The organism is Christiangramia flava JLT2011, assembly GCF_001951155.1.
GTDB classification, from domain to species: domain Bacteria; phylum Bacteroidota; class Bacteroidia; order Flavobacteriales; family Flavobacteriaceae; genus Christiangramia; species Christiangramia flava.
This window is the reverse complement of record NZ_CP016359.1, coordinates 230,686-461,371: the sequence shown is the minus strand read 5'-3', so window position 1 is coordinate 461,371 and position 230,686 is coordinate 230,686. Positions and strand designations below refer to the sequence as shown.

155 protein-coding genes (2 of these 155 running past the window's edge) are annotated in these 230,686 nt (G+C 43.8%); 90 read left to right on the top strand and 65 right to left on the bottom strand.

Features of this window, described 5'->3' with window-relative positions; all coding sequences use genetic code 11:
• The 9 genes from GRFL_RS01710 to GRFL_RS01670 all read right to left on the bottom strand — a co-directional run.
• Positions 1–5,647 carry the 5' end (the start) of a T9SS type B sorting domain-containing protein gene (locus GRFL_RS01710; RefSeq protein ID WP_083642910.1) on the bottom strand. The gene continues 7,229 nt to the left of window position 1, outside the view, so the window shows 5,647 of its 12,876 coding nt (coding positions 1–5,647); its start codon is at positions 5,645–5,647; the stop codon falls past the left edge of the window.
• A 325-nt stretch (positions 5,648–5,972) separates the two neighbouring features.
• On the bottom strand, positions 5,973–7,382 hold the full coding sequence (locus GRFL_RS01705; protein ID WP_083642908.1) for a TolC family protein: 1,410 nt from the start codon (positions 7,380–7,382) through the stop codon (positions 5,973–5,975).
• Between the two features lie 15 nt (positions 7,383–7,397).
• A complete protein-coding gene (locus GRFL_RS01700) occupies positions 7,398–8,063 on the bottom strand; it encodes an ABC transporter ATP-binding protein (protein WP_083642907.1) in 666 nt (221 codons plus the stop codon).
• A 42-nt stretch (positions 8,064–8,105) separates the two neighbouring features.
• Positions 8,106–10,517: an ABC transporter permease gene (locus GRFL_RS01695; protein ID WP_083642905.1), complete on the bottom strand. Its 2,412-nt coding sequence runs from the start codon at positions 10,515–10,517 to the stop codon at positions 8,106–8,108.
• Between the two features lie 24 nt (positions 10,518–10,541).
• Positions 10,542–12,935 carry an ABC transporter permease gene (locus tag GRFL_RS01690; protein ID WP_083642903.1) on the bottom strand — a complete coding sequence of 798 codons (2,394 nt, stop codon included), beginning with the start codon at positions 12,933–12,935 and terminating at the stop codon, positions 10,542–10,544.
• Positions 12,936–12,953: 18 nt separating this feature from the next.
• Positions 12,954–15,341, bottom strand: a complete 2,388-nt coding sequence (locus tag GRFL_RS01685; RefSeq protein WP_083642901.1) for an ABC transporter permease — start codon at positions 15,339–15,341, stop codon at positions 12,954–12,956.
• A gap of 18 nt (positions 15,342–15,359) precedes the next feature.
• A complete protein-coding gene (locus tag GRFL_RS01680) occupies positions 15,360–17,777 on the bottom strand; it encodes an ABC transporter permease (protein WP_083642899.1) in 2,418 nt (805 codons plus the stop codon).
• A 24-nt stretch (positions 17,778–17,801) separates the two neighbouring features.
• Positions 17,802–18,479, bottom strand: coding sequence for an ABC transporter ATP-binding protein (locus GRFL_RS01675; protein ID WP_083642898.1), 678 nt, complete (start codon positions 18,477–18,479; stop codon positions 17,802–17,804).
• 34 nt (positions 18,480–18,513) lie between these two features.
• Positions 18,514–19,767, bottom strand: coding sequence for an efflux RND transporter periplasmic adaptor subunit (locus GRFL_RS01670; RefSeq protein WP_083642896.1), 1,254 nt, complete (start codon positions 19,765–19,767; stop codon positions 18,514–18,516).
• A gap of 202 nt (positions 19,768–19,969) precedes the next feature.
• Between GRFL_RS01670 and GRFL_RS01665 the strand changes: the two genes are divergently transcribed.
• The 4 genes from GRFL_RS01665 to GRFL_RS01650 all read left to right on the top strand — a co-directional run bounded on the left by GRFL_RS01665 (position 19,970) and on the right by GRFL_RS01650 (position 25,601).
• Positions 19,970–21,313, top strand: coding sequence for a sigma-54-dependent transcriptional regulator (locus GRFL_RS01665; protein WP_083642894.1), 1,344 nt, complete (start codon positions 19,970–19,972; stop codon positions 21,311–21,313).
• Positions 21,303–22,643 (top strand): sensor histidine kinase, encoded by a 1,341-nt coding sequence (locus GRFL_RS01660; protein ID WP_083642893.1) that lies wholly within the window; start codon positions 21,303–21,305, stop codon positions 22,641–22,643. Before GRFL_RS01665 ends, GRFL_RS01660 begins: the two co-directional genes overlap by 11 nt.
• Before the next feature lie 416 nt (positions 22,644–23,059).
• On the top strand, positions 23,060–24,964 hold the full coding sequence (locus GRFL_RS01655; RefSeq protein ID WP_083642891.1) for a tetratricopeptide repeat-containing sensor histidine kinase: 1,905 nt from the start codon (positions 23,060–23,062) through the stop codon (positions 24,962–24,964).
• Positions 24,933–25,601 (top strand): helix-turn-helix domain-containing protein, encoded by a 669-nt coding sequence (locus GRFL_RS01650; protein ID WP_083642890.1) that lies wholly within the window; start codon positions 24,933–24,935, stop codon positions 25,599–25,601. The genes GRFL_RS01655 and GRFL_RS01650 overlap by 32 nt, the downstream gene beginning before the upstream one ends.
• A gap of 25 nt (positions 25,602–25,626) precedes the next feature.
• Here the strand turns inward: GRFL_RS01650 and GRFL_RS01645 are convergent, their stop codons facing one another.
• Positions 25,627–26,346, bottom strand: coding sequence for an NUDIX hydrolase (locus GRFL_RS01645; RefSeq protein ID WP_083642888.1), 720 nt, complete (start codon positions 26,344–26,346; stop codon positions 25,627–25,629).
• 194 nt (positions 26,347–26,540) lie between these two features.
• On the opposite strand from GRFL_RS01645, the gene GRFL_RS01640 reads away from it, so the two are divergent.
• From GRFL_RS01640 to GRFL_RS01625, 4 genes are all read left to right on the top strand, one after another.
• Positions 26,541–28,160 (top strand): sodium:solute symporter, encoded by a 1,620-nt coding sequence (locus GRFL_RS01640; RefSeq protein WP_083642887.1) that lies wholly within the window; start codon positions 26,541–26,543, stop codon positions 28,158–28,160.
• 6 nt (positions 28,161–28,166) lie between these two features.
• Positions 28,167–29,657 carry a xylulokinase gene (locus tag GRFL_RS01635; protein ID WP_083642885.1) on the top strand — a complete coding sequence of 497 codons (1,491 nt, stop codon included), beginning with the start codon at positions 28,167–28,169 and terminating at the stop codon, positions 29,655–29,657.
• An 8-nt stretch (positions 29,658–29,665) separates the two neighbouring features.
• Positions 29,666–30,982 (top strand): xylose isomerase, encoded by a 1,317-nt coding sequence (gene xylA, locus GRFL_RS01630; RefSeq protein WP_083642883.1) that lies wholly within the window; start codon positions 29,666–29,668, stop codon positions 30,980–30,982.
• Between the two features lie 91 nt (positions 30,983–31,073).
• A complete protein-coding gene (locus tag GRFL_RS01625; RefSeq protein ID WP_083642882.1) occupies positions 31,074–32,393 on the top strand; it encodes an alpha/beta hydrolase family protein in 1,320 nt (439 codons plus the stop codon).
• A gap of 16 nt (positions 32,394–32,409) precedes the next feature.
• Here the strand turns inward: GRFL_RS01625 and GRFL_RS01620 are convergent, their stop codons facing one another.
• The 5 genes from GRFL_RS01620 to GRFL_RS01600 are packed head-to-tail and all read right to left on the bottom strand — an operon-like array spanning position 32,410 to position 40,486.
• Positions 32,410–35,229, bottom strand: a complete 2,820-nt coding sequence (locus tag GRFL_RS01620; protein ID WP_236995859.1) for a glycosyl hydrolase 115 family protein — start codon at positions 35,227–35,229, stop codon at positions 32,410–32,412.
• Between the two features lie 4 nt (positions 35,230–35,233).
• Positions 35,234–36,382, bottom strand: coding sequence for an endo-1,4-beta-xylanase (locus tag GRFL_RS01615; protein ID WP_083642880.1), 1,149 nt, complete (start codon positions 36,380–36,382; stop codon positions 35,234–35,236).
• A gap of 12 nt (positions 36,383–36,394) precedes the next feature.
• A complete protein-coding gene (uxuA, locus tag GRFL_RS01610; protein ID WP_083642879.1) occupies positions 36,395–37,564 on the bottom strand; it encodes a mannonate dehydratase in 1,170 nt (389 codons plus the stop codon).
• A gap of 1 nt (position 37,565) precedes the next feature.
• Positions 37,566–38,309, bottom strand: a complete 744-nt coding sequence (locus GRFL_RS01605) for an SDR family NAD(P)-dependent oxidoreductase (protein WP_083645916.1) — start codon at positions 38,307–38,309, stop codon at positions 37,566–37,568.
• Positions 38,310–38,314: 5 nt separating this feature from the next.
• Positions 38,315–40,486 (bottom strand): alpha-glucuronidase family glycosyl hydrolase, encoded by a 2,172-nt coding sequence (locus tag GRFL_RS01600; protein WP_083645917.1) that lies wholly within the window; start codon positions 40,484–40,486, stop codon positions 38,315–38,317.
• Between the two features lie 183 nt (positions 40,487–40,669).
• Between GRFL_RS01600 and GRFL_RS01595 the strand changes: the two genes are divergently transcribed.
• Together GRFL_RS01595 and uxaC are read left to right on the top strand one after the other, a co-directional pair.
• Positions 40,670–42,877 carry a glycoside hydrolase family 3 N-terminal domain-containing protein gene (locus GRFL_RS01595; protein WP_083642877.1) on the top strand — a complete coding sequence of 736 codons (2,208 nt, stop codon included), beginning with the start codon at positions 40,670–40,672 and terminating at the stop codon, positions 42,875–42,877.
• Positions 42,878–42,886: 9 nt separating this feature from the next.
• Positions 42,887–44,290, top strand: a complete 1,404-nt coding sequence (gene uxaC, locus GRFL_RS01590) for a glucuronate isomerase (protein ID WP_083642875.1) — start codon at positions 42,887–42,889, stop codon at positions 44,288–44,290.
• Between the two features lie 139 nt (positions 44,291–44,429).
• Here uxaC and GRFL_RS01585 read toward each other — a convergent pair whose 3' ends face one another.
• Complete coding sequence (locus tag GRFL_RS01585; protein ID WP_083642874.1) at positions 44,430–45,509, bottom strand: LacI family DNA-binding transcriptional regulator; 1,080 nt, start codon at positions 45,507–45,509, stop codon at positions 44,430–44,432.
• Between the two features lie 478 nt (positions 45,510–45,987).
• On the opposite strand from GRFL_RS01585, the gene GRFL_RS01580 reads away from it, so the two are divergent.
• Complete coding sequence (locus GRFL_RS01580) at positions 45,988–47,631, top strand: SGNH/GDSL hydrolase family protein (RefSeq protein WP_083642872.1); 1,644 nt, start codon at positions 45,988–45,990, stop codon at positions 47,629–47,631.
• Between the two features lie 2 nt (positions 47,632–47,633).
• On the opposite strand, the gene GRFL_RS01575 is transcribed toward GRFL_RS01580, so the two are convergent.
• The 5 genes from GRFL_RS01575 to GRFL_RS01560 all read right to left on the bottom strand — a co-directional run bounded on the left by GRFL_RS01575 (position 47,634) and on the right by GRFL_RS01560 (position 55,144).
• Positions 47,634–47,993 (bottom strand): hypothetical protein, encoded by a 360-nt coding sequence (locus tag GRFL_RS01575; protein ID WP_083642871.1) that lies wholly within the window; start codon positions 47,991–47,993, stop codon positions 47,634–47,636.
• On the bottom strand, positions 47,993–48,142 hold the full coding sequence (locus tag GRFL_RS18190; RefSeq protein WP_236995858.1) for a DUF5989 family protein: 150 nt from the start codon (positions 48,140–48,142) through the stop codon (positions 47,993–47,995). Before GRFL_RS18190 ends, GRFL_RS01575 begins: the two co-directional genes overlap by 1 nt.
• Entirely contained in the window at positions 48,142–49,944 is a 1,803-nt protein-coding gene (locus GRFL_RS01570) for a carbamoyltransferase family protein (RefSeq protein WP_083642869.1), read from the bottom strand. Before GRFL_RS01570 ends, GRFL_RS18190 begins: the two co-directional genes overlap by 1 nt.
• Before the next feature lie 139 nt (positions 49,945–50,083).
• Positions 50,084–52,009 (bottom strand): RagB/SusD family nutrient uptake outer membrane protein, encoded by a 1,926-nt coding sequence (locus GRFL_RS01565; RefSeq protein ID WP_083642867.1) that lies wholly within the window; start codon positions 52,007–52,009, stop codon positions 50,084–50,086.
• A 9-nt stretch (positions 52,010–52,018) separates the two neighbouring features.
• Positions 52,019–55,144, bottom strand: coding sequence for a SusC/RagA family TonB-linked outer membrane protein (locus GRFL_RS01560; protein ID WP_083642865.1), 3,126 nt, complete (start codon positions 55,142–55,144; stop codon positions 52,019–52,021).
• A 285-nt stretch (positions 55,145–55,429) separates the two neighbouring features.
• On the opposite strand from GRFL_RS01560, the gene GRFL_RS01555 reads away from it, so the two are divergent.
• The 5 genes from GRFL_RS01555 (at position 55,430) to GRFL_RS01535 (ending at position 63,252) form a co-directional block, all read left to right on the top strand.
• A complete protein-coding gene (locus GRFL_RS01555; RefSeq protein ID WP_083645915.1) occupies positions 55,430–56,551 on the top strand; it encodes a glycoside hydrolase family 43 protein in 1,122 nt (373 codons plus the stop codon).
• Complete coding sequence (locus GRFL_RS01550) at positions 56,548–58,494, top strand: sialate O-acetylesterase (RefSeq protein WP_083642863.1); 1,947 nt, start codon at positions 56,548–56,550, stop codon at positions 58,492–58,494. The genes GRFL_RS01555 and GRFL_RS01550 overlap by 4 nt, the downstream gene beginning before the upstream one ends.
• Before the next feature lie 327 nt (positions 58,495–58,821).
• Entirely contained in the window at positions 58,822–59,934 is a 1,113-nt protein-coding gene (locus GRFL_RS01545; RefSeq protein ID WP_158091625.1) for an aldose epimerase family protein, read from the top strand.
• Between the two features lie 11 nt (positions 59,935–59,945).
• Positions 59,946–61,691, top strand: a complete 1,746-nt coding sequence (locus tag GRFL_RS01540) for a glycoside hydrolase family 43 protein (RefSeq protein ID WP_083642862.1) — start codon at positions 59,946–59,948, stop codon at positions 61,689–61,691.
• 10 nt (positions 61,692–61,701) lie between these two features.
• A complete protein-coding gene (locus tag GRFL_RS01535; protein ID WP_083642859.1) occupies positions 61,702–63,252 on the top strand; it encodes a glycoside hydrolase family 43 protein in 1,551 nt (516 codons plus the stop codon).
• A gap of 57 nt (positions 63,253–63,309) precedes the next feature.
• Here the strand turns inward: GRFL_RS01535 and GRFL_RS01530 are convergent, their stop codons facing one another.
• From GRFL_RS01530 to GRFL_RS01515, 4 genes are all read right to left on the bottom strand, one after another.
• Positions 63,310–64,764: a TolC family protein gene (locus GRFL_RS01530; protein WP_083642857.1), complete on the bottom strand. Its 1,455-nt coding sequence runs from the start codon at positions 64,762–64,764 to the stop codon at positions 63,310–63,312.
• Positions 64,757–67,999 (bottom strand): efflux RND transporter permease subunit, encoded by a 3,243-nt coding sequence (locus GRFL_RS01525; RefSeq protein ID WP_083642855.1) that lies wholly within the window; start codon positions 67,997–67,999, stop codon positions 64,757–64,759. The genes GRFL_RS01530 and GRFL_RS01525 overlap by 8 nt, the downstream gene beginning before the upstream one ends.
• A 23-nt stretch (positions 68,000–68,022) precedes the next feature.
• Positions 68,023–69,105 carry an efflux RND transporter periplasmic adaptor subunit gene (locus GRFL_RS01520; RefSeq protein WP_083642854.1) on the bottom strand — a complete coding sequence of 361 codons (1,083 nt, stop codon included), beginning with the start codon at positions 69,103–69,105 and terminating at the stop codon, positions 68,023–68,025.
• Between the two features lie 102 nt (positions 69,106–69,207).
• The gene (locus GRFL_RS01515) at positions 69,208–69,615 is read right to left on the bottom strand and encodes a hypothetical protein (protein ID WP_083642852.1); all 408 of its coding nucleotides are present in this window, start codon (positions 69,613–69,615) and stop codon (positions 69,208–69,210) included.
• Between the two features lie 157 nt (positions 69,616–69,772).
• Here GRFL_RS01515 and GRFL_RS01510 point away from each other — a divergent pair, with 157 nt between their 5' ends.
• Positions 69,773–71,539, top strand: coding sequence for a vWA domain-containing protein (locus GRFL_RS01510; protein WP_083642850.1), 1,767 nt, complete (start codon positions 69,773–69,775; stop codon positions 71,537–71,539).
• Between the two features lie 64 nt (positions 71,540–71,603).
• On the opposite strand, the gene GRFL_RS01505 is transcribed toward GRFL_RS01510, so the two are convergent.
• The 4 genes from GRFL_RS01505 to GRFL_RS01490 form a co-directional block, all read right to left on the bottom strand.
• Positions 71,604–72,389: a 3-keto-disaccharide hydrolase gene (locus GRFL_RS01505; RefSeq protein WP_083642847.1), complete on the bottom strand. Its 786-nt coding sequence runs from the start codon at positions 72,387–72,389 to the stop codon at positions 71,604–71,606.
• 26 nt (positions 72,390–72,415) lie between these two features.
• Entirely contained in the window at positions 72,416–72,793 is a 378-nt protein-coding gene (locus GRFL_RS01500) for a hypothetical protein (RefSeq protein ID WP_083642845.1), read from the bottom strand.
• A gap of 43 nt (positions 72,794–72,836) precedes the next feature.
• The gene (locus GRFL_RS01495) at positions 72,837–73,610 is read right to left on the bottom strand and encodes a DUF481 domain-containing protein (RefSeq protein WP_083642843.1); all 774 of its coding nucleotides are present in this window, start codon (positions 73,608–73,610) and stop codon (positions 72,837–72,839) included.
• A 66-nt stretch (positions 73,611–73,676) separates the two neighbouring features.
• Positions 73,677–75,080 carry an MATE family efflux transporter gene (locus GRFL_RS01490; RefSeq protein ID WP_236995857.1) on the bottom strand — a complete coding sequence of 468 codons (1,404 nt, stop codon included), beginning with the start codon at positions 75,078–75,080 and terminating at the stop codon, positions 73,677–73,679.
• Between the two features lie 151 nt (positions 75,081–75,231).
• Between GRFL_RS01490 and GRFL_RS01485 the strand changes: the two genes are divergently transcribed.
• Positions 75,232–76,911 carry a beta-N-acetylhexosaminidase gene (locus GRFL_RS01485; protein ID WP_083642841.1) on the top strand — a complete coding sequence of 560 codons (1,680 nt, stop codon included), beginning with the start codon at positions 75,232–75,234 and terminating at the stop codon, positions 76,909–76,911.
• Here the strand turns inward: GRFL_RS01485 and GRFL_RS01480 are convergent.
• A complete protein-coding gene (locus tag GRFL_RS01480; protein WP_083642839.1) occupies positions 76,908–80,849 on the bottom strand; it encodes a hybrid sensor histidine kinase/response regulator transcription factor in 3,942 nt (1,313 codons plus the stop codon). The genes GRFL_RS01485 and GRFL_RS01480 overlap by 4 nt on opposite strands.
• 362 nt (positions 80,850–81,211) lie before the next feature.
• Here GRFL_RS01480 and GRFL_RS01475 point away from each other — a divergent pair, with 362 nt between their 5' ends.
• The 38 genes from GRFL_RS01475 to GRFL_RS01285 all read left to right on the top strand — a co-directional run bounded on the left by GRFL_RS01475 (position 81,212) and on the right by GRFL_RS01285 (position 144,999).
• Positions 81,212–84,352: a SusC/RagA family TonB-linked outer membrane protein gene (locus GRFL_RS01475; RefSeq protein WP_083642837.1), complete on the top strand. Its 3,141-nt coding sequence runs from the start codon at positions 81,212–81,214 to the stop codon at positions 84,350–84,352.
• Between the two features lie 12 nt (positions 84,353–84,364).
• Positions 84,365–86,254 (top strand): RagB/SusD family nutrient uptake outer membrane protein, encoded by a 1,890-nt coding sequence (locus GRFL_RS01470; protein ID WP_083645912.1) that lies wholly within the window; start codon positions 84,365–84,367, stop codon positions 86,252–86,254.
• A 19-nt stretch (positions 86,255–86,273) separates the two neighbouring features.
• A complete protein-coding gene (locus GRFL_RS01465; RefSeq protein ID WP_083642835.1) occupies positions 86,274–86,966 on the top strand; it encodes a DUF3823 domain-containing protein in 693 nt (230 codons plus the stop codon).
• Positions 86,967–87,112: 146 nt separating this feature from the next.
• Positions 87,113–88,288: a glycoside hydrolase 5 family protein gene (locus tag GRFL_RS01460; RefSeq protein WP_086047694.1), complete on the top strand. Its 1,176-nt coding sequence runs from the start codon at positions 87,113–87,115 to the stop codon at positions 88,286–88,288.
• 42 nt (positions 88,289–88,330) lie between these two features.
• The gene (locus tag GRFL_RS01455) at positions 88,331–90,151 is read left to right on the top strand and encodes a glycoside hydrolase family 2 protein (RefSeq protein ID WP_173850096.1); all 1,821 of its coding nucleotides are present in this window, start codon (positions 88,331–88,333) and stop codon (positions 90,149–90,151) included.
• 8 nt (positions 90,152–90,159) lie between these two features.
• Positions 90,160–91,260, top strand: a complete 1,101-nt coding sequence (locus GRFL_RS01450; RefSeq protein WP_083642831.1) for a glycoside hydrolase family 43 protein — start codon at positions 90,160–90,162, stop codon at positions 91,258–91,260.
• Positions 91,250–92,431 carry an aldose epimerase family protein gene (locus GRFL_RS01445; protein WP_083642829.1) on the top strand — a complete coding sequence of 394 codons (1,182 nt, stop codon included), beginning with the start codon at positions 91,250–91,252 and terminating at the stop codon, positions 92,429–92,431. The genes GRFL_RS01450 and GRFL_RS01445 overlap by 11 nt, the downstream gene beginning before the upstream one ends.
• Before the next feature lie 8 nt (positions 92,432–92,439).
• The gene (locus tag GRFL_RS01440; RefSeq protein WP_083642827.1) at positions 92,440–94,881 is read left to right on the top strand and encodes a glutaminase family protein; all 2,442 of its coding nucleotides are present in this window, start codon (positions 92,440–92,442) and stop codon (positions 94,879–94,881) included.
• A 15-nt stretch (positions 94,882–94,896) separates the two neighbouring features.
• Positions 94,897–97,068, top strand: a complete 2,172-nt coding sequence (locus tag GRFL_RS01435) for a beta-L-arabinofuranosidase domain-containing protein (RefSeq protein WP_169833965.1) — start codon at positions 94,897–94,899, stop codon at positions 97,066–97,068.
• Positions 97,065–98,753 (top strand): arylsulfatase, encoded by a 1,689-nt coding sequence (locus tag GRFL_RS01430; RefSeq protein WP_206601058.1) that lies wholly within the window; start codon positions 97,065–97,067, stop codon positions 98,751–98,753. Before GRFL_RS01435 ends, GRFL_RS01430 begins: the two co-directional genes overlap by 4 nt.
• A 12-nt stretch (positions 98,754–98,765) precedes the next feature.
• Positions 98,766–100,820 carry a glycoside hydrolase domain-containing protein gene (locus GRFL_RS01425; RefSeq protein ID WP_083642822.1) on the top strand — a complete coding sequence of 685 codons (2,055 nt, stop codon included), beginning with the start codon at positions 98,766–98,768 and terminating at the stop codon, positions 100,818–100,820.
• 69 nt (positions 100,821–100,889) lie between these two features.
• Positions 100,890–101,936, top strand: coding sequence for a LacI family DNA-binding transcriptional regulator (locus tag GRFL_RS01420; RefSeq protein WP_083642820.1), 1,047 nt, complete (start codon positions 100,890–100,892; stop codon positions 101,934–101,936).
• A complete protein-coding gene (locus tag GRFL_RS01415) occupies positions 101,936–102,751 on the top strand; it encodes an alpha/beta hydrolase (RefSeq protein WP_083642819.1) in 816 nt (271 codons plus the stop codon). Before GRFL_RS01420 ends, GRFL_RS01415 begins: the two co-directional genes overlap by 1 nt.
• Before the next feature lie 296 nt (positions 102,752–103,047).
• The gene (locus GRFL_RS01410) at positions 103,048–106,122 is read left to right on the top strand and encodes a SusC/RagA family TonB-linked outer membrane protein (RefSeq protein ID WP_083642817.1); all 3,075 of its coding nucleotides are present in this window, start codon (positions 103,048–103,050) and stop codon (positions 106,120–106,122) included.
• Positions 106,123–106,135: 13 nt separating this feature from the next.
• Positions 106,136–107,755, top strand: coding sequence for a RagB/SusD family nutrient uptake outer membrane protein (locus GRFL_RS01405; RefSeq protein ID WP_083642815.1), 1,620 nt, complete (start codon positions 106,136–106,138; stop codon positions 107,753–107,755).
• Between the two features lie 7 nt (positions 107,756–107,762).
• On the top strand, positions 107,763–108,569 hold the full coding sequence (locus tag GRFL_RS01400) for a discoidin domain-containing protein (protein WP_083642814.1): 807 nt from the start codon (positions 107,763–107,765) through the stop codon (positions 108,567–108,569).
• Positions 108,570–109,058: 489 nt separating this feature from the next.
• Positions 109,059–112,124, top strand: a complete 3,066-nt coding sequence (locus GRFL_RS01395) for a SusC/RagA family TonB-linked outer membrane protein (protein ID WP_236995856.1) — start codon at positions 109,059–109,061, stop codon at positions 112,122–112,124.
• 53 nt (positions 112,125–112,177) lie between these two features.
• Positions 112,178–113,974, top strand: a complete 1,797-nt coding sequence (locus tag GRFL_RS01390; RefSeq protein ID WP_083642810.1) for a RagB/SusD family nutrient uptake outer membrane protein — start codon at positions 112,178–112,180, stop codon at positions 113,972–113,974.
• Between the two features lie 92 nt (positions 113,975–114,066).
• Positions 114,067–116,334 carry a discoidin domain-containing protein gene (locus GRFL_RS01385; protein WP_158091624.1) on the top strand — a complete coding sequence of 756 codons (2,268 nt, stop codon included), beginning with the start codon at positions 114,067–114,069 and terminating at the stop codon, positions 116,332–116,334.
• A 441-nt stretch (positions 116,335–116,775) separates the two neighbouring features.
• Positions 116,776–118,971, top strand: a complete 2,196-nt coding sequence (locus GRFL_RS01375) for a type 1 glutamine amidotransferase family protein (RefSeq protein ID WP_083642804.1) — start codon at positions 116,776–116,778, stop codon at positions 118,969–118,971.
• A 17-nt stretch (positions 118,972–118,988) separates the two neighbouring features.
• Positions 118,989–119,486 (top strand): DUF3859 domain-containing protein, encoded by a 498-nt coding sequence (locus tag GRFL_RS01370; RefSeq protein WP_083642802.1) that lies wholly within the window; start codon positions 118,989–118,991, stop codon positions 119,484–119,486.
• Between the two features lie 27 nt (positions 119,487–119,513).
• A complete protein-coding gene (locus GRFL_RS01365; protein WP_341475762.1) occupies positions 119,514–121,823 on the top strand; it encodes a GH92 family glycosyl hydrolase in 2,310 nt (769 codons plus the stop codon).
• A 9-nt stretch (positions 121,824–121,832) separates the two neighbouring features.
• A complete protein-coding gene (locus tag GRFL_RS01360) occupies positions 121,833–122,510 on the top strand; it encodes a basic secretory protein-like protein (RefSeq protein ID WP_083645910.1) in 678 nt (225 codons plus the stop codon).
• A gap of 34 nt (positions 122,511–122,544) precedes the next feature.
• Entirely contained in the window at positions 122,545–124,497 is a 1,953-nt protein-coding gene (locus GRFL_RS01355) for a glycoside hydrolase family 97 protein (protein WP_236995854.1), read from the top strand.
• A gap of 8 nt (positions 124,498–124,505) precedes the next feature.
• A complete protein-coding gene (locus GRFL_RS01350) occupies positions 124,506–125,939 on the top strand; it encodes a glycoside hydrolase family 125 protein (RefSeq protein WP_083642798.1) in 1,434 nt (477 codons plus the stop codon).
• A 55-nt stretch (positions 125,940–125,994) separates the two neighbouring features.
• Entirely contained in the window at positions 125,995–126,915 is a 921-nt protein-coding gene (locus GRFL_RS01345; protein WP_083642796.1) for an ROK family protein, read from the top strand.
• A 14-nt stretch (positions 126,916–126,929) separates the two neighbouring features.
• Positions 126,930–129,227 carry a GH92 family glycosyl hydrolase gene (locus GRFL_RS01340; RefSeq protein WP_083642794.1) on the top strand — a complete coding sequence of 766 codons (2,298 nt, stop codon included), beginning with the start codon at positions 126,930–126,932 and terminating at the stop codon, positions 129,225–129,227.
• Positions 129,228–129,231: 4 nt separating this feature from the next.
• Positions 129,232–130,548, top strand: a complete 1,317-nt coding sequence (locus tag GRFL_RS01335; protein ID WP_083642792.1) for a sugar MFS transporter — start codon at positions 129,232–129,234, stop codon at positions 130,546–130,548.
• Positions 130,549–130,560: 12 nt separating this feature from the next.
• On the top strand, positions 130,561–131,523 hold the full coding sequence (locus GRFL_RS01330; RefSeq protein WP_083642790.1) for a glycoside hydrolase family 43 protein: 963 nt from the start codon (positions 130,561–130,563) through the stop codon (positions 131,521–131,523).
• A 15-nt stretch (positions 131,524–131,538) separates the two neighbouring features.
• Entirely contained in the window at positions 131,539–133,860 is a 2,322-nt protein-coding gene (locus GRFL_RS01325; protein WP_083642788.1) for a GH92 family glycosyl hydrolase, read from the top strand.
• Positions 133,861–133,896: 36 nt separating this feature from the next.
• Positions 133,897–135,273, top strand: a complete 1,377-nt coding sequence (locus GRFL_RS01320; protein WP_083642786.1) for a 3-keto-disaccharide hydrolase — start codon at positions 133,897–133,899, stop codon at positions 135,271–135,273.
• A gap of 11 nt (positions 135,274–135,284) precedes the next feature.
• Complete coding sequence (locus GRFL_RS01315; protein ID WP_083642784.1) at positions 135,285–136,625, top strand: Gfo/Idh/MocA family protein; 1,341 nt, start codon at positions 135,285–135,287, stop codon at positions 136,623–136,625.
• Positions 136,626–136,664: 39 nt separating this feature from the next.
• Entirely contained in the window at positions 136,665–137,861 is a 1,197-nt protein-coding gene (locus tag GRFL_RS01310; RefSeq protein ID WP_083642782.1) for a Gfo/Idh/MocA family protein, read from the top strand.
• A gap of 120 nt (positions 137,862–137,981) precedes the next feature.
• Complete coding sequence (locus GRFL_RS01305) at positions 137,982–139,724, top strand: GMC family oxidoreductase (RefSeq protein WP_083642780.1); 1,743 nt, start codon at positions 137,982–137,984, stop codon at positions 139,722–139,724.
• A gap of 11 nt (positions 139,725–139,735) precedes the next feature.
• Positions 139,736–140,437, top strand: a complete 702-nt coding sequence (locus GRFL_RS01300; protein ID WP_083642778.1) for a gluconate 2-dehydrogenase subunit 3 family protein — start codon at positions 139,736–139,738, stop codon at positions 140,435–140,437.
• 52 nt (positions 140,438–140,489) lie between these two features.
• Positions 140,490–141,671 carry a glycoside hydrolase family 76 protein gene (locus GRFL_RS01295; RefSeq protein ID WP_158091623.1) on the top strand — a complete coding sequence of 394 codons (1,182 nt, stop codon included), beginning with the start codon at positions 140,490–140,492 and terminating at the stop codon, positions 141,669–141,671.
• A gap of 30 nt (positions 141,672–141,701) precedes the next feature.
• The gene (locus GRFL_RS01290) at positions 141,702–143,879 is read left to right on the top strand and encodes a GH92 family glycosyl hydrolase (RefSeq protein WP_236995853.1); all 2,178 of its coding nucleotides are present in this window, start codon (positions 141,702–141,704) and stop codon (positions 143,877–143,879) included.
• A 34-nt stretch (positions 143,880–143,913) separates the two neighbouring features.
• Entirely contained in the window at positions 143,914–144,999 is a 1,086-nt protein-coding gene (locus GRFL_RS01285) for a Gfo/Idh/MocA family protein (RefSeq protein ID WP_083642773.1), read from the top strand.
• On the opposite strand, the gene GRFL_RS01280 is transcribed toward GRFL_RS01285, so the two are convergent.
• Both GRFL_RS01280 and GRFL_RS01275 read right to left on the bottom strand, forming a co-directional pair.
• Positions 145,000–147,174, bottom strand: a complete 2,175-nt coding sequence (locus GRFL_RS01280; protein ID WP_158091622.1) for a DUF3857 domain-containing protein — start codon at positions 147,172–147,174, stop codon at positions 145,000–145,002.
• Positions 147,175–147,178: 4 nt separating this feature from the next.
• A complete protein-coding gene (locus GRFL_RS01275) occupies positions 147,179–149,101 on the bottom strand; it encodes a transglutaminase-like domain-containing protein (protein ID WP_139839235.1) in 1,923 nt (640 codons plus the stop codon).
• A 338-nt stretch (positions 149,102–149,439) separates the two neighbouring features.
• On the opposite strand from GRFL_RS01275, the gene serA reads away from it, so the two are divergent.
• Positions 149,440–151,332, top strand: coding sequence for a phosphoglycerate dehydrogenase (gene serA, locus GRFL_RS01270; RefSeq protein WP_083642768.1), 1,893 nt, complete (start codon positions 149,440–149,442; stop codon positions 151,330–151,332).
• A gap of 30 nt (positions 151,333–151,362) precedes the next feature.
• Positions 151,363–152,940: an NADP-dependent glyceraldehyde-3-phosphate dehydrogenase gene (locus GRFL_RS01265; RefSeq protein WP_083642767.1), complete on the top strand. Its 1,578-nt coding sequence runs from the start codon at positions 151,363–151,365 to the stop codon at positions 152,938–152,940.
• 10 nt (positions 152,941–152,950) lie between these two features.
• Here the strand turns inward: GRFL_RS01265 and GRFL_RS01260 are convergent, their stop codons facing one another.
• Positions 152,951–154,033, bottom strand: a complete 1,083-nt coding sequence (locus GRFL_RS01260; protein WP_083642765.1) for a Gfo/Idh/MocA family protein — start codon at positions 154,031–154,033, stop codon at positions 152,951–152,953.
• A 161-nt stretch (positions 154,034–154,194) separates the two neighbouring features.
• Here GRFL_RS01260 and GRFL_RS01255 point away from each other — a divergent pair, with 161 nt between their 5' ends.
• Positions 154,195–156,048 carry a DNA/RNA non-specific endonuclease gene (locus tag GRFL_RS01255; protein WP_083642763.1) on the top strand — a complete coding sequence of 618 codons (1,854 nt, stop codon included), beginning with the start codon at positions 154,195–154,197 and terminating at the stop codon, positions 156,046–156,048.
• Between the two features lie 68 nt (positions 156,049–156,116).
• Here GRFL_RS01255 and GRFL_RS01250 read toward each other — a convergent pair whose 3' ends face one another.
• The gene (locus GRFL_RS01250; RefSeq protein WP_139839234.1) at positions 156,117–156,935 is read right to left on the bottom strand and encodes a DUF7282 domain-containing protein; all 819 of its coding nucleotides are present in this window, start codon (positions 156,933–156,935) and stop codon (positions 156,117–156,119) included.
• 486 nt (positions 156,936–157,421) lie between these two features.
• Here GRFL_RS01250 and GRFL_RS17960 point away from each other — a divergent pair, with 486 nt between their 5' ends.
• Positions 157,422–157,577, top strand: a complete 156-nt coding sequence (locus GRFL_RS17960) for a hypothetical protein (protein WP_157492987.1) — start codon at positions 157,422–157,424, stop codon at positions 157,575–157,577.
• Here GRFL_RS17960 and GRFL_RS01245 read toward each other — a convergent pair.
• Both GRFL_RS01245 and GRFL_RS01240 read right to left on the bottom strand, forming a co-directional pair.
• Positions 157,574–158,944 (bottom strand): TIGR00366 family protein, encoded by a 1,371-nt coding sequence (locus tag GRFL_RS01245; RefSeq protein WP_083642759.1) that lies wholly within the window; start codon positions 158,942–158,944, stop codon positions 157,574–157,576. The genes GRFL_RS17960 and GRFL_RS01245 overlap by 4 nt on opposite strands.
• A gap of 8 nt (positions 158,945–158,952) precedes the next feature.
• The gene (locus GRFL_RS01240) at positions 158,953–160,686 is read right to left on the bottom strand and encodes an APC family permease (protein ID WP_083642757.1); all 1,734 of its coding nucleotides are present in this window, start codon (positions 160,684–160,686) and stop codon (positions 158,953–158,955) included.
• 420 nt (positions 160,687–161,106) lie between these two features.
• On the opposite strand from GRFL_RS01240, the gene GRFL_RS01235 reads away from it, so the two are divergent.
• The 3 genes from GRFL_RS01235 to GRFL_RS01225 all read left to right on the top strand — a co-directional run bounded on the left by GRFL_RS01235 (position 161,107) and on the right by GRFL_RS01225 (position 163,666).
• Positions 161,107–161,658, top strand: a complete 552-nt coding sequence (locus GRFL_RS01235) for a hypothetical protein (RefSeq protein ID WP_083642755.1) — start codon at positions 161,107–161,109, stop codon at positions 161,656–161,658.
• Positions 161,659–161,792: 134 nt separating this feature from the next.
• Positions 161,793–162,557, top strand: a complete 765-nt coding sequence (locus tag GRFL_RS01230) for a LytR/AlgR family response regulator transcription factor (protein ID WP_083642753.1) — start codon at positions 161,793–161,795, stop codon at positions 162,555–162,557.
• A complete protein-coding gene (locus tag GRFL_RS01225) occupies positions 162,557–163,666 on the top strand; it encodes a sensor histidine kinase (RefSeq protein ID WP_083642751.1) in 1,110 nt (369 codons plus the stop codon). The genes GRFL_RS01230 and GRFL_RS01225 overlap by 1 nt, the downstream gene beginning before the upstream one ends.
• Before the next feature lie 15 nt (positions 163,667–163,681).
• Here GRFL_RS01225 and GRFL_RS01220 read toward each other — a convergent pair whose 3' ends face one another.
• Positions 163,682–165,664, bottom strand: coding sequence for a serine hydrolase (locus GRFL_RS01220; protein ID WP_083642749.1), 1,983 nt, complete (start codon positions 165,662–165,664; stop codon positions 163,682–163,684).
• Between the two features lie 130 nt (positions 165,665–165,794).
• On the opposite strand from GRFL_RS01220, the gene trhA reads away from it, so the two are divergent.
• The 4 genes from trhA (at position 165,795) to GRFL_RS01200 (ending at position 169,676) form a co-directional block, all read left to right on the top strand.
• Positions 165,795–166,433, top strand: coding sequence for a PAQR family membrane homeostasis protein TrhA (gene trhA / locus GRFL_RS01215; RefSeq protein WP_083642747.1), 639 nt, complete (start codon positions 165,795–165,797; stop codon positions 166,431–166,433).
• A gap of 63 nt (positions 166,434–166,496) precedes the next feature.
• Complete coding sequence (locus GRFL_RS01210; protein WP_083642746.1) at positions 166,497–167,747, top strand: cation:proton antiporter; 1,251 nt, start codon at positions 166,497–166,499, stop codon at positions 167,745–167,747.
• A 217-nt stretch (positions 167,748–167,964) separates the two neighbouring features.
• Positions 167,965–168,888 carry a L,D-transpeptidase gene (locus GRFL_RS01205; protein WP_083642744.1) on the top strand — a complete coding sequence of 308 codons (924 nt, stop codon included), beginning with the start codon at positions 167,965–167,967 and terminating at the stop codon, positions 168,886–168,888.
• Between the two features lie 29 nt (positions 168,889–168,917).
• The gene (locus GRFL_RS01200; RefSeq protein WP_083642743.1) at positions 168,918–169,676 is read left to right on the top strand and encodes a hypothetical protein; all 759 of its coding nucleotides are present in this window, start codon (positions 168,918–168,920) and stop codon (positions 169,674–169,676) included.
• A 1-nt stretch (position 169,677) separates the two neighbouring features.
• Here the strand turns inward: GRFL_RS01200 and GRFL_RS01195 are convergent, their stop codons facing one another.
• The 3 genes from GRFL_RS01195 to GRFL_RS01185 form a co-directional block, all read right to left on the bottom strand.
• Positions 169,678–170,466: an HAD family hydrolase gene (locus tag GRFL_RS01195; protein ID WP_083642741.1), complete on the bottom strand. Its 789-nt coding sequence runs from the start codon at positions 170,464–170,466 to the stop codon at positions 169,678–169,680.
• 201 nt (positions 170,467–170,667) lie between these two features.
• Positions 170,668–171,024, bottom strand: coding sequence for a phage holin family protein (locus tag GRFL_RS01190; RefSeq protein ID WP_083642740.1), 357 nt, complete (start codon positions 171,022–171,024; stop codon positions 170,668–170,670).
• Positions 171,025–171,076: 52 nt separating this feature from the next.
• Positions 171,077–171,718, bottom strand: a complete 642-nt coding sequence (locus tag GRFL_RS01185) for a SanA/YdcF family protein (RefSeq protein ID WP_083645908.1) — start codon at positions 171,716–171,718, stop codon at positions 171,077–171,079.
• A 116-nt stretch (positions 171,719–171,834) separates the two neighbouring features.
• Between GRFL_RS01185 and GRFL_RS01180 the strand changes: the two genes are divergently transcribed.
• Complete coding sequence (locus tag GRFL_RS01180; protein ID WP_083642738.1) at positions 171,835–172,464, top strand: NAD(P)H-dependent oxidoreductase; 630 nt, start codon at positions 171,835–171,837, stop codon at positions 172,462–172,464.
• Here the strand turns inward: GRFL_RS01180 and ribB are convergent.
• The 11 genes from ribB to GRFL_RS01125 all read right to left on the bottom strand — a co-directional run bounded on the left by ribB (position 172,461) and on the right by GRFL_RS01125 (position 183,513).
• Positions 172,461–173,612 carry a 3,4-dihydroxy-2-butanone-4-phosphate synthase gene (ribB, locus tag GRFL_RS01175; protein ID WP_083642737.1) on the bottom strand — a complete coding sequence of 384 codons (1,152 nt, stop codon included), beginning with the start codon at positions 173,610–173,612 and terminating at the stop codon, positions 172,461–172,463. The two genes, GRFL_RS01180 and ribB, sit on opposite strands and share 4 nt — an antisense overlap.
• Before the next feature lie 27 nt (positions 173,613–173,639).
• Positions 173,640–175,088, bottom strand: coding sequence for an LptF/LptG family permease (locus GRFL_RS01170; RefSeq protein WP_083642735.1), 1,449 nt, complete (start codon positions 175,086–175,088; stop codon positions 173,640–173,642).
• A gap of 1 nt (position 175,089) precedes the next feature.
• On the bottom strand, positions 175,090–175,731 hold the full coding sequence (gene lolA1, locus GRFL_RS01165) for an outer membrane lipoprotein periplasmic chaperone LolA1 (RefSeq protein ID WP_083642734.1): 642 nt from the start codon (positions 175,729–175,731) through the stop codon (positions 175,090–175,092).
• Positions 175,732–175,737: 6 nt separating this feature from the next.
• Positions 175,738–178,113 carry a DNA translocase FtsK gene (locus GRFL_RS01160; protein ID WP_083642732.1) on the bottom strand — a complete coding sequence of 792 codons (2,376 nt, stop codon included), beginning with the start codon at positions 178,111–178,113 and terminating at the stop codon, positions 175,738–175,740.
• A 163-nt stretch (positions 178,114–178,276) separates the two neighbouring features.
• Complete coding sequence (locus GRFL_RS01155; RefSeq protein ID WP_083642731.1) at positions 178,277–178,639, bottom strand: diacylglycerol kinase family protein; 363 nt, start codon at positions 178,637–178,639, stop codon at positions 178,277–178,279.
• Positions 178,639–179,139: a thiol peroxidase gene (gene tpx, locus GRFL_RS01150; protein WP_083642729.1), complete on the bottom strand. Its 501-nt coding sequence runs from the start codon at positions 179,137–179,139 to the stop codon at positions 178,639–178,641. The genes GRFL_RS01155 and tpx overlap by 1 nt, the downstream gene beginning before the upstream one ends.
• A gap of 124 nt (positions 179,140–179,263) precedes the next feature.
• A complete protein-coding gene (locus GRFL_RS01145) occupies positions 179,264–179,512 on the bottom strand; it encodes a DUF6952 family protein (protein ID WP_083642728.1) in 249 nt (82 codons plus the stop codon).
• Positions 179,493–179,807: a thioredoxin family protein gene (locus GRFL_RS01140; RefSeq protein WP_083642726.1), complete on the bottom strand. Its 315-nt coding sequence runs from the start codon at positions 179,805–179,807 to the stop codon at positions 179,493–179,495. The genes GRFL_RS01145 and GRFL_RS01140 overlap by 20 nt, the downstream gene beginning before the upstream one ends.
• Positions 179,808–179,832: 25 nt before the next feature.
• Complete coding sequence (locus tag GRFL_RS01135) at positions 179,833–180,471, bottom strand: peroxiredoxin (RefSeq protein ID WP_083642725.1); 639 nt, start codon at positions 180,469–180,471, stop codon at positions 179,833–179,835.
• A 201-nt stretch (positions 180,472–180,672) separates the two neighbouring features.
• Positions 180,673–182,148: a Na+/H+ antiporter NhaC gene (gene nhaC / locus GRFL_RS01130; protein WP_083642723.1), complete on the bottom strand. Its 1,476-nt coding sequence runs from the start codon at positions 182,146–182,148 to the stop codon at positions 180,673–180,675.
• Positions 182,149–182,298: 150 nt separating this feature from the next.
• A complete protein-coding gene (locus tag GRFL_RS01125; protein ID WP_083645907.1) occupies positions 182,299–183,513 on the bottom strand; it encodes an aminotransferase class I/II-fold pyridoxal phosphate-dependent enzyme in 1,215 nt (404 codons plus the stop codon).
• Positions 183,514–183,672: 159 nt separating this feature from the next.
• On the opposite strand from GRFL_RS01125, the gene GRFL_RS01120 reads away from it, so the two are divergent.
• The 3 genes from GRFL_RS01120 (at position 183,673) to GRFL_RS01110 (ending at position 186,771) form a co-directional block, all read left to right on the top strand.
• A complete protein-coding gene (locus tag GRFL_RS01120) occupies positions 183,673–184,131 on the top strand; it encodes an Lrp/AsnC family transcriptional regulator (protein WP_083642721.1) in 459 nt (152 codons plus the stop codon).
• Positions 184,132–184,232: 101 nt separating this feature from the next.
• Positions 184,233–185,636 (top strand): dihydrolipoyl dehydrogenase, encoded by a 1,404-nt coding sequence (gene lpdA, locus GRFL_RS01115; protein ID WP_083642719.1) that lies wholly within the window; start codon positions 184,233–184,235, stop codon positions 185,634–185,636.
• 58 nt (positions 185,637–185,694) lie between these two features.
• Positions 185,695–186,771, top strand: coding sequence for a hypothetical protein (locus tag GRFL_RS01110; protein WP_139839233.1), 1,077 nt, complete (start codon positions 185,695–185,697; stop codon positions 186,769–186,771).
• Here the strand turns inward: GRFL_RS01110 and GRFL_RS01105 are convergent, their stop codons facing one another.
• On the bottom strand, positions 186,772–187,479 hold the full coding sequence (locus GRFL_RS01105) for a LytR/AlgR family response regulator transcription factor (protein ID WP_083642716.1): 708 nt from the start codon (positions 187,477–187,479) through the stop codon (positions 186,772–186,774).
• The gene (locus GRFL_RS01100; protein ID WP_083642714.1) at positions 187,472–188,551 is read right to left on the bottom strand and encodes a sensor histidine kinase; all 1,080 of its coding nucleotides are present in this window, start codon (positions 188,549–188,551) and stop codon (positions 187,472–187,474) included. The genes GRFL_RS01105 and GRFL_RS01100 overlap by 8 nt, the downstream gene beginning before the upstream one ends.
• Positions 188,552–188,741: 190 nt before the next feature.
• On the opposite strand from GRFL_RS01100, the gene GRFL_RS01095 reads away from it, so the two are divergent.
• Positions 188,742–189,170 carry a MotA/TolQ/ExbB proton channel family protein gene (locus GRFL_RS01095; RefSeq protein WP_083642712.1) on the top strand — a complete coding sequence of 143 codons (429 nt, stop codon included), beginning with the start codon at positions 188,742–188,744 and terminating at the stop codon, positions 189,168–189,170.
• A gap of 177 nt (positions 189,171–189,347) precedes the next feature.
• Here GRFL_RS01095 and GRFL_RS01090 read toward each other — a convergent pair whose 3' ends face one another.
• From GRFL_RS01090 to GRFL_RS01075, 4 genes are all read right to left on the bottom strand, one after another.
• Entirely contained in the window at positions 189,348–190,055 is a 708-nt protein-coding gene (locus GRFL_RS01090) for a dioxygenase family protein (RefSeq protein WP_083642710.1), read from the bottom strand.
• A gap of 85 nt (positions 190,056–190,140) precedes the next feature.
• Complete coding sequence (locus GRFL_RS01085; protein WP_083642708.1) at positions 190,141–190,830, bottom strand: LytR/AlgR family response regulator transcription factor; 690 nt, start codon at positions 190,828–190,830, stop codon at positions 190,141–190,143.
• Positions 190,823–191,851, bottom strand: coding sequence for a sensor histidine kinase (locus GRFL_RS01080; protein WP_139839248.1), 1,029 nt, complete (start codon positions 191,849–191,851; stop codon positions 190,823–190,825). Before GRFL_RS01080 ends, GRFL_RS01085 begins: the two co-directional genes overlap by 8 nt.
• 79 nt (positions 191,852–191,930) lie before the next feature.
• The gene (locus GRFL_RS01075; protein WP_086047716.1) at positions 191,931–192,809 is read right to left on the bottom strand and encodes an aldose 1-epimerase family protein; all 879 of its coding nucleotides are present in this window, start codon (positions 192,807–192,809) and stop codon (positions 191,931–191,933) included.
• 96 nt (positions 192,810–192,905) lie between these two features.
• On the opposite strand from GRFL_RS01075, the gene GRFL_RS01070 reads away from it, so the two are divergent.
• The 8 genes from GRFL_RS01070 (at position 192,906) to GRFL_RS17955 (ending at position 202,711) form a co-directional block, all read left to right on the top strand.
• On the top strand, positions 192,906–193,439 hold the full coding sequence (locus GRFL_RS01070) for an NADPH-dependent FMN reductase (RefSeq protein ID WP_083642705.1): 534 nt from the start codon (positions 192,906–192,908) through the stop codon (positions 193,437–193,439).
• Positions 193,440–194,738 (top strand): aminodeoxychorismate synthase component I, encoded by a 1,299-nt coding sequence (gene pabB / locus GRFL_RS01065; RefSeq protein ID WP_083642703.1) that lies wholly within the window; start codon positions 193,440–193,442, stop codon positions 194,736–194,738.
• 31 nt (positions 194,739–194,769) lie between these two features.
• Entirely contained in the window at positions 194,770–196,080 is a 1,311-nt protein-coding gene (gene tilS, locus GRFL_RS01060; protein WP_083642701.1) for a tRNA lysidine(34) synthetase TilS, read from the top strand.
• Between the two features lie 67 nt (positions 196,081–196,147).
• Positions 196,148–197,998 carry a CocE/NonD family hydrolase gene (locus tag GRFL_RS01055; RefSeq protein WP_083642699.1) on the top strand — a complete coding sequence of 617 codons (1,851 nt, stop codon included), beginning with the start codon at positions 196,148–196,150 and terminating at the stop codon, positions 197,996–197,998.
• A 1-nt stretch (position 197,999) separates the two neighbouring features.
• A complete protein-coding gene (locus GRFL_RS01050; protein ID WP_083642698.1) occupies positions 198,000–199,817 on the top strand; it encodes a DUF885 domain-containing protein in 1,818 nt (605 codons plus the stop codon).
• A 4-nt stretch (positions 199,818–199,821) separates the two neighbouring features.
• Positions 199,822–200,811 carry an aldose epimerase family protein gene (locus GRFL_RS01045; RefSeq protein WP_083642696.1) on the top strand — a complete coding sequence of 330 codons (990 nt, stop codon included), beginning with the start codon at positions 199,822–199,824 and terminating at the stop codon, positions 200,809–200,811.
• A gap of 72 nt (positions 200,812–200,883) precedes the next feature.
• The gene (locus tag GRFL_RS01040; RefSeq protein ID WP_083642695.1) at positions 200,884–202,473 is read left to right on the top strand and encodes a solute:sodium symporter family transporter; all 1,590 of its coding nucleotides are present in this window, start codon (positions 200,884–200,886) and stop codon (positions 202,471–202,473) included.
• Positions 202,474–202,558: 85 nt separating this feature from the next.
• Entirely contained in the window at positions 202,559–202,711 is a 153-nt protein-coding gene (locus tag GRFL_RS17955; protein WP_157492986.1) for a hypothetical protein, read from the top strand.
• A gap of 6 nt (positions 202,712–202,717) precedes the next feature.
• Here GRFL_RS17955 and GRFL_RS01035 read toward each other — a convergent pair whose 3' ends face one another.
• The 3 genes from GRFL_RS01035 to galK are packed head-to-tail and all read right to left on the bottom strand — an operon-like array spanning position 202,718 to position 205,931.
• Entirely contained in the window at positions 202,718–203,728 is a 1,011-nt protein-coding gene (locus tag GRFL_RS01035) for a LacI family DNA-binding transcriptional regulator (protein ID WP_083642693.1), read from the bottom strand.
• A 2-nt stretch (positions 203,729–203,730) separates the two neighbouring features.
• On the bottom strand, positions 203,731–204,771 hold the full coding sequence (locus GRFL_RS01030) for a UDP-glucose--hexose-1-phosphate uridylyltransferase (RefSeq protein WP_083642692.1): 1,041 nt from the start codon (positions 204,769–204,771) through the stop codon (positions 203,731–203,733).
• Between the two features lie 2 nt (positions 204,772–204,773).
• Positions 204,774–205,931 (bottom strand): galactokinase, encoded by a 1,158-nt coding sequence (gene galK, locus GRFL_RS01025; RefSeq protein WP_083642690.1) that lies wholly within the window; start codon positions 205,929–205,931, stop codon positions 204,774–204,776.
• Positions 205,932–206,037: 106 nt separating this feature from the next.
• On the opposite strand from galK, the gene GRFL_RS01020 reads away from it, so the two are divergent.
• The 3 genes from GRFL_RS01020 to GRFL_RS01010 all read left to right on the top strand — a co-directional run bounded on the left by GRFL_RS01020 (position 206,038) and on the right by GRFL_RS01010 (position 210,303).
• Complete coding sequence (locus tag GRFL_RS01020) at positions 206,038–206,742, top strand: NUDIX hydrolase (protein ID WP_083642688.1); 705 nt, start codon at positions 206,038–206,040, stop codon at positions 206,740–206,742.
• Between the two features lie 75 nt (positions 206,743–206,817).
• Positions 206,818–207,711 carry a hydroxypyruvate isomerase family protein gene (locus GRFL_RS01015; RefSeq protein WP_083642687.1) on the top strand — a complete coding sequence of 298 codons (894 nt, stop codon included), beginning with the start codon at positions 206,818–206,820 and terminating at the stop codon, positions 207,709–207,711.
• Between the two features lie 12 nt (positions 207,712–207,723).
• Positions 207,724–210,303: a glycoside hydrolase family 5 protein gene (locus GRFL_RS01010; protein ID WP_083642685.1), complete on the top strand. Its 2,580-nt coding sequence runs from the start codon at positions 207,724–207,726 to the stop codon at positions 210,301–210,303.
• Between the two features lie 72 nt (positions 210,304–210,375).
• On the opposite strand, the gene GRFL_RS01005 is transcribed toward GRFL_RS01010, so the two are convergent.
• The 5 genes from GRFL_RS01005 to GRFL_RS00985 form a co-directional block, all read right to left on the bottom strand.
• A complete protein-coding gene (locus GRFL_RS01005) occupies positions 210,376–212,934 on the bottom strand; it encodes an adenosylcobalamin-dependent ribonucleoside-diphosphate reductase (RefSeq protein WP_083642683.1) in 2,559 nt (852 codons plus the stop codon).
• Between the two features lie 335 nt (positions 212,935–213,269).
• The gene (locus GRFL_RS01000; protein ID WP_083642681.1) at positions 213,270–214,721 is read right to left on the bottom strand and encodes an alpha-amylase; all 1,452 of its coding nucleotides are present in this window, start codon (positions 214,719–214,721) and stop codon (positions 213,270–213,272) included.
• Between the two features lie 49 nt (positions 214,722–214,770).
• The gene (locus GRFL_RS00995; RefSeq protein ID WP_083642680.1) at positions 214,771–215,898 is read right to left on the bottom strand and encodes a SusE domain-containing protein; all 1,128 of its coding nucleotides are present in this window, start codon (positions 215,896–215,898) and stop codon (positions 214,771–214,773) included.
• A 16-nt stretch (positions 215,899–215,914) separates the two neighbouring features.
• A complete protein-coding gene (locus tag GRFL_RS00990; RefSeq protein WP_083645905.1) occupies positions 215,915–217,525 on the bottom strand; it encodes a RagB/SusD family nutrient uptake outer membrane protein in 1,611 nt (536 codons plus the stop codon).
• A gap of 26 nt (positions 217,526–217,551) precedes the next feature.
• Positions 217,552–220,479 carry a SusC/RagA family TonB-linked outer membrane protein gene (locus tag GRFL_RS00985; protein WP_083642678.1) on the bottom strand — a complete coding sequence of 976 codons (2,928 nt, stop codon included), beginning with the start codon at positions 220,477–220,479 and terminating at the stop codon, positions 217,552–217,554.
• Positions 220,480–220,704: 225 nt separating this feature from the next.
• Here GRFL_RS00985 and GRFL_RS00980 point away from each other — a divergent pair, with 225 nt between their 5' ends.
• The 7 genes from GRFL_RS00980 to pfkA all read left to right on the top strand — a co-directional run.
• Positions 220,705–221,727, top strand: a complete 1,023-nt coding sequence (locus tag GRFL_RS00980; RefSeq protein WP_083642677.1) for a LacI family DNA-binding transcriptional regulator — start codon at positions 220,705–220,707, stop codon at positions 221,725–221,727.
• Positions 221,728–221,857: 130 nt separating this feature from the next.
• Positions 221,858–223,378 (top strand): MFS transporter, encoded by a 1,521-nt coding sequence (locus GRFL_RS00975; RefSeq protein ID WP_083642675.1) that lies wholly within the window; start codon positions 221,858–221,860, stop codon positions 223,376–223,378.
• The gene (gene pgmB / locus GRFL_RS00970; RefSeq protein ID WP_083642673.1) at positions 223,365–224,027 is read left to right on the top strand and encodes a beta-phosphoglucomutase; all 663 of its coding nucleotides are present in this window, start codon (positions 223,365–223,367) and stop codon (positions 224,025–224,027) included. The genes GRFL_RS00975 and pgmB overlap by 14 nt, the downstream gene beginning before the upstream one ends.
• A 2-nt stretch (positions 224,028–224,029) precedes the next feature.
• Positions 224,030–226,336: a glycoside hydrolase family 65 protein gene (locus GRFL_RS00965; RefSeq protein WP_083642671.1), complete on the top strand. Its 2,307-nt coding sequence runs from the start codon at positions 224,030–224,032 to the stop codon at positions 226,334–226,336.
• A 57-nt stretch (positions 226,337–226,393) separates the two neighbouring features.
• On the top strand, positions 226,394–228,259 hold the full coding sequence (locus GRFL_RS00960) for a glycoside hydrolase family 13 protein (RefSeq protein WP_083642669.1): 1,866 nt from the start codon (positions 226,394–226,396) through the stop codon (positions 228,257–228,259).
• 21 nt (positions 228,260–228,280) lie between these two features.
• Complete coding sequence (locus GRFL_RS00955) at positions 228,281–229,729, top strand: alpha-amylase family glycosyl hydrolase (RefSeq protein ID WP_083642668.1); 1,449 nt, start codon at positions 228,281–228,283, stop codon at positions 229,727–229,729.
• A 125-nt stretch (positions 229,730–229,854) separates the two neighbouring features.
• Positions 229,855–230,686, top strand: the 5' portion of a protein-coding gene (pfkA, locus tag GRFL_RS00950) for a 6-phosphofructokinase (protein ID WP_083642666.1). The gene runs 155 nt beyond the window's last position; only the first 832 of its 987 coding nucleotides appear in the window; it begins with the start codon at positions 229,855–229,857; the stop codon falls past the right edge of the window.

Genomic DNA, 230,686 nt, shown 5'->3' with positions numbered 1-230,686 from the left:
CATTGGTTAGACCATCACCGTCAGGATCACAATTATCTGCAGTTTGCAGCGGATCACAGATATCCAGCGGATCGGTTCCGTCAGCCACTTCCTGTCCGTCATTGATACCGTCACCATCAGAATCCGGATTATTTGGATCAGTTCCGGCGGAAACTTCTTCAGCAGTAGTCAGTCCGTCAGCATCGCAATCGCTGGTGCTTAGCGGCGTTCCACCGATCGAGTCACAATCGTTGTTTGGATCGGTTCCGTCAGCCACTTCCTGTCCGTCATTAATTCCATCACCATCAGAATCCGGGTTATTTGAATCTGTTCCGGCGGAGGCTTCTTCAGCAGTAGTCAGTCCGTCAGCATCGCAGTCGCTGGTGCTAAGCGGCGTTCCACCGATCGAATCACAATCGTTATTTGGATCGGTTCCGTCAGCCACTTCCTGTCCGTCATTAATTCCATCACCATCAGAATCGGCGTTATTTGGATCAGTTCCAGCGGAAGCTTCTTCAGCATTGGTCAAATCATCTCCATCCGGATCACAATTATCGGCAGTTTGCAGCGGATCGCAAATATCCAGCGGATTGGTTCCGTCAGTTACTTCTTGTCCGTCTTGAATTCCATCTCCATCAGAATCAGGATTATTTGGGTCGGTTCCGGCGGAAACTTCTTCAGCAGTAGTCAGTCCGTCAGCATCGCAATCGCTGGTGCTTAGGGGCGTTCCACCGATCGAATCACAGTCGTTATTAGGATCGGTTCCATTGGTCACTTCCTGTCCATCGTTAATTCCGTCTCCATCAGAATCGGCATTATTCGGATCGGTTCCAGCGACAGCTTCTTCAGCGTTTGTCAAATCGTCCCCGTCAGGATCACAGTTATCAGCAGTTTGCAGCGGATCGCAAATATCCAGTGGATCGGTTCCGTCAGCCACTTCCTGTCCGTCATTGATACCGTCACCATCAGAATCGGGGTTATTTGTGTCGGTTCCGGCGGAAACTTCTTCGGCGTTTGTCAAACCATCAGCATCCGGATCACAATTATCAGCAGTTTGCAGCGGATCACAGATATCCAGCGGATTCGTTCCATCAGCCACTTCCTGGCCGTCGTTGACACCGTCACCATCAGAATCGGCATTATTCGGATCGGTTCCGGCGGTAGTTTCTTCGGCGTTTGCCAAACCATCAGCATCCGGATCACAGTTATCAGCAGATTGCAGCGGATCACAAATATCCAGCGGATTCGTTCCATCAGCCACTTCCTGTCCGTCATTGATTCCATCACCATCAGAATCAGGATTATTCGGATCAGTTCCGGCGGCGGCTTCTTCAGCAGTAGTCAGTCCGTCAGCATCGCAGTCGCTGGTGCTAAGAGGGGTTCCACCGATCGAGTCACAGTCATCGTTTGGATCGGTGCCATCGGTCACTTCCTGACCGTCGGTGATTCCGTCGCCATCAGAATCGGCATTATTCGGATCGGTTCCAGCGGAAACTTCTTCAGCGTTTGTCAAACCATCAGCATCAGGATCACAATTATTTGCAGTTTGCAGCGGATCGCAGATATCCAGCGGATCGGTTCCGTCCGTCATTTCCTGACCATCATTAATGCCATCTCCATCAGAATCAGCATTATTCGGATCGGTTCCTGCAGCAGCTTCTTCGGCGTTTGTTAAGCCATCTCCGTCAGGATCACAATTATCAGCAGTTTGCAGCGGATCGCAGATATCCAGCGGATCGGTTCCATCAATTACTTCCTGTCCGTCCTGGATGCCATCACCATCAGAATCCGCATTATTTGGGTCGGTTCCAGCGGAAACTTCTTCAGCATTGGTTAAACCATCAGCATCCGGATCACAGTTATCGGCAGTTTGCAGTGGATCGCAAATATCCAGCGGATTTGTTCCATCAGCCACTTCCTGACCGTCATTGATTCCGTCACCATCAGAATCCGGATTATTTGGGTCGGTTCCAGTTGCAGCTTCTTCAGCATTGGTCAAACCATCCCCGTCAGGATCACAATTATCAGCAGTTTGCAATGGATCGCAAATGTCCAGGGGATTGGTTCCGTCAGTTACTTCCTGACCGTCATTGATTCCATCACCATCAGAATCAGGGTTATTCGGATCTGTTCCTGCGGCAGCTTCTTCAGCATTGGTTAAACCATCAGCATCCGGATCACAATTATCAGCAGTTTGCAATGGATCGCAAATATCCAGCGGATTCGTTCCATCAGTTACTTCCTGTCCATCGTTAATTCCGTCTCCATCAGAATCCGGATTATTCGGATCAGTTCCAGCGGCAGTTTCTTCAGCATTGGTCAAACCATCCCCGTCAGGATCACAGTTATCAGCAGTTTGCAAAGGATCACAAATATCCAGGGGATTCGTTCCATCAGCCACTTCCTGTCCGTCGTTGATTCCGTCGCCATCAGAATCCGGGTTATTAGGATCGGTTCCGGCGGCGGCTTCTTCAGCAGTAGTCAGTCCGTCAGCATCGCAATCGCTGGTGCTAAGTGGCGTTCCTCCGATCGAATCACAATCGTTATTTGGATTGGTTCCATCGGTCACTTCCTGTCCGTCCTGGATGCCATCCCCATCAGAATCGGGGTTATTCGGATCTGTTCCGGCGGTAGTTTCTTCAGCGTTTGTCAAACCATCCCCGTCCGGATCACAGTTATCGGCAGTTTGCAACGGATCGCAGATATCTAGCGGATCGGTTCCATCGGTCACTTCCTGTCCGTCATTGATACCGTCACCATCAGAATCCGGATTGTTTGAATCAGTTCCTGCGGCAGTTTCTTCGGCGTTTGTCAAACCATCCCCGTCAGGATCGCAATTATCAGCAGTTTGCAGCGGATCGCAAATGTCCAGGGGATTCGTTCCATCAGTTACTTCCTGTCCGTCATTGATTCCATCACCATCAGAATCAGGATTATTCGGATCGGTTCCTGCAGTGGCTTCTTCAGCATTGGTCAAACCATCAGCATCCGGATCACAATTATCAGCAGTTTGCAGCGGATCGCAAATATCCAGTGGATCGGTTCCGTCAGCCACTTCCTGTCCGTCATTGATACCGTCACCATCAGAATCTGGGTTATTCGGATCGGTTCCAGCGACAGCTTCTTCAGCGTTTGTCAAACCATCCCCGTCAGGATCACAGTTATCAGCAGTTTGCAATGGATCGCAAATGTCTAACGGATTAGTTCCATCAGCCACTTCCTGACCGTCATTGATTCCATCACCATCAGAATCCGGGTTATTCGGATCAGTTCCGGCGGAAGCTTCTTCGGCAGTCGTTAGTCCGTCAGCATCACAATCGCTGGTGCTAAGCGGCGTTCCACCGATCGAGTCACAGTCATTGTTTGGATCGGTTCCGTCAACAGCTTCCTGAGAATCAGTAATTCCATCGCCATCGCTGTCAGGATCTGAAACCGTAATATTTACAGTGGCGGTCGCACAAACATCTGGCTCTGGAGAGGTGTTACAAACCTGATAGATCACTGTTACAGTTGATCCAGCCTCCAGGCTAAGCGGCGTATAAGCCATTTCTCCGGTCAGTGCATCCAAAACCACGGTTCCGTTACCGGTTCCGCCTATTCTGGTAATGCTAGTGCTACCCAAATTGTTCATATCGTTATTAGGAAGGAAATCGTCATTCTGAAGAATGTTCACCGTAGCGGTGCTTCCAACGATCACATTTGTAGACTCATCCCTTGCTACGGCCTGCAATGGAGTAATGGTGTCGCTGGTATCGGGATTTCCGTCGTTGTCATCATCAGGATCACAGCCATCAGGCGTGCCATCAGCATCATTATCCAGGCTGTCATCAAAACCTTCACAGATATCTGCTGAATTGATCACTCCGTCAGCATCGGTATCACATGCTGAGCCGAATACGGCAGCATTCTTGGAGCTGATATCCTCCTGCCCTCCAGCAGTAGCCAGTGGAATTCCGTTGGCATCCACACCGCCGGTAATTCTTCCGTCGGCATCCAGCTGAGCGCCTGTAATAGCATCGCCTCCTTCCAAAGAATCGAAGCAGGTATCGCCATCAGCATCATTATTTAAATAATCTGAAGTTCCAGCGGTCGTTTCCACAGGAATCAGCGGTGCGCCGGTACAGTTGGTGGCAGTTTTAGTGGTGGCTGTATAATTCAGACCGTAAAACCGAAGTCCGTTAGTATAAGCTCGTACGCGCAGGTATCTTGTTGGTACCGATAAGGTATAATTCTGAATTTCCGGCCCGGTGGAATTGGCGTTGGCACCGCCTATATAACTGGTTTCGATATTCCCCTGGCTATCAGTCACGCTGTGGAATTCGATATACTGACTTCCTGTTTCGCTACCTACATAGAATTCAAAAGTGGTTCCCGTTGGAAGTTCACTTCCGAGGTCATATACGGCATAGGTAGTGCCAAATCCCGAAAGTGCATAGGAAAATGAAGGATTTCCAAGAGCATTGTTTGGGTTTGAAAAACCGGAGTTGAAGGTAGTGGAAACTGCATTTCCGTTCGTGGTGTTATAGGTGTAGACCACACAATCTGAATCGTACATATCTACAAGTCCGTCATTATCCTGGTCTGAAAGGTTATCGGCTATACCATTATTATCAGCATCGATTCCACCGGCTTCGACGATATCCAGAATACCGTCATTATCACTGTCCAGATCTTTACTATTCGGGATACCATCACCGTCAAAATCACAAAAAACAGGAGAAAATTCCCTGATCAATCTCAAATCATCCAGTGCCAGGTCGTTACCGCAACCCCCTGGTCCTGCGTTGATCATCACCACGTTTACGCTGGTAGACGCTCCGGAATTGAACGGAACGTTATAAACTTTCCAGGTATCATTATCAGTAGCAATAGGAATTTGCCCCGTTTGCATGGACGCAATTAACGTATTGGTAAGCCCATCCCTGATCTCAATGATGATATCTGGCAAAACGAAGCCCCCGCAGCAGGATTCGCAACCTGTTTGGTTCACGATGTAATTGGCATTGGTGATCCAGGATTCGAAGCGGTAATTGGTATTTGCTTCAGTAGCCACGGAAAATGCGTAAAACTCCCCCGGAGCTTCATCAGCGTTCACCACCAGCATGTAGCCAGATTCCACGCCTTCGGTATGATCCAGTATATCCAGCCAGTCACCATTGGCTTCGCGGGTATTGGTCGCAATGGTATATTCCCCATCCTGAAGCCCATCTGGCCAAACGGAATAGGGAGGATCTGAATTATAGATATAAGTGGTTTGCCCGGGCGACAAAGGTGCACCGGGATAGCTTCCGAAGTCGAAATGCTCTTCATATACAAAACATTCCTGATCTTCCTCGGCATCAGGAATCCCGTCATTATCGTCATCAATATCATACAGGTCGTCTATACCATCACCATCGGTATCTACGAAAAGCGAACTGTTGCTGACCAATTTTGAAGTGCTGGCTGTCTGAGCGACGGCCTTTTTCGGTTGGACGGATGTCGCTTTCCTGGTGTCGCTAAAATCAAATTTTCCGAAGACGTCTGCGACGAATTCAATGATGAGCGAATGAAACGAATAAGTCTGTACCTCGGCCGTGCGGCCGTCATCTTTGAACGGCGAGCCCGAGATCAGTGCAAAAGAAAATAAAAGCGGTAATGTTGCACGTAGTAGTAAATTATTTTTCATGACTGAGATTTAGAGCAATTCTAAGGGGGGAACCTTCAGAAATGTTGTTTACTCTCCAAAAATCTCATATAAGGAGCAGGATAATTTTATTTTTCGTTTAGACAGGCTGTGGTGTCGATAAAATGCTTTTTTGTTTAGATGAAGTATATTTGATCGATAGTTTTCAGGATAAATGCTTAAAATTTTCAGGAATTCGCCTACAATTCTGAAAAAACCCATGCCGGAATTGCCAGTTTTGTATTCACAGTAGAAAAGTTTTCAAGGCTGAAAGATCTGACTGTAAGGTCTAATTCTGAATATTGAAAAGGTAAAACTGAAGGCTTTCTCAGTAGGATCCGCGGTAGTAATCCAGGACTTGGCGCCTGATCAAAAATTCATACTTCGCATTGGCCATATTCACCCGGGCGCGGTCGAGGTTGTTTTTACTAATGATATAAGCTACCAGGTTGGAAACCCCATTCTGAAACCGGATCTCGTTCACACGGAAGGATTCTGCGTAGGCTTTCACCTGCTCCTGAAGCAGAAAATAATCCTGGTAAGCGAGGTCCATATCATTATAAGCGGCTTCAATGGCTCGGCGATATTCATTTTTGGTATTTTCCAGTTCCAGTCTAGCATCTTCCAGCTGTAATTTTTTCAGGGAGACCTGACGTTTGGCTCTAAAACCGTTGAAAATCGGGATCGAAAAGCTCAGTCCTGCCACCGAGCTCAGGTTATTGTTCAATTGGTCCACATACGGAATATCCTGTTGGGAAAACTGACTTTGGTTGGTCTGCACGGCGTAAGTAGTGCCGTTGATATTCAGGAACTGCCCGGTTTCCACTACCTGGGTTCCGGTCTCGTTCAGCAGGCTCGCAAGGCTGGAATAATTGGTGTTGAGCTGCGCGAAAAAGGAAAGTTCCGGAACGTACAGCGAACGGGCCACGGCTACATCTTCACGAGCGGCCTCCAGTCTCAACTTACGTGCTTCGAACACTTCCAGGTTTTCCAGTGATTGCTGGTAAAGTTCTTCTGCGGAAAGTTCGTAACTGTTCATTTCCGGTTGAAGTGGGAGTTCCCGGATTTCGAAGTCGGTTTCGATGTTCAGCAATAACCGGAGATCGAGATGGGCCTGTTGTAACTGATTTTCTGCGGTAAGTACGGCTGATTCATCGTTCTTGAACTGTCCCTGGATATCGCTCAGATCGGCCGGATTCCCGGAGCCTTCATCGGCGAGGCTGCTGATCCGGTCCTGTTGCCCGCGCGTACTTTCCAGCCTGAGTTTTGCCAGTTTCAACAGGTCCTGGGCATTTAAAACCTGGAAATAGGCGAGCGTTACGTCGAGAACCAGTTGCTGCCTGGCCGCCTGCTTTTCGGCTTCGGCGGCCTGCATATTGTAGCGGTCCCGCTGAATGCTGTTCCGAAGTTCAAATCCATTGAATAGCTGGGCGTTCAGCCGAATCCCGGCATTGCTGTAACTGAATTGCTGATCGATCACATCATTGGTATACGGGTCAATGCTACGGCCTTTGTTTACCGCATAACTGTAGCTGGCATTCAGGTCTGGCAGCACCCGTGACTTGGTGCTTCTGAAAGTAAGTTTTTCGGTTTCAGATTGTATACCGGAACGCTTCAGGTCGATATTGTTAGTTTCTGCCAGGCGAATACAGTCTTCCAAAGATAGCACCTGATTTTCCTGAATCTGCGCCTGTATACTGAAATTGATGAAAATGAAAAGAATGATGAATGTTCTCAAAATGATGAATTTTTTCTAGATTTTCTGAACGCTGCCGTCCAGGAGATGAATGGTGCGCGAACCGTATGCCGCGTTGCTCTCTGAATGAGTGGCCTGGATAAAAGTGGTTCCTTCCTGGTTCAGCTCCCGGAACAGCTGCATGATCTCGTCGCTTTGTTTCGAGTTAAGGTTGCCGGTAGGTTCATCAGCCAAGATGAGTTTGGGCTTAAAAATGAGCGCCCGGGCGATGCCTACCAGTTGTTGCTGCCCGCCACTAAGCTGGTGTGGGAAAAGATCTTTTTTTCCAACAATATTAAAACGGTCCAGCATATCGGCAACCAGGGCTTTCCGCTCGGCACTTTTTACCTTTTTGTACAACAGCGGCGTTTCAATATTCTCGTAGACCGTAAGATCGTCAAGCAAATGATAGGCCTGGAAAATAAAACCGATATTCTGATGAAAGATCTCGGTTCGTTTTTTCTGTTTTAGCTGATGAATAGGCTCATTTTCAAAAAAATATTCCCCTTCCTGAAAGTCGTCCAACATGGCGATGACATTGAGTAAAGTTGATTTTCCTGAACCTGACGGCCCCATGATCGAAAGAAATTCGCCTTCTTCCACTTGTAATTTAAGATCGTTCAGGAGAAAGATGCGCCTTCCGCCGGAAGTGACCCATTTGTAAATATGATCTAGTTGTAACATGTGATAATTTTTTTTGGATATGATTACTTCTGAATGCTGAAATTATTCGGTTTTTAGACTTTTTATCGGGTTAATGCTCGCCGCGCGGAAACTTTTGATCCCAATGGTAAGAAAGGCGATTCCCAAAGTGATGACCGCAGCAAGCAGGAATAAATACCATTTGATCTCGACGCGAAAGGCGAAATCCTGAAGCCATTTATTCATGAGATAATAACTGAGGGGGAATGCTATTAAAAAGGAAATCCCTACCAGTTTAATAAAATCTTTGGAAAGCAGCGCCACGATCTGTGCTGCGGAAGAACCAAGCACTTTACGGATCCCGATCTCCTTGAAACGTTGTTCTGCTGTAAAAGTTACTAATCCGAATAAGCCCAGGCAGGCAACGATTATTGTAAGAATGGCAAAAAGCGTCAGGATCGTTCCCATTTTTCGCTCCTTTAAATAGGTATGATTATAGGAATCATCCAGAATGCTGTAATTCAAAGCTTCCTTCGGATTATAGCTGTTCCAATCGGAATTCAAATTCTCAATGATCCCAGACATATCTGCCGTTTTTGAACGAATGATCATTCCGCCATATGGATTCATTTTCAGAATTAGCGGATCGATTTCCTGGTGTAAGGACTTCCAGTTAAAATCTTTAATGATCCCGATAACATGGATGTCTCTTGGACCATCATCGGTATCTCGCTGGAAAGTCTTTCCAATAGCATCCTTACCAAAGCCGAGCGCTTCCGCGGCTTTTTCATTAATGATCACATTATCTTTTTCGGTTCCGTAGGACTTGGAAAAATTACGTCCAGCCAGTAATTCCATCCCCATTGTTGGGATATAATTCTCATCCACATTGTAGAAGAACATTCGGCGTAAGAACTGACCGTTCAGAAAAATTCCGCCTACTTCATTATCGCTTTCGCCGGCCGGTACAAAGGCAGAATGCGTTACATTTTCAACTCGAGGATCGTTTTTGATCTCCTGAATAAAACCATCTTCATTGTTACCTAACAAATAAGTATTGCGAACTACCAGCAACTGGTCTTTTTCGTAGCCGATGTCTTTATTCTGAATATAGCTCATCTGCTCTTTCACCACGAGCGTGGAAAGAATAAGTCCAGCGGAAATCACAAACTGGAAAACCACGAGTCCGCCACGAATCCCGGAATTCTTTCCGCTGCCGGAAAATTTGGATTTCAAGGCGTTTAAAGGATTGAAGGAAGACAGGTAGAATGCCGGATAACCACCCGCCAGAACAGTGATCAATAAGATCAATCCGAATAAGGACAGGATATAGATCGGTTTTAAAAGAGAAATGAATTCGATGCTTTTTCCAGCCAGCTGATTGAATCCCGGAAGAAAAATCGCAAAGATCATGATGGCAAGAATAGTTGCCAAAACGGTGGAAATAAAAGCTTCGGCCAAAAACTGGTAAATAAGCTGTTTTTTATTCGAACCGAGAACTTTTCGAATTCCCACTTCTTTAGATCGTTTGGATGCCGATGCCGTAGCCAGGTTCATAAAATTGATACAGGCAATCACCAGCATAAAAATGGCTACAATACTGAAGATGTAAACGTATTTGATATCTCCGCCCTGTTCCAGAGTGGTCGCATCAGAAAAATCGGAATGCAGGTGAATATCGGTGAGCGGCTGGAGAAATAATCCCAACTCATTATCCTTCTGAAATTCTTCATAAGACATCCCAATGGCATCAATCATTTGCGGTCCCATATATTTCTTGGTGATCGCGGGTAATTTTGCTTCAACTTCAGCTATATCTGCATCCTTTTTTAAAACCAAATAGGTGAAAAAGTCAGATTGCATCCAGGTAGTTTTTTTCGCATTGGCGTAACCAAGTGTAGACGCAAGAATATCAAAGTGAAAATGTGAATTTTCAGGAATGTCTTTCATCACCGCTGAAATGGTGTAATCTTCATCGCGATTGGTCACCGTGATCGTTTTTCCCACCGGATCTGCGTTACCAAAAATATTACTGGCCAATTTTTCAGAAATTACCACGGTATTGGGTTTATCCAGCGGAGTCTTTTGATTACCGTTGATGATTGGCAGTGTGAAAACCTTGAAAAAATTCGGATCAACATAACCCATACTGCTCTGTCCGTAATAAGTCCCGTTGTATTCAAGTCGGTTATTATAAGATTTTGCCAGCCTGGTCGCATCGGTAACTTCCGGAAGATCATTTTTAAGGGTTTGCGCTACCGGAGCCATCACCACGGCTTCCTTCATTTGCTCCCCATTTATCTGGGCTTTAAAAACAACCCGAACAATACGATCAGCCTTTTCATTGAATCGATCGTAGCTCAACTCACTGGAAACGTACAGCATGATCATGATCACAGACGCGATCCCCAGCGCCAGCCCGATAATATTGACCGAAAATGTGCCTTTGTTCTTAATGATATTTCTCCAACCGGTTTTTAAATAATTGCTGATCATAATGATTGATTTTAATGATGATTTTTATTCGGTTTTCAGGCTTTTTACAGGATTCTGTATGGCCGCCCTGATCGCCTGAAAACTGATGGTGAAAAGTGCGATCAGGACTACCAGCCCGATCGCGATGACAAACATTTCCCAGTTCACATTCACGCGGTACGGGTAATTTTCCAGCCATTTGTTCGATACATACCAGGCAATGGGGATGGCGATGACCAGCGAGATCATGACGAGCTTGATAAAATCTGTGGAAAGAATAGTGACGATATTCTTGACAGAAGCACCCAGGACCTTTCGTATTCCGATCTCTTTAGTACGTTTTTCTGCGGAAAGTACCGATAGGCCGAACAACCCGATACAGGAAATAAAAATGGTCAATACCGCCCCAAAAAGCAGGATCTGCTTCCATTTTTCCTCGGCTTCGTAGCTTCTGCGATTTTCTTCATCCTTGAAATTATAGGAAAATGGACTCAGCGGAAAAATTTGCTGAAAAGTTTGCCGAATATGCTCTAAGCTCACTCCGGCCGAATTCGGTTTGATCTTGATATAAAACGAATCAAAATCATTGCCCGGTTTCATTGTAAAAAGCTGTGGCCCAATTTCCTGGTTCAGCGAAAGAAAATGGTAATTTTTAACCACCCCAACCACCCGGTAGATCTCGTCATCGTTGTAAAAGAAGTTCACCGTTTGCCCAATTGGGTTATCCCACTTCGCTTCTTTTACAAAGGCTTCGTTCACAAGAATAGCCGTGGTAGCATCTGAAGGATGTTCTTCGGAGAAATTGCGGCCCTGTACGATGGGAATTTCCATTTCCGGGATATACGATTCGTCAATAGTCACATAATTGAAGCTCATATCATTGCCATTTTCGAGTCGGGCGCCGGTCCAGCTATGGCCCACATTGGTAGGAGCGACATCGATGATTTCTGGATTTTTGAGGACTTCTGTTTTGAAAAGCCTGGCTTTTTCTTCGGAAATCGAAAAATTATCGACCATGATGATATTGCTGTCGTTGTAACCCAGATCGGTATTGATCAGGAAATCAAATTGCCGATAAATTGTGATGGTGGCGATGATCAAAAAGGAAGCCAGCGCAAACTGAAGCACCACCAGAGACTTTTGAAGGTAATTCTTTCCCGAGATCTGGAACCTGCTATACAGAACTTCCACAGGTTTGTAACCTGAAAGAATCAGTGCCGGGTAGAAGCCGGCCAACAACCCGGTCACCAGGAATAAAAGGATATAACCAATGATCAGTTTAGTATCGGCCAGGTAGGATAGTGCCAGGGCCTTATTAGAAAGCTCATTGAAAACCGGCAGTACGAGCTGGGCGATGAGGAAAGCCAGTGAGAATGCGATAAAGCAAAGTAAAAATGACTCGCCTAAAAACTGGAAAATCAATTGCTTTCTGTTGCTGCCCACCACTTTCCGGATACCGATCTCCCTGGCTCTTTTAACCGATCTCGCCACTGTAAGATTCACAAAATTGATGCAGGCGATGAGCAGTACAAAAAGGGCAATTCCGGAGAGAATATAAGAATACATAGGATTGCTGGCGTTTACCAGCCCATTTTGTGCCGGCATCTCGGTATTCATATGGATATCCGCAAAAGGCTGGAGAATATATGTACCCATTTCGGAGCTGCCACCATATTTTTTCAGCAAAGACTGAAAGGTTTCGCGAGCATCTTTCTGGTAAAAAACCTTCATTTGGGCTTCCACATGAGACTTGTCTGCATTGGGATTCAGCACCACAAAAGTATTCAGAAAGGAACTGTACCAGTTTTCATTGTTTTGAGCGTCTTCCTTGCTTTCGCGAAAAGGCAGTAAGACTTCATACCGAATAGTGGAATTCTGAGGAGCATTTTTGGTCACGGCGGTTACCTTATATGGTACCAAAGCACTGTCCTGCCGGATCATCACCAGTTGTCCCAAAGCCTCTTTTTTGCCAAATTGTTTTTGGGCAAAATCTTCGGTTACCACGATCGAATGAGGTTCGCTTAGAGCGGTTTTGGCATTTCCTTCGATCACCGGGAAACTGAAAACGGATAAAAAAGTAGAATCCACTCTAAGTGCCGATTGGGAATAGATCTCGTTACCGTTCTTCATATCTTCGGTAGCGCCCTGAACACGTACAAAAGATGTGATTCCCGAAACATTTTCCGCAAAGCGCGGCCCCTGTAAAAAGCCGGTGTTTACGTTAGTCGCCAGTTGACCATCATGCTTGGCCTGAGCAACCACCCGATAAATATTATCACCATTTTCATGGAAACGGTCAAAACTAACTTCATCTTTTACATAGAGCAGGATGAGCATCGCGCATGCCAGGCCAAGGCTGAGCCCAAGAATGTTTATGAGAGCGTAGACTTTGTTACGAAGCAGGTTCCTCCAGGCTATTTTGATATAATTTCGAATCATGATCTTTTGGTTGATGAGTTATTCGGTTCTAAGATTATCTGCCGGGTTTTTAAAAGCTGCTCGTACAATGCGCACTCCAATCGTCATCATGGCGACTATCATAACTGCCAGCGCACTTTGGACAAAAACCGAAAGTCCAATTTCTACTCGATATGGGAAGCCGGATAGCCATTTGTCCAGTAAATACCAGGCGAGCGGAATCGCTAATACTGCGGAAAGCAAAATGAGTTTCAGTGAATCTTTTGAAAAAATATGTACGATCTGTGCCACCGATGCTCCCAAAACCTTTCGAATACTGATCTCTTTTGTTCTGTTCTGAACCATAAAGGTGATAAGACCAAATAATCCCAGACAGGAAAGGAAAACGATGAGCAAACTGAAGATCTGCAGCACTGTTCTCAGCTTATTTTCAGCTTTAAATTCATGGGCGAGATCTTCGGAAATCCAGGAACTTTGAAAAAGGTTTCCGGGAAAAAACTCCATATATTTTTTCTGAATTTGGGCCACAGCCTGGTGCGGATGTTCCGTATTCAATCGAATCAGCATATTCCCGTATTCCGGGTTTTCAATCGCCCTTACAATCGTAGGTGCCATCGGGTTTCGCAAAGACTGATTGTGGAAATTCTTAATAATTCCCACCGGAATTCCGTTCAGCTGTTTATAAGGTTTATTCAGCTCATCAATATTCAATCGTTCCGCAGTATATGCCGTAATTAAAACAGGTTTTGCCTTTTCTTTCTCTAATTCTTCTTCGGAAGTATCTGGGGCTAATCTTTTTTTTGCGGAAAATTCATTTTCAAAACTCCGTCCTTCAATAAGCTGAAGCTGAAGCGTAGAAAAGAAATTTTGATCGGCATCGATATACCAGGTGGTTACTTTTGCACCTGGAGACTGAGGATCATCCACATCGCGGCTAAAAGTTCCTCCCGCACTGGAAGGAATCCATTGCCCGATGCTGGCGTCCTGAACCCCTGCAATTTGCTTGATCTCTTTCTCAAAGGCCGCACCTTTATTGCCCCATTTGGTAAAACTAATTCTGAAAAGGTCATTCTTATTGAATCCCAGATCTTTTGTATTCAGGAATTCCAGCTGATTATTGACTACCAGTGAACCAACCAGCACGCCAATAGTGATCGCAAACTGGGTAACTACCAGGCCTTTTCTAAAATATTCGGAATTCCTGCTGGTTTGAAAATTATTGGAAATCACATTAGCCGCGTTCGGTTTAGAGATAAGCCAGGCAGGGTACATTCCGGTAAGCAGACTAATTAGGGCGATGACACCAAAACTGGCTGCTAAAAGCTGGATACTTCCCACCACTGTTAGCGATAATGGATTTCCCAGGAATGCTTCGAGATAGGGTAAAAAGAGGTAATAAATACCGAGACCAAAGGCGTAACTGATTCCGAAGAAAAGAAAGGATTCTGTTAAAAATTGCGTGATCAAAGATTTCCTGCTGGCTCCAAGAACTTTTCTTAATCCGGTATTCCTGATCTTTTTTATAGTTCTGGCCGTGCTTAAATTGACGAAATTGATACAGGCAATAAGCAGTAGTAAGATCGCAACGCCGGATAAAATTTTGATATTGCGTTTATTTCCTTTGATCTTCTGAAAAAAACCATCTGAATTCAGGTAAATATCCTCCATCGGCTGAAGCTGAATTTTCATGTTTTTATCGGCATTTGGCAAATGCTGCAGCCAGTTGTTTGCAGCAACTGTAAAGTCAGATTTTGAGATTCCAGGTTTCAGAACGATATACTGTATGGCATAAGGCGTAAAATCACTGGAAAAATCTGTATACCGTGGTTCGGAAATTACCAGCATATCTGCTCGCAGATGGGTGTTTACTGGCAGGTTTTCTATTACTCCTGAAATATAATATTCGGTTGCTGCTCCGGTATTTGATATGTCTTTAATAATCTGCCCTACAGGATGGGAATCGGGAAAATATTGCTCCAGTACTTTTTCAGAAATCACCAGGTTTGGGTAACCTTCAACGAATTCCTTTGGAGTTCCCTGCAAAATTTCAAAGTCAAGAACATCCCATATTGTTGGGTTCACTTCCAGAACATCAAAACTTACCGGATCATTCTCGATATTGAAATCGTAATTACTCCTTCGAATCCTGCTATAGGTTTCAACCTGATCAAAATTAGCAGCGAGCTGAGGTGCTATAGGTGCATTGGTAGATTCATCAAGTTCACCCAGAGCCGTATTTTCGCTTAGTAACCTGTATGTACGCTCACTCTTAGACCAGGTTTTATCGTAACTAAGTTCATTGATTACTACGGTTGCAATTAGTAAAAATGAAGCCAGACCAATACTTAATCCGGCGATATTTATTACCGAATAGGTTTTATTCCCAGTAATATTTCTCCAAGCTATTTTAAAATAATTCCTGATCATGATGAGTAGTTGATGGTTTTATTCGGTTCGTAGACTTTTAACAGGATTCTGAAGTGCCGCTCGTAGTGTTCTGAAACTGATCGTGAAAATGGCAATTCCAAAGGCGATGAGCCCCGAAATAAGAAAGATCCAGACATTCAGTTCAATTCGGTATGGATAATTTTCGAGCCATTTTCCGCTAAAATACCAGGCAAAGGGCGTGGCGATCAGAAAAGCAATTCCCACCAGTTTCAGGAAACTGGAAGTGAGCAGTACGGTGATGTTTCCCACGCTGGCACCTACCACTTTGCGTATACCGATCTCTTTTCGTTTTTGGGAAACCACCAGCAGTGAAATGGCGAAGAGGCCTACGCAACTTAAAATGATCGCTATGATCGAACCGCTGGTGATCATGGTCATCATGGAACGCTCACGGGACAGGGTTCGGTCTATATTTTCATCCAGGTATGATCCTAAAAATTCAGCATTTGGCTCGATCTTATTCCAGGCCAGCTTGACCTGGTCATACGCTGCATTAAGGTTTCCGGGTGCTACTTTGATATAGGCGTAACGCATATTCCATTGTGGATTCAGGAATATCGTGAGCGGTTCGATCTCGCGATCCAGGTCCTGAAAATTATAATCTTTCACAATCCCGATGACCGAAAAACGGATGGAATCCTCCAGGTAAATGGTCTCCTCCAGGATATTTTCCCCACCAAGTTCCCTGGCCATGGCTTCGTTGATGACGAGCGAAAGACTATCGGTGGCGTGAGAACGGTCAAAACTGCGGCCTTGCAAAATTTCCAGTCCTACGGTTTCGGCGTAATCATGATCTACCGTCATGACATTGGTTCGAACGGTTTTATTATGGTGATCGAAAGTCATCACGCTGGTGGAAGTCGTATGATCACGGCCTCTTCCCAAATTGGTATTGGCTGCGGAAATACTCCTAATTGCCGGTTTGCCAGTCAGTTCATTTCGTAATAATTGTAGGTTTCTGAAGTCATCCTGTTTGCCGTTTAACGGAAAGGTAATGACCTGTTCTTTATTAAAACCGAGATCCTTATTCCGCATAAACTCCAGCTGATTCCAAAGCACCAAAGTCCCGCTGATGAGAAGGATAGCGATGCAAAACTGTACAATAATAAGACTGTTTCGCAATCGCTGCCCGCCGTCCAGGTTCAGTTTTCCTTTTAAAGCTTTCAGTGTGCCCAGTTTGCTGAGCAACAATGCCGGGTAACCGCCAGCGATGAAAGTGATGAACGAAATAGCGGCCACAAAACCGAAAATATTCCGGAAGCTTATTACGTTTTTAAATGAAGCGCGTGTATTGAATAACGTCTGGAAAGGTTCAAGCAGCAGGTTTGCCAGCAGTAAACCCAGCAACAGCGCTCCCAGGAAAACCAGCAGGCTTTCTCCCCAGAATTGCAGGAATAGCTGGTTTTTTCCCGCTCCCAGTGTTTTTCGCATCCCAATTTCCCGAAGTCGTTGTGAGCTTTTGGCAATATTCATATTGATGAAATTGACGCTGGCAATGAAAAGGATCAGGAAAGCAATTCCCAGCACGAGGTAGGGATAGATACGATTGACCACGGCCACACCGTCTTTTTCAGAAGCGAAACGATAATCAGTAATAGGTAGTAGTCTCTGTTGCAAATACTGCCCGTTGGCATCTGGCTGCACCCCATCTCTTCTGGCGTCGGCAAGATAGCCCTCATAATGCCTGGCCGTGAAATCACGGGTGGCTTTTTCAAACTTTTCGGGGATGGTGCCTTCTGAAAGTTGCAGGTAAACCTCATGATTGGAATTATCCCAGCGATCGATATTTCTGCCGTAAGCTCGTTGCGACTGACTTTTAAAATTCAGCGCCACTTCAAAATTCAGGCTGCTTTCGTCAGGAATATCCTGGATAATAGAGGTGACCTGGAAAGCTTTTTCCTGTTCATCTATAAAAATACTCACGGTCTTCCCGATGGGGTTTTCTTTTCCGAAGAGCTTTTCCGCAGCTTTTTCCGTCATCGCGATCTCTGCATTTTCTGAAACGGGCTTCATGCTCCCCTCAATTACCGGAAAACTGAAGATGGAAAAGAATTCCGGGTCCACGAAAACGGCTGACATTCTAAGCTGTTTTTCACCATGCGTGAGGAGTGCGGTTCCGCCGTTAAAACGGGTGATCTTTTCCACGCCGGGGACTTCTTCTTTCAGCGCCGGAGCGAAGGGAATCGGTTTGGAAATACTCAGCTGTGCACCATTCCGGTTGTGCTCGGTTTGATAGACCTGGTAGATCGAATCGCTGTTTTCGTGAAACCGATCGTAGGACAGTTCGAAAAGCGCGTACATCGAAAGGAGGATTGCCGTACCAAATGCAACAGAAAGCCCGAAAACATTCAGAAACGTGAAAGTTTTCTCTTTCCGAAGATTCCGCCAGGCGATAATGAGATAGTTTTTGAACATGATTTTTTGATTGATGAATGATCCCTAGACTAAAACATTTTCAGTGACTTTTTGCCCGTCCAGCATCCTGATGATTCGGTGGCTGAACTTCGCGTCATGTTCGCTGTGCGTTACCATGATGATGGTGGTTCCGGCTTCATTAAGCTCGGTTAATAGATCCATTACCTCGTTCCCGTTACTGCTGTCCAGATTTCCGGTAGGCTCATCGGCAAGAATGATCTTTGGGTTATTGACGACCGCCCTTGCTACGGCTACGCGCTGTTGCTGCCCTCCCGATAATTGCTGCGGAAAATGCTTCCGGCGATGCATGATCTGCATTTTTTCGAGTACCTGATGCACGCGTTCTTTTCGCTCAGCCGGTTTCACGCCGGTATAGATGAGCGGAAGTTCGACGTTTTCAAACACGCTGAGTTCGTCAATAAGGTTAAAGCTCTGGAATACAAAGCCGATATTGTGCTTTCTCAACCTGGCTCTCTGGCGTTCGTTGTACCCGGAGACTTCCGTACCATTGAAAAGGTAACTTCCGCCATCCGGATCGTCCAGAAGCCCCAGTATATTTAAAAGCGTGGATTTACCGCAACCCGATGGGCCCATGATCGCGGCAAATTCGCCTTCTTTCACTTCAAAAGAAAGCTTGTTGAGCGCGATGGTCTGTACTTCTTCGGTCTTGTAATATTTTTCCAGATTGGTGATTTTGATCATGATGATTCCGTATTTGTCCGTTTTTTAATTGCTGTTAGTTGTTGATAACCAGTTCTTCGACTTCTCCAAAATTAGAATAACTGGAGGTAATTACCTGGTCACCAGGCTGGAGTCCATCTAAAACTTCGTAATATTCGATGTTCTGGCTTCCCAGGCTAATAGGTGTTTTATAGGCCGTCTTTCCATCTTCGGAAAGCTTAAAGATCCAGTTTCCGCCGGTTTGTTGAAAAAATCCTCCCTTGGAAATGAGCCTGGCTTCTTTTTCCTGGCTCAGCGCCAGTTTTACCTGAAGGCTTTGACCGCGACGAATATTTTCAGGAACTCCTTCCGTGAAGTGCATATCTACTTTGAAACGACCATTGCTAACCTGCGTATACACCTTTTTGATCTCCAACTGGTAATTATTTCCGTTGAAAGTGAATGAACCGCGCTGCCCGCTGAAGATCCTGGAAATATAATGTTCATCTATCTCAGCCTGCACTTTGTAGGAACTAATCACATCGATCTGCCCCAGGCGTTCTCCCTTGTTTTTGGACTGGCCAATTTCAGCATCCAGGGCGGTTAATTGCCCGTCTACCGGTGCCTTCACTACCAGGTCTTCTACTTTTTTGCGCATTAGCTCCAGTGCTTTGCGGGTTCTTTCATACGATTCCTTTGCCTGCCTGGTTTCTGTTCTGGAAGAAACAGAATCCTGTACGAGCACACGCTGGGTGAGCGCCAGCCGTTCTTTTTGGTATTCGTAATTATTCCTGGATTCTTCAAAATCCTGCCGGCCAACGGCGCCCTTTTCATATAATTTGGAGTTGAGGTCATATTCTCTTTTGGCTTCCTTCAGGCTGTTTTCCACGTCGGTAAGCTGGTTCAGCTTATTAATGGTATTTTCTCGGGAAGCATTCTGTGTTCTTTGTATTTGGGTGAGCAGCGTATAAACCTGCGTTTCCTGGTTAACCAGGCTCAGCTCCAGGTCGGTATTAGAAAGCCTGATAATGGGCTCACCTTTTTTCATCATGGCGCCATCCTCCACAAAACGCTCTTCCACCCGGCCACCTTCCATAGCATCCAGGTAAATGGTCGTAAGGGGAAGCACCACGCCGTTCACGGGTATATTCTCCTGAAAATTGCCTTCTTTTACGGTGCTGATCGTAATGCGTTCTCTTTCTACATTCAGTTTGGAATTACCGCTTGAACTGAAAATAACAAAAAGAATGAGCAGGGCCAGTAATAAACCACCGGCCATCATGGCTATTTTTTTAGGTGTAAAACGTTTCTTTTCTAAAGGGATGTCCATAAATATTCAATTTCAGGTATTCGATAATCAATTTGATGCCACAATTTTAGAACATTGTAAATCAGTAAAATACGTATTTTCAGGTAATTAAAAGTGTTCGGTTTTGAGACACTTCCTGTTCGATTTTAAAACAATTTTAAGCCTTTGTTTTTTTCCAGATGGCAAAATTCAGGAAGCCCTCAATAAATCGTAATATTGTGACATGCAGTTAAAAGACGCCAAAATTCTGGTCATCGATGATGATCCTGATGTGCTGATAGCCTTGAGACTCCTGCTGAAATCTCATGTGGCTGAAATCGCTGTTGAAAAAAAACCTTCCAACTTAAGCGCGATCATTTCAGCTAAAAAATTCGATGTCGTGATCCTCGATATGAATTTCAACGGACTCGTAAATACGGGGAACGAAGGGATTTTCTGGTTGAACAAGATCAAGGAACTAAGCCCGGAGACCGATGTCATCCTGATCACCGCCTACGGAGATATCGAACTGGCCATCCGGTCACTGAAAGAAGGCGCTTCAGATTTTATCATCAAACCCTGGCAGAACGAAAAAGTGATCGAGTCGGTTACGGAAATGGTTCGAAAAAAGAAGAAACCTGGCGCTCAGATCAAACAAAAGGCCGGTGATACCCGAATTGTAGGGGAAAGTGAGGAAATCAAAAACGTCTTTGCAAAAATAGAAAAGGTAGCCCCAACCGATGCTAATATCCTGATTCTGGGCGAAAATGGAACCGGGAAAGACCTCGTTGCCAGGGCCATTCACGATAATTCCCGACGAAAAAACAAACCATTCGTCAAAGTGGATGTGGGAGCACTTACTTCCACGCTTTTTGAAAGTGAACTCTTCGGTTATAAAAAGGGCGCTTTTACGGATGCCCGGGAAGATCGAAAAGGACGGTTTGAGGCGGCCAATGGCGGCACACTTTTCCTGGATGAGATCGGGAATATCAGTTTGCGGCAACAGGCCAGGCTGCTTACGGTTCTTCAGAACAGGACGATTACACCGCTGGGGTCTAACGAACTGGTGCCGATTGATATTCGGCTGGTCTGCGCTACCAATTTGAAGATTTCGGAACTTTCTGATGAATCTAAATTCCGAAAGGATCTTATTTACAGGATCAATACCGTGGATATCCTGATGCCGCCACTGCGGGCGAGGGGTACCGATATTACACTGCTCACACGGTATTTCCTGGATCTCTATGCTGAAAAATACGGAAAAGGACCTTTTAAAACCGAAAAGAGTTTTCTGGAAAAACTGAAAAAGCACCCATTTCCGGGGAATGTGCGCGAACTGCAATACGTGGTGGAACGGGCAGTGATCATGGCCGAAAAAAGCGTATTAAAAGACCAGGATTTGTCATTTTCAGCGATAGAATCAGTTCCTGATCAGCAGGAAATGGATGATCTTAGACTGGAAACGGTGGAAAAAAATACCATTTTAAAGGTCATCGATAAAAACAAGGGAAATATCTCAAAATCGGCAAAAGAGCTTGGTATCACTCGTGCGGCACTTTACAGAAGGCTTGATAAATATGACCTTTAAAAGTTATCATATCTCTATTTTTCTGCGGGTCGTGGTGCTGGCGCTTTTTTCGCTGGGAATATCCTGGCTCGTATTGCAACAAAACTGGGTGGCTGCCGGAACCTGTCTTCTTTTTATGATCTTTCTCGTTTATAACTTTTCCAGGTTTTTCAGCAAACGTTTCAGCGTGATCGATGATTTTTTCGAAGCGGTTAAATTTCGGGATTTTTCGAGGAATTACCTGGCAGAAAATAAACCTGACGACATCAGGCGGTTATACGAAGGTTTCAATACCGTGAACCAGACGGTTCGCGAAATGAATTCAGAAAAAGAGGTGCAATACCTGTATTTACAGAAAATACTGGAGATGATCGATGTGGGGATTCTGGCTTATGATCTGGAGACTGGCGGGATTCTCTGGATGAACGAGGCTTTTGAAAAACTGCTGGACGTTCCGCATTTTAAGAATATCAAATTTGTAAGATCCCGGACACCTGAAATTTATCAGGTACTGTTTGAAACTTACCACCGGCAACCAGCGACGATCGATCTTAAGATCAGGAATGAGAATTTAAAAGTGATCGCCTCGCATAGTATTTTCAAGGTGGATTCGAGTTCGTGTAAACTCATCGTGATCCATAATATTGATGATACGGTGAACAAAACCGAGTCCGAAGCCTGGAAAAAGCTGCTAAGCGTGATGACGCATGAGATCATGAATTCCATCGCGCCCATTTCATCGCTTGCCAATACACTGAAAAGCTCTGTTCGCCGGCATATCGAAGATTCGCAGGCAGCCCTGGACCTGGAAGACCTGGACGCCGGGCTCGGCAGCATCGAAAAACGAAGTGACGGATTGATGAAATTCGCGAAAACCTATCGCAGCCTGAATAAAGTGACCAGCCTGAGCAAGGAAACTGTTCTTTTGAAGACATTGTTTCAGGATCTGGAGCAATTGATGCGCTCTTCGGAAAATATCGGTTCGAATACCTTACAATTCGAAGTCTTGGATGAAAAGATGGAAATTGAGGCTGATACTTATTTGCTGGAACAGGTCCTGATCAATCTCATCTTAAATGCGATCGAAGCCTGTCAAAATGAAGCAGAGCCGCAAGTCCTTGTCAAAGCCCTTCAAAAACCGAATGGCAAAAAAATGATCCTGGTCATCGATAACGGTCCTGGCATTCCGCCAGAGATTAAAGACCGCATTTTTGTTCCGTTTTTCACCACCAAGAAGCAGGGGAGTGGTATTGGCCTCAGTCTATCCCGCCAGATCATGACCCTGCATGGCGGAAAAATCCAGATCGATTCTCTCCAGGAAAAAGGCACCCAGGTTTCCCTTATTTTCTAAAAATTCTCAGCATAATTTCAATGAAAGGATGAAATTTCAGGGATAATTACGGAAAAACAGTAATAATAGTATGGATTCTGTATTTTTTAAAAAGTTGAAAAAAATTATTTTGCGGCTCAAACTTTAGTTTTTTAAATCAATCCGGAGCCAGTTTTATGTAGGGATAAGACTGAAGATCCGGATTGTTTATTTCCAGAAAGTGTTTTTTTGTGTTTGTAAAGGCTTCAGAAGCCGGTAATTCTTCCGAAGAAAATTTCAGTTTATTTCTGAAATTTTGGAGTTTCTGCTTTCAGAAATTAGGAAGTCCAGCTTTTTTTATTTATTTGTAGCCGTTACAAAAAACAAGTCCCATCCGCAGTATTAGTAGTATCCTGATCATTTTTTTCGTCGGAATCTTTTCGGCAAAATCGGCTAATTTGTACCAGGCCAAACCAATTGATTCCCTGATTGATCGTTACCGGGAAACTTCCAACGACAGTCTTAAACTGAAGCTGGCATTCAAGATTTCTTATAAATATTACCTGGAAAACGACTCGCTGCCTTTCAGAAAATGGAACGAGCGAAGCTTTGAACTGGCCCGAAAAGAGCAGAATGTGTATAAAACTGCGGAAGCGCATTGGGACCTGGGCAATTTTTTTTACCGGCAAACCGTCAATGACAGTTCCTATGCTCATTTTTACCGTGCGTACCAGCTGTTCATGGAAGTAGACAGTACGTATTACGCGGCCAGGATGCTTCTGAATATGGGTGTGGTGCAGGAATCGGTTAAAGACTATATCGGTAGTGAGACCACTACGGTGCGAGCGCTCCAGATCCTGGAGCCACTCAGGAAGCACAAGCAGCTTTACCTCGCCTATACCAACATGGGCATCGTGGAAAACGGCCTGGAAAATTACGAGAACGCGATCAGTTTCCATCAGAAAGCACTAAAGCAACTGGAGGAGCTGCAGGATAGCATTTTGATGGCCACGAGCTATAACAATATTGGCGTGGTCTACCAGGAACAAGGAAAATATGAAGAATCGGTTGCGTATTTTCAGAAAGTTCTGAAGGTCAAAAACCTGGAACAAGACAACCCGCGGTTGTATGCTATGGCCTTGGATAACCTGGCCCTGAATTATTTTCTAAGCGGAACTACTTCGGAAGATTACCGGGGGATGAGCGAAAAAGCGTTGAAAATTCGGGAAGAAATTCAGCATATTTCAGGAATTGCCACCAACAAGATCCATCTTGCGAAATACGCGATCGCTGGTGACAGTGCATCAAAAGCCATTCGGTTACTGAAAGAAGCGCGCGATCAGGCGGTGCAATACCATGATTTTATGTATGTTCTGGAGTCTCTAAAGGAACTTGGTGCAGTAGATACTTTGCATTCCAAACAACACCTGGAGCGTTATATCCAGCTGAATGACAGCCTGGTGAAAGAAGAACGGCTGATCCGGAACAAATTTGCCCGTGTACGTTATGAAACCGATGAATACATTCAGAAAGCCGAATTCTTAAGCGAGCAGCGAGGCTGGTTTATTGCGGGGGCGATTGTGCTGGCCGTGATCTTTCTACTTATTTATTATTTACGGGAACAACGCTCACGGAATAAGGAGCTGGTCTTTGAGAAGGAGCAGCAGGAAGCGAACGCGAGGATCTATGAATTGCTTTATTCGCAACAGGAAAAACTGGAACAGGCGAAAAATATGGAAAAAAACCGAATCGCTAGTGAATTGCACGACGGGGTTCTGGGCAAACTTTTTGGACTGCGAATGAGCCTTGGGATCATCAGGGAAGATTCTAAAACACTTTTGCCGCCAGAGGGGCTGGAGCGTTTTGGGAGTTACCTGGATGAATTGCAGGGATTGGAAAAGGAGATTAGATCTATCTCCCATGAAATGGTGAACGAGATCAATAGTTCCCAATCCAGCTTTTCAGAAATTCTTCAGAACCTCGTTGCGGAAAAACAGGCGCTTACCAGTACAAAAATGCTCCTGATCGATGAAAATACAGACTGGGAGAACTGGCCGAACGAGGTGAAAGTTCATATTTATAGGATTATCCAGGAAGCGATACAGAATTGCATCAGGCACGCCGAAGCTCATAAGATGAACATCCAGCTGAGTGAAAATAAAAACGGATTGAAAATAACTATTCAGGATGATGGCCGGGGCTTTCTCCAGCAAAAGGAGAAAAAGGGAATCGGTCTTCGGAACATTCACCAGCGCGTCACCAAATTACATGGCCACTGGAACATCGCTTCTAACAACGGAACCACTTTAGTAATTGAAATTCCTTCAGAAAATGGAAAATATATTTCACACATTCATTCTTGACGATCACCCGCTCATCACCAATTCGTACGAGTGGGCGCTTCGGAAGGTATTGGAAAAACGCGAACAGCAGTTGAAGATCAAAATCTGCCAGAGCATTCGTGAAGCTTCGGTCTTTTTGCAGGATCGGCAATTTCTTGCCAGTCTGGACCTGGTTTTCCTGGATATCCAGCTGCCACAGGAAGAGGGAAATAAATTCCTTTCCGGGGAAGATATCGGTGTTTTCCTGAAAAAGAATGGAATGAAGGCAAAAATGATCGTTTCCACCACTTTTACTGATAATTATCGGCTCAACAGTCTGTTGAAAAATATGGATCCTGACGGGTTACTCGTAAAGAATGATCTCACTCCTGAGGAGCTGATGCGGGCGATCGAAGCAGTGCTTTCGGAACCGCCTTACTATAGCAAGACCGTGCGGGAACTGATGCGGAAACAATTATTGAATGATTACACCGTGGATTCGATAGATCGGCGAATGCTGCATGAGCTTTCTCAGGGCGCTAAAATGAAGGATCTGCCGGCGGTTCTGCCTTTATCGCTGGCCGGTATTGAAAAACGAAAGCGCAACCTGAAGCAGGTTTTCGGAGTGGAAGAAGATCGGGAGCTCATCCTGAAAGCACGGGAAAAAGGCTTTATCTAATAGCTGAAAGAAGAAGGGTTCTTGATCAGAATTCAAAATTAAAACCCCGGGTGGTCAGCTGCTCGTAGATCTCATTATCAAATTTATAGAGCTTAGCCGCGCGATGCGACACATCCTGCTGTTTCTCTTTTAAACCCACGAGTAATTTCATTTTCAGGAATTTTCTGCGGAAGTTGGACTTGTCCATCTGAATGTCCAGGATCTCTTCGTAGAGTTGCATGAGCTGTAAAAGCGTGAATTTTTCGGGAAGCAGGTTAAACCCAATCGGCGCCTGGCGAACCCTGCGACGCAACTGTTTCAAACTGAATTCCAGGATCTGGTTATGGTCGTAAATAAGGTCCGGGATCTTTTTCAGCCTGAACCATTTGGCTTCCGAAGCGGTATAACCAGCCTTGATATTGTATTTTTCTTTGTTGATGAGCGCGTAATAGCCAATGGTGATCACCCTGCCAATAGGAAAACGATCTGGGTCACCAAAGGCTTTGAGCTGTTCCAGAAAGATCTGGTCAAGCCCAGTAAGCTCCAGCAATAAGCGGTTTGCTGCGGCGTCAATGCCTTCGTCTTTTTTGATCCAGCCTCCGGGAAGCCCCCACTGGCCTTTCCTGATACCCAGGGCGTGTTTGACAAGAAGCACTTCCAGATGCCCGTTCTCAAAACCGAAAATCACACTGTCGATAGTGACCGATTTCAGTACACTGCTATCCTCTAATTCTCCGGTTTCCTGGTTGATCAGCTTTTTCTTCATGCGCCAAATATAATTAAGATTAGGTTTTTGGAAATAAATTATTGAATTGTTAATAATTCAATTTCAATTTTATTCAAACCTTTTTTTGAGCGTTTAATTATTGTGAATTTACAAATTTTAATTATACTTGTAGTCAAATAAACCATAACTACATTTTAACATTTCACTTAGTTTCTATTTAGAAAGTCAAGCCTATGCAAACATTAGATACTTTAGATTGGGTTTTTATCGGCGTTTATTTCCTCATACTTGCGGGGATCGCCGTCTGGATCATTCGGAATAAAAAAGAGAATACAGAAGATTATTTCCTGGCCGGTAGAAATGTTGGCTGGTTTGTGGTGGGAGCATCAATCTTCGCTTCCAATATCGGGTCTGAGCACGTGGTAGGTTTGGCCGGGGCCGGGGCCGGGAACAAGCTTCCGATGCTTATATATGAACTTCATGCCTGGGTAGTTTTACTGCTGGGTTGGGTCTTTCTCCCGTTTTACGCCCGTAGTGGAGTGTTTACCATGCCGGAATTCCTGGAGAAGCGTTTTGATGCGCGATCAAGATGGGTACTTTCCATTTTTTCGATAGTTGCTTATGTACTTACTAAAATTTCGGTAACCATTTATGCCGGAGGAGTCGTGGTTTCTGCTTTGCTGGGAATCGATTTCTGGACCGGTGCTTTATCAACCGTTGTACTAACCGGACTTTACACCATCATAGGCGGGATGAAGGCGGTTGTTTACACGGAAACCCTTCAGGCGATCGTACTGGTTCTTGGAGCAGCGACGCTCACCATCGTGGGACTTGATGCCGTTGGTGGCTGGCAAAGTATGCAGGAGACCGTTGGGCCAGAATACCTGGATATGTGGCGTTCTGCCAGTGACCCGGAATTTCCGTGGCCTAGTTTATTGATATCCAGTAGTATCGTAGGGATCTGGTATTGGTGTACCGATCAATACATCGTACAGAGAACCCTTACCGCCAGGAACATCAAAGAGGGAAGAAGAGGGACTATTTTTGGCGCACTGCTGAAATTGCTCCCGGTATTTTTATTCCTGATTCCCGGTATTATCGCGCTCACTTTAAAAATGCGCGGCGAATTGGAATGGGATTCCCCAGATGAAGCTTTCCCGGTATTGATGAGCAACCTGTTGCCATCGGGAATTAGAGGCCTGGTAGCGGCAGGATTGCTGGCTGCATTGATGAGTTCCCTGGCATCGGTTTTCAATAGCTGTTCCACGCTTTTCACAGTAGATATCTATAAAAAATTGCGCCCTAACACACCTGAAAAGAAACTGGTTCGAACCGGGCAGATCGCTACCTTGGTAGTGGTGGTAATCGGTATCATCTGGATCCCGATCATGGCGAATATTTCCGGGGTGCTTTACGAGTATCTTCAAAGTGTACAGTCATATATCGCACCTCCGATCACCGCGGTGTTCCTGTTGGGGATTTTCTATCGCAGGATCAATGCCACCGCGTCTTTTGTGACCCTTATTACTGGTTTGATCGTAGGATCCCTGCGTATCGTTCTGGAGATCATCAAAGGATCGTTGGATCAGGATGGCCTTTTGTTCTATCTGGGTGATATGAATTTCCTGGAATTCGGGGCGTGGTTCTTCCTGTTTTGTGTGATCCTGTTGTTAGTGGTAAGTCTGCTCACTCCGGAACCAAGTAAGGAAAAGACTTTGAACCTTACGTTCTCAACGATCACGGAAGAGGAAAAACGAAACAATAAAAGCAGTTATAACTGGAAAGATATCGTGATCACAATTGTGGTGATTATCATCGTCGCGGGAATCATGATTTTCTTTAACGGTAATTAAAATTATATGAAGTTTTTAGGAATAGATTTAGGAAGTTCTTCCATAAAATTATCGGTTTTTGATGCGGAAAAGGGAACAGAAGTAGTTGCCGTGACCGTTCCTGAAAATGAAATGGAGATCCAGGCCCCAAAATTTGGCTGGGCCGAGCAGGATCCCGAACTCTGGTGGTCTTATGTCAAACAGGGACTTTCAGGAATTGCCCAAAAAGGCATTAATCTGAAGGAGATCCAGGCCATTGGTATTGCATATCAAATGCATGGACTGGTGGTGACTGATGAACATTTGAATCCCATCCGCCCGTCGATCATCTGGTGTGACAGTCGTGCGGTGGAGGCCGGGCGCGAAGCCTTTGATAAGTATGGGCCGGAAAAATGTCTTCAGGAATTACTGGGTAGCCCTGGTAATTTTACCGCTTCCAAGCTTAAGTGGGTGCGCGAACAGGAACCCGATGTCTATCAAAAGATCCGGCATATCATGCTGCCAGGCGATTTTATTGCCGCCAGGCTTACCCGCGTTCCGCAAACTTCACAATCAGGACTTTCAGAAGCCGCGCTGTGGAATTTTCCCGAAGGAAGGCTGGCGACGGAATTACTGAAAAGTATGGGGCTGGACGCAGAACTGGTGCCAGAGATTGTTCCGAATTTTGGAAAACAGGCCACCATTCATCCTGAAGTGGCTGCCGAACTCGGACTGAACAACGAGGTGAGTGTAACTTATCGCGCAGGTGATCAGCCAAACAATGCTTTTTCACTGAATGTTTTGGAACCTGGCGAAATTGCAACTACAGCGGGAACTTCAGCGGTAGTGTACTCGGTCAGCGATGAAAATGTGTATGATAAAGAATCGAGGATCAATACCTTTCTCCATGTCAATAATTCAGAAAAAGCCCGAAGAAATGGCGTGATGTTGTGTATCAACGGGTCGGGAATTTCGTATCAGTGGCTCCGGAAACTGCTTTCCGCGGCTACCAGCGAACCGGTTTCCTATGAATTTCTAAACCAGCAGGCGGCGAGTGTAGGTCCGGGAAGCGAACAGCTGCTTTTTTACCCTTTTGGGAATGGAGTAGAGCGCATTTTTCAGAATAAAAAGGCAAATTCGGGAATTGAAAACCTCAATTTTAACCTGCACAAACCGGCGCATATCGTCCGTGCGGCTAGCGAAGGGATTGTTTTTGCCATGAATTACGGGTTTGAGGTCATGAAGGATTTGGGAGTTCAGGGAAACACGATCAAAGCCGGGAAAGCCAATTTATTTCTCAGTCCCACCTTCCGTGAAATCTTTGTGAATACTACTCAAACCAACCTGAAATTATACAATACTTCCGGAGCGGAAGGTGCTGCACGCGGTGCTGCATGTGGCTTCGGATATTATAAAAATATGAATGAAGCCTTCAGTAACCTGAAGGTTGTGGAAAGCCTGGAGCCAGAATCGCAGCTTATCGAGCAATATGCCGAATTATACGAGATCTGGAAACAGGGAATTAAAATTGAAAAATAGTAAACGTTATGAGTAAAGAAACCTATTTCAAGAACATTGACAAGATCCAGTTTGAAGGTCGGGAAAGCGACAATCCGCTGGCATTTAAATGGTATGACGAAAACCGAAAAGTAGGAGGGAAGACCCTGAAGGAACACCTGAAGTTCGCGACTGCTTACTGGCATACTTTCAATAATACCGGGGCCGATCCTTTTGGGCCGGGAACTGAAACTTTTGCCTGGGATCAGGATAAAGACCCGGTGACCAGGGCCAAACATAAAATGGATGCTGCGTTTGAGTTCATGACCAAACTGGGTACGCCTTATTACTGTTTTCATGATGTAGACGTCGTAGATGAGGCACCAACTTTGGCTGAGTTCGAAAAAAGGATCCAGGCAATGGTAGAATACGCCAGGGAAAAACAGCAGGAAAGTGGTATAAAATTGCTTTGGGGAACTTCTAATCTTTTCAGCAATAAGCGTTATATGAACGGGGCTTCGACAAACCCAGATTTCAATGTGCTGGCTCATGCAGGTGCACAGGCCAAGATCGCGCTGGATGCCACTATCGCGCTCAATGGAGAGAACTACGTATTTTGGGGCGGTCGAGAAGGATACATGAGTTTGCTGAATACCGATATGAAGCGCGAGCAGGAGCACATGGCAAAATTCCTTCATACCTGTAAGGATTATGCCCGCAAAAATGGTTTTAAAGGGACCTTCTTCGTAGAGCCCAAACCTATGGAGCCCATGAAGCACCAGTATGATTACGACGCTGCGACTTCACTGGCCTTCATCAACAAATATGGGCTTGAAAATGATTTTAAACTGAATATTGAAGTGAATCACGCAACCCTTGCCGGCCATACCTTCCAGCATGAATTGCAGGTAGCGGTAGATGCTGGGATGCTGGGAAGTATTGATGCCAACCGCGGTGATTACCAGAATGGTTGGGATACTGATCAGTTTCCGGTGAACCTGTACGAGATCACGCAGGCCATGCTCGTATTGCTGGATGGCAATGTTAGCCTGGACGGAGGGATCAACTTCGATGCAAAAGTTCGTAGAAACAGTACCGACCTGGAAGATAAATTCATCGCGCATATAGCGGGAATGGACATTTTCGCCAGAGGCCTGATCGTAGCTGACGAAATTTTGAAAAATTCGACCTATTCCAAACTGAGAAAAGATCGTTACGCGTCTTATGATAGCGGCGACGGAAAGAAATTCGAGAATGGCGAGCTAAGCCTGGAAGATCTGGACAAGATCGCCAGAGCCAACGGGGAGCCACAACAAACTAGCGGAAAACAGGAATTATTTGAGCAATTGATCGCCAATTCTTTCTAATCCGGAAAAATTCTCGTTTCTAAGAAAAGCCGCTCTGACTCGTCAGGGTGGCTTTTCTTTTTCCTTTTCCTAACATTCTAAACTTCGAATAATGAAACATATTCTTACTGCCATTTTTGCAATCCTTGCTGCTTTTACGGCCAGTTCACAAAATTATAACCGCGATAGCATTCAGAAACTAACGAATCAAGATTACCAATACCTGTTGGAAATGTTGGAGATCGAAGCGGTAAGGCCGGGACCTTCGGGTGATCCTTCCGCAGAAAATGCCGCTAATACGAATGAGGCTAAGGTCGATTCCACTTACGAATTACCTAAGCTGATGCAGTTCGAAAATGGTGAAAAAGTAAATGACCTGGGAGACTGGAAACAACGAAGAGCGGAATTATTCCGACTTTTTGATGATCACATCTACGGAAGAACTCCGGAAAACCTTCCGGCAGTTAGCTGGCAGGTGACTTCTGAAAAAGATTCGGTCATTGCGGGAATTCCGGTGAAAATTAAAGAATTGCTAGGAACGGTAGATAATTCGGCTTATCCTGAAATTTCCGTGAACATTCCCTGCACTCTCACTATTCCGGCGCAGGAAAAGCCAGTTCCGGTAGTGGTCAAATTTGACTGGATCTGGGCTCGCAATATGGGTCTGGATACCGAAAACCCCTGGAACGTTCAGCTGCTGGAAAACAAAATTGGCTATGCCAGCCTGGTTCCCACCGCTTATCAGGCCGATAATGGTGCCGGTTTAACAACGGGGATCATAGGCCTGGTGAATAAAGGCGAGCGGCGAAGTACATACGATTGGGGGGCATTGAAGGCCTGGGCCTGGGGTGCTTCTCGCGTTCTCGACTATTTTGAAAAAGAACCGACCGTGGATGCTGAAAAAGTAGCTATAGAAGGGGTTTCTCGCTATGGCAAGGCGGCGCTGGTCACAATGGCCTACGATGAACGGTTTTCGGTTGGGTTTATCGGTTCGTCTGGTGCTGGTGGGGCGAAGATCCTTCGCAGAAATTTTGGCGAACAACTGGAAAACCTGGCCTCTTCTGGCGAATATCAGTGGTTTACACCCAATTTTGTGACTTACATCAGCAAGAAAAACGTACAGGATTTGCCGGTAGATGCGCACGAACTGATCGCCCTGGTAGCACCGCGGCCTTTGTTTTTTGGAGCAGGGAATCCGAACGTGGAAGGTGGCTGGGTAGATGCCACTGGGATGTATGAGGGGGTCTTATTGGCCAATCCTGCCTATGAACTATTCGGTAAAAATGGTGTGGAGGTTAAAGAATATCCTGTCGCTTCGGAAACTTTTTATGCCAGGGGTGATCTAAGTTTTCGCCAGCATGAAGGTGGCCATACCTCCATTCCCAACTGGCCGTATTTTATAGAATTTGTAAAAAAATACTGGAAACCTTGATTTCCAGTATTTTCTCTTACTTTTTAATACTTGGCGGTGGCCCAAGATAACTGTCGTCCTGCGCCGATTTCTCCTGCAGAACTATTTGTTGCAGCACGACGCCTGGATCCAGTGCATACACTTTCAGGCTATGCGAACCCTCTTCAAGTTCCAGAGAGCTCAGGACCTTGGTTACATTATTGCTTACCGAACTTCCCCAGTTATCTTTTGTATCCTTTAAAATGTTCAGTTTTTGAGGTGTTTTTCCGTCTACAGAATAGGCCAGTTCGAGTCCGCCTTTCGCAAGGAAATCCAGGCTTGGCGAAACGTAAAATTGAAGCGTACCCTCAAAATCATTTTTCAGGCTGAATTCATACGTTAAACTGGAAGCTTCGCTAAGCTCCTGGGAAAACCGGTTCTCAGGGCGAAGTGCGATGTCTTCTCTGCCCAGGTCAGGGATTTGTTCCCAGCCCTGGTTTTCCTTATATCCATTTGCAGGAATACTCACCACCCCGTTATATTCCAGGTAGCCTTTCGCGTTTTCAGAATAAGGATCAAAAATCACCTCAATAGTGGCCATTTTCCCGTTTCCGATGATTTCCACCTTGGCTTCGGTTTTTTTGGAAGGCAGTTTGTTTGCCGCTAGGGCAAATCGTAAGATCTGTTCTTCTTTAAATTCGTCTTTCTTCTGATCGACTGTTAGCCAGCCCGGAATTTTTTTGACTTTAAAATCGACGGCTGATTTTCCGCGGTTAAAAAGCGTTAACTGATTTTCAGGATGGGAACGATCAAAAGGCAATAATTTCAGTGTCGTTTGCTGGGGGAAATAAGTGCTGTCGCCTGGAATGGCAATTCCCAGCTCTCCTTTTTCCGAAGCCTGATAACTGGCAATTTCCGGCATCTTGTTTTCCTTTGGCTCCTGCCAGTAGGTATAACCAATGTGCGTTTGCGACATCATATGGTTCCATTTACCATTTTCAAGAGCGTGATATTCTTTGGCAAGTTCCTGGTCCCGTCGGAAATATTCCTTCACTTTTTCGCCCCATTCATTCGCCGAATTTCTACCCTGGTTGGCATATAACTGGTTTTTAGCGGAAGCGATATACAGCCTGTTCAAATTCGCCGAAGCCTCTATTGGGAAAAGGACCAGTTCAAAATAAGCCGATTGGGCTGCTTCCGGGAGTTTTTTACCCAGCATTTGCGCCTTTTTCTCCAGTTCTTCAAAACTTTTCCAGATTCGCTCAGCTTCCTGGTAGTGTTCCAGGCTATAAGTTTCCGGAGACAGCAATTCGGGTTTTCTGCGGCTGTTCAGCGTAGTATAGCTTTGCAAAAGTTCTCCAATTTCTTCGGAATATTGCTCGCCAAACTGTTCTGCTGCCCATTTTTTGGGATATTGCTGAAGATCTTTTAGGTTAAATTTGGAAGGTTTCCAGGCATAATCCAGGAAAAAACTGATCGGGTATTCCATGGGTTTGATGTCTCCCACGTTCACGATCCAGAGTTTATTGGCCTCGTAAGCGTAGGCCAGCGACATTTGTTCGTATACTCGGGAGATCTGGCTGGTGTTGATCCACTTATAATTGCGGGGGCCACCCACGTAATCAAAATGGTAGTAAATCCCGTAACCTCCGGCTCTTTCTTTTTCGTCAGGATCTGGAAGTTTCCGGATATTTCCCCAGTTATCATCGGCCAGCAATAGCGTGACATCATCGGGGACGCGCATGCCCTTGTCATAATAATCCTGGACTTCCTTGTAAAGCGCCCAAACCTGTGGAGTTTCGCTGACTGGTTTTCCCGTCACATCGCTGATGATGGTTCGTTGGTCTGCCACGATCTGTTCCAGTAAGTCTATCGCCGTTCCTTCGGTCATTGGCTCGTCCCCATCGCCACGCATCCCAACAGTCACCAGGCTTTCGTTGTTCTGCATACGCTCGATGCCTTTTTTCCAGAATGCCTGCAGGCTGTCTTTATTTTTAGTGTAATCCCAGGGGCCATTTCCGTAGCGCTCCCATTCGGCGTGAGCACGCATGAGCGGTTCATGGTGGGAAGTACTGATCACTACCCCGTAATCGTCCGCCAAAACGGGATTGCGTGGATCGTCATCGTAAAAAGCACGGCCCCACATCGCTGGCCATAGAAAATTGGCTTTCAGCCGAAGGATGAGTTCAAAGACATGCTCATAAAACTGGCTGTTAAAATCTCCGAAATTTTCACCAACCCAGCCCGATAGCGCCGGAGCTTCATCGTTGATGAAAATACCGCGGTACTGGATTTCCGGAGTACCATCAGAATAAATCCCGGGTTTCACATATAAGCTTTCCTTTTTCTTAACTGGCACATCTGCCCACCAATACCAGGGAGAAACGCCCATTTTTTCTGAAAGGTCGTACATCCCATAAATCGTTCCTCGCTTATCACTACCGGCTATGACCAGGGCCTGCTTGATGCCGGGCATAGGATCGTTGATGATTTGAGTCTGGAAGGTTTCCCATTTTCCGGTAATATTATTGATATCCAGCTTGCCATTTTCCGCCAGCTGGTCAATCAACTTGCTTTTTCCAATCGTGCCAATGATAATGGGCATTTCCGGGCTTGCGGAACCACTGCTGTCAATTCTTGCCAGTTTTCCGCTCACTCTTTCAAAATCTTCGGAAAGGTCTTTCGCGACCAGTTTGACACCTTTAAAATCGGCAGTATCGATTAGTAAAACTGCTTGTTGTGACTGGTTAAAGAGTGTAAAGGCATTTTCCTGCTGTTGCCCGGTCACATAGTTTTCCTGGGCTATGGCAAAATTCAGGCTGCATAATATGCCCAAAAACATGCATAATTGCCGGTTCTTATTCATCAATATTGGCATTGCTTTACTGTTTTTCAGTTTCATTCGTATCTTCAAAATGCGCAACGGCATCGTAAGCCGACTTGCGCTTGTAGTCTTCGTCAAATAAAAGCGGATAGTTCTTCCGGCCTTCCACAGGATAATGGTCGAGCCAACTGTAGCGATCTGAAACGTTCCAGAAGGTCACCCCGGTTAGTTGATCTTTGTAATCCCTGAAAACCCTGAAAAACATATCATATTTTTCTTTTTGCCGCGCTTCGAGTTCAGGAGTAAATTCATCTGATTCTCCCTGTCGCAATTCTCTTCGCTCTTTTTCCCACTGGTACAGTGACACGTCCAGTTCCGTGATCTGGATGTCAAGCCCAAGAGAGGCGTATAAATCCATCGCTTCGCGAAGTTCGGTTTCCGTGGGGCTGAAAATGGACCAGTGACCCTGAATTCCAACACCATCGATCGGCACATCATTATCGATGAGCATCTTCAGCAGTTTATAGATTCGGTCTCTTTTTTCAGGAATAATCGCATTGTAATCGTTGTAATACAGCTTGGCATCTGGATCGGCTTCGTGCGCGTATTCAAAGGCTTTCATGATGAATTCCTCCCCGGCGATGTCCAGCCATTCCGATTTTCTCAGGAATTCGTCCGGCTTATCAGAAATCGCTTCGTTCACCACGTCCCAGGCATAGATCGTTCCCTTGTAACGTCCCACAACCGAATCGATGTGCGCTTTCATGCGTTGGTACAATTCCTCTTTTCCTACGGTTTTCCCATCCTCTGTTGTAAAGATCCACGGTCCAGCCTGCTGGTGCCAAACAAGATTGTGGCCGCGTAATTTTAGGTTATTTTCTTTGGCAAAGTTGGCGATCGCATCGGCCGGACCCCAGTTAAAACGGTCCATTTCCGGGTGGATCACGCCCATTTTCATCACATTTTCAGCGGTGAGACTATTGAATTCTGCGCGGATCAATTCAGCTGATTCTCCTTCCAGCGACCGCGGACTCACCGCCACGCCAATAGGAAAATAATCGGCATAATAATCTTTAAGCCCTTTTTCCGAAGCCAGGCTGCTCGTCTCCACACTGGCAGTTTCCTCGTTTTTTTCTGAATTTGATTTGCAGCTTCCCAAGAGGAGCGAGGCGATAACGAATAGACTAACCGATTTCAATAGTTTCATTTTTGCTGATTTTTAGTTGATGGTTTCCTGAAGTCCCAATTCCAGGCCGCGTAATTCGGCAAGACCTTTCAGCCTCCCGATAAGCGAATAACCCGGATAATAATTTTTATGTGCTTCTGCGGAATGCAGATAACCGTGATCTGGCCGCATGGGAAGACTGATTTTTTTGTCGTTCATATGCTGCAGAATGCTTTTCACGATTTGATTCATAGGAACATCACCGTCCAGATGCGGTGATTCGTGAAAAACACCTGATGCTTCCCGGCTTACGTTCCGAAGGTGTAAGAAGTGTACTCGATCTTTGTGATCGTTAAAGATTTTAAGCAAGTCATTGGCAGGCCTGGCACCAAGGGAACCGGTGCAAAAGCAGAGTCCGTTAGCCGGGATGTCCACTTCTTTCAAGATCCGTTCAATGTCTTCCCCGGAACTTACCACGCGCGGCAGGCCCAGTACCGAAAACGGCGGGTCATCTGGATGCACGGCGAGTTTGAGGCCAACTTCTTCTGCAACAGGCGCCACTTCACTCAGGAAATGGATCATGTTTTCCCGTAATTGTTCATCGCTGATGTTGGCATATGCGGCCAGCTGCTCTTTGATGATCTGGGGTGTGAAATTTTCATCACTGCCCGGCAATCCCAGCAAAATATTGCGGAAAAGCCTGTCTTTATCTTCCTGACTCATAGAATTTCCAAGCTCTACAGCAGCCGATATTGTTTCCGGTGCATAATCATTTTCGGCATGCTCACGCTTCAATAAAAAGAGGTCAAAAAAAGCAAATTTTAAAGGGTCGTACCGTAAAACGCTGGAACCGTCTTCCAGTTCATGATGATGATCGGTGCGCAACCAGTCTAAAATAGGCATGAAATTATAGGTCACGACCTCGAGCCCACAGTCGGCAACATTCCGTAAACTGATTTTATAATTTTCGATATACTCCTCATAATTCCCGTTTCGACGCTTGATATCCTCATGAACCGGCAGGCTTTCGATCACTTTCCAGTCCATGCCGGCCTTCCGGATCATGTCCACCCGTTCCATAATATCCTTTTTCTCCCAGATATCTCCTACGGGAATCTGGTGCAAGGCGGTAACGATGCCGGTAATGCCGGCCTGTTTTAATTCTTTGAGAGAGATGATATCGTGCGGGCCATACCATCTCATGGTTTGGGTCATTGTGATCATTCTAAAATCCTATTGAGTTACCACCGTCAACGGGAAGCACCGTCCCGGTAGTGAATTTTGATTCTTTGGAAGCATAATAATAAACAGCATCGGCAATATCTGAAGGTTCGCCGAGTCGGCCCATTGGCGTTCTGGAAAGTACTTTTTGCTTTCTTTCCGGTTCGCTGTCCAATGCCTTACTGCTCATATTGGTTTTAATGAATCCTGGCGCGACGCAATTCACGCGAATACCGAACTGAGCCAGGTCTACGGCCATGGAACGGGTCATTCCCTCAATAGCTGTTTTACTCGCGGTATAGGCGATCACCTTCGGAATACCATATTGCGCGGCCATGGAACTAATATTGACGATACTGCCAGACTGATGCTCTTTCATGAATTTCGAAACTTCCCGGCTCATCACAAATACGCTGGTAATATTGGTGTGGATGATATTCTGAAATTCCTCATCTGTCACCTCCATAAATTCTTTTTTCATGTTGATGCCGGCATTGTTGACCAGGATATCGATTCTTCCGGTTTCTTCATATATCTTCTGAACGGCCGCCGGAATTTCCTTCAGCTTCGTTAGATCCTGGATGAATGGCCTGGCATTAGGGCCAAATTCCTCGCAGGCCTGTTGTGTTTTTTCTTTATTTCTGCCATTCACATAGGTAATAATGCCGTTGTCGCAAAGTTTTTTTGCGGTGGCATACCCCAGACCGGCGTTGGCACCGGTGACAATTGCTACTTGTTTATTTTCCATATTTCTTAATTCCATGAAGGCCTGATGCCGGGAGCAAAAGGGAACTTCAGTGATTTATAATAGTCTAGGTTATGTTCGGGTTGAGGGACGTTTTCGGGCAGTTCCATTTTGGAGAACTGCTTAAAATAGGAAAGACAGGCATCTCTCCACCACCTGGCTTCCTTCAGCTGTATTTGCAACAACATGCTTACTTTTTGAAAACGCTGTTCATCTACAAATTTTTTCATTCCTTGCCAGGTTTGGATCATTTTCTGAACCTCTTCGACACCTTCCTGATACGTGCTGGACATATTGAACCAGAGTGTTTTACCATTTTTCATCTGGTAATCCCACGGAAGGTGATGAAACCATAGCAGAAATTCTTCCGGAGTGGTTTCAGGATTTTCATATTCCTGCTGAATGGGATTGGCGTACTGGGAAAGCGCATCGCTGCCGGAAGTGGTCCTGTCAAATCCCACCCCAAGACTATCGGCTTTATGGTAATAAACAGGATTCCATTCCGGGCGGGAGAGGTTGGAAACCCATGGTCCCGGGCCGTAATGATGCCCTGTCGCCATAATGTGGTGCAATCCCAGTGGCGTCATGTATTTCACTACGCTTTCCCTGGACTGCAGCATCATGTCGCTCACAGTTCGTACGAATTCCTCATCAGTAGAAAAGGTCATTTTCAGCCAGTCTTCGGCGATCGTCCTGGAATCTAGGTAAGGGTTCCAGGCCAGCCTTCCGAAGCCATACCAGTTGGCCTGCCCAAAGGGATGACCGGTCCAGTTACTTTCGTTTCCGATATTTGCCACTCCGGCCATTCCGGTTAATTTTTTATGCGATAAACTGCCATCGATGACTTTGGCAACCGTCGAGTTCTTGCCGGCAGTGTAGGTATCGGTTTCCAGCGTCTCCTGGAACATTTTCGGAAGATAGACCAGGTGCGAGGAAAAACCAAGGTATTCCTGTGTGATCTGGAATTCCATCATAAGCGGTGTATCGGGCATCGCTCCGAAAATAGGGTGGAAAGGTTCCCTGGGTTGAAAATCGATGGGTCCGTTTTTGACCTGTATCAGGACATTCTCGGCAAATTGGCCGTCAAATGGAACAAATTCAGAATATGCCTGTTTGGCACGATCTTCCGGATCATCTTCCGAGTATACAAAAGCGCGCCACATCACGATCCCGTTATGCGGGGCCAGTGCTTCTGCCATCATGTTCGCGCCGTCTACATGGGTTCGGCCGTAGTTATTCGGGCCTGGTTGACCTTCAGAATTTGCTTTAACCAGAAATCCGCCAAAATCAGGAATGCTTTGGTAAATTTCATCAGCCTTGTTTTTCCACCATTTTCGCACTTCAGGATCCAGCGGATCGGCCGTTTCCAGGTCGCCGGTTTCGACGGGGGAAGAAAAGCGTGCCGTAAGGTAAACCTGGATGCCGTAAGGCCGAAATACATCCGCCAGGGCTTGTACTTTTTCGATATACTGCGGGCTTAAAACCAGGGAATTGGCGTTCACATTTGTAAGCACCGTTCCGTTGATGCCCACCGATGCATTGGCCCGGGCATAATCGATGTATTCCGGTTTAATAAGTTCCGGCAGCAAGTGCCAGTCCCAAATGGAAAAACCGGCATAGCCTCGTTCCACGGTGCGGTCCAGGTTGTCCCAGTGATTGAGTACTCTTTTCTGAATCTTCGGAGAATCGGTAATGGCTATTTTCTCAATAGGCTGGTGTAGCTGTAATTCTTTCAGAAATCGGAAAGTTCCGTAGAGCAGGCCGATTTCTTTTTTTGCAGAGATCAGCATGATAGCCTTTCCCTTAAATTGTAGTTTTTTAATGAGGAATCCTTCTTCGTTGATGTGAGCGAAATCTGTTTTCAGTTGCTGCTGAAGTGGTTTCGGAAGTTCTTTTTCAGTGGCCAGCCAAAGAGCCTTGTTTTGTAAAGTTGTGTTCACCGCCAGTTCCTGACCGAAAAATGATCTCCAGGCAATTTGCAATTCTTCCTGCGCTTTGCCAGTAGTTTCTGATTGTGAGGAAAAAGTGACCGACTGGATCTCGTCTAGGTACGTGTTCTTCAGGTTATCACCCGTAATTTCAGCATATTGCAGCCATAGATCATGCCCTTTCTGAGCGTAGATGGAAAGGCTGGAGCTTAGGAATAACAGGCAAATTATCAGGGTTTTATAGAATTTCATTTTCGGTAATTTAACAGAATGCGAAACATCTGAGAAGCGAAAATTAGATAAAATAACCATACAAAACAAAAATTTTACGCAATCGGTTGCGTTTCATGTAAATTTAAGCGTTATTTGTTAATAGATTTATGATTTTTACAGCCTTTTTTTTATAAAGTGATAATAATTGAAAAATTTAGCCGAATGAAGATCAATACTTTAAAATTTAGCCTTCTCTGCCTCAGTCTTTTTTTTGTTTCAGTTCTAATGGCCCAGGATACCACTGAAACTAAGCCTTACGCTTTTCGAAATACCAGTTTGAGCATGGAGGAAAGAGTAGCTGATTTAATCAATCGATTGACTTTGGAAGAAAAAGCTTCACAAATGAAGCATAACAGCCCGGCCATTGAACGACTCGGTATCCCGGAGTATAACTGGTGGAACGAAGCGCTTCACGGGGTGGGGCGTTCCGGGGTTGCGACGGTTTTTCCGCAGGCTATCGGGATGGGTGCTACCTTTGATGAGGAATTGATCCAGCAAGTGGCAGATGTCATCTCAGATGAAGCTCGCGCTACTCACAATACGGCCGTAAAAAATGGCTATCGCCGGCAATACAGCGGGCTGACCTTCTGGACTCCGAATATCAATATTTTCAGGGATCCCAGATGGGGGAGAGGGCAGGAAACTTATGGGGAAGACCCTTTCCTAACCGGAATTCTCGGAACCGCATTTGTTAAAGGTTTGCAGGGCGACAATGAAAAATACTTGAAAACTGCGGCGGCGGCGAAACATTTTGCTGTTCACAGTGGTCCGGAAAAACTACGTCATGAATTCAACGCAGAGGCTTCACAAAAAGATCTGTGGGAAACCTATCTTCCGGCTTTCAAAGCCCTGGTAGATGCTGATGTGGAAACCATCATGTGTGCCTATAACAGCACCAACGGGGAGCCTTGCTGCGCCAATAAATACCTTCTTCAAACCGTACTTCGTGACCAGTGGAATTTCCAGGGACATATCGTAAGTGACTGCTGGGCCCTGGCCGATTTTTATAACGGTCATAACGTAGTCGAAAATGCGGAAGAAGCTGCAGCGCTTGCCGTGAAAAGCGGGGTGAATCTGAATTGTGGAGATACCTACCCTTCGCTTCCCAAAGCTGTTGAAGACGGTTTGGTGACCGAGGAAGAGATCGATGAGCAACTGGCTATTTTACTCAAAACGAAATTCAAGCTGGGACTTTTTGATCCCGCAGAAGATAATCCGTATTCCAGTCTTTCAGAAAAAGATCTGAATACTAAGGAACATCGGGAACTGGCAAGGGAAGTTGCCCAAAAATCTATTGTAATGCTGAAGAACGATGGCGTGCTTCCGCTGAAGAATGATCTGTCTAAATATTTCATTACCGGTCCCAATGCGACCAGTATCGAAATTTTGCTTGGAAATTATCACGGGGTGAATCCTGATATGGTAACCGTGCTGGAAGGCGTTGCCGCAGCGATCGCTCCGCAAAGTCAGCTGCAGTATCGCCAGGGTACTCTGCTGGATCGCCCAAATGCCAATCCGCAGGATTGGGCGTCGCCAAATGCCGGGAACAGTGATGCCACTATCGTGGTGTTGGGAATTTCAGGAGTACTGGAAGGAGAAGAAGGCGAATCGATCGCATCAGAAACTTTTGGGGATCGCCTGGATTATAACATTCCGGAGAACCAGCTTACCTATCTTCAGAAAATTCATGATGCCGCCGGTGATAAACCGGTTGTCGCCGTGGTAACCGGTGGAAGCCCTATGAACCTGGAAAAGGTCCATGAACTGGCAGATGCTGTTCTAATGGTTTGGTACCCGGGCGAAGAAGGAGGGAATGCCGTGGCAGATGTGATCTTCGGAAAGGTTTCTCCTTCCGGAAGGCTTCCTATTACCTTTCCAAAATCCCTGGACGATCTTCCGCCTTATGAGGATTACAGCATGAAAGGAAGGACTTATAAGTATATGGAAGCTGCGCCGATGTATCCTTTTGGGTACGGATTGAGTTATACCGATTTTGACTACTCCGATATCCAACTTTCAGAAAATAAAGTAAAAAAAGGAAAAAAATTAACAGCCAGCGTGGAAGTGACCAATACCGGGGATACTGCCGGCGAGGAGGTAGTGCAACTGTATATACAGGATGTCGAAACTTCCGTAAGTGCGCCAAAATACCAGCTTTTTGGTGTTAAAAGAGTGACTTTGGAAGCCGGAGCACAGCAAAGCGTGGAATTTTCGATCACTCCGGAAATGATGGGACTGGTAAATGAAAAGGGCGAAAGAGTTTTAGAAAAAGGCACTTTCAGGGTGTATGTTGGTGGTTCGACTCCCCATGAACGAAATGTGGAGCTCGGAAAGAAACCCGTTAAATCAGCCGAATTTCAACTACGCTAAGCAAGAAATATGAAAAGCTTCATCAAGGAGGATTTTTTACTGGAAAGCGATTTTGCGACTGCGCTTTATGAAAAGCATGCGAAAAACCTTCCAATTATAGATTTTCACTGTCATTTGCCTGTTGAAGATATTGCGGAAGACCGGCAGTTCCAGACCATCACAGAAATCTGGATCAACGGGGATCACTATAAATGGCGTGCCATGCGTGCCTTGGGTATTGCTGAAGAGTATATTACCGGGAACAGGAGCGATGCGGAAAAATTTCAGAAGTGGGCCGAAACCATTCCGTACACTATGCGAAATCCCCTGTACCACTGGACGCACCTCGAACTGGAACGATATTTTGGAATTACTGATTTGCTGAATGGCAGGAATGCCGGAAAGATTTTTCAGCAATGCAACGATTTGCTGGCAACCCCGGCTTTTTCAGCTCGAAACCTTCTGAAGAAGATGAAAGTTGAGGTGGTGTGTACTTCAGACGATCCAGTTGATGATCTGCGCTTCCACGAACAACTGAAAAATGAACATTTTGAAGTAAAGATTTTACCCACTTTTCGGCCGGATGTCTTGCTGAATATCGATCAGCCGGGTTTATTGGATTATCTTCAGAAACTGGCAAAGATCTCGGGTGTTGAAATTAAGAGTTTTGCCAGTTTGTTGCGGGCCATACAGCAGCGAGTAGACTTTTTTCATGAAATGGGTTGCAGGCTTTCCGATCACGGCCTGGACTACGCGCCTTCCGAAGAATTCACTGAAGCACAGCTGGATGAGATTCTTCAGAAAAGTCTGGAGAATACCGCTGTTTCAGAAGATGAAGCGAAATGTTACCGCTCCGCACTGATGTACCACCTTGGTGAGATGTATGCCGAAAAAAACTGGGTAATGCAGCTGCATCTTGGGCCCATTCGCAATAACAGTACTCGTTTGAAAGAAAAACTGGGCGCCAACGCCGGTGTGGACAGTATTGGAGATTTCCAGCAGGCTAAAAGTCTTTCGGGCTACCTGGACAAACTGGACCGCGAAAATAGGCTTCCGAAGACGATTTTGTACAATGTGAATCCTGCTGATAATGAGGTAATGGCCACTATGACCGGGAATTTCATGGGAGACACGCCTAAAGGTAAGATTCAGCATGGTGCCGCCTGGTGGTTTTTGGATCAAAAGAACGGTATCGAAAGACAGCTCGACGCCATCTCAAATATGGGGCTGTTAAGCTGTTTTGTGGGGATGTTGACCGATAGCAGGAGTTTGTTATCCTACCCAAGACATGAATATTTCAGGCGTGTGCTTTGTAATTTATTCGGAAGAGATGTTGCAAACAGCGAATTGCCGGAAGATATGGAATGGATCGGGAAGATCGTGGAAGATGTTTGCTATTATAATGCGAAAGAATATTTTAATTTCCCTGATTAGGCAGAGCCAGCTGGCAAATAAGCCTTAAAAGTGCCATTAACAGCCACTTTTATTTAAAAAGACATACTACATGAAAATTATCGTATAAGCCTGAATTGGCGAGTATTTCAGTGCCGGAAACTTCGAGGTATTATACCAATCAGGCCTGTGCTTTCCTAATCTTTTTGGGCTGGGTGTCGAGTTCGCAAATACTGGTCTTCCTGCTGGAGTTCCTGATAATGATCTCCGTATCCAGCATCGTAATTTCAGAAATATCGGTATCGAGGTTTTTTGAAGAATGATCGAGAATCCTTTGAGTGGAAATTTCGCCCATTTTCATGGCCGGGTGCGAAACGGTAGAGAGCGGAGGATCTACAATCGAAGCGATTGGATCATCATTAAAGCCAATGACGGCAAGTTCTTCAGGCACTTTTACATTCTTTTCCTTTGCTGTGAGGATCGCGCTAACCGCAGCGGTATCGTTCGATGAGAAAATACCATCTGGTGGATTGTCCATATTTAACAGCTCCCTGGTAGCGTCTTTTCCTTCTTCAAAACTCATGGTTTCCAGATCCACAATGATAGATTCATCAATTGGAAGGTCGTGATCGCGCAGGGCGTCCAGGTAACCTTTCTTCCGAAGATTATATACGTTCAAGTGCTGAGCCCCGGCAAAATGGGCAATTCGGCGGCAACCTTCATCGATCAGGTGTTTCGTTGCCCGGTAACCAGCAGCATAATTATCGATAATGACCCGGTAAGAATTGAACTTATCCGGAACCCGATCTACAAAAACGATGGGGATATTTTGATCTGCAAATTGCTGAAAATGCGCGGTATCTTTGGTTTCCATTCCCAGCGAGACGATGAGCCCGCAGATCCTGCTATCATATAATGCTTTTGCATTATTCACTTCGTTTTCATACCGGTCATTAGACTGGCTAATCAGTACATTATGACCCGCTTTCCTGGCAGCATCTTCCACACCGCTAATCAATGACGACACAAAGGGCCTGTTGATCCTGGCGATCATGATCCCGATGGTCTTGCTTTTATTTTTACGCAAACTGGCAGCAATAGAATTAGGACGATAGCCCATTTTCTTTGCAGCCGATTGAATTTCTTTGGTCGCTTTCTGCCCTATACTTTTATGATTGTTTAAAGCTCTGGAAATAGTTGAAGGAGAATAATTGAGCTTTTTGGCAATATCGTATATGGTGACTTCTTTCTTTTTTTTCATTGATCAGCATAAGTATTTCAGGTTCTGAATGTTACAGATCCTAAAAATATCTAATTAGAGTGTCTGTAATTTAACATATTTTGATGAGATATTTGCCTAAAATGTGACCTAAAACGCCTATCTGGTAAGCTTTCACAGTTTCAGGATGCTGAAAATTTTAAGGAAAATGATTTTTTTCAGAATTTTTGAAAATTTTCAGTTGTGAAATGGAAAAATTTCGGGATCGCTTCGGAAAACTTCTGTTGATTTCGCCTCTTTTTGCTACTTCGGAAAAACGGAAAACAAAAGCATTAAAATTCAGAAATAAATCAGTCTGAAATTGGTTCGATTATTCAGGTTTTAGGGAAATTTCTTGGCTAAAAAAGCTATCTTGAAAGCCTCTGAAATTTTAGAATTTCAGCATGGAACTTTTTTAATTTTGCGATCAAATTTTGAAATATTTCGCCTGCTACTTTTTACTTAAAACCTGTTACTGCTTTTGAAAAGGAATACGATATTTAAACTAATCGCTATCGCCTTCCCTTTTTTTCTCATCCTGGTGGTGGAGGTGATCCTCAGGTTGGTGGGATACGGCGAAGGTTACGAACTTTTTCATAAAATTATTTCTGAAAACAAAACCGAATATTACGTAATGAATTCGGGAGTTTCCCAGAAGTATTTTAAAAATACCGGTTTTCATTCTGATAACCAGTCAGATTTATTTTTAAAAAAGAAGACCGATAGTACTTTCAGGGTTTTCGTGCAGGGTGCCTCTACCGTGGTTGGCTTTCCATTTTATAAGAACGGGTCTTTTCCCAGGCTCCTGAAACACCGACTTTCCCTGACCTTTCCCAATAGGAACATCGAAGTGGTGAATACCGGCATCACGGCGGTTAACTCGTATACCCTGTGGGACCTGAGCGAGGAGATCATCAAACAGGATCCGGACCTGGTGATCATTTATGCGGGGCATAATGAATATTACGGAGCTTTGGGTGCGGGCTCCTCGGTTTTTATTGGGGAGCATCCATTCCTGGTAAGAACATATTTACGTTTGAAAAACCTGCGATTTTTTCAGTTACTGGAAAACGGATACGCCAAGATCTTCCGGGCAAAAAAAGATGATGGTTTACAGGTAGGAGATTCCACCCTGATGGAAGTCATGGCCCGGGAACAGCAGATCCCTTATGAATCTGAGGTATTTGAGGCGGGAATCCAACAGTTTCAAAGCAATTTGGAAAAGATCCTCGCAAACTACCAGTCTCATGATATTCCGGTTATTTTGTCAACTTTGGTTTCCAACGAGAGAGATATTCCGCCTTTTATCAGCGAGGATCTGGATGAGGAAAAGTTCCGCATGGCGCTGGATTCCAAAGATGAAAATATCGGGAAGATCGCGCAGAAAAACGCCATGGCCGCTTACCTGTTAGGCCAATATTATTTGGAGCGCCAGCCAGATTCCGCAAAAAAATATTTGGAAATCGCGAAGGAACTGGACCTGCTTCGGTTTCGCGCTCCTGAAAAGATCAATGAAATAATTCAGCAGCTATCCGAAAGAGAAGATGTTGCCCTCGTGGATATGAAACGTGTTTTTGAAGCAAGATCTGAAAGTGGAATTATTGGCGATGAGCTTCTAACCGAGCACGTGCATCCTAACGTAGAAGGAAACTTCGTGATGGCCGATGCTTTTTACAATAAGATCAAAGAATTACATCTATTAGGGAACTGGCAGCATTTTGTTTCCTACCAGGAAGCATATCGGGATATACCAATCAGTAAAATTGATTCGATTCGTGGCAAAATGATCGTACAGGACCTGAAGCGCTCGTGGCCCTATGTCCTGGATATGTCTGGCCGTAACCCGGTAAGGCAATATCATTTCCTTCAAAATCCAAGTTTTGAGGAACAAAAGGCGATCGCGCTGTATTCCGGGAAAGAAAAGTGGGAAGATGTGATGAGGCTGGCGTATCATACCTATCTCAAAGATGGTGATTTTGAAAATGCGCTCAAGGTTGCACAATCTTTAATTGCGGAATTTCCTGAACAAGCCCGGGTGTACGAGATGGCAGCAAACATTTGCCTGCAGATGAAAAGGCCGGAATACGCGAAATTCTATTCTGATAAAGCGGAAAAATTGAAATAAACCTACCAGGGTTTACTGATGTCTTCCCTGGTAAAGAGGTGATTTCTGCTTCGGAAGTACGTGTTTTCTTCCCGTTGTCTTAAAATTTGATTTTTTCCGAAGATCTTTTGAAGAAAAGCCAGGGGCACCAGGATGAGGTAAAAGCACAGGAACATCCACACAAAATTCATGATTTTACCCAATATGGCTGAAAAGGAAAACCAGATGCTGGCTAAGGCCAGCGAAGCTTTCATGGAAATTAACGGAAGAGCCAGGAGTATTAAGGCAAGGTATAACAGCCAGTTCCGGTCATATATCAAAAACCCGATGATGGAGGCCATGGCCAGCACGATCACCGTTTCAAATGCTTTTTCTTTTTTCATCAGAAAAGGCTGTAAATGAACGGGGCCAGGGCAGAGCCATTGGTTAAAAAAATAAAAGCTCCCAAAATGATGAAAATGAGGATCAGCGGGAGCAACCACCACTTTTTGCGTTCTTTTAAAAAGAGAAAAAATTCTTTGACAAATTCCATTATTTCGTGATTAAAAAATTTTCCATTACCAGCACGTCGATACCGGAGTTCATAAAACAGCGATAAGCATCTTCCGGCGTGTTCACAATGGGCTCATCCATCACATTGAAACTGGTATTGATAAGGACGCCGGTCCCCGTCACTTTTTTATATTTCTGTAATAAATTCCAGAATTTCGGGTTCATACTTTTTTTGACAACCTGAACTCTCGCCGAAAGATCAGCATGCGTGACAGCGGGTAGTTGAGACTTCGGAAATTTTCGCTTTTCGTCGAGGCTGAAGCTGTCAAAATTTTCCGGCAACTCCTGCAGCAACGAATCTTTTAACTGGTTCGTGAACAGCATATAATGTGACCTTTTTCCGGGTTTGAAATACGCATCATAATCTTCTTCACAAACGGCGGGAGCAAAAGGTCTGAAGCTTTCCCGAAATTTTATTTTCCGGTTGAGTTTCGATTGCATTTCGGGGTCGGTTGCATCAGCGAGGATACTCCTGTTTCCAAGCGCACGTGGTCCAAATTCGGTCCTTCCGCTAAACCAGCCAACGACTTTTTTTTCGACTATATAATTTACGGTTTTTTCGTAAACTTCTTCATCGGAATCAATATATTCAAACTGACACTTATGTTTTCGAAGCACCCTTTCAATATCAATTTCTGAAAATTTAGGGCCCAAATAATTATCAAAATTTTTTGTGAGACCGGAAAATGGAAGATCAGAATGCAGGTAATTGGTGACCAAGGCTGCACCAATGGCAGCTCCCGCATCACCGGCAGCGGGCTGGATATAAATATCTTCAAACAGCTGCTGCTCATATAAGACTGAATTGGCCACGCAGTTCAGTGCCACGCCACCAGCGATACAAAGGTAGTTAGCCCCTGTTTCTTTTTTGATATGCTGAAGCATCCTGAGCAGAGCCTGCTCGAGGACTTTTTGAGCCGCCAAAGCTAAATCAGCATGAATTTGGGTAATTGCTTCTTCCGGTTCCCGTTTTTTGAGTTCAAATAATTGTTCCCATTTTTTAGGGTCAACCATCCTGAGACCGTATGGATATTCAAAATAGACCTGATTCAATTTAATGGAACCATCCTCCCGAATATCGATAAGCTTAGCGCTTATGATTTCCATAAACCGACGGACTCTTTCAGAATGTATCGAGCTGTAAGGAGCCAGTCCCATCATTTTATATTCCCCTTTATTCACTTCAAAACCCAGGAAATAGGTGAATGAAGAATAGATGAGTCCCAGGGAATCCGGGAATTCTAATTCTCCAAGTATCTCTATGCCCTTCTTTCCGCAGGCATGGCCGTACGCGGTGGTAGTCCATTCACCCACACCATCAACTGTTAGGAAAGCGGCCTTAGAAAAAGGAGAGGTGTAGAACGCGCTGGCGATATGCGATAAGTGGTGTTCGGGAAAAACGATCTTCAAGTTTGGAATTTTATGGCCACCGTTCAATTCCTTCAATTTTTTCCTGATGAACTGTTTTATAAAGAGTTTTTCCTTCAGCCACACGGGCATGGCTTTGGAGAAGGACCTGAAACCTCGGGGTGCGAAAGCATAATAGGTTTCCAAGAGCCTTTCGAATTTCAGAAATGGCTTGTCATAAAAAGCGATGGCATCTAATTCACTAACGGCAATTCCGGCTTCCTGAAGGCAGAATTTGATAGACTCTTCGGGAAAGGAAGCATCATTTTTGATTCTTGTAAAGCGCTCTTCCTGAGCGGCAAACAGGACTTTCCCATTTGAAATGATTGCTGCAGCTGAATCGTGGTAATATGCGGAGATGCCCAGTACTGTCATTTACATAAAGATATTTATTTCAGTCAAATTCTTCGGAAATTCTATTCGCAACAAATTAGCATAAAAAAGAGGCTGTATAGTTACCTATCAGCCTCTTTTCACTATTTTAAACTAACTCAAAAACTTAACTATTTCTATTTTATTGGTAGCCAGGATTCTGATAAGCTGCTTTTTCAGCTTCTGTCATATCCAAATTGTCTATTTGACCGCGCGGAATTGGGCGTAAATAGAGGTAAGGTTCAATATTTCTTTGGGTCGTTGTTGGACTATGGTCTGTTGCGTCATTACCGGCAATTCTATAAGAACCGGCTAATTCTCCCCATTTTTGGGTTCGAACGAGATCATACCATCTGTAACCTTCACCAAAATATTCTCTGGAACGTTCAGCCAGGATATAATTGATATCGATATCAGTAGGAGTTGCAGCGATCATAGCTTCACTGTTATCTTCTACGCGAACTTCCTGCTCCCCGTTGTCATAGCACCATTTTCCGGCACGTGCACGAAGAACATTTACCAGGTCGTATGCGGAGTAACTTCCGGAAGCACCTTTTACAGCAGCTTCAGCAGCCACCAGGTAGAATTCAGAATATTTGGCAATCGGGAACGGACGGGTAAGTGCGCCATTCGGAGATCCTAATCCACCCTGATTATCGGTACGATAGGTTCCTAGTTTCCATAAACCTGGATAGAATCTTCTATTGATCTCATCCGGGTTGATCACATAATCTGATCTTCCAGGAATCTCACCGCCTCCTATATTTCCACCATTTACGTAAGTTACCGCATCATCATGTTCATCTAAGAACGAGATAACCGCATCGCCAGGAGCGATTTCCATGCCGTTAGCAGCGGTAATGGTAGGGGTTGGATCACCTCCTTTGTTCCAGTTTCCTCTGTAGCTGGTCACAAAAGTTGCGTCGTATCTTGAATCAAGGTCTTTTTCTGCAAATGTTTCAGTTAAAGCGCCAATAGTAGGAGCCATACGTGTCCATGGTCTTCCGTAGCTTTGTGCAGCTTCACGCTGAACTGCTGCCACACCATCCACATTGATCGTGGTATAGTTAGGTGTCACCATCCATACGGCGGTGTTCGCACTGCCATCTGTACCACTCCAGCCCAGATCGGCCCCGTTGTAGATCTGGCTTTCTTCCGTACGATCTGCATACAACATCATCTCGTCATGACGGTCATTTGTAGCCACGTGAACGTTATAAAAGCAGTCTAATAAACGGTAAGGTCCCGGGTTTTCAATTCCTTCTACAGCCAGGTCATAAGATTGCTGGAAATAGTACTGCGGATTTTGACCATCAGGATCTGTTCTTGTGGTTTCCGGATAGGTTGGAATGTTATTTGGGTTCTCTAACCACCATGCGTAAGTAAGATAGGCTTTTGCTAGATACAGGCGCGCCACATTCTTGGTTACCGCTCCTTCCAGTCTTGGATTTTCTGGCAGGTCATTTACTGCGGCTTCCAAATCTGGGAATATTGCCCTGGTATAAACTTCAGGAACAGTGTTTCGAACAGAAGTTCTAACCGCCGAGTTGTTAAATGCCAATTCTCCAGATCCAAGGTCTAATGGCACACCGCCATAGGTCTGGACCAGCAAGAAATAATTGAAAGCTCTGAAAAATCTGGCTTCCGCGATCAATGAGTTGTCAAGGCCAACGGCTTCTGCATTTTCGATAATCCCGTTAGCAGTGTTGATGGCAGGAAAGGCATTCCCCCAAACCACTCCGATAGAAAAACCACTGGTGGAGCTTAAATTTCCCTGTCCCGCAAGGTCCAGATCATAAAAGTTATTATCTGCACTCTGGGCAGCAGTGTATTCATCTGTACCGGTTTCCCCAAGGTTTAGGAAATAGGCAAATCCATACACGTTTCTCAGGTTTTGATAGAGATAGGTCAATCCACCTTGTACACCTAGTTCGGTCGTGAAGAATTCCGGAGTAAATACACCCCGTGGCTCTTCTTGCAGAATATCATCTGAGCATGATTTCAATCCAAATACCGTAATCGCAAAAACGACGACTACTGGTATTATTTTAAACTTAATTTTCCTCATAATTTTTTTTTAAAATGAAATGTTTAATCCTATCAAATAATTTCTTGTAGAAGGAACGTTTGTTCCAATTGTAGGAATACCCCGCGATACGTTGGTAGTATTTACTGCCACATTCTGGCGGTTTCCGTTTCCATCAACACCGGAGTTTGTAATCTCCGGATCTAAACCAGATTCATCATAAAACGGAGAGAATAACACGAATGGATTCTGTGCCGAGGCATAAACACGCAGTCTCTGTAAACCAATTCCCTGGGTAAAGTCCTGATCGAAATTATATCCTAAGGTCAAAGAACGAATTTTCAGGTAAGAAGCATCGAAATAACCTAAAGTACTGGCATATTTCGGGTTGTCTCCACTCTGTAAACCTCCTGGTGCCGGATATCTGGCATCTGTATTGGTAGGAGTCCAGTAATCTACATCTACGTTGTTTGTTCTACCGGTCAATAAATTCAGGTAACCACTTGACGAATACAAGGTACTTACCAGGGTACCTCCGTTCTGGAAAGTTCCCACTACGTTCAGATCAAAATTCTTGTATGCCAAACGGGAGTTGAAACCTCCTCTAAAGTTCGGAGTAGGATCAATGATCACTCTGTCTTCAGGGCCTATGGCGCGTACCGGTGAACCATCAGCATTGTATTCTCCTGTATATCTAACTCGAATCATACCGGCGCCACTGGCTCCTGGTTCGTACTGACTAAGGTATTGGAAATCAGGATCAGATTCGTTCCAAAGACCAATATTATCATAATCGTAGATCACATTAATTGGTGATCCCACGAACCAAAGGTTTCCTTCATCTCTCAACTGCCCTGATGCCAGGGAAGTGATCTCGTTCTGGTTACGATATATGTTGATCCCGGCATCCCAGGTAAATCCATCAGGGTTATCGATGATCGTTGCATTAAGAGAGATCTCGAAACCTTTGTTTTGGGTAGCTCCAATGTTACTGGTCACGTTCCCCACTCCGGAAGTTGCAGGCAACCCAAGAGTATATAGAATATCATTCGTTTTGGTAAGGTAATATTCGAAAGTACCGGTTAAACGGTTGTCGAACAATCCGAAGTCCAGACCATAGTTGTAAGTTTCTGAAAATTCCCATCCAAGGTTCGGATTCGGTAACTGGTTTACAAAATAACCTGTCGCGAAAGTACTTCCGAAGTTATAGTTTACAGTATTTAACCTTCCCTGAACCGAGTAGGGGGCAATAGCCTGGTTGGAAGTTTCCCCGTAACCGGCACGTAATTTCAGTAAATTGATCCACTCCACGTCTTCCATGAACGCTTCATTACCAATATTCCAACCTACTGAAACAGCAGGATAGGTAACCCATTTGTTACCAGGTGCCAGTCTGGAAGAACCATCTGCACGCAAAGTTGCAGTCATTAAATAACGGTTGTCATATTGATACAGGATTCTTCCCATATAGGATAATAACCCGGTAGCGGAATAGCCGGTACCGTAACCCGTGATATCTTCAGTCAGCGCAGAGTCCAGGTTATACCATAAAGAGTTTTCATCCGGAATATTGCGAACGCTTAATCCTGAATTATCATACTGAGTATTTTGTGCAGAGAACAATCCTACAAAGTTCACTTTATGTTTTTCTGCAAAAGTTCTGTCGTATAATATTTGGTTCTCAATTACATAATCTCTGGTAATAGAAGTGTTGTAGCTACCAGACGAAGGGTTGGTTGCATTGTAATTGAATACACCCTGGCCTGTGAAATTTCCATCGCGGCTGGTGCGGAAGTTCAAACCAATATTCATGCGGTATTTGAGGCCTTCCACCCATGGAATTTTAACTTCTCCATAGAGGTTGTTATAAGCACCAAAATCTAACTGCTGGTTCTTTCTGCCGTCGCCAATTCTGTTAATTTCATTTCTGGTAGGGATCCATAAGTTATCAGCTTGAGTCTGAAGTCTAACCGATCCAAGGAAATCCCCGTTTTCATCATAAGGGCTCAATAGGGGAGAGGCACTCAATACGCCGCCAACTCCTACGATACTACTTGCCTGGTTGTAGTTCAATACCGAATTCAAACCAAATCTGAAAAGCGAACCAACTTCCTGGTCTATCTGGGCTCTTAAAGAAAATCGCTCGAAGGAATCATCAGGAACAACCGAAGTTTCCTTGAAATAACCTAAGCCCATGTTGTAAGTTCCTTTTTCAGAACCACCCTGTACACTAATGTCGTGAGAAGTTTGCAATCCAGTACCATATAAAAGGTCCTGCCAGTCGGTATCATTAGCAAGGTCTTCATCGCCTCCTAAGTCGTAGATAGGAGTTCCGTTTTGATTAGGATGAGCCGCAACATCAGCGCGAAGCTGAGTAAGCTGGGCGGCATTCATTAATGGGTATTTATTGAAAACTTCTTTTACCGCATAATAGGTATTATAGGAGAAAGTAGCTTTTTGACCTTCTCTACCGGTTTTAGTCGTGATCAAAATCACCCCGTTCGCACCCCTGGAACCATAAATGGCAGTAGCCGAAGCATCTTTCAGGATGTCAAGACTTTCAATGTCGTTAGGATTAATGTCACTTAAACCACCGGAAAACGGGATCCCATTCAATACGATTAAAGGATCGTTGTTTCCGGAAAGCGAACGTACTCCGCGAATTCTAACCTGTGGAGAGGCTCCTGGCCTGGTGTTGTTGGTAGAAATGTTTACACCGGCCGCGCGCCCGATCAGGGCTTCCTGGAAGTTAGCGGTCTTTACTTCATTCAATTCTTCTCCTTTAACCGAAACTACGGAACCGGTCACTGCTTCCCGATTTTGAGTACCGTAACCAATCACCACCACCTCATCAAGCGCCTGGCTGTCGGTTTGCATCACTAAATCGATTTCGCTACGACCATTTACTGAAATTTCCTGGGTTTGAAACCCAATAAAAGAGAATTCCAGGGTAGCGTTAGGAGAAACATTCTCCAGGGTGTATTCCCCGTCAAAATTAGTGGTAGTACCCTGGCTGCTTCCTTTAACGATTACGGTTACCCCGGGCAATAAGCCGTTGTCGTCCCGAACGACACCCGAAACCGTAATGTTTTCCTGAGCGTAGGATATAAAACCACTTATTAGAAAACATAAGAAAACAAATTTCCTCCAAGAGGCTTTAAGTTGAATGTGTTTCATATTAGTTTAATTTAGTTTGTTTGTAATTCTGCTGGCTTATAAATGCGATTCAAGCAAAAAAACCGACGTTAAATTTTAATTATGATAAATATAAAGAAAAATTAACATTACGCAATCGGTTGCGAAGAAAAGCTTTAAAATTTTTATAATTTAACATAATTGTCAAATTCGCATGCCTTTTAAATTACTGTTATTCAGTATATTGTAAATTTTTGAAATTTACGAATACGATTGATTAAAAGTTTTTCTAATTTTAAAAAGCAAAATTTTCAATATTTCATGATTATGATTAACAAATCCTCAGGAGTAATAGCATTTGGTATATTGCTTTTATCGCTCTCCTGCAAAAACAACGAAAATAAAGAAGCGACTTCTGAAAGTACAGTAGACTCTGTTTCGGTGAATTCCGAAGAAGCGGAAATGGTCGAGGCAGAGCCACTGGTAAAAGACCTTTATACTGCCGATCCTTCTGCACATGTTTTTGAAGACAAAATTTATATTTATCCAAGTCACGATTTTGATTCCGGAATTCCTGAGGACGATCTCGGCAACCATTTTAATATGAAAGATTACCACGTATATTCCATGGATAGCGTTGGTGGAGAAGTCACAGATCATGGCGTGGTGCTGGATGTGGAAGATGTGCCATGGGCCAAAAGACAGATGTGGGCGCCAGATGCTGCGGAAAAGGATGGTAACTATTACCTCTATTTTCCGGCCAAGGATAAAGATGATATTTTCAGGATTGGCGTTGCAGTGAGCGATGATCCTGCAGGACCCTTCAAACCGGAAGCAGAAGCCATTAAAGGCAGTTTCAGTATCGATCCTTCGGTATTCCAGGATGAGGATGGTTCCTATTATATGTATTTCGGTGGAATTTGGGGCGGTCAGCTCCAGAGATGGCAAACCGGGGAGTTCGCGGGAGAAGATACCTACCCGGCCGATACTTCTGCTGCGCTTCAGCCCAAAATAGCGAAGCTTTCCGAAGATATGACCAGTTTTGCCGAGGCTCCGAAAGATGTACAGATCCTGGATGAAAACGGAGAATTGTTGACCAACGGCGATAACGATCGAAGGTTTTTTGAAGCGGCCTGGGTGCATAAAATGAATGGGAAATACTACCTGTCGTATTCCACCGGAGATACGCATAAAATCGTGTACGCTACGGCCGATGATCCCTATGGGCCTTTTACCTACCAGGGCGTGATCCTGAACCCGGTTCTGGGCTGGACAAATCACCATTCCATTGTAAAATATAATGGAAAATGGTACCTGTTTTTCCACGATAGCTCACTATCCGGAGGGAAAACGTATTTGAGAAGCGTTAAAATGACCGAATTGAAGTTCAATGACGACGGAAGCATCAAAACTTTAGATGCAATGGTTCAAAATGATAGTTTACAATGATCAATAAAGCATTTGTCTCCATAATAATAGCCGGTTTGGTAAGTTCTTTTTCTGTGATGGCGCAGGTAGAACTGCCAAAACTGATTAGTAACGGAATGGTCCTGCAGCGTGATGCCGAAGTCCGACTTTGGGGCTGGGCCAGTCCGGGAGAAGCGGTCAGGATCAACTTTAAAGATCAACAATACCAGGCAACTGCTACTGAAAATGGTGACTGGGAGATCAGGTTAAAAGATTTGAAGGCCGGCGGCCCGTACCAGATGCAAATCGCCGCCAGTAATCAAATTGTGCTGGATAGTGTATATATAGGAGATGTTTGGCTGTGTTCCGGCCAGTCGAATATGGAAATTCCCATGTCGCGTGTCGCCCCGCTCTATGAAGAAGAGATCGCTTCAGCCAATAACCAGTACATCCGGTATTTCGAAGTTCCGAAGGAATATGACCTGTCGAAGGAACGCGAGAAAATTTCCGGAGGACAGTGGCAGGAAACCAATCGCAAAAATATTGATGGTTTTTCCGCTGTTTCTTATTTCTTCGGAAAAAACCTTTATGAAACTTACAAAGTGCCAATTGGGTTGATCAACTCGGCGCTCGGCGGTTCTCCCGTTCAGGCGTGGTTGAGCGAAGACGCGCTTAAAAATTATCCTGAATATTATGAAGAAGCACAACGTTTGGGAAAACCCGGCGTGATCGATAGCCTGGAGCAAATTGACCAGGACCGTATTCGCGGGTGGTATGCTGAAGTGAATTCCGGGGATGCGGGCAATAGCAATCATTGGGAACAAAAAGACCTGGAAGATTCCGGCTGGACTGAATTTGTTGTTCCCGGTTACTGGAATTTTGATGGCAAGGAAAAGCAAAATGGAGTGGTGTGGTTCCGAAAGAAATTTGAGGTTTCCGAAGCACAGGCTGGGCAATCAGCAAAACTACTGCTTGGAAGGATCGTGGATGCCGATTCAGTTTTTGTAAATGGCCAATTCGTGGGGAATACAACTTACCAGTATCCGCCGCGACGCTACGAGATTCCGAAGGATTTGCTGGTTCAGGGCGAAAATACGATCAGCGTAAAAGTGCTCAACGAGCGTGGGCGCGGTGGTTTTGTTTCAGATAAACCTTACGAGATCAATTTTGACGATGAGTCTAAAATTGAACTTTCAGGAAAATGGATGCATAAAGCCGGTTTTCTTACCAGCCCTTTGCAGCCACAAACCTTCTACCGCTGGAAACCGGAAGGTCTTTACAACGCGATGATCCACCCTATCGAGAAGTACCACATCAAGGGAGTGATCTGGTATCAGGGCGAATCGAATACCGGTGATCCAGAAGCGTATAAAACGCTTTTCCCGGATATGATTGCAGACTGGCGGGAAAAATGGGGACAACAACCTGAAGATTTCCCTTTTATCTTCGTGCAGCTTGCGAACTTTATGGAGGCGTACGATGCACCAACCGATTCTAACTGGGCGCGCCTTCGGGAGGCTCAACTGGAAACGCTCCAGGTACCTAATACTGGTATGGCTGTGGCGATCGATGTGGGAGAATGGAACGATATTCACCCTTTAAATAAAAAAGATGTGGGGGATCGTCTTGCGCAGGCGGCTAAAAACCTGGCATACGGGGAAGAGATTGTGGCTGGTGGTCCCATTTTCGAATCGTATGAAGTGAAAGGTGATTCTATCGAAATTCATTTTAAGAATGTGGGCGATGGCCTGATGGCTGAAGATGGAGAACTGAAAGAATTTGCCATAGCTGGAAAAGACCAGAAATTCGTTTGGGCCAATGCTCGAATTGAAGGCGATAAAATCGTGGTGTTTAGTCCGAAAATATCCAATCCCGTGGCGGTAAGATATGCCTGGGCCAATAATCCCGAAAATGCCAATTTGTACAATAAGGAAGGTTTACCAGCCTCACCATTTCGTACAGATGACTGGGAATTGTCCAGATAAGGTAATGTCTTAGCAACTGGTCAAATAGTTAGTTTTTAGCGGATTAAATTCCATATTATTCAAAATAATATTTGGATTATTGAATAATCTTTACTTATATTTGAAAATGTCTAAACAACACTTATAAAGCAGGTTGTTTTCTTTCCGCAGCGATTTTAGATAAAAAATAAAGCAATAAGAATAGTTATAGTTTGAGTTAATAGTTGATTTCACAACACCTGGTGGCCTGGAGAAGGCCATCAGGTTTTTTAAGCAGAAACCAACATCTGGAAAAGCCAGTTTTTCCAGATGATTCTAAATCTATTCTAATTTAAATTCACTTTAATTTTGAGCAAACAAATTTTGGAACAGGCTTCAAAACTTAACAATTTCGGCCATGAACTGGACCATTTTGGAATCACCCGAGATGGGGAAAAAGTGGAAAAACTAAGAATTTTCCATAGCAATGGTCTTGAAATAAGCATGATCAACTATGGAGGGATCATCACTTCCCTGAAAACACCAGACCGTAGCGGAAAAATTGAGGATATCGTACTGGGTTTTGATACGCTATCAGAATACGAGGAAAAAAGTCCGTATTTCGGTGCGCTGATCGGTAGGTTTGGGAACCGAATTGCAAAAGGTCAATTTTCCCTGGATGGGAACAGCTATCATCTGGCCAACAATAATGCACCGAATCATTTGCATGGTGGGAATCGCGGTTTTGACAAGGTTTGCTGGAATATGAAAATAGGCGAGCAGCGAGATGATGCTGTTTCGGTGATCCTGGAATATACCAGTGCTGATGGAGAAGAAGGATATCCCGGCGAGCTGAAAACAAAAGTTACCTATACCTTAACGGAAAATTCACTGAAGATCGAGTACCACGCCACGACTGATGCCCCTACAGTTTTGAATCTCACACATCATTCGTATTTTAACCTATCGGGAAATCCCGGCCAACCGGTGACCGATCATATGGTCCAATTTCCTTCTGATTATTATTTACCGATCGATGAACACCTGATTCCGCTGGGAAAACCAGAAAAGGTTACAGATACTCCTTTTGATTTCCGTCAGCCACAAAAAATTAAAGAAGGCCTTCTCCAGGATACTGAATATTCACAGCTCCAAAGATCCGCAGGATATGATCATACTTTTGTGATCAAAGGGAGCGGAGAGGCCCGTAAGTTTGCCGGGACAGTCTGGCATCCTGAAACCGGGAGGAAACTGGAAGTTTTTACCAGTGAGCCTGGAATGCAGTTTTACACCGGGAATTTTCTGGAAGCAGGAATGAAAGGCAAGGGAAATGCAACCTATCAGAAAAGAAGCGGCTTTTGCCTGGAAACTCAGCATTTTCCTGATTCTCCCAATCAATCACAATTCCCGTCGACCGTATTGCGGCCGGGAGAAATTTTTACTTCAGAAACCATTTACCAATTCGGGATCCTAGCATCCTAAAATGAAACTATATGAATCGAACTATCAAACACCTCTTCAGCCTGTTCATTTTGGCAGCAAGTCTTGGACTCGTTTCTTTCACCGTTCTTCGGAACTCAGAGGCTATAAAGCCGGGGAGCGACCCTATTTTCAAGAAAGCAGTTTATACCGGCAACGACAAGGTTTACAAAGACCATCCTTTACAGGAGGGAGAATTTTATAACCCGATTTTACAGGGAACCTATCCAGATCCGGCGATCACCCGAAAAGGCGATGACTATTACCTCGTCTGCTCTTCGTTTGCAATGTTTCCCGGTGTACCCATCTTCCATTCCAAAGATCTCGTGAACTGGAAGCAAATTGGGCATGTATTAGATCGACAGTCGCAGCTGGACGTGCATAATACAAGTATTAGCCAGGGAGTTTATGCGCCTGGAATCACTTATAATGAACAGAACGATACGTTCTATATGATTACCACGGCCTTTGCCGGAGGTCTGGGCAATATTATCTTAAAAACAAAAGATCCGATGAAAGGCTGGAGCGAACCTAAAAAGCTCAATTTTGAGGGCATCGATCCTTCCATATTTTTTGATGATGACGGCAAAGCCTATGTTGTTCATAATGATGCGCCCGATAAAGGCAAGGAACTCTACCAGGGGCACCGCGTGATCAAGGTTTGGGAGTACGATGTGGAGAACGATCAGGTTATTCCCGGCACCGATACAATCATCGTGAATGGCGGGGTGGATCTTTCCCAGAAACCTATCTGGATCGAAGCCCCGCATCTTTATAAAAAAGACGGAACTTATTATTTGATGTGTGCTGAAGGTGGTACCGGTGGCTGGCATAGCGAGGTGATCTTTTCGAGTGATAGCCCGAAAGGACCGTTCACTCCGGCACCGAGCAATCCTATTCTGACCCAGCGTTATTTCGGAGACGAACGAGGAGCGTTTAAGGTTGACTGGGCGGGTCATGCAGATCTGGTCAAAGGCCCAAATGATCAATATTACGGAGTGTTTTTAGGAGTTAGACCAAATGAGGACAATCAGGTGAATACCGGCCGGCAAACTTTTATTCTGCCGGTAGACTGGTCTGGGAAATATCCGGTTTTTGAAAACGGACTCATCCCGATGAAACCTACACTGAAAATGCCAGAAGGTGTGGAAAATCATACAGGTGAAAACGGTTTTTTTCCAAATGGGAATTTTACCTACGAAGAAGATTTTACTGGTGAGAACCTGGATTTTCGATGGATAGGTCTTCGCGGACCTCGGGAAGCCTTCATGGAAACCGGGAAGAAAGGCCTCGAGATGGAAGCTTTCTCAACAAATATCACCGAGCTGAAACCCACTTCCACTTTGTTTTATCGACAGATGCACCGAAGCTTCAGCTTTATGACAGAAATGGAATACCAGCCTAAAAAGGAAACCGATCTGGCCGGGATCACCTGTTACCAGAATGAGCGTTTCAATTACCTTTTCGGGATTACAAAAAAAGAAGGTAAAGACATCATTCTGCTTCAGAAGACCGAAAATGGGAAATCTGAAATCCTCTTCAGTAAAAACATTGAATTAAAAAACCCGGTTGCACTGAAAGTGGAGGCAAAAGGCAATTCCTATGAATTTTCTTATGCGCTGAAGGCTTCGGAATTCCGGGTTTTAGGCGAAGCTGTTTCCGGGGATATCCTGTCTACCAACGTGGCCGGCGGTTTCACTGGAGCCATGATCGGTTTATATGCTACTGAAGGGAATACGGCCATTCCGCAGTCTAACTAAAATTGAAAAAATGAACACACGAACGATCAGCTTACTCCTGCTGTTTTTCATGATGAGCCTGCCCAAAGTGTTTGCCCAGGAGCAGGCTGAAAATCCCATCATTTTTGCCGATGTTCCCGATCTTTCCATGGTCAAACACGGCGATAATTATTATATGAGCAGCACGACGATGCACATGAGTCCCGGTGTACCGATCATGAAATCAAAGGACCTGGTGAACTGGGAGATCGTAAGCTACGCTTATGATACGCTGGCCGATATTCCTGAATTGAGGCTCGAAGCTGGCAAAAATGCTTACGGGCGTGGTTCTTGGGCCAGTAGTCTGCGCTTTCATGATGGAAGGTTCTATGTTTCCACATTTTCCGGAACTACGGGTAAAACCTATATTTTTTCTTCGGAAGATCCGGAAAGCGGTAAATGGGAAAAAGCTTCATTTTCTCCCAGCCTGCACGATAATTCTTTAGTTTTTGACAACGGAAAAGTCTATATGATTTATGGCGGCGGAAGTATTCGCATTGTGGAACTGGAATCAGATTTTTCTGGAGTCAAACCGGAAACCGATCATGTCTTAATAGAAAATGCCAGTGCGCCGGCGGGGGAGGATATTATGCTGCCAGCCGAAGGTTCGCAGCTTTTCAAGCACGATGGTAAATATTATCTTTTTCATATTACCTGGCCTCGAAACGGAATGCGAACCGTAGTGATCCACCGCGCCGATAATTTGCTCGGGCCATATAAAGGGAAACTGGCTTTGCAGGATCTGGGTGTGGCACAGGGAGGCCTGATTGAAGGCCCGGACGGAAATTGGTTTTCTTATTTGTTTCGGGATTATGGCGCTGTGGGAAGGATCCCATATCTCGTTCCTGTAGTATGGAAAGATGGCTGGCCGGTCCTGGGGAAAGATGGTAAAGTTCCTGAAAAACTGGAACTTCCAAAAAGTAAGGGATTGATCCCTGGAATTGTTGCTTCGGATGAATTTAAGCGTGAAAATGCTGAAAATTCGCTGCCTTTGGTTTGGCAATGGAATCATAACCCCGAAAATGATTACTGGAGTCTTAAAGAGAAACCGGGTTATCTTAGACTAACGAATTTCCGAAAAGACACTACTTTTTTACAAACGCGAAATACCTTAACACAACGTACTTTTGGACCAAAAAGCAGTGCTGAGATCAGCCTGGAGTTGGGCGGACTAAAAAATGGGGATGTAGCCGGGCTTGGCTTACTGCAGAGCAAATACGGGCTAGTAGGCATTCGAAAGGAAAAAGACCGGTTGTCGCTGATTTCCATGAAAGGCGAAAATGGTAAGAACTGGATCGAGGAAAGTATTCCTTATAATTCAGAAACCGTTTTTCTGAAGGTTGTATGTGATTTTGAGAATAAAAAAGATGAAGCCCAATTTTACTTTTCCGAAGACGGCGAAAACTGGAAATCTATTGGAAGTATCCTGAAAATGGAATATAAACTAACCCATTTTATGGGCTATCGTTTCGCGCTATTCAATTATGCCACTCAGGAAACAGGCGGGTTTGCTGATTTTGACTATTTCCGCATGAGCGAATAATACAAGAAAAAAAGCCATTTCAAACGAAATGGCTTTTTCTTCAGCTAACTAAACCAACTATTGCCAGCCGCCACCGAGATTGCGGTACATGGATACCCGCGCCAACAGTTGTTCTTTCCTGGTTTCCACCAGGTCCATTTTCGATTCCAGTGCATCACGTTGTGTGAGCAAGACTTCCATATAATCTGCTCTTGCTGAACGGAAAAGCTTATTGGTGAGATCGATAGACTGTGTGAGTGCCTCCACCTGGTCCTGTTTCAATTCATAACTTTTCTGCAACTTGTCAATATTCGAAAGCTCGTTGGAAACTTCGATATAGGCATTTAGAATGGTCTTCTCATAATCGTATACAGCCTGCAGTTGCCGGGCGTTTGCCGTGGCATAAGTTGCTTTGATCGCGTTCCGGTTGATCAGCGGCGCCACCATATCACCCGCCAGGTTGTATAAAAGCGACTCTGGCGTGGTGGTTAGAAATTCCGGTTTAAATGCTTCCAGTCCAACACCAGCATGAATCTCAAAACTTGGATAGAAATTAGCTCTTGCCGACTTCACGTCCAGTTTTGCAGCTTCCAGTTCGAATTCTGCCTGCCTGATATCCGGGCGATTGGTAAGCAGCTGCGATGGAATTCCCGTATAAAGGCTGTCCAGGGAAGCTTCCGTGAAATTTTGGGAATTCCGATCGACGTGTTGTGGCGCTCTTCCGATGAGGAAATTAATGCGGTTCTCGGTTTCCACGATTTCCTGCTGTACGGCGTAACGCTCACTCTTATTCTTGAGTACTTCTGCTTCGAAACGGCGAACTCCAAGCTCGGTCGCTCTTGCCGCTTGTTTCTGAATACGGATGGTCTTCAGCGCATTTCCCTGGATGTCCAGGTTCTGATCGATGATCGCCAGTTCGTTATCCAGCGCGATCAATTCGTAATAAGACTGCGCGATCTCTGAAATGAGATTCGTGACCATGAAATGCTGCCCTTCCACGGAAGAGAGGTATTCCATCACCGCGGCTTTTTTGGAATTCCGAAGTTTTTTCCACACATCCAGTTCCCAGGAAGCGAAAACGCCTGCCATGAAATTTGGCAGCGGCTCCGGGAATTCTTCCTCTGGGCGAATATCGGTATTCGCATCATTGGCGCCCTGACTGGTGTACCTGCCTACTTTTTCCACTTCAGCGCCGGCCTGCAGGTTCACTGAGGGCAAATATTCACCTTTGCGTGCCCTGATCTCGTTTTTGGCCATGGCCACCTGCTGCATGGTAATATTCAGTTCCTGGTTGTGCACCAGCGCGGTGTCAATAAGCTCCTGCAGTTTTTCGTCCCGGAAAAAATCTTTCCAGTTCATCGCTGCGGAATTCACCGTATCCTGCTGAATGCTATCCTGGTAACCGCCGGGCAGGGAGGTATTGGCCTCCCTGATTTCCCGTGACGGTACACAGCTGTACAGGCAAAAAGTTGCTAAAATGCCTATACAGACGGGTTTTGCATATTTTGATTGGAAGATCGATAGTCTATTCATCTTCTTTTCTTTTCATTAATTTTTTCAGTTTTTTGTTGATCTTGCGCAAACGGGAGCTAATGCTTCCTTCACCTTCGCTGGTGCGCATGAACTCTTCGGTAAAGGTTTCATCATACTCATCGCGGATCAGGCTTTTTCCTTCAGACATTTTTCCGAAGATGAAATAAAGCCCCGGGATGATGATCACCCCGAATATGGTCCCAATGAGCATACCACCCAGCGCCGAACCACCAATCGTTCGGTTACCAATGGCGCCGGCTCCGCTGGCGATCACCAATGGGATCAACCCGGCGATAAAGGCAAAAGAAGTCATTAGAATAGGTCGGAAACGCATTTTTGCGCCTTCGATGGCAGCTTCCAGCACGCTCATTCCCTGGCGATGTTTCTGAACGGCAAATTCCACGATCAGTACCGCGTTCTTACCTAGAAGCCCTACCAGCATGATTACCCCGATCTGGGCATACACATCGTTGGAAAGTCCCATAAGCTTCAGTAACAGGAAGGAGCCAAAAACTCCAACCGGCAAGGAAAGCAGTACCGCGAACGGCAGTAAGAAACTTTCATATTGAGCGGCCAGTACGAAATACACGAAAACGAGGACGATAATGAAAATGAACAGAGCATCGTTTCCACGGTTGGCTTCGTCGTAGGAAAGACCTTCCCAGGCAATATCATAACCTCTTGGAAGTTTTTCCTTGGCTACTTCACGAATGGCTTCAATGGCATCACCGGTGGTGTAACCTTTTGCCGGTAAACCTCTGATCGCTGCCGAATTGTACAGGTTGTAACGAGTGATTTCATTGGGTCCCAGTTTTTTCTCCATGGTCATGAAAGAAGAATAGGGTACCATTTCTCCTTCTTCGTTCTTCACATATAATTCTTCCAGGTCTGAAGGCATCCCACGGTATTCCGGAGCGGCCTGTGTGTAAACTTTGAAGAATCGACCAAATTTGATGAATCCCTGCTCGTAGGTACTACCAATCAGGATATTCAGGTTTTCCATCGCTTTACCAATGGATACCCCTTTTTGCATAGCCGCCTTGTTATTGATCTTTAATTCATACTGCGGATAATTAGCTGCGAAAAAGGTGAACAGTCCGCTAAGTTCTTTTCGCTTGCCCAGCTCTTCCAGAAATTCATTGTTGATTCTTTCGAATTCATGGTAATCTGTCGAGTTGGTTTTATCCAGCAAACGCAACGAGAAACCGGCAGAAGATCCGAAACCTGGAACCGCTGGCGGCTCAAAATATTCGATCGTAGCTCCAAGATCCTTACTCTTTTCTTCCAATTCTTCCATGATCTCGTGAACCGAATGTTCCCTATCAGACCATGGTTTCAGGTTGATCAAGCAGGTACCCGCGTTGGAACCACGACCTTCGGTCATGATCTCGTAACCGGCCAGTGATGAAACCGATTCCACACCTTCAACTTCCTCACTCAGTTTCTGAAGTTTTCTGGCAACATCATTGGTTCGTTCCAGGGTTGCTCCCGGAGGTGTCTGGATGATCGCATAGATCATTCCCTGGTCTTCACTGGGGATAAATCCTGCCGGCAGGATTTTATTGGTCACGAAGATCCCAACACAGAATGCAAGTAAAATTCCAAAGGTTATGACTCTTCGGTTTACGATATAGTTCAGGAAGCCTACATATCTTCCGGTAAGTCTTTCAAAGCCGCGGTTAAACCAGTCGATAAAACGGTTGATAGGTGATTTTTTGCGAGGTTTTCCGTGGGTGTTCTTCAGGAGCATTGCACAAAGAACCGGTGTGAGTGTTAGTGCCACTACTGCGGAAATTACGATAGACCCGGCCATGGTTATCGAGAACTGGCGGTAGAACACTCCAACAGGACCCGACATAAAAGAGATCGGTATAAACACCGAAACCATCACCAGTGTGATCGCGATGATCGCGCCACCAATCTCTCCAAGAACTTCGGAAGATGCTTTGTATGGCGTGAGGTTTTCTTCTTCCATTTTTACGTGAACCGCCTCCACCACAACGATCGCATTATCTACCACAATACCGATTGCGAGCACCAGTGCGAAAAGCGTGATGAGGTTGATCGACAAACCGAAGATCTGCATCACGAAAAAGGCTCCTACCAGTGAGACCGGCACGGCGATGATCGGGATCAGGGTCGAACGCCAGTCTCCCAGGAATAGAAATACCACGATCGCCACCAGGATGAATGCATCCCTCAGGGTATGCAATACCTGTTCGATAGACGCATCCAGAAAGTTGGAAACGTCATAAGAAATTTTGTAATCTACTCCCGGGGGCAGGTCTTCTTTCAGTTCCTTTAGTTTTTCCTTTACGTCAGCGATCACGTCGCTACCGTTACTGCCAAAGGTTTGTTTCAGTACGATGGAAGCTGAAGGTTTTCCGTCGAGGTTGGAATAGATATCGAAGAATTCACTTCCCAGTTCCACATCTGCCACGTCGCCGAGGGTGATCATTTCCCCTTCGCCGTTGGCTCTCAGGATAATGTCTTTATACTGCTGCGGTTCGCTGTACCGGTCCTGGTAGGTAAGGACGTATTCCAGGGCCTGAGCTTTTTTACCCGAACTCCGTCCAAGGCGACCAGGGCGGGCCAGGATACTCTGGTCTTCCATGGCTTCCAGGACTTCTTCCGCGGAAATATTATAGGCACGCATACGGTCTGGTTTTAGCCAGACACGCATGGCGAATTTACGGCTACCGAGAATTTGCGCACTGGCGATACCGTTGATACGCTGAATTTCAGGAACGATCCTGGTATACGCATAATTGTACAGGAACTTTTCATCGGTATGTTTTTCCTTGCTATACAGGTTCACATACATCAGCATACTAGGCTGTACTGGCGTAATGGTCACCCCTTCGCGTTGCACGAGTTCCGGTAGCAAAGGCATGACCTGGTCAACCCTGGTCTTTACCCGCACTACCGCATCATTGGGATCTGTTCCTGGTTCGAAAATCACACGGAGCGTTCCTTCCCCGGCACTGGTTGCATCCGAAGCGATGTAGCGCATTCCCTGCACCCCGTTGATCGAGGTTTCCAGGGGAATCAGTGTAGATTTCACCAGTACATCGGCGCTGGACCCGGGATAGGCTATGAAAACATTGACCGTGGTTGGCGCGATCTGCGGGAACTGCGAAATAGGCAGTTGCTTGATCGCCAGCATCCCGACGAATACGATGATCACCGAGATCACGATCGCCAAAACCGGTCTATGGATAAACTTTTTAAACATGTTATCTAAAGATTTTGGGTTTGCTATTCGGTGTATAGATCAAGATTCGCGAGCACTTCGTTCGGATCTTCCATTTCAGCATGGATCTCCTGATTATTTTTTACCATCCTGATTCCTTCCAGCAACACCCGGTCATTTTCCTTTAGGCCAGATTCCACCACGAATAGATGGGGTAGTTCGGCGCCGGTTTTGATCTCGGTTTGATGCACCACATTTTTCTCATCTACCGTAAATACATAGCGTTTGTCTAATACCTCAAAAGTGGCTTTTTGTGGGATCAGCATCGCATTTTTCAGTGGGATGGTCATCAGGATATTCCCGGTTTCCCCATGTCTCAGAATACCTTTCGGATTTGGAAAAGTGGCACGGAAAGCAATATTTCCGGTTTCGTTGTTGAATTCTCCCTCGATGGTCTCTACGACACCATCCTGGTCAAACTTCTTATTATTGGCCAGCAATAAATTCACGTTTTGTTGCTGGTCGTTCCTGGTGTTCATCATGTAGTCCAGATATTCCGCCTCCGGCACATTGAAATACACCCACATTTTGCTGTTATCTGAAAGGGATGTAAGCAATTCGCCTTCTTCCAGCGTACTGCCTTCACGAACTTCCAGATGGTCCATGATCCCGCTGAAGGGAGCGCGAACATCTGTAAATCCAAGATGGGTTTGTGCAAGGTTTACTTCCGCTTGAGCCTTGTCATAATTGGCCTTTGAGAGGGCCAGCTCATTGGGAGAGACCACATCGCTGTCTGCCAGTAATTTGGTGTTTTCAAATTCGATCTTGGCCGCTTCGCTTTCAGCTTTAGCTTTCTGAAGTTCGGCCTGGTAAATATTGGGCATGATCTGGAACATCAATTGCCCTTTTTCTACGTGCTGCCCTTCATCTACCTTGATGTTTTTTAAGTAACCTTTTTCCATCGCACGAAGTTCGATATGGCGAATGGAGTGGATCTGGCACACGTATTCTTTGGTAAAGGAAGTGTCGATTCTTACAGGCGTGGTTACCTGGAATGTTTCTTCCTCATGATTTTCCTCTTTATGAGAATTACAGCCAATGCTGCACAGCACGGCAAGAAAACCAATTAAAAGTGGGATCTTCTTCATAGTAAAATGAATTTTTAAAATTAGAATGATTAAATAGGGAATGGGCCTGGCCAGGTTTCTGGCAGGCAGGTTACCTCTAAGCCACAGGTGAAAAGGAAAATTTTAGATCCTGAAAACCTCTAGCTGTATGAAACGCTTGAGGGTATGGTGCGTGGATTGCTTGCGGCAGGGCTGGCAGGTTTCATTTTGGCCAATCGCGTATTCCCAGGCCAGCATATAGAATGCGGCGGTAAAAAGGTGGCTGGTAAAGAGTTTGGAAAACTGGTCAGCATCTGAATGATTTTCAAAATCCTCGCTTTCCGTTTCCTCGATCAGGATTTTTTCCAGCTCCAGTTGGGAACTTGGGGTACTTTGGTGAAGCTGAGCAGTGCCAAAACTGGCATTATCGATACGTATTTCAGAAGAAACCTTAAGATTGCTTTCCGGAACCGAGTTGGCATACGAAGACAAAACAGTTCCCAGTAACAGGAAGAGTACCGAAAAAAAATATTTAGCAAATGCTCTTTTCATTCGGACAACAAAAGTATTCTGCCGCTATAGTTTTCACAAATTTTTAATAAGTTAAATTTCCGAAAACGTTTGAAATGGCCAGTTTTGGAATGATTGATGTGCTTTAAATCTTAAATTTTAAATGCAACCGTTAATTCTAACTCAAAAACTAATCCGTATGAAATCAATTTTACTACTGATAATTGCATTCTCATTTAGCCAAATTTCAGCAAGAACAATTACCGGAACGGTCATAGACGAAAGTGGCCTGAGTTTGCCGGGAGTCAATATCCTGGTAAAAGGAACCAATACTTCGGCTCAGACCGACATTGACGGAAAATTTTCAATCGAGGCCAGTAAAGGCGATATTCTTACCTTCTCGTTTATTGGCTTTATTACGGAAAAGATCAAAATTAAAGACCAAACAATTCTTGAAGTAGTCTTGAAAGAATCGCGGGAATCACTAGATGAGGTGATTTTGTTACAGAATGATGCAGAAAGAAGCCTTAGTGGTGTAGTTTCTGGAATTTCTTATGCCAATCCGCCAGAGAATACCGAGTCATATAAGCCCATCGAGGAAAACATTTTTAAGCGTGTGGGTAACGCACCGCTTTCCACATTTTCGATAGATGTGGACCGCGCAGGTTACAGCAATATTCGCCGGATGATCAATAATGGACAGGATATTCCGGTAGATGCGGTAAAAATTGAAGAAATGATCAATTATTTCAATTATGATTATTCACAGCCTACCGGAAATGATCCATTTTCCATCAATACCGAAGTGGCAGCCACGCCGTGGAACGACCAGACCCAGTTGGTCAAAATTGGTTTACAGGGAAAGATTATTCCGCTGGACGACGTTCCGGCATCGAACTTGGTTTTCCTGATAGATGTTAGCGGCTCCATGAACAGTCCCAATAAACTGGAATTATTGAAATCAGCCTTTAAACTGCTAACCGATAACCTTCGGGAGCAGGACAAAGTGGCGATGGTGGTCTACGCAGGAGCGGCAGGTGTGGTGCTGGAACCCACCAGTGGGAATGAAAAAGCGAAAATCAAGGAGGCTCTCCAAAAGTTGCAGGCGGGAGGTTCAACCGCGGGGGGCGAAGGAATCAAAATGGCCTATAAGATCGCTGAAGAGCATTTTATCGAAGGCGGAAATAACCGCGTGATCCTGGCAACCGATGGTGATTTTAATGTGGGCGCCAGCAGTGACCGCGCGATGGAAGATCTTATTGAAGAAAAACGTAACAGTGGTGTTTTCCTCACCTGTCTCGGCTTCGGAATGGGGAACTATAAAGATTCGAAAATGGAAACCCTGGCTGATAAAGGTAACGGAAATTATGCCTATATCGATAACATGCAGGAAGCCAAACGGGTGCTGGGAACCGAATTTGGTGGTACGATCTATACCATTGCTAAAGACGTAAAAATCCAGGTGGAATTCAACCCTGGTAAAGTCGCGGCTTACCGACTCATTGGTTATGAAAACCGACTGCTGAATGACGAAGATTTCAATGATGATCAAAAAGATGCCGGGGAACTGGGCAGCGGTCATACAGTTACTGCGCTTTACGAGATCATCCCGGTTGGCGTAAAATCCAAATTTCTGAAAGAGGTGGATGACCTGAAATATAGTAGGATGAAAAACAAGGATTTTGGAGAGGAATTACTCACGGTCAAATTTCGGTATAAGGAACCGGATGGGAATAACAGTAAGCTGATCACGAAAACGGTCAATTCCCCGGAAACCGAAAAAGAGCCAAGTGAAGATTTAAAGTTCATGTCGGCCGTGGCCTTATTCGGAATGAATCTTCGGGAATCTGAATATTCCAATAACTGCGGAAATGATGTCGTGATAGACCTCGCGGAAGCCGGTCGGGGAGCAGACGGGGATGGTTACCGGGCGGAGTTCATCCGGCTGGTGAAAACCTATGAATAAGCGCCTGCCAGAAATAAAAAAACCGATCTGTTAAGATCGGTTTTTTTATGATTTTCAGTAGTCGTTATAGCCTCCTGATCCAGATATTTCGAAATTGCACTTTCGTTCCGTGATCCTGCAGGGCGATCACATCCTCGCCGTGCGCTTCCGGGTAATTGTGTAAGCCGATATATAACGTAAGACCGTGGATAGTTGCGTCATTCTGCACGACCACACCGTTATGCAAAACAGTGATCTTTGCTTCGCTGTCCAGTCTTCCGTCTTCCTTGAAACGAGGTGCGGTATAGATCACGTCATAGGTATTCCATTTATCAGGGGAACGCATGGCGTTGACCAGCGGTGGGTGATCCTTGTAAATACTTCCAGCCTGTCCGTTGGCATAAGTTCGGTTTTCATATGAGTCCAGAATCTGCAATTCGTAGCGATCCTGAAAAAAGAGACCGCTATTTCCGCGACCCTGTCCTCGGTGCGCAGCATCATCTGGCGCACTCCATTCTAAATGGATCTGGCAATCGCCAAATTTCATCTTGGTTTGAATGCCACCAGTACCCGGACTAACCTGGAAATAGCCATCTTTGACCTCCCAGGGTGCCGCTTTTGTAGAATCTGACTGGCTTACCCACTGTTCCAGGTTTTCACCACCAAAAAGGATGATCGCGTCTGAAGGTGCATCGCCCAGTTTTTCGCCGGGAGTGACCACTTCCACCTCTGGCTCCCAAATTTCCGTCATTTCGGGTTTCATAGGCATAGGAGATTCTTCCGGTGGTGTATTGGGATATTCCTGTGCAGAAAGTTGAGCGAATGTGAGGCTCGCCAAACCGGTAAGCAGCAAATTTTTACAATGATTCATAAGAATGGTATCAAATTTTAAAGTTATTAGAAATCGATTTTGAGACTTTTACCTTCGGCCAGGCGTTTACGAAACTGCACGAGGCTGGCGATCAAATAGCCGGCTGCGGCCGCGTAAAATACATACGGTAGTCTTTCAGCTCCCTTCAGAAAAGATACATAGCCAACCAATAATAAACCTACGCCTTCGGAAAAAAGGATGAGGGGTTTAATGAATTCATTATCAAATTTGCCTTTTTTGCTAAGCATAAACACCGAAAAAAGTGCGGTACCAATAATGATATTGATGAAACCGATGACCGGATAATCCTGGAAACTGTCAATGCCATTGAGAAATATCAGGAAACCTGCAAGCGCATTTTGAACTTTTGCGAAGAATTGCTTCTTATTTTCTATCCGAGGCATTGTAAAAGATAAAAGTCTTTACAAGATAGAGAATGTTCTGAAATTATAAACTGATTCCCAGCCCAAAATTAAGATTTGAAGTGTATTCTTCCCCTCCAAGCGGCGTTTTACTATCAAAATAATAGTTGAAAATACTGAAAACCTTAAACCATTTCGCCAGCGGAATGTCCAGCCGGAACTGCTCCAGAATGCGGTAATCCTTGAGGTCTCTGTAAAGCGGCTGGTAATAAACCGTATTGGCTACTGAAAAGCGCTGCGACTTCGGAAAATAGGACAGCGTGAGATAGGTGCTGTTTCGATGATTATGGTCTATGGTCCCAGCCTCATCGCTGTGCTCGATCTCGTACATATAACTGTTACCGGCATAACCGGTGAAATTCTCCTTATCCATCCATTTTACCCGAAGGCCAATGCCGGCGAGGTTTCGCTGCTCCACGACCAAAAGTTGGTTGTATTGACCTTGTAAGAAAGCTTCCAGCCGGAGTAGCTGGTTGAATTTATAATTATACCGGCCGTGAAGAAACCAGGCATTTTGCAGGTTTTTATTCTCACTGTCGATAAGTTTATAGGTTCCTATAAGAAAATAAATACTTTTCAGGTCTTTTGATTTCAGCTGCGTAGTGAGCGCGCCGTTTATCTGGGTGACGTTTGTCCCGTTATTGTTGGCATAGTTCAGGGAGAAATCGGCATTCAGGGCAAACCTGATCGAATCGGTTTGCATGCGTTTGGATTCGATATTCACAAGCTGGGCCTGAATGATCCCCGGTAGCATGATCCCGATGATCAGTAAAAATCTGGAAAATATGGGTTGGTTCATGCCGCCAAAGTTAAAAAACAGCTTTCGCTATTCCGAAGCAGAAACGCTTTAAATTGTGTGAAAAAATCAGACTTTAGTAAGCGCCCATTTTCCTTTTCTGAAATACCAGAGAGCGATCAGGGCATGAAGGGAATGGCAAAAGGCGATGGAAATAAAAATTCCAAGAATGCCTTGGTCCATGGATTTGGCCAGCCAGTAAGCCAGCGGGATTTCGAGGAACCAGAAGACCGCCACATTGATCCAGGAAGGTGTTTTGGTGTCGCCCGCCCCGTTAAAGGCCTGGATCATGACCATTCCAATTCCGAAGAAAATATAACCCAGCGCAATAACCTTAAGGCCTAAAGCCGCAATTTCCAGAACCTCATCATTTGGGGTGAAAAAGCCGGCTACCCATTCGCCAAAAGCGAGGTACACCAGTGTAATGACAGCCAGGAAAATGGCGTTGTATTTTGCGGTGAGCCAGACCGAAATCTTAGCCCTTCTTACTTTTCTGGCTCCGAGATTCTGTCCCACCATCGTTGCCGCTGCGGAAGAAAGGCCCCAGGCAGGCATCAAACTGAACATCAGAATGCGGAAGGCGATGGTAAACCCGGCCACGGCGCTGCTCCCAAATTCAGCCACGATCCTGATCAAAAATATCCAGGCTACAGAATCGATCAGGAACTGCCCCATCCCACCAGCCGAAATGGAGACGATCTTTTTTAAGGTTTTCAGCTTGAATTTCAGGTTTTCTTTCAGGATGACCAGCCTGTGTTTCGCATTCAGTAAATGATAGAGCTGAAAGCAAACGCCGAGACTTCGACCGGTAGTGGTGGCGATCGCGGCACCTTCCAGGCCAAAACCTTCAAAAGAACCAATTCCGAAAATGAGTAAGGGGTCAAGCACGATATTGATGCCGTTTGATATCCATAGCGTCTTCATCGCGAGGTGAGGCAAACCGGCACCGCGAAAGGCGCCGTTGCAGAGGAAAAGGAGCATGATCGCGGTATTTCCGGCAAAAATGATTCGGGTATAAGAAATGCCGGTTTGAATAACTGTTTCCGAAGCACCCATTAAACGGAGGATATCTTCCGCAAACAGAAAACCCAAAATTCCCAGGATGATCGAAATTCCGCCACCAAAAACCAGTAGCTGAAAGGTCGCACTGCCGGCGCGTTTATAATCTTTTTCCCCGAAGCGTCTCGCGACCATGGCTGTTGCGGCCATACTAATGCCCGCACCAATAGAATAAATGATGATGATGACGGCTTCGGTAAGGCCTACTGTGGCCACGGCATCTTCCCCAATGCGGGCTACAAAAAAGATATCGACCACCGCAAAAAGCGATTCCATGATCATTTCAAGGATCATGGGCACTGAAAGTAAAAAGATGCTGAGCGGGATATTCATTTTTGTGAAATCCTGCTCGCCTCCATTAATAGCTTCCCCTAAAAGACTCCAAATTCGCCTGGCCGTTAGTTTTTTCTTCACAACTGGTTTTGCTTGCTCCTGACTAATTTAGACTTTTTATGGGTTGGGTAAGGGAATAATTATAGATGGGGGAGGAAAATATCTGTATTTGGGAAGTTCTCGTATCTTTAAAAGCAAATCATCTAATAATTCATCGTAAAATTGGACTTTTATGAGCTCTCTTCTTCGTTTGACCTTAGTTTTCCTGTTTTTATTTGTTTCCTGCAATTCCCCCAAATACCTGGAGCGAATGAATGAAGAGACCGACTATTATATTGTTCCAAAACCTAAAAAACTGATTCCTGCAAATGGAGCTTTTTTATTAAACCAGCCGGTTACTTTCAATTTTCCAGATGAGCTCCGGCAAGAGGCTGAATTTTTGCGAAAATATCTATATGAGGATTTTGGAGAAACACCTGATGAAAAATCTGACGGCAGTTTAGTGCTTCTCCAGGTAAATGAAAAAATGGGGGCCGAGAGCTATATTTTGGAAAGCACTCCTGAAAGTCTTTCTATCGAAGGCGGTTCACCGCAGGCAGTTTTCTATGCACTTCAGTCTTTAAGACAAATAATTCTTAAACAAAATGGAGACCGGCTTATTCCGGCTGGGAGGATTGAAGATCAGCCAAGATTTACCTACCGCGGAATGCATCTTGATGTAGGCAGGCATTTTTTTAATACTGAAGAAGTGAAGCAATATCTTGATATTCTGGCGCTTCACAAGATCAATACCTTTCACTGGCATCTTACGGAAGATCAGGGTTGGCGTATTGAGATCAAAAAGTATCCGGAACTTACCAAAACCGGAGGTTTTCGAAATGGTACTATTGTGGGGCATTTCCCCGGGACGTCAAATGATAATGAACGTTATGGCGGGTTTTATACGCAGGAAGATGTTAAAGAGATCGTAACCTATGCAGCCAAGAGGCATATTCGTATTATTCCTGAAATTGAAATGCCCGGACACAGCCAGGCAGCCATTGCCGCGTATCCTTTTTTAAGTTGTTTTCCGGAAGAGAAGACCACGGTTCCTGAAGGGATGATGTCATCGAGCAGCAAAGAACAACAGGAAAACGGGCGAATAAAGATCGTGCAGGAGAGTTGGGGAGTTTACAGTGATGTTTACTGCGCAGGGAAGGAAGAAACTTTCGAATTTCTGGAAAATGTTCTTGATGAGGTTATGGAACTATTCCCATCAGAATATATCCATATTGGTGGGGATGAATGCCCAAAAGATAACTGGAAGCGCTGCCCAGAATGTCAAAAACGCATGACCCAACTGAACCTGGAAAACGAACATGAGTTACAGAGTTATTTTATCCAGAGAATGGAAAAATATATCAATAGCAAGGGAAAAAAAATCATTGGCTGGGACGAAATCCTGGAAGGAGGATTGGCGCCAAATGCCACGGTGATGTCCTGGAGGGGAGAAGCCGGAGGGATTGAAGCAGCCGAGCAATCTCACGAGGTGATCATGTCACCCACCGGTTATTGTTATTTTGATTATTACCAGGCAGAGAATTCCGAAAAAGAGCCCCTGGCAATTGGAGGGTACTTACCTGTGGAAAAGGTTTATTCCTATCATCCGCAACCGGAGGAGCTTACCCAATCGCAACAACAGAATATACTGGGGCCTCAGGCAAATCTGTGGACCGAATATATCGATAATTTTGACAAACTTCAGTATATGTTGTTACCACGGCTCGCTGCCATTTCTGAAGTTGGCTGGACTAATCGGGATGACCGAAAATGGCTGGATTTTCAGAAACGCCTTTCCGCTTTGCGAAAAGTATATGATCGTCAAAACTACCGCTATGCCACTCATGTATTTGAACAGCCTGAAGCCCACTAAACCTTAGTGGAGTTCATATATTCTGAAGGAGTCATATGAAATTGCTTCTGAAAATTCCTACCAAAGCTTGTTTGAGACTTATAGCCCACTTTTTCGGCTACCTCGTAGATTTTGAATTCTCCGGAATGAAGCAGTTCTGCAGCCTTTTTCAGCCGGGCGAGGTTGATGAGTTCGTTGGGTGAAAGATTGGAAAGTTCGCTAATTTTACGGTAAAGGCTGGAACGGCTCATGTTCATAATATCTGCGAGCGTTTCCACACTTAAACTCGTATCATTTAAATGCTGAAAGATTACCTTATCGAGTTTCGTAAGAAAATCAGCATCAGTTCTGGAATTGGCAATGCTTTTAATATGAGAGAGCGGCGTGCTGGAAAAGAATTCCATCACATTGCGCCTGTTCTGGATGAGGGAATGGATTTGGGCCTTTAGATATTCTACCGAAAATGGTTTGGTTACATAGCTGTCTGCACCGCTTTCCAGTCCTTCGATTTTGGAATTCATACCGCTTTTGGCTGTTAATAAAACCACCGGGATATGACTGGTAGCCAGGTCGCTTTTGATCATTTTACATAAACTGTAGCCATCGGTTCCAGGCATTGAAACATCGCTCAGCACTAGTTGAATGCTTTCTTCTGAAAGGATTTCCAGTGCTTTTTGTGCGTCTTCAGCTTGAAAGACCCGGTAAGACTCCTGTAGTTCACGCTGGAGGAAATTAAGCAGATCCTGATTGTCTTCGACCAGAAGAACGTTCGATTTTTCAGTCGACTGAAAGGCAGAGGGCGACGGAGCAACCCGATATTCTTTGTCGATCCCGGCTGGTTCATAGAGATCAAATTCTTCATGCTGATGCAAGGGAAGTTCGAGTATAAACCGGTTTGTTTCCGTATGTTCGTTTTCCAGTTTAAGCTTTCCATTATGTAAGGAAGTGAGAGAATGTGCCAGGGAAAGGCCTATCCCGCTACCGGAAAAACCGTTATTTTCAGAAACACGGAAGAAGGGTTCAAAGATCTTTGTCGCACAGGTTTCTGGAATTTTAGGGCCATCATTTTCGATACTCATGGTCAAACATTGCTCATTTTGTTCCAGTTTTACCCGCACCATTTTTTCCGAATACTTAACCGCGTTGTTAAAAAGGTTACTAAGAATTTTACGAACGCCTTCTTCATCTACATATGCAATTACAGGCGTTGCTGGTAATTGCAGTTGGAAGGAAAGCTTTTTTTCATCGATTACCGGTTTAAATCGCTCCACCGTGTCCTGTAAGAGCCTGGAAATATTGGTTTGGACGAAGGAAAGTTTCAGATTTTGGGATTCGGTTTTGCGAAAATCCAGCAATTCATTGACCAGGTTCAGAAGCCGGGAAGTATTCTTGTCCATAATGGCCAAATTTTCCCGAAAATCTTTTTTTTGTCCCTCGGTACTTCGCATCAATTTTTCCAGTGGAGCTTTAATGAGCGACAAAGGCGTCCTGATCTCGTGTGCGACATTGGTAAAGAACTGGATCTTGGCCTGGTAAATCTCTTTTTCTTTTTGGTTTTGAAAAATCGCAAATTTTTGCTGGTTCTTTTCCTGAGTGTATTGGTGGTAATACCTGATTAAGAAATAAATAGCGGTAAAAACGAGCAGAGTGTAAACAAAATAAGCCCATTTACTCAGCCAGATTGGTGGTAATACTTCAATTCCCAGCTTAGCAGTATCGGGACTTAAAGACCCATAACCATTTTTAGACCTGATCTGTAATTCGTAGGTGCCCGCTGGCAATTCTGTAAAAAATATGCGGTGTTCCTTTCCCAGATAGACCCAATCGTCATGTAATCCTTTCATTTTGTACCAGTATTCAGTCATTTCAGAAGAGGAATAGCTCAGATTTGTAAACTCCAGACTAAAGGATGACTGGCGGTGATTTAGAACGATCTCTTTTTGGAAATTGATCGATTTGTCCAGTGGCGAACCTAGTGAATTAACAGGGACTTTTTTGTTGTTGATCTGGATATCAGTGAACAATACGGGCGAAGACGCGTTATTTTCGGTAAAATTCTGAGGATTGAAGCTAATCATCCCGTCTACACTTCCAAAATACATTTGCCCTTCCGGAGTTTGAAAAGCAGAGCTATAATTGAACTGGTCACTGATCAAGCCATTCACGGTTGTGTAGGTCTTCATTTCTTCTTTATTGACATCGAATTTTACCAGGCCGTTTGAAGTACTGATCCATAAGATGCCATTTTGATCCTCCAGAATGGAATAGGTGACATTGGACGGGAGGCCGTCGTGAGTAGTCAATTTCCTGAAATTTCCCGTTTTTGGATCATAGAGATTCAAGCCATTTTCAGTAGTTACCCAAAGCCTTTCAGTAGAATCAGAAAATATCCCATTTATGACATTGCTACTAATACTGTATGAGTCGTCGTTTTTATGGGTAAACGCACGAACCTGTTTATTTTTAGGATTATAGCGATAGAGACCGTCCCAGTACGTGCCCAGCCAGATGATCCCTTTTTGATCTTCAGCAATATAGGCATAATGGTGATTTTCGGGAAGACCGGGAACCGGAACAAAATCATCGTGTAACGGATCATAACTATAAATACCGGAGGAGGTTAAAAGGTAAATTGTACCTTCCGAAGACTTAAAAATATCAATGATAAAATCGCTGTTGAGAGAACGCGTATTAGAACTTTCATAGTGTCTCAACCTTCTACCAGTCTGGATATCCAAAATGTCCAAACCGTGCTCGAAAGTACCTACCCATAATTCATCATCTAATGTGAGAATTCCGTGAATGTTATAGTGCGACAGGTTTTTCTGCGGAATATTCCAGAATTCTCCAGTTACAGGGTCGAAACGATTAAGCCCTGCATCCTCCGTTCCAATCCATATTTTACCATATTGGTCTTGATGGATCTCCCGAACTGCGTTTCCGCTTATTGAATTTTCCCCAACCTTCGGAAAATATTTGTTAAAAGGGGTATAGGGTTTGGGATAGTAGTTAATCCCGCCGAAGTAGGTTCCCATCCATACACCTCCTTCGGTATCAGTAGTAAGGGTATAAATTGCGTTATCTGAAAGAGAATAGGGGTTGTTATAGCTCTTTTTTAAATTGGTAAATTGCTCAGTGTTCAGATTATAAATGTAAACGCCAGATTCTGTAGCCAACCAGAGTTCGTGTGCGCTGGCTAATGTAAAATCTCTAACGTATAAGGGGTTTTGATCTTCGGGAAAAATCGCTTCAGCAGTCTTTTTAATGGTGTCATACCAGAAAGCCCCGTGATATTTCGTACCGATCAAGATCAAATCTTTTTGAGCCTTCATGACTTTGGTGATGATGAAAGGCAGGTCGTTATGGATGTGTAAGTCAACTTCTTCTGGTTGGAAATCATTGGTATCTTCCTGAAAGCTGAAAAATTGATCCTGAGTAGTCATCCATATTTTACCGGAAGAGTCCTTGAATAACCACCAGGCATATGATCTATTAAAACTGTCAGTTTTTCCAGATTGAATATTCATGCGGTAGACGTTTCCCGCAGCAATAAACCAAAGATTTCCCTGATCATCATTTTCAATATCCAGAATGGGTTCATTGGCAGATAAAGGAATAAGCTGAAATTCTTCCAGTTCTTCCTGGTATTTGTAGAGTCCATTATCGGTCCCTACCCAAATATTATTCTGAAATTCATGCAGTGTTCGAACAAAATTACTGCCCAGGCTATTTGCCTTTCCGGTTTCTTGACGAAAGACTTTAAAATTATAACCATCGAAACGATCCAAACCATCTTTGGTTCCAAACCACAAAAATCCCCGTTGATCCTGTAAGGAAGAGGTAATGGTATTATGGGATAATCCATCTTCTACCTGATAATTTTTAAAATAATATTCCTGGGCGGCTAAATGTAAACTTAGCAGCAATAGGATGGTCATAGAAAAAAGTCGCTTCCTCATAAAAGTAGGATACCATTAAAGTACAAGTTAGAGGTATTCATTTTGTTTCACAGTTCAACAAATCGTCTCAATATCACGTCAACATTAACTTTTTCTTAAAAATTGATTCAAAAAATCTAAAGATTGGAACAATTGGAAGAAAAAATGGTAGAGTCATCCATTACCTTCAAACCACAATCAAATCCCTAAAATTTTAATTGAATTATTAAACTATTAACAATCGAGATAGTTCAAATTTATCGAATTAATAACTATATCGATTTAGTAAAAATCGGAAAAAATGAGGATATAAAAAAGCTGAAGCAACCCTAGTTGTTAAAAATTAACTAATCAAAAACTTAAATTTTATTAAATGAAAATCAATGGAAACATTATTACTCAGATTTAAAAGACCAATTTCAGGAAGTATCCTGATTTGTTGTCTCTTGTTGAATCTTGTGGCGCAGGCACAAGATAAACAGGAGATCAGCGGTACGGTTACCTCCCAGGGCGAAGATCCTGAACCGCTACCATTTATCAATGTAATGGTAAAAGGAACTACTCGCGGTACCACAACTGATTTCGATGGAAATTATAGTATTGAAGCCGCTCCCGATGCTACGATTGTGTTTAGCTACCTAGGTTATAAAACTTTAGAAGTCCCGGTGAATTCGCAAACTGAAATTTCTGTTCAACTGGAAGAAGACGTCGCCGCACTGGATGAAGTGGTGGTGACCGGATACGGTTCACAGGAAAAGAAATCGATCACAGGAGCCATTTCCACCGTTACCAGCAATGACCTGGAGCGTGTGCATGGAGGGTCTACAGTAAGTTCGGGGCTCGCGGGAAAGATTCCTGGCGTAAGCTTCAGAATGGCCGACGGTAGACCAGGTGCCAGTGCAGCCATACAAGTTCGTAATATGGGAACACCACTTTACGTGATCGATGGTATTCAGCAGGATGAAGGTCAGTTCAACAACCTTGCACCAAATGACATCGAAAGTATTACGGTTTTAAAGGATGCCTCAGCAGCGATCTACGGGGTGCGTGCTGCGAACGGGGTGGTGGTAGTCACTACGAAGAAAGGAAAGAAAAACTCCAAAAGCACCGTAAATATAGATTCTTACGTAGGATGGCAAAACTGGTCGCGTTTTCCAGACCCTGTGAACGATTCTTATACTTACCAGCAATTGGTAGCGGAATCACAGGTCAACGAGTTTGGAAGCACCAATATCACGCCGGAAGAGTTGGAGAAATACCGAGTTGGTGAGGAAATGGGTTACCAGTCTTTTAACTGGAAAGATTTCATTATCAAGAAAAATGCACCCTTGGTTAATTTAAATGTGAATGCATCAGGAGGTTCTGAAAATATCAATTATTACCTCTCTGCCACTAATCTGAAGCAAGAATCAGTTCTTGGAGATGAATTCCGCTTTGAAAGAAGTAATATTCAGAGTAATGTGAATGCCAACATTACTGATAGGCTGAAGGTGGGTGTACAAATCAACGGAAGGATCGAAGAGCGTCTTAATCCAGGTATTCCAGGAGCTGATGATTACTGGCTGCCTCGTTTTGCGATTCTCCGTAATCGTCCTTACGAACGACCTTATGCCAATGACAATCCTGAATATCTCAATGACATTGGTCACAATGAAACTAACTGGGGATTGCACAATTTTGAAATTGGCGGTTATAAAAGGGATACCTGGAGGGTTTTACAGACGAACTTTACAGCTCAATATGATCTGCCTTTTGTAGAAGGCCTTAACCTTAAAGGCATGTATTCTTACTACATCGCAGATCACCTGATGAATGGGCATGAGTACACGTATGAGGCTTATACCTATGATTCTCAAACCGATACATATAATGCCACTGGAGGGAGTACAAATCCCTGGAGGGAAAGAGAACAAAACAAGGTGTTGAGAAACATCTACCAGGGACAGCTTCAGTATAAAAGAGATTTTGGTGACCATGGCCTGGATGCCATGTTCATCGTGGAAAGACAGGAAGCTAGATTCTTAAGAAACTGGGTGCATTCCGTACCAAAAACAAACGTGCTTCCGCTGATCTATTTTTCAGATGTGGATACATATGATGATAGTGAAAGTGAGGAAGCCCGAATAGGCTATATCGCGCAGGTGTCTTATAATTATAAAGATAAGTACTACCTCAGTTTCTCCGGAAGGCGTGATGCATCCTGGAAATTTGCGCCAGACCAGCGAGTAGGATACTTCCCATCGGTTTCCGGTGGATGGAGAATTACAGAAGAGCAGTTCATGAAAGACTGGCTCGGTGATTCAACTATTCTCGATAACCTGAAGATTCGCGGTTCCTACGGGGTGCTGGGAGATGATAATATCGGGATTGGCGCTTTTGATTACCTCACCGGTTATAACTACAATACCGGGATAGCTATTTTAGACGGTCAACCAGTGATCGCTAGTCGTGATAAAGGCCAGCCAATTACCAATATCACCTGGTTCAAGAGTAAGATTACAGATATTGGTTTAGATGCTTATTTATTCGACGGTAAACTTTCAGCAACTTTCGATTACTTCTATAGGCTGAGAACCGGCCTGCGCGGAAGAAAATATGACATTCTTCTTCCAAGCGAACTAGGCTACGGACTCCCGGATGAAAATGTGAATTCTGACGCTCAATTCGGTATCGAAGGCGCTTTGAGCTATAATAACACTTTTGGAGATGTTACTTTCAATGTTTCCGGGAATGCCTCCCTCACTCGTAGCAAGTTTATCTCCTCTTATAAACCTCGCTTTAATAATTCGTGGGACCGCTATCGCTGGTCTGGAGAAGATCGCTACAATACGATATTCTGGGGATATACCGCTCTTGGCCAATTTCAGTCTCAGGAGGAGATCGATAATTATCCGGTGGATATAGATGGTCGTGGAAATGAAACTCTGCTACCGGGAGATATTATCTATAAAGATGTAAATGGAGATGGGCGTATTGATGGATATGATGAAAGACCAATTGGCTATAATAATTATAACCCACTGGTAAATTTTGGGCTTAGTTTTTATGTGGCCTATAAGAATTTTGATGTCTCTGCAGATTTTTCAGGAGCTTCAGGATATTCCTGGAACCAGGAATGGGAAACCAGAATTCCATTTCAAAATGGAGGGGCGCTGAACGAAATTTTCCTGGACCGCTGGCACCGGGCTGATGTCTTTGATCCGAACAGCGAATGGATCCCGGGGAAATACCCGGCCCTGAGGTACAATAACCGCGGGCACAGTAACTATAATAAAAATTCCACATTCTGGCTGCACAATGTGACATACCTGCGCGCTAGAACACTGGAATTGGGATATTCAATAGGAGACTCTATCCTGGAAAAACTGAAGATTCAGAAAGCCCGTTTTTACGTGAACGCCTATAACCTTTTCTCGATTGATAATCTGCAGCAGTATGGTATTGATCCGGAAGTGAATGATACGAACGGGCTCCAATACCCGCAGAACAAATTCGTAAATGTGGGAATCAATCTTTCCATTTAAAAACTGATGAAAATGAAAAAACATATATCGATTTTAATGGTGATGGCGGTGCTGGCTGGTAGCTGTACTTCAGACAGTGAGTTTTTAGACCGGGAGCCCACCAACATTCTAACACAGGACCAGATCTTCAGTGATTCTGAGTTACCGCTGTCTATCCTGGCCGATTTTTATAACAGGTACTATGACTTCGGAAGAATCGAAGACTGGCCGAGTGTAGCTGATTTCAATGTGGCATTCTGGTCAGAAGCCGGAAGATACGGGCATTTTCAGAATTCTGATCGCGGATATGGAGACTGGGGTAACTGGGATTATGGCTACATCCGTGAGATTAACCTGTTCATGGAACGCCTGCAAGCTTCCGAAGAACTTGCTGAAAGTGATAAAACCAGGTTTTTGGCCGAAGCACGATTCCTTCGAGCTTCCTATTACTTTACATTGGTAAAAAGAATGGGAGGAGTACCACTTATTCTTGAAAGTGAAGAGTACGATTTTAGCGGCGACCCGAGTTATCTTCAGCATCCGCGAGAAACAGAAGCGGCGATCTATGATTTTGTAATCAACGAAGCGGAAGCGGTAAAAGATATTCTGCCGGCCAGCGCCGATGTGAAATCGCGTGCCTCCAAAGGAGCAGCACTGGCCATGGAAGCTCGAGCGGCTTTATATGCCGGTTCTATTGCGCGATATGGCCAGAACACGCCATCGGTTTCGCTTCCGGGTGGAGAAGTTGGGATTCCAGCTTCGCGGGCAGAGGCTTATTACCAAACAGCACTTGACGCAGCTCAGGCAATTATTGACGGGCAGGCGGGTAATTATTCATTGTACATGAAGAAACCTGATCTTTCAGAAAATTTCGCCAGCCTGTTTTATGATAAATCGAATAATCCTGAAGCGATATTTGTGGAAGATTACATGCTTCAGAGCGGGAAGGTTCACGGTTTCACCATTTCCAACCAGCCTCGTTACGGCGCGGAAGAAGAGGAAGGCGGGAGGATCAACCCTTCTTTGAACCTTGTGGAGGCTTTTGAAACTCTGGAAGGGGAATGCGAACCATTACCGGTTAAAGACAATTCCGGAAATTACCTGAAATATGAAAATCCTGAAGATATTTTCGAAGGAAGAGATGCCCGACTTAAAGGTACAGTGATCGTTCCCGGTTCAAATTTTAAGGGAAGACAGGTTGATATCTGGGCAGGCGTTTTACTGCCTGACGGAACGATCATTTCTGGTGATTCGAGAGGGCAACAAAAAGAATTCCCAGGATCGAACGGCCAGGAACAGGTCGTTGGATTTGATGGGCCTATTGATGGTCTGGAATTTACCGCTCAAACCGGTTTTTATATCCGGAAATATCAGGACCCAAAAGCAGGTTCTGGTCAGCGAGGCGTACAGAGCGATGTATGGTTCATCCGTTACCGTTATGCAGAGGTTCTGATGAATGCCGCGGAAGCAGCTTTTGAGTTGGGCCAACCGGAGCTTTCAGCAAAATACATGAACGAAGTTCGGTCCAGAGCGGGAATCACAACCGAATTAACGGCTGATGATATTTCATTCGAAAGAATAGCACATGAACGTTTCGTGGAATTTGCTTTTGAAGGTTTGTATTTCTTCGACCTGAAAAGATGGAGGATCGCTCATATCGTGATGGACGGTGTGCCGATGACCGAAGAGGAAGTTACTTCAGATGTTTGTGACGTGACAGACCGCCTGACACAGCCATGGGGATTATGGCCTTACAAGATCAGTGACCCGGGAAGTTCGGATGATGGACAGTGGACCTATAGGGTGATGAAACCTAGCAGGGTGACCGGTGCCGATCGTTTCAGATTAGGAAATTACTATTCAGAAATTGGTCAGGATATCATCAATAATAACCCATTGATCGTGAGAAATCCTAACCAGTAAGACTCTAAATTTGAAGATTATGAATACTAAATATTATATACTTTTTCTCGGCCTGATGCTCTCTTTAGTATCATGCGAGATAGACAATTACGACGAACCTCAGGCCAGCTTTACGGGTGCCCTTACCTACCAGGGAGATACTATAAGGGTAGCTCAGAATGATGTGCGCTTCCAGTTGTGGCAATCCGGCTTCGGAAAAGAAGGTCCCTTAGACGTGCATGTTTCCCAGGATGGATCTTTCAGCTCCTTGCTTTTTAATGGTGATTACCGCCTAAAATTTATTGAAGGTCAGGGACCCTTTAAGGCACTTTCGCAGGGAACAAGCCAGGGTGATACTATTTACCTAAACCTATCAGGGGATACCAATATGGAACTGGAAGTGATGCCCTATTACATGATCAGAAATCCAGAAATGAATCTTGCAGGCGCTTCGGTAAACGCCAGCATCGACCTACAACAGGTAATAACCGGGGAAGATGCCCGGGATATTGAACACGTCACACTTTACCTGAATACGACTCGATTCGTTTCAGCAAATGGAGATATGCATGTTGCCAGGGCTGATGCTGACCTAGGGGATATGAGTAACTTGAATATGAAGGTTGATATCCCTGGTGATGTGGTCCAGGATTACATTTTTGCCCGTGTAGGAGTCAAGATCAGCGGAGTAGAAGATATGATCTATTCCCCGCTTCAAAAATTAAATTTCTAATCACCTGTTGATTTAGTTAGCCTTGTTATCAATCCCGGTCATTTTTCAGAATAAAGAAAATGACCGGGAGAGATAACTTTAAATCAATAGAATCGCCTAAAACGATTTAGTTATTTGGCGGAAATAATTATATTGCAATGAAAATTATGCGAATTATTACCCTTATCACGCTCGTTAGCCTATGTTTTTACTCCTGTAAAAATGCTGAAGGGAGCACAGATAAAAAAGATCTGGCAGAAGCTGAAGCGACAGATTCTACTAATATTGCTGAAGTTTGGACCAAGCAGCAGGCCAATGACTGGTATGACAAGCAGCCATGGCTGGTAGGAGCTAATTTTAATCCGAGTACCGCGATCAATCAGCTTGAAATGTGGCAGGAAAAGACCTTTGATACTGCTACTATTGATAAAGAACTTGGCTGGGCAGAAGAGATCGGGATGAATACCATGAGGGTTTACCTTCACGATCTTTTACATAAGGAAGATGCTGAAGGATTGTATGACCGAATGGACCAGTATCTTGCCATTGCCGATAATCATGGTATTAAAACACTATTTGTATTATTCGATTCCTGCTGGGATCCGTTCCCTAAAACAGGGAAACAAAGAGAGCCGCAGCCTCATGTTCATAATTCTGGTTGGGTCCAAAGCCCGGGGCAGGAAGCATTACAGGATTCTACACAGTACGGCAGATTAAAAGAATACGTGATCGGTACTGTGGGAAAATTTAAAAATGATGACCGAATTCTGGGCTGGGATGTTTGGAATGAACCAGATAATATGACAGGTCCTTCTTATGAAGATGTTGAAATTCCGAATAAAAAGGAATTGGTTTATAATCTTCTGGACCAGGCATTCGATTGGGCTAGATCAGCAAATCCAAGCCAGCCTTTAACTTCTGGCCTTTGGACGGGAGATTGGAGTGATCACGAAAAAATGGAGAAAATGCACAAGATGCAGATTGCAAAATCTGATGTTATTTCTTTCCATAATTATAATACTCCTCAAGATTTTGAGAAAAAGATCAATCAGTTAAAGCGCTATGGTAAACCAATGCTTTGTACCGAATATATGGCGCGTCCCAATGGAAGTACTTTCCAGGGATTCTTACCGGTTGCCAGAAAATATAACATAGCCATGTATAACTGGGGTCTTGTAGACGGAAAAAGTCAAACCAAATACCCATGGGATACTTGGACTAAAAAATACACTTCTGAACCAGATGTCTGGTTCCACGAGGTCTTTCAGAAAGATGGTAAGCCTTATAAGAAAGAGGAAACCGATCTGATCACACAGATGACCGCTGAAGCGAATGCAAAATAAAAATCCGAAAAAGAATTATTAAACAGAACTGAAACTACTACAATGAATTCTATAATTAAAAATATAACGATCCTGTGCTTAGTCCTGCTAAGCCAGGTTACCATGCAAGCCCAGTGGAAGCCGGCGGGTGACAAGATCAAAAGTAAATGGGCAGATGAGGTAAACCCCGATAAGCCTTTAAATGAATATCCAAGACCGATCATGGAAAGACCGGACTGGAAAAACCTTAACGGACTCTGGGAATACAGTATCCAGCAAAAAGGCAAAGCGAAACCACAGAATTTTGACGGAGATATTTTGGTGCCATTTGCAGTGGAATCAAGTCTTTCCGGGGTTATGAAAACTGTCGGTGCTGAAAATGAATTATGGTATAACACCACTTTTACGGTTCCTGGAGACTGGAATGGTAAAAAGATCAAATTAAATTTTGACGCCGTAGACTGGCAGGCAGATGTCTGGATCAACGACATCAAATTAGGTTCGCATTCCGGAGGTTACGAGCCGTTTTCTTTTGATATCACGCCATTTTTGAATAAGGATGGGGAACAAAAATTAACTGTAAAGGTTTGGGATCCCAGTGATGAAGGGCCGCAGCCTAGAGGTAAGCAGGTTAAGAATCCTGAAGGGATCTGGTATACTCCGGTAACCGGAATCTGGCAAACAGTCTGGCTGGAACCTGTTGCTGAAAAAAGCCTTCAGAATTTAAGATTTACTCCAGATATCGATAATAATACCGTAAAGGTTTCTGCCGAAGGAAGCAATTCAGCTTACGGAGATATGATCGAAGTGGTTGTTTACGATGGTAATAAAGAGATCAGCACTACCAAATCATCTTTAGACCAGGAATTCAGCATTCATGTAAATGATCCAAAATTATGGTCGCCAGATTCCCCATTTTTATACCGAACTGAGGTGAAGCTTATCAGCAATGGAGAGGTTCAGGATGAGGTGAAGAGTTATTTCGCAATGCGTAAGATCTCCAGTAAAAGAGATGAAAATGGCATTATCAGAATGCAGCTGAATAACGAAGATATTTTCCAGTATGGTCCGTTAGATCAGGGATGGTGGCCTGATGGTCTATACACCGCGCCAACAGATGAAGCATTAAAATATGACATTGTAAGAACGAAAGAATTAGGCTTTAACATGATCAGAAAACATGTGAAGGTTGAGCCTGCAAGATGGTACACGCATTGTGACGAATTGGGAATTCTTGTTTGGCAGGATATGCCGAATGGAGGCCGCGGTCCGGGATGGCAGTCAAGAAGTTTCTTCAAAGGCAGCGAAGATCAGAGAAGCGAGCGTTCAGAAAATATTTATAAGAAAGAATGGAAAGGTATCATGGATCACCTGTATTCCTACCCGAGTATCGTGGTTTGGGTTCCTTTCAATGAAGCATGGGGACAGTTCAATACGGTTGAAATTACCGAGTGGACTAAAAATTACGATCCTTCAAGATTAGTGAATTCGGCCAGTGGTGGAAATCACTTTCATACCGGCGATATCCTGGATCTTCACAATTATCCAGATCCTAACCTTTATTTGTACGATGCGGAAAGGGTTACTGTTCTGGGTGAATATGGAGGAATTGGCCTTCCGCTGAAAAAGCATTTATGGAAAACCGATAACAACTGGGGATATGTTCAGTTTAAAAATTCTGATGAGGTAACCGATGAGTACGTAAAGTTCGCCATGAAATTAAAGAACCTCGTGAAATCTGGATTTTCCGCAGCTGTCTACACACAAACCACAGATGTAGAAGGTGAGGTAAACGGATTGATGACTTACGACCGTAAAGTTGATAAAGTTGATGTGGCAAGAGTTCGTAAAGCGAACCAGGAAGTTATTAAAACATTGGACTAAGTTGAAAGATGAGTAAAGGAATTGTAACGAAAATTGTTTTGTTAGGGGCACTCGCTGTTGTATCCTGTAAGGATGGCAACAGCGATGTTGCTGTTAATGAGAATACACCGAAAGTTTCAGAAAAAACCACTTTTACGAATCCGCTGAAATCTTCAGGAGCCGATCCGTACAGCTGGTATAAAGACGGCTATTATTATTACACCAATACGTTAGGCAACAAGCTGGCGATCTGGAAAACAAAAGACCTTTCAGAAATTGGTAATGCCGAAATGAAAGTGATCTGGACACCGCCAGAAAATACCATGTATTCCCGAAATATCTGGGCACCTCAGGTTCAGTTCCTGGAGGGGAAGTGGTATATGTATTTCGCGGCTGATGATGGCGACAATCAGAATCACCGTATGTATGTACTCGAAAATTCTTCGGAAGATCCTATGACCGGAGAATGGGAATTCAAGGGAAAAGTCGCTGCACCATCAGACAAATGGGCGATTGATGCCGATATCTATGAATTTCAGGATCAGCTTTACATGATCTGGTCGGGTTGGGAAGGTGATGAGAATGGTCGCCAGGATATTTTCATCGCGAAGATGTCAAACCCCTATACGATCGAAGGAAAAAGAATCAAAATTTCTTCTCCGACTTTTGATTGGGAACGAAATTATGGAAATGGCCCGGAAGTTTTGGTAAATGAAGGTCCGCAGTTTTTGGAACATGGAGACAACTTGTTCATTGTATTTTCGGCCAGCGGTTGCTGGACCGATAATTACAGTTTGGGATTGCTTAAGTTAACTGGCGATGATCTTCTGGATGCCGAAAACTGGGAAAAAGATCCTGAACCTTATTTTTCACAATCTCCTGAAAATGGCGTCTATGGCCCTGGTCATAACTCGTTTTTTAAATCACCAGATGGAACAGAAGACTGGATCTTGTACCACGCCAATCCGAATTCGGGAGACGGTTGTGGTGGAAATCGCTCTCCAAGAATGCAAAAAATAACATGGAATGCAGATGGTACTCCAGATTTTGGAACTCCGGTAGCCCCGGGAACCGAACTGGAATTGCCTTCCGGCACCAGCGAAATAAAAAATACTGAAAATGAAAATTAAATACCTGTCGGCATTAGCGCTAGCGACCATGATTTCCTTTACTTCCTGTAAAGATGACAAGAAGGAGGATACAGCCGAATCTACCAAAGTAGACTCTACCGCCGTTTCAGAAATGGAACTGCAGGCAAAAGATTTTGATACGCTTATCGACGATAAAAAAGTGAGTTTGTACTGGCTGAAAAATGACAGTATTAAAGCAGCTTTTACCAATTATGGAGGCCGTCTCGTTGGTCTTTGGGTTCCGGATAAAAACGGAAAAATGACAGATGTTGTTGTAGGGATGAACAGTGCAGAAGGTTTCGCCAATGCCACTGAACCCTATTTTGGAGCTACCATAGGTCGTGTGGGAAATCGTATCGCAAAAGGTAAATTCAAATTGAATGGGGAAGAATATACAATTCCGCAGAACAATAACGGGAATACTTTACACGGCGGAAAAAAAGGTTTCCAGTATGTGGTTTGGGATGGTGAAAAGCGAAATGACAGCACCCTGGTGCTTCATTATAAATCGCCAGATATGGAAGAGGGCTTTCCGGGAAACCTCGATGTCACGGTTACTTACTCATTGACCTCAGATCGCTCCGTGATGATGGAATATGAAGCAACGACAGATAAAGCCACTCCGGTAAATCTGACCAATCACGCCTTTTTCAATTTAAATGGTGAGGGAAGCGGAAGCATTCTTCAGCATGAAGTGCAGATTGAGGCTGATAAATTCACGCCGGTTGATGGTGGTTTGATCCCTTCCGGAGAATTAAAGGAAGTGGCAGGTACTCCTTTCGATTTTACACAACCGCACACCATTGGTGAGCGAATTGAAACGGATAATGAACAACTTAAAAATGGAGGAGGTTACGATCACAATTTCGTGCTTACCGAAGCTCAGACCGGTGATCTGAATAAAGCTGCGACCGTTACAGGCGATCAATCTGGAATCGTGATGGATATTTTCACGCAGGAACCGGGACTTCAGTTCTATAGCGGAAATTTCATGCAGTCGAAGAATACGTTCAAATCTGGTGCTAAAGATGAATATCGTACGGCTTTTGCCATGGAAACACAACACTTTCCAGACGCACCGAATCAACCTGAATTTCCGCAGATCACACTGGAGCCAGGTGACACCTATCACACCGTTTCAGAATATAAATTTTCAACCACGAATCAATAAAAACACCCATGATAAAGAAATTAGTTTTCATAACCGCGATCATATTTTCGGGAATACTCACGGCCCAGCAAAGGCAGGCGCCGGCTTATCCCTTAGTTACTCACGACCCGAACTTCAGTATCTGGTCTTTTGGTGATAAGATCAATGAGCAGTCTACCGTTCACTGGACGGGTACCGATCAGAGCCTCGTGGGGTTGATAAAGGTCGACGGAAAAGTTTATCGTTTCCTGGGGAATGAACCTAAAAATTATGTAGATGTACTTTCCGCAGCAGATGCCGGAGAGTATACGGTAATGGCTACGGAAGATGAACCAAAATCAGGCTGGCAGAAGGCCGATTTTGATGATTCTAACTGGAAAAGTACCAAAGCGCCATTTGGAGATGAGCATGATTATGTAACGAAATGGGAAAGCGAAGATCTTTGGGTTCGCCGAAAGTTCGACCTGAAAAACAGCAATTTTGATGACGTGTTTTTAAAGCTTCATCATGATGATAATATTGTGGTTTATCTAAACGGGGAGAAAATCCTGGAAAAGACTGGCTGGAATGACCAGTACGATTATTTCCCAATTTCTGAGGAAGTAAAATCGAAACTTAAGAAGAAGGATAATATCCTGGCTATCCATATTAAAAATACAGCCGGCGGAAGATTTCTGGATGCCGGAATTGTTGAAGTAAAAAAGCCTAAAACTCAGGTAGAACTTGCCGAGCAGACTGGCCTGGATTTCACCGCGACTCAGACAAAATATATGCTTACTGCCGGTGGCGTAGATGTAAATTTGACGTTTACATCCCCGCTTTTAATGGATGACCTGGATCTACTGGCCAGACCGGTTTCCTATATTTCTGTAAAGACAAAACCAAATGATGGCCAGATCCATGATGTTCAGGTTTATTTTGGAGCTTCTTCCCTGATCGCTTCTAATGAAAGAAGCCAGTTAATGGAAACAGAATCTGGCTCGACTTCAGCATTGAATTTTTTGAAAGCGGGAACCAAAGAACAGCCAATTCTGGAAAAGAAAGGTGATAACCTGAGAATTGACTGGGGTTACATGTATGTGGCTGTGGCGAAAGATGCCAACGCAAAACAAAATATCACCAAAGGAACTGATGCTTCCAAAGAATTCATGAGCAATTCCATGAGCGCTTCCGTAAGAGATGGAAAGAGCCTGATGCTGAATACCATTTTCCCAGCTGAAAAACTTTCCGAAGAAAAGGAACATTTGATCATGCTGGGTTACGACGATATTTATTCTATCAATTATTTCGGAAACCAATTAAGACCCTGGTGGAATTTAGATGGGACCAATTCGATCCAGAACGAACTGGAAAAAGCCTATGCTGAATATGATGAAGTAATTGAAAAATGTGAAGACTTCAATGAGGAACTGCATGAAGACGGCGTGGAAGCAGGCGGAGAGGAATATGCCAAGATACTTGAAATTGCCTATAGACAAAGTATTGCTGCACATAAACTGACCAAAAGTCCTGATGGTGAGATCTTGTTCATGTCCAAGGAAAACTTCAGTAACGGGTCGATCAATACGGTAGATATTACCTATCCATCGGCACCGATGTATTTGTTATACAATCCAGATCTTTTAAAGGGAATGATGAACGGGATTTTCTATTATTCTGAAAGCGGAAAATGGAAAAAGCCTTTCCCGGCACATGACCTTGGAACTTATCCAATCGCAACCGGGCAAACTTATGGTGAAGATATGCCGGTAGAAGAATCGGGTAATATGGTGGTATTGGCAGCAGCAATCACTAAAGCTGAAGGGAATGCCGATTATGCCAAAAAGCACTGGGAATCGTTAACCGTATGGGCTAATTACTTAACTGAAGCCGGACTGGATCCTGCGAATCAGTTATCTACCGATGATTTTTCCGGTCACCTGGCAAGAAATGCAAACCTCGCTGCTAAAGCAATTGTAGGTGTAGGTGGTTACGGTTATGTTGCCAAGCAGCTTGGAAAAGACGATGTGGCTGAAGAATACACGCAGAAAGCTAAAGAAATGGCGAAAGAATGGATGGAACTGGCAGATGCCGGTGATCACTATGCGTTGACTTATAATGATAAAAATACCTGGAGCCAGAAATACAACTTGGTTTGGGATAAAGTTTTAGACCTGGAAATCTTCCCTCAGGAAGTTTTTGATACAGAGTTGAAATTCTACGACACCAAGCAAAACCAGTACGGTCTGCCATTAGATAACCGTGCAGATTACACAAAATCTGACTGGATTCTATGGACGGCCACCATGGCCGATGACCAGGCGACTTTTGAAAAATTTGCCGATCCGGTATATGAATTTGCGACCGAAACCAAGAATAGAGTTCCTATGAGTGACTGGCATTTTACGACCAGTGGTGATCAGCGTGGTTTCCAGGCTAGAAGTGTGATCGGAGGGTACTTTATTAAGCTGCTACGTGACGAGTGGGAGTAAATTCTTAAAAAATAGATGATGTCAAAATTAACCAGCTGGATAAGCATTTTTATCGCGATAGTCTGTCTTTCCTGTAATTCTGAAAAGAAACAGGAACAAACACTAAGTATTGCAAAAATTCCTGATACCAGCGCGACGAATACCAATTACGTTTCTAATCAAAAACCACTCGCATCAAGCGTGCTTATCAAACTTCCTGTTGGAGCAGTCAAACCAAATGGCTGGTTAAAGGAAATGATGAAAAGGCAGGCCAATGGTTTAATGGGGAATCTCGGAGAGATCAGTGCGTGGTTACAGGAAAAAGATAATGCATGGCTGGCCGAGGATGGTAAAGGTTTCTGGGGCTGGGAGGAGGTTCCATATTGGCTGAAGGGCTATGGGAACACCGCCTATATTCTGGGTGATGAAAAAATGATCACCGAAACCGAGAAATGGATCGAAGCTGCCATTGCGAGTCAGCGTGAGGATGGAAATTTTGGTCCCGAGCGTTTGGGTGAGGATGGCACACAGGATTTTTGGGCAAACATGATCATGTTATATTGCCTTCAGTCGTATTACGAATACTCCGGAGACGATCGGGTGATAGACCTGATGACCAATTATTTTAAATTTCAGAATAATGTTCCAGACGAAGAATTTTTATCTGGAAGCCATTACTGGCAGAAGGTTCGTGGTGGTGACAACCTGCATAGCGTTGTCTGGTTGTACAATCGTACCGGTGATGAATTCCTGCTGGAATTGATGGAGAAGATCCACCGTAATACGTCTAATTGGTCTAAAAGAGATAATTCCATAGATGACATCCATAACTGGAAGGAAACGCGGGATAATATGGATTACCCTGGATGGTATTCCAATTTGATCGACTGGCATAATGTGAATGTGGCACAGGCTTTTCGTGAGCCGGCGCAGTATTACCAGCTAAGCCATGATGAGAAGGATCTGAAGGCAACCTATGATAATTTCAAGATCGTAAGAGAACATTTTGGGCAGGTGCCCGGCGGAATGTATGGCGCCGATGAAAATGCCCGTCCTGGTTATGACGATCCACGCCAGGGAATTGAAACCTGTGGTGTGGTGGAGCAAATGAACTCCAACGAGAGCTTACTGCGCATAACAGGCGATACTTTCTGGGCAGATCACACAGAAGAGGTTGCCTTTAATACGTTCCCGGCTACCATGATGCCAGATATGAAATCCTTGCGCTATATCACCAGTCCGAATATGGTGTTGAATGACGATCAAAATCATCGTCCGGGAATTATGAACGATGGTCCTTTCTTAATGATGAACCCTTTCAGTTCCCGTTGCTGCCAGCATAATCATGGTCAGGGCTGGCCATATATGGTAGAAAATCTTTGGATGGCAACGCCAGATAACGGTCTGGCAGCTGTTATTTACGGACCTTCCACTGTTTCGGCGAAAGTTGCAGACGGGCAGGAGGTTGAAATTTCTACGGAAACTCACTATCCTTTTGAGCAGGCGATAAAATTCAGTATTTCCACTTCGGAAAAAGGGACTGCTTTCCCATTGTATTTCAGGATTCCATCTTGGGCTCAGGAAGCTTCTGTAAGTATCAACGGTACAAAAACTGAAACAGCTCCCGAAGCAGGAAAATATGTAAGGATTGATCGAAACTGGCAAAATGGAGATGTCGTGACTTTGGACCTTCCGAAGAAACTGGAAATGAAAAAGTGGGAGAATAACCATAATAGCGTTAGTGTAAATTATGGTCCGCTAAGCTTTTCTCTGAAAATTGGGGAGGAATACACAAAAAAACAAAGCGATGAAACGGCTGTTTGGGATTCCAAATGGCAGGAAGGTGCGGATACTAAAAAATGGCCATCTTATGAAATTCATCCAACAACCGACTGGAATTATGGTTTGCTGCTTGAAGACGACGTAACAAACTCTTTTACAATTGAAGAAAGAGACTGGCCGGAAAACGATTTTCCATTTACGCCGGAAACTACACCAATTGTACTGAAAGCCAAAGCAAAGCAAATTCCGCAATGGACGATCGATCAATATGGATTGGCCGGAGAATTACAGGAGAGCCCTGTGAAATCTTCCGAAGAAACTGAAACCGTAGAGCTGATCCCGATGGGAGCGGCCAGATTAAGAATAAGCAGTTTCCCGGTTATTGGCGAAGGTGAAAATGCAAACGAATGGAAACAAACGGAATGACAAATTTTTTTCAGGTTTTTCGAGTTATAGTTTTAAGCTGGTTCGTGACTTTAATTGCGGGCTGCGGCGTAAAAAATAAGGAGGTTGATGAACGCCCGAACATCGTCCTGATCATGGCCGATGATCTTGGTTTTTCTGACCTTGGCTGCTATGGAGGTGAAATTGATACACCAAACCTGAATGCTATCGCACAAAATGGACTACGCTTCAACTCATTTTATAATACATCCAGGTGCTGTCCTTCACGAGCAGCTTTGCTCACCGGGCAGTATCCTCATAAAGCCGGGATCGGCCGCATGACCATGGATATGGGATTGCCAGGTTACCGTGGAAGTCTTACTGAAAATACGGTGACCATAGCCGAGGTTTTAGGTCAGGCAGGCTATCAAACGGGAATGGTAGGAAAATGGCATGTTTCTGAAACCAATGAACTGGAAAAGGAAAAACAACTGAAGTGGTTAAGCCATCAGGAAAATTACGGAGAGTTTTCAGACCTTGATTCATACCCAACGGCTCGTGGTTTTGATAAATTCTACGGAAACATTTGGGGAGTGGTCGATTATTTTGATCCTTTTGCGCTGGTCAATGGCACGGAACAGGTCAAGGAAGTGCCAGATGATTTTTATTATACTGATGCTATCGGAGATACCGCGGTTGCTTATATCGAAGATTTTTCAAGAAATAAAGAACCGTTCTTTTTGTATGTAGCCCATTGCGCGCCACATTGGCCATTGATGGCTCCGGAAGATCTGATTGAAAAATACCAGGACACTTATACCGAAGGCTGGAGAAAGATTCGGCAGGAACGGTATCAAAATTTGATAGATAAAGGAATTCTGAAAGGTGATATCGCACAACTTTCAGAATTTATGTTTGAGGATCAGGATTGGGATAAAAATGAACACCAGAAGTGGGATACTCAGGCTATGGCTGTACATGCAGCAATGGTGGATCGTCTGGATAGAACGATTGGTGATTTAATAGCAGAACTGAAACGAACCGGAGAATATGATAATACGGTAATCTTCTTTTTATCTGACAATGGTGCGAGCTCAGAAAGGCCTTCCAGATACGGCCCTGGTTTTGATCGGCCTGGTAGTACAAGAAGTGGTGAGGAGATATTCTATCCAACTGAAAAAGAAGCTGATCATTTACCGGGATCGGAAACAGTTTATTCGGGTATAGGTCCGGTCTGGGCAAATACGCTCAATGCGCCATTCCGGTACTGGAAAGCCCAGGTTTATGAAGGAGGGATCACCACACCATTCATCGCGCAATGGCCCAAGGAGATCAAGGACAAGGGAGAAATAAGAGACAATGTATTTCATGTTATCGACCTGATGCCAACCATTGTTGAACTGGCAGGCGCGGAATATCCAACTGAATTTAATGGTCATGAGATCACCCCGGAATATGGGATTTCCATGGTAGAGACTTTGAAAAAAGAAACGAAACCTGAAAACAGACAATTATTCTGGGAGCATTTTGGCTCAGCAGCCTTTCGCGATGGTGACTGGAAGATCGTTAGACGAGGTGGAAATGAAGACTGGGAATTGTATAATCTGGCGAAAGATCGAACTGAAATGAATAACCTGGCTGCGGAAAATCCTCAGAAAGTTGAAGAAATGAATGCAGCCTGGCAAAAAATGGCAGAGGAAACGAATGTTTTTCCTGCTCCGAAATAAGATTAACGAAAAATGAAAAAATATCTCAGTTTACTGCTTTTCAGCATTCTGTTTTCAGTGCAGTCTCAAAATATTACAGAAAAGGTTAATGTGTTTCTGGGAACATCGGGAGACCACGGACAAATGTCTCCCGGTGCTTCTTTTCCTTTTAGTATGATGAATATTGCTCCGGAAACCAATCCACATCAGCATACCGGTTATGAATATTATGCCCGGCAGTATCTGGGTTTTACGCATACAAGAATTGAAGGTGTGGGTTGTACCGGTAGCGGAGGAAATATCCTGATAAAACCTTTTCTTGGCGATAATTCTGAAGAAATTTTAATCAGGAAAAAACAAATAGCATCACCGGGAAAATATACTGTTACTTTTGAAAACGGTATTGAAGCACAGCTTTATTCAGCCTTAAATATGGGGAGAGATGAATTCCGCTTTCCGGAGGGTGAAAATGGAGTGTATATTGACCTTGCATATGCGCTTGCCGGAAGATTTAAGAAAGAGGAACATTCTATAGAAAACGGATTCCTAAAGGGTTGGATTGATACGGAAACAACATGCAGCCGCGGAGTTTACAGACTTTATTTCGCCATTGAAATTCCGAAAAATTATGATCTTGAAAAGACTGGGGAACATCAATATCTATTGAAAGGAAATGCTACTAAAGTTAGTATTCCAATCGCTTTTTCTTCGGTCAATTCAGAATATGCAAAGAAAAGAATTCAGCAATCCAGTAAAAATCTTTCAAGTGTTTCTGAACAAAATTGGAATGAAGTACTGGGTAGAGTAAAAGTTTCCGGAGAAAGCGACAGAGAAGAGCTGTTCTATTCCTTGCTTTACCGGGGCTTACAGGCGCCTTATCAGGTTTCCGAAAGTGATGGCACTTACCGCGCGATTGATGGATCACTTCAACAGAGCGATCATAAAATCTATAATGGCTGGGCGATCTGGGATAATTACAGGGAACAATTACCAATGCTGTCTTTGCTTTTCCCTGAGACCTATCAGGATATTTCAAGCTCCATTGCCAACCTTTACAAGTATGGAAAGCAGGAGTGGGCAACCCAACACGAGCCTTCCCCAACCGTTCGTACAGAACATGCGATGGTCGTTATCCTGGATGCGTTACGAAAAGGATATGATATCGATGTAAAATCGATCAAAGAGGGTTTACTGAAGGAAGCTTCTTCTCTAAAATATGATTCACCAGATAAATCCCTGGAAACTTCTTACGACAAATGGGCGATGGCTGGTTTGCTACAAGAAATGGGTGACAGGGAATTGAGTAAAAATTATCTTGAGCAGGCAGAAAAATATCAGGAATACTGGAAAAAGGATTTTGCTGACCTGAGCAAAGGAGATGTTGACCGTATGCAGGCGCGCGGACTTTACCAGGGAACCATCTGGCAGTACCGCTGGTTCGTGCCATTTGATATTACCGGTCTCAAAGCGCTGGCGGGAGGCGAAGCATCATTTACAAAGCAGTTAGACCAGTTTTTTTCAGATTTCAATTATAACCATGCGAATCAGCCTGATCTCCAGGTTCCGGGATTGTATAATGCTACTTCTCAACCCTGGAAATCACAGGAGTTGTATAGGAAGATACTTTTGGATACAATGGTTCAAACATATTTCAATGATAACAGTAAAGGAATCGATCCTTATGTTGGCAGAATTTACCAGAATAAGCCAAAAGCTTATGTTAGAACAATGGATGATGATTCGGGAACCATGTCTTCCTGGTTTGTGATGAGAAGTTTAGGTTTGTCTCCAGCGAATGTAGGGAGTCCGGTTTATTACCTAACCGCACCGATTTTTGAAAAATACGAGATCGACTACGGAAATGGAAAAAGATTCATGGTACAGGTTTCAAATTATCATAAAGACTGGTTTTATATAAAATCGGTGAAGCTGAATGGTAAACAGTTGGGCCGAAACTGGCTGAAACACAGTGAGATCGTGGAAGGTGGAAGCCTGGAAATAGAACTTTCCGAAGGACCAAATAAAAGCTGGGGCATTGAAGATCAATTTATAACTGATATAGAAAATTCAGCTCTTACGCCAGACTAATGAAGGAAATCCAAAATATTTGAATTTATCTTGTTATTTTTGAAAGAATACTAACTAATTACAACCATAATGAACAAAAAACGCCATTCGCTAAAAGATATCGCCAGAGAACTCAATGTTTCAGTTACCACGGTTTCTTTTGTTCTGAATGGCAAGGGGAAAGAAAAGAAAATTTCCGATGAGGTTATAAAAAAAATTCAGGATTATACCAGGAAGATCAATTACCGCCCAAATCTGGTAGCTCAGAGTTTGAGAACCGGTAAAACAAAAATCCTCGTTTTCATGGTGGAAGATATAAGCAACTATTTCTTTTCCAAGATTGCGAGGATCATTGAAGACATAGCTTATAAAGAAGATTATAAAGTGCTTTTTTGCAGCAATGAAAACAATGACGATCGTTCTCGGGAACTGATCAATCTTTTTTACGAACGGCAGGTTGATGGGTTTATAATCATTCCTTCTCCAGGTATCAAAGACAGTATCCAAATGCTGATCAATAACAACATTCCAGTAGTACTTTTTGACCGGTATTTTGATGATTTAGATACCAATTATGTGGTGATAGACAATGAAAATTCTACCCATCATGGCACGCAGCATTTACTTAGCAGGGGATACCGTAATATAGGGTTTATCACCATTGATGTAGATCAAATCCAGATGAAGGGAAGGCTGGATGGCTATCTCAATGCCATTACAGAAAACAAGCTTAAAAGTTATGTTTTAAAAATTCCTTATTCTGAAACCGGTTCTAAAAATGGGAAAAAACAGATACAACAATTCCTGCAGAAGAATCCAGACCTGGATGCTGTGTTTTTCTCGACCAACTATCTTACGCAGATCGGGCTGGAAGTTTTGAGAGAAGATCATCCTCGAAAATTACAGGAAATGGGTATCATTACTTTTGATGATAATGACCTTTTCAAGATTTATTCCCCATCGATTTCTGCAGTAGCGCAACCGCTGAAAAAGATCGGTAAAGAGCTGATGAAAATCATGATGGAAATGTTGCAGACCGATAAAGGTATAAAATCTACCAGGCATGTAGTGCTGGATACCAAGCTGATTCCTCGTGATTCCTCTCTTCCAAAGGAAGAAAAACTGATGCATTCATAATGAAAAAGCTGATATTCTTAGTAGTTGCTGTTCTTTGTGCGAACTGCTTTCAACTCTCCGCGCAGGAATACCAAAGGCTCATGGATATACCATATTACGATTCTATAAATTCTGTTCCAAGCGATTACGAACGCCAGATGAAACTGGTGGATATCAGTTTTCCCGAAGATAAAAACAAGGTTCCGGTCATCATTTGGTTCCATGGAGGTGGCCTTACCGGGGGAAGCAAGGAATTACCAGATGCACTAACGGGAAAAGGCTATTGCGTGGTTGGAGCGGGCTATCGTTTATCGCCTAAAGTCAAAGCGGCAGAAAGTGTGTATGATGCCGCTGAAGCGGTGGCCTGGGTTTTTAGAAATATTGAAAAATTTCATGGTGATCCTGAAAGGATTTTTGTTTCGGGTCATTCGGCAGGTGGATACCTGGCGCTGATGAGCGTGATGGACAAGGACCTGCTTGTAAAATATGACCTGGACGCCAATGACGTAGCTGGCTTGGTGCCTTTTAGCGGTCATACCATCACCCACTTTACCATTCGCCAGGAAATGGGTATTCCAGGAGAACAACCCCTCATCGACAGATGGGCGCCAATATACTATGTTAGAAAAGACACACCGCCTATTTTGCTTATAACAGGTGACCGGGAAAAAGAAATGTTAGGGCGTTATGAAGAAAATGCCTATTTCTACCGAATGATGAAAGTAAATGGGCAAAATGATATCGATATTTATGAATTGGATGGCTATGGACATAACATGACGTTACCAGCTTTTCCGTTGCTTCTGAATTTTGTTTCAGAACATTCTTCCAACTAAAACGTTTTCCTGAAATTAGAAGAATTTTAACACAATCCCAATTTTCTATACTTCACTATTAATGGATAAACAGGTTCTTAAAGCGTTACTTTTTGAATCTTGCAATATCTTCAAAAATTCAACAATTATTAGTAATAACGCTGTCTAAGCATTTATTTTTTCCGGAATTAGTACTTATTTAAATACTTATTTGTGAGGTTAATAAAAAATATTTTCCGCTTACTTGTTTTGCTAAAACGATTTAGTATATTGCTCTAGAATTAAAACAATGTTAAAACAACCAAAAATTAACATTTATGAGTAAAACTAAAACTTATGATGTTGCTTCGGAGAAGTTCAGGAGTAAATTAAAAAAATGTTCCGGGAGGTTTTTGCAGATCTTCCTATTATGTTGCTTTCTTCTTGGGAGTGGCTCAAATGCCTTTGCATTTCAGTCGGCCGTTGAAGTGAGCGGTACTGTTACCGATGCTGACGGGCTTCCATTGCCCGGCGTGACCGTTATGGAAGAAGGTACCAGTAATGGTACGCAAACCGATTTTGACGGGAATTATTCCCTTGATATTTCATCACAGGATGCGGTACTGGTATTTTCTTTCGTTGGAATGAAAACCATTAAAAGAACAGCCGGTTCTTCGGGAACCGTGAGTGTTCAGATGGAAAATAATCCGCAGTCCTTAGATGAAGTGGTCCTGGTAGGTTATGGTAGTCAGACCAGACGGTCGATCACTACGGCAATTTCCAAAGTATCTGAAGAGGAGTTCAACCGCGGAGTGGTTACTTCTCCTTTGGATCTAATCCAGGGTAAGGTTTCGGGTCTTACTATTACCCGCCCAGGCGGAAATAACCCGAATAGCAGTGCTTCCATCCAGTTAAGAGGTGTTACTTCACTTACTGGTAATACTCAGCCTTTGATTGTGATTGATGGGATTCCCGGAGGAAATTTAGACCTGCTTCAGCAAAACGACATTGAATCTTTTGATGTTTTAAAGGGTGGAGCGGCTTCTGCAATCTATGGAACTCGTGGGAATAACGGGGTTATCCTTATTACGACCAAGCAGGGAAGTAAAGGAGTTAGCCAATTTGAATACGCTTCTTATATCTCCAGAGATTACGTGAATAAAAGACCAAATTTCCTGAGTGCTTCAGAATTTAGAGGCTTGATAGACCAGGGATTGATTGGGGAAAGCTATGATCTTGGCTATTCTACTGATATTTTTGAGGAACTTACCAATAAAGATAATTTTAGCCAGTACCATAATTTCGTGGCTTCCGGTGGAGGGGAAAACAACAGTTACCGCGCCTCGCTTTATTATCGAAACCTGGACGGGATCGCGCTGCACAACAGTCGTGAAGAATATGGTTTCCGAGTGAACTTCAACCAGTCAGCCTTAAACGATAAGCTGAATTTCCAGTCGACCGTGGCTACCAATTTTAACAATGCTGATCTTCTTGGAGGAGGCCAGTTTGGAGTAGTGACAGATTGGAACCCAACAGCACCAATCTACGCACCTTATTCTGTTGAAGAAGGAACAGATCTTTACAATGAAGGGAGATATGGTTTTTACCAGCCTCAGAATGGATACAATCCGTTTTCTGAATATGCCAACAGGTTTAACCTGAGAAAACAACAAACCTTCTCTGGTAATGCTCGTTTAAGTTATGAGATCATCGACGGGCTTCAAATTGCTGCTTTTGGTTCCTACCAGAAGAATTATTGGAACGATCGTTATTATCGCTCTACCGAAGACTGGAACCAGTATAACCCAGGAAGCCAGTACCAGGGAACAGCCTATGCTAAAAAGTCAAATCACACTGATGAGACCAAGACTTTTGAACCAACGATCACCTATGAAAAAACGATCGGAGAGCATGATTTTGACCTGCTTGGAGGTTATAGTTATCAGTATTCAACTACTGAAAATTATTCGATGGATAATAGTGGTTTTACTACTGATGCGTTTTTCGACTGGAACTTTGGAGCCGGTAATGCGATCACTGATACTGATCTTCCGAGACCAGATCTTTACAGTTTTAAAGAAGATAACACTTTGATAGCTTTCTTTTCCAGGTTGAATTATTCCTTTAGAGACAGGTATTTCCTAATGGCATCTATTCGCCGTGAAGGAAGCTCTAAATTTGGAGTTAATAACAAATGGGGTAATTTCCCGGCAGCTTCCGGAGCCTGGTTGATATCAGATGAAGATTTTATGGATGATACTGAATTCATCTCCAATCTGAAACTTCGCGTTAGTTACGGTATCACCGGTAACCAGGGAATTCCAAATTATCAGTCACTCGTGACATTGGGAACCGGTGGGAAATATCCAATTTATCTAGATGGTGCTACCGAACCTACTTTTTACCAAACATATGGAGCCAATAAAAACCCAAATCCGAACCTGAGATGGGAAAAGAAGAAAGAATGGAACTATGGGGTGGATTTTGGATTTTTTGATGATCGCTTAAGTGGTACGATCGATGTGTACAGCCGTAGAACAGAAGACTTGTTGCTAGGTTATACCGTGCCACAACCACCATACATCCAGAGCAGTATTTACACCAATGTTGGAACCATTAAGAACAGCGGTGTGGAACTTGCCCTAAGCGGTTCTGTAGTGAATACTTCAGATTTTTCATGGGATGTAACCTTTACAGGTAACTATCAGAAGAATAAACTGGAAACTCTTTCCAATGATGTATATATCGCCAGTGAACTATACGGAGGTAACATCGGGAACCCTGGTAACCTTGGAGATGCCATTAGAAATACGGAAGGTGGGCCAATTGGTGACTTCTACGGAAAGCGTTTTGCAGGCTTCACCCAGGATGGAGAATGGTTGTTCTACCGTGCTGATGGTTCTGTAGGAACAGTGAGCGAAACTACTGAAGAAGATAAGGCCATTCTTGGAAATGGAGTGCCTAAGTTCAATGCATCGCTAACCAACACCTTCAAATACAAGAATTTTGACCTTACTGTATTCTTCAGAGGAAAGTTTGATTATGATATTCTGAATACGGTAGACCTGTTCTACGGGAACCAATCTTTGTTGCCGGGTAATGTTCTGAATTCTGCGGTTACTCAATACAGCCAGATACAGTCTGCTCCGCAATATTCAGATTATTATTTGGAAAGTGGTGATTTTGTCAAACTGGATAACATCACTTTAGGTTACAATTTCAACCTGCCAGATGATAGCAATTTCAAAAATATCAGGGTGTATACCAGTGCACGAAATGTAGCGACTTTTACCGGTTATACAGGACGTGATCCAGAGGTACAGGATACCGGTTTATATCCGGGTATAGACGACAGAAATTTTTACCCGAGAACAACAACGCTTTCTGCGGGAGTGAATGTGATTTTTAAATAAAAAAATGAAAAGGATGAAAAGATATAGCAGTATCAAAATAATCGCTAGTTTTCTTCTCATTTTGGGAACCATAGGTTGTACCGATCTAGAAGAAACCACGTATTCCGAGCTGTCCAAATCGAATTTCTATAACAATAAATTAGAAATCATTCAGGCTACGCTCAGACCTTTTACCCATATGCAGGCCTGGCTTGCATTTACCGGGCAAAACGGGTATTATTATATGAACGAACTTTCAGCAGATCAGGTTGCCTGGCCTCAGAAGGGAAGACACGGGTATGACAATGGAGATCATATCAGGATGCACTATCACACCTATACGCCACAGGAAGGGCGAATCCAGAATGCCTGGTCTTTAATGTGGACCGGTGTAGGTTATGTAAATTCAGCAATCGAAGATATTGAACAGGTAGATCCGGCCCAGGCGAATGTCACCCAGGAAGAACTGGAATCTCTAATTGCAGAATCAAAAGTTCTGAGAGCTTACCATTATATGAAGATCATGGATCTTTGGGGGAATGTCCCAATCGTTACACAGGTTGGTATTCCTGAGAATCCGGAAACACAGAGCAGGGAAGCCGTATTCAATTTTGTGGAAGCTGAATTGCTCGAAAATGTAGAAAAACTTCAGCCGTTGTCACCACAATTATTAGGAAGGGTTTCCCGAGCAGTTGGGTATTCCATGCTTTCAGAATTATACCTGAATGCACAAGTATGGTCTGGCCAGGAACGCTGGGATGATTGTATCAAGTATGCCGATAAAGTGATAAACGGTGAAGGCGGTTCACTTACCGGGAACATGCAGTTAGATCCAGACCCGCTTGGTCCGTTCAACAATACCAATGAAAATTCTCCTGAGAATATTTTCCAGTTTCCTTTCAGTAGGAATAATGGATTTGGTTATAACTGGGCGGCTTTCTACATGGGCTTCAGTAATATGACTAAGGCTCTGGACGTGAATTATTCAGGCTGGAATGCTTTTGTTGTAATCCCTACAGCTTTTGATGCTTACCAGGAAAATGATATTCGTAAACAGGAATGGTTTTTATTTGGCCCGCAGTACAAATACGGAACAGATGAGCCCATCCTTGGATCTGAAGAATACAACGGTCAGCCATTTGTATACGTAAATAACATCCGTAGAAATACTGAAGGACAAACCGGGGAAGGAAGCATGACTGATGGAGAAGAGAATTCCGGCGCACGATTCAATAAATACCGTTCCGGAACACAAGATGATCCAAATTACCTGGAAAATGATTTCGTGATCTACCGCTTAACTGAAATGTATTTCAATAAAGCGGAAGCCTTGATGAGAAAGAATGGAGGTAGTGCCACTCAAGAGGCGGTAGACCTTATTAATGACAGTCGAAGCAGGTATTTCAGCGCAGATGACTGGGCCAGTGAGCAGTATGCCACATCGACACTTACCCTGGAGGAACTCCTGGCTGAAAGAGGTCGTGAATTCATATTTGAAGGAAAAAGAAGAACGGACCTGATTAGATTTGGAGAATTTACTACCGGTACCTGGTGGGATAAAAATCCTGATGGTGCAGATTACACGAAGCTGTTCCCAATTCCATACAGGCAGGTGAATACCAACCCGAACCTCGTACAAAACCCCGGATACTAAAAATAAGATGATGAATTTTAAAAGAATTTTGACTTTAAAGACAGTATTTCTTGCAGTGGTAGCATTAGCGCTTACTGCTTGTGAAGGAAGAAGAGATTTCCCTGATCTGGTCGAGAACGGGGTGTTAATCGAAAAGACAGATATCTTATTGGTATCTGGTGAAACTACCGATATTGAACCAACTTATGAACCCAACATTTTCCCTACCCGGGATTATGCATGGGAGATAGACGATCCCAGTGTTGCAGATGTGGTGATGAACGAGGATAATTCGGTTACAATTACCGCGAAACAGGCAGGAGAGACTATTTTGAGGATTGTTTCCCAGGATGGTGATGCTTTGAGCGCAGAGGCGAAACTGAAAGTAATTTCTTCAGAACCAATTGATGTAACAAGTAAAGGAACTTTAAGTGTAAGCCAGGAGAATGGAGGAGGTCCTAATGCCGGTGAAGGTTCGCCAAAACTAGTAGATGGTGACCTAAACTCTAAATATCTTTCAGAATACAAACAGCCTTTCTGGATGACCCTGGAATTTGAAGAAGCTCCTGTGATCAATGTTTACAGGCTCACGTCAGGAAATGATGCACCGGGACGAGATCCAAGAGATTGGCAAATCCTGGCTTCAAATGATGGTGAAAACTGGGAATTGCTGGATGAAAGAAACGGCGAGACTTTTAGTGGGCGTAATCAAACACGAGAGTTTTACTTTTCAAATACCACAGAGTATAAATATTATAGGCTGGATGTGACCAGTAATAACGGTTCCAGTTTGTTCCAGATGAGTGAATGGAGCGTCTATGTTTTTCCCGAATAGTTAATTTGATAGTTTGTTTGGACGGGCTGTAGAAATTCTTCTGCAGCCCGTTTGCTTTTAGATGATTCTTAACTATTTACTAAATCGATTTTATAGAATTCGATGCTTTTTCAATCATCGGCCATAAATTTTAACATTTTCTTGAGCAGAAAAATAGTTAGTAATCATGTTTTTCTTTTCAATTTTTCAGTTCTGTAATTTTTCATAAAATATTGAAAACACTGGGGTTTTAAGTGTATAAAATTAAGTTTTTCTCTATTTATGCACCGCAATTTTAAGGGTTCTGAAAAAAGAATGTAAAATTATTTGCTTTACTAAATCGTTTTAGTATATTGAGCTAACTATTAATACGATGTTAACGTAACCAAAAAATTAACATTAATGAAACACTTCAACTTTTTGAATCTTGCTTTACAAATTCTTAGGGGGAAAGCAGTGTCAATTACAAAAGGATGCCTGCAGCTGATGCTGCCCGTATTCCTTTTTTTTATGACATGTAGTGAAAACGTTTTCGCTACTAGCTTTCAGCAAGACCCTCAGTCAATTACCATTACCGGTACGGTCACAGATGGTAAGGGGATTCCCCTTCCGGGCGTATCTGTTATGGAAAAGAACACCACAAATGGTGTGCAAACCAATTTTGATGGAGAATATACCATCCAGGTGCAGTCACAGAATGCGGTGCTGGTATACTCTTACATTGGTATGAAATCACAGGAGCAGGCTGTTGGATCTCAAACCGTGCTCAATGTACAACTGGAAAATGACCTGGAGTCCCTCGATGAAGTGGTACTGGTAGGTTATGGTAGACAGAAAAAGATTAGCGTGGTCGGGGCGCAGTCAACCATAGAAGCTGAAGAGCTGGAACAGCCGGTAGCGAATATCGGGACCATGCTTGCCGGCCGGGTTTCTGGTCTTACCGGAGTGCAACGTTCAGGCTTGCCAGGGAAAGATGCCGCTGATATTTGGATCAGGGGTATTGGGACATTTGCTAATTCTGGCCCCTTGATTCTGGTAGATGGAGTGCAGCGCTCCTTAAATGATATCAACCCAATCGACATCGAATCTTTTACAATTTTAAAAGACGCATCTGCCACAGCCGTATATGGTATTCGTGGGGCTAACGGGGTGATTCTTATCGAAACCAAGAAAGGAAAGATCGGGAAACCAAAAGTAATGGTAGATTATTTTGAAGGTATCACCCAGTTTACCCGGGTGCCAGATCTAGTTGATGGTGTGACTTACATGAGGCTGGCTAATGAAGCACTGACCACCCGTGGTCAGGAACCAAAATTTGATGAAGAATATATTCAAAGAACAGCCAGTGGGTATGATCCATTATTGTATCCTAATGTTGACTGGATGGATGAGGTTTTCAATGATTATGGCCGTAATCGTAAAGCTACTGTAAACGTGAACGGAGGGTCTCAGGACTCTCGATACTATGTTTCGCTGGGCTATTATGATGAAACCGGTTTGTTTGTAACCGATGGGTTGGAGAATTACGATTCCACCACTCGCTTTAAAAGGTATAATTTCACCTCTAATCTCACCGTAGATATCACCAGGACCACGAATATCCAGTTAGGAGTTCGCGGGTATCTTTCCGAAGGGATCTATCCTCAGGAAGGTGTGGGTGGTATTTTTGGATCGGCCATGGAAGTCTCCCCGGTGGAATATCCTAAGATTTATCCGGGTGGTTTTGTACCTGGAAAAAGTGCTAATGGCGGCCTTCGAAATCCCTATGCAGAAGTAGCCTTGCGAGGTTACCGAACCGAAATCCAGAACCAGATCAATTCCAACTTGCGACTTACGCAGGAATTAAGTTTTTTAACCGAAGGTCTTTCCTGGACAGCGATGTATGCTTTCGATGCATATAACGAACAGAATATCAATCGCGGAAAAAGAGAAAATACTTATTTCGTTGATCAGAACAATCCATATACCCGGGACGGCGAATTAATCCTGAATCTCACCTATACCGGGAATGATTTCCTGGGGTATAGTCGGGACAACGGTGGAGAACGCAAAACCTATCTGGAAACCTCGTTCAATTACGATCGTACTTTTGGAAAACATGCTGTAGGAGGTTTGCTGCTCTTCAATAGGCAGGATCGCATTAATGCCTTTGCGGACAATTTCACTGATGCCATTCCATTCCGAAACCAGGGTGTTGCCGCTCGCGCCACCTATGGATATGATGATAAATATTTCCTGGAAGTGAACGGAGGTTATAATGGTTCTGAGAACTTTGCGCCAAAAAACCGGTATGGATTCTTCCCTTCAGTAGCAGTTGGTTGGGTGGTCTCTAATGAAGATTTCTTCAAACCGGTATTGAATACTATAGATTATTTAAAAATTAGATATTCTGACGGATTGGTGGGAGCCGAATCTGGCGCTGGCAGGTTTGCCTACTTAAATCGTGTAGAGCAGAACAGAGATTGGGGATTTGATTTTGGGGAAAGTGTCCAGTTTATCGATGGTATCCGCGAGACCTATTACGGAGTAGATGTCACATGGTCTGAAGCTCGTAAACAGGACATCGGGATCGAGTTAAATGCATTTGACAGCAGCCTGCGCATCATCTTTGACCTGTTCAAAGAGCGAACTGAAGGCGCTTTTCTTAGAAAACGAAATTTACCGAACTATGTAGGTTTATATGACGATCCTTTCGGAAACCTTGGGGTGATCGAAAATAAAGGTTTTGATGGATCAGTAAACTATAACAAACGTTTCAATGATTTTGGAATCGGCTTTCGTGGAACCTTTTCCTATAACAGGAATAAAGTGATCGAAAACGGGGAACCTATCCAGCCTTACCCATGGATGGAACAGCGAGGACAGCCTTTACTGGCCCGTTTTGGCTATGTTGCTGAAAGACTGTATACATTAGAAGACGATACCAACGGTGATGGTTTCATCACACCGGCTGACGGCGACGGAATTCCTTCACAGTTTGGCCAGATCATGCCTGGGGATGTCAAGTATGCTGATTTAAATGGTGACGGAAAAATTGACGCGTATGACCGCCAGAGGATTGGCCAGGGAGATGTTCCGGCCTTAACCTATGGTTTTGGGCTAACTGCTGATTATGCCGGTTTTGATGCCAGCGTATTTTTTCAGGGACAGGCTTTTGCTGATTTTATGATGGGCGGTTCGAGTATTCATCCGTTTGATGGTGGTGGAGGTGCCGGTAACTTGTATACCGTTGCGGTAGATCGCTGGACGCCGGAAAATGATAATCCTTACGCAATGTATCCACGTTTGTCGTATGGAGATTCCGGAATAGGACAAAACAACAACACACAAACCAGTACCTGGTGGCAACGAGATATCGATTTCCTCAGATTAAAAACAGCTGAAATTGGCTATAATCTTCCAGATAAACTGGTGGAACAATGGAAGCTGGAAAACGTGAGATTTTATGCACGTGGAACGAACCTTTTGACGATCTCTAGCTTCGATTTATGGGATCCGGAATTATCGCTGGCAAGCAACGGTGGACAATACCCGAATATTTCTGCAGTTTCCCTTGGAACAACGATCAACTTTTAATCCGTCCGATCTCAATTGTACGATAAATCGATAAACACAAAATTTTGAATAAGATGAAAAGAATATTAATAATACTTACAGGGATCATGCTCTTTTCCTGTAATGACGATTTTCTCGATCAGGTGCCAGACGACCGTTTGACCTTTGATGAGACCTTCGAGAGTCGGAACACGGTAGAACGCTATCTTGCCAGTATCTACGACCAGATTCCAAGTGAACTGGACCAGCGTTATACAGCCAGTAACTCGGGGCCCTGGATCGGTGCTTCAGATAATGCTGAATATGTGTGGTCCTTCCACCTTGGAAATTACTTTAACGTGGGGGATTGGGATCCTACTACGGGGCACGTAAGCAGTCTTTGGTCTAATTTCTATAGGGCGATCCGTGCTTCCACCACCTTTATGAATAATATTGATCAATGTACCGATTGTAGTGAGGATATTACCAATCAATACATCGCCGAAGCGCGAGTTTTAAGGGCTTATTTTTATTATAATCTGTTAAGGCTTTATGGGCCGGTGATTTTGATGGGAGAGAATCCCATTCCACCAGATGCAGGTAATGAAGCCCTGGATTTAGAAAGAAACAATATTACTGATGTGGTGAATTATATCGTTTCAGAATTAGATAAAGGAGCAGATGAGTTGGATGGGATACCATTTACAGGGCCAAATGCAGGTAGAATGAGCAGGCCATTCGCGCTTGCCATCAAGGAAAAAACTCTTTTATTCGCGGCAAGCCCCCTCTTTAACGGTAACCCCACACTGGCTGAATTACAGAATTCTGAAGGGCAGCCACTGGCACCGCAATCTTATGATGTCAATAAATGGCAGTCAGCCGCGAACGCTGCCAAAGCTTTTATAGACGAATTCGTTCCGGGAACCTATAAACTTTACAAAGAATATAATGCAGATGGTACTTATAATGCGTATTTGTCCTGCCGTAATGTGATGATTAATGACTGGAACCAGGAAATGATTTATGCTCGGCCTCGTGGCGGAATTGCTTATCATTACGATTGTACTCCTTATCACCTTGGTTATCCAACCGAGGTTCGTGGAGCAGGAGGTTTAAGCATGACACAGGAAATGGTGGATGCTTACTTTATGGCTAACGGAAGATCTATAGATGATCCGGATTCTGGTTACCAAACAGAAGGTTTTTCAGATTTTCAGGCGCCATTTGATTTTGAACAACGCTCCACTTACAACCAGTGGATCAACAGGGAACCTCGTTTTTATGTTGGGGTGACTTATAACAGAAGTCTTTGGCTGAATAGAAATTTTGGGAATATCATTACCACTACCTGGTATGCAGGAAATTCTGGTCGCCAGGCGGGGACCAATGATTACCCTCCAACAGGCTATATTGTTAGAAAAAACGTCCCAATTGGCGACTGGAGAAATTCCAACCGAACAGTACCAATGATGCGCCTGGGAGAGATTTATCTGGATTATGCCGAAGCATTGAATGAATATGATCCTGGCAATGCTGATATCCTGAAATATTTGAATTTGATACGCGAACGTGCAGGAATTCCTGAATATGGTTCAGAAAGCCTTGCGGCACCTGGATCTCAGGAAGCCATGCGCGACGCAATACGTAAAGAACGCCGCGTAGAATTAGCCTTTGAAAGCGTTCGATATTTTGATGCAAGAAGGTGGAAAACCGCGGAAGACGATTTCTCGGGTCCATTCCATGGTCTTGATATCAATGCCCGAAATGAAGAAGATTTCTACAATGTAGTGGTCTTTGAAAATAGGGTGTTTGAAGAGAAACATTACTTGTGGCCAATTCCGCAGGATGAGATAAACAGTAATTCCAAGCTGATTCAAAATCCCGGATGGTAAAAATGTTGATTGGAGTTAGGCTTCCTGAAACCCTTCTTTTTGATGGAAGAAGGGTCTTGGGGCTAACCTCAGAAATCTTTAAAAAGCAGATTATGAAAAAAAATACTCTAAAAATAGGCTTCGCCATTCTTTCGGCACTTATTGTCTTTTCCTGCACAAAAGATGAAAGTTCTTTTATAGATGGCCTGCCAGACGCGGTGATTAACAATGATCCCGATGATGCCCCTGCACGGGTGATGCAGGAATCCTGGAATGGACATTCCGATACCATTTACAGGGAATATTTTGATAATGATGTGGCCGTTTTTTTCGACGAGGATGTAAATCGCGATATCGTTTGGGTGCGACAATTCAGTGGTGATGTATGGGAATATATACAGAATAATTATGGAGGTTTTGATAATGATAAGCGCCTCTGGACCATTTTCCATAGTGATCAGGTAGAACCTTATTACACAACCATTTTTGATGATTCTTCTATGAATAACAGCCTCATAGATCTTAGTCTAAGTGGAGAAGAGATGAACAGCGAGGAAATGGATTTGATCCTGACACTTGTTAGTGAAATCGTACAAAATTCAGCTTTTAACACCGCAAATTCTCCGGCTTCGGCAGTATGGAAAGACAATTTTGCAGACATTTTTCTCTATGACGTATATAGCAACCTGGGAATGGAAGACGAGGCACAACGAATAATGTCGCGCGCACTGGAAACCAGTTCAGACTATCCTACCGCAGACAGTTTCTGGTTCAGAGACTGGTTTTTGCCAATTTATGAGAATTATGAAGGAGTGATCACTTTGAACAATTTCTTTCAGTCGCTCTCTATGAATTTCAGTAAGAACGGTAGTGAATATGCGCGGGATCTTACGTTTGGTGAATTTGTTCATTTCTTTAGTGGAGCGGTAGGAGAAGATATACAGCCTTTTGCGGAAGAAGCTTTTGGCGAGTGGACAGACGAATGGCAAACAGAATTGCTTCAGGCAAGAACAGATTTTCCGAATGTAAATTATCCTTTCGAGCCAACTTCCAAGCTGGTAGACCTTACATTGAACGCTACACTTCACGTTAGTAAAGATAACAATGGCGGTGCGCAGGCAGGAGAGGGCTCTTTAAAAGTGATTGATAATGACATCAATTCCAAATTCTTAATCAGTGATTTCAGCAGTGATCTCAACTTCTGGATGGAACAGGAATTTGCTCAGGAACAGGTGGTGAACCGTTATACACTAACCTCTGGAAATGACGCTCCAGATCGTGATCCAAAATCATGGGAGTTAAGAGCCTCTAACGATGGGGAAAACTGGGAGGTGCTTGATACCAGAACGGAGGAATCTTTCCCAGATCGAAATCAGACCCGGGAATTCACCGTAGAGAATGATAAAGCTTATAAATATTACCGGCTGTATATCACGGAAAACTACGGAAGCAACCTGTTGCAAATAAGTGAGTGGCGACTATTGAGTCTACAGCTAATAGATTCATCCCAGCCCGCTGATGTCACCACCAATGCTACTTTAACCGTGAGCAGGGAGAATAACGACGGGGCAGATGCAGGTGAAGGTTCCAGTAAACTGATAGATAATGATATTTATACCAAGTTTCTGGCAGAATATGATACAGATTTCTTTATGCAGCAACAACTTTCAGAGCCTGCAGTGGTAAGTAAATATGCGATTACCTCCGGAAACGATGCTCCAGATCGTGATCCTGTGAACTGGGAATTTTCTGGTTCCAATGATGGGGTAACCTGGGATGTTCTGGATACACGAAACGATCAAAGTTTTGACGGCCGAAATTTAACACGGGAATTCGGCGTAAACAACAGCACGACTTATGAATACTATAGATTATCAGTTACCTCTAACAATGGTAGTAATGTTATCCAGATTAGTGAATGGAGACTTTATGGACAGGTAGGTTCGGTTGGTCCTCAGGATTTTACCGATGCTGCTACTCTTACGGTAAATCATGATAACGCTGGAGGTGCAGATGCTGGTGAAGGCTCCTTGAAACTGGTCGATGGAGATATCTATACTAAGTTTCTCACCGGGTTCTCCAGTGATCTCTGGATGCAACAAGAACTTCCGCAGGCCCAGGTAGTCAATGCCTATACTATAACTTCTGGTAACGATGCGCCAGATCGCGACCTAAAAGACTGGGAATTTGCCGGTTCTAACGACGGAAGCAATTGGGATGTGTTGGATACTCGAACCGGGGAGACCTGGAGCGGAAGAAATGAAACTCGCCAGTTTGAGATAAATAACACCACAGCCTATACCTATTACAGGATTACCATGACGGCAAATAACGGAAGTGATGGAACCCAGGTAAGTGAATGGAGGTTGTTGAAGATATAAGAAGGATTTAGTTTAGTTTATAGTTTGTAGTTTTTTTGAAATTTCCGGGGCTTTCGGGCCCCGGTCATTTTCAGAGAGCCAGACTTATTTTTAAGAAATCTTTATGATAACTAAATCGATTTATTTAAATTAGCTGACTTCAGTTCAGCGATGACTGATTTTAATGAATGATCCAAGCAAAAAAACACATATTTCCCTTCCCGGTGGTCCCGATTATTTGGTGGCTATGCAGTAATTACTCCAATCCTTTAATTTCTCATTTTTCCAGGTCTGAAGAAAGAACTCCGTTTGCTTTTTACAATTCTGAAGATATACCTCTTTCAGGGAAATATTTAAATATCATTTTTCAGAATTTAGTGGAGCCAATGAACTTCCGTAAAGCTGGAAAACCATTTTTAACAGGAGGTATGAAAGACCTGCTCCATTACAAAATATTTCAGAATGCCTAAAAATATACTCTTAACCTGTCTGTCAATTTTATTGACTCTTATCGCGACTGCTCAGGAAAAAAAGCCTGAAAATAATACGAAAGAAAAGACAGCTTTTCAAACCTCCAGCAAGTGGCTTCCGCAGATCGATGTTCGCGCCGATGTTGCGATCGTGTATGGTGTTAACGGAAATCCATCAGATCACGATAAAAATTCAGGATTTGAAGAGCGCGTTCGCTCCTGGAGAGAACGTGGGTATAATGCCCATTTTATGACCGGCATCGCCTGGGGTTCCTATCAGGATTATTTCCTGGGAAAATGGGATGGAGAAAATCATTTGGATGAAGGACAGGTGGAGGTAGATGGAGATACCATCTGGCACGGGCATAATGTGCCTTATATCGTTCCCCAAAAAAGTTTCGTGAATTACATGAAAGAGCAGGTGATTGAGCGCGTGATCGATGCTGGTATTACTTCCATATATCTTGAAGAACCTGAATTTTGGGCACGTGGTGGTTACAGTAGTGCCTTTAAGGAGGAGTGGAAAGATTTTTACGATTTTGAATGGCGCCCCCAGCATACTTCACCTGAAAATACCTGGCTGTCTAACAAACTGAAGTATCATCTGTACTATCGAACGATCGATGAGGTTTCCAGATATGCCAAAAAATACGGTCGTAAGAAAGGTCTGGACGTCAAAGTATATATTCCCACACATTCCCTTGTGAACTATTCTTCCTGGGCTATTGTAAGTCCTGAAGCGAGCCTGGCTTCTCTTCCCGGAATAGATGGGTATATAGCCCAGGTTTGGACCGGTACTTCTCGCGAGCCTACTTTTTACAATGGAGTTTTGAAGGAGCGTACTTTTGAAAATGCATTCCTGGAGTACGGTTCGATGGTATCCATGACCGCACCTACCGGAAGAAAAATCTTCTTTTTGACCGATCCTATCGAGGATCGCAGGAAATCCTGGGACGATTATAAACGGAATTATCAGGCCACCTTCGCCGCTCAATTATTATACCCTCAGGTGAATAACTATGAAGTCATGCCCTGGCCGGAACGGATCTATACCAAGCCTTATAGCGTCGCCTTTACTGATAAAAAAGTACTGATACCACAAGTATATTCCACCCAAATGCAGGTAATGATCAATGCGCTCAACGAAATGCCTGCTTCTGAAAATCTCGTTAGCGGTGAAAACGGAATTGGCGTTTTGATGGGAAATTCCCTCATGTTTCAGCGCTTTCCAACTCATGACAGTTATGACGATCCGCAGTTTTCCAATTTTTACGGGCAAACACTTCCGTTGTTAAAAAGAGGTATTCCAGTACAGACTGTACACATGGAAAACCTGGGATACCAGGAATCTTTGAAAGATATAAAGGTTTTGATCGTGAGCTATTCTAATATGAAACCTTCTTCAGAAGAAGTGCATGAAAACCTGAAAAAATGGGTTAAAAACGGTGGTATTTTGGTGTTCACGGGCAGAGATGAAGATCCATATCAGGAGGTGATGGAATGGTGGAATCAAAACGGGAATAAATTTCAGAAGCCTTCAGAGAATTTGTTCAAAATGCTAGGCCTGGCTGAAGATCTTAATGATGGCTCTTATAAAGTGGGCGAGGGGAGAGTATTCATCCTTCGGAAGGATCCGAAAGAATTTATTTTAAAGGAAAATCAGGACAAGGAATTCGTGGAAACCATTGAAACGGCTTTTGAAAGCCTGGGTAAGAAACTTTCCTTCACTAACCACCTGTCCTTACAGCGCGGTCCCTATAAGATCATTGCAGTTATGGATGAAAGTGTTTCTGACGAACTCTATTTTGCTCAGGGACCGGTAGTCGATCTATTTGATCCTCGTCTCCCCGTGCTTTCCCAAAAAACCGTTGCCCCAGGTGAAGAAGCTTTTTTATATGATCTGGAAGAAGTATATAAAAATAATCAGCCTAAGATTATAGCTACAGCGGCAAGAGCTTCGAATATTACATGGCAGGAGAATTCTTTTTCCTTTCAATGTAAAAGTCCTGAAAACACGATGAACAGTTTGCGGATATTCTTACCGAAAGCCCCGAAAAGTATTGTACTGAAAAATTCTGAAGAAGAAACCATCACACCCAAAGGCAGTAGTTGGGACGCAAATTCACGAACGTATTATTTGAATTTTGAAAACTCACCGGAAGGTATTCAGGTGTTTTTCCAATTATGAATTAAAACTAACCCATCATGAAAAAAATCATTTTCCTTTTATTAAGTCTGGTCTTGCTGGGCTGTTCGAGCCAGAAAGAGTCAGCCAATCGAGTTGGAGACATTAGTTTAATTGATCTTGGCTATGGGATTTGTAGTGTCAATATAGATCAGGTTCAATCTATGAATAATAGCCCGAGTGGGACCCACCACATTAGTTCCAATTTTTACCTGATCGAGCAAACCAACACTATTCCGATGGAAATGGGACAACGGTTTGGAGTAGATTACCTGCTGAAATCTCCAGAGTTTAAGGAGGTTCAGGTCGAGATCGTGTGGACTTTTCCCAAACCCATTACCAATGACAAGGGAGAATCTTTTAATGAAGTTCGTTACGTGAACAACAAAAAGACCAACCAGGATTACCATGAAACCTATGCGCTGAACAGCCAGTATCTGTTGGTGCCCGGTGAGTGGAAATATGAGATGTTCGTTCAGGGACAAAAATTATACGAGCGCAGTTTTCAGTTGCAGTAATATTCATCCGTCAAGTAAACGTCAGTTATGACATCATTCAGTTTTATGAAATCCAGAATAATACTTCTTTTCATTCTTTTAGGTTGTGTAAAATTTTCCTTGGCTTTTCAAAAGCCCAAAGGCGATCTTGCCGATTATGTGAATACCTTGCAGGGAACCAATTCCAAATTTGAGCTAACACGAGGAAATACTTACCCTACTACGGCTTTGCCATTCGGGATGAATACCTGGACACCGCAAACAGGGGCCAATGGCGATGGCTGGAAATACCAGTATTTTAAAGACGAAATTAGAGGATTTCAGCAGGCACACCAGTGTAGTTCCTGGAGCAATGACTATGCGGTTTTTTCACTGATGCCTGTTACCGGAGAGCTAAAGCTGAACGATGAACAGCGAGCTTCCAGATTCACTCATGAAAACGAAACGGCAAAACCATATTATTACCAGGTTCAGCTGGAAAATGGAGTAAATACTGAATTCTCTCCTACTGAAAGAGGCGCGCATATGCGTTTCACTTTCCCGAAGAATAAAGATGCCTGGATCGTTCTTGATGGATATACGGGAACAAGTTCTGTGAAAATTGATGCAAAAAATAACAGGATTACCGGCTATGTTCGTAATGGCCGGGGAATGGATCGCATTGAAGGCATGAAGAATTACTTCGTGATCCAGTTTGACAAATCGTTTAAATCTGAAGGTATCTGGGAAAACAGAAATTCAGAAAGATTTGAAAACGAAACCTCAAAAGAAGGTGAGGGAATCGGAGCGTACATTCAGTTTAAGCCAGGAGAGGAAGTTCAGGCAAAAATTGCTTCCTCATACATCAGTTTAGAACAGGCTCAGAGAAATCTGGATACGGAGTTGGGAAGAGATAAAAATCTTGAAAAGACCAAATCCAGGGCTAAAGATATCTGGAATAAGCATCTTAGTAAAATTGCTGTGGAAGGCGGAACAGAAGACCAGTTCAAGACTTTCTATTCCTGCTTTTTCCGAGCCAGCCTGTTTTCACGAAAATTTTACGAGTTAGATGAGAATGGGGAACCTTATTATTACAGTCCGTATGACGGAAAAGTCCATGAAGGCTACATGTATACCGATACGGGTTTCTGGGACACATTCCGTGCGCAGTTTCCTTTAAATGCCCTGCTATATCCTGAAATGCAGGGACGTTACGTTTCGGCATTATTAGATGCCTATGAGCAGTGCGGCTGGTTACCATCCTGGTCATTTCCAAGTGAGGCGGGTAGTATGGTTGGGAACCATGCGATCTCTTTGCTGGCTGATGCCTGGGCCAAAGGAATTCAAACTTTCGATCCTGATGAAGCATTAGAGGCTTACTGGCATGAAGCGACTAATAAAGGCCCCTGGGGACCCGCCAATGGTCGCGAAGGCTGGAAAGATTATTACACTCTGGGTTATGTGTCTTATCCCGAAACCCGCGAATCAACTGCCAAAACTCTGGAATACGCCTATGACGATTTCTGCGGATATACTCTGGCAGACATGACCGGAAATGAATTCTATAAAAAGCGTTTCGGAGATCAAATGTATAATTATAGAAATGTCTATAACGATAAAACCGGCTTTATGCAGGGAAGATCGAAAAATGGCAAATGGACCGAAAATTTTGATCCTTATGAATGGGGAGGACCTTTTACCGAAGGAAATGCCTGGCATTACCTGTGGTCTGTTTTTCAAGATCCACAAGGCCTGATCGATCTTATGGGCGGAGAAATTAATTTCAATAAAAAGCTGGATTCTGTTTTTAATGTTTCCAATAAAGTAAATGTAGGAACGTATGGCGGTAAGATCCACGAAATGACCGAAATGCAAATGGCAGAAATGGGCCAGTATGCTCATGGCAATCAGCCAATCCAACATGCGATCTATTTATACAATTATTCCGGTGAACCATGGAAAGCTCAGGAAAAGCTAAGAACCGTAATGGATAAGCTCTATAATTATACTGAAAATGGCTATCCTGGAGACGAAGACCAGGGCCAGACTTCTTCCTGGTATGTTTTGAGCGCCCTTGGGTTTTACAGTGTTTGCCCCGGAACCAATCAATATGTTATTGGCAGTCCGGTTTTCGAAAAAGCCACGATCACTCTCGAAAACGGAAATCAATTCGTGGTGGAAGCTGAAAATAACAATAAGGAAAATGTCTATATCGAGTCGGCTGAATTTGGCGGCAGGACTTTTACCAGGAATTATATCGAATACCAGGAAATTCAAAAAGGTGGGAAGATCCATTTCGAGATGGATGATAAGCCAAACAAACAAAGAGGAACTGCAGCTGAAGACAAGCCTTTTTCACTGACAAAGAATTCAAAATAAAAAATGAATATGAAAAAATTACCATTGCTATTTACCATCACATTAGTTCTGTTTACAGGAATTACTGTTTTTGCTCAGGGTACCGAAAACTTTAAAAAGAAAGGCTATGAGCTTACTTTCATCAATCAGGATCCGGACTTAAACCCAGACACAAAAGACGGTCTGGTAAACACATTTTTCAAAGTTTATCCAAAACTGGTTAAAGATTTCAATAAAAACTCCATTGAACATGTGACGGTTGAGATCGATACCGCTTATGGAGGAGTGGCTTATGCCAATAATGGCAAAGTAACGATCAGTTCCAAGTGGCTGAAAAAAATGCCTTTGGATTTTGATATGATCACGCACGAAGTGATGCATATCGTACAATCTTACCCAAATGGAAGCGGACCTGGCTGGCTAACGGAAGGGATCGCAGATTATGTTCGGTCAGAATATGGAATTGCGAATGCTGAAGGTGGCTGGTCTCTGCCAGATTATAATGAAAAAGCGCACTATACCAATGCTTATCGAATTACAGCCAGATTTCTGATCTGGGTAGAAAAAAATTATGATAAAAAACTGGTGAAAAAACTAGATAAGCACCTGCGTGAAAAAACTTATAAACCTGAATTATGGACGGAATATACCGGTCATAGCGTAGATGAATTATGGGCTGAGTATAGCCAGGACCCATCATTGTCATAATTTGAAAATCATGTAATAATTAAAAGATTATAATTTGAAGAATCTGAATAAAATCTGCATTTCCGTTTTTCTAATGCTGTTCGCTATTTCAGCGCAGGCAAAGACCATTAAACTATCATCTCCAGATGGAAATTTAAAAGTGGAAATTGAAGTCGGCGAGCAGCTTTATTATTCTGTTTTTCTAAAAGATCAGCCGGTATTTACCAAAAATCGAATTCAGCTTCAACTACGAAATGAAATTCTTGGCGAAAAGCCAAAATTAAGGGGTACAGAAAAAGATCAGGTTTCTGAAAGTTTCAGCCCCGTTGTACCGCTTAAATTTTCTGAAATTAAAAACGAATACCATCTTGTTCGACTGAATTTTAAGAATGATTTTTCAGTTGAATTCCGGGCGTATAATGACGGATTTGCCTATCGGTTTATACTGAATAAACCAGGCAACATTGAAGTTCTGGACGAAGTAGTAGAACTAAACATGGCACAGCCTGGAACGGCGCATCTTCAGCAAACCGGATCCTTTAAAACGTCCTACGAAAATCCGTACACTCATTTAAATACTGCTGAATTCAATTCAGAAACTGAAATGGCGACCTTGCCGGTTCTTATCGAGTCCGGAAAGATCAATGTACTTATTTCAGAATCTGATCTTCGGGATTATCCAGCCATATTTTTAAAAGGAAATTCGAAAGATTATTTAAAAGCAGTTTTTCCAAAGGTTCCGTTAGAATTTGGAGATGACGGCGACCGTAGCGTTAAGATCACAAAAGAAGCTGATTATATCGCGAAAACAGAAGGTACCAGGAATCTGCCATGGCGATATTTCGTGATTTCTGAAGATGATGCTGCCATTGTCAAAAACACTATGACTGCTAAACTTGCAGAAAAGTCAAAATTACAGGATACCCATTGGATCCGTCCCGGGCAGGTGAGCTGGGAGTGGTGGAATGGTGCATCGCCTTATAATGTAGATTTTGTCTCAGGTTTCAATGAAGAAACCTATAAGTATTTTATAGATTTCGCTTCGGAATTTGGTATTTCCTATATCATCATGGATGAAGGATGGGCAAAATCTACTACCGATCCTTATACTCCCAATCCGGATATTGATCTTTTTGAATTGATCGAATACGGAAAGAATAAAAATGTGGATATTGTGCTGTGGCTTACCTGGCTTACAGTAGATAAGAATATGGAGTTGTTCGAAAAATTCCACGAATGGGGAATTGCCGGGGTAAAAATCGATTTTATGGATCGCAGCGACCAGTGGATGGTCAATTATTATGAAAAAGTAGCGAAAAAAGCTGCCGAGCATGAGATGTTCGTAGATTTTCATGGTTCTTTCAAACCTGCCGGCCTGGAATATAGCTACCCGAACATTCTTTCTTATGAAGGGGTTCTGGGCATGGAGCAAATGGGAAGGGCAAAGCCTGAAAACAGCATCTATTTTCCGTTTATGAGAAATGCGGTCGGCGCAATGGATTATACTCCGGGCGCGATGATCAGCATGCAGCCCGAATATTATTTCAGCAGAAGGCCAAATTCGGCATCAATAGGAACAAGGGCTTATCAAATGGCACTTTTCGTGGTTTTTGAAAGCGGTCTTCAGATGCTTGCCGATAATCCTACCAACTATTATAAAAACCGGGATTGTACCCAATTCATTACTTCTGTTCCTACCACCTGGGATGAAACCATTGTTTTAAATGCGGAAATTGGTATGAATGTGATCGTCGCCAAACGTAAAGGAAACCAATGGTTTATTGGCGGAATGAATGGCACCGACCAGGACCAGGATTTCGAGATCGATTTTGATTTCCTTTCAGAAGGAAAAGGCTATACGATGACTTCTTTTGAAGACGGGATGAATTCCGCGAGACAGGCAATGGATTATAAAAAGATAAATAAAGAATTAGACTTAAATACACATTATAAAATCAAGATGGTTCGGAATGGCGGCTGGGCAGCAGTCATTTCCGAAGTGGAATAATTATTAGAATGAAAAGAAGATTATTTATACAGAATACGGCACTTGCAGGAGGACTGGCAATGTTGAATCCTCTGGAGATGATCGGTGGAAATCCGGTTTTTGGATCAAAAGATTTCCCGATCGTTCGTGTGGCAGAAAGTGAAAGAAATTTCCAGAGCAAGGTGATCGAAAAGGCGATCAAGGAATTTCAGAAGAATGTAAAAGATGAAGAGTTGGGATGGCTATTCAATAATTGCTTTCCAAATACTCTAGATACCACGGTTACTTATACCGAAAAGAATGGAAAGCCTGACACTTACGTAATCACGGGTGACATCGATGCTATGTGGCTTCGAGATAGTTCTGCCCAGGTTTGGCCATATATGGCTTTCGCTGGTGAGGATAAAAAATTACAGAACCTGATAGCTGGTGTGGTAAATCGCCAGACGAGCTATATTCTGAAAGACCCGTATGCCAATGCTTTTTACGATGATCCGACCAAAGTTGGAGAATGGGCGAGTGATTTGACCGATATGAAACCGGGAGTTCACGAACGTAAATGGGAGATCGATTCGCTGTGTTATCCAATTAGGCTGGGATACAATTACTGGAAAACTACCGGCGATACCAGTCCATTTGATGAAGACTGGCAAAAAGCGATGAAATCTATTTTATCCGTTTTCAAGGATCAGCAGCAAAAAGAAGATCGCGGGGAGTACTCTTTTATGAGGGAAACGCCACATGCAACAGATACGCGTGCTTTGAGAGGTTATGGTTATCCTGTGAATCCAGTTGGACTGATCTGTTCGGCATTTAGGCCTAGTGATGATGCGACAGTATTTTCATTTTTAGTTCCTTCCAATTTCTTTGCCGTGGTGAGCCTGAACCAGGCTGCAGAAATGTTGAGAGAGCTTTCGGGAGATAGCGAAACCGCTTCAGAAATGGAAAGCTTAAGCAAAGAAGTGGAAAATGCGTTGCATGAATATGCGATCGTTGAGCATGAAAAATACGGAAAGATCTATGCTTTTGAAATCGATGGCTTCGGAAATAAACTGATGATGGATGATGCCAATGTGCCAAGTTTATTATCGCTGCCTTACCTCGATGCGATCACGCATGATGATGAAGTGTACGAGAATACCAGAAAATTCATCTGGTCTGAAGACAATCCGTTTTTCTTCCGCGGTAAAGCTGCTGAAGGTATTGGCGGACCGCACGTGGGAATGGATATGATCTGGCCAATGTCTCTTACCATGAAAGGTTTAACCAGCCTTGATCATGACGAGATCAAAAAATGTACTGAGACATTAAAGAATACTCATGGTGAAACCGGGTTCATGCATGAATCTTTTCATAAGGATGATCCAAAGAACTTTTCTCGTTCCTGGTTTGCCTGGGCCAATACACTTTTCGGAGAATTTCTTTGGAAGACCTATAAGGAGAACCCGGAACTTTTAACTTAAACCAACCCTACTAAACCGAATCGAAAATCTAAACACCATAAAAAGACAAAGCAAAATGCCAATAGCCATTGGAGTTGATATAGGAGGAAGTCACATTAGCAGTGCGGCTGTTGATATGGAGAAGTCGGAAATCATTCCCGGCTCCTACTTTCATGGCGACGTGAACAATAAGGCCTCAAAAGAAGAAATTTTCAAGAACTGGTCTAGGGTCATCAATCAGAGTATTGAGCCGGTAAAAGATCAGGAAATCCTGGGTGTGGGAATAGCCATGCCAGGACCTTTCAGATATAAAGAGGGTGTTGCCCTTTTTGAAAGAAATGACAAATATGAGAGCCTTTACGGGGTTTCGGTAAAAGAAGAGCTTCCGCACTATTTTTCAAAAGAATTGCCCATTCGTTTTTTAAATGACGCGACTTCTTTTGGAGTAGGAGGAACGCTTATTAACAGGACCAAAAACAGTCACCGTGTGGTTGCGATCACTCTGGGAACCGGTTTTGGTGCCGCATTCTTAGAAGACAACATTCCGCTTGTCAATCAAAAAGATGTGCCGGAAGACGGTTGTCTTTGGGACAAGGATTTCCAGGACGGCATCGCTGACGATTATTTTTCCACGCGCTGGTTCATTTCAAAATATCAGCAGATCTCTGGAAAAAATGGAGTAGGCGGCGTGAAGGACCTGGTTAAGAACAAGAAAATTGATACTACCGAAATATTTGAGGAATTTGCTGAAAACATGAGCAATTTCCTTTTGCCGCATCTTCAGAATTTTGATGCTGATCTCCTTGTTTTAGGCGGAAGCATTGCCAAATCGCATGATCTGTTCATGCCTTCTGTCTTGAAGAAGTGGAAAAGCAATAATCGCGAGGTTCCTGTGGCAATTGTTGAAAATACCGAAGAAGCCGGGATAATTGGTTCTTCTTACCTTTTCAATGAACCGTTCTGGAACAAGATCAAAAATAATTTACCTGCTATTTAAACTGAATTAGAAAAATGAAAAAATTAAACTTTATCATTCTGGCGCTAGTATGTTTTAATATTACACAAGCCCAGAAAACTATACTGGAAAAGGTAGAGAATCCGGTAGATTATGTGAATCCGCTGATGGGGACCGATTCGAGCCCTGGATTATCAAATGGTAATACGTATCCTGCCGTGGCAGTGCCATGGGGAATGAACTTCTGGACGCCGCAAACCGGGCCAATGGGTCATGGTTGGGCATATACCTATGATGCTGAAAAGATCCGCGGTTTCAAGCAGACTCACCAGCCATCTCCCTGGATGAACGATTATGGTCAGTTTTCATTGATGCCTGTGACTGGCGGAATGAAATTCAATCAGGATGATCGCGCCAGCTGGTTCTCACATAAAGCGGAAGTTTCTACTCCGTATTACTACAAGGTTTATCTGGCAGATCATGATGTGACTGTGGAATTAACACCAACTGAGCGTGCGGCACAATTCAAATTTACTTTTCCTGAATCTGACAGTTCATACGTAGTGATCGATCCTTTTGATAAGGGATCTTATGTAAAAGTGATTCCTGAGGAAAACAAGATCATCGGGTACACCACGAAATATGCCCGTGGAAAACTGACAGATTTTAAGAACTATTTCGTTATTCAGTTTGATAAGCCTTTTGATAATATAAATACCTGGGAAGGGGAGAACCTTGCAAAGGGTCAGGCCGAGATGGAAGCTGATCATGCCGGAGCTATTGTAGGTTTTAAAACCAAAGATGGTGAAGTGATCAATGCAAAAGTGGCATCTTCTTTCATCAGTTTTGAGCAGGCGGAATTGAACCTGGACAGAGAGATCGCTTCAAATGATTTTGAAACAACCAAGCAAAAAGCCCGTGATCTGTGGAATGAAAAATTAGGACGGATTGAAGTAGGCGGTGGAACCGTGGAACAATTTCAAACATTCTATTCCTGTTTATACAGAACATTATTCTTTCCGAATAAATTATACGAGATCAACAAAGACGACGAGATCGTTCACTGGAGCCCTTATAACGGTAAGATCCTTCCTGGATATATGTTCGCCGGTACTGGTTTCTGGGATACTTTCCGCGCCTTGTATCCATTCTTAAATCTTGCCTACCCTTCTATCAATAAAGAAATGCAGGCGGGTCTGGCTAATGATTTTAAAGAAGGTGGCTGGTTACCGGAATGGTCGAGCCCGGGTTACGCCAATATCATGGTGGGTAACAACTCCGCCTCTGTAGTGGCCGATGCTTATATCAAAGGTCTTAGAGGTTATGATACGGAAACCCTTTGGGATGCGCTCGTAAACGGTGCCAACAATGAAGGGCCAATGACGGCCGTTGGGCGTGCCGGAGCTCCATACTACAACGATCTTGGTTATGTGCCTTACGATGTGGGCGTGAATGAAAGTGCTGCCCGAACGCTGGAGTATGCATATGACGATTTTGCGATCTATCAATTCGGAAAAGCGATCGGGAAACCGAAAAAAGAGATCGAGATCTACAAAGAGCGCAGTATGAATTATAAAAATCTTTTCGATCCAGGCTACGGATTGATGCGCGGAAAAAATGAAGATGGCAGTTGGCAGGAAGATTTCAATCCGTTCAAATGGGGGAATCCTTTTACTGAGGGGAACAGCTGGCACTATAGCTGGTCGGTTTTTCACGATGTTCAGGGACTTGTTGATCTGATTGGCGGAAAAGAGAAATTCGTTCAGAAACTGGATTCGGTTTTCTCCATGCCCCCAGTTTTTGATGAAAGTGTTTATGGCGGAGTGATCCACGAGATTCGTGAAATGCAGATCGCCGATATGGGACAGTATGCCCACGGAAATCAGCCAATTCAGCATATGATCTATTTATACAATTATGCCGGAGCGCCATGGAAAACTCAGAAATGGGTTAGAGAAACCATGGACAGGATGTATATGGCAACTCCAGATGGGTATTGTGGTGACGAGGATAACGGGCAAACTTCAGCCTGGTATGTGTTTTCAGCAATGGGATTCTATCCGGTAACACCGGCGGTAGATCAGTACGTTTTGGGAGCGCCTTTGTTTAAATATATCACGATCAACCTGGAAAACGGAAAGAAGGTACAGATCAATGCGCCTGAAAATTCAGATAAGAATATCTACATTCAGAAGATGACCGTAAACGGAAAAGTGTACGATAAGAACTATCTGGAACATTCCGAATTAATGAAGGGAGCGACCATAAAATATGAAATGGGACCAGAGCCAAACAAACAACGTGGAACTAAAAAAGAAGACTTCCCGTATTCTTTTTCAACAGCTAACGATTAAGTAAATGGATCAAAATCAAAATAAATCTTACCGAACTGCCTTTATATTTTTAACCGTCCTGTTTTTCCTTTGGGGATTCATTACGGTACTGGTAGATTCGTTAATTCCAAGACTCAAAGAAGTCTTTACCTTAAGTTATTTCCAGGCCGGAATGGTGCAATTTGCCTTTTTCGGAGCCTATTTCGTCTTATCGATCCCGGCGGGATATATCCTTTCAAAAATTGGTTATAAACGCGGAATTATTCTGGGGCTGGTTACAATGGGAGTGGGCTGCCTGCTTTTTTACCCGGCGGCATCTATGCGCGTTTTCGGAATATTCATGCTGGCTTATTTTATGCTGGCCGCGGGAATTACCGTATTGCAGGTAGCGGCAAATCCATATGTCACCGTACTTGGTCCGGAAAGGACGGCATCAAGCCGATTAAATTTATCTCAGGCATTTAATTCTCTGGGAACTGCTATCGCTCCGGCGATCGGGGCATTATTTATTCTGAAGGATAAAGTGATGACCACTGGTGAGATTGAAGCCCTTGGAGAAGCAGCCCGTACCGATTACTATATCAACGAAGCGGCAGCAGTCCAGGTTCCGTTTCTTGGAATTGCAGCATTTATCGGGGTAATTGCCTTAGTGTTCGTATTTGTGAATCTTCCGAAGATCGGGGATACCGCGGCGTCAAACGATTATCGCGGAGTCCTCAAAAACCGTAATTTGATGATGGGAGCGCTTGGGATCTTCTTTTATGTAGGAGCCGAAGTTGCTTTAGGGAGTTATATGGTAAATTATTTCCTGACGCTCAATCTCGCTGAAACAGTACGAAACACTCCTTTTATGGAAACTATAGCTGAATGGGTTCTAAGTTCGGGAATCACCACTTCCAGCGATATGGCGGTAGTAGGGGTTTTTGTAACTTTCTACTGGACGGGTGCGATGATCGGTAGATTCATAGGTTCGTATTTAACCAAATTGATCAATCCGGCGAAAGTTCTTTTAGGTTTCGCATTGGGTGCGGTAGCGATGATCCTGATCTCCTCGATGTCTACAGGACTGGTGGCGATGTGGACACTTATCGCCGTGGGGCTTTTCAACTCGATCATGTTCCCGACGATTTTCAGTCTGGCGCTGGATGGTCTCGGAAACGATAAACCCCAGGGATCTGGAATACTTTGTACCATGATCGTTGGAGGAGCGGTGATCCCGCCAACTTTTGGCTATTTAACCGATTCATACGGATTTGATATCGCGTTCCTGATCGTAATCGTGAGTTATGCCTATATTTTCTTCTACGGATTGAAGAACAAATCGAGAGAAGTAGCTATTTAAGTATATTTCAATATGAATTTCAAAAAAATACTGTTTGTGGCCGCTGTTATTTTCTGCGGAATACATTCCGAAGCACAGAATAACCCGGTTTTTCCGGGTTGGTATGCAGATCCTGAAGGAACCGTTTTTGACGGCAAATACTGGATATATCCAACCTATTCTGCACCATATGAAAAGCAGGTTTTCATGGACGCGTTTTCTTCAGATGACCTGGTAAATTGGGAATATCATCACCGAATCATCGATACTTCCGAAGTTAAATGGGCTGAAAAAGCCATGTGGGCTCCGGCGATCATTTCCAAAGAAGATAAATATTACCTGTTCTTTGCCGCGAATGATATCCAGAGCGATGAGGAGTTAGGCGGAATTGGAGTCGCGGTTGCCGATCAGCCTCAGGGACCTTTTAAAGATCTTTTGGGTGAACCGCTGATTGGGAAATTTCACAATGGAGCACAGCCAATAGACCAGTTCGTATACAAGGACGGCGATGATTATTACATGTTTTACGGCGGATGGAGACATTGCAACGTTGCCAAGATGAATGATGATTTTACCGATTTTGTTCCTTTTGAAGACGGAACCGTTTTTAAAGAAGTAACTCCAGATAAATATGTGGAAGGTCCATTCATGTTTAAGCGCGACGGGAAATATTACTTCATGTGGTCTGAAGGTGGCTGGACAGGACCGGATTATAGCGTGGCTTACGCCATTGCCGATTCTCCTTTGGGACCTTTCGAAAGAGTGGGAACTATTCTGAAACAGGATATGAATATCGCGACTGGTGCCGGGCATCATTCCATAATTCAGAATCCTGATAATGATGATTATTATATTGTATATCACCGCAGACCACTAACCGAAACCGATGGGAACTCAAGAGTTACCTGTATTGAAAGAATGTATTTCGATGAAGACGGTTTTATCAAGCCGGTTATCATTACCAACGAAGGCGTGGACCTTACTAAAGAAAAATAAACGATTAGAATTACTATGAAAAAGAATTTCGGAACGATTGCAGGATCACTTGCCATCCTTTCAGCATTGCTATTTAATACGAATACTTCTGCGCAGGAAAATCAGGATTTTGCCCAGTATGTAGACCCGATGATCGGGACTGCAAAAATGGGGCATACGTATCCCGGAGCTACTGTGCCTTTTGGAAGTATTCAGTTAAGTCCCGATACCGATACAATTCCGTATGCAGTAGACGGGCACTACAATCCTGATGTTTATAAATATTGCGCTGGCTACCAGTATGACGATAACACCATCGTAGGTTTCAGTCATACACATTTCAGCGGAACCGGGCATTCCGATCTTGGAGATTTCCTGATCATGCCGACAACAGGCGATCTGAAACTGAATCCCGGAACAGAGTCCGATCCGGAAAGTGGTTATCGCAGCAGGTTTTCTCATGATCGCGAAACAGCTGAAGCGGGATATTACAGCGTGATGCTGGACGATTATAATATTAAAGCTGAAATGACCGCTTCTACCCGTGTGGGAATGCATCGGTATACTTTTCCGGAAGGAAAGGAAAGCCATTTGGTTTTTGACCTGATGCATGGAATCTACAATTACGAAGATAAAAACGTATGGACGTTCGTTCGTGTTGAAAATGATACGCTGGTCACCGGTTATCGCCAGACCAATGGCTGGGCAAGAACCAGAAAAGTGTATTTCGCCATGTCTTTCAATAAACCGATCAAGGAATACGGAAGAGAGCGATACGACAAACAGCCTTATCGTGGTTTCTGGGGAAAATTTGATCAGGCGCATAACTTCCCGGAGATTGCCGGAGAGCAGATCAGGATGTGGTTCGACTTTGATACTTCGGAACCTTTGGAGGTAAAACTGGCAATTTCGCCGGTGAGTACTGAGGGAGCCATTCAGAATATGAAGGAGGAAATTCCGGGATGGAATTTTGATGAGGTTCGCCAGCAGGCAAGAGACACCTGGAATAAAGAACTTTCAAAAGTGGATATTTCCGAAGAAGACCAGGAAGAAAAGGTCAACTTTTATACAGCAATGTACCACGCTTTCTTAGGCCCGACTGAATATATGGATACCGATGGCCAATACATGGGAATTGACAGGAATCGTCATCAGGCTGATGGTTTTACCAATTATACCAGTTTTTCATTTTGGGATACCTACCGTGCACTGCATCCGCTTTTCAATGTGTTACAACCTGAAAGAAATCAGGATATGGTGCAGGCGATGATGGCTCATTATGATCAGAGTGTGCATTCCATGCTTCCGGTTTGGTCGCATTATGGGAATGAGAACTGGTGTATGATCGGGTATCACAGTGCTTCGGTAATTGCTGATGCGATCGTAAAGGGTAATGCCGATTTTGATCATGAACATGCTCTTGACGCCATGGTAAATACGGCAAAAACCGGCTATTATGACGGACTCCAATATTACATGGATATGGGTTATGTTCCTGAAGATAAAAATGGTGCATCTGTTTCTAAAACTTTGGAATATGCTTATGATGACTGGGCAATCGCTCAGGCTGCGAAGAAGATCGGAAATGATGAGGTTTATGAAGAATTCATGAAAAGATCTGAAAATTATAAGAATGTTTACGATCCGAAATCTGGATTTATGCGCCCAAAATTGAGCGATGGTACTTTCAAAAAAGAATTTGATGAACTGAATACCCATGGCCAGGGTTATATTGAAGGAAATTCCTGGAATTATAGTTTGTATGTTCCACATGCTCCTGCAGAAATGATTGAGATGATGGGCGGGAAAGACCAGTTTTCGCAACACCTGGATTCCCTGTTTACCATGGAATTACCCGATAAGTATTTTGAGAATACAGAAGATATTTCCCGTGAAGGAATTATCGGGAATTATGTACATGGAAATGAGCCTTCTCACCATGTCGCTTATTTGTATGACTGGACGAATGAGCCGTGGAAAGCCCAGGACAAGATCAGGATGATTCTTAAAATGAAGTATATGAACGGTGCTGATGGTTTAAGCGGAAATGATGATTTTGGCCAGATGAGCGCCTGGTATATCTTCAGTACGCTGGGATTTTATCCGGTAGCTCCGGGATCGGTAGATTACGCGATCGGGAGTCCCGCGATCAGTGAAGCGACATTGAATCTTGATAACGGCAAGAAATTTACCGTGATCGCCAAAAACCAGAGCGATAAAAATGTCTACGTGAAAAAGGTGGAACTGAATGGAAAAGAGCTTACCGAACCTTTTATTCAGCATGATGATATAATGAATGGTGGAGAATTGAAGTTCTGGATGAGCAGTAAACCAAACAAGCAGTTGTTTGTAAAATAATAAATGCGGATATTATAAGGAATTAAAATAACCAACATGAAATTATCGAAACCCAGAGTACGACTAGCCTTAGTTCTCATATCACTGGCACTTTTCACAAGCTGCCAGCAGGAAAAAAAGGAAAGTGTACCCTGGGTTTCTTTATTTGATGATAATGACCTTTCAGGTTGGGACCAAAAAGGAGGTGAAGCAAAGTATGAGGTGAAAGACAGGACGATCATAGGTTCTACCGTTCATGGTACACCTAATTCGTTTTTAACCACCGAAAAGAATTATGGTGATTTCATACTGGAATTAGATTTTAAGGTTGATTCTACCATGAATTCCGGAATACAAATTCGAAGTAACAGCCTTCCTCAATATCAAAATGGAAGAGTTCACGGTTACCAGGTAGAGATCGACCCCAGCGATAGAGCATGGAGCGGCGGTATCTATGATGAAGGTCGTCGAGGCTGGCTGTATTCTTTGGAAAATGATTCAGAAGCGCAAAAAGCTTTCAGGCAAAACGAATGGAATCACTATCGAATTGAAGCGATTGGGGATACCATCAAAACCTGGGTGAATGAAACTCCTACAGCTTTTTTAATTGATGATAAAACTTCGGAAGGATTTATAGCTCTTCAGGTACATTCCATTTCTGACGAGGATGAAGCCGGAAAGCAGATCATGTGGAAGAACATTAGAATTCTTACTGACAGCCTTCAGAAATATTCGAAAAAAAGTCCGCTGGAGCCGAAAATGACCAAAAATCAACTGACTTCAGATGAAGCGAATAATGGTTGGGAATTGCTTTGGGATGGTAAAACAACTAATGGCTGGCGTGGAGCGAGGCTGGATAAATTTCCCGAGAAAGGATGGGTGATGGAAGATGGGAACCTGATCGTTCTGGCAAGTGGCGGTGAAGAATCTACGGCCGGTGGAGATATCGTGACCGATACTGTTTATGGCGATTTTGAATTGAAAGTCGATTTTAAAATAACGAAAGGTGCCAATAGCGGGATAAAATATTACGTTGATACCGATCTGAACAAAGGTCCGGGGTCTTCTATAGGCCTGGAGTATCAAATTCTAGACGATGACAACCATCCTGATGCAAAACTTGGGAATCATGAAGGCAGCAGAACGGTGGCTTCCCTTTACGATCTGATTCAGGCAGACCCTGAAAAGCCGATCAACCCGATTGGAGAGTGGAACACGGCTCATATCATTTCTAAGGAAGGTCATGTGGAACATTGGCTAAATGGCGTAAAAGTACTGGAGTACGAAAGAGGTTCCGAAGAATTCAGAAAACTGGTTTCTGAAAGTAAATATGATAAATGGCCAAATTTCGGGGAACTTGAAAAAGGCCGAATTTTACTACAGGACCACGGTAATCGTGTGGCTTTCAGAAATATTAAAATCAAGCAACTTTAATTTCCGCAGTTATGACTTCAAGAAGAGATTTTATTACGAAAACGTTTTTGGGAAGTGCTGCGATGATCGCTGGCAGTTCTGTAATGGGAATGACGGCTAGTAGTTACCGAAATATAATTGGCTCTAATGACCGGTTGAATGTGGCAATTGCCGGACTGGGAAGAAGACTTGGCGGATACTACGAACCAATTTCATTAAAATCCTCCAATGTTCGGCTCGCTTATTTATGCGATGTGATGAAAAGTCAGCGGGAGCGCGCTTTAGATGAATTTGCCACTAGAATAGATTATTCGCCGAAACTGGAAAATGATATCCGTAAGGTGATCGACGATAAGAACGTGGATATCCTGATCAATGCTACTCCAGATCACTGGCATACTCCGGGATCGATCATGGCCATGAAGGGCGACAAACATGTGTATGTTGAAAAACCCTGTAGCCATAATATGATGGAAAATGAGATGCTGGTGGAAGCTGCTAAAAAATTTGATAAAGTGGTGCAAATGGGTAATCAGCAGCGATCTTCAGATCATACGATAGAGATCATCAGGGAAATTCATGATGGCGTGATTGGGAAGCCTTATAAAGCTATTGCTTTCTACACCAATTCAAGGGGAGAAGTGCCTGTTCAGAAAAAAGCTAAGGTACCTGAAGGTCTCGACTGGGAGCTTTTCCAGGGGCCTGCAACCAGGAGAGATTATACCGAAGAAACCTGGGATTATAACTGGCACTGGTATGGTTGGAATTACGGTACTGCGGAAGCTGGTAATAATGGAACCCACGAAATGGATATTGCGAGATGGGCGCTTCAGGTGGATTTTCCAAATTATGTAGAAGTTGAAGCTGAAAAAAGACATTTTAAGGATGATGGCTGGGAAATGTACGATAGTATGGAAGCGACCTTTAAGTTTGAAGATGATAAGATCATTCAATGGGATGGGCAGAGTCGCAATGGGTATCAGACCTATGGTGCAGGACGTGGAACGATTATCTACGGAACCGATGGAAGTGTTTTTGTAGATCGTGAAAAGTATATTCTGAAAGACCGTAGCGGGAATGTCATTCGCGAAGTCAATTCAGCTTCAAAAGAATCCGGAACAGCTCTTGGTGGAGGTGGAGATGTGACTACCGCACACATGGTCAATTTCTTTGATACCATTCGTGGTAAGGCCAAATTAGCAGCACCAATAGATGATGCAAGCGTTTCCATGGCGATGGTACATTATGCGAATATGGCCTATCGTTCAGGCAAAAAATTTTCTGTAGATAGCCATTCAGGAAAAGTTTTGGATGAAGAGGTGATGAAATTCTGGTCACGTGAGTACGCTGATGGTTGGAAACCTGAAGTTTAAAAAGTCAGAATAATTCATTCTGAAAATTAATAGCTTTAGATGAAAAGAAGAGATTTTGTAATAAAAAGCGGAATGGCGTCTCTGGCCCTGGCTTCTAGTACATCGGTTCTGGCAAGGATCAATACGTTTGAAAATAAAAATGATACGATCAATGTTGGGGTTATTGGGACTGGGAGTCGCGGTAACGGAATGATCCCCTTCATCAACGAAATACCGAATTTAAAAGTAGTATCCTGTTGTGATATTTTGCCTTCTCATCTAGCTGAAGGTATTAAACGAGCCGAAGGCAATCCAAAGGGATATTCAGATTATCGGAAGTTGCTTGAAAATAAGAATATCGATGCGATCTACATGGCGACACCTTTTAATACACATTCTGAAATAGGAATCGCTTCCCTACAGGCGGGTAAGCATGTTTATGGTGAAAAGACTATGGCTAAAGGTTACGATGGAATAAAAGATCTCGTGGCTGCCAAACCTGAAAATCTGATCTACCAAACGGGGCATCAGTATCACAGCTCGCGATTATATACACATGTTGTAGACCTGATCAAAAATGGAAAAGTCGGCGAAATCAGTTCTTTTCAATGCCAGTGGAATCGCTTTGGCGACTGGCGAAGACCGGTTCCAAGTCCGGATCTGGAGAAATTGATCAACTGGAGGATGTATAAGGAATATAGTGGCGGACTCGTTGCTGAATTATGCTCTCACCAGATCGATTTTGTGAATTGGGTATTAGATGCCACGCCAAAGCAGGTAATGGGTACCGGAGGAATTGATTACTGGAAGGATGGCCGCGAAACTTATGATAATATTCACCTGATCTATAGCTATCCAAATGGAGTAGAAGCAAAATTCACCTGCCTGACTACCAATGCCAAAGATGATTACCAGATTAAGGTGATCGGCAGCAAGGGAACGATTATCCTGGATTATACGCAGGCCTGGTTCTATCCTGAAGGTAATTATGATCGGAAATTAGGCGAAGTTGACGGTGTTTCCGGAGCAACTGTTCAATGGGAAGAAGGCAAAGGAATTCCAATTCATGTAAATCATGCCGACCCAAGCAAACAGGCATTAATGGATTTTCGGGATAGTATCATGAATAACCAGCAACCACTGTCAAATGAGATCACCGGGGCGAAAACTGCCGTTGCTGTTCAGATGGCTTTAGATGCGATGTATGAAAATAAGATCGTGGAATGGAATTCTGACTATGATCGGTGGCTGAGCTAATAATTCAGTATTCTAATTAAGATTTCTTTAAATATTTATTGCTTTTTTTAAGAAAATCTTGGTAATTTATATTTAATTATTATTTTAGCTAAAACGTTTTAGTTACAACAATTTCAATATATGTCTTTTCAAATTATAGAGCAGTCTCCTAAATATGATGTGATCATCGTAGGATCTGGAGCTGGAGGCGGAATGGCAGCCAAAATTTTAGCCGATAAAGGTTTTAAAATAGCCATTTTAGAAGCCGGTCCTGATTTTGACCCCAAAAATCCTGAGCAACGTACACAACTTCGCTGGCCTTATGAATCTCCCAGAAGAGGAGCTTCTACTGTTAGGCCTTTTGGTGATTTTGATATGGCTTATGGAGGCTGGGAACTTGATGGAGAACCTTATACAAAAGAGTGGGGAACCGAGTTCGATTGGTTTCGCTCAAGAATGGTTGGAGGAAGAACCAATCACTGGGGACGTATTTCCCTGAGATTCGGTCCGCTTGATTTTAAAAGAAAAGATTTTGATGGAAAAGGAGATAACTGGCCTATCGGTTATGACGATGTAAAGCCTTATTATGACAAGGTTGATAAAATGATCGGTGTTTTCGGAACAAAAGAAAATATTCCGAATGAACCAGACGGTTATTTCTTACCACCTCCAAAACCAAGATTACACGAACTATACATCAAAAGAGGAGCAGATAAAGTTGGAATACCAATGATCCCCTCACGTTTATCAATTTTGACCAAGCGTGTAAATAAGGAACGCGGTGCCTGTTTTTTCTGTAGTCAGTGTTCCAGGTCCTGTACGGTTTATGGAGATTTTTCCTCCTCTTCCGTATTGGTGAAACCGGCCAAAGAAACCGGCAACGTAGATCTTTACGTGAATGCCATGGTACGCGAGGTAACCACAGACGGTGAAGGGAAAGCAACTGGTGTGCACTATATCAGTAAAGAAGATCAGAAGGATTATCATATCAAAGGGAAAGTGGTTATTCTTGCAGCAAGTGCCTGTAGTTCAGCCCGAATTCTGCTGAATTCAAAATCAGCAATTCACCCAAACGGACTGGCAAATTCTAGCGATGTGGTAGGGCGATACCTTCACGATTCTACCGGTGCTTCAAGAATGGGATTTGTTCCGCAGTTGATGGATCGAAAAAGATATAATGAAGATGGAGTTGGTGGAATGCACCTGTATACTCCATGGTGGCTTAATGATGATAAAAGTTTAGGTTTCACCCGTGGTTATCACATAGAATACTGGGGAGGAATGGGAATGCCCTCTTATGGTTTTGGTTTCAATACCCAGGCCATGAACTCTCTCGTTCCTGGTTTAAGTGGAGCTGCTAAAAGTTCTGGTGGTTATGGCGTTGGATTGATGGAAGATGTGAAACGATTCTATGGTTCAACTATTGGGATGGCAGGTCGTGGAGAAAGTATTCCGCGTGCAGATAACCGCTGTACAATAGATAATAACCAGGTCGACAAATTCGGAATTCCGGTATTGAAGTTCAATTACAAGTGGAGTGACGAAGAAGTGAAGCAGGCTGCACACATGCAGGATACTTTTGAAGAGATCATTGAATCCATGGGCGGGATCGCTCTTGGGAATAAACCAGGAAAAGAATCGAATTACGGACTTGAAAATCCTGGAAGGATCATTCATGAAGTGGGAACTACAAGAATGGGAGATGACCCGAAATCTTCGGTTTTGAACAGGTACAATCAGGCACACGATGTTTCCAATCTTTTCGTGATGGATGGTGGAGCATTTGTATCTCAGGCCGATAAGAATCCAACCTGGACGATACTGGCACTGGCCTGGAGAGCTTCAGATTATCTTGCAAAGGAAATGAAAAAAGGAACCGTTTAATTTATCGAATTATGGATAGAAGAGAATCACTCAAAACATTAATAATCGGTGGTGCCGGTTCAGGCCTTCTTATGAGTTGCCGCTTGGAAAATGGAGAAGAAGTTAAGGAGTTAACCGATATTAAAGAGAATAAACTCTACTACGGAAGAACTGGCCCGGAAGCAGAACGCGATGAAAAGTTGCTATCAGAAGATTTTTATTCCGAAGAAGAAATGGCGACCATTCTGGTTCTGGCAGATATCATTATTCCTGGAGATGGAGAATACCCTGCGGCTTCGAAAACCGGAGTTGGAGAATTTATTGAGTTTATCACCAAAGATCTTCCGGAACATAAGATACCGATGCGTGGAGGGTTAAGATGGCTGAAAACAGAAAGCAATAAGAGATTTAATCAGAATTTTACAGATCTGAGCCAGGAGAATCAGCTGGCAATAGTTGATGATATCGCATACCCTTCGGAAGTGAAACCAGAACTATCTCAGGGCGCTGTCTTTTTTAACCGAATCAGAAACCTGGTGACGACGGGTTATTTTACCAGTAAAGAAGGCATTGAATACCTTGGTTATGTAGGTAATAAGCCGAATGTTTGGGATGGTGTTCCACAGGACGTGCTGGAAAAGCATGGTCTCGCTTATGACGAGAAAATGTTGAAACAATCTATTAAGCCTGAAGAGCGGAATGATATTGAGACCTGGGAGAATTACGAGGTCTAAGACTGAAGCCCGTGAAAACGGGTTTTTTTTAACCAATTTACTAAATCGATTTATGATGAGAATGAAGGAGTTTTATAAAATACTATTATTGGTTGCAATAATGCCGGTAATTTCCTGTTCAACAGATGAAACAGAACCCTCACAGCCTGAAAATCCAGATACACCAGGTGAAACTCCTTCTCAATTTCAGTATACATATAGTCAAACGGCTGATTCCCTTCAGGTCTCCTTAAAAAAGAATTATTCGGGAAGCCAGACTACCTACATTCAGAATAATACCGGTAATACTACCTTTCACTATTGGCCAAATGCTCACGTCCTGCATGTACTGATTGACGCTTATAAACGAACCGGGGATAATGAATATGCCGATCGTGCTAATTCATTACTGGAAGGCATTAAAGTGATGAATGGAGGAACCTACAACAATGTCTTTAACGATGATATGTTATGGCTGGGAAATTCCTCCATGCGCGCGTATGTAGCAACAGGAGATGAAGCGTATTTAAATGTTGCCATTGAATTATGGGATATCATAAAAACAAGCTGGAGCGATGATATATTTGGAGGAGGGATTACCTGGAAACAGGATACTCCCTATCAAAAAAATGCTGTCTCAAACGGGCCTGCAACAGTTCTGACCATGAGATTATATGATGCCACCGGTAATGAACAATACCTGGAATGGGCAAAGAAGATCTATGAGTGGGAAAAAGAAACTCTGGTTGATCCTTATTCCGGCCTTGTTTGGGATAATATTTCGATGCAAAATGGAGAAGAAGTAATTAATCGTGACTGGATCTTTACCTACAATATTGGAACCTGGATCGGTTCTGGCTTGAAACTTTATCAGGCAACTGGTGACCAGGAATATTTGGACGATGCAATTCTTTCTGCCAGATCAATGACCACAAGTTTTAAACTGACTACCAACGGAATCATGAGGGACGAAGGTCAGGGTGATGGAGGATTATTCAAAGGAATTTTGGTAAGATACCTAACCCAATTGATCATGGAACCAGATGTTCCTGCAGAAGACAGTGAGTACCTTGCTGATTTTATGCAAACGAATGCTGAAACTGCATATAAGAAGGCTATCAAGCGACCGGAAATGTTCTTCAATTCTGGCTGGACAAGCAGGCCTGGTAATAATACCGATCTTACTACGCAGCTTAGCGGAATGATGCTTATCGAGGCTGCAGCTCTATTAGATTCTGAAGGATATTTCGATTAAAAATTTCAAGATAAAACATCACTTATGATTATGAAGAGAGTTCTTCTATTTCTTGCAACATGTACAATATTGATTTCATGTAAAACTGAAGTCACTTCAGAAAATGAGGCGGTAAATAGATCCGGGCAGAAAAAGCCATTCGATTACGTGAATACATTCATTGGTACTGCGCCATTAACGAATCCTGATTCGATAGGGTATACACCACCAAGAGACTGGCGGGTTTGGGCGGGACTAACATTTCCGGGTTCTTCATTACCAAATGCGATGGTCCAGCTTAGCCCAATTACCAAATTTGGTTCTGGCGCCGGTTATGAATATGAAGATAATCAGATAATTGCTTTCACTCACACCAACAAAGGTCACTGGAATTTGTGCAATATTCCTGTTTTACCGGTTTCAGAAAATGCTACATATCCGTTCAAAAGTTCTTTCGATCATCAAAATGAATCAGCTGCTCCAGGATATTACCAGGTCAAATTAGACGACTACGGAATTAATGTGGAACTTACTTCTACTTTACGCGCCGGATACCATAAATACCAGTTTCAGGAGAATGCTGAAAAGCAGATCGTATTCAAATTAGGAGAAGCGAATAACCGGGTCAATAATTGGAATATAGAACAAGTAAGTGAAAATGAAGTCAGCGGAATTCAGGATATGGGAGGTGACAAGATCTATTTTCACGCCATACTGAATGGGCCAATTGAAGAGCTTAGAAGAGTTCAGGAGAATGAGGATCAGAAGGCTTATGCCCTGATAAAATTAGGGAATTCACCTTCCGAAGTTACCATGAAAATTGGGCTTTCTTTCGTGAGTGCCGAAAATGCAAAGGAAAACCTGACGAAAGAAATTGGAGATAAGACTTTTGATGAAGTTCGCGAGGAGGCTCAAAATGTATGGACGCCTATTCTGAATGGGATTGTTGTAGATCGCGGAACCGAAAAGCAGAAACAGCTATTTTACAGTTCTTTGTATCGTACTTTTCTTTGGCCAGCATTACGAAGCGATGTTAATAATGATTTTGCCGGTCCGGGAAATCAAAAAATGAATCGTGGACACCGTTTTTATACCAATCCGTCGCTTTGGGATACCTATAGAAACAAGTTGGTAATGATGGAGATATTCCAGCCGGAAGTTACGGCAGATATTATCAAATCCTTGATCGTTCGAGGAGAAGAAAAGGGGTTCATCCCAACATTTTTTCACGGAGATCATGCTGCTTCCTTTATCACTGGATCCTATTTGCGAGGCATTAAAGATTTTGATGTGGATAAAGCATATGAATTTTTGCTGAATAACGCCTATGAAGAGGGAGGGACAAGGCCTCACATCAAAGAGTATATCGAGAAAGGATATATTTCTGATGCTGATGTGGAAAAAGCACATACCGAAACAAAATCGAATGCAGGGGTTTCTAAAACTCTTGAATATTCCTATGATGATTATTCTTTAGCGCAACTAGCAGAAAAAATGAATGATCAGGAACATTACGACGATTTGATGCAGCGTTCCCAAAATTTTGAATATGTTTTCGATAAGCAAACAAATTTCATGCGCGGCAGGCTGGAAAATGGAGAGTGGATCACACCGTTCGATTCAGAATATCCTTATTACGAATACATGTACCGGGAGGCGAACGCCTGGCAGGTATCCTTCTTTGCGCCACATGATATGCCGAAATTGGTAGAATTGTATGGCGGGAATAACGCGTTTGAGAAAAAATTAGATTCCCTGTTCACGGTAAAATGGAATCCGCAGCATATTGCCAGGAACGTGTCCAGCTTTATAGGGCAGTATTGTATAGGAAATCAGCCAGATCATGAAGCTCCTTTTTCTTATTACTTTATTGATAAACCTGGGAAATCTCAGGCTATTTTAGATACTATTCTGAATGATTTCTACGGAATTGGAGACAGCGGGCTGGCCCTTCCCGGGATGGATGATGCCGGGGAAATGTCTGCCTGGTATGTGATGACTGCTGGTGGCCTTTATTCCTTTTCAGCGACCGATCCGGAGTACCTGGTTACCGTTCCGATTTTTGATGAGGTTACCTGGAATTTACCGAATGGTAATTCGTTAAATATTAAGCATTCAGAAGGAAGGAACCTTGAAAAAATTCAATTGAATGGAAAGCAACTGGATGGATATTTTCTGTCGCACGACGAACTGGAAAATGGCGGCACGTTAATGCTGGAAACTAATTAGTCTCTTTCCGAAGCAGATTTAGTATCTTCCTCGTATGAAATTAAAAGCGCTAATTTTTACAGTATTGATACATTCGGCAGTGTTTGCACAGCAACCTGTTCGTATAGCAATAGCCGGGCTCAGTCACGGTCATGTTCACTGGGTGTTTAACCGCGAAGGAAAGAACGATATTGAGATCGTGGGGATCTATGAGGAAGATGAAGCACTAGCCAAAAAATTTCAGGAAAATTATGACTTAGACCCTTCACTTTTTTATACTGATCTGGATGAAATGCTGAAGAAAACAAAGCCGGAAGCCGTATCGGCTTTTGGAGCCATCAGCGAACATCTGCCGGTAGTAGAAGCAGCAGCGCCAAAAGGAATTCACGTAATGGTAGAAAAACCTTTGGCATTCGATTATGATGAGGCGCTTAAAATTGGAAAATTGGCGAAACAGCATAATATCAATGTAATTACCAATTTTGAAACTTCCTGGTACAGCAGCAATCAGTATGTTGGGAAGTTGCTTCAGGACGGAAAGCTGGGAGCTGTCAGGAAAGTCTGGGTGAATGACGGCCATGAAGGACCGAAGGAAATTGGAGTAGGAGAGGACTTTTTGGGGATACTTGTAGATCCTGAGAAAAATGGGGCCGGAGCTTTGGTAGATTTTGGCTGTTATGGCGCGAATCTTATAACCTGGCTAATGAAGGGAGAAAAGCCTGTTTCAGTTACCGCAATCACCAACCAGAATAAACCTGAAATTTATAAGAATGTAGATGATGAAGCCACGATCATTCTTCAGTATCCAAAAGCACAATGTGTCATCCAGGCGTCCTGGAACTGGCCATTTTCGAGGAAGGATATGACGGTCTATGGCACAAAAGGTTTCGCGACCGCTAAAGACGCGACCACTGTGATCGAAAGACTCGATGCAAAATCTTCCGAAGAAATTAAAAGCCTGGAACCACGTCCCGAACCTTATGCCGATCCGTTTTCATACCTGGCTGCAGTCGTTCAGGAAAAAATCGATCCTTCGGAAGGACTTTATGGCCTTCCAATTAACCTCACGGTAGCGCAGATCCTGGATGCCGCGATTCGCTCCGCTCAAACTGGGAAAACCATTGTTCTTTCCGAAGAATAATTACTGCTTCTTCAGTAGGATCTTGGCATTGTAAAAATTATCAGCTTCATCCAGGAATTCCATCATTTTGCCCCAATTGGCATTCGGTTCGTAATTATGGCGGTATTCCTTGGTAGTATTGATCACCAGCTCATTGCCTTCTACAGTTGCCTGACTTATAAAAGCGCCGGTTTCATTTTCCGTAGAAACGTTGAGCTTTTCCAGGCCTTCTACTACAAAGCCTTCAGGAATCTGGAACCTGATGCTATTCTTTAGGCGCCTGGGATAGGCCATGTAAATATTCTCTTTACGGTCCCGCTGTTTAGCGTTCAGCGAGATCTGCTGGCCAATAAGCCGGCCGATCTCCAAAATGTAATTGGGCCCTGCTTTTTTTATTAGGCCGTTCTCGATATCGTATTCTTCGGAAAATTCAAAGGCTTCTGTAAAGCCGTAACGGCCGGTCTTATTGATCTGGTAATCATAGTTTTCGATCCCTTCCAGGTCAAACGCCCTTGAAAGTCGCTCCTGAAAATGTTCTTTTTGTCTTTCCCTGATTTTGTCGGAAAGGGAATTCAGCTCTTTCTGAAACTGGTCTTTTTCTTTATTCTTCACCATGTCCAGGTAGCGCTCGGTCTGGAAACGATCGTAATCTTCATAGACATAATCGGCAAAATAGAGTCGGTCTTTCTGCTCTTCCGTTTTTTCATGTCCAAAAAACCGATTGACGCTGGAGACGCTCATTCCGCTGAAATCCTGGTTCAGGCTCACGCTCATATTCGCTTCGGAAACATTATCAGCTACCGTAGTGGCAGGAAGTTTTGCCAGATCGATCTGGTCGATCTTTTTGCGTTTTTGTGACGAGAGGAGGTAGATATCTGTGCCATCCAGATGCGGCGAAAAGGAACCTGCGACGCTATGCGGATCAAAATATTCAATATAAACCGGTGGCTCGGTTTTGACCTTCAACAGGGTCTTCACGTTCTGCTCGATAAGGATATCCTCAAGCGAGCCGTCAAATCGGTTTTTGCCAACCACGATCTCGTAATCGATATCAAATTCCTTCAGCAGCGCGGTAAACATCTGTACGAAACGTTTCTGGCTATCAATGATCGTAGAGCCCCGCGAGTAATATTTGAACGCGTCGTTCGAAATTTTCGAATCCTGTACCAGGGAGGCTTCGATATAGCGCGTGAAAAAATAGTGGCGCATGAAATAATAGGCATCTTGAACCATTTTAGCATCACTGGCGTATTCATGGGCTTTCAGGTAATCTTCCACTTCCCCGTAATTCCCGGCAGGCCGAAAACGCGTGTCATAAAGGTTCAGGATTTCTTCCCGGCTCACCTCTTTCTTCACAATATCTTCATCTTCCGAAATAAAAGCCATTGCATAATCGGCATTTTTATTATTCACGGCATAATAGACCTGGAATTTCACTGAAGGCAACTCCACCAGGGGGTAATACCAGTTCGGGAAATCTCTTTTCGCAATATCCTGTGCTTCCAGAACAAAAAGCCGCTTACTGTTCTTATTATTATCGATCTCCTTCAGTTCCGGTGCGCCGTTGAAAGAACGAAAATTGAGGTAAAATTTATTATCGGTAAGTAACTGAAGCCTGTAATTCATCACGGGATAGACTTCTGCCAGCGTTTCTTCCACAGGATCATAAATTTCAATCGTTCCCATCACCGGCTGCAGGTCTTCGATATAAGAATAATAATCAATGATATCCCCAATTTCGAGATTGGCGATCGCGAGCTTGGTTTCACCGTCTACTTCAACTGATTCTTCTGCCACGTTGATCACATTTTCTGATCCGTCTGGTTTGATGACTTTCACCCCCACAATATGTTTTTCCCCGGCCATCAAATTCCCGATCCAGTTCGAAGATTTGAACCGGTTTGTAAAGGAGAATTCAGAAAATTCCTCGACCGCGGCCTGGTCTAATAATTTGATGCGCTGCCGGACCGATTTGGTCGTCGTCATCTTCGAAATGAACTTATTATAGGTGTAATCTTCAAATTTGTAAATGACCACTGCCGATTCACGCTGCCATTTTTCAGGAATTTCCATCACGTTTTTCACGGGATCGTCTGGCCCCCAGAAAAGTTCGCGAACATTATCTTCTTTGTTCGACTGGGCAAAGGAAACACTGGCGATCACCAGAAATAGAATACTATAGAAATACCGGTTCATGGAATTAGTTTTTAGAGAAGGTAATTTGCTCGTTGTAAATATTGTTGAGTTGCTGAATGTGCTTGTTCCAGTTTTCAAAATCGCTGGCTTTGATCCGCGCATTCTTGATGCGGAAATGTTTTTTATAGATCAGTTTTTGATACTGTTTATCAAACGATACGTTGAGATCATATGCTTCAGTGGAAGTTTTGTAGGCTTCCGGAATTGCAGAAACCTCTAGGCCATCGGGGATGGTTATTTTGTAGGTCGCCAGCAGGTCTTTTCGGGAATCAAACTGGTAATCCACTTTTCGGTCTTTAAAATCCATGTTCCCAAGTTCCTTATCGATGTCGAGATCGAGGTAAATGGTATTTCCGAAGCTGGAAACGGCATTTTTGATCCGGATGTCGTAAGCGATTTCCAGGATGCTGTCGCGGTTTGTCAGATCGGAAGTCTGAATATTGCTCACTTCAATATTGTTACTTCCGTTGCTCAGGTAGAAATTTAGAAAGTCGTCTTTTCGGTCATTCTGAAGCGAATGGAAATAATAAAGCAAATCAGATCGCTGCTGCCCGGAAAAGCTTTTATGAACGCTTCCCACGATCTCTTCATCCTGGATGCTCAGGTCGTATTCGGCATTTTCTGAATTGAATTCCGGTGCTGTTACCGGCACCCTTGTTAAAATAAAGTTTTCCCCATCTTCGATCAGCATTTGTTGTCCCTGGATTCGGCTGTTGTATTCCCCGAGGGAATTGAATTTTTCGGTGCCGTCTAAAAAGATCATTTCATCGCCCAGCATGACAGTACAGATCATGTGATTGTCTACAGAAAGGTTGGGCGTGGAGTAGTCGTACGCGATATGATCAGTGCCGAGCCAGGTCAGTCGAGCATCGAATCCAGCCTCGGTGAGCATTTGTTTCGTGAGATTGGCCATTCCCTTGCAATCGCCGTAGCGTTTTTTATAGACGTTTGAAGCTTCATCGGGCTTGAAACCGGCTATTCCGTCTTCAAAAGCGATATACCGAATATTATCCTGGATCCAGTAATAGATATTGCGGATCTTTTCCTCTTCGGAAGTTGTGCCGGCGGTAAGTTGGGCGACCGTATTGCGAAAAGCAGAATTGTCGTTTTCCAGTTCGCTGGCCAGTGAACGGTACCAGCTGTAAAGATCTGAAGTATCATTAAAAAGCACGGTTTTCTGGCCCTCGTTTTCAAAGCTCTTCGGAAGGATCAGAATATTGGGATACAGGTAACTTGGCCCTGGCGTATGGCTTTCATCCATTCGCGACGGCACATTGGTTGCCGTAAAAGTGACGATCTGGTTCGCATTTTCTCCCTGTTTTTCCGTTTTGGTGATCTCGTAGCCTTCGAAATTGATCGCTTTTAAATCCAGCTGAAGCCAGGATGGAATGACAAAAGTCACCTCTTTTTTTAAAATTGGATATTCCTCCACAAGGTAAAGCCCTGTAAAATATTTAATATCCTGGTAATTTTTGGTGATCCGGGTTTCATAACGGTAAGCTTTAACAGGAAAATCCAAATGCGCGTGTTTCACTCTGGCATCATTGTGAAAAAGGTCCTGGTCGTGGTAAGCTTCATCTATAATATGGTACTTCGCACGTTTCTGGTTTTCTGAAAATATGTTGAATTCACTAATATCTGATTCCCCGTCATAGAAATCATACAACTGAATGTCGGCGCGGCTGGTGAGGTTGATCCACTGGCTGGTAGTGGTTTGTGTTGCGGTTACCTGTTTGCCATCCCGGCTGAGGTCAAAAGTGATATAATCGGTACTGGAGACCAGCGCTACCTCATCGTCTTCAAAACGGGCATGGATATCTTCAGCTAATTGCAGGTCCTGGCTGCTGGGTTCCACATGTTTTTGCGCATAATTCGCCCCGGTTGTGATAAATAGAAGCAGAAAGCTTCTCCAGAAAATGTTGCTCATAAAAAGAATTGGATATTCAGGCAATCGCTTGCCTTTCAGCAAGGAAAATACAAAAAATATGTTAAATACATCTTTTCGGAAAAACTATTCGATATGCGGCCAAAATTATCGGTTGGAGTGAGATTGGGGAGTGAAGAGGAAAACTAAATTGTTTCAAAAAAATTTAAAACATTTAAAAAAGATTCGGAATTGGGAATTTTATTCAGCAATCTGAAATTTAAATGCACATCTGTTACATTTTCCGTAAAACTGAAATTCCGCACGTATTTTTCTGTTTCTAAATGCCTTAAAAAGGCTTAGTTTTATTCATTCAAACACCACTAACTAATTGATCAAAAATGGAGAATAACAGGCATTTTGTGATTGATTTCGACTCCACGTTCACACAGGTAGAAGCCCTGGACGTACTTGGCGAAATTTCACTGGAAGGCCATCCTGAAAAGGAACAACGATTACAAAAACTGGTAGACCTTACCAACCAGGGAATGGGCGGGCAACTAGCATTTCGTGATTCGCTGAGCCAGCGGCTGGAACTGCTGGATGCGAATAGAAAGCACCTGCAGCCTTTAATTGAGAACCTTCGACAGAAGGTTTCTGTTTCGTTCGTTCGTAACGAAGATTTTTTCAAAGAATACCGCGATCGCATCTACATCGTTTCCAATGGTTTTAAAGAATTTATCGTTCCAATCGTTCAGGAACTGGGCGTAAAACCTGAAAATGTCTTCGCCAATACTTTTGAATTCGATGAGAACGGCGACGTGACCGGTTTCGATCATGACAATGTCCTGTCATCCAACAATGGTAAAGTGGAACAACTTAAAAGACTGGACCTAAAAGGGGATGTGTATGTTATTGGCGACGGTTATACTGATTATGAGATCAAAGCCGCCGGGCTGGCCAACAAGTTCTATGCGTTTACTGAAAATGTTTCCCGCGAGAACATCCTGGAAAATGCCGATCATATCACACCTAGTTTAGATGAATTTTTATACGTAAACAAAATGAATAAAGCGATTTCTTATCCCAAAAACCGAATCAAAGTACTGCTTCTTGAAAATGTGCATGCAGATGCCGTAGATATCATGAAGAAAGAAGGTTACAATGTTTCCACGATTTCGGGCGCTCTGGACGAAGAGGAACTTTCCGAAAAGATCAAAGATGTTTCTATATTGGGAATTCGCTCCAAAACCCAGCTAACCGCCAAGGTGCTGGAAAACGCTAACCGGCTCATTGCCGTTGGTGCCTTCTGTATTGGTACCAACCAGATCGACCTCGAGGCCTGCCTCAATAAAGGGGTAGCGGTTTTTAACGCGCCATTTAGCAATACCCGCTCGGTGGTGGAACTGGCCATTGGCGAGATCATTCTCCTGATGCGAAACCTGCCTGATCGAATTGCGGAAATGCACCAGGGACAATGGAACAAATCGGCGAAAGGCAGTTACGAGATTCGAGGGAAAAAGCTGGGTATCGTGGGTTACGGGAATATTGGTTCACAACTATCAGTAGTCGCCGAAGCCATTGGTTTTGATGTATATTATTACGATCTGGTAGAAAAACTGGCCCTGGGAAATGCCACCAAATGCAGCAGCCTCGAAGAGCTGTTCAAGATCGTGGATGTGGTCACGCTTCATGTAGACGGAAGAAAGGAAAACACCAATATGATCGGTGACAAGCAATTGAGCTGGCTGAAGGAAGGTTCTTATTTTCTGAATCTTGCCCGTGGACAGGTTGTGGATGTGGATGCGCTGAAAAAACATATTGAATCTGGCCGAATTGCCGGTGCGGGAGTAGACGTTTTTCCGAAAGAGCCTAAGACCAATCAGGAAGAATTCCAGTCAGTTTTACGCGGTTTGCCAAACCTTATACTTACTCCGCATATTGGCGGTAGTACTGAAGAAGCCCAGGAAAATATTGGAAATTTCGTGCCCGGGAAGATCATTAACTACATCAATACCGGTGGCACGACGAATTCAGTGAATTTCCCGAACCTGCAACTGCCCACTTTGGAAAACGCACACAGGCTCATTCATATTCACCACAATAAACCGGGAATCATCGCGCACATCAACCGTATTCTGGCCGCGAACGATATCAATATCGTAGGTCAATACCTGAAAACGAACGAAACTATCGGTTATGTGATTACCGATATTGACAAGGAATACGACGATCACGTGATCGAGGAGCTGAAAGCCATCCAGGGAACCATCAAATTCCGGGTGTTGTATTAAACTGCTGAAATTAACCAACCAAACCAGATTATGAGCATTCCAAAAGAATTTCAGATAAACGAACTCTTGCATCAGAAAACTTATCTTTCCAATGGTGAGTTGATCGAGTGGAAGGGCAAAAATGACGAGGTATTTTCAACAATATCTTCTACGGAAGATTATCAGCTAACACTGCTGGGAACCATTCCGCATATGGATGAAGCCACGGCGATGGAAGTCCTGCAATCGGCCTGTGACGCCTATTCCAAAGGTCAGGGTGACTGGCCAACCATGAAAGTGGCGCAGCGAATTGCCTGCATGGAAGACTTTGTCTCGAAAATGAAAGAACAGCGCGAAGTGGTGGTAAAATACCTGATGTGGGAAATTGGCAAATCCCTGCCAGATTCTCAGAAGGAATTTGATCGTACGGTAGAATACATTCTTGACACGATTGAAGATTACAAGCAACTGGATCGAGACAGCGCCAAATTTCACAAAAAAGATGGCGTTTATGCTCATATTCGCCGTGGCCCGCTGGGAGTGGTGTTATGCCTCGGGCCTTATAACTACCCTTTAAATGAGACTTTTGCGCTGCTTATCCCGGCCCTGATCATGGGGAATACCGTGGTTTTCAAACCGGCAAAACACGGTGTGCTGTTGCTGTCCCCATTACTGGAAGCTTTTCGAAGTTCTTTTCCGAAAGGAGTCGTAAATGTGATCTACGGAAGGGGAAGGGAAGTTGCTGCACCTATCATGCAATCTGGGAGGGTCGATGTGCTGGCCCTGATTGGAAATAGCAAATCAGCTATTGCATTGCAGGATCAGCATCCGCATAAAAACCGACTCCGTCTGGTTCTTGGGCTGGAGGCTAAAAATCCCGGGATTGTATTGCCAGATGCCGATCTAGATCTGGCAATTGACGAATGTATTTCCGGCACGCTTTCCTTCAACGGTCAGCGCTGTACTGCCCTTAAAATTCTGTACGTACATGAAGATATTCAGGAGGAGTTTAACAGGCGTTTTGCTGAAAGGGTCGATGCGCTGAAATTTGGCAATCCGTGGGATGAAAAAGTGATGTTGACGCCACTTCCGGAACCCGATAAACCGCAATACATTCAGGAACTGATCGATGATGCCGAAAAACATGGCGCAAAAGTACTGAACAAACGAGGGGGAGAAACGACCGAAAATTATATTTTTCCGGCGGTTCTTTACCCGGTAACCGAAGAAATGCGGGTCTACCAGGAGGAACAATTTGGCCCGGTGATTCCGGTCAAACCTTTCCGTTCGATAGACGATTTGCTGGATGAGATCGCAGATTCCAATTACGGTCAGCAGGTAAGTCTCTTCGGAAATGATATTAAAAGACTGGCACCACTCATTGATACGCTGGTGAACCTGGTTTGCCGTGTGAACCTGAACAGCTCCTGCCAGAGAGGACCGGATGTATTTCCGTTCACGGGGAGAAAAGATTCGGCCGTAGGGACCTTAAGTGTGCATGATGCTTTGAGATCCTTTTCGATCAGGACATTTGTAGCCAGCAAGGATAAAGCTTATAATAATGAGATCCTGCGGGAACTGTTAGACAGTAAAAGCTCCAATTTCGTCAGCACCGATTACCTTTTGTAATTGAAAAAAATTAAAGGCTAACGCGTTGGCTGCCATTGGCGGCTGACGCATTTATTTTTTCGACTATCGCGATGTCTTTCATCCCTTCCTCACCGGGAACCCTAACTGGCCGATCTTCCAGGATGGCGAGGGCGTCATCGTCCATTTGCACGGCTTGCTGGGTTTTACCCATCGGGGCAAGCACTTTCCCGTCACTGGTTTTTCCACGAACTCCGGAATAGGCCTGCATCGGTTCGAGGTAATACCAGCCATCCTTAGCTGTAATTGCCAGTTTGTTAAGGTTCTGTCCAAAACTGGTTTTTCCGTTTACGATAATGCCACCTGGAAATTCCATTTTAAACTCGGTTGTTTCATCTACTTCGGTAAAGATTTCCGGGCGCCTGGTAGATTGCGTAGCGGTTACAGCAACCGGTTCCAGGCCGGTGGAATATCTCGCTGCATTGATGGTATACACACCCATGTCATAGATCGCCCCGCCTCCCATTTCTTTTTTCAGTTTCCAGGGATTGATCGTTCCGCCGTTATATCCCGCCTGGGAGCTCACTTCCTGTATTTGGCCATAAGGCTGAGTTTTGGCCCATTCCATAATGGTTTTTGTATTTTTTTCGTGCTGCATCCGGTAACCTATGGAGAGTTTCACCTTATTGGCATTACAGGCATCGATGATCTGCTGGCACTCTTTCGCAGTTCTCGCCATCGGTTTTTCACACCAAACATGCTTGCCAGTATTGGCCGCCTTGATCGCATATTCCGCGTGCAGACCGGTTGGCAATACAATATAGATCACGTCAATCTCATCATTATCAGCAATCTGATGCATATTCTGATAATTGTAAATATTGGAATCCTTTATTCCATAGCGCTGTTTCCAAACAGGAATCTTTTCGGGGCTTCCCGTTACTATACCTTTAAGCTCACAGTAGCTGGTTTGCTGAAGAGCGGGCGCGAGGAGATCGGTACTGTAATATCCAAGACCTACCAGGGCCACACCCAATTTCTTTTTTTGGCTGAAGTTGATACACCCGGGAAAAGGCAAAAACGCTGCACCCAGCAATAAACCCGATTTCCTGATAAAATTTCTCCTGCTCTTCATCTCTTATTTTTTAAATAATTTACTCAGAATGGGGCAGGAATGAAATAATTTTTTATGTCGTTAATAAAGTTTTAACAAAAAATCATCATTGCCTGAATTGATAGGTTAAAATTTAAATAATTTAAACTTTTGATGAATTAATCTATTTAACCTAAATCACCATGCAACATTTTAATTTTTTCAGAAGCCTGCTGTACCTGCAGGTTTTTTTGTTTCTGGTATCCTGTTCCAAGGATGACCAGGATTTACAGGAAGCGGTAACCTATCAGAATTTTACCGTCAACCAGTCTGGCGACTATGTGGAAGATTTTGAGAACGCTTCCAAAACTTCTTACGCGGCGGGCACCGTAAATCTGGCCGACGGCGACTGGTATTTTGACGATGCCCTTGTGGGAAGTCTTAGCGGAGATGCCAAAAATGGAAGCAAATCGGTTAGGATCCAAAATAGCGGGTCTGTCACTATGAATTTTGACCTTACCGAGGGCGCGACCAGTTTTTCAGTGAGCTATGCCAAGTACAATCGTGACCGGCAAACCAGCTTCCAGGTGTATTATTCTACCGATTCCGGTGCAAGCTGGAACCAGTTGGGAAGCCAGGTTTCGGTTAAAAAATCGAATTTATCCACGGCGACCTTCACGCTGAATGTGACCGGGAATATTCGGTTTGAAATTCGGAAAACCGATGGCAGCGGGGAACGCCTTAATATTGATGATCTTACCGTGGTACCCAATGCTGCCGGAACGGGCGATGGAGGTTCCTCGGGGAGCCTGATCGATCTAACGGAAGATTATGAGAGCGGTTCCAAGGGAAGTTATGCTAGTGGCACGGTAGATCTTCCTTCCGGCACCTGGTATCTGGAAGAGGCATTACTCGGGAGTCTTGATAATGACCGAAAAACAGGAACCAAATCGGTTCGTATTCGCGACTACGGAATGCTGCAAATGAATTTTGACGTGGACGGCGCGGAATCTGTCAGTTTTAATCATGCAGTTTACGGCACCGACGGAAGCAGTTCCTGGCAGTTGGAAGCCTCGACAAACCAGGGAGCAAGTTGGAGTGCCATCAGCGTTGTACAGAATAGTACATCAACCACTCTTGAAAATGTCAGTTTTCCGGCAGCATATTCCGGAACGGTTCGCTTCAGAATCGTCAAACTTTCCGGAAGTGGCGACCGTATCAATATTGATGATCTAACCATTCACGGAACCACAGATCCGGGCGGTTCTTCCGGAGGAGGAACTGGCGGTGGGACCGGCGGAGGAATTTCCGGCGTCGTACACCTAACGATGGGAAATCCTTCCGCAGCGGTTACAGATGTAAATTATCCCAATAATTACCTCCTTGAAAAAGAAGAATATGTAATGTCGTATTCCCGTGACAGAGGACAGGCGAACTGGGTGAGCTGGCATTTGGACGAGGCCTGGCTTGGTGACGCTCCGAGACAGAATGACTTCAGAAATGATACGTCTTTGCCAGCTGGCTGGTACCAGGTCCAGGAAACCGATTATTCCGGAAGCGGTTTTGATCGTGGCCACCAGTGTCCTTCGGCAGACAGGACGCTTTCCGTTGATGATAATTCCAACACCTTTTTTATGACCAATATGATGCCTCAGGCGCCCAATAATAATCGCTATGCCTGGGCGAATCTGGAAAGCTACTGCCGTTCCATGTTAAGCGGCGGATATGAGATCTATATTATTTCCGGTGGCTACGGAATTGGCGGTGATGGCTCGAATGGTTACGCGGAATATGTGGCGAACGGAATGGTGGAAGTGCCTTCAAATACCTGGAAAGTGATCATGATTATTCCTGATGGCGATAATGATGTGAGCAGGGTAACCGCTTCCACCCGGGTGATAGCGGTAGATATGCCCAACAGCCAGTCGGTTACTTCAGACTGGACCCAGTATAAAACCACTGTGGATGATATTGAGTTAATGACGGGTTTTGACTTTTTCAGTGAAGTGCCTGATGCTATTGAAGATGCTTTGGAATCTCAGGTAGATGCGGTATAGCTAAGTTCTATTTTCAGCATAAAAAAACCCGGCTTAAAAGCCGGGTTTCATTTTTATCGGGTCCAAAATTACTCGGTGATATCGAAAGACATCATTACCGGCGTATCTTCTTCAGTTAAAATTGGCATATCCAGCCCATTTTCACCGTCAAATTCATACACCATTGCTTCACCGGTATCGGTGTGTAACATCGCCCAAAGAGTATCTCCGGTCATGACACCAGCATCTTCGGTAAAAGTCACTTCTACATCTTCGTGAGTTCCGGCTTCCAGAAACAAAGGTTCGGAAATGATTGCAGGAACTACCGGTCCATCTTCGCCATTATCGGCATGAACGACCACAAAACCTGGTTGATCCAAGGTAATCGAGCTGATGCTCACTTTGTTATCTGCTACCGCCTGATCTTCTACTGAAAGCGACCCGGTTGGCTCGCTCATGACGTTGACCGTAAAAGATTTGGTGACGATATTACCCATGTCATCTTCAATTGGCAGATCCAGGCCGTTGCTTCCGTCAAATTCATACGTTCCCATATCTCCGGAATCATTATGAAGCATCACCCAAAGTGTTTCTCCATCCTGTAATTCTACCCCGTCTTTAAGCTCTACCATCACATCACTGGTATTCCCTGCTGAAACCATTTTAGGAACTGAAATAATATCAGGAACCATGGGGGAACCACCATTATCACGGTGAATCACCACCCAACCGTCATCACTCATCGTGACATCTGCGATCGTAAGCATCTCACCCGTAAAATCCTGGTTTTCTACACTTACCGTTCCGGTTGGCATCATGGCAGTCACATCATCATCGTCTTCATCACAAGATACCAGTGTTCCAACTAGTAGTGCGACCAATAACAGAGTTAAAAATTTTTGCTGCATAAACATTTTCATTTTCAATAGATTTTGAGTTCTGCTGTGCAATGTAGGAATCATAATAGGCGAAAGCGTTAATAATATGCTAACATCTTTTCATTTAGGAAACATTTATCATTCTCGGAATTTTTCTCAAAAAGAGGTCTAAAATTGCGGTAAAAACTGTTTAAAAAATGCGGGGATGATAATTAAATCGATTTAATTTACAATAACTTCAAATATTTAACAATTTCTTTTCATTTTGGTCAGGTTTAATTAATGATATTTACGACAAATCGGGATAGATTTACATCAAATAGCTTAGAAAAAGAAAAGGGTCAATTCTGAAATGATAGTCACGGCCCTTTTTTTGTACCCGAAAATCAGATGAACTACCTGCTTCATCGTTAAAGCTCTGCCAATTAACATTCGATCAATCTTTTGATAAGTGTAATTGGATTATTTTTAGCAAGTCCCCCCTAATTCGAAATACCACCTTAAAAAATTGCAATTATGGATCAGACTTTTTTCTACGTTGTGATGGCCATTAGCCTCATCATGATGTTGGTGATCTGGATTAATCTTATTCGGAATAATGAAAAGCAGGAGAAAATAATCTCCAAATACAGTAAGGAAATCGCTTCGATCAAACGATCGGCCAACTCCTAAAGAAGTAGGAGACCTATTACATAAATTATTATTCCAAGGCACATAATCAATAAACTGTAGGGCAAAATTTCACGGGCTTTCAGTTTGGTGATGGCAAGTAAGGGTAAGGCCCAGAAGGGCTGGAGCATATTGGTAATCTGGTCTCCATAGGCAAATGCCATGATCGCCTTTGGAATGGAAACCCCAGACTTTATAGCGCTTTCCATGACAATTGGTCCTTGGATGGCCCATTGGCCTCCGCCGCTGGGAACAAAGATGTTTACCAGTCCGGCGCTTAAGAATGTGAATAATGGCAAAGTGGTTTCTGTAGCCAAATTGGTGAAAAATTCAGCGATCTGTCCAACCATTCCACTGTCTTTCATCACCCCCATAATCCCGAAGTACAGCGGAAATTGTATCAGGATCGCGCCCGCTCCCACGATAGCTTCGTCGAGCGCTGCCAAAAAACTTTGAAAATTTTGATGCAGGAGGATACAAAGTCCCAGCATAAAGAAATTCAGCATGTTGGGGGTAATGTTGAACTGCATGAGCTCCTGATAATAACTGGCGAGAAAAGCCAATAAGAGCAATATTCCCAGTATATATTTCAGAATTGGCGAAGCATCCAGTTTTTCCGCTCCTTTTGGATTGATAATCACCGTTCTTGTTTTTGAAAAGTCGATCGAGGAAATTTCTAAAGGAGTTTTCCGGGCCAGTAAAAATAACGCTGAAGGAATCAGTAGGAGTAAAATTCCGAATAGGATGAGATTTCCGGAAGAAAAGATCGTCTGGCTGGTAGGTACGAGTTCTGGAAGCAGGCCGGCGATATTGGCATTTTCAGCAGAAAAAAGACTTTTCAGGTGTCCGTTTTCCGCAGCTTTTAATGGGGCACTTCCGCTGATGCCTGCATGCCATACCATCAAACCTGAGTAACCGGCTGCGCCTAAAAGCGGGTAATTGATTTTGAAATTTTTTCGACTTGCCTGTTCTGCCATTTTCCGTGCCATGATCGCTCCGAAAATAAGCCCAAGCCCCCAGTTAAAGAAGGCCACCAGCATGGTTGAGGCACAGACCACGGCAACTGCACTCGCGTTATTGTGAATGCGACTGGTGAGTTTATCCATGAGCCATTTCATAGGCTCGCTTAACACCAGGATATGCCCTAAAACCAGGATGAGCATCATCTGAACTGCAAAAACCAGCAGTGCCGGTTCCCACATCCCACTTTGCCAGGAGCGTAAAATTTGTACTGCGGAACTAACCGACTGATCTCCCGATAGGAAAAATGCCAGCAACAGGGTTAAAAATGTTAGTAAGACGGCGAGTGTAAAAGGAGCCGGGATGAGGTTCCTGAAAGCACGTTCGATAATTCCTGAAATGCCTTTCATGCCAGCGATCAAATAATCAGGCGAACTTCCCCAAGCTGTTGAATGGTGTAGCGGAAGTTTTCTCCGGGCGCCCCGATAAACATGAAATTAACGGGAATACGCCATCTCTCCGACAGTTCTTTGATCTTGTTGGGCCCGAATTTGCCTGGTTCTTCTACAAACTCAATACGGATGTCAGGATAAGCCCGGTCCAGAACTTTAATGTCTTCCTTCAGATTTTCAGCTACCGTATGTTCCTCATCGACCACCGCAACGATCTTCAGTCTACGGGTAGGCTCATTTTTCTTGATGTACAGCATTACTTTATTGAGGGTTTCCACATTATCATGATTGGTAAAAAACACGAATTCCTGCCCTCTAATTTCAGCGAGTTTGTATTTGGTGAGTTTGTTCAGCTTTCTGAAAAACTGGTTATCGCCACTTGGGAAAATATACTCCAGGATGACCAGGAAGGCCCGTAAAATATAATTTCTGAAGAGCATAAAGAATACCACCAGCAGCGTAGGAATAAGATATTCCAGGAAAATGGCTAAATAGGCCGGGTTCAGGATCACATTTCCCACGATGGCAGCGCCCACCGCCAAAATAGCAATGATCAGGGCGAACCAACTGGCTCTTTCGGGCCGTGGTAATTGCCTCCGGTTAACCTTCAGCAATAGATTTCCAATTCCAAAGAGCACCATTACTGATAAAAATGCGATGGTATAGACGCCTGCAAGTTTGGCGAGATCTCCGCCGGTTACAAAAAGAATTGACGTGCAGAGCACAAAAAACAGGATGTAAATGATATAAGAACTGTTTCGTTTGTTCTTTTTCAGCAGGTAATTTGGTAAAATTCGGTCAAGAGCCATTCGCTCCATGAGTCCGCCAACTCCCACGTAAGAAGTCAGTACCGCACCACTTAGCACCAGTGCCGCGTCAATTCCTACCAAAAATGAGAGCCAGTTCCCTCCGGAAATATTTCCGAGAAAAGACAGCAAAGCATCCTGATTGGAATTTACAACTTCCATCGGGATGAGCGCCAGGGCGAGAAAGGCGATTAGAGGATTGAAGATGCTTACCACGATCCACATATTGCGCAGGGTTTTTGGAAAAACACCATCCTGCTGTTCTTCCACGTAATTGGCAGAACTTTCAAATCCTGATATTCCCAACATGGCTGCAGAAAACCCGAAAAACAGGGCCATGGTAATGGTTCCATGAACCGGCATATGGAAGTTATTGATGAGCACGTCAAAATCGTGCGTGAAAAAATAGAAAAGACAAAATCCGCTTAAAAGGGTAAGGGAGGTAAGGTGAAACAGGAAAATTGCAATCGCAACTTTCGAGGATTCCCCGATTCCCAGAATGACCAATCCCATAAAAATGGCCAGTAAGGCCACCGTGGTTGGGATTATGGGGATAACATGCCAGAGACTTTCCGCATATTTGACCGCTTCAGTAGCTGAAATTACTGCGGTTGCCATGTAAGAAAGTACCGTAAGTGCTGCTGCGAGCGAAGCGGTAGATTTCTTCGTGGTATTCAGCAGCGCATTGTAAGCTCCGCCATTTAGCGGTAGCGCGCCTACCACTTCCCCGTAAATCTTTCTAAAAAGAAAAAGCACTCCGGCTACGATCAGCAAAGAGATCCAGGCATACTGGCCGGCGTAAAAAATCGCCAGAGCCGAAACATATAAACAGGAGGAACTAATGTCGTTTCCGCAGATCGCGGTCGCTTCAAGTTGATTTAACTTTTTGCCCATAATGGATGTAGTAAGAATTACCGGGCCGTTCCGTAAAGTCAACCGATTTTATCCAGCCGGAAAACCCGCTTCAGAAAATACTATTACGAAAGTAAAGGAATTATTATTTATCGCCTGAGATTTTGCGTTTAAATTGGGGTGCTTCATAGAAATATCATTCATCTTCATCGGAAAGTTGCGGTGAAAGCCATTCGATTTACGGCAAAACTATGTGTTCCTGAAGTGAGCACCGATCTTTCAAATATTGCCTATGCCTGAACTGGTTCTTTTCACTGGTAGCAGCAATAGGCTAACCGATGATCAAAAACTGGTTTTTGGGTTCATTCAGTCCATAATAGTACAGCTTCTGGCTACTTTAGCAGTGTTATCAATTCAAAAAACGAACAGTTTCAATTTTTTATTCATCAAAAATCATTCATCATGAAAACATTATTTTTTTCTCTGCTGTTGTTAGCAAGTATCAGTTTATGCCAGGCCCAGGAGATCGTCCTGGATGAAGCCAAGGTGGGTTTTGCACCGCTTGACGCGAAGATCACCCGGGATGGTGACCAGTTTACCTATAAGGTCAATGAGGCCTATCAGGGCCAGTTTGCCAAAAATCCTATCGCTTTTATGGAAGAGAACTTCGATATTCAGAATTTCATCCACGAAAATGAAGGCCGAAATTATGATTCGTACCAGGTAACCTTCCGCAGTGGAAATGGTGCATTAAAGGCTGATTTTGACAAAGACGGAACACTGGTGAAAACCTATCAACGCTTCAAAAATTCGGTAATGCCTTTGAACGTGCGCCGAATGGTGTATGCGAATTATCAGGGTTGGACGGTAAATGAACACGTTTACGTGGCATCAGGGAAGCAAAATCTTATCGATAAGGAAGTTTATAAGCTCAAAATGCAGAAGGGGAATGAGCGCCAGAGAGTGAAACTGAACCCAAGAGCCCAGGGCGTGGTAAGCATGGCCAGTAATTAAAAAACTCATAGCCTAAAATTTGTGAGAATAGCCAGGCTGCCGGAAAATCGCTTCCCGGCAGCCTTTCACATACGAAGGAAAGGAAACAATGCATATTTACACTAAATTGCAGTATATGAAACAACTTTACGATTATGAAAGCGCTTGTTGTAGATGATGAAGAACTGGCCAGGAAGCGGGTTTTGAATCTTCTTGGCGAAGTAGACCAGATTGAAGTCATCGGGGAATGTTCTAATGGGAAGACCGCCATTCAGGCCATTAATGAAAAGAAACCAGACCTCGTTTTTCTCGATATCAACATGAAAGACATGAATGGTTTTGAGGTGCTGCAGAAGGTGGAAGCCAGTCCCAAACCCATAGTGATCTTTGTCACCGCCTATGACAATTACGCGCTCAAGGCTTTTGATGCGGAAGCTTTTGATTTTCTGCTGAAACCCTTCAAGGACCAGCGGTTTTTCAAAACCATAGATAAGGTGCTGAAAACTACCCGGCAGGAAGCCGATACCAATTTTGAAAAACGCCTGATGGAAATGTTCCACAGTTTTTCAAAAGGCGGGCTTCAGCTGAACGCGGTCTCGAAGATACCGGTGCGCCAGGGCAACAAGACCTATATCGTAGACCCGCGCAACATTCTCTACATTTCGGCTTCGGGTTATTATGCCGAGCTGTTTACTTCGGAAAAAAAGCATGTGCTGAGAGAATCTTTGAACAACCTGGAAGAAATTCTAGATCCGGCAAGTTTCGTGAGAGTGCACCGTTCCACGATCATCAATCTAAATTTCGTAAAGGAAATCATCCATTCTGATTATGCAGAAATCGACGCACGGATGGAGGATGATAAGCTGATCAGGATCAGTAAATCTCATAAAAAGGAATTTCTCGAAAAAATAGGTATCTGATGGCACTGGGAAAACTGAAAAAAAAGTATATCGATTTTAGACTGGTGTTGTTACTGGCGGGATTTTACCTGCTTTTTGATATCGTTCTGATCGCCAAAGTCGCCTACCAGCGCGGGTTCATGTCACCCGAACGCATGGAAAAATTTTCATGGCCGGAATTCCTTGTCCATAATATCCTGATAGATTACGTGGTAGTGGTAAGCTACATGACGCTTATCGCGATCTCGACCAAGCGTTTCCTGAATAAAAACTATTCCTGGGTCAAGATCATTTCTATTCATACGGTCTTTTCCCTGCTTATTGGTTTTGTGATACGCCTCATCGGGGAATTCATCGCGGTCTTAAGCGGAAAAATGGACCTGGCAAATTATGATTTTCAAGAGACCATTTATGCTTTCATGTACGTCATCGATCTGAATTTCCTCATCTATTTCGCGATGGTTTTCATCATTTACACCTATTACTATTTGCGACAGGTAAAGGAAGCGGAAAAGCGCCATTCCAAGCTGGAAACGCAGCTCGTGAATACCAGGATGAAGATGCTATCAGCCCAGTTGCAGCCACATTTCCTCTTCAATACCCTTAATTCTATCGCGGTTTTGACCGATATTGACCCGGCTAAAGCCAAAGATACCATTGCAGATCTAAGCGATTTCCTTCGGGAGATCCTGTACAGTAGTGATAATAACCGGATAAGCCTGGATGAAGAACTGCGTATTTTGGAATACTATCTCAACATCGTGCACGTGCGATTTTCAGATCATCTCAAAATTCATAAAAAGATCGACGAGTCTTTAATGCTGAAAAAGGTTCCGGCGCTGCTCTTACAGCCGCTGATCGAAAATTCCATTAAACACGGTTATTCCTACGACCATACAGACCTGGAAATCGTGATCTCCATTTTCCAGGAACAGGAACAGCTAATCATTAGCGTCAAGAACGATGGGGCGCCGGTCTCTCAAAGCCATAAGGAGCTGATGCAGAAAGGCGTGGGATTGACCAATATCAATGACCGACTCAAAAACCTATACGGCGAAAATTATTATTTCGAGATCAGAAATCGGGAGCAGGAAACCGGTGTGGAAACCCTGATCAAAATTCCGGAATAAGATACCTGTCCATTATTAGTTTTTCATTTTTTCAAAGAATACATTCCGTGTGCGGCCGTTTGAACCAAAAAAACCTGTAATGTTTCCCACATCATCCCGTTGAAATTCAATTTTTGAAAATGGGAAGCCCGCCTTGAAAATGTCCTGATTGGCTGCGGAAAGTTTCACATCCTTACCCAGCTGATAATTGAATAGAAAGAGTTCGCCCTCCTTCAGTTTGACCGTATAAACCGTCTCGATCTCCTCGGAAAAATACCTTCCGGTAAACTGATTCAAATCCACGGGTTCGGTTTCTTCCTGCAATTTCCTGGCGAGGTGATCGCCATTTTGATGCAGCGTAAGCGATTCCGCAGTTCCGTCTTCTTTTAAGTGGAAGGTGAGACGGGCATTCACTTTTTCGACCTGAAAAGTCGAATCTGAAACTGGCTCGAGTTCCAGCTTTTGTTGTCCCGTAGCCTGTGTAAGCAGTTGATCATCTTCGCGGAAAAAGCTAAGAACAAAATCTGGAGCCTCCACCATGGCATAACTGCCCATGAGCGCTTCAAATTTTGCGGGATCATATACAAATTTATCTTCCGAATTTTTTATTGGCGTAGGAGGAACTTCCGCAGCCTCAAAAGAATCCTCAAAATAAATAGCCGCGACCTTATAAGCCATTTCGCTCTTAAAACCGGAATTGTTGCTCTGCGTGATCACCGCAGCATCCATATCGGGAAAATACATCAGCATGGAACGATGAGCTTTGTCTGCGCCGCCGTGTTCAATGATCTTCTGCCCCCGGAAACTACCAATATGAAGACCCTGTCCATAAGTGAGGGCTTCGCCGTTCTTCAGGATAAACGGGGTGGTCATTTCTTTATAAATCGCCTCACCGCCGAGTTCATGAGTAAGAAAATTACGAATCCATTGAGCCAGGTCGTCCAGGGTTGTGTAAATACCGCCTGCACCCATCGAACCATCCATGTCCTGGCTTTCAATGTAATCCCCCTTGTCGCCTATGGTGTAACCCGCGGTTCGGTTTTCGATGACCTGCTGAGAATGTGCGCGTACCACCGTATGATCCATTCCAAGAGGATTGAAAACATGTTCCTTCATCCATTCGGGGAAAGTCTGGCCTGTAATTCTATTAACAAGAGCTGCAAGAATGGTGTAGCCCGTATTGTTATAATTGAAAGCCGTTCCCGGTTCGTCCTGTAATTCCGGTTGGTTTTCGATCAGTCTCAACATCATTTTTCGGTCGAGTGAAGAAGTAAGGTCCCGGCCGGTCATGGAAAGCGTATTCAGCAATTCGCGGTAACCACTGGTATGACTTAAAAGATTCCGAATGCTTACAGGATTTGCAAATTCCGGGAATTCCGGGAAATATTTATTGATATTGTCATCCAGCGACAATTTTCCCTGCTGAGCGAGAAGATTGATGGCGAACGCGGTAAATTGCTTGGAAGTGCTGCCAATATTGGTTACACTGTTAGTTTTAAACGGTATATTATAGGAAAGGTTTGCCATGCCGTAGGCTTTTTTGAATAAAATCTCACCATCTTTCATCACCAAGACTTCAGCCCCGGGAGTATCCTGATTGTCATATTGCATCATCAGCTGGTCAATCTTTCCTTCTTTTGTGGCTGCGATTGGTTCCATTTTAGTCAGCTGAAAAGTATAATGACCATTGGCTTCTTCAAAAGGGATTACCTCGATGACATAATTGCCTTTTTCCGAAGTATAGATGCTGAAAATTTCAGGACCTGCTGCCGGACCGTCGATTTCGGCCAGCAACTTGCCTTTGGGATCTTTGATTCTTAGTTTGACATCTACGCTTAGCTGATTCACCCTTCCGAATAAAAATTGAGCAGAATCAGTTTCAATATGATAGCGATGCAGTGATTGAGGCTGAAGGGAATCTTTATATAGTTGGTTTTTCACTACTCGTGTTTCTTGTTCCTGGGAAAATGAAATACTGGATATGAAAATGAGGAAAAGGAACAGGTGTTTCTGAAACATTCTTGGAAATTTTAAATATTTGTGGTTATTCTTAGTTATCTTCTGACTATAGGACGGGCAAAACCGGGAATTGGTTACAAAATTTTTTTCGGTATTACTTTTGCGCTAAATTTCCATACTGAAAAATTCCATGTCTATTAGACCTTCCACATATCATCCCCGAGAAGAAAAACTGAACATCATTTCGCATGCTTTTGGACTGGTATTGTCCATCTTGGCGCTGATCTTTCTCGTGGTTCGGGCTGTGGATGAGGGAGGCTCTTCTTTCATTGCTTCTTTCAGTATATTCGGGGCCAGCATGGTTTTGCTTTACGCGGCGTCTACATTTTACCATAGCGCTACCAATTTCCGAATACGATACAGGTTGAACATCCTCGATCACGCCTCGATATACGTGCTTATCGCCGGAACGTATACACCTTTTGCACTGGTCACTTTAAGCGGATTTACCGGAACTCTCATTCTGGTTGTAATCTGGGCCATGGCTTTAACCGGTGTGATTCTGAAACTGTTTTTCACGGGACGTTATCAGTTGCTTTCCACTATTATGTATGTGGTAATGGGATGGGTAATCGTTTTTGCCATTAAACCACTGCTGGCTAACCTTTCTTCGGAAGGGCTCTGGTGGCTTTTCGGAGGAGGGATCTCCTATACACTGGGTGCGGTGCTGTTTATGCTGGATCGCATTCCCTACAATCACGCCATTTTTCATCTTTTCGTACTGGGTGGTAGTTTTTGCCATTTTATGGCTATTTATTTTCACGTTTAAATATTCCTTATTCCCGCTTTGAGCATTTTTGAATAAATTGACGCTCCAATCAAAAAAGTTCAAATGGATTATTTCGTCATAGGAAGTTTATTGGTGAGCCTGGCCGCCATTTTCGGTTTTATCAATGTAAAATTTCTGAAACTCCCCAATAGCATCGGGTTGATGCTGATCACCATCGTTTTTAGCCTGGGAGTGCTTGGGATTAGCGTGATAGATGATACATTGCTAAATGCTGAAAAAAGCATTATTAACAGCATCGATTTTGAAACGGTCCTACTGGATGTAATGCTGAGCTTTTTGCTTTTCGCCGGAGCACTGCATACCAATTTTGAACAACTGAAAGTACAGCGTTGGCCGGTACTGGTATTTTCGACTATCGGAGTGCTCATCAGTACTTTCCTGGTGGGAACGGCTAGTTATTTTATTCTGCAGTTGCTGGGCATGGAAGTAAGCTATATCTATTGCCTGCTTTTTGGTTCGCTCATTTCCCCAACCGATCCTATTGCGGTCTTAGGAATTCTCAAAAAGGCCGGCGCTCCAAAGAAACTGGAAGCGAAAATCGTAGGAGAGTCATTGTTTAACGATGGAGTAGGAGTGGTGGTGTTTTTAACATTGTACCGCATCGCCTCTTCTGGCGGAGAGAAAATAGGCCCGGGCCATATCCTGGAGCTTTTTGGAACAGAAGTTCTTGGTGGGATCATTATCGGGCTGTTATTAGGATATATTACCTATAGGCTCATGAAATCCATAGATGATTATGATGTGGAAGTGATCATCACGCTGGCCGCTGTCATGGGCGGAACTGCGGTGGCACATCATTATCATTTTTCAGCACCACTGGCGATGGTTACCATGGGACTCATCGTTGGAAATGATACGGTTCGCGCCAGTACCATGTCTGAAATTACGGAAACTTATGTAGATAAATTCTGGGAGCTGATGGATATTTTGCTCAATACCATCCTTTTCGTTTTGATAGGTATGGAAATGCTTGTGCTAAGCCTGGAAGGTCATTATGTGCTCGCGGGACTCATAGCCATCCCGGTTGTATTGCTTTGTCGATATGCTTCACTGTTGTTGCCGGTACAGTTCTTTAAACGCCGACTCCATTTTGTACCACGTACGAACCTGATCATGACCTGGGGTGGGCTCAGAGGCGGAATTTCCATCGCTCTTGCTCTTAGTCTTACCGATGAAATGCATCGCGAACTTTTCCTGGTCATTACCTATTTCATTGTAGTATTTTCCATACTGGTACAAGGATTAACGATCGGTAAGCTGGTCGAAAAGCTAGGCGTGAAGGCTGAAAATTGAATAATTGCTGAAAATGCCTCTGGTACTTTGTAGGAGGAATTTTAAAATTTTCTGAAAATAAGAATTTCGAAAACCGGGCAGTTTAGATAAATTATCCTAAAATGACCAATTTTCGTCTTAAAATGAGTTAATTATAAAAGCCTCAACAAAGCCTTAACGCTTTGTTGACAGGCTATTGCGGCATGTGTGCGTAATTTCACCGTATAAAATTACTACGATGAAAACGCATACTATACTTCCGAAATTTCTGATTCTTTTAATATTATTTACGGGTTGCAATCCCAAACCCCAGGTTGCTGAAGCAGACGCTTCTCAAAAATTTGAAATGGCAAATCCGGTAATTAAAAGAGAACCCAAAGATTTCCGACAGGAGCTTACCTATTCTATAGACAGTTTAAAAAGCAAGCAGGATGTAGACAGCCTTCTTAACAGGTATTCGGAAAAAGAACTCCACGCCATTTTAGCCTTGAACAGAATGGATCGAAATCGCCTGCGTCCCAATACCAATCTGGTAATACCGGAATGCGCAGCTTCTGATTTTCTGGATTATAGTCCGTTGCCTTCAAATATCGATTTTATGGCCTGTATTCCAAAAGCCGTTTTGGTGTCCCAACGAGTCCAGGCTTTCGGTTTATATGAAAATGGTGAATTGGTGCAGTGGGGTCCGGTAAGTACAGGTAAACGCTCTACCCGTACCCCTAATGGTTTGAATTATGGAAATTATAAGGCCCGAAAAAAGATCAGTACGGTTGATGCTTCCTGGGTAATGCCTTATTACTTTAATTTTATGAATCATGAAGGAATTGGTACACACCAGTATGCCCTTCCAGGTTATCCAGCCAGTCACGGTTGTGTGAGAATGTATATGGACGATGCAAAAGATATTTATAATTGGGCAAGTATGTGGGAGTTGAACAAAGGTAAAATCAGCAAAAACGGAACTCCATTCATTGTGTATGGTGAATATGATTATAACAGTGACAAGCCCTGGTATAATTTAGCTGAAAATATGAAAGCTAATGACATGACTGAAGAGGAAGTAAAGCTCCTGAAAGATTATATCTGGAATTACCAGCACGATCCTCGTAACTTCGAGACTCAGCTAGATACTGAAGAAGGAATGCTTGCGTCTGCGCAATAGTTTTTCGTAAATTTGGGAAAAGCTGTTTCATGATATTTTCAAAGAGCATTCGTTTCTTAATAGCCATCTTTTTATTCGCAACTATTGTTAGTTACGCCCAGCAAACTTCAGTAATGATCAGGGCAAAAGCGAAGGATGCAAAATTCATAGGAAGTTCCATTGGCGGGGCTAAAATCATAGTTTCTGATGCTCAAACGGGAGTCATTCTGGCAGAAGGTATTACTTCAGGAAGTACTGGAAATACTGATTTGATTATGAAAACTGCTCATGAACGAGGGCAGTCGCTTTCCGAAGAATCTACAGCCGGTTTTCTGGCCACCCTGGATCTGGAAACACCAGTTTTGGCACAGATCGATGTGTATGCTCCCTGGAATAAAAAACAGGCACAAGTCCATGCTTCAACGCAGACCTGGATTCTTCCGGGAAAAGATATCTTAGGCGACGGAATTATCGTGGAAATTCCCGGTTTTGTAATAGATATTCTGGCACCTCAAACTCATGAACGTCTCGCATCCGAAGTATTCGAAGTGAAGGCCAATATCGTTATGGTGTGCGGCTGTCCCGTGGAAGAAAACGGACTCTGGAATGCATCAAATTACCAGATTCGTGCCGTTGCGCTACAGGACGGAAAAAAGGTCAAAGAAATCGATTTGCAACAAACCGAAAAATCGAGCACCTTTTCAGGAGATATGCAACTGGAAAAAGGGCTGTACGAAATCCAGGTTTATGCTTTTGATCCTGAAACGGGTAATACAGGCCTGGACCGTACCAATATCATTATAAATTAACCTAGACCAGCCCCAGGCTTTCAATAGTTCTGAGTACTCCGTTTTCGTTATTGTCAAATTCGGTAATGAATTTGCTCACTTCCTTGATTTCAGGATGCGCATTTTTCATGGCATAACTATGATGGGCTACCTGCATCATTTCCAGATCATTCAGATAATCTCCAAACACCAGGGTTTCCTCTGGTGAAATGTTCAGTTCTTTCTGAATCCCCTTAATCGCGTCCCCTTTATTGGCATCATGTGCGGTGATATCAATAAAGATCTTAGCGGCGATCGCCACTTTAAAACGGTCGGTATAATTAACAAAATGAGGAAAAGTGTGATCCTCCACTCCATTAAAGTTGCAGAGCGTCACCTTCAGAATAGTATCGTTGACCTGTGTTAGATCGTCAACAATTTCCAGTCTTTCATAAAATTTAGAAACTTCATCGATAAATTCCTGATCGCGTGTTTCGATGTAGGCCGAATTTTTTCCGCAGAGAACCAGATAGGTTTCATCCAGTTTTCGCCCCATCTCAATAAAACCAATAGCCGAATCTCTTTCAATTGGGTTCACGTAGAGTTCTTTACCCTGGTAGGAAACAAACGTTCCGTTTTCGGCAAAGAACATGATGCGATTCTTGATCCTGTCAAATTTCGCTTCCAAATTATAGAATTGACGACCGCTTGCGATGGCAAACAATACGCCTTTGCCGGTTAGTTCTTCTTCAATTTTCCAGAAATCAGGATGTAGTTCATGCTGGTCATTCAGCAGGGTTCCATCCATATCGGTCACTATCAGTTTTATCATCGCAATTTTTTTGAAAGGGGCAAAGGTAGCACTTGTAACAGCATCTAAGTTTAATTTCTCCTTAAATCTTCAGGTGAATGGAACTTGCTGAAAGATTAGCTGCTGAATGAGGGAAAACTTAAAATAATCAAAGTTATTTTGGAAAGTTCGGGAGGTAAAAGGGAAATACCGGATAAGACAGCTCACCCGGTATTGAAATATTTAAAAGATCATTGCGTCTACAATTCCGCCAACGATCGCCAGGATAATAGCCAGCCAAAGTGAAGGCCAGAAACCGTGAGTTTTAAAATCACTGCTCAACTTATCGGCTATTTCAATAATGATCGCGTAGGCGATAACGCGAGTAATAAAGCCGAGACCCAAAAAATAAAAAAGTCCTAGGGTAGCGATGTTTAAAATGGCCGTTAGCAGCCAGCTTAACAGAAAACTGAGCACGCCAATAATAAGCGCTACAATGATTGCCGATTTGAATCCTTTCAATTCCACGCTGGTCATCATTTTTGCTGCGATCAGCAAAACTACGGCATCGATCACCACGTGGATAAGCCACTGAATCATAATTTATTGGTTTTGAATTGTTAGTCGCTACTCAAGATACTAAAAAACTCTTTCAGTTTTTACTTTTCAATCGGGCTTTGAGTGTAGTGGGTTTTTTATTCAGTGCGATTTCCCAGAGAGCCTTGAAATTGGCTAGTTTCTCTCGTTGTTTCAGGCGATATTCGGTTTGATAAGCCCTTTGATCGGCTGCAAAACCGATATAATTAAGGTCCAGATGGTTTGCAATGAAAAGAGCCCGGGGCAGGTGAAATGCCTGAGTTACCACTACGGCATCATTCACCTGGAATAATTTCCCGGCACGGTACATACTGTCATAGGTGTCCAGCCCGGCATGATCGGTTTTAATTAGTGCCTTGGGAATGCCATTTTCCTGCAGGTAATTAACCATCGCGGAAACTTCGTTATAATCTTCAGAGCGATGGTCCCCGGTGACCAGGAAGTTTTTTACTTTGCCTCGTTTGTATAGTTTAATGGCAGTATCAACGCGGTCCTTCAGGATGGGAGAAAGGTCACCATTTGCGTGAACGCTGGCTCCTAAAATGATCACGGTGGTCCTGGAAGGAACCTCATTGAAATCCCTGAAAATGCTTGAAGAGGTCTCTTTCAGAAAAATGCTTTCCAGTCCCAGTACAGCGAAAATGACCATCACTAGCCCAATCACTAAAAAAATGATCAATTTCTTAAGGCGTTTCATAATCCAGGCCATTTACCCATCGAAGATAAATATAAATATTCAATGTATCGAGAGAATTTATGTACTAACGAATGCGAAAATGCAGCTATTGTCTACCTTTGTGGAAACTTCAGCGTATGAGTATCGATGCATTGAAATGGCGCTATGCCACCAAGAAGTTTGACGCTTCCAGGATTCTCCCAGAAGAGAAAATCAATATTCTCAAACATACTTTTAATCTTACCGCCACTTCTTATGGGTTACAGCCGCTGAAAATGGTGGTGATCTCCAATAAAGAACTGCAGGCACGTTTAAAAGCCAGTTCCTTTAACCAGAAACAGGTAGATACCGCGTCTCATTTACTGGTTATTTGTATTGAAGCTCGGGTAGATGAAGATTTTATCCGGAATTACTTTCAGCGGGTGAAGCATATTCGGAATGTTTCTGATGAAATTCTGAAGCCTTTTCGGGAATTTTTAGTAGATGATTTCAATTCAAAAGCCAAGAAGGAGATCGAAGCCTGGGCTATCAATCAGGCATACCTGGCCTTGGGAACTTTGCTCACCGTTTGTGCTGCTGAAGAGATCGATGCCTGCCCTATGGAAGGTTTTGAGCCTAATGAGTATGATCAAATCCTGAATCTTTCGGAAAAGAACTTACAATCAGTACTCGTGCTTCCGGTAGGCTATCGTGCCGAGGATGACGAATTTTCCGGTTTTAAGAAGGTACGCCGACCACTCGATGAGGTCATCATCGATATCGACTAGTAATTGACGTATTCTGTAATTTCCAGTCCGTAACCAACCATTCCCACGCGTTTAGTGTGTTCGCTGTTAGAGAGCAGCTTGATTTTATGAATTTCAAGATCGTGAAGGATCTGCGCGCCAATTCCGAAGTCTTTAGCATCCATTTTAACGGGCGGTGCTTTCATTTCACCTTTTTTCTGACCTTCTTTTAATTCTGATAGTCGGTTAAGCATATTTCCCGACTGGTTTGCCGGGTTGATGAACACAATGGCCCCGCGCCCTTCTTCATTGATCGCGCGGAACATTCCGTCAAGCTTTTTATCAGCATCATTGGTAAGTGTTCCCAAAATATCATTATTCACCTGCGTGCTGTTCATGCGAACCAGAACCTCTTCATTTGGGCTCCAGCTGCCTTTGGTTAACGCAATATGCACCTGGGAATTGGTGGTTTGCTTATACGCACGCAGCCTGAAATCTCCAAACCTCGTCTGGATATGAAAATCTTCTTCCTTGCTGATCAATGAATCATGCTGCATTCTGTATGCCACCAGGTCTTCAATAGATACCACTTTCAGGTCAAAGCGCTTGGCCACTTCCAGTAATTGTGGGAGTCGAGCCATGGTTCCGTCTTCGTTCATAATCTCTACAATCACGCCTGCAGGAGCAAAGCCGGCCAGCCGGGCAAAATCGATGGCAGCTTCGGTGTGACCGGTACGTCGAAGAACTCCGCCTTCTTTTGCTTTTAAGGGAAAAATATGCCCGGGACGGTTAAGGTCGTGAGGTTTTGTGTCGTTATCGATGAGCGCCTGAATAGTCCTGGCGCGATCTGCTGCAGAAATCCCGGTAGTGACACCTTTTCCGCGAAGGTCAACAGAAATGGTAAAAGCCGTCTCCATGGGGTCGGTATTATTACCAACCATCATTTGCAGTTTCAGCTCTTCGCAACGCGCCTCGGTAAGAGGCGTACAAATGAGCCCGCGACCATGAGTGGCCATAAAATTGATCATTTCCGGGGTGACCTTTTCCGCAGCTGCCAGAAAATCTCCTTCATTTTCACGATCAATATCATCTACCACAATGATCACTTTTCCCTCACGGATGTCATCGATCGCGTCTTTAATAGAGTCTAATTTGATAGCATATTGATTGCTGCTCTTCACCTCGGCCATAATATCACGTTTATGGCGCAAAGATATTTATTCTGAATCACTTTTGGACTTCCCGAACTTACCTTTTTTGAAGAGTCTTCGGAAGGCGTCACTGATATCGCCGAAAATGAATAGGCCCTGATCGGTTGTGGCGCGGTAGGTTAAAAATATACCCAGCGGAAGCATGATCCAGGTAGAAAGCCAGGTAGCTACAAACGGACTGATACTTCCGTCTTCCGCGGAGTTTTTTGCAAAAATCCCGATGAAGTGATAAGTTAAGAACAGAACGATCGCTACGACCATAGGCAGTCCCATTCCTCCTTTGCGGATGATCGCACCAAGCGGCGCACCTACGAAGAACAAAACGATGCAGGCTATGGAAAGCACATATTTTTCGTGCAGCGCGATCTCAAATTTATTCAGCTGTTTGGTGGAATTCTTGAATTCCTGTTTTTTCATAGACAGGTGAGCCTTCGCGGAGTTGATCGTACCCAGTGCCAGGTTTGCGATCTGCGCTCCGTCGTACGCATTGAACTGGTCTAAAACCGAATTCCCAATAGCCACCGTCGTGTCTTTAGGTTTAAAATTTCGGGTGATGGTTCGAAGCCCGGAGCGGCTGTACATATTTTCCCGGAACTGATCCATTCGAGTATTATAGGCGACGGAAAAAGAATCGATGCTTTCTCGAAGTTCTGAAGCTTTTAGCATCCCGTCTGTATTGCTGTAAGACTCGTCTTCCAGGTCCACATTATTGAAATTGGAAAGATCGATATTGATCACATATTCATCGAAATAACTTTTCATGAAGGGTTTGCGGGCACGCTTGGAGTAGTCACTCTGCATGATCTCATCGTAATAATTTCCTTCGTTCAGGATGAGGGATAACACATCAGAATTGGTGCTTCCCGCCAGTTCCCCGCTTTTCGCCTTGATGACCGTGTGATTTCCACCATTGGGGCTTTTCTTATGAATGATCACATCAGTTAAGTAGCGATCGTTTTCGCCGCTTTTTTTCGCCACTTTGATATTGAAATCACCGAGGTCGTTGAAAACCCCTTCCGTAATCGCCATGGCGGGTTTGAGCTGAGCGATATTTTTCCGAAGATTGATCGATTTGAATTCTGCTGCCGGGATCACATTGTTAGCAAAAAAGTACGCAACGAGGCTAACAAATACTATAAAAACCGTTAAACCGCGCATGGCCCTTTGGAGGGAAATCCCGGAAGATTTCATGGCGGCGAATTCATAATTTTCCGCAAAAGCCCCAAAAACCATAATGGAAGAGACCAAAATGGTTAACGGCAACACCAGCGGCACCAGCTTTGGGGAGAAGTAGAGGAGAAATTTTAGGATCACCTCTACGTCCAGGTCTTTCCCTGCGAGTTCACCAATGTACAGCCAGATCGTCTGGAGTACAAAAATGAACATGAGGATGATAAAGACCGAAAAGAATGTTTTTAAAAAACTGGTTAGTATGTACCGGTCGAGGATCTTCAATTTAATCTAAACGATTGATGTAGTAACTGCTGTACCTGTTCTCGTCAAAAGTAAACAGATTTTTCGCAAGAGGCTGGTTCGTCTTGAAGCTTTTTACAGTTATCGTGATCTTAGTACCATTATCCTGTGTTTGGATAAGGTTGTAAATGTGCTTGGTTTGTGTATCGATACCCAACAAAATGTTCTTGATCTCGGCATTACTGTCTTTAGGAGTCAGCTTTACGTACTGGATTTCACGGCCTTTTACGTTTTGCTTAATATCCATCTGGTAGTTATATCCATCCTGGTAAAAAGTAAACATTTTTGAAGGTGTAATGCTGTTTCCATCTTCTTCGGAATAACTGGAAATATTGATCTCTTCGTCTTCCGGGATGATGGTATAGATCTTCTGCCCGTCAAAAAGCTGGGTGGTTCCCATCAAATTCAGGACATATCTGTTGCCCTTGATGCTTACATCTCCTCGGGTTTCCTGGTTGATGTTTTCTGCGGTATTATCCAGGGAGTATTTAAAATCTATGACCATATTGTCATAAGCCTGAACTTTACTGGTCACTTCTTTCAACAATTTCTCAGCTTGCTGGGAACTTTGGGCCTGTACATTGATGGCCATGATAGCGGCCAAGATCAAAACTAACTTTTTCATTTCTTTTTAATTGTTTGGTTCTTCATTTAAAAGCTGGTCCAGAGCCGCCAGATCTGTTACTAATACCTGCCTGGCCTTACTCCCTTCAAAAGGTCCTACTATGCCAGCCGCTTCGAGTTGGTCTATGATTCTACCCGCACGGTTGTAACCCAGTTTCAGTTTTCTTTGTAGAAGTGATGCCGATCCCTGCTGGGCGGTGACGATCACTTCTGCGGCTTCACGAAACAGCTTATCTCGTTCGCTCACATCTATATCAACTCCTGTGCCACTTTCCTCACTTTCATACTCCGGAAGAAGGTGCGCATCGGGATAGGCTTTTTGAGAACCGATGAATTCGGTGATTTTATCTACTTCGGGCGTATCCACAAAGGCACATTGCAATCTTTTAAGTTCATTTCCCTGGGTGAAAAGCATGTCCCCACGGCCAATAAGCTGGTCGGCTCCCTGACTGTCAAGAATGGTTCTGGAATCGATCTTCGAAGTTACCCGGAAAGCCACACGCGCCGGGAAGTTCGCTTTGATGATACCTGTGATGACATTTACCGAAGGTCGCTGCGTGGCAATGATCAGGTGGATCCCAATGGCTCTCGCCAGCTGCGCCAGTCTGGCAATTGGGGTTTCTACTTCTTTTCCTGCCGTCATGATCAGGTCAGCAAACTCATCGACCACCAACACGATATAGGGTAGGAATTTATGGCCGTCGTTCGGATTTAGTTTTCGGGCCTTGAACTTGGTGTTGTACTCCTTGATGTTACGGCACATGGCATTTTTCAGCAGCTCGTAACGCTCATCCATTTCGATACAGAGGGAATTCAGCGTATTGATCACCTTGGTATTATCAGTAATGATCGCCTCTTCGGAATTTGGCAATTTTGCGAGGTAATGCCTTTCGATCTTATTGAATAGCGTCAATTCCACCTTTTTCGGATCTACCAGCACAAATTTCACCTCTGCCGGATGTTTACAATATAAAAGAGAGGTAAGGATGGCATTCAATCCAACTGATTTACCCTGTCCCGTTGCCCCGGCCATGAGCAGGTGAGGCATTTTTGCGAGATCTACTACGAAGGTTTCATTAGAAATGGTCTTTCCTAGTGCCATTGGCAATTCCATTTCCGCATTTTGAAATTTAGGCGAAGCGATCACCGATCTCATGGAAACGATCGTCGCATTTTTATTCGGTACTTCGATACCAATAGTTCCTCTACCCGGAATTGGCGCAATGATCCTGATCCCCAAAGCGGAAAGGGAAAGCGCGATATCGTCTTCCAGGTTCTTGATCTTGGAAATTCGGATACCAGCCTCGGGTACGATCTCGTACAGTGTCACTGTAGGTCCAACCGTGGCCTTGATCTGGGCAATATCGATCTTGTAATTCTTCAAAGTCTCGACGATCCGATTCTTATTTTCCTCCAGTTCTTCCTGGTTGATCGTAATGCCGCCGCCATAATCTTTTAATAATTCTACGGTGGGAAATTTATAATTTTTAAGCTCGAGCGTTGGGTCAAATTCACCAAAATCACGAACCAGTTTTCGGCTAAGATTGTCTTCTTCCTCTTCTTCCGGGGCAGCCTCCACTTCCATCGAAACATCTTCTTCATCCTGCGGTGGGATCTTGACCTTTGGCTGCGGTTTGGGCTGTGGCGTCTCCACTTTAGGCTGGGAAAGCTCTACTTCCGGTGCTTTTTCTTCAGGCTGGTGTTTCAGGGTTTCTTCTTTCCAGTCTATCTCTTCATCGGTTTCTGAAATGCTGGTTGCCTGCTCCTCTCTTTCGAAAGCATCCTGAAGTTCTTTTTTTCCGGATTTGAAATAATGGCCAACAAGTTCCGGAGTGATCTTCAGTCGAACAACCAGGTAGACGATCAGCAGAAAGGTGAGCAATAAAGCGGTTCCGAAGAAGCCTAGATAATCCTGAAGAAAATCATTGGTTTCAAAACCAATTCTTCCACCCAGCAGGGAATATGAATCAGCAAAAAATCCTAAAAAAACAGAAATCCAGATCATCACCAGAATGCCCCAGAACCAGAATTTTCGAAGATTGCTGCTATTTCTTCCGAAGAATAAATAGATGCCGGTAAGAAACACCAGGAAGGCGATGGTGAAACTGGCGACTCCAAAACCTTTATAGATGAAAAAATCGCTCACGGTTGCACCAAATTTGCTGAGCCAGTTCCTGGCTTCCACGCTTCGATTTCCAAATTCGTTGAGTGTGCTCTGATCTGCCTGCCAGTTAAACAAAAAGCTTACGAAGGCGACGATAAGGGCCAGGCCAAAAAGCATGAGGAAACTTCCTAAAACCACTTTCTGTTGCCGGTCCAGTTTCAGAGAAAATTTACGGGATTTCTTAGCGGTTTTTCTGGTTTTCGCTTTCTTTTTAGCCATAGAGGGATTGGAGATTTCGGCAAAAATACAAATTAGCCTTTTTCAAATTAAGTAAAAAAAACTTCAATTTGAAAAGTTGTTCATTTTTCAGAAGCGAACGCCCTAAAATGGGATTTATTCTTTTCTGAAGTTGAGAATCCTAAAATTTCTTCTGAAGAGGCGATCAGGAAAGGTAAGGGTAGTAGATCAGTACGGCGATAATCACGGCAATGATGGCTGCGATGAAGACTGCGCCGGCAGCGACATCTTTAATATGGCCAATCTTAGTATGAAAATCTGGATGCACAAAATCTGCAATGGCTTCGACAGCGGTGTTCAGGCCTTCTGCGCTCATGACCATGCCAATGGCAAAGAACTGGAAGATCCATTCTGTTCTGGAGATATCGAAATAAAAACCGGCGATACACACCAGGATCGAGATAACGAATTGTACCTGAATGCTGGGTTCGTGCCGTAGCAAGAGCCAGGCACCTTTCATTGCATATCCACCTCCTCTGATTCTTTTTCCGAGGAAAGAGTTCTTCATTATAACAGCGTTTTGAGGGCCGAAAGATAATCGGGCTCCTGGCCGATATCTTCCACCTGCTGGGAATAGACCACGTGCCCATTCTCATCAAGTACGAGGACTGCGCGGGACAAAAGGCCTTCCATTGGGCCGTCTATCATTTCCACGCCATAATCCTTGCCGAAATTTCGGTCCCTAAAATCTGATAAATTTACGACATTATCAAGCCCTTCATCGTCTACAAATCTTTTTTGGGCAAAAGGCAGGTCTCTGGAAACGCACAAAACCACGGTATTCTTCAAGTCGGTAGCGCGCTGGTTAAAGTTTCTCACCGAGGTGGCACAAACGCCGGTATCGATGCTCGGGAAAATATTCATGATGAGTCGCTTGCCTTTATAGTCTTCCAGGGTCGCGGTGCTGAGATCAGCTTTCAGTAATTCAAAATGTGGTGCTTTTTCATCTAGAGCCGGTAAACTTCCATACGTCGTGACCTTCTGGTCTCCAAGGTTAATCTTCGCCATTACAACTTTTTTTGAGTTTTATAAATTTAGAAGATTGTCCATGGGTTATTACTAAAATTATCATAAAACAACAAGGGCCGTTTCCCAATGAAACGGCCCTTGTTTTTGGCGTTCTTAAAAAAGCTTACCGGTCTATGGAACCTAAAACTTTTTTAGCGAAATGATTGGGAGCGTCTTTTTCCGGCACCCCGTCTTCAATCATTTTATGTACTTCTACAGCGCCACAAAGATTGGTGATAAGCTCTCCAATCACATCCATCTGCTCCTCAGTCACCGAACGGTGTTCCGTGAAATTTTCAAGCACTTCGATGGTGTTTTCAAGCTTTACCGAATCGTTGTTCTTCTGCAGGTGCTTAATTACTGGTAACTTCATCCACTAAGTTTTTTAGCTGGTCAAACTTGTTGGTTTGAACCTGATTTTTAAAACTTCCATTTTGAAATGTAGCGAATGTTGGCAGGTTGTCTACGGTTGCCAGTTTTCTGGACTCCGGATATTTTTCAGCATCTACCATAACGAATTTCGCGTTCTCATTTTCGGTAGCCAGTTTCTTGAACTTCGGCTTCATCAAACGGCAGTTTCCGCACCATCCGGCCATGTACTGAACAACGACCGTATCATTTCCGCTAACAATTTCGCTTAAGTTATCTTGATCTAATTCGTGAATCATAGCAATTGATTTCCCTTGTTGATAATTAGTTTAAGCTTAAATAGCTGGCTACACCGTCACGGTCAGCCTTCATAGCATCTTTTCCTTCTTCCCAGTTTGCAGGACAAACTTCTCCTTTTTCCTGAACGTGCGTATAGGCATCTACCAGTCTCAGGAATTCAGCAACGTTTCTTCCTAGTGGCATGTGGTTGATCCCTTCGTGGAAAACAGTTCCTTCTTCATCGATCAGGTACGTGGCGCGGTACGTTACGTTATCACCTTCCACAGTGTATGCACCGGTCTCCTCGTCGTAAGATTCGTTCATGATATCCAAAATTCCAAGACGATTGCTCAGGTTTCTGTTCGAATCTGCAAGGATCGGGTAGGTCACACCTTCAATACCTCCGTTGTCTTTTGGAGTATTTAACCAGGCAAAATGCACTTCAGGCGTGTCACAGGAAGCACCGATCACCATCACGTTTCTTTTTTCAAATTCCTCAAGGGCACTTTGAAAAGCGTGAAGTTCAGTAGGGCAAACAAAGGTGAAGTCTTTTGGGTACCAGAAAAGCAAAACTTTCTTGTTGTTTTTCTGAGCTTCTTCCAAAACATTGATTTTGAAAGTATCTCCCATTTCGTTCATCGCATCTACGCTAAGATTTGGAAATTTTTTTCCGACTAAAGCCATATAAATTAGGTTATTTTAAGGTTTAACTTGTTCTTTTTTGGAGGTGCAAATTTACGGCAGATTCCCCGTTTTCAAAATCTGGAAAATTTTAAAAGTTTATTCTGTGATAAGTTTTAATTATCAGAAAGAAAATCGATCATAATTTCTCCTTATTCTGAAGCAGTTAGAGAAATTGAAATCAGAAAGAATACAGCGAAAATCCTAGTTTTTGCTAACCAGCGTCCTGATTTTAATATTCAGCGCCGCAAATAATAAGGTCATAAACGGACTCAGATAATTGAAGAAAGCATAGCCCGCATACGAAAGCGTTGGGACACCCAGCACACCGCTATGATAAGCGCCGCAGGTATTCCATGGTATCAAGACGGAGGTGACCGTACCGGAGTCTTCCAGTGAACGGCTCAGATTTTCTGGCGCAAGACCTTTGTCTTTATAAGCTTTGGCGAACATTTTACCCGGAACCACGATGGCCAGGTATTGATCTGAAGCCGTCACGTTCAGCGCCAGGCAGCTGAAAACCGTACTGGCAAAAAGGCCAAATGTGGTATGGAAAAGGTTCAGCAATGCGGTGCTGATCCTTGACAGCGCTCCGATGGCTTCCATAATGCCGCCGAAAACCATGGCGCAAAGAATCAACCAGATGGTTCCAAGCATCCCGGCCATTCCGCTGGAAGCAAAAAGATCGTTTAAGGCTTCAGAATCGGTTTCGATCGCGGTGTCTACCGTGATTGCGTTCATAATTCCCTTATAACCACTGATGAAATTCAGCTCTTCGGAACCGCTGATGCTTTGCACAATTTCGGGTTGCAGGATCAGCGCAGCAATAGCACCGAGCAAGGTTCCAACCAGGAGTGCTACCAAAGGCGAAGTTTTTTTGACGATCAGGAAAATCACGATGACCGGTACGATGAACAGCCAGGGGCTGATGTTGAATGAAGCGTCTATCGCGTTCAGAATGGAAGAAGTATCGGTCGTTCCCTCCGTATCGATATTCAGACCAATGATCACAAAAGCGAGTATGGTGATCGTAATGGTTGGTACGGTGGTGATCGCCATGTATTTGATATGAGTAAAAAGATCGGTCCCGGCCATGGCGGGAGCCAGATTGGTAGTATCGCTCAGTGGTGACATCTTATCTCCAAAATAAGCTCCGGAAAGTATGGCTCCTGCTGTCATTCCCAAGGATATATCCAGTGCGTTGGCAATCCCTATCAACGCAATTCCCACGGTTGCTGAAGTGGTCCAGCTGCTTCCTGTAGCCACTGAAATGATGGAACAGATCACGACCGTTGCCGCCAGGAATATGGTAGGGTTCAGAATTTGTAGACCATAATAAATCATGGTGGGGATGATCCCGCTGATAAGCCAGGTGCCGGCAAGTGCACCTACCATGAGTAAGATCAAAATGGCGCCGGCGGTACTGTGAATGTTATTCGCTACTTCGTTGATCATATCGTCAAATTTGATCTTATTGAAATAGCCAACGATCGCGGCCACCGCTCCGCCCATAAGCAGAATAAACTGATTGGAACCACTCAGCGCGTCATCGCCAAAAACGTAGACGTTAAAAGCCAACATTCCAATAAGCGCGAAAACGGGAATAAGGGCTTCCCAGATATTGAGCTCTCTGTTCTGGATTATCGGTTCGTTTTCAGGATTCGCAGTAGAGTTTTCCATGTATTTCTATTTCAGGACCATATGAAAAACAAAGCCTCACAAAGCTTCCCGAAAGAAACCACTGTGAGGCCCTATTTAAAATGTGTCGTTAATTCTGATCATTTTTTTCTGATCGTAATTTTACGACTTTCAGGTTAATCCTGCAAGATTTTACGCCAGTTCGCTCTTGAGCACACCAACCTCGACCATGCAGTCTTTCATCATTTGGTAGGTTCGTTCAATGTCATTATCCAGGCCTATGGAAAACCGAATGAGTCCGTCACTTAGACCCATTTCCTGCTGTTCTTCCAATGGGATTTCCGAAGAAGTGGACGTACCGGGAGCACTAAAAAGCGTCTTGTAGAAACCAAGACTTACCGCCAGGTATCCCAAGTTGCGTTCCTGCATCAGTTCCATCAGATCATTGGCTTTGTCTAAGGAACCTACATCTATGGTAAGCATTCCGCCAAAACCATAATCTTCGTTCATCATGGTGCGGAAGAGCTCGTGGCCAGGATGAGATTCCAGTCCTGGATAAACGGTTCTAAAACCATCCTGCTGAAATTTTTCAGCCAGGAAAGCGGCGTTTTTGCTGTGCTGCTTCATCCGGATATGCAAAGTTCTCAGGTTTTTCAGAATGGAAGCCGCACGCAAACTGTCCATTGTTGGTCCCAGAAGCATAGCCGCTCCATCATTCACATTCCGAAGCGCGTTGATGAAATCCTTGGTTCCGCAAACCACGCCACCAACCGTATCGCTGCTGCCGTTGATGAATTTTGTTAAACTGTGAATGACCACATCGGCTCCCAGTTTTTGCGGATTAATCGACAACGGTGAAAACGTATTGTCTACCACCAGCTGTAGCTCATGAACGGTGGAAATTCTCGAAAGCGTAGGGATATCAGCCACCTCCAGTAAGGGATTGCTTACACTCTCGCAATAGATCATTTTAGTGTTTTGCTGTATGGCTTTCTCTACCGCTTCAATTTTAGTTATATCCACAAAAGTGGTTTCAATCCCCAGTTGCGGAGCGAAATTTTTCAGAAAAGCATAGGTCCCGCCATAAATCGTACGGCTGCAAACAATATGATCCCCACTCTTACAGGTTTGCAAAATAACCGAAGTAATCGCGCCCATACCGGAAGCGGCTACATTGGCGGTTTCAGTTCCTTCCATCGCCGCCAAAGCTTCGCCCAGGTATAAATTCGAAGGGGATGAATGCCGGGAATAGAGGTAACAACCTTCCGCATTTCCTTCAAACGTATCAAACATGGTTTTGGCTGAAAGAAAGGTATAGGTAGAAGAATCTGAGATCGATGGGTTAACGCCGCCGAACTCTCCGAAATACTGAAGATCCTGAATGCGGTCTGCCGGTTTATATTTCATTTTGAGAAAATTATCATTTTCATCAAATTTCGGGATAGGATATTTTAAAATCAATGAATGTCGGTTTATTCGGAAAATAAATCCTTTATTTAGTTTATTTAAGAAATAAAATCTGTAACCGACCAGGATTTCCTAAATTTGCCTGAAACTATTTCCGATATGAAACTAGATGATTTTGACCGCCATATTCTGAAACATCTTCAGCAGGATTCCAAAAAAACGAATAAGGAAATTTCCAACGAAGTGGGCCTTTCCGTAACCGCTGTTTATGAGCGCATCCGGAAAATGGAAAGGGAAGGCGTGATCTCCAAATACGTTGCGATTCTCAACCCGGAAAAGATCGAAAGGAATTTTATGGTGCTTTGCCAGATCAAGCTGCTGCAGCATACCCGCGAATATCTTACCCGTTTTGAAAAAGAAGTCACCGGCCTGCCTGAAGTGACCGAAGTTTTTCACGTGAGCGGCGACTACGATTATATCCTGAAGGTTCTGGTAAAAGACATGGAAGCCTATCGAGAATTTATGGTCACCAAACTAACCACCTTGAAGCACATTGGCAGCACGAAAAGCAGTTTTACCATCGGGAAAGTCAAGCAAACAACAGCTGTAAACCTGTAATTCTTAAAATTTTAAATTGTCGGCAGGCCTGCATTGGTCATTGCAGAGAATAGTCGTACTTTTGTGGTCAATTTGTTCAAAAATCCATAAAAAATACAATTATGAGTACATATGATGTAGCAGTGATCGGTTCGGGACCAGGTGGATATGTTGCGGCGATTCGCTGTGCACAACTGGGATTGAAAACTGCTATCATAGAAAAATATTCAACCCTTGGAGGGACCTGCCTGAATGTTGGTTGTATTCCAAGTAAAGCTCTTTTAGATTCTTCTCACCATTATCATGATGCGGTAGCGCATTTTGAAGATCACGGAATTGACATTCCCGGTGAAATCAAGATCAATCTAGATAAAATGATGGAGCGCAAAGCAGCGGTGGTTAGCCAGACCTGTGATGGAGTAAAATTCCTGATGGATAAGAATAAGATCGATGTGTACGAAGGTCTGGGCTCTTTCAAAGACAAAACGCATATCAATATCGATAAAGACGGGGAAACCCAGACGATTGAGGCGAAAAAGACCATTATCGCCACCGGTTCCAAGCCGGCGAACCTTCCGTTCATCGAATTGGATAAAGAGCGCGTGATCACTTCTACGGAAGCCTTAAAGCTGAAGGAAACCCCTAAACACATGATCGTGATCGGCGGCGGAGTGATAGGGCTGGAATTAGGACAGGTTTATCGCCGTTTGGGTGCTGAAGTGACCGTGGTAGAATTCATGGATCGCATCATTCCTACAATGGATAGCGCTTTAGCGAAAGAACTTCAGAAGGTTTTGAAGAAGCAGGGCGTGAAATTCCTTACCAGCACCAAGGTGAAATCGGTTGAAAGAAATGGTGATGAGATAACGGTGAAAGCTGATGATAAAAAAGATAAAGAGGTAGAGTTAAAAGGTGATTACTGCCTGGTTTCAGTAGGGCGCCGCCCATATACTGATGGACTGAATGCTGATGCTGCCGGAATCCAGATGGATGAAAAAGGCCGCGTACAGGTGAACGATCATTTGCAAACCAACGTGGAGAATATTTACGCGATCGGGGATGTGGTTCGTGGCGCCATGCTTGCACATAAAGCTGAGGAAGAAGGTGTTTTCGTTGCGGAAACGATTGCCGGGCAAAAACCTCACGTGAACTATAATTTGATTCCAGGAGTAGTCTATACATGGCCGGAAGTTGCCGCAGTTGGTAAGACCGAAGAGCAATTGAAGGAAGAAGGAGTGAAATATAAAGAAGGAAAATTCCCGATGCGAGCATTGGGACGTTCCAGAGCTAGCGGAGACTTAGACGGATTTGTGAAAATCCTTGCTGATGAAAAGACCGACGAGGTTCTGGGAATCCATATGATCGGTGCCCGTACAGCCGATTTGATCGCAGAAGCGGTAACCGCGATGGAATACCGGGCTTCTGCAGAGGATATCGCCAGAATGAGCCATGCTCACCCAACATTTGCCGAGGCAGTGAAGGAAGCAGCTCTGGCTGCCACCGAAAACAGAGCGATTCACGTGTAAATTGAAAATAGAATAAAAAAAGCCTCGTTAATACGGGGCTTTTTTTATTTTTAGAAATATGAGATTTATAATTCTTACCTCATTTTTAGTTTTCTTAAATGCGACTTTTAGTTGCCATGCCCAATTGAAAGACCGGGATATTTCGAATGGATATAATTACTACAACTCTAAATCAGTTAAAAACTCTCCTCTTGATGTATTAAATGGCGTTACCATAAATCCCAATGAAAAGAATATTGTAAGAGATTTTTTCAATACAGATTCCATTATAAAATATTTTGAACCGCATAAAACTCTTGTAGATAGTAAATTTGTTGAATTACAGGATAATATTGATTCTGCTTTTAGCGCACAGCAATTATATGATTTAGACTCTAAACTAAGTAGTCTCAAAAGTGTCAAAATTGATAAGAGCAAGCTGAAAGCCGATTATAGAATTATTGACTCCACTTTTTTCATGAGCTCTTTTCCCATAATCCAGAAATCTAAAGATTCAGTGCAATATGCATTTATTTATGAGGAAACAAAAAATCGCCCATATGGGCGATTGCGTATTGAAAAGAATATTTTTGATGATTGGTTTTGGGTAGGCACAGTAAGAATTCCAAAGTTCGATTTCGAAAAATTCAAATCATCAATTAAAAACTTTCCAGAAGAATACCAGGTAATTAATTGCTTTTTATTCGGAAAGGGGGCTGGTGTTAGAAAGAAATTTTCTCAAAACGGATCTATGTCTCGTGATTTTGATTATTTGCTTGATCCGGAAAAGTGGAACCGATTTAGTTATCCGTTTGAAGAACAAATCGAAATACGGAAACATTTAAGCGATGATAATATTCAGAATATTGTTAATTATTTAAATGGCGAGATCGAGGGATTGATAGATGAAGATTTTCTACTTGAACAAATAAAATGCTACTCAGAAAAAGAAATTTTAAAACCAGAAGATGCTTACGGTTTGTATAATGTAAGTAAGCCATATGTTTTTGTTTCAGGAGTCAATAATAATAAATATGCGATATTCTATTATTCGAAAGTTGATGGGAGATTGAATGGTGGTGGTGGGTTAATTTTAATGAAGAAAATAAATGGCATTTATGAGGTCCTAATTTCGAAAGCATTATGGGTTAGTTAATCACTGAAATTTCTCCAGCTTTCCCAAAACCACTTCTTTGTATGTTCTGCTGATTGGAATTGACTTGCTCTGAACGATCACTTCTTCATTGGAGTAGGATTCGATTTTATTTAAAGCTACGATAAAGGACCGGTGAATCCTGATGAAATCTTCGGAAGGCAGCTTGCTTTCCAGGGTGCTCATGGTCTCCCGGGTCACCTTTGTCCCTTCTGAAGTCTCAATTTTCAGGTAATCGCTCAGGCTTTCTATCCAGAAAATTTTATCAAAGTCTATTTTGTGCATTTTCCGGTCTATTTTCACGAAAATGAATCCCGCTTTCTGTGTGGCTGCCGAAACTCCGGTTTCTTTCAGGTGATGCTGCTGAAAATTGCTCACGGCATCCAGCAGTCTTTCAAAAGAAACCGGTTTTAACAGGTAATCTACCGCGTGCAGATCAAAACCGTCGATGGCGTATTCGCGGTAAGCCGTGGTGAAAATGATCCTGATCTTTTTGTTGATCGATTTCGCAAAAGAAATCCCTGAAATTCCGGGCATATTGATATCCAGGAAGATCAGGTCGATCTTTTCAGTATTGATGGCATTAAAGGCTTCCGTGGCATTTCTGCAGCGTTTCACGATCTCGATCGCATCGATACGGGAAAGATGGTTTTCCATGATATCCAGCGCTACGGGCTCATCATCAACGATTATGCAGCGAATCTTATTCAATTTTTTGCGGATTTTGGTGAAGGTTCACGTATAAAAATGCACGAAATTCTTCAGTTAAATTATGGATTTTCAACTCAAAATGATGAGGATATAAAATTTCCAGCCGGCGCCTGATGTTCTTCAGTCCAATTCCCTGGCTTTCGGAAACCGGATTTTTTTCAGCTTTAGAATTGATGATCTCAAAATTCAGGTTGGAACCCGTAATTTTCAGGTGGAGTTTTATCCGGAGGCTACCCTGCGCGTCCTTGCCGTGTTTGAAGCTGTTTTCCACGAGCGGCAACAATAGCATGGGCGAGATCTCCAGATGCTCCGGGATCGGGTCTATGTCCAGGTTGATGCTCAGAGCATCCTGGAAACGTTTTTGTTCCAGATCGATGTAATTTCGAATGTGGTTCACTTCATCCTTCAGTTTAACCACCGGTTTTCGGGTTTGATAGAGAATATAATCCAGGAGCTCAGAGAGCTGCAGGATCATTTCCGGAGTTTTGGCGTTATTGCTGAGGCTGAGCCCGTAGATCGTATTCAGCGTATTGAATAAGAAATGCGGGTGAATTTGCATTTTCAGGTAATGTAGTTCCTGTTCCTTCAATTTAAGCTGCGCCTCCAGAATCCGGTTTTTCAGCTCTTCATTTTTGGCTGCGGAAGTATAATTGTTTTTCAGAAGACTAAAGGCGGAAGCGATTACCACGACCAGGTAGATCGTGATCATAATGTAAAAAATACTCTTGGAAATAGGCAGACTCTCGTTCCATTCCAGCTTTAGGGCGATCACAAAAGCGTAAAATGCGGAGATGATGATGAAAACGGCCGAAACTACCAGCGTATAGAACGAATACAGCGCAAAACGTAAATATTTTTTGGGTAGCAGATAGCGAGGGATGAGGTGGTAAATAACCACGTATGTGGTCAGTATGGTTACCGGTAATAAAAATGCCGAAAACCCTATTTTTTCGGAAAAACTTCCGGCTTCGAGACCCAGGAAAAAACTGAAAAAGAGCAATACCAGCACCCAAAGAAACAGATGAATGCCCAGTCGCTTGAGCAGGGCTAAAAAAGATTTTCCAGATTCCATTAAGCAATAAAAATGCAATTTATAATCGACTACGGAAAATTTTTGCGACAGATTACCAGTTTGGCGGGGTGGAAAATCAGATTCTATTGCAAACGGTAGAATGGCGCGCAAAACTCGCGCTTCGTCGCAATTTTCTGCAAGGGCTGCTTTTAAAACTTAATTTTGAAGTATTAATCACTAAAACGCAGTTATGATAACCGTAATTTTTTACCTATTTCAGGATCAGGGTTTTTTCCAGCAGTTACTGGCCAGAATATATGAAGGCGGACCGTTTCCCATGACGCTGATTCTTTTACTGTTTTTCCTGATGATCTTTTTCATCATAAGATCAGCATTGAAATTAAGGGCTTTACCTCAAAGTTTCAGGAAATCGGTTTCTCTGGTAAATCAGGTGGCCTTACTGGCCGTGATCATCGGACTTTTTTTTCAGTTGATCGGGCTGATCCAGGTATTTGATGCTTTTGAATCACTGGGGAATATCCAGCCGGCATTGCTGGCAGGAGGTTTAAAAGTTACGCTGCTGCCACCAATTTTTGGAGGTTTGACTTTCATCATCGGGCGAATGGCCACCTTTATTCTGAACTGGCTCCGGAAGGAAGATCCGGTCACTGCCGCCTAGCCACAACAACCAAACTTCCATAAAATCAAAGGCATCAGGAATATTTCTGATGCCTTTTTTGCAAACCGGCCTTAGGGAAGCCGGCTGCAAACGCAGGCGAAGCCTGGCAGACCGAGTGATTTTGCGTTTTTGAAATGATGACGGCTAAATCAACCAAATTTTAAAACCAACCTGACCTTAGATGATAATCGTTTTGGTCAGTGTAAAACCATCCGTAGTATTTCCGGTGATAGAATCCAGCATGTTGTATTGCAGGCTATCCTGAAAAATGCCATCCTGGTTGTTCGAAGTATCGGCAGTGCCATTGTATTCACTGGTGGAGTATACTTCATCTGAAACGTCTTCCGGGAAAGCGATCTGGGTAATTTTCAGGGAATTTTCATTTGAGTCCAGCACTTCGAGATGAATATGCGGGGCACGGCCACGGTACCAGCCGGGGTAAATACTGAGAAATGAGGCATTTCCGTTGGTATCTGTGGTTTGTCTTCCTCTTAAAAAATGTTCGCTGGTATAACTTCCGTATTCCGAGTAGTTTCCGTCTGCATCACAGTGCCAAACGTCCACCAGCACATCGGCTACAGGTTCACAGGAGTTGCTCTGGTCCTGTACGATGATGTTGATGAGCAGCGGAACACCGGGTCGGTCGGCAATGATATTTTCTCGAACCAGTTGTGCAGGGGTTTTGATAGGGTATGGTCCCGCAGTTTCCTGAGGCGATACCACGCAGTCGCCGCTGGTTCCGCTTTCGTAATCTACTTCTCCGGTTTCATCAACCGCATCGGTAATCGCACTGTCGTCTTTGGAGCAGTTGGTAAGTACTGATGGAATGGCCAAAATAGTTCCGGCACCGATCATTCCTCTTCTTAAAAAATCTTTTCTTTTCATGACACTGATATTTTCTGAAGTAAAAATACCTATCAAATGCCTGTTGCTGAAAAAGTTGAGGTAAATGCGTTGGTTTTTGCGGTGATCAGGAATTCAGCTGGTCTTCGATGTTCGATTTGTAGCCGGAGCTAATCGGGAAATGCAGGTCACCAATACACAGCTCGTCGCTGCCAATGTTGGTCACCCGGTCAATATTCACGATATAAGAACGATGGATTCGGATAAAGGTATTCTCCGGAAGTTTTTTCAGAATCCCTTTCATGGTGGCCCGTGCTACCAGTCTTTTTCCATGATCCTGATGGATCTGGATGTAATCGTCCAGGGCTTCAATGTGGGTAATGTTTCCGTAGGGAATTCGGTGTAGCTGATAATCAGCCCGGATGTCGAGAAACGGCTTGTCGTTTACTGATTGTTGTTCGAGCTGGATCTCCCGGGAGGCACGTTCTACGCTTTCCTTAAATCGTTCGAATGAAAAAGGCTTCAGTAAATAATCGGTCGCATTGAGATTAAAACCTTCAATGGCATACTCTTCATAAGCCGTGATGAAAATGACCTTGATCTCCCGGTCCAGGTTCTTGTAGAGATCGATCCCGGTCTGCTGCGGCATCCTGATGTCCAGGAACAGCAGGTCTACTTCAAATTTGTTGATATAGCGAATTGCTTTTTTTTGTTCCGTAAAGGTCTTCCGAAGATCGAGTCCGTCCAATTTGGCACAGAACTGCTCGATCACGGCCAGGCTTAAAGGTTCATCATCTATGGCAACAGCGCTAATCATCCAGTTTGATATTGAGGTTCACAAGGTAAAAACCGTCTTTTTCTCCACTTTCAAGAGAATAATTCCCGGAATATATCAAATTCAGTCGGTTTTTGGAATTCTGAAGTCCTTCTTCCGTGCCGGGAACATCTCCATTTTTATAGACTATGCGGTTGCGCGTTTTCAACTGAAGGCGGGAATTTTCCACATGGATCAGGATCTCGATGATGCTGCGCTTATCGGTGTGCAGGCCAAATTTAAAAGCATTTTCAATATAATTGATCAGGATGAGCGGGGCGATCTCGTAGCCATTCGGTTCCCCGGAAACCTCGTAATGAAACTCCACATTTTCAGAAAAACGCAGTTTCTGTAATTCGATATAATCTTCAATATAGGTCAGTTCCTTTTTCAGCGATACTTTTTTCGACTCGCTTTCCGAAACCACATAGCGCATCAAACTGGAAAGTTTCAGGATGGCCATGGGCGTTTGCTTGTTCTGGGTGAGCGCGAGTGCGTACAGGCTGTTCAGTGTATTGAACAAAAAATGCGGATTGATCTTGGCTTTAAGGTACGAAAGTTCGGCACTGATCTTTTCATTTTTCAATTCTGAAATCTGGTGCTGAATGCGCAGCAGGAGCGAGAGGATAAAGACTAACCCAAACTGAAAGATGAGGCCAGGCTGAGGGCCGGGATGAAAGCCCGGTTCCCGCATATTCATTCCGGGTTCGCGGAAAACCTGGGGCGGTTGCGGTGCCTGAACCGATATCAGTACGTCGGGTAAAAAGGTCACCAGCAGGAAACAGGCAAGCGTCACAAGGCCAAAAATCACGTATTTTTTCTGGCTGTAAAATTTCGGGATGAAGAGGAAATAATTCAGGAAAAAATAGAGTAGTAGTAGTACGTAGCCTAAAAAACTTCGCTGGAAAGGCGGCACATCGAACATGTGAATACCTTTACTGAAATCTGGAGAGGTGACGATGGGAATGCATAAAAGCGTGAGGCCTGTGAGGACGAAAATGAAGGTATTCCGGTTTGCTTTCAAGTCTTTAGATTTTTAGCGAAGCTAAGATGATCTCCATATTCCTGGCAAATCTTTGCGGTAAACCGGCTCATTTTAGCGGTTAAAAGAAGTTTACCTGGTAGGAAAAATCGGCTTCCAGGCCTGCTTCCAGTTTTTCGATATCTGCTTTCTCGGTCAATTGCTGACTGGTGTTTTCAAAATCGGCCACTCCCAACCAGGGTTCCAGGCAAACATAGGGCGCGCCGGGTTTGGCCCAAATTCCCAAATTTTTGAAATCGCGATAGGTCATTTCCAGAATTTTCCCATGCTGATTGCTGAAAATTGCTACTTTTTTAGAAGGGATCTCCCGAAAGATCAGCGCATCTTCAGCAAAAATATCCCTGGTCAGAGCGATCTGCTTTTCGTTTTTCAGAATGGGTTTTGTTTCTTCGGAAACCAATCCGTTGGGACTCAGAATATGCGACTGCAGCATCATTTTTCGGTCAAATTCCAGGCGATAGTCCTCCAGCATTTCTCCTTCGAATAGGCAGATATTGAAAGCCGGGTGACCACCCAGGCAAAAATACAGTTCCTGCGTGTCCAGGTTGATCACCTGCTGACTCACTTCCAGGCTCTTTCCGCGAAGCGTATAGGCAATGCGATAACTGAATTTAAACGGGTAGACCGCCAGCGTTTCTTCGGAATAAAGCAATTCGAACACCAGCTGGTGTTCTGAACGTTCTTTCAGCCGGATGTTTTCATTGTGCCTGATGAAACCGTGCTTGGGCATCTCGTAGGTCTTTCCCTGGAAATGATATTTGCCATTTTTCATCATCCCGATATTGGGGAACAGGTTTGGTGCGTGACTTCCCCAGATCTGCGGGTCGGCCTGCCAGATATGCTCCAGGTGATGCTCCCTATTATATACGCTGCAGAGTTCTGCACCGGTTTCCTTCACGGCAATTTTCAGAAATTCATTCTCAAGCTGGTAGATATTCACAAGTTCATTTTTTTTCTAAAATACGATCAAAACCGCCTGAAAATGGCACTTTTCAGAAAGATTTAAAATTTTCGATATTTTTAAACAAAAATTGAGATGAAAAAGATCCTGGCTTTTGCCGGTTCCAATAGCAGCGCTTCCATTAACAGGCAGTTGCTGGAAAATGTCCTGAAGAGAATGGACAACCTGGATATAGAACAGATTCGGCTAACCGATTTTTCCCTGCCCATCTTCAGTGTGGATCTGGAAAAACGGGGAATTCCTGAAAACGTTTTGAAACTGCAGGAACAGATCGATCGTGCAGTTGCGCTGGTGGTGGCGGTCAATGAGCACAATGGCGGCCCCTCCGCATTTTTTAAAAATACCATAGACTGGCTTTCACGAAATCGCCGGGATTTTCTGCAGGATAAAAAAATTTTGCTGATCAGTACATCCCCGGGAGCGCGCGGTGCGAAATCATCCCTAGAATACACCGAGCGCATTTTTGGCCGTTTTGGAGGAGAAGTGCTGGAAAGCTTCAGTTTTCCTTCGTTTAAAGACAATTTTCACGACGGAAAGGTAATTAATGAAGTGCTGGATATGGGAATACAGGATGTGGTTACTACCTTTGCGCATCAAATTTCAGAATAGGTGCGTACTTCGAAAAGTTTTAAGCTCGCGGAACCCGATATCTTCAAAAAAAAACTGCTTTCCTGGAGCAGGCAGTTCCGGGAGATCGCGTGGCTGGACAGCAATAATTACGAATCCAATACCGGTGAATATGAAGCGGTTTTGGCTGTGGAAGCTTTTACGGCCATCAAAACCGACCATTTTGGAGCTTTTGATAAACTGAAAGAATACCAGGAAACTACGGCCGACTGGATTTTCGGCTACCTTTCCTACGACCTGAAAAATGACGTAGAAGACCTGAAATCAGCAAATTTTGACGGACTTCAATTTCCCGATCTGTATTTTTTTCAGCCGCAAAAACTGATTTTTCTGAAAGAGCATACGGCTGAATTTGTGTACCTGAGAATGGTGGATGATGAGATCGATGGGGATTTTGAAGCTATTCGGCAAACAGAAGTGGAGGAAGTGGCCAGCCTTCCGCAGTTATCGATGCAACCCAGGATCTCCAAAACCGACTATTTTGAAAAACTGGAACAGCTGCTGCGCTACATTCATCGAGGCGATATCTACGAAGCCAATTTTTGCCAGGAATTTTATGCAGCCAATGTGGAAGTCTCACCTTTCCAGGTCTATCAGTCGCTGAACGAGATTTCGAATCCGCCGTTTGCGGCTTTTTTGCAACTGGAAGACTACAACCTTATTTCGGCATCACCGGAACGATATTTAAAGAAAAAAGGCAGTGAATTATTGTCACAGCCAATCAAAGGAACGGCAAGGCGGGCAGAAGACCGGGAAGAAGATCAGCAAATTATTGAAGCGCTCGAGAACGACCCGAAGGAACATTCAGAAAATGTGATGATCGTGGATTTGGTAAGAAATGACCTGTCCCGTATCGCTGAAAAAGGCAGCGTGCGGGTTGATGAGCTTTGCAAGGTCTATACCTTCACGCAGGTTCACCAGCTCATATCATCGGTTCGTGCCCGCATTGCGGAAGGAATCCCACCGGTGGAAGCCTTGAGGACCAGCTTTCCCATGGGCAGCATGACCGGCGCTCCCAAGATTTCTGCCATGAAGATCATCGAAGAGCTGGAAGAAACCCGAAGGGGGCTCTACAGCGGTGCCGTGGGTTATTTTAGCCCTGATGGGGATTTTGATTTCAATGTTGTGATTCGCAGTATTCTTTATAACGTGAAAAACCAGTATCTTTCCTTTTCAGTAGGTGGCGCTATCACGGCCAGTTCCATTCCGGAGAAAGAATATGAAGAATGTATGATCAAAGCACGCGCAATGTTGCAGGTGCTTTCCGGTAAGGTAGAATAGATTTGCGCCTGCTTTGTAATTTTGAATTTCCATGGAAAAGGAATTTAAGAACCTGATAAAAACCCGTTTCCCGTACCTTTGTAACACCAGGCTGTTGCTGGCGGTAAGCGGCGGCGTGGACAGTATGGTGCTGGCCTGTCTCTGCGCGCATGCCCATCTCGATTTTTCGATCGCCCACTGTAATTTCATGTTGCGCGGGGAAGAAAGCGATGGGGACGAGTCTTTTGTTCGGAACTTTGCAGAGCAGCTGGAAGTGCCATTTTTTACGCAGGCCTTTCAAACGGAAAAATATGCTTCGGAAAAAGGAATTTCCACTCAAATGGCAGCGCGTGACCTTCGCTACGAGTGGTTTGAAGAACTGCGGAAGACCAACCGCCATGAATATATTCTTACCGCTCATCATGCCAATGACAACCTGGAAACTTTCCTGATCAATCTCATTCGCGGCACCGGCCCGGAAGGTCTGAGCGGCATCAGTGAGAAAAATCATAAGGTCATCAGGCCGCTGCTCAGTTTCAGTAGAAAGGAAATCGAGGCCTATGCTGCGGAAAATAAGCTGGAATGGCGAGAAGACAGCAGCAATGCTTCAGATAAATACATGCGGAACAAGATCAGGCACCAACTGGTTCCGGTGATGATGGAATTGAACCCGCAGCTGTTGCAAAGCTTTGCCAAAACCCAGGATCACCTGCGCGAAAATATGGACCTGGTGGAGGATTATATCAGCCTGCTGTACCCAAAGCTCGTTCAGAAAGACCTCTATGGTTACCAGATCGATCTCGATTTTCTGAAAAAAATACCCAGCAAGAACCAGATCTTATACCAGCTGCTGAAATCGTTCCGCTTTACGGAATGGGATGATGTTTACAACCTGGTGGATGCCCAGAGCGGGAAAATGGTGTTTTCGCCCACCCATCGCCTTATCAGGGACCGCGAGACCCTACTGCTTACCGAGCGGCGCGTAAAAACTGGCCGGAAGCACTATGTATTTGAAGAAAATGAGAAATTCCTCATGATTCCCGGGGGGATCCTCCGGGTTAAGCCTGTTTCTGAAATTGGAGAAACCGCTGCGAACAAGATCTATGTCGCAAGAGAAAAGCTGAATTTTCCGCTGGTCATCAGGCGCTGGAAAAAGGGCGATTATTTCCATCCTTTTGGGATGAAGGGTAAAAAGAAACTGAAAGATTATTTCAGGGACGAGAAATTTTCAATTCCGGAGAAAGAAGACACCTGGATTCTCTGCAGCGGTGAGGAAATTGTCTGGATCGTGAACCACCGTGCCGATGATCGCTTTAAAGTGGAGCCGGAAACTCGGGAAATCCTGCAGGTGAGTTTCGGGTAAGTATTGCTGCAAATGCTTTAGGTTTAAGCGGGTTATTTCTATATTTAGGAGCTTAAAACCGTATTCCATGAAATTCAGTTACCGTATCCTCTGGGTTATGCTCTTATTATTCATCATTTCACCAACGCAGGCCCAGGATTCAACGTATTCAGTTCAAGATCATTACACCAAAATGGAAGTGGACATTCCCATGCGGGATGGCATCAAACTGCACACTACGATCTATTCGCCTAAAGACACTTCGGAAGAATATCCAATCCTGATGCAGCGAACACCTTACAGCTCGCGGCCTTACGGAGAAGGACAATTTCGCCAGAAGATCGGTCCCAACGAATTCCTGATGAAGGAGGGATACATTATCGTTTACCAGGATGTGCGTGGCCGCTGGATGAGTGAAGGCCAATACGACAATATGCGTGCGTTCATCCCGAATAAAAAAGGAGATCAGACCGATGAAGCCAGCGATACTTACGATACCATTGAATGGCTGATCAATAATGTGGAAAATAATAATGGGAATGTTGGGACCTGGGGAATTTCCTATCCCGGATTCTATTCAACATATTCCTTGTTAAGTGGTCACCCTGCCCTGAAAGCGGCTTCACCGCAGGCGAGCATCAGCGATTTCTTTTTTGATGATTTTCATCATAATGGCGCCTACCTTTTGAGCTATTGGAGAGCCACGGCGCTTTTTGGTTACCAAAAAACAAAACCTGTGGATACCGCCTGGTACCAGTTGCCAGATCTGGGCACACAGGACCAGTACCAGTTCTTTTTGGACGAAGGTCCTTTGAGTAACCTGGACGAATATTATAAAGAAGACAACGAGTTTTGGCAACAGCTGAAATCTCATCCGAATTATGACGAGTTCTGGCAATCTCGCGGAATCACCCAGTATATGAAGGATATCAAACCGGCGGTGATGATCGTTGGAGGACTTTTTGACGCCGAGGACCTTTACGGCCCGTTCCATATTTACGACAGTATGGAGCAGAACGGCGATAACTTCAATATGATCGTGTATGGTCCCTGGAGTCATGGCGACTGGGCGAGAGAGCAGGGAAGACAGTCGGTGGGAAACGTTTATTTTGGCGATAGCATCAACACGCATTTCCAGCGAGATTACGAAACCGTCTTTTTTGACCATTTTCTAAAGAAAAAGACCAAGGATCAAATTCGCCTTCCGGAGGCACATATTTATGATACGGGTGCCCGCGAGTGGAATGATTACCAGCAATGGCCGCCAAAAGCTACCAAGAACAAAACCTGGTATCTTGGTCCGGATCAGAAACTCACCAATACGCCCAATACTACGGAAGTAAGTTTTGTGAGCGATCCTAAAAAACCAGTTTCCTATAACAACGAGATCAAAATGGTGTTTACACCGCGAGAATATATGAGCGGTGACCAGCGTTTTGCGGCGCGTCGTCCAGATGTGCTGGTTTTTGAAACCGATGTATTGCAGGAAGACATGAAGCTGGTTGGAGAGATCCAGGCGAACCTGAAGGTGGCAACCACCGGAACTGCTGCAGACTGGGTCGTGAAGGTCATCGATGTATATCCGCCAGATGCTGAAAACTACGAGGAAACCATGCCCTCGCTTAAAATGAGCAATTACCATATGATGGTGCGCAGTGAAGTAATGCGAGGTCGTTTCCGTAATAGTTTTGAAAAACCGGAACCGTTTACGCCCAATAAAAAAACCGATGTGAATATCACCCTCCAGGGAATCAATCACACCTTCCAAAAAGGGCATAAATTGCAAATCCAGGTTCAGAGCACCTGGTTTCCGTTGATCGATCTCAACCCGCAAACCTATGTAGACAATATCTTTGAAGCTAAAAAAGAAGACTTCCAGAAGCAGACGCATACCGTTTTTGGGGATTCTTCTGTTAAATTCCATCTTCTTGAAGAATAGTATGAAAACGATCCATATCGCCTGTCTTTCCCTGGTCGTCATGCTGAGTTCCTGCAAAAATGAACCGCAGGAAGAGCAGTTTTCGGCTGCTGAAATCCAGGAGCATTCCGCAGCGCTAAACCAGTATTTCGAAGAGCAGTTCCAGGTAGAAGTTTCCGAATCGCCCATGATGCAAACGAGGATGGGGCTTAAAACCGATTATGGCCAATGGGATGATTTTTCACATACCCGTTTCGCTAAAGAACTGGAACAGGCACGAACTCGTCTCGATCACCTGGAAAAGGTGGATACAGCCGCTTTGAATGAAGAAACACGCCTGAGTTACGACCTCTACCGAAAGCAGATCGAAGACGAAATTGCTGATTATGACTTTCGCTTTTATAATTACCCGATCAACCAGATGCACGGTTATCACGCCGAGCTTCCGTCATTTTTGATCAATATGCACCGCATCGATTCGGTGCCTGATGCCAAGGCCTATATTTCCCGACTGGTGGGTATGGAAAAGGCGTTGGAAGATATTGTTGAAGGCCTTCGTTTGCGGGAACAGAACGGGATCATCCCGCCAAAATTCGTATTTGACCGCACACTCGACGCCTCGCGGAATTTGATCAAGGGTAAACCTTTTCAGAAGTCTTCGGAAAGCAGTGTATTGCTGGAAGATTTTCAGAAGAAGGTGAATAAATTGGCTATTTCCGAAGATCAAAAAACCGGGCTGATAGGAGAAGCCGAGCAGGCACTGGTGGCCCACGTGAAACCGGGTTACGAACACCTGATCGATTTTCTTGAAAACCAGCAAAAACGAGCAAATGATGATGCCGGTGCCTGGAAATTCCCGAAAGGTGAGGAATTCTATAACAAGGCACTGAAACGCATCACCACCACGAACATGAGCGCTGAGGAGATCCACCAGCTGGGGCTTAGCGAGGTAGCCAGGATTCACGGTGAAATGGAAAAGATCATGGAGGAGACTGGTTTTGATGGGTCGCTTCAGGATTTCTTTGATTTTATGCGGAAGGAAGAACGCTTCTATTATCCCAATAACGAACAGGGAAAAGCAGCTTATTTAACAGAAGCCAAATCAATCATTGACAGGATGCGGGTGCGTTTGCCCGAGCTTTTCAACACGCTTCCAAAGGCTGATGTACGCGTCAAAGCCGTAGAACCTTTCCGTGAAAAAAGTGCCGGAAAAGCTTTTTACCAGGATCCCGCGATAGATGGGACGAGGCCGGGCACCTATTACGTGAATCTTTACGACATGAATGCCATGCCGAAATATGAGATGGAGGCACTGGCTTATCACGAAGGAATTCCCGGGCATCACATGCAGATCGCGATCGCTCAGGAACTCGATAGCATTCCGGAGTTTCGGAAATTTGCGTTTTATACCGCTTATGTGGAAGGTTGGGGATTGTACAGCGAATATATTCCCAAGGAAATGGGCTTTTACAAAGATCCGTATTCCGATTTTGGCCGACTTTCGATGGAACTATGGCGCAGCTGCAGATTGGTGGTTGATACCGGTATCCACGCCAAAAAGTGGACGCGCCAGGAAGGAATTGAATTTTATAAGGAGAACACCCCGGCGCCCGAGAGTCAGTGTATCAAAATGGTGGAACGGCATATAGTAATGCCTGGTCAGGCTACGGCCTACAAGATTGGGATGAACAAGATCCTGGAACTTCGGGAAAAAGCTATGAATAAACTGGGAGATGATTTCGATATGGCGGCTTTTCACGACGTGATCTTAAAAGAAGGCGCCCTGCCCCTGAATATTCTCGAACGCAGGGTAGATAAATGGATCCACTCACAAATCTGAAAATTTGGAAACTAACCAACCTGAAATACTAACACTGAAGAATGCCATGGGGAGCGTTTTAAGCATCCTGAATTTTGGCGCAAGCCTCTTCAGTTTTAAAATAAAGAACAATAAAGGTGAGCTGATTGAAGTGGTTGTTGGTCCGGCTGATCCGGAAGTGTATACTACCGCGCAGTACCGTGAAGAGAACAAATGTTTCGGTGGAAGCATTGGCCGTTTTGCGGGGCGTATTTCTGAAGGTCAATTCAGCATTGGCGAAGAAAAATATTCGGTTTATGAAGAATATGAAGGTGCGCACCTGCATGGCGGAAAAAAGGGCTTCCAGTATCGTTTCTGGAATATCGATTCGGTTTCGGAAGGAGAAAATCCACAGGCCGTGCTTTCTTATCACAGCGAACACCTGGAGGAAGGTTACCCGGGAAATCTGAAAGTACAGGTTACCTACCAGTTAACGGAGGACAACCAGGTGAAAATCACCTACCGCGCCGAGACCGATAGGGATACGATCGTGAATCTTACCAATCATGCCTATTTTAACCTAAACGGTTCCGGGAGCGTGAGCGATCATTTCATGCAGGTGAATGCTTCGAAAATTCTCGAACTGGATGAGCGTAATCTGCCTACCGGCAATCTTACAAAACTGAAAAATCATCCCAAAGATCACCGGGAAAGTAAGCTGCTTGGGAACCGGGAACTGGATGATGTCTATGTGCTGGATACCATGGAAAATGAGACACAGGTCCAGTTGTTTTCACCTTTAAGCGGGATCAAACTGAAGTTAAAAAGCAATCAGCCGGTCGTAGTGATTTATTCCCCGGAAAGTCTGCCTGATAAATGGCAGTATCTGGCCCAGATCGATGAAAAGTTTCCAGCCGTGGCGCTGGAAGCACAAAATTATCCCGACGCCCCAAATTTCAGGAATTTTCCTTCCAGTCTTTTGAAAAAGGGTGAAGTGTATGAGAATGAGATAGTTTATAGTTTTAGCGTAAAATAGACGCTCAAAATTGTTTTTGGTCTTTTTCTGATTCAGATTTATAATTCTATATTTAGAAAAAATTAAGAAATAATGATTGGAATTCTTTCTTTTGTGGGATTCACCGCCCTGGTGGCTATTATCTCCTATTTTGCAACCAGGTCGACAGACGAGACGACCAGTGACGGTTATTTTTTAGGTGGTCGTAGCCTTACCGCCGGCGTAATTGCCGGTTCGGTACTTTTAACCAACCTTTCTACGGAACAGATCGTAGGCTTGAACGGGCAGGCGTATTCTGAAGGAATTCTGGTAATGGCATGGGAAACCCTGGCGGCGCTCGCCATTGTGGTGACCGCTTTGTTCCTGTTACCGCGGTATTTGAAGGGAGGGCTCACCACAGTACCCCAGTTCCTGGAAAAACGCTTTGACCGTACGACCAAATCTATCGTTTCGGCCCTGTTCCTTTCAGGATACATGATCATATTTTTACCAATTGTACTCTATTCCGGTAGTTTGGCGATCAGTACCATGTTCAATATCCCGGAATTGCTGGGTGTGAGCGATACCGCTGCGCTGTGGATCTGTGTTTGGGGAATTGGGATCGTAGGGTCAATTTATGCCATTTTCGGGGGATTGAAAGCCGTTGCGGTTTCAGATACCATCAACGCGATCGGACTGCTGATCGGGGGATTGATGATCCCAGTCTTCGGACTCATGGCCATAGGTGGCGGAGATATGTTCGCTGGTCTCGATACGCTTACAGCCGCGAATCCTGAAAAATTTAATTCTATTGGTGGTCCTGATGCTTCAGTGCCATTTTCAACCATATTTACCGGGATGATGCTGGTACAATTGTTTTACTGGGGTACCAACCAGGCCATCATCCAGCGTGCTTTAGCCGCGAAAAACCTGAAAGAAGGTCAGAAAGGTCTGATGCTTGCCGCATTCATTAAAATCTTAGGGCCTATTATCGTAGTGCTTCCCGGGATCATCGCCTGGCATCTGTTCCAGGGAAACCTGGACAATCCAGATCAGGCTTACCCGGCGTTGGTGAACGAAGTATTGCCACCGGTTCTCGTTGGTTTCTTTGCCGCGGTGCTTTTCGGAGCGATTCTAAGTTCCTTCAACTCTGCGCTGAACTCTTCGGTTACCCTATTCGGAATAGATATTTACAAGCATCATTTTAATCCAGGCGCTTCAGAATCTGAAGTGGTGAAAAAAGGAAAACGCTTCGGGATCGTGATCGCCGTGGCATCCATGTTCATTGCTCCGCTGATCGCCAATGCTCCCCAGGGACTCTTTGGTTATCTTCAGGAGGTAAATGGCTGTTACAGTATCCCGATTTTGACAATTGTGGTGGTGGGTTACCTTTCTAAAAAGATTCCGGCGATCGCAGCGAAAATCGCACTTTTCAGTGGGGTAGGACTTTATTTAGTATACCTTGGGCTGAAATATTTTGTGGTCGGCGAAGATGCGCTGCCGCATTACCTGCACGTCATGGCTATTTTATTTGTACTCAATATCCTCATCATGTGGGTTATTGGTCGAGTAAAACCAAGATCTACCGATTTTGTGCTGGATTACACCAAGCAGGTAGACATTAGTCCGTGGCGTTATGTGCTTCCGGTTGGTTTGGCAATTTGCGCCCTGGTAGTCTTCGTATACGTTTATTTCGCGCAGTAAGAAATTTTATTCCCGCAGGGTAGAATCCCGCTGGTTAATGGAAGTATCCAGCTTGTAATTGAGCTTATCGGCTGGAAGTTTCTCTATGTGGGTTATTGGTCGAGTAAAACCAAGATCTACTGATTTTGTGCTGGATTACACCAAGCAGGTAGACATCAGTCCGTGGCATTATGTGCTTCCGGTTGGTTTGGCAATTTGCGTCCTTGTAGTCTTCGTATACGTTTATTTCGCGCAGTAAGAAATTTTATTCCGGCAGGGTAGAATCCCGCTGGATAATGGAAGTTTCCAGCTTGTAATTGAGCTTATCGGCTGGAAGTTTCCCTTCTATACGGTCCACCATCGTTTCCAGGGCGAGACTTCCCTGTTCTTCAGCGTGCTGGTCTACGGTGGTAAGCGACGGGACGAAGTGTTCACTCATACTGCCGTTGGTGAAACCAATAATCGCTACATCTTCCGGAATGCGGTAGCCAGATTTTAAAATGCTTTTCATAGCCAGTATCGCCGAAAGTTCGTCGGAAGCCAGTACCGCATCCATTTTATCCTGTTTCAGTAATTTCTGAATTGCTGCGGAAGCCACTTCCGGAGTATCAAATTCCACAAAATTGGAATCCAGCTTCAGGCTTTCCAAGGCCTGGAGGTATCCTATTTTGCGCTGGTCATCCACACTGGTGTTCGAAATACCGGTGCAATACACGATTTTTCGGCAGGACTGCTGAAACAGTTTGATCGTGGCCTGTTCGGCCTGGAGGGCATCATTGATAGAAACCTTATCACAATCGATCTCTTCCAGAACCCTGTCAAAAAGTACCAGGGGAATTCGATATTTCAAAATATCCATGATATGCGAGGTGTCCTTGCTGGCCTGGGTTTCGCGGGAAAGAGATAGAATGAGTCCGTCTACACGCCCATTCATCAGGCGTTTGATGCTTTCGGCTTCTTTTTCCCGGCTTTCATTCGAAATACAGATAATGATTCCGTAACCCAGCTCTGCTGCTTTGGTTTCGATACCATGCAGCGCCTTGGCAAAAAAATGCGGTAGAATGGACGGAATGATCACTCCAATGGTCTTGGTTTTCCTGTTCTTTAGATTCTGGGCCAGCGCATTTGGTACGTACTGATTCAATTCGGCGAGTTCCTTCACCTTTTTGCGGGTTTCCGGGCTAATTTCCGGACTGTCCCGAAGGGCTTTGGAAACGGTGCTGATCGACACATTCAGCAGTTTGGACAATTCTTTGAGCGTGACCCTGTTTTCCATGACTAGTGTTTTGAGTAATGTACCGGCGATTGTTCATTCAGCCTTTTTGCCGCCTGTTCCGCAGTAATATCTCGTTGCGGGCCGGCAAACATTTCGTATCCTACCATGAATTTTTTCACGCTGGCAGATCGCAATAGCGGCGGGTAAAAGCTCATGTGGAAATGCCATTCGGGATGATCTTTTCCGTCGCAGGGTGCCTGGTGAATCCCCGATGAATACGGGAAGGAAGTTTCAAAAAGATTGTCAAATTTGATCGTGAGCTTTTTCAGAATTTCTGCATAAGCCATTTCTTCATCCGAAGATAACTGGCCAATATGTTGCAGGTGCCTCTTAGGAATGATCATGGCTTCAAATGGCCAGACCGCCCAGTAGGGAACCAGTGCTACAAAATGCTCGTTTTCTTCCAGTATCCTTTCATCGGCTTCGAGCTCCTGTTTCAGGTAATCTCCTAACAAACTACGGCTATTTTTACTCCAGTATTCCAGGAACTTGTCTGATTTTTTTAAAATTTCAGTGGGAATGGAAGACTGCGACCAGATTTGCCCATGCGGGTGGGGATTGCTGCAGCCCATGATGGCTCCCTTGTTTTCAAAGATCTGAACGTAGTTGATGAAATCCTGCTCACAGAGTTCCGCATATTCCTTTTTCCAGGTTTTTACCACTGCCGTTATATCTTCCACTTCCATCAATGGAAGTGTGAGTGAATGATCTGGAGAAAAGCACACCACTTTACAGATGCCTTTTTCAGATTCTGCTTTCAGCAAACCCTCATTCACAGAAATTTCTTTTGTATCGCTGAGAAGAGCGGCAAAATCGTTCACGAAGGTAAAAGGCTTTGAATAATCTGGATTGGTCTCGCCACCTGCGCGCTCATTGCCAGGACACAAATAACAACCTGGGTCATACATCGTTTTTTTCAGCTCCTTTTTCTCTTCGGTTTTCCCTTGCCAGGGTCGTTTGGTACGATGCGGGGAAACCAGGATCCATTCGCCGGTCAAAATATTATAACGTCTGTGCGGAACTTCGTTCAGTTTATTTTCCATAGTTATTTTTTAACGATTGTGCCTTCATCGGCATTCGCAATAATGCTATCCAGTTCAATTCCGAAGGCTTCTTTATAAGCCGGTTTCACTTCCTGGAGGAAATTTTCCACCTGGTCGGTTTCAATAAGGTTGATCGTGCACCCACCAAAGCCGCCACCCATCATCCGGGAACCGTAGATAAAATCTTTATCATGGGAGTAATCTACCAGAAAATCCAATTCCTTGCAACTTACTTCGTACTGGTGTTGGAGACCTTCATGAGACAGGTACATTAATTTTCCAAATTCGCGCAATTTTCCTTCTTTCAGGGCTATGGCTGACTCTTGTACACGCTTATTTTCTTCGAGCACGTACGAACATCGCTGGTATTGCCTTTCAGAAAGTTGGTTTTTTTGTTCTTCCAGCAGTTCAAACGAGACGTCCCGGAGAGATGCCACTGCTGGGTATTGTTGCTGAATGATCGAAACTGCATCTTCGCAATCCTGGCGACGGGAATTGTAGCCACTGTCAGTATGCGTATGGGAAACATTGGTATTCAGTAACAACAATTGGCAGTTCTTGAAATCTGCCGGGATGAAATCATATTCCAGGGAGCGGCAATCCAGCTTTAGGATATGATCTTTTTTACTGATGGCGGAAGCGAACTGGTCCATGATCCCGCAGTTCATTCCCACAAACTGGTTTTCGGCTTTCTGTGAAAGCTTGACGATCTCGATGCGGTCCAGCCCCAGCTGAAATAGCGCATTCAGCCCGCCGGCGAGTCCGCATTCCAGGGCTGCGGAAGAACTTAGTCCCGAACCAACGGGTAACTGACTTTCAATGATGCAATCAAAACCGGAAAGCTTTCGGTCTAACAGCAAAAGTTCGTTCACCACGCCAATAATGTAATTTTCCCAGCCAATGCCTTTTTCAATCTTCCGAAGGTCAAATTCGAAACCACGGCCAAAGGTCTTGCTGTAAATGCGGCAAAGATGATCAGAACCATTTCTGCGGAATTCAAAATAGATCTTTTTATCGATGGCAGTGGGCATGACAAAACCATCATTATAATCGGTATGTTCGCCAATAAGGTTGATCCTTCCCGGAGAATCCACCTGAATTTCTGACTGGAAATCCTGGAAATCTACCGGTAAACCTTCAAAAGAATGAATGTGAGACAAGTCGTAATATTTTAAATGTTTCGTTCAAATATAATAAATGTAAATTTTACGTTCATTTTTCTGAAAGGAAATTTTGAAATCTCTATCTTTATAAAAATTCCCAATCATGAGCGACCCCCAAAACGACCTGTACCAGGTTCGAGAGAAAATGTACGTAGCAACCGATTGTATCATTTTTGGTTTTGATGAAGGTAAGCTGAAATTACTGGTTTTTAACCGCCAGGTGGAACCTTTGAAAGGGGAGTGGTCGCTCATTGGCAGCTTCGTAAGGCTGGATGAAGACCTGGACGTGGCCTGTGAACGGGTGCTGCGCGAAACTACGGGCCTTGAAAATGTCTTTATGCAGCAGTTAAAATGCTACGGAAAAAAGGATCGTGACCCCGGTTACCGTTGTATCTCGGTGGCACATTACGCCCTGATCCGGATTGATGAATACGACAAGGAACTCGTTCGCCAGCATGGCGCCAGCTGGTATGAGATCAATGAAGTACCACAGCTGATCCTGGATCATAACCAGATGGTGCTCGATGCTTTGAAACAGCTCAAATACAACGCCCGCTATCGCCCTATTGGTTTTGAGTTGTTACCGGAGAAATTTACCATTCCGCAATTACAGTGTTTGTATGAAGCGATCTACCAGCGGGAGCTCGACAGTAGGAATTTCCGTAAAAAAGTGACTTCCTTACGCGTGCTGGAAAAACTGGATGAAAAGGACAAAAGCGGCAGTAAACGGGGCGCCTTTTTATACCGATTTGATCATGAAAATTATCAAAAACTGGTAGAATCGGGGTATGATTTTGAAATCGCCTAATGAAAAGGCAATTATTTTGAGGAATTATAATAGTACTTTATACGTTTATTCTTATTTTTAGGAAAATTAGAAACTATGGCTCAGGATAAAAATCGCCGGCAGGTAATTAAAAATATTGGTTTGGGAGCAGGTGCTCTCGGAATGGCCAGTATTTCCAAAGTGTTCGCTGCAAATGCTTCGGAAGAAAAAATTTCAGAAAAAGCAATTTCCGGAAAAATCAACCACTCGGTTTGCCGCTGGTGCTATGGAGATATTCCGTTGGAAGCCTTCGCGAAAGCCTGTAAAGAAATGGGCATCCAGGCCATCGACCTTCTGAAACCTTCTGAATGGGAAACAGTGGAAGCCCACGGGCTTGTTTGTTCCATGGCAACCGATGATTTTGCCAGTATTCCACACGGCTTCAATAATCCTGAAAATCACGCCAAACTCCAGGAAGCTTATAAGGGTCTCATTCAGAAAGCCGCCGATCATAAGATCAAAAATGTCATTTGTTTTTCGGGTAACCGTGAAGGGATGGATGATGAAACCGGACTTCAAAACTGCGTAACCGGACTAACGCCTTTGCTGGAATTCGCCCAGGAACGCAATGTAAACCTGGTCATGGAACTGCTGAACAGCAAAGTGAATCATCCTGATTATATGTGTGATCATACGGCCTGGGGCGTGAAACTTTGCCAGGAGCTTGGTTTCGACAATTTCAAGCTGCTTTACGATATTTACCATATGCAAATCATGGAAGGGGATGTGATCAGGACAATTCGTGAAAATCACCAGTACATTAACCATTATCATACCGGCGGAAATCCCGGAAGGCACGAAATAGATGAAACACAGGAACTTTTTTATCCTGCGATCATGGAAGCCATTGCCGATTTGGATTTCGACGGTTTTGTGGCCCAGGAATTTATTCCTACCTGGGAGGATAAACTTGCCGCACTTCGGAAGGCGATCCAGATTTGTAACGTATAAACTTCATTTGCTATGAAAAAAATAATACTGAAACTACGTTTTGGGCTGCTTGTCGCGGCCTTCTTTTTCATCAATCTTTCTCAAGCACAGCACACCGGCGATGTGTATGTAGACGATAAGGGTGTGATGAAATGGGGAGATGATCAAAGCGAGGTGCACGGCTTCGGGGTGAATTACACCGTTCCGTTTGCCCATGCCTATCGCTCCGCCAGGAAAAAGGGCCTTGATGTAAAGGAACAAATAGACCGCGATGTGTACCATTTTAGTCGGTTAGGCTTTGATCTCTACCGCATCCACGTTTGGGATACCGAAATTAGTGATGAAAAAGGTAACCTGATCGAAAATGAACATCTGGATGCCTTTGATTACCTGCTGAAAAAATTAAAGGAAAGGGGCATTCATTATGTGCTAACGCCAATTGCGTACTGGGGAAATGGCTGGCCGGAACCAGATGAGGAGACCCCTGGATTTTCCCACGCTTTCGGGAAAGATAAGAGTCTTACCAATCCTGATGCCATCGCAGCCCAGGAAAATTACCTCACGCAGTTCATGAACCACCGGAACCCATATACGGGGCTAGCCTATAAGAACGATCCAGGTTTGATCGCGGTGGAGATCAGTAATGAGCCGCATCATCGCGGTACCCCTGAGGAAGTTCAAACTTTTATCGAAAAAATGGTAAGTGCGGTTAAAGCCAGTGGCAGTAAAAAGCCTGTTTTTTATAATGTGAGTCATAGCATTCACCTGGCTGATACCTATTTCACTTCCGGAATTGACGGTGGAACCTTCCAATGGTATCCAACCGGACTGGGCTTCGGAAAGGAGCTGAAGGGCAATTTACTACCGAATGTGAACGAATACAGAATTCCGTTTGAAGACGTGATCAAAAAGAATCATGCAGCCAAACTCGTATATGAATTCGATGCAGCCGATGTGAACAAATCGTATATGTATCCGGCGGCGGCGCGCAGTTTCCGCCAGGCAGGAATCCAGATCGCCACGCATTTTGCCTATGATCCAACTTTCCTGGCCTACGCCAATACCGAGTACAATACGCACTACATGAACCTGAATTACGTGCCTCATAAAGCCTTGGCTCTAAGCATTGCCTCAGAAATTTTTCACGAATTACCGATGTACACCAAGCTTGGGGCTTACCCGGAAAACCTGGAATTTGGGAATTTTCGCATACAGTACAAGGGTGATGTGGCAACCTATGATTCCAATGAAAAATTCATTTATACCAATACTACTGATCAATCTCCAAAATCACTTAAAAAGCTGGAGTCACTTGCCGGTCACGGCAGTTCTCCGGTGGTAGAATACCAGGGCAAAGGCGCTTATTTTCTGGATAAGCTGAAAAAAGGAGTGTGGAGACTGGAAGTCATGCCAGACCCAGTCATCGTTCAGAACCCTTTTGGGCAAAACAGCCTGGACAAGACCGTGGCGGTGATTAGCTGGAAGCGCAACAGGATACAGCTCAATTTGCCAGATCTTCCCGGAAATTTCGAGGTAGAAGCCCTAAATGATGGAAATGATTTCCAGGCAACTGCTGAAAATGGCCAATTTTTGGTCAGCCCGGGAGTCTATATTCTGAAAAAAGCCGGAGCGAAGTTCAAACCGGAAGATTTTGAAGAATCTCATCCGTTTAAAATTAACGAATTCGTAGCGCAGGAAGAAACGGTGGATCAAACATACGTCGTTCACCAACCAGTTATCGAAATTGATGAACATACAAGTTTGAAGATTAATGCGACCGTAGTTTCCGATAAAGAAATTGAGAAGGTTGAAGCCTGGCTTCAAAATGGAAATGAATATGAAGCGCTGCAGCTTCAGGCAAGTAATACCTACGATTATTCCGCAGCGGTAAGTGAAAAAATGCTCAAAAATGGCTTTCTGACCTATCGTTTGATCGTTACCACTACTGATGGAAAAGAGACCTTTCCAGGAGCAGTCGAATCGGCGCCAGATGCCTGGGATTTTCATTCAGTGGAAACCTATCAAACCAGGACCGTGAAGCCGGAGGCCGATGTCTCACTGTTCAGTGCGGCTACAGATTCCCGTGACGTGGTTCGGGCCTGGAACCCAAATAACCAGGTGGTTCCTATAGACTCTGAAACTTCAGAATTTCAGGTAAAACTAGAAAAATTATTTTCCGAAGATGTGGAAAATAAGAACGGGGAACCTGTTTATGACTACTCTTTCCGGTACAATTTTTCAGAAAAAACTGAGAATCGCAAACTGGAAGCTAAGGATACTTTAACGCTCGAGGCGAGAAGTCTGAGCGGTAAAACCGAAAAACTGCAGGTTGCTTTGGTGATGAAAAATGGTGCGGCCTTCGGGAAAGTCATTAGCTTGCAACCCGAAATTTCAGAAATCAAAATAGCACTTACTGAACTGCAACCGGTGAAGACCGTGACCTTACCCCGACCGTATCCCGGTTTTCTTCCGTATTATTTTCAGCATGCTTACGATGGGGCATTCGAACTGAAAGATGCCGAAAGTGTGCAATTTTCGATTGGACCGGGTATTGAAAAACCGAATTTACAGCAACCCCATTCTGTGGGAATCAGAACTCTGAAGTTGGAGTAGTTTTAATAGTGTTAGTTGTTAATAAAAAAAGGCCCTCAAATTTGAGGGCCTTTTTCAGTATAACAGAATGTCTTAACCGCATTTTGAAGAACCACAGTCCTTACAGGTTAAACATCCTTCCTGGTAAATTAAATTCGAAGAATTACAATTGTTGCATTTTTCTTTGCTGGCAACGGTGCCATCGGCAATATAGCGCTTCAGGGCACGAGCTACACCATTTTTCCAGGTGTTGATCGATTCGCTGTCCAGCTGAAGGCTGTTGATGAGGTCTACCACCTTATCTATAGACATTCCATGGCGTAACGTAGAGGAAATAAGTTTCGCATAATTCCAGTATTCCGGATTGAATTTGTGCGAAAGCCCTTCAATGGTTGTTTTGTAACCGCGCTTGTTCTGGTACTGGAAATCGTAGCGGGAAACACCGTCTTCATCGCGGTTCTTGATGATCAAGCCATCATTTACCCAGCGAGGGATCAGGATTCCTTCTTCATCATCAGCAAAACCGGTAAAGATCTCGTATGGTTTGCCATCTACCAGGCCAATGAAGGCGATCCATTTATCTTTGGCATTCTGGAAACGAACCACATCAGCCTCTAAAATCTGAGGGCGCTTCAATGGGAACGCTCCGCCAGCCTGTTCTTTCTTTTCCTCTTTTTTCTTGTCATCGTTGGAAATAAGTACACCCGACCTGGAACCGTCACGATAAACGGTCACTCCTTTACAGCCTGCTTCCCAGGCTTCCAGGTAGAGTTTTCCTACCAGGTCTTCACTCACATCTGAAGGTAGATTGATGGTTACGGAAATAGAATGATCGATCCATTTCTGCACGGCCCCCTGCATTTTTACTTTACTCAGCCAGTCCACATCGTTGGAAGTCGCCTGGTAATAAGGAGAGAGTTTGACCAGTTTATCCAGTTCTTCCTGAGAATAGTTCTTCTCGGTATCGTGCCCCTGAGTGCGCATCCATTGTTTGAAACGGTGGTGAAAAACCACATATTCTTCCCAGGAATCTCCCACTTCATCCACGAAATCCACGCGAGCATCTTTATCTCCTGGATTTACTTTTCTTCGGCGTTTGTATACTGGAAGAAAAACCGGCTCGATCCCGGAAGTTGTTTGTGTCATCAAGCTGGTGGTACCTGTTGGTGCGATGGTCAGTAGCGCGATATTTCTTCGGCCGTGCTCCATCATGTCATAATAAAGCTTTTCATCTTCCTGTTTGAGTCGGTTGATCAGCGGGTTATCCTTTTCTCTATCGGAGTCATAAATGGAAAATGCCCCTCTTTCCTTCGCGGTATCTACTGAAGCTCGGTAAGCGGCCAGCGCGATATTCTTATGAACATCTACTGAAAAATCGATGCCTTCCTTGCTTCCGTAGCGAATGTTCAAAGCGGCCAGCATATCGCCTTCCGCGGTGATCCCAATCCCGGTACGACGACCTTCATGGGCTTTTTTACGAATATTCAGCCACAGGTTTTTTTCCACACCCTTGATTTCTTCATTTTCAGGATCTGCATCGATTTTGGCCAGAATCGCATCGATCTTTTCCAGTTCCAGGTCGATGATATCGTCCATGATACGCTGGGCTTTCCCAACATGCTTTCTGAAAAGTTCAAAATTGAACGATGCCTGTTCTGTGAAAGGTTCCTCTACATAAGAGAACAGGTTGATGGCAAGCAGCCTGCAGGAATCGTAAGGACACAGCGGAATTTCACCACATGGGTTGGTAGAAACGGTCTCATAACCAAGATCTGCATAACAATCTGGTACAGATTCATTGATGACCGTATCCCAGAAAAGAATTCCCGGTTCAGCTGATTTCCACGCGTTGTGCACAATCTTCTTCCAAAGGTTCTCTGCCTGGATGTCTTTGGAATATTTTGGATTGCTGCTGAAAATTGGATATTTCTGCGTGTATGTTTGATTGTTTTTTACGGCTTTCATGAATTCATCGTCGATTCGTACCGACACATTGGCGCCTGTAACCTTTCCCTGCTCCATTTTCGCATCGATGAAATCTTCAGCATCCGGGTGGTTGATCGATACTGAAAGCATTAAAGCCCCGCGGCGACCGTCCTGAGCTACCTCACGGGTAGAGTTGGAGAACCGCTCCATGAATGGTACAATACCGGTTGAGGTAAGTGCCGAGTTCTTTACGGGAGAACCTTTTGGACGGATGTGTGACAGGTCGTGCCCTACACCGCCACGTCTTTTCATAAGTTGTACCTGTTCCTGGTCGATCTTCATGATCCCTCCATAGGAATCAGATTTTCCTTCGTTCCCAATCACAAAGCAGTTAGAAAGAGAACCAACCTGGTAAGGATTCCCGATTCCGGCCATCGGACTTCCCTGCGGAACGATGTACTGGAAATTCTTGATCAGGTCGAATACCTCGTCTTCGCTCATCGGGTTCGGGTATCGTTTTTCTACCCTGGCAATTTCACGAGCGATACGACGGTGCATATCATCTGGTGTTAATTCGAAGATGTTTCCATCTGAATCTTTGAGGGCATACTTGTTCACCCAGACTCTCGCGGCCAGGTCGTCTCCTTTAAAATACTTTAAAGAAGCTTCATAAGCCTGCTCCTGAGTATATGATTGAGGAACGACGGGTGTTTCTTGTACAGGCATATAAATTAGATTTTTAGGTTGAAATTTTGTTTCCGTGATAGTTTAAAGCTACACAAAGAAATGAAACAATTAACAAACTATTTAGAAAAAGTTATCAAGAAATAACTGTTAATTTATTGATTTACAGTTTTTTAATAATTTACTAACAGTAAAAAGTTGACAAATTGTGATAAATGTTTTCTGAAAGTTTTTTTAAAAGTGTAGGAATATTAGAAGCGAAAAAAGCAGTGGAATTCCAAGGGAAATGCGAAAGAAATGACTAAAAATAAAGAGGCCGGCTGAGAATCAGCCGGCCATCTTCGAATTAACACCTATGAAAATTCAAAAATAAATTTTTATTCGGTTATCGACCAAATACTGTATCCATTTGCAGGAGCTTCAATGGTCACCGCCCCATTTTCATCGGAGGTAGGGTTATAAGTTGAATTACCGCTGTAGTCCATCAGGGTAATATTATTCCAGTTTGAACTTACCGCACGACGCTTCGTGCTGTTACTGATGCTAATATACAGAATTAATCCAGGATTGGTGCCGGTACCGTTTCTTTTCATAATGTACTCATCTTCATCTACATATAGCACTTCGGTCTCTCCGGTTGCCAGGCTGTTGTGGATGGCGATCAGGTTTTTAAGCTCGTCCTGAAATTCCGAATCTTCATAATCAAGATAAAAAACACAGGGATATCCCGGATGCGTCATAATATATGCATAGGCTTTCATCTTGTTTTCTCTCTTGATATAATTGTCTTCGTTAGAATCTTTTTCGGTATCATGATTCGCCGTAAACGTAACCGATTTATCGGGATAGGTTTGCCAAAGCTGGCTTCCTGTAAGACTATTTAGATCTTCATAACGATCCAGGCCTTCTTCCAGTTTGTAAAATGAAGCAAAATCAAAAGCGCGACTTCCTGTTTCTTCTACATAGTTTTTCAGAACATCTGCGTTTCCATCCCAAAGTTCCACTACCGAAAATCCTCCAACTTCATCCAGCCAGGCTTTTACGACCCAAGGTTCGTAGCCTAGTACATAATCAAAACGCCAGCCGTCAAAGCCCATCACGTTCTGGTAATATTTAGCTACGGAATTGTCTTTTTTCCAAAGCCAGTCCTGCACGCGTTCACGGTTGTGATCCAGGTTGGTTTCAGCATAAAACAAACTTCCCGGGTCGTAATTGCTGACGCTGTTGGGGTAAAAATCTTCGTAATTCCTGTTGAACATTCCGGAAGCATTTCCATGTTCTTCGTCAAAAAGCGTATACGTGTCTTTGTCGCGGTAAGGATTGTATTCCAGGCCGCCTCCAGAGTTGTGGTTGATCACGATGTCTTCGATCACTTCCACGTCATTATCGTGTGCGGTCTGGATCAATTCTTCCAGTTCTGCACGGGAACCAAAACGGGTCTCAATAGTTCCATGCTGGCTGAATTCTCCAAAATCAAAATAATCAGATACATCATAGCCCATGGAATAGCCGCCAGACTGGCCTTTGGTAGCCACAGGAATCCAGATCCTGTTGATCCCGGCATCTGACCATCCGGCTACTTTCCCGGTTAAGTTGGTCCACCATTCAAAGCGCGGTTCCACATCCCAGTAGAAGGCCTGCATCATTACACGCTCGCCATTGTCGTAAGCTGATAGGTCTATGGCTTCCGGGTCTGGTTCGGGTGTGGGTTGCTCTGTTCCCTGGTCATCTGTAGGATCTGTCGTGGGCTCATCACTGTCTTTGGAACAGGATGCCAGTAACACACCAACAAGGAGCAGAAAAATGAAATATATTCTTTTATTGATCATAAGTTATGAGTTAAAAAAAGGCTGCGAAAGCAGCCTTTTTGATAAGCAATTATTCAGTTACCTGCGGAATGAGAATATACCTTCCGTCAAGGTCGTTGAACCAGATATCATAGGTTCCTGGCATTACCGGGATATTCGCTCCGTCCTGAGCAGCCTGCCCGCTTTCTGCAGAATCAGTTCCCCAGTTTACGGCCCAGTCATTTTCAGCGCGGAATTTCATTTCACCTTCCACCAGTTCTGCATCGTTCATAAACCAGATATGTGGATCGAACGTAGACTGCGTCATATCAGTATCAGCATCCCAACCACCAGGAGTGGCAGTTCCGATGATTCCAATAGTTGTGTAGGTCGTTGCACCGCTGGCATCGTATGAATCCATGCTGAAAGTAAGATCATCAGTATTCAGTGCCAGGCTGTAATAACCTGCAGTGACCACTTCAATCGAAGCCGGATCTGGATCAGATTCAGTAGCTCTGTACACCAAAGTAGAACCATCGTAACCATACATAGGAGCCCAGTTAGTGGTTTCTACAAATTTGTAATAACCTGCAGCAAAATATCCTGTGAAATAATACATGTTCTCGTTTTCAGCATCCCTGAAAAGAGGCGTGTTGTTATTATTTGGATCCCATCCGGCAGCGGTAGCATCACCAACAAGGAAAAGGTTGGTTTTTGGCATTTCCTGCTCACCTTCTTCCGGTAAAGTAACGGTTAAAGAAGCTACTTCAGAAGTGGCGTTCAGAGAATTTCCACCGTCATTTCCGGCATAAGCCTTCACTCGGAAATAAATGGTCCCGGTATTCGGGTTTTCTGTATTCGGATCGTTGTCCAGTCCTGCATCTTCCGCCAGGCTCATCATTTGGCTAACTTTCACACCCAAATTGGTTTCTGAAGTGGTCCCGATCACATCGAAGCTTGAAAAATCCTGAGAAGCAGAACCCTGTAATTCGTAAGTTACAGTGGTTGGAGCTCCAAAATCTACTTCATTCCATACGAATCGTTCCGCAAGGTTACCGGAAGTAGACTGCGTAAGGGTGTAATTGTCAGAAAAAGTACTGGTAAACGCCACGCCTTCCGGATCTGGCTGGGCTACGAATACCACATCGTCATCATGCTGGCAGGAAGAAAGCCCCATGACAGCAATTATCATTATTAAAAAAAGTGAAATATTTTTCATTGTTGTTTTGTTATGATTAATATCCAGGATTTTGTGTTAAGTTGGTGTTTACACCTAATTCAGATGAAGGAATAGGCATCAGGTCTCTAAAGGCCTCGGTGGTTGCTCCCTGTGGAACACCTCCTTTGTAAGGCCAGATTCCCCTGTCAGAGAACATTCCGAAGCGAATCAAATCTGTTCTTCTGTGCGCTTCCCAGAACAGCTCGCGTGCTCTTTCATCCAGGATGAAATCCAGTGTAAGATCGCTGCTGGAAATATTCGCGCTGCTGTCACCGTAAGCTCTCATGCGAAGCTTATTGATATAGTCTACCGCTTTACCGGTATCACCGCCACCGCCGCGAACCACGGCTTCAGCGTACATCAAATAGGCATCTCCAAGACGGAACATCGGGAAATCAGTATCAGGAAAATCTCCTGTTGGATCAGAACCCGCGTTTCCGTTCACGTCTACGTTCTTATATTTCGTGATGGCATAACCACTGTTGAAATTAGAAATATCTGTAATCTCCTTGGTTTGGCCTTCTGTAAAGAACATTGCACGGCTGTCGTTCACTTCTTCCACAGCATCATCTTCGTTGTCCAGGAATTTATTTACCAGGGCAGAAGTGGTTCTAAGACCGGCCCATCCACCGTTGATCCCGAAGTTGTCTGGATCCATATCTCCACCTACTGCGGCATGGATGATAAAGGTCATACCACCGTAAGACTGAGAGTTGATCCCGTCGTAGGTGATCGGGAAAATGATCTCATTCTGAGCGCCATTGGAATTGTTATCAGCTAAAAATAACTTCTGATAATCGTCTACCAGTCCAAAACCGGCATCGATTACTTTGGAAGTATAGGTCACCACGTCAGCGCTGTGATCTTCTCCATTGTATTTTTCTGAATTCTGATACAATTTAGCCAACAGCATCCAGGCAGCAGCCTGATCGGCACGGCCATACTGGTTGGTCATCGGTGCTTTCAATTCTCCTTCAATAGCCAGCAATTCGCTTTCGATATAACTGAAAAGGTCAGCGCTTGAAATTTGTTCAGGAAGGAAAGCTCCCGGAGCATCGTCTTCGGTCACAAAAGGAGGATTTCCGTAAAGGTCTAGTGCGTGCCAGTAGCTCAGTGCTCTCAGAAAACGAGCTTCTGCGCGATAGGTCTGAATATCAGCCTGAAGGCTGGCCTCCACACCGCGGGCATTCAGGACGTCCTCAGTGGTTTGTCGCAGATATTCATTTGATTGTGCGATCTGGTACATAATTCTCGAATACATCGTTCTGATGAATTCGTTACCAGAGGTCCAGTTTTGGTAATGAAGGTCTTTAATGGTACCATCATTCCAGCCAATTACGGCTTCTTCCGTTGGTAATTCCTGCATCATGAAGTAGAGACGCATGTATTGCGAAAATCCTTCATCTAACCCGGTAAGATCAGGGTTTCCGGCAGGTCCATCCTGACCGCTTACCGCAAATCCCGCGTAAAGTTTCGCGAGGAATTGTTTATAAGCTGCCGGATCTTCAAAAGCTGATGCCGAGGTTTGTCGGTTATCTTCCGGAGTAAGCTCCAGGTCTTTTGAACAGGACCAAAGCGTCACTGTTCCGAGAAGAACCAACAAAAATATTCTTAATCTGTTAAACATGATTGTATATGTTTTTTTGTTGTTCATTAAAATGCAAAGTTTAGTCCCAGTACAAATCTTCTGGATCTAGGGTAGAAGTTGTTGTCTATTCCTCCGAATACTTCAGGATCTAACCCGTCGTAGTTGGTAATGGTCAACACGTTCGAAGCTGTTAAAGAAGCTCTGAAATCAACTTTTTCACCAGGAATGGTGTACCCAATACTTACGTTATCCAGTTTTACAAAATCTGCAGCTTCCAGATAATAATCTGAGAAGAACTGACTGTTTTGGAAATTTGTTTCCAAAACATTGGCATTTAGGTTGGAATAGTAGTCTGAAGGAGTGTTGGTTCCCGCTTCCACAAAACCGTTTGAAGATTTGGTGTTGTTGTACACGTAATTTCCAAAACTACCTCTAAAGGTAAAGTTAAGATCAAAATTCTTATAATTCAAGGTATTTGTGAATCCCATGAAATAGTCTGGAGTCGCCTTTTTGTATGGCTGCCTGTCGGCTTCAGTGATCTGGTTATCACCGTTCACATCTACATAAGCGCCTTCAATTGGCTGTCCCTGCTCGTTGTATACCTGGCGGAATACAAAGAATGTTGAAGGGTCAAATCCTTTTTTCCACAACTGAATAGTGTTTCCAACACCTCCGGAAATTCCTCCCTGAGGAATGAAGAAATCTGGATCATCTCCAAGAGACAATTTTGTGATCTCCTTTTCCTGGAAGGTGATGTTATAATTCACACTCCAGTTGAAATCTTCAGATCTTGCAAGATCTCCACCTACGGCTACTTCAATACCACGGCTGATGGCAGTTCCCACATTGGTCAATAATTGATCTGAAAGGTTGGCACCCGCTGGGATTGGCACTACGGCTACAAGATCTTTGGTTTCTCTATAATAGGCATCTACAGAACCTGTCAAACGATTATCAAAAAATCCAAGATCGATACCGGCGTTATAGTTCTTCAGAGCTTCCCATTTCAGGTTTTCGTCATATTCTTCCGGGCGAAGGGTTGGTACGAATTCATTACCAAACTGGTAGCTGGCACCACCAACACTTGGCGTGTAGATACCAAGATATCCATAATCCTGCCCAATTTCGTAGTTTCCTGTTTCACCATATCCGGCTCTAAGTTTCAACTGGGTAAGCCAGTCAGCGTTTTCCAGGAATTTCTCATTCTGCACTTTCCATCCAATGGAAGCTGCCGGGAAATAACCCCATCTGTTCTGTGGAGCAACTCTGGAAGAACCATCAGCCCGGATACTTCCGGAAATTAGGTATTTGTTGTTGATATCGAAACTAACCCTTCCGAAATACGATTCCAGGGCATTTCTACTGATGTACTCTGGAAAATCTCTTTCCTGGTCCTGTTCTGTTCCGTAGCTGTCTGAATACGAATAGAACTCCTGGTAAGAATGCCCGGCAGTCGCGTCGATTTCCGTAGAAATGGCTTCGATTTCATTCTGATAGTTTACGTAAGTATCCAGCAACAGGTTTCTGTTAATTCCATCATAGTTTGAAAACTGGTTGATGTTAGAAGTGTTGGAGGCTGCAGTAATTGGCAAAAATGTTGCACCCTGTACTTCAGAATAATCAAAACCACCGCTTACAACAGCTTTCAAACCGTCCACCCAAGGCAATTTCCATTCAGCATTCAGGTTGGTGATCGAACGTCTGGTCTGGTTAGAATCCTCTGTTTGAGCGATAAGAGCCACCGGGTTTCTGGTAGCCAGGTTTTGCTGAGTAATATCTGAACCAGTTGCTCTTGTAAATTCGAAATAACCGTCAAATGGACTGTTTGGATCATATACCGCCTGTGTAGGATCAAAAGCAACAGCAGCACCAATGGCCCCACGATTTGCGAAATTATTCTGATCCAAGCTGTTTTTTGAAGTCAGCGTTAATTTGAGCTGATTATCGAAAAGATCCTGATTCAACGAAATGTTGAACGCATCTCTCTGGTAATAGTCTCTTTTAAGCACACCCGTTTGCTGAGTATGGTTAAAGTTCAGACGGTAATAAAAATTCCCTACACCCTGAGTTGCAGTAAGGTTATGAATTGCTCCTACGGAAGTCTGGTAAATCAATTCCTGCCAGTCAGTCGAAGCATCTCCAAGCAATTCGGGATCAGTTCCCGGGGTGTTGTTGATAATGTTTCTGAATTGCTCGGCGTTTAAGACATCTACCTTATCGGTGATATTTCCTATTGAAGTCTTTACATCATAAGTAAACTGGAATGGTGTATCTTTTTTACCCTTTTTGGTCGTGATCAGGATTACCCCGTTAGAGGCTCTCGAACCGTAGATAGAAGTGGCCGCAGCATCTTTCAAAATGGTGAAATCTTCGATCTCATTAGGGTTAATAGAGTTCAGGGCATTTCTGGATCCCTGCACACCTCTTTGATCTAAAGGCACACCATCTACTACGATAAGAGGATCATTAGAACCACTTAAAGAAGCTCCACCTCTAATACGGATAGATCCTCCTGAACCGGGAGCACCGTCCCCAGGTACGATCTGTACCCCGGCAGATTTACCTGCGATTAGTTCCTCTGGTGCAACAACAGCACCCTGGTTGAAATCTTCAGCAGATACTTTTTGAACAGCTCCGGTCGCATCCTGCTCTGAGGTGGCTCCATAACCAATCAAGACCACTTCATCTAAAGTACCCTGATCCTCATCTAGCAGAATATCAATGGTCGACTGTCCTTCGTAAGGCACCTCCTGGGTAACGAAACCCAAAAAAGAATAAACCAGTACATCTCCAGCGGAAACGTTTTCGATGGTATAATTACCATCAAAATCTGTGGTGGTACCATTAGTGGTCCCTTTCACAATAACGTTGGCCCCGGGAACAGGAAGGCTGGTGGCACTTTCCGTAACCGTACCGCTCACCGTGTTCTGGGCGAAAAAGCTCATTGGCAGCAATAACAGCAGGTACAATGTGCTTTTAATAAAAGTTCTCATAAATTTTCTATTGGTTTTTACAAAATAATTAACCTTATATTTTTACTTCCATGAGGTTAAATGTATGTAAATTTCTAGGTAATTTAAGTTCAAGCCGCACCAGCAAAGGGACGAAAACGTTTTCGTGTTGAAAACTTTTTGAAATTACAGGGTCTGCAAATTAATTATGGTAAATTTGCGAAGCCGAAAATCTGAATCGGATATTATAAGAATCTTTGAAAAGAAATGAAGCCAAAACTTACTTTAAAGCAAATTGCTAAAGAATTAGATGTCTCAATTTCAACAGTTTCCAAAGCCTTGAAAGACAGCAGTGAAATTGGGGAAGATACCAAGGAAAAGATCAAGGCATTTGCGAAATTATATAACTACAAGCCCAATAACATTGCCCTGAGCCTGAAAAACAGGAAAACCAAGACTATTGGGATCATTATTCCGGAGATCGTGCATCATTTTTTCACCACGGTAATTAGTGGAGTGGAAAAGGTTGCCAACGAGCTGGGTTATAATGTTTTGGTGTGCCTTTCAGATAACTCTTTCGATAAGGAAGTATTGAATATGGAGATGCTGGCCAACGGAAGTACAGATGGTTTTATCATGTCTCTTGCCAAAGAAACGATGCAAAAAGGCGATTATCATCATCTTCAGGAAACCATCAACCAGGGAATGCCGCTGGTGCTTTTTGACAGGGTGGTAGACAATATCGCCTGTGATAAAGTAATTATTGATGATGTGAACGGGGCGAAGAAGGCGGTCAATCACTTAATAGATATTGGTTGTAAAAAGATTGCGCTCATCACCACGGTAGATTACGTGAGCGTGGGTAAATTACGAACTCATGGCTACCAGCAGGCTCTCTACGAAGCGGGGCTTCCCATAGATGAAAGCATGATTTTGAAGATCGAGGAAATGGAGGATAGCGAACGCGAAATCGATAATTTCCTGAAGGAAAAAAATGTGGATGGCGTTTTTGCCGTGAATGAACATTTTGCGATTTCAGCTATTAAAACCCTGCAGGAAAATAATCGCAGAATACCGGAAGATGTCTCGGTAATTGGGTTTACTGATGGGGAGCTTTCCAAAAGATTTATTCCGAGCCTAACAACCGTGAGTCAGCACGGAGAGCGCATGGGTGAAGAGGCCGCGCGGATCTTGATTGATAAACTCGAGCGATCTGTGAGCGAAGAAGATACTTATAAGACAATCATAGTGGAGACCGGTTTAGTAAGGCGAAATTCAACAAAATCGTAATTTTCATACCCTCAAATTAAAAATTCTATATATTTGCCCTAATTGAATTTTATCAGGACTTATATTTTTACTTCCTATTCTAATAAGTTTTGATAAGTCTCAGAGCTTATCGTAATTAAAAACTTACGATATGCGAAAACGCACGTTAAGTTTCTGGGAAATCTGGAACATGAGTTTCGGTTTTCTTGGAATTCAATTCGGTTTTGCCCTGCAAAACGCCAATACCTCAAGGATTTTTGAAACGCTTGGAGCCAAGGTCGAGGATATTCCTATTCTCTGGATCGCCGCACCGGTCACGGGCCTGGTCATTCAGCCTATTATTGGCTATTTTAGTGATCGCACCTGGACCAAATTAGGTCGCAGGCGCCCTTATTTCCTTGCGGGAGCCATTCTTTCTTCCATTGCCTTATTCATTATGCCGAATTCGCCAACTCTCTGGGTTGCGGCCGGTACTTTATGGATGATGGATGCTTCCATCAATATTTCTATGGAACCATTCCGGGCATTTGTGGGAGACAACCTGCCAGACAGGCAGCGAACTCTGGGATTTGCCATGCAAAGTTTCTTTATCGGGATCGGAGCAGTGGTAGGATCATTATTGCCTTATATGTTCACAAACTGGTTCGGCATCAGCAATACGGCGCCGCAGGGAGTAATCCCGGAATCGGTTAAATGGTCTTTTTATGTTGGTGGAGTTGTATTTTTATGTGCTGTTTTATGGACGGTCATTCGCTCCAAGGAATATTCTCCGGAAGAATTAAAAGCCTTTGAAGAAGCGAGTAAAAAGGAAAAGGTTGAGCGTGCAGAAGTTGTAGATAAATCGAAAAATATTCGCAACCAGTTCATTACGGGATTGGGCATGGCAATCGTTGGTTTGATTGTTTCATTTTTGATCTTTGAAAACGGATTAACGAAAGAATTATACATTCTTTTTATTGGGCTGGTCATTGCCGGAGTACTTTTTATGCTTGTCTCATTTCTTCGGAAAAAACAGGTTCGGAACGGATTTACCATTATCATTACCGATATGCTGAATATGCCAACCGCGATGAAACAACTGGCATGGGTTCAGTTTTTCTCATGGTTTGCGCTATTCTCGATGTGGATCTATACCACTCCTGCAGTCACGGGTCACGTTTTTGGAACCAACGATACCACTTCAGAATTATACAACGATGCAGCCGACTGGGTGACGGTGATGTTCACTGTCTATAATGGTGTGGCCGCTGCAGTGGCATTCCTATTACCAGTACTGGCAAGAAGAACCAGTAATAAGGTCACGCATTTACTGGCATTAACGGTTGGGGGAATCGGGTTGATTTCGATCTATTTCCTTAGAGATAAAACCGGATTGTTGCTGGCGATGATCGGTGTGGGTGTTGCCTGGGCGAGTATCCTTTCAATTCCTTATGCGATGCTATCAGGTGCTTTACCTTCAGCGAAAATGGGTTATTATATGGGGGTTTTCAACTTCTTTATCGTGATTCCGCAGATCGTTGCAGCGACAATTCTAGGTTTCCTGGTGAAAGAACTTTTCAACGGTGAACCGGTTTACGCTTTGATCGTTGGTGGCTTTTCCATGATCTTATCAGGACTTCTTACACTACGAGTAAAAACTAACAAAAGAATAAATATAGATGAGCAGTCATAAAGCAGTCATTTTTGACCTGGACGGCGTAATTGTAGATACGGCAAAATTCCATTTTCAGGCCTGGAAAAAACTGGCCAATGATCTTGGTTTCGATTTTACTCATGAACAAAATGAGCAATTGAAAGGTGTTAGCCGTGTGGAATCCCTGAAGAAAATTCTGAAATGGGGAGACATGGAGCTTTCCGAAGAGGAATTTAACAGGCAAATGGCGCTCAAAAATGACAACTACCTGTCGTACGTCGAGGAGATGGACGAAAATGAAATATTACCTGGAGTTCCTAAAGTGCTGAAGTATTTAAAGGAAAATAATATTCCGTTTGCACTGGGTTCTGCCAGCAAAAATGCCCGTACGATCCTCAAAAAGATCAATTTATATGAAGATTTTGACGCGATCGTAGATGGGACCGATGTAAGTAAAGCCAAGCCAGATCCGGAAGTATTCCTGATCGCGGCTGAAAAACTGAAAGCCGAGCCGCAGGATTGTGTTGTTTTTGAAGACTCTGTCGCTGGCGTGGAAGCTGCAAACATTGGTAAAATGACGAGTATTGGAATCGGAGACGAAAAAGTGCTGCAGGAAGCAGATCATATTTTCAACGATTTCACCGAAATAAGTATAGAATTTATAGAGAATTTACTGAGAAAAGAATAACAATGAATCAAGATTATATAAAACCGGATGAATGGTCGATCGTTGAAGAAGGATTCGACCCGGGAAGAGTAAAATCTTCTGAAAGTTTATTCAGTATTGGAAATGGTGCCATGGGGCAGCGAGCCAATTTTGAAGAGCAGTATTCCGGCCCAAGTTTTCAGGGAAGTTATATAGGAGGGGTGTATTACCCAGATAAAACTAAAGTTGGTTGGTGGAAGAACGGTTATCCGGAATATTTTGCAAAGGTATTGAACGCTCCAAACTGGATCGGGATCAATGTCTTTGTTAATGAGGAGCCGTTAGACCTTCATAATTGCAGAGAAGTAAAGAACTTCCGCAGAGAATTGAACATGAAAGAGGGCTGGCATGCCCGGACCTTCGAAACCGAATTGCCAAATGGTGTTCAGGTTGAGGTGAAAGCTTTAAGGTTCGTTTCTATTGTAGATAACGAGCTGGGTTCCATCAAATTTGAGATCACTCCGCTAAACCAGGATGCAGAAATTCGTTTTGATCCTTATTTAGACGGAAGCACCACGAATACCGATGCCAACTGGGAAGAGCGTTTCTGGGAAACTTTGGAAGTAAAGAAAGAAGCCGATAAAGGTTTTATCGTTTCCAAAACTTTAAAAACAGGTTTCCATGTCGGGACTTATATGCAGTCTGAAATCCTTCTGAATGATGAAAAGCAGGACCTTGGAATGGAGTCTAAGGAGGATGAAGATCGTATATCTTTCAGCTATAAATTGAAAGCGAAGAAAGGTGAGACCGCCGCGATCGTGAAATATGCCGGTTATGTAACCGATATGAATCACGATCAAAATAACCTGATTTCAGCTGCATCAAAAGTTCTGGACAAAGCTTCAGATCTAGGTTTTGATGAACTGAAAGCTCAGCAGAAGGAAGCCTGGTCAAAGATCTGGGAAATGTCTGATATTACGATTTCCGGAGATGTTGCCGCGCAACAGGGAATTCGATTCAATATTTTTCAACTGAATCAGACCTATTTAGGAGAAGATGATCGTTTGAACATTGGTCCTAAAGGATTTACCGGCGAAAAATATGGAGGTAGTACTTATTGGGATACCGAAGCATATTGTATTCCTTTCTACATGGCGACCAAAGATTCTAAAGTTGCCAGGAAATTACTGACCTATCGTTACAATCAGTTAGAGAAAGCACAGGAAAATGCCAAGAAATTAGGCTTTTCCAATGGTGCAGCTCTATACCCAATGGTAACAATGAACGGTGAGGAAAGTCACAATGAGTGGGAGATCACTTTTGAGGAAATTCACCGAAACGGAGCCATGGTTTTTGCCATTTATAATTATGTTCGATATACAGGTGACTTCAGTTATATTCCTGAAAAAGGACTGGAAGTGATGATCGCCATTGCGAGATTCTGGCACCAACGTGCGAATTTCAGCAAAAGCAAGAATAAATATGTCATTCTTGGGGTTACCGGTCCGAACGAGTATGAGAACAATGTGAACAATAACTGGTACACTAATTACATTGCGAAATGGTGTATAAATTATTGTATCAAGATGATCGATAAAGTAAAAGACGGTTACGGCGAAGATTACGATCGCGTTATGGGTCTGACTCACCTGAACGAAGGCGAAATTGCCAATTGGGAAGAGGTTGCCGATAATCTTTACATGCCATATTCTGAAGATTATGGTGTGTTCTTACAACAGGATGGCTTCCTGGATAAGGAAATCATTCCGGTTGCCGATATGGATAAAAAGCATCGCCCGATCAACCAGAAGTGGAGTTGGGACAGAATTTTGCGTTCCTGTTATATCAAGCAGGCTGATGTATTGCAGGGATTCTATTTCTTCGAAGATCATTTCAGCAAGGAAGAACTGGAGAAACATTTCGATTTTTATGAGCCGCTTACGGTGCATGAATCATCGCTTTCTCCTTGTGTGCACAGTATCCAGGCAGCGGTGCTTGGAAGAATGCAGCAGGCTTACAATTTCTATTTGAGAACTTCCAGGCTGGATCTGGATGATTATAATAAGGAAGTAGAGCAGGGTTGCCATATTACCAGTATGGCCGGAACCTGGATGAGTATTGTTGAAGGTTTTGGAGGAATGCGTGTGGTTGAAGATCAGCTGAATTTCAGTCCGCAGATTCCTGAAAATTGGACTGGGTATTCTTTTAAGGTCAACTTCCGTGAGCGCATCGTGAAAGTGACGGTCACCAAAGATAAAACCGATTTTAATCTGGAGGGTGAAGAGCCGCTGGATATTGTAATTAATGGAAAAGAGGTAACTGTTGAGCCAAACAGTCCTGTAAGTGTATAAACTTGAATTAGCGGGCCGCTTTCTGTTGAAAGCGGCTTTCTTTTTTAACCAAGAATAATGAAAAAATTAGTTGTATTAGTTATATGTTTTTTGCTGAGTCTACCAGCTTTTGCCCAAATTGAACGGGTGGAGCCACCAAACTGGTGGACAGGTTTCAAAAATCAAGATCTCGAGCTTTTGGTCTACGGAAAAGATATAGGGAAAGCCGAAGTTAGGGTCAATTATCCAGGTGTGGAACTCGTAAAATCACACAAGGCAGATAGCCCGAATTATCTGTTTCTTGATCTAAACATTTCTGAGGAAGCAAAACCCGGAAATTTCACCATTAGTTTTAAAATGCCTGAAGGAGCTTCTGAAAGTTATGAATATGAACTAAAAAAGAGAGAAAAACCAGCCGATGAATACGTCGGTTTTAATAGTTCTGACGCTATTTACCTAATTACTCCAGACAGGTTTGCTAATGGCGATCCATCTAATGATATTGATAAAAGTTTAAATGAAACAACTATTGATCAGGAAGATGATTATGCCCGTCACGGTGGAGATATTCGCGGAATAATCGAGCACCTGGATTATATTGATGAAATAGGTTTTACCGCGATCTGGCCATCTCCATTATTAATAAATGACATGAAATCTGGTTCATATCATGGATATGCCATGACCGATTTCTACAAAGTAGATCCCAGATTTGGAAGCCTTTCTGAATACCGTGAGCTTGCCAATAGCGTACGAGAAAGAGGAATGAAACTCATTATGGACCAGGTAGAAAACCATTGTGGTATCGAGCATTGGTGGATGGATGATCTGCCGTTTAACGATTGGATCAATTACCAGGAACTCTACGAAAATGGAGAACAGGTTGTTTATTCCAACCACAGGAGAACTACAAATCAGGACCATTACGCAGCAAAAGTTGATAAGAAGCAAATGAGCGATGGTTGGTTCGTAGATTCCATGCCAGACTTAAATCAGCGTAATCCATTTATGGCCAATTATCTTATTCAGAATAGTATTTGGTGGATAGAAACTCTGGGACTTGGCGGTATTCGCCAGGATACTTATCCATATCCCGATAAAGATTTCATGAGTGACTGGGCAGGAGCTATAATGACCGAGTATCCTAATTTCAATATCGTGGGAGAAGAGTGGAGCAACAACCCGTTGCTTATTCGCTACTGGCAGGAAGGTGTGGAGAATGGTTACGACTCCAATTTGCCATCTACGATGGATTTTGCCATGCAGGCTACAATTGTGAAGGGTTTAAAAAATGAAGAAACCTGGGGTACCGGGCTGGTTGAAATTTATGACGGACTGGCAAATGACTTTTCTTATGAAAATCCTGAAAGCATTCTGGTATTTCCAGACAATCATGATATGAGTCGTATTTTCACCCAGCTAGGTGAAGATTTGACAAAAACAAAGATGGATATTGGCTTTATGCTGGCCATGCCTCGAATTCCTCAGATTTATTACGGAACGGAAATTTTGATGAACGATACAGCAAATCCTGGTGACCACGGGCTTATTCGTACTAATTTTCCGGGCGGCTGGGAGGCTGATGAGGTAAATGCGTTTAAAGGGCAAGGCCTTTCGGCAGATCAAAAGGACATGCAGGACTTTCTGAAGAAAATTCTGAATTATCGGAAGAACAGTCTGGCGATCCACGAAGGTAAAACTACCCATTTTGCACCGCAGGATAAGACCTATCTTTTAAGCCGAAATTCTGAAGATGAGACGGTGGTGGTCATACTCAATAAAAATGAGGAGCCATACAAACTTTCTCTGGACCGCTTTGAAGAACTTGGTTTAAAAGGGAAAAAACTGCAGAATGTAATTTCAGGAGAAATTATCAGCTGGGAACAGACACTGGTATTGCCAGAGTATGGTATCTATTTTTTAACGACGAAAATCAAAAACTAAACATCTATTAAATAAGAACTTATGAAAAAACTTCTATTGCTATTGCTTACTTCCTCCATTCTTACGGTTTCCTGCAAGAATGAACACAAGGATGCTAAAGAGGAGACCAACGAGATGGCGAAGGATTCTCTGGCACCAGTTTCAGATGAGGTGATGGAATCTGCAGTGATCTACGAAGTGAATATTCGCCAGTATTCACCGGAAGGAACGTTCAATGCATTTACGAAAGACATTCCTCAATTGAAAGACCTGGGGGTAAAAGTGGTTTGGTTGATGCCAATGTATCCTATTGCGATGAAGAACAGGAAAGCAACCGGGGAGAAATCTATTGAAGATATTACAGATACTATCGAACGAAAAAAATACCTGGGAAGCTATTATTCCATTTCAGATTACTCCGCTGTTAATCCAAATTTTGGAACTATGGAAGACTTCGATAAACTGGTGGAAACTGCACACGAAAATGGTATGTATGTAATTCTTGACTGGGTGGCAAACCATACTGGATGGGATCATGCCTGGATCACCGAGCATCCAGAATACTATACCAAAGACAAAAATGGAGAAATTACAGATCCTATAAACGATGCTACCGGGGAGCCTTGGGGATGGACTGATGTAGCCGATCTGAATTTTGATAACGAAGGTCTGCGTGAGGCAATGAAACAGGAAATGCTGTTTTGGGTGAAAGAGCATAATATCGATGGATATCGTGCCGATGCCGCACATTCGGTTCCAACCGATTTCTGGGAAGATGTCTCAGCAGATCTAAGAGAGGTAAAGCCTGTATTTATGCTGGCCGAAGCTGAAAGTCCGAAAGATCTTTTCCACAATGCTTTCGAAATGGGGTATAACTGGGAAGGACATCATATAATGAACGAGATCGCTCAGGGAAAGAAAACTGCAAAAGACTGGGATGAATATATGAAGAAGATCGATACGACTTTTGAAGATGATGATTACCTCATGAACTTTATCACGAACCATGATGAGAACTCCTGGGCCGGTACAGTAAAAGAACGAATGGGAGATGCTTCGGAAGCAATGCTTGCGATGTCTTACACCATTCCGGGAATGCCATTGGTCTATAGTGGGCAGGAATATGATATGGATAAAAGATTACGTTTTTTCGAAAAGGACACTATTCCGCATCAAAAAGGTAAGGTTTATCCTATTTTAGAAAAGTTAGGAAAACTGAAGAATGAAAACGCAGCTTTACATGGTGCGAAACAGGCAGCTTCTTATGAAACACTAGAAACTTCCAATCAGGAAAAGATCCTGGCATACGAAAGAAAGGGTGGAGGAAGTGAATTGATCTATCTTGCAAACATGAGCGATCAGCCCGTGAAATTTACAGTTTCGATCGCCGGCGATTACCAGGATTACATGGCCAATTCAGAATTCCAAATAGAGGAAGGCCAGGAAATGGAATTTCAACCCTGGGAGTATAAAATTTTGACAAAAAACTAATTTTAGTCCTAAATTTTTGTAAAAAGCCACTTTTGAGTGGCTTTTTTTATTACTTATTAACCGAAAACGTTTGAATTTGTTGCGATATTAGGTTAAAAGATTGAAATGGAATAGCTTTGAAGGTAATGACCAAAAAAATAGAAAACATCGCAGTTCTAACCTCCGGGGGAGATGCTCCCGGAATGAATGCTGCCATTCGTGCAGTTGTTCGTGCCTGTTCTTTTTATCAATTAAAGTGTACCGGCATTTATCGCGGTTATCAGGGGCTGATAGAAGCCGATTTTGAAGACCTGGACGCGCGATCGGTTAGAAATATCATCAACAAGGGTGGAACATTTCTGAAATCTACCCGTTCAATGGAATTTAAAACCAAAGAAGGCCGTAAAAAAGCTTACGATAACCTGGTTAAGGAAGGTGTCGATGCCATGGTGGTAATTGGAGGTGACGGAACGTTTACCGGTGCTGAATATTTCAGCCAGGAATTCAATTTTCCTATTGTAGGTATTCCTGCAACGATTGATAATGATATCAATGGAACCGATTATACACTGGGTTATGATACCGCTTTAAATACGGTTGTGGAAGCGATCGATAAAATTCGGGATACTGCCAGTTCTCATAACAGGCTATTCTTAGTCGAGGTTATGGGAAGAGACGCCGGGGATATCGCTCTAAATAGTGGTATTGGTGCGGGTGCAGAAGAAATCCTGATTCCGGAAGAAGAAACCGGGGTAGAGCGAATGATCGAATCGTTGCGACGCAGTAAAAAAGCTGGTAAGACTTCCAGTATTATTGTGGTAGCCGAAGGTGAAAAAAGCGGTAAAAATATATTTGAACTGGCTCGTTTTATTGAAGAAAACCTGGACGAATATGAAATTCGTGTTTCTGTTCTGGGTCATATTCAGCGAGGTGGTTCCCCAAGTTGTTTCGATAGAGTCCTTGCGAGTAAACTTGGAG

Bases quoted from the DNA above. Each gene is read 5' to 3' on its own strand.
- GRFL_RS01085 (WP_083642708.1), bottom strand. From the start codon at position 190,830: ATGATTAGCGCTGTTGCCATAGATGATGAACCTTTAAGCCTGGCCGTG.
- GRFL_RS01325 (WP_083642788.1), top strand. From the start codon at position 131,539: ATGAAAAAGAATTTCGGAACGATTGCAGGATCACTTGCCATCCTTTCA.
- ribB (WP_083642737.1), bottom strand. From the start codon at position 173,612: ATGGCCGAGGTGAAGAGCAGCAATCAATATGCTATCAAATTAGACTCT.
- GRFL_RS00965 (WP_083642671.1), top strand. From the start codon at position 224,030: ATGAATCAAGATTATATAAAACCGGATGAATGGTCGATCGTTGAAGAA.
- pgmB (WP_083642673.1), top strand. From the start codon at position 223,365: ATGAGCAGTCATAAAGCAGTCATTTTTGACCTGGACGGCGTAATTGTA.
- GRFL_RS01070 (WP_083642705.1), top strand. From the start codon at position 192,906: ATGAAAAAGATCCTGGCTTTTGCCGGTTCCAATAGCAGCGCTTCCATT.
- GRFL_RS01110 (WP_139839233.1), top strand. From the start codon at position 185,695: ATGAGATTTATAATTCTTACCTCATTTTTAGTTTTCTTAAATGCGACT.
- GRFL_RS01160 (WP_083642732.1), bottom strand. From the start codon at position 178,113: ATGGCTAAAAAGAAAGCGAAAACCAGAAAAACCGCTAAGAAATCCCGT.
- GRFL_RS01680 (WP_083642899.1), bottom strand. From the start codon at position 17,777: ATGTTCAAAAACTATCTCATTATCGCCTGGCGGAATCTTCGGAAAGAG.
- GRFL_RS01350 (WP_083642798.1), top strand. From the start codon at position 124,506: ATGAAAAGAAGATTATTTATACAGAATACGGCACTTGCAGGAGGACTG.
- GRFL_RS01565 (WP_083642867.1), bottom strand. From the start codon at position 52,009: ATGAGGAAAATTAAGTTTAAAATAATACCAGTAGTCGTCGTTTTTGCG.
- GRFL_RS01275 (WP_139839235.1), bottom strand. From the start codon at position 149,101: ATGAGCAACATTTTCTGGAGAAGCTTTCTGCTTCTATTTATCACAACC.
- GRFL_RS01295 (WP_158091623.1), top strand. From the start codon at position 140,490: ATGATGAGAATGAAGGAGTTTTATAAAATACTATTATTGGTTGCAATA.
- GRFL_RS01400 (WP_083642814.1), top strand. From the start codon at position 107,763: ATGATGAATTTTAAAAGAATTTTGACTTTAAAGACAGTATTTCTTGCA.
- GRFL_RS01220 (WP_083642749.1), bottom strand. From the start codon at position 165,664: ATGTTTCAGAAACACCTGTTCCTTTTCCTCATTTTCATATCCAGTATT.
- GRFL_RS01435 (WP_169833965.1), top strand. From the start codon at position 94,897: ATGATGTCAAAATTAACCAGCTGGATAAGCATTTTTATCGCGATAGTC.
- GRFL_RS01300 (WP_083642778.1), top strand. From the start codon at position 139,736: ATGGATAGAAGAGAATCACTCAAAACATTAATAATCGGTGGTGCCGGT.
- GRFL_RS01605 (WP_083645916.1), bottom strand. From the start codon at position 38,309: ATGGAAAATAAACAAGTAGCAATTGTCACCGGTGCCAACGCCGGTCTG.
- GRFL_RS01480 (WP_083642839.1), bottom strand. From the start codon at position 80,849: ATGAGGAAGCGACTTTTTTCTATGACCATCCTATTGCTGCTAAGTTTA.
- GRFL_RS01005 (WP_083642683.1), bottom strand. From the start codon at position 212,934: ATGCCTGTACAAGAAACACCCGTCGTTCCTCAATCATATACTCAGGAG.
- GRFL_RS01460 (WP_086047694.1), top strand. From the start codon at position 87,113: ATGCGAATTATTACCCTTATCACGCTCGTTAGCCTATGTTTTTACTCC.
- GRFL_RS01600 (WP_083645917.1), bottom strand. From the start codon at position 40,486: ATGAAATTCTATAAAACCCTGATAATTTGCCTGTTATTCCTAAGCTCC.
- tpx (WP_083642729.1), bottom strand. From the start codon at position 179,139: ATGGCGAAGATTAACCTTGGAGACCAGAAGGTCACGACGTATGGAAGT.
- GRFL_RS01225 (WP_083642751.1), top strand. From the start codon at position 162,557: ATGGCACTGGGAAAACTGAAAAAAAAGTATATCGATTTTAGACTGGTG.
- GRFL_RS01180 (WP_083642738.1), top strand. From the start codon at position 171,835: ATGAGTATCGATGCATTGAAATGGCGCTATGCCACCAAGAAGTTTGAC.
- GRFL_RS01370 (WP_083642802.1), top strand. From the start codon at position 118,989: ATGAAAAAAATCATTTTCCTTTTATTAAGTCTGGTCTTGCTGGGCTGT.
- GRFL_RS01445 (WP_083642829.1), top strand. From the start codon at position 91,250: ATGAAAATTAAATACCTGTCGGCATTAGCGCTAGCGACCATGATTTCC.
- GRFL_RS01340 (WP_083642794.1), top strand. From the start codon at position 126,930: ATGAAAAAATTAAACTTTATCATTCTGGCGCTAGTATGTTTTAATATT.
- GRFL_RS01585 (WP_083642874.1), bottom strand. From the start codon at position 45,509: ATGAAAAAAAAGAAAGAAGTCACCATATACGATATTGCCAAAAAGCTC.
- GRFL_RS18190 (WP_236995858.1), bottom strand. From the start codon at position 48,142: ATGGAATTTGTCAAAGAATTTTTTCTCTTTTTAAAAGAACGCAAAAAG.
- GRFL_RS01010 (WP_083642685.1), top strand. From the start codon at position 207,724: ATGAAAAAAATAATACTGAAACTACGTTTTGGGCTGCTTGTCGCGGCC.
- GRFL_RS01320 (WP_083642786.1), top strand. From the start codon at position 133,897: ATGAAATTATCGAAACCCAGAGTACGACTAGCCTTAGTTCTCATATCA.
- GRFL_RS01425 (WP_083642822.1), top strand. From the start codon at position 98,766: ATGAAAAAATATCTCAGTTTACTGCTTTTCAGCATTCTGTTTTCAGTG.
- GRFL_RS01190 (WP_083642740.1), bottom strand. From the start codon at position 171,024: ATGATTCAGTGGCTTATCCACGTGGTGATCGATGCCGTAGTTTTGCTG.
- GRFL_RS01430 (WP_206601058.1), top strand. From the start codon at position 97,065: ATGACAAATTTTTTTCAGGTTTTTCGAGTTATAGTTTTAAGCTGGTTC.
- GRFL_RS01530 (WP_083642857.1), bottom strand. From the start codon at position 64,764: ATGAATAGACTATCGATCTTCCAATCAAAATATGCAAAACCCGTCTGT.
- GRFL_RS01510 (WP_083642850.1), top strand. From the start codon at position 69,773: ATGAAATCAATTTTACTACTGATAATTGCATTCTCATTTAGCCAAATT.
- GRFL_RS01515 (WP_083642852.1), bottom strand. From the start codon at position 69,615: ATGAAAAGAGCATTTGCTAAATATTTTTTTTCGGTACTCTTCCTGTTA.
- GRFL_RS01540 (WP_083642862.1), top strand. From the start codon at position 59,946: ATGAATCGAACTATCAAACACCTCTTCAGCCTGTTCATTTTGGCAGCA.
- GRFL_RS01570 (WP_083642869.1), bottom strand. From the start codon at position 49,944: ATGACAGTACTGGGCATCTCCGCATATTACCACGATTCAGCTGCAGCA.
- GRFL_RS01200 (WP_083642743.1), top strand. From the start codon at position 168,918: ATGATATTTTCAAAGAGCATTCGTTTCTTAATAGCCATCTTTTTATTC.
- xylA (WP_083642883.1), top strand. From the start codon at position 29,666: ATGAGTAAAGAAACCTATTTCAAGAACATTGACAAGATCCAGTTTGAA.
- GRFL_RS01685 (WP_083642901.1), bottom strand. From the start codon at position 15,341: ATGATCAGGAATTATTTTAAAATAGCTTGGAGAAATATTACTGGGAAT.
- GRFL_RS00980 (WP_083642677.1), top strand. From the start codon at position 220,705: ATGAAGCCAAAACTTACTTTAAAGCAAATTGCTAAAGAATTAGATGTC.
- GRFL_RS01250 (WP_139839234.1), bottom strand. From the start codon at position 156,935: ATGCAGCAAAAATTTTTAACTCTGTTATTGGTCGCACTACTAGTTGGA.
- GRFL_RS00985 (WP_083642678.1), bottom strand. From the start codon at position 220,479: ATGAGAACTTTTATTAAAAGCACATTGTACCTGCTGTTATTGCTGCCA.
- GRFL_RS01415 (WP_083642819.1), top strand. From the start codon at position 101,936: ATGAAAAAGCTGATATTCTTAGTAGTTGCTGTTCTTTGTGCGAACTGC.
- GRFL_RS01440 (WP_083642827.1), top strand. From the start codon at position 92,440: ATGATAAAGAAATTAGTTTTCATAACCGCGATCATATTTTCGGGAATA.
- uxaC (WP_083642875.1), top strand. From the start codon at position 42,887: ATGAAAAGCTTCATCAAGGAGGATTTTTTACTGGAAAGCGATTTTGCG.
- GRFL_RS01645 (WP_083642888.1), bottom strand. From the start codon at position 26,346: ATGAAGAAAAAGCTGATCAACCAGGAAACCGGAGAATTAGAGGATAGC.
- GRFL_RS01235 (WP_083642755.1), top strand. From the start codon at position 161,107: ATGAAAACATTATTTTTTTCTCTGCTGTTGTTAGCAAGTATCAGTTTA.
- GRFL_RS01310 (WP_083642782.1), top strand. From the start codon at position 136,665: ATGAAAAGAAGAGATTTTGTAATAAAAAGCGGAATGGCGTCTCTGGCC.
- GRFL_RS01230 (WP_083642753.1), top strand. From the start codon at position 161,793: ATGAAAGCGCTTGTTGTAGATGATGAAGAACTGGCCAGGAAGCGGGTT.
- GRFL_RS17960 (WP_157492987.1), top strand. From the start codon at position 157,422: ATGGATCAGACTTTTTTCTACGTTGTGATGGCCATTAGCCTCATCATG.
- GRFL_RS01550 (WP_083642863.1), top strand. From the start codon at position 56,548: ATGATCAATAAAGCATTTGTCTCCATAATAATAGCCGGTTTGGTAAGT.
- GRFL_RS01410 (WP_083642817.1), top strand. From the start codon at position 103,048: ATGAGTAAAACTAAAACTTATGATGTTGCTTCGGAGAAGTTCAGGAGT.
- GRFL_RS01695 (WP_083642905.1), bottom strand. From the start codon at position 10,517: ATGATCAGCAATTATTTAAAAACCGGTTGGAGAAATATCATTAAGAAC.
- GRFL_RS01675 (WP_083642898.1), bottom strand. From the start codon at position 18,479: ATGATCAAAATCACCAATCTGGAAAAATATTACAAGACCGAAGAAGTA.
- GRFL_RS01285 (WP_083642773.1), top strand. From the start codon at position 143,914: ATGAAATTAAAAGCGCTAATTTTTACAGTATTGATACATTCGGCAGTG.
- GRFL_RS01390 (WP_083642810.1), top strand. From the start codon at position 112,178: ATGAAAAGAATATTAATAATACTTACAGGGATCATGCTCTTTTCCTGT.
- GRFL_RS01135 (WP_083642725.1), bottom strand. From the start codon at position 180,471: ATGGCTTTAGTCGGAAAAAAATTTCCAAATCTTAGCGTAGATGCGATG.
- GRFL_RS01050 (WP_083642698.1), top strand. From the start codon at position 198,000: ATGAAAACGATCCATATCGCCTGTCTTTCCCTGGTCGTCATGCTGAGT.
- GRFL_RS01495 (WP_083642843.1), bottom strand. From the start codon at position 73,610: ATGAACCAACCCATATTTTCCAGATTTTTACTGATCATCGGGATCATG.
- trhA (WP_083642747.1), top strand. From the start codon at position 165,795: ATGTCTATTAGACCTTCCACATATCATCCCCGAGAAGAAAAACTGAAC.
- GRFL_RS01280 (WP_158091622.1), bottom strand. From the start codon at position 147,174: ATGAACCGGTATTTCTATAGTATTCTATTTCTGGTGATCGCCAGTGTT.
- GRFL_RS01265 (WP_083642767.1), top strand. From the start codon at position 151,363: ATGAGCATTCCAAAAGAATTTCAGATAAACGAACTCTTGCATCAGAAA.
- GRFL_RS01185 (WP_083645908.1), bottom strand. From the start codon at position 171,718: ATGAAACGCCTTAAGAAATTGATCATTTTTTTAGTGATTGGGCTAGTG.
- GRFL_RS01505 (WP_083642847.1), bottom strand. From the start codon at position 72,389: ATGAATCATTGTAAAAATTTGCTGCTTACCGGTTTGGCGAGCCTCACA.
- GRFL_RS01335 (WP_083642792.1), top strand. From the start codon at position 129,232: ATGGATCAAAATCAAAATAAATCTTACCGAACTGCCTTTATATTTTTA.
- GRFL_RS01555 (WP_083645915.1), top strand. From the start codon at position 55,430: ATGATTAACAAATCCTCAGGAGTAATAGCATTTGGTATATTGCTTTTA.
- GRFL_RS01450 (WP_083642831.1), top strand. From the start codon at position 90,160: ATGAGTAAAGGAATTGTAACGAAAATTGTTTTGTTAGGGGCACTCGCT.
- GRFL_RS01100 (WP_083642714.1), bottom strand. From the start codon at position 188,551: ATGGAATCTGGAAAATCTTTTTTAGCCCTGCTCAAGCGACTGGGCATT.
- GRFL_RS01665 (WP_083642894.1), top strand. From the start codon at position 19,970: ATGCAGTTAAAAGACGCCAAAATTCTGGTCATCGATGATGATCCTGAT.
- GRFL_RS01475 (WP_083642837.1), top strand. From the start codon at position 81,212: ATGGAAACATTATTACTCAGATTTAAAAGACCAATTTCAGGAAGTATC.
- GRFL_RS01535 (WP_083642859.1), top strand. From the start codon at position 61,702: ATGAACACACGAACGATCAGCTTACTCCTGCTGTTTTTCATGATGAGC.
- GRFL_RS01470 (WP_083645912.1), top strand. From the start codon at position 84,365: ATGAAAAAACATATATCGATTTTAATGGTGATGGCGGTGCTGGCTGGT.
- GRFL_RS17955 (WP_157492986.1), top strand. From the start codon at position 202,559: ATGTGGGTTATTGGTCGAGTAAAACCAAGATCTACTGATTTTGTGCTG.
- lpdA (WP_083642719.1), top strand. From the start codon at position 184,233: ATGAGTACATATGATGTAGCAGTGATCGGTTCGGGACCAGGTGGATAT.
- GRFL_RS00995 (WP_083642680.1), bottom strand. From the start codon at position 215,898: ATGAAAAATATTTCACTTTTTTTAATAATGATAATTGCTGTCATGGGG.
- GRFL_RS01635 (WP_083642885.1), top strand. From the start codon at position 28,167: ATGAAGTTTTTAGGAATAGATTTAGGAAGTTCTTCCATAAAATTATCG.
- GRFL_RS01395 (WP_236995856.1), top strand. From the start codon at position 109,059: ATGACATGTAGTGAAAACGTTTTCGCTACTAGCTTTCAGCAAGACCCT.
- GRFL_RS01365 (WP_341475762.1), top strand. From the start codon at position 119,514: ATGACATCATTCAGTTTTATGAAATCCAGAATAATACTTCTTTTCATT.
- GRFL_RS01625 (WP_083642882.1), top strand. From the start codon at position 31,074: ATGAAACATATTCTTACTGCCATTTTTGCAATCCTTGCTGCTTTTACG.
- GRFL_RS01575 (WP_083642871.1), bottom strand. From the start codon at position 47,993: ATGAAAAAAGAAAAAGCATTTGAAACGGTGATCGTGCTGGCCATGGCC.
- GRFL_RS01660 (WP_083642893.1), top strand. From the start codon at position 21,303: ATGACCTTTAAAAGTTATCATATCTCTATTTTTCTGCGGGTCGTGGTG.
- tilS (WP_083642701.1), top strand. From the start codon at position 194,770: ATGGAAAAGGAATTTAAGAACCTGATAAAAACCCGTTTCCCGTACCTT.
- GRFL_RS01035 (WP_083642693.1), bottom strand. From the start codon at position 203,728: ATGGAAAACAGGGTCACGCTCAAAGAATTGTCCAAACTGCTGAATGTG.
- GRFL_RS01345 (WP_083642796.1), top strand. From the start codon at position 125,995: ATGCCAATAGCCATTGGAGTTGATATAGGAGGAAGTCACATTAGCAGT.
- GRFL_RS00990 (WP_083645905.1), bottom strand. From the start codon at position 217,525: ATGTTTAACAGATTAAGAATATTTTTGTTGGTTCTTCTCGGAACAGTG.
- GRFL_RS01595 (WP_083642877.1), top strand. From the start codon at position 40,670: ATGAAGATCAATACTTTAAAATTTAGCCTTCTCTGCCTCAGTCTTTTT.
- GRFL_RS01560 (WP_083642865.1), bottom strand. From the start codon at position 55,144: ATGAAACACATTCAACTTAAAGCCTCTTGGAGGAAATTTGTTTTCTTA.
- GRFL_RS01290 (WP_236995853.1), top strand. From the start codon at position 141,702: ATGAAGAGAGTTCTTCTATTTCTTGCAACATGTACAATATTGATTTCA.
- GRFL_RS01210 (WP_083642746.1), top strand. From the start codon at position 166,497: ATGGATTATTTCGTCATAGGAAGTTTATTGGTGAGCCTGGCCGCCATT.
- GRFL_RS01385 (WP_158091624.1), top strand. From the start codon at position 114,067: ATGAAAAAAAATACTCTAAAAATAGGCTTCGCCATTCTTTCGGCACTT.
- GRFL_RS01205 (WP_083642744.1), top strand. From the start codon at position 167,965: ATGAAAACGCATACTATACTTCCGAAATTTCTGATTCTTTTAATATTA.
- GRFL_RS01260 (WP_083642765.1), bottom strand. From the start codon at position 154,033: ATGAAGAGCAGGAGAAATTTTATCAGGAAATCGGGTTTATTGCTGGGT.
- GRFL_RS01360 (WP_083645910.1), top strand. From the start codon at position 121,833: ATGAAAAAATTACCATTGCTATTTACCATCACATTAGTTCTGTTTACA.
- GRFL_RS01195 (WP_083642741.1), bottom strand. From the start codon at position 170,466: ATGATAAAACTGATAGTGACCGATATGGATGGAACCCTGCTGAATGAC.
- GRFL_RS01330 (WP_083642790.1), top strand. From the start codon at position 130,561: ATGAATTTCAAAAAAATACTGTTTGTGGCCGCTGTTATTTTCTGCGGA.
- GRFL_RS01140 (WP_083642726.1), bottom strand. From the start codon at position 179,807: ATGATTCACGAATTAGATCAAGATAACTTAAGCGAAATTGTTAGCGGA.
- GRFL_RS01245 (WP_083642759.1), bottom strand. From the start codon at position 158,944: ATGAAAGGCATTTCAGGAATTATCGAACGTGCTTTCAGGAACCTCATC.
- GRFL_RS01520 (WP_083642854.1), bottom strand. From the start codon at position 69,105: ATGAAGAAGATCCCACTTTTAATTGGTTTTCTTGCCGTGCTGTGCAGC.
- GRFL_RS01020 (WP_083642688.1), top strand. From the start codon at position 206,038: ATGAGCGACCCCCAAAACGACCTGTACCAGGTTCGAGAGAAAATGTAC.
- GRFL_RS01405 (WP_083642815.1), top strand. From the start codon at position 106,136: ATGAAAAGATATAGCAGTATCAAAATAATCGCTAGTTTTCTTCTCATT.
- uxuA (WP_083642879.1), bottom strand. From the start codon at position 37,564: ATGATCACAATGACCCAAACCATGAGATGGTATGGCCCGCACGATATC.
- GRFL_RS01015 (WP_083642687.1), top strand. From the start codon at position 206,818: ATGGCTCAGGATAAAAATCGCCGGCAGGTAATTAAAAATATTGGTTTG.
- GRFL_RS01040 (WP_083642695.1), top strand. From the start codon at position 200,884: ATGATTGGAATTCTTTCTTTTGTGGGATTCACCGCCCTGGTGGCTATT.
- GRFL_RS01485 (WP_083642841.1), top strand. From the start codon at position 75,232: ATGAGCTCTCTTCTTCGTTTGACCTTAGTTTTCCTGTTTTTATTTGTT.
- GRFL_RS01690 (WP_083642903.1), bottom strand. From the start codon at position 12,935: ATGATTCGAAATTATATCAAAATAGCCTGGAGGAACCTGCTTCGTAAC.
- GRFL_RS00955 (WP_083642668.1), top strand. From the start codon at position 228,281: ATGAAAAAACTTCTATTGCTATTGCTTACTTCCTCCATTCTTACGGTT.
- GRFL_RS01240 (WP_083642757.1), bottom strand. From the start codon at position 160,686: ATGGGCAAAAAGTTAAATCAACTTGAAGCGACCGCGATCTGCGGAAAC.
- GRFL_RS01000 (WP_083642681.1), bottom strand. From the start codon at position 214,721: ATGATCAATAAAAGAATATATTTCATTTTTCTGCTCCTTGTTGGTGTG.
- GRFL_RS01255 (WP_083642763.1), top strand. From the start codon at position 154,195: ATGCAACATTTTAATTTTTTCAGAAGCCTGCTGTACCTGCAGGTTTTT.
- GRFL_RS01315 (WP_083642784.1), top strand. From the start codon at position 135,285: ATGACTTCAAGAAGAGATTTTATTACGAAAACGTTTTTGGGAAGTGCT.
- GRFL_RS01145 (WP_083642728.1), bottom strand. From the start codon at position 179,512: ATGAAGTTACCAGTAATTAAGCACCTGCAGAAGAACAACGATTCGGTA.
- GRFL_RS01615 (WP_083642880.1), bottom strand. From the start codon at position 36,382: ATGAAACTATTGAAATCGGTTAGTCTATTCGTTATCGCCTCGCTCCTC.
- GRFL_RS01305 (WP_083642780.1), top strand. From the start codon at position 137,982: ATGTCTTTTCAAATTATAGAGCAGTCTCCTAAATATGATGTGATCATC.
- GRFL_RS00960 (WP_083642669.1), top strand. From the start codon at position 226,394: ATGAAAAAATTAGTTGTATTAGTTATATGTTTTTTGCTGAGTCTACCA.
- GRFL_RS01420 (WP_083642820.1), top strand. From the start codon at position 100,890: ATGAACAAAAAACGCCATTCGCTAAAAGATATCGCCAGAGAACTCAAT.
- GRFL_RS01640 (WP_083642887.1), top strand. From the start codon at position 26,541: ATGCAAACATTAGATACTTTAGATTGGGTTTTTATCGGCGTTTATTTC.
- GRFL_RS01055 (WP_083642699.1), top strand. From the start codon at position 196,148: ATGAAATTCAGTTACCGTATCCTCTGGGTTATGCTCTTATTATTCATC.
- GRFL_RS01030 (WP_083642692.1), bottom strand. From the start codon at position 204,771: ATGGAAAATAAACTGAACGAAGTTCCGCACAGACGTTATAATATTTTG.
- GRFL_RS01095 (WP_083642712.1), top strand. From the start codon at position 188,742: ATGATAACCGTAATTTTTTACCTATTTCAGGATCAGGGTTTTTTCCAG.
- GRFL_RS01525 (WP_083642855.1), bottom strand. From the start codon at position 67,999: ATGTTTAAAAAGTTTATCCATAGACCGGTTTTGGCGATCGTGATCTCG.
- lolA1 (WP_083642734.1), bottom strand. From the start codon at position 175,731: ATGAAAAAGTTAGTTTTGATCTTGGCCGCTATCATGGCCATCAATGTA.
- GRFL_RS01670 (WP_083642896.1), bottom strand. From the start codon at position 19,767: ATGGACATCCCTTTAGAAAAGAAACGTTTTACACCTAAAAAAATAGCC.
- GRFL_RS01375 (WP_083642804.1), top strand. From the start codon at position 116,776: ATGCCTAAAAATATACTCTTAACCTGTCTGTCAATTTTATTGACTCTT.
- GRFL_RS00975 (WP_083642675.1), top strand. From the start codon at position 221,858: ATGCGAAAACGCACGTTAAGTTTCTGGGAAATCTGGAACATGAGTTTC.
- GRFL_RS01465 (WP_083642835.1), top strand. From the start codon at position 86,274: ATGAATACTAAATATTATATACTTTTTCTCGGCCTGATGCTCTCTTTA.
- GRFL_RS01090 (WP_083642710.1), bottom strand. From the start codon at position 190,055: ATGAAAAGAAAAGATTTTTTAAGAAGAGGAATGATCGGTGCCGGAACT.
- nhaC (WP_083642723.1), bottom strand. From the start codon at position 182,148: ATGGAAAACTCTACTGCGAATCCTGAAAACGAACCGATAATCCAGAAC.
- GRFL_RS01500 (WP_083642845.1), bottom strand. From the start codon at position 72,793: ATGCCTCGGATAGAAAATAAGAAGCAATTCTTCGCAAAAGTTCAAAAT.
- GRFL_RS01455 (WP_173850096.1), top strand. From the start codon at position 88,331: ATGAATTCTATAATTAAAAATATAACGATCCTGTGCTTAGTCCTGCTA.
- GRFL_RS01125 (WP_083645907.1), bottom strand. From the start codon at position 183,513: ATGAAATATAAACCGGCAGACCGCATTCAGGATCTTCAGTATTTCGGA.
- GRFL_RS01120 (WP_083642721.1), top strand. From the start codon at position 183,673: ATGAAACTAGATGATTTTGACCGCCATATTCTGAAACATCTTCAGCAG.
- GRFL_RS01155 (WP_083642731.1), bottom strand. From the start codon at position 178,639: ATGAAGAACTCTTTCCTCGGAAAAAGAATCAGAGGAGGTGGATATGCA.
- GRFL_RS01700 (WP_083642907.1), bottom strand. From the start codon at position 8,063: ATGTTACAACTAGATCATATTTACAAATGGGTCACTTCCGGCGGAAGG.
- GRFL_RS01650 (WP_083642890.1), top strand. From the start codon at position 24,933: ATGGAAAATATATTTCACACATTCATTCTTGACGATCACCCGCTCATC.
- serA (WP_083642768.1), top strand. From the start codon at position 149,440: ATGGAGAATAACAGGCATTTTGTGATTGATTTCGACTCCACGTTCACA.
- GRFL_RS01620 (WP_236995859.1), bottom strand. From the start codon at position 35,229: ATGCCAATATTGATGAATAAGAACCGGCAATTATGCATGTTTTTGGGC.